The organism is Streptomyces sp. NPDC006512 (genome assembly GCF_040611935.1).
Classification (GTDB): domain Bacteria; phylum Actinomycetota; class Actinomycetes; order Streptomycetales; family Streptomycetaceae; genus Streptomyces.
In genome coordinates this window covers 1-185,484 of record NZ_JBEXPG010000008.1, presented here as the reverse complement: position 1 = coordinate 185,484, position 185,484 = coordinate 1, and the positions used below count along the sequence as shown (strand labels likewise).

Below are 185,484 nucleotides of genomic sequence, written 5' to 3'. Positions count from 1 at the left end.
TCCGTCAACGGCAAGAAGAACGACGGCAAGGCCAAGGAATCCGTCCAGGTCGTCGACGTCGCCCAACTCCTCCTCGAATCGGTGAAGGCCCCGGAACCGACGGCGGAGGAACTGGCGGAGGCGGAGGCGCTGGCCGCGCAGGAGGCGGAAGAGGCGGCTGCGGCTGCCGCCGCGAAGGCGGAGGCGGAGGCCGCCGCGAAGGCGGAGGCCGAGGCGAAGGCCAAGGCTGCGGCCGAGGCGGAGGCCGCTGCGGCTGCCGCTGCCGAGGCGGAAGCCAAGGCCACGGCGGATGCGGAAGCGGAAGCCGAGCCGGCCTCCGCAGCCGAGCCTGCCCGTGCCGAGATCGAGGCCAAGTCCGAGCCCGCCGCCGAGGCGAAGCCCGAAGCCGCCGCCAAGGCCGCGGCCGAGGACGCTGCCGAGCCGGAAGCCAAGGACGAGGCCGCCCCCGAGGCGGAGACCGTGGCCGAAGCCGCCGAGGCGAAGCCCGTGGCTGCTGCCGCCCTCGGGTCGGAGACCAAGGACGTGCCCGCAGTCGCGGCGAAGCCCAAGGACGAGGCCCCCGCTGAGGCGGAGCCCGTAGCCGAGGACGCCACTGAGGCGGAGACCGTGGACGAGGGCGCCACTGAGGCGAAGCCCGTGGCCGAGGCCCCCGCCGAGGCGGAAGCCGAGGACAAGGCCGCCGCCGACGCGAAGCCCGTAGCCGAGGACGCCGCTGAGGCGAAGCCCGTGGCCGAAGCCCCCGCCGAGGCGGAGGCCAAGGACAAGGCCGCCGGAGCGGAGACCGAGGGGGCTGCCGACGGCGAGGCTGAGGCCGAGGACGGGGATGAGGGCAAGGCCTCAGACTCGGACGCGGACAAGGACTCGGGCGGCGCGGAGGCCAAGGGCGTCAAGTAGCTTCGCCCCACCGCACGCAGGAACGGCCGGACCCCGTCAGGGGTCCGGCCGTTCCGTTCGTCAGGGGCGGGGCGGGGTCAGCCGCGGCCGCGACGCAGCATCGCGAAGCCCAGTCCGGCCGCGCCCACCGCGGCCATGCCGCCGCCGGCGGCCACCAGCGCCGGGGTGTCGCCGTGCCGCGCGACCCCCTCGGCTCCGGCGTTCACGCCGCCCTTGGGGACGATCCGCTCGTCGGACTCGGACTTCTTCCCGACCGGCTCGACCAGCGCGGCGGGCTTCGCCTTCCCCGTCGCCTTCTCCTTCTCCACCGTGTACTTCTCGATCAGCTTGCCGGTGGCGAAGTCGTAGACCCAGCTGTCGCCGCCGCGCTTCCCGTCGATGACGACGAACTTGACCCGCTTCCCGTCCTGGACGAGCTTGTACGTCCAGCCGTCGTTCATCGCGCTCGGGTGCTTCATGTCGATCGCGCCGAGGAAGTTCCCGTTCGGCATGAAGATCTCCACGCGCTTGCCGCGGTGGCCGTCGACGAGCTTCGCGATCCGCCCGTCCGGCATGGTCAGGCGCACCGAGGTCTCCTTCTTGACCTCGTGCTTCGGCTGCGGCTTCGGCTGCGGCTTCGGCTTCTCGGCCGGCTTCCGTCCGCCCTCGACCCACGAGGTGACAGTGCCGTTGCCGTGCAGGGTGACGTGGAGGCCGTTGTGCGACGCGTTCGTCGACCGGCCGTTCTCGCTGACCAGCGTGCCCACCTTCGTGCCGCCGGCGAAGACGTCGGCCTCGAAGCGGCGGTCGCCGGACTTGTAGACCTTGGCGACGGAACCGTCGGCCAGCTTCACCGTGGTGACGTACACCCGCTCCTTCACCGGCGGGGTGACCGGCGGCGTCACCGGCGGGGTGACCGGAGGCGTCACCGGCGGGGTGACCGGAGGCGTCACCGACGGGGTGACCGGAGGCGTCACCGGCGGCGTCACCGGCGGGGCCGTCGGGTCCACCGCCGGCTGCTCGATCCCGGGCAGCACCTCGGGCTCCGGAGCCGTCGGGGAGTCCGCGAAGGCGGACCCCACGGGCAGCGCCAGGACGGCGGCCGCCCCGGCGGAGACGGCGGCGGTACGAAGGGTGGTGCGGCGGGTGCTGCGCATGGTGCGGGCTCTTTCCTGCTCGTTCGTGACTCCGTGGCGACGACACCGACGAAGCTACGGGCCCGATATGTAGGCATTCCGTCGGCAACGTAACGAACCCCCGCAGACTGCCGCGCAGCCACGTAAACCACCCACCGGCCCCCCGTCCGGGCATCCCCTAGGGGATGTCACAGCTCAGCCGCAAAGGCCGCCTATTCGGGCGCCCCTGCCACCCTCGGCCCGCCGAGCAGGTACTTTCGATCACGTGGCTGGATTCAGGATCGGACGCGGCCGGGACAACAACCGCACCCCGCAACAACCCCCGCAACCCCCGCGGCAGCAGCCGTACGGTCAGCAGCAGCAAGCGCCGCAGGCACCGTACGGTCAGCAGCCCTACCCTCCCGCGGGTCCGCCCCCTCAGCAGCACTGGCCTCAGCAGCCTGCCGCCGGGGGCCACGGGGAGCCCGAGTACTTCGACCCGTACGGCCAGCAGCAGCCGCCGCAGGCCCCGTACGGAGGCCCGCACGAGCCCTCGTACGCGAACAACCCGGGCCACACCCAGGCCTTCTCCTTCGGCGAGGACCCGTACAGCCAGAGCCCGACCTACCAGGCGGGCGCGGCCGCTGCCGGCCCCGTCGGGCCCCGGCTGCACTGGAAGGAGCTCCTGCGCGGCATCGTCATGCGCCCGGGGCCGACCTTCCACCAGATGCGCGACTACGCCGTCTGGGGTCCGGCGCTGATCGTGACGTTCCTCTACGGGATGCTCGCGGTCTTCGGCTTCGACAAGGCCCGCGAGGACGCCATAAAGGCGACCCTCACCCAGGCGATCCCGATCGTCCTCAGCACCGGGCTGGCCTTCGTCATCTGCGGCCTCATCCTGGGCGCGGTCACGCACACGTTGGCCCGGCAGCTGGGCGGCGACGGCGCGTGGCAGCCGACGGTCGGGCTGTCGATGCTGGTCATGACCATCACGGACGCGCCGCGCCTGCTGTTCGCGGTGTTCCTGGGCGGCGACAACATGGTGGTCCAGGTGCTGGGCTGGATCACCTGGCTCGCGGCCGGTGCCCTCTTCACGTCGCTGATCAGCAAGTCGCACGACCTGCCGTGGCAGAAGGCGCTCGGCGCCTCCGCCATCCAGCTGATCGCCCTGCTGTCGATCATCAAGCTCGGCACGCTCTGACGTCACGACGAAGGGGCCCGCGGCGCGGTCGGCGCGGCGGGCCCCTTCGTCATGAACTGCGGCCCGTGAGACTGCGGGCTCGTGGAACGGCGGCTCAGGCGTCGAGGACCTGGCCCTCGCGCTTGACGACGGGCGGCTCGACCGACCACGGGAAGTTGATCCACTCGTCGGTCTTCTTCCACACGTACTCGCACTTCACGAGGGAGTGGGACTTCTCGTAGATGACGGCGGAGCGCACCTCGGCGACGTGGCCGAGGCAGAAGTCGTGGACGAGCTTGAGCGTCTTGCCGGTGTCGGCGACGTCGTCGGCGATCAGCACCTTCTTGTTGGTGAAGTCGATCGCCTCGGGCACGGGCGCCAGCATGACCGGCATCTCCAGCGTGGTGCCGACGCCGGTGTAGAACTCCACGTTCACGAGGTGGATGTTCTTGCAGTCGAGCGCGTACGCCAGCCCGCCGGCGACGAAGACCCCGCCGCGGGCGATGCTCAGGATGATGTCGGGCTCGTAGCCGTCATCGGCGATCGTCTGCGCCAGCTCGCGCACGGCGCGACCGAACCCCTCGTAGTCGAGGTTCTCGCGTACTCCGTCACTCATGCCTCGTGCCTCACCTGGGTGCGGTGGAAATTCTGGAAGGAGCGCGAGGCGGTCGGCCCGCGCTGCCCCTGGTACCTGGAGCCGTACCGCTCGCTGCCGTACGGGAACTCCGCGGGCGAGCTGAGGCGGAACAGGCACAGCTGCCCGATCTTCATCCCCGGCCAGAGCTTGATCGGCAGGGTGGCGAGGTTCGACAGCTCCAGGGTCACGTGACCCGAGAACCCGGGGTCGATGAACCCGGCGGTCGAATGCGTCACCAGACCCAGGCGGCCCAGGCTGGACTTGCCCTCCAGGCGGGAGGCGATGTCCTCGGGGAGCGTGATGACCTCGTACGTCGAGGCGAGCACGAACTCGCCCGGGTGGAGGATGAACGCCTCGTCACCCTCCGGCTCGACCATGCGCGTCAGGTCGGGCTGCTCGACGGCGGGGTCGATGTGGGCGTAACGGTGGTTCTCGAAGACCCGGAAGAACCGGTCGAGACGCACATCGATGCTGGAGGGCTGCACCATCGACTCGTCGAAGGGGTCAATGCGAACCCGTCCGCTGTCGATCTCGGCCCGGATGTCTTTGTCGGAGAGAAGCACGTCCCGAGGATACGCAGAGCGCCCGGGCCACCCCCAATCGAGAGCCGGCCCGCGCGCCCCGCCCGGACTCCCCGGTCAGCGCTTGACGCCGCCCACGGGCACCGCATGCCTCAGCCGCGCGCACCGCGGGCACCTCAGCAGCCGCCCGGGCCCGATCCGGCCGGCACCGAGGTGCTGGAGCGGAAACGAGGCGGTACTGAAAACGTGCCCTTCGGCACAACGGACGACGGTGTGCTCCATCGAGTCCCTTTCCCCAACGAGCCGTACTGCGATGAATCGCCACATTAGGGGATGTTCGGGACCTGGCTCCAGCCGCCACTCCAGCCGCCGCCCGGTGCCCTACGTTACGCCCCAACTCCCGCCCCCACGCGCCTCCCTGCCCCCGTGACGCGACGCCCCCACGCGGGAGAATTCACCGCGGGTCGATCATGGGGTACAGTGAGCAACGGTACGGATCCAGGCGACTGGACCGCCTGTGCGGATGTAGTTTAATGGTAGAACATGAGCTTCCCAAGCTTATAGCGCGGGTTCGATTCCCGTCATCCGCTCCACGACAAAGCCCCAGGTCAGCGACCTGGGGCTTGTTTGTTGTCTAGACCCATCAGGGTGTCGACACCCACCCCCGACTTGGTGCCGCCCTCGGCTGTCAGCGGTGGTCGTCGGGCAGGGTTTCGGTGCTGCCGTCGGGGTGGATGAGGAGGCGGACCGCACCGCCGTAGCGGTCGTCGGTTATCACAGCAGGGGTCGGGAAGCCGAGCTGCTGGGCGCGCTGCTGGAGGATGCCGATGACGACGTCCTGGATGTTGCCGAAGGGCGGGGCCGTCACGGGGACCTCGTCGATCAGGCCAGCGTGTTGGGAGAAGACGCGGACTTCCGCGGCCGGAGGGGTGGGCTGCACGGCGACTGCCTTTCAGGAGTTCGGGACGGCTTCGCCGGTGGACGTCGGGTTCGCGGTGTAGGTGCCGCGCGAGACCCGTAGGAGTCGGCCCGCCTTGACCATGGCGGACAGGGCGTTGCTGACCGACTTCCCCGCGTCCCGGTACGCACCCGGGGGTAGCGCCCCGACCACGTCGCGGCTGGTGAAGTGACCCGGGAAGGAGGAAACTGCCGTCTCCACAGCGCGCCGCAGGCTGGGGACGCCCCAAGGACCGGACCCGCCCGCGCCCGTGGCGGAGTGGTGCGGGTGAGTGTCGCGCTGGATGCCCGCGTGGCCCTCGCCGTGGTCTTGGCGCGGGGTGAGGGGCTGGTAGCGCTCCAGGTGGGAGCCGAGCTCGCGCACCGCTTCCAGTACGGCCGCCAGATTCCGGGCGTGCGCGACGGCGGCCGGGTCCGCAGGGTGGGCTGCGGGGACGAGCACCGCCGTGATGGCCTCCACATGGTGCAGCGAGTCCGCCAGGCGGCGCAGCAGCGGCTCGAAGATGTCCTGCCGCAGCGCGGCGACGGGGTCGCTGGTCGCGAGCTCGATGCTCACGGAACCGGTCAGAGCGCTGTCCGTCACCTCGTAGGTGGTCTCGTCACCTGCTGCCGCACGCCAGGACTCCAGGCTCACGCGGGTCCGGGTGACCGCGGCAAGGAGCTCGGGTGCCACGGCGGCGGACGGGGTGAACGCGAGCATCCCGGCGAGCTGCTCGGTGACCTTGAGCATGGGGAGCGTGGCGCACACCAGCGGGCCGAGCACGGTCTTCTGTATGGCCAGGGCCGGATCGGCGAGCGAGTAGGTGATCCGTGCTCCCGACAGGGCCGGAGCGCCCGTCTTCACTACCTCGTCTGTGTCGGCGCGCTGTCGGCGGTCTGCTGGAAAGTGCTGTGCCGGATCCTGCCGCTGGGCGGGAACCGGCCCTTGGGCGGGACCCAATGACCGGCGTGCCCGGTGCTCCTGGAGGGCGCTGAACGCGTCCAGTACCGCGGCTACTTCAACCGCTTCACCGCAACCGCCGCCCGTGGCGGACGCGGTGACGGTCAAGCGTCCCCGGCTGTCGCCGATGTGCAGCCAGCTGCGGATCCAGCGCCGGTCCTGCTCTGTGGTGGCGGCGGCGTAACCGCCCGGATCGGACCGGACGACGGAGCCTTGCAGGCATTCAGCCCACACGGGGCAGGAGAAGCACAGCTGCCGGGCCGCATGGTTGAGGGCCTGGCTCCGCCGCATGCGGAAGGGAAGTTCCGGAGCACCCGCGGACGGACGTTCCAGGAGCGGCTCCGCGAAGATGTCGGGCCGCCGCTGGCAAGGCAGAAGCGTCGTGGAGGCCGGCAGCATCGCTGTCGGCCGGGTTCTCATCGCTGTCCTCGCCATGAAAGAAGTCCCCCGATGTTCTTTGTGACCAACGGGGACTCTAGAGCAGGGCAATTGGCAGCGGCAAAGCCGTACCACCTGCTGTGGATCACTTATTACACAACGGAAATGCCGGACCACCGGATCACCGGGCATCCGTGTCAGCGGCTGCCGCCATCCGACGGAGACCCCGGCGCTCCAGCCTGGGTTCACGTCGGTAAACGCGCGAGAACGTTCTGCTACGAAGCATCAGAACGCCGACGACGCCGAGAAATCCAAGGGGTACGCCGTACAGCGGCGCCAACATACCAACCCCGGACGCGCCGACGAGCAGTACGTCGGCCAGTACGGTGGTGACGCCCCGGCGGCCCCGGGGCTGCTTGAGCATCCAGGCACCCAGCAGCGCCATACCGCCGAGCGCCCAGTAGCCGAAGACCGCCTGCCCGCTGAGGAGTCCGCCGGAAGACCCACGCGCGATGTCGCCCGCGGCCGCCAGGTAGCCGGTCACCGCGGCGGTGACGACGGTCGAGGCGAGACCGAGCAGCAGCTGGCCGCGACGGCGCAGCAGCCACACCAGCACGGCGAGGACGAGCACCACGGCCATCGTGATGAACGAGGCCATACTGGTCGAGGCGAGCACGAAGAGGGTGTAGGCGCCGGCGATGCCGAAGACGATCCGGCGGAGCAGCCGCACGGCCCAGGCGTCGTCGCGCTCCTGACGGAGCAGCCGGCGGAGAGGGCCGAGGGAGGGGCGAGGGGTCATCACGGACCGTCCATACCTGTTGCGGGTGGGTGGAGGGTGGGGGCCGGAGCTTCCGCGCTTGCAGCTCCGGAGGCCGGTCCGGCAGTCTCGCGCCGGGTGATGGTGGTCGGCTGCTGGAAGCCCATCTGCCAGAGCGGGCTGGGCGGGCGCTTCGGCGTGGCCTGCTGCTCGGGCGCCTCGACGGCGGAGACCTGTGCCTGCCCCGGGGCTACGGCCTCCATCAGATTGTCGATTTTCGCCTTGCGGGCCTCGGGGGTGTCGGCCGCGAAGGCGTACGGGTCGATGTAGCGGGGGAGGTCCTTGTCGTCGAACTGCGCGACGGCCCGCACGGCGTTCGTTCCGGCCTCGGTCCGGGTCGCCTCGGGCCATGACTGGGGGGCCTCGTACACGAAGTGGATGTTGTGCAGCCCGACGTTCGGGTTCTCGCAGAGCGTGCCGAGTTCCTCCTGGTGCAGGACCGCCCGGGTGTTGCCGACGTCCGCGAAGACCTCCACCCGGCCTTCGGCCAGCTCGCCGTACGTCGCGGAGATCTCGTCCCATTTGGCCTTGGCGTAGCCCGGGCCGAAGCCCCCGCGTGCGCCACCGAGAGCCTTGATGACTTTCGGTTCCCAGAGGAACATGCCGTCGAGTTCCCTACCGCCTTGGGTCGTCTCCAGGGTCCGTGCGGTATCGGGATCGGTCACGTTCTGCTGGGCCGCCCACTCCTCGGCTATGAAGCGCTGGGACAGGAACGGGACGCCCGAGTCGTTCTCCGGCGCTCTCGGGTGCTCGATGCCGTACGACCAGAAGGCACTGAGCGGCTTCGTCCCTTCGGGCGGCGCGAGCTTCGTCTTGTCCGTGGCAAGGGCGTCGATGTACTGCCTCGCCTTGGACACACGGAACTTGCCGTCCTCCGACACCTTGTCCTCGAACCCTGCCGCCGTGGCCGCGGCCTTGATGCCCCGCGCTATGGATTGCGCATTGACCTTGGCATCCAGGGCCGCCAGCTTCCAAGCCTTCGCCCGGCGCAGGGCGCCTTCCACTATCTCTTGCGGGATCGGTTCCGGGCCCACCGCCGTCAGGCCTCCAGCGGACGGGGATAGACCTCGAGATCCATGTTCACCACTCCGGCATCGGACCGGTCGGCGGTGCCCACAGCCGGCGTGATGCGCAGGCTCACGAGGGCACCTCCTGGAGCGGCAAGCTCCCAGTAGGCCATGTGGTAGGGGTCCTTCTCTCCGATGCGATCAGCGTCTTGGGGGATCGCGAACTGGCCGAGTTCCTGCGGGAAGGAGTCGGAGTCCCAGGCGCCTTCCCAAGCCGGGGCGCCTAGCACCGAGGACACGGCGTCGCGGTAGAGGGGCCAGACCCGGTCGGCCTCGGCCAGCACATGCGCGTTGTCCTCCGGATTCATCGCCGACTCGCCCCACACCCAGTGCGACAGACTCTGCACGGGCGCCCAGCTGCCTCCCAGCGCGTTCAGCGTCATCGTGCCCCCGGTCCGCGTGACCACGTTGAGGACGTACTCGAACTGCGTCGGCGTCCAGCCGAACTGGGCACACCACTCGTCCAACCCCTGACTGGGCAGCGGCGGCCCGTTCCAGACGGTCTCCCAGTGGACGTCGTTCAGCCCCCGCAGCTCGGTGACGAGTTCCTGCGGGGTGCGGTCGACCGGCGGTTCGAAGGGTGTGCCCATGTCGTGTTCTCTCTTTCTCATGTCGCGTACGTCACAACAGCCAACCGGGGCCGTCGAGGGCCTTCGGGTCGGCCGGCCCGTGGAAGGTGAGAGAGATCGTCCCACCCCCCGAATACCCGCCCTCCTGGTGGTCCAGCGCGAGCACGATCACCGGGGCCAGCGGATTGGGGTACCTCCACTGGGCCAGCCGGTACGGGGCCCGGAGCTCCCGCCGCTCCTCGGCGTCGCCCCACCGGCCCGGCGCGGGCGGTTCCGGGAAGTCCGGGCTGTCCCAGGCGCCCTCCCAGCCCGGTGCGCCCAACGCGGCGGTCGTACGGGCGAGGTGGGCCGCGTAGCGGTCGAGGGCGGTGGCCAGGACCGTCTCACCGTCGGAGGGCGCACCCTCCGCGACCTTCCAGACCGTGTACGACGCCCGGGTCACGGGCCGGCCGAGGCCGGCCCGTGAGGCCAGGTGCAGGCGGCCGCCCCGCCGCGTACGAACCCACAGGCCCGACTGGGACCACAGCGGCTCCCAGCCGAAGCCCGCGCACCACTCGGCGCGCTCGGCCCCACCGTCGGGTATCCCGGGCCATACGGATCGCCAGTCCACCCGCAGGAGCGCGCCCAGCTCGGCGGCGAGCTCCTGTGGGGTCTGGTTGGTGATGACGCTTGCCATGGCTCAGGCCTTCCTAGCGGGACACACGGCCGTCACCGCCGTCCCGCGGCGTCGGCGGGGCGGGCAGCGTCGGCGGGGCGGGCGGTGTCGGCGTGGAGCGCGGGTCGGGCGCGGGCACACGCGGCTGCTGGCGCCCGGGTCCGTTGTCCGGCGTGTTGACCCGGCCCCTGGAGGACTGGGGGTCCTGCTGCGCGGGAACGGCGGGCGCGGGGGCCGGTGCCGGCAGGGGCGGTGCGGGCTGCGGCCGCCGCACGTAGGCCGACGGCGTACCACCGCCAACGAGACGGCCGCTGCTCTGGGCCTGGTCAGCTTCTGCGGCTTGCCGCTCTCGCTTGGTCTCGACTGCCGCGTACTGCTCCGCGAGCTCGTCCTTCTGGACCGTTGCGGTCTGGTACGCGGTCTTGCGCTGTTCACGCTTGGAGGGTTGGGGGGTCGAAAGCTTGCCCTCCTTCTGCCACCGACCGTCGTTCTTCTTGTTGTCGTAGGTCCGTGCAGCGGCCAGTGTGCCCTTCTTCGCCACCTTCGCCGTGCCGGCCGCGGTCCTTCCGGCGACGCGACCCGTCGTCTTCGCGACGCCGGCTGCGGCGTTAGGCGCGTACTGGGCCAGCTTGCCGCCCACGGTGTTCGCCATGTCCCCGACGCCCAGGGAATCCTCTGCCCCGGCGATCTGCGGACTGTAGGCCCCCGACAGCAGCTTCTTCAGCATCATCACGACGGCGACGGTGACCAGCAGCAGCATCAGCAGCTGCATACCGAGGGAGATCTTGGCGGGCAGGATCATCTGGTACAGCACGAGCAGCACCGTCAGGATGACGCCGAAGCCCGCCCTGAGGACGAAGCTGTGGATGAACGTCTGCAGCCAGCCCTTCAGCAGCTTCTGCTGCGAAGGGTGGATACCCAACGTGGCGATCAGCGGCAGCATGATGATCATGATGAGGGTGACGGCGTGCCACAGCAGTGTGAGCGCGCTGAGCGCGATCACCATGATGCCGATGATCAGCGCGGCGATCAGGGAGTAGACGGCCAGCCCGATCCGGTTCCCGGCGTCGCGCCCCGCCCATTCGTCGAACGCCACGGGGTAGACGCGCTTCTTCGGGTCCTCGTTCTCCTGGTTGGAGCCCTTACCGCCGGCCATGTCCTGACGGACGCCGTACCAGTCCTTCTTGTACTTGTCCCTCGTGCTTGCCTCGTTCGCGACGTCGATGTTGGTCATGGACTGCGAGACCATCTGACGAACTCGCAGGTCCTCGCAACGAGCACCCAGGCCGTAGTCACATTTGGTGCCGGCGCTGACCGGCCGGCAGGTGCCGTTGACCACCTCGCCGCCGCCCTTCGTCTTGAAGATGCAGTTCGTGCCGCCCGGACCGAACTGACCCAGCGCCCAGGGCCGGAACGCCATCGTGTCGTACATGGCACAACTCGAGATCCGAAGACCACGATTGGGGGCATCGGAGGGCAGGTCGCAGGGCGGCTGCATCTCGTCCGCCATGCCGCCGAGCGCCGCTTCGCTGAGGTAGCTGTTGGCTGCGGCGATACCGGTGTCCGCCTCGTCGATCACCTCGCGGAAGTTGCCGCCGGTCAGGAGGGCCACGACCGCGATCGTGGTCAGGGCGGCCCAGCTGACACCGGACCAGGCTTCACGCATCTCACCCTTGCGCCATTTCCCAAAGACCCATATGCCGGTGAGCATGATCATGACGGGAACGGCAGGGATGAGGACCTTCGCCTTCAGTGTTTCCACGACATTGTCGCGTCCGGTGTACAGCCCACTGAGGGGCCTCGGATTGGAAGCGAGTTCCTTGATCGATATGGCTACTCGCGTCAGGATCTTCGTTCCGTCGAAGACCAGGTTCGCGATGCCGTTGTTGACGAAATCCATGATTTCGCAGTCGTCGGCGCCGCTGAAGTCCGTGGTGTCGTCGGTCTGGGAGGCATCGCCGATGTCTCGCTGCGTGCCGGACCAGTTCATGCCACGCACGCCGTTCAGCTCGTACATGGTGTACTCGTGGGCACCACGGGGCATGTTGACCGCGCCGGTGACCATGCCCGTAGTGTCGTTGAGGTTCTTGGCGCGCTGGGCTTCGTTCTCCCACTGGTTGACTGCGGGGAACCACCCCTCGCCGTTGGCGCCCGGTTGGTCCAGCGCGTAGGAGTCGTCCCCGGTGAAGCTGCACGAGAAGTCCGCGGACGCCGTTGCGGGAGCCGCCAGTGTGAGCGCGATCAGCGCGAGGATCACGAACACACCGGACCTGGCGGCCCGGCCGGCTCCCTTCACCCGGTCGCGGAACGTCGCGCCTTGGGTGGCGGTTCCGCGTGACTTGGCGCTACGGCGCAAGAACATCGGCTTCCTTCTGGGGTTTCCGCAAGGGACGAGGCGGGTGCTGGGACGGCCTGTGGGCTAGGAGGGGAGGTAGTCGGTCACGAAGCACCCCTTGACGAGTTCCTCGTTGACCTTGTAGCCGCTGGGGATTTCGGCCTTGAACTCGGCCTTGCAGGCCATCAGGAAGAGCCCGGCCTGCTTCAGGCCCCTGGCGCCGTCGTCGCTGCCGGACACGACCGCGAAGTCCTGCCCGACGAAATAGCCGGTGTCGAAGTCCGCGTCGCCTTGCAGGGCCTTCTGGTTCGCCTCCTGGAACTTCTTCATGTCGGACAGGAGCAGCAGGGTGGCGTACTTGCCCCGCTCGTCCTTACAGGTCGCCGTCTCCTTGACGGCGAACGCGGGTTCCTTGAGGCGCTTGTCGGCGTCCTCCCCCATACGGCCCGCCTCGAGCTCGCGGCAGGTCCCACCCTTGTTGATCAGCTTTTCGATACCGGCGATGCTGTCCGCCTTCGGCAGGCCCAGGGCTGACAGCGGCCCGCCCTCCCCCTGCCCGCCGCAGCCAGTCAGTGCCGTCAGTGCGACGGCCACGGTCACGGCGGTAAAGGTCTTGGTCAAACGCATGGTCACTCCTGGAGTTCGGGGGAAGCGCAAGTGGACGTCTGAAGGTGCGCCGCTACCGCGAGGCAGCAGGCTCCGCATCCGCAGCGGCCGGACGCTCCTCGCGGGCGGCCTCCTGCATGAAGGTCCAGTCCCACACGCTGAGCGGCGGGTCGACGGACTGGCGGCCGGGACGGGTGGTGCCATTGGTGTCCGTGGCGGCGAGGATCTCCTGGAAGACCAGGTCAACCGCGACCGTGCCGACCCGCTTGTCCACGTCCCGCTGCAGGCAGACACCCGTCCGCAGTTCCTGGAGGGAACTGGACACCTTGGTGTCGCTCTCCGGCCGGCCGAGCAGCGGCGCCACCAACGAGGCCTCCTGGCTGGACTTCTGCTTGAAGGCGAAGACGGTGTGGATCTGGTTGGCGCCACCGCTGCGGGCCTCGGAGTCCTCGATCTGGACGAGGTCGATGGCCTGCTGAGTGATCAGCACGATGACCGCCAGGTACGAACGGCCCTGCTTGAGCGCGCGCCGCATCAGGTCGCGGCCGCTCTCGGTCGCGGTGACGACGTACGCCTCGTCGACGAACAGCGCCTTGGGCCGCAGTCCGACCTCGCCCGTCACGGGGTTCTTCTCGTAGCCGACGTCGAGCATCTGGCTGCCCAGCTCCACGACCGCCATCAGCGCGGTCGCGGCGAGCCGCTCGGCCGGGTTCCAGCTGCGCGGGTCGGAGGAGGCCGGGGTCTGGAAACCGCGCAGGGTGATCACCGTGCGGCGCTTGCGCATCGCGGACAGGGTCTGTGGCTTCTCCGCGAAGGCGAGACGCGCGTACGGCAGGGTACGCAGCTCGGTGAGCAGCATCTGGGCGAGCTTGAGGTCCTTGACGGCCTCGCGGTCCCCGCTCGCCACCGCGTCGTCGTAGGCGCGTACGACCTCGTCGACGACCTGCCACAGCGTCGGCCGGGGCACCTGCCGCTCGGCGTCACGCGCGCTCAGGCCCTGTTCGGTGGCCTGCCGGATCGCGGAGTTGTACCAGCCGACCACCGTGGCCATCCCCTCGATGACGGGCAGGCGCACCCGCTGGTAGTCCTCGTCCCCGAGGAAACCGCGCAGCATCGTCTCGGCGAGCAGTCGCCCGGAGGGCACGTCGCGCGCGACCACCCACGGGTCGAGCACGCCGGCCTGTCCCTTGAGGAGGTCGACGACCTCGGTCTCGGCCCAGAACTCCGGGTTCACCGGCTGGAAACGGCTCTGCGGGGTGCCGAGCAGGCCCGCCTCGGCGTCGAGGGGGAATTCGGGGTCGTTGACCTGGGATCCGAAGGCCAGGTAGTAGCAGAGCTGGGCGAAGTCGGTCTTGGGGTCGATGACCAGGCAGCGCACGCCCGACTCCGACTCCTCGTAGAACTTCTGCAGGGCCAGCGAGGACTTGCCGCCACCGGACGCGCCGACGATGGCAACGCCACCGCCGTCGTTGCGGGCGGGGCCGACGTGCAGCGAGTAGTGGACCGGAGTCTTGCCGGCCCAGCCGACCAGGTTGCCGACCCAGCCGAGCTGCTTGCCCGACCGGCGCTCGGGGTTGTCGCCCAGTTCGGTGCCGGCCGTGGGCAGTCCGGCGCCGAGCTGCTCGACCTCCTGGAGCCGCAGGTACGGCGCGATCGGCAGCTTGGGCGCGTCACCCGGCAGCTGCGACTGCAGCAGGCGCCACTGCTGGCGGCTCGGGCGCAGCAGGGTGACCTTCAGGTCCTGCTTGAACTGCATCTCCAGGACGCGTCGGCGTCGCTCGAGCTCGGCGAGGTCGGGGGCGGAGATGGTGAAGCGTATCTGCGCCTCCATGCCCGGCATCTTGTGCTCTTCCACGTCGTCGACGAGGTTCTGGGCACGGGTGACCTGGGCGGCGAGCTGGGTGCCGGGGGCACGGCCGGAGTTGGCCATGTCGTTCATCTCGTCGACGAGGTTGCCGCTGATCTTCTTCGCCCGGTCCTGGAACTTCAGGTACGGGATGAGGGTGAACCGCATGTCGATCTCGACCGGGAAGTCGACGTGCTGCGCCGCGTAGCGGGCCCACGCGGTGGACTGCCGGAAGCGGGTCTCGGTGGGCCAGCTGGCCGCGACGAGGGTGGTCGTGTAGCTGGTGCGCCGCTCGCCGGTCATCTCGTCGTACTGGTGCAGCACGATGTGCGTCTTGCGGTTCTCACCGGAGAAGTCGACGACCAGGTCGAACTGGTCGGGGCCCCAGGCCCGGCTGCCGAGCACCGGCTCGACGGGAATCGGCAGGTCGCCGTGGAGCGGCTTGCGGATCAGCCAGACCAGTTCCTCGCGGCTCAGCGGGCTGCCGCCGAGGCCCTCGAGGCCCTCGTGGATCTCGCGGGCGACCTGGGTCCACCGGGCCAGCAGCTCCGGCGACAGGTACTCGTCGTGCACGCCCGTGGCACCGGCCGCGGCCGCGCCGGCGGCTTCCCGCACCGAGCGCGTGACGCCCGACTCCTCGACCGGGTCGTCCCCGCCGGGGAGCACCCCGTCGTCGTTGCCGGACTTCCGCTTCATCGAACCCAGCTTCACCAGAAGGATGTTGCGCTCGCGCTGCGCGCCGATGCGCTCCTGGTACTCGGCCTTGCGGAAGTTGTACGCCTTGTAGTTCTCCGTCGGCTCCCAGGCCACGGCGTTGAGCTGCTCGGCCCAGTCCTGGGCGGTGATCGGCCGGTACACCTTGCGGTAGTGGCACTCGACGTTGCGGTCGCCGCGGGCGAGGTTGAGCAGCGCGCGGGCCGGGGCCTCGGCCATGGCCTGGAGCTCGACGGCGTTGAGGTACTCGTCGATGGCCGTGGGCAGGGCGATGCCCGTCCAGACGGAGTCCCCGTGGACGAAGATCATGTCGTCGGCGTACCGGTAGGGCAGCCGCATCTCCTCGCGCCGCTTGGCCGGGGCCTGGCCACGGGAGGAGCCTCCGCCCGGCTTCCCCGGGTTGCCGGAGCCGCCATTCTTGGCCCCGGCGTTCTTCTTCGAGGAAGTGGACGCGAGGAGCATGGCGATCAGGAAGAAGGCGACCGCCCCGCCAAAAAAGATCAGCATGAACATGGAGGAGTCATCCTGCGGTCTCGGTGGTTGCGGTCTCGGCGGGTGCGCTCGGTGAGGGCGCGACCCGGGGTGGAGCGGACGCGGCGTACGAGGAGCCGTGCAGGGCCGCCGTCACGAGTGCCGCGTCGTACCGCTTGTGCCAGCGGCTCGCGCCCGGCTGCCAGAGGATGACCTGCCAGTGCAGCTCCTCCGGCTCGCGGTCCGCGGCCAGGCCCTGGAGGCGCTTGGGCTGCATCCAGTAATCGGCCCACACCACCACCTGCTGGCTGAGGGTGAGGGACGAGGGCAGCGGCCGGCCCCAGACGAAGTAGACGCCGACCGGCGGCCCGAGGTACAGGACCGACGTGATGAGCGACAAGCCCAGGAAGGGCAGGAGGGTGGACAGCGTCAGCAGCAGCACGAACCACAGCACGCCGAAACCGAAGGCGGCGCCCAGGGCGGGCAGGAGCAGACCGGGAAGCGGGATGTTGCCCCAGTTCCAGATGCGCTTGGGCCGGTTCAACAGGTCCGTGTGGTCGTAGGCGACCATGGGCGCCGGTGCGTCCGGCAGGTCCTGCGTCATCAGTCGGTCCCCCTCTCTGGTGTGGCTGCGTGCTCCGCACCGCGATCGCGGGCGGCACGTCTACGGTCGCGGGCCGGGTTCCGTTCGTCGCGGCCCGTCCCCGGGATCAGCCCTTGCCGCCGATCTGCTCGCCGAGGCTGATGAGCATTCCGGCCAGACCGGCGGCGCCACCGACGATGAACGCGGCCAGCGCGATCATGCCGAAGCCCTGGAAGGCCTCGCGCATGCCGTCGCCGCGCTTCATCGACAGCAGCATCCGGATGCCGAGGATGAGGAGGGCGCAGGAGGCCACCGTGAGGCCCAGGCCGGCCAGGATGTTCTGGATCTTGTCGAACATGCTTTGGAGGGTCGTTGCTGCCAGGATCATGGCGTGTCCTTCGTTGTGAGGGGCGTACGGATGGGTGTCGCGTCGTGCAGGAGGGTCGGTACTCCGCCTTGCGCGATGACGCGTCAGCGGGCCGACTGGGAAGCGGACGGCTTGGGCGATGGGGAGGCGCCGGGGGAGGCCGGGCCGGGCGGAGAGGCCGAGGCGGACGGGCCGGGCGGGGTGCTCGCTCCGGAGGCCGGGGTGGCGCTCGGGGAGGCCGTGCCGGGTGTGTCCGCCCGCCCGCCCGTGGGGTCCATGACACCGCCGCGGATGTCCTTGATGAACCAGCCCTGCGCCGTGTTCACCACGGTCACCCGGTACGAGCGCTTCAGGGCCACCTCCGCCTTCGCGTCGTCGGCCCCTCCGCCGCCCCAGGCGACCGTCACCCGTGCCGGGATCGCCTGGCCCTGGCTGTACGTGACCTTCTTGCCGGCCTCGGTGCCCTCGGGCGCCAGCGCCTGGACATCCTGGACCACCGGTGAGTTCAGCACGCCGGCCAGGCCCGAGACCGCCGCGGGGGTGGCGTCGGGGGTGGTGAAGCGGGTCAGGGCGGTGGTGTCGGACGCTGCCCACGCCTTGAAGTAACCGGCCAGGACCTGGTCCCTGAGCTGGGTGGAGAGTTCCTGGTCGATGACCTCTTCGCCCTTCTCCAGCGCGGGCGCGGTGTCGCGGATCGGCAGCGGCATCTCGCCGACGTTGCCGACGACCCGCAGCCCGGACGCACCGGCGAGGTCCTTGACGTACACCGGTACGGAGAGGGTGGTGGTGCGGCCGCCTGTGTAGGTGACCTGGATGTTCAGGTAGCGGCCGTTCTTCCCGTACTCGGGGAGCTCTTCTACGGTCCCGTCCCAGTTCGCCTGCTGGACCTGCTGCTTGCCCTTCCCGTTCCAGCCGCAGTCGCGGTCGACGCCGGCCGAGATGTAGCGGGAGAGGGATTCGCGGCGCTTGTCGGTGTTCTCCGGCGAGTACGTCATGCAGAGGGACGCGTACTCCTCGGCGAAGACCGCCGCCGACTGGACCGGGAAGTCGGTCAGGCGGTAGCGGTCCAGGTCCTTGCCGTCCAGGGCAGCGGGCTGCACGGAGACGGACGACCTGCCGAGGACCAGACCGGTGACACCGCACGATCCGAGGGCGAACGCGCAGGCGGTGATCATCAGGGTCGCGCGCAGGGCGACGTGCGTGCTCCTGCCGTTCGAGGGCAGCCGACCTCCGGGGCGGGGCACCTCGAACCGGGCCTGCGGCCCCTTGGCACCACTTCGGCCGGGCGCGGTCACGGCGGCGGCGGACGAGGCCGCGGCAGCAGCGGGTGCGGCGGACGGGGCCGCGGCACCCGCTGCTGCCGCGGCAGCGGCCGGTAGCCCGGGGGCGGGAGCCTTCCCGCCCCCCTTGCGGCTCTCGCGTGCGGCCTTCTTGCTCTCGTACGCGGCCTTGCGGGCCGCCTTCTTGCGCTCGTACTCGGCCTTGCGCTCGGCCTTCGCCTGCTCCCGCTTGTCCTTCTTCGACTCGGCGGCGGGCCGGTCCGCGCGCGGCGGCAAGCTCGGTACGGCCGCCTGACCCGGCGGAACGTTGGACTGCGGGGCCACGCGCACCCACGCGGCGGCCACCTGGCTGCGGGCCGCCTCGGCGGAGAGCTGGGGCACGGCCGGGGATTCGTACGGACCCGGCGCCTGCTGCGCGGGGTGCCCGGCGGGCCGGTCCTCGCCGATCCCGTCCGCAGAACTGCTGTGGTCCGTCATCGAGTCGGTTCTCTCCCCGCGTGTGATCCCCGTCCGCCGGTCGGGCGTGCGGCGGGCCCTGGTGAGACCAGGTGCGGACGGCAGTGTGGCAAATCGAGCTGACATTCCCCTCTCGCTTTTCCTCGCGGGGAGAGGTGAGGAAAAAATAAGGAATCCCTGTGAGGAAAACCGAGGGCCGACGGCGCGGCCACCCGCCCACGACTCCGTCACAATGCCGGGTTGTGCCCCAGTCGCGGGCGCGGAGCCGTCCCCGACCTCCCGAAGGATGAGAGTTGAGCGAGCAGAAGCTTCACCCGTGGCAGGACGCGGGCACCGCCCCCGAGGCCCCCGAACCGCCGTTGGTGGAGGCCGAGCACGCCTGGATCTCCGGCTACGAACCGGGAAACCCCTGGCAGTCGAAGCTCTGCCTGCGCACCCCGCACGGCACGGTCGCGTACCCCCTCACGCCGCACACCATGCCGGACCTCCTGGAGGGCCTGGTGGTGGTCGCACAGGAGCAGCAAGGGGTGACGGGGGCGGACGCCTTCCACGCCCCCGAAGCCGAGGACTCCGCAACCGACGCGCGCCCTGACGACCCGACAGACGGTCCGAGCATCCACAACGGCCGCGCGGCGCGACTGACCGGCTGGGCCGTGGTCCACGAACTGTGGGAGCGGGAGGACCCGAAGGTCCGCCTCATCATGGGCGCGATCGTCGTCGCCGTCTTCGTGTTGGGGATCTTGCTTTCCTGACCAGATACCGTCAACCGCACGCCACGCACGAAGGAGACCCACATGCTGACGGAGACCACCGGCCGGACGCCCCAGGACCTTGCCGCCGAACTGACCGGCCTGCGCGCGGTCGACGACTGGCCGTCGGTCTGGTCGGGCCCGCCGCAGGGCGGGACGCCGGAATTCTACGCATGGTGCGAGCGCTACGGCTGGGAGCCCCAGACGACCGAGCGCAGCCTCTGGGTCCGCACGCGCAGCGGAGGAGACTGGACGCTGTTCCCTGTGCTGGGCGGCGACTGGAGCCCCCTGGCGAGCCTCAGACACCAGGGATGGCACCTCACCGCAGGCTCCGGGGAGGAGAACCCGGACGTACACACGGCAGCGGCGGAGACGTGGTCCACCTACCTCGAGGCCGCCGAGGCCGCCTTGGGTTCCCCGACCTGGTCCGGGCAGTGGGACTCCCCCGACTTCCCCGAGCCTCCCCATCCCGCCTACTGGCGCGACCGTGAGGAACGGGCGCTGAGCCGCAACCCGTTCCGGTTCGCTTACTGGGCGCCGGAGACGGCTGTCCCCGGGCAGCCCTGCATCACGCTGAGCCAGTCGGTGTCGTTCCAGACCTGGACCACGGACGGCGGCCCCGGTGCCTCGGCCGTCTCCGTGGACGTCTACGCACCGCTCGAGTTCCTCGCAGGTGATCGGTGAGCCCAGTCGCACCGCTCACACGGGAGGAGATCGAGCTCGCGCAGCGACTCGAGGCCAAGCACAAGGCCGGGGAGCCGCGCTCGCGAGCGGACGCACGCAAGCTCGTCGCCAAGATGTTCGCGGACCGGCAGGCGGCGCACGACCGACAGAGGGAGCTTGCCCTGCAGGAAGGCACCGAGCCTGCAGGCGAGAACGAACTCCCCGACCTGATGTCCTTCATCCGGAGCGTCGCCGACAAGGAGGAGGTCACCCGACCTGACCGGGGCGATGACCGGGCGCTCTGGTCCTGGCAGTCTCAGCCGGAGGGCATGGACCGGGAGATAAAGCACCGGTTTCTGGCCCAGGCGTGCGGTGAAACACGTGGGTACCAGGTTCTGGAGGACACTCCGGCAGCAGGCCGGTTGGACGGGTACTACCTGGGCAACAGCTTCATGGCCGAGGTGCTCACGTCGGACTACGGCGTGAGCGAAGCCGACTTGCAGAAGACCACTGCCGAGATCTGGCCCCGCGTCTCGGATCGTTACGCCGAGGCGGCCAAAGGCCAGGTGCTGGTCTTCGCAGCCGAGATCGGCGAACGCTCCGTCCTGGGTGCGACGGAGCTGAAGCGGCTCCTCGGACCGGAGGGAGTCGGCAAGGAGAACGTGGACTTCCTGGTCGACTTCCCCCACCAGGGGCACCTGCCGGCGGACATCCGCACCCTCATGGCGGACCCGGCTGTACGGTGCCAGCTGCGGAGGGAGGACTACGCACAGGGAGAAGACAAGTCCCCCACCTCCCTCGCCGGCAAGCTGGCCGCCATCGACGTCCCCGAGCACCTGAAGGAGGCGCACACCGCGGCGGTCACGAAGCTGAACGCGGTGGCGAGTTACGCCGAACTGACCCCGCCCCAGGTGGAGATCACCGAACCAGAGCTCACCGCGCCGGAGCCCCTACAGCCAGGGGGCCACCTCACGTTCCAGGACCCCGAGCTCACCGAACCCGCGCCGGACCAGCCGGCGTCGGCGCCCACGGCGCCCGCCCAGCCCGAGCCCCGTGTACCGGTGCGCGGGGCCTCGTTCGTCCACGGCGCGACCCTCCCCCGCACCCTCGTCGTACCGCCCCGCCCGGCCCCGGCCGTGGCGAGTACGCACGGCGTGACGAACCCGGCGGTCGAGGCCGCCCCCAAGGCCCCGGAGGTCGGACGGTGACCGGCCCCGCAGACGTACCCGCGCCCGGCGAGCAGGTCGAGCTGTTCTTCTCCGACGTCTTCGCCTTCGTCAGCGAGTTCCTCGCCCCGACCGTCCGCCGCCGCCTCAACGGTTCCTCCGCCACCTGGTGCCCCCGCTGGTGGGAGCACCCCGAAGCCGGCGCGCGCCTCTCCTCGCTCTGGCTCGCCTGGGAACAGCTGCGCCTGGAGCCCACCCTCGGCCTGTCGACGTGGTGGCTGCACCACGCCGATCCGCACCTGAGGGTGCTGATGGACACGGACCTCGGCCCGTTCGCAGCCTGTTCGCCCAAGGTGGGCGGACACACCGCGTACCCCTTCGATCCCCTCCCGCTGGAGGAGTACGACCCCGAGGCCCAGCCCTTGTGAGGGATCGGTGAGGACCCCCGGTCGACGTCCTCACCGTTCCCCCGCAAGCCCAACGCCCCACCGGTCACACCGTTTTCCTGACGCCCTCCCCCGCTTTCCTCAACTTTCCCCACGAGGAATTCGCGCGCTCCGGCAGCCGTCCCGCCACCTACCGTGTCTCGGCGACCTGACTGACTGAGGGAGGGCCGGGACGGTGGACTCACCCGCCGAGAACAAGCGAAGTGCGGTACTGGCGCTGGCACTACTGGGTGTCCTGCTGGTCGGCAGCCTCGTCGTGCTCACCGTCTTCAGCGGCGAGGACGAACCCGCGGCCGACGCCAAGCCCAGGGCATCCGCCACACGGGGCACGGGCGCGGCCACCGGCACGGGCGCCGGTCCCGCCGCCGGAGCGGCCACGCCGCAGTCCGGGTCGGCCGCCGGAGTGCCCCCCATCGTCCAGCCTGCCGACCTCGCGGAGGCCCACCGCGTGATGGGCGACTACATGGCGGGCCTCAGCACCTTCAAGTACAGCGACAACACCGCCTCCTGGGTGCCCCGTCTGCTGGCCCTCACCGACGGCGGCGAGACGATGAAGAAGCTGACCGTGCTGCCGGCCAACAAGGCATGGGCCACCTGTCAGCAGGCCAAGTGCTCTTCCGCGGGGCGGGCCACCGTACGCCGGGACGCGCTGATCGCCGACGAACTCACGCGCGGCAGCGGCCAGGCGATCTCGAGCGTGGTGGAAGTGACCGCGATCCGCTCCAGCGACGGTCGCCAGACCGAGACCGAGACCAACACCTGGCTGGTGAGCGCCCGCAAGAACAGCGGGACGTGGCAGGTGAACGGCTTCGACATCTACGGCCTGGGCAACGTGGGCGCGCCCGAGCCCAAGGGAGGGTGAGGCACCCGTGGTGGCTCCTGCCGTACTGGCGGCGGCGTCAAAGGCGGCCAAGGTGGCGAAGGCCGCCAAGAGCGCGGCCCAGGTCGCTTCGGGACAGGGCGGCAAAGGTGGAGGCGGGAAGAAGAACAACCTCAAGTGGGTGTTGATCATCGCCGGCGTCGGCTCGTTGCCGACCCTCGGCATCGTCTTCCTCGTCATGATCCTGATCATGGCTCTCGTGGGCGGCCTGGGCGGCGGCGCCGCCCAGGCGGCCTGCGGCAACTACGGGGAGAACGCGGGATCGGGCAACACGGGCGACAAGGCCGCGACGAACCCGATCATGCCCGCGGGCAAGATGTACATGCCGAGCGACACCGCCCGCGACGAGATACCCCCGAAGATGATCCTCGCCTCGATGCGGGCGGCCGCGCGCTACGACGGCCTCGACTGGACGATCATCGCCGGGCAGATGTACCAGGAGACGAGGTACGGCCAGGACAAGTCCGCGGCCCCCGGCGGCGACAACGGTTTCGGCTACAAGGGCCTGCTGCAGTTCGGTGACTGGGCCTGGGGCCAGTACGGCGAGGACGGCAACGGCGACGGCCAGAAGGACCGCTACAGCGTCGACGACTTGGCCTTCGCCGCGGCCAACTACATGCACGCCCTGAAGGTGGAGACCAACGCCTGGGACGCGCTGCTCGACTACTCCGGCTCGCTCAAGACCAACACCGTCTACCCCCGCGTGGTTCTCACCCAGGCCGCCCGCTACCGCGGCACGCTCACCAGTGACAAGGACCTCATCAACCGCTGGTACGCGCACTTGAAGACCACCGTCGAGAAGAATCCTTCCTTCCCGGTCCTGGGCCAGAGCGCGGACATCCCCGAGCCCGTCGGCAACGACGCCCAGCCGAGCGAGGCGCTGAGCATCCGCTCCAAGGGCCCCCACAGCTGGTCCACCCCGCCCCTCGCCGGAGGCGGACAGGGCGGCACGACGGCCATGGCGCCGATGGGCTTCTCCCGTCCGCTCGCGGCCCCGTTCCGCCCGGACGACCCGCCCGCGACGGCCAGCGGCAAGGACTGGCAGTGGCCGATGAAGGAGGGCTCGTACAAGCTCGGCACCAAGTACCACCAGGAGGGGCCGCACTGGAGCCTCGGCTACCACACCGGGGTCGACCTGGAAGCGCCCACCGGCACCCCGATCCACGCCCCGGCCGACGGCAAGGTCGTGAAGATCGGCAGCGGCGGCGCGTACGGCAATCAGACGCGCCTGGAGCACGCCGACGGCGTCATCACCCTGTACGCCCACCAGAGCAGCATCTCCGTGAAGACGGGCGACACCGTCAAGCGCGGCGACCAGATCGGAAAGGTCGGCGAAACGGGCAACGTGACCGGCGCGCACCTCCACTGGGAGGTGCTGATGCCCGGCGTCGACGACCCCTTCCGCAGTGGCCAGGACAACGGCCCGGGCCAAATCGACCCGGCGGCATGGCTTGCCGGCAAGATCACGGGCAGCCCCGACTACGGCGGCGTCCCCGGAGGCAGCGACAACGGCAAAGACGCCGACTACCGCAGCTGCGCCGCGAACGGCAAGGGCACGGCCGTCCCGCCGGACGGCGCCGGCTCGACCGGACCCCTGCCCGACGTCGACGACACGGTCGTCCGAGCGGCGCTCGGCTGGGCCCAGCGCGGCATCGGCAAGCCCTACAAGTGGGGCGCCCCCCGCCTCCAGGGCGATCACCCGACGTCCTTCGACTGCTCCAGCTTCACGCAGTGGATGTACTACCAAGCCAGCGACGGCAAGATCAACCTCGGTTCCACCACCTATGACCAGCAGCCCAACCTCGCGAAGTACAAGGTCGACCTGAGCCAGTCCAAGCCGGGCGACGTGATCTTCTTCCAGCCCAGCGGCCCGAATCGCTCCGAGCACGTCGGCATCGTCTGGGATTCCGCCAAGCACACGATCCTGCACGCCCCGAGGCCGGGCAAGAACGTCGAGTTCAGCAACTGGGAGTGGCAGGGCGAGATCACGGGCGTCTACCGGGTGCCCACGGCCGGAAGCTTCCCCTAGACCAGCGGCGCGCACGGCGCCCGGACCACCGACAGAACGAGATACCACCGACAGAACGAGATGCCGACGTCCACCCCGGGCCCGGCGGAAGGAACGCCCTGACCATGGCCCCCGAACCACAGAAGAAGCCGCGCGCCGAAGACGACTGGACGATCGAGATCGTCCTCCTCGTCGTCAGCGTCCTGGCCCTCCTGTCCGCCGCCTGGCTCGCGGCCCGCCTCGGCGCGGCGTTCACCGAGCAGCCGGAGCCCCCGGGCAACCCCTTCTCCTTCGCCATCGCCCTGGCCAAGGGCGACTACTCCTGGCCGGGCGGCGCGGCCAACGCCCTCGCCGCCGCCGAGGCGCTGCTGCTCGCGGGCCTGGTCACCGCCGGGTACCGGATACGCCGGCGGCTGCGCGACAAGCCCGACGTGGACCGAGCCGCCAAGCACATGACGGACGGCGCGGAGCTCGGCAAGCTCACCATGAAGGGGGCCGCCGCGACTGCGCAGCGCCTCGGTGTGAAGGCTCAGGTGCCCGGCGTCTTCATCGGCCGGTCGGTGAAGGGCCGGCAGCCGCTGTTCGGCTCCTTCGAGGACATGCACGTCGACATCTGGGGCCCGCGTACCGGCAAGACGACCCGGCGCGCCATCCCGGCGATCCTGTCCGCCCCGGGGGCGGTGCTCGTCACCTCCAACAAGCGCGACATCGTCGACGGCACGCGCGGACCTCGCCGGGCCCACGGGCAGGTGTGGGTCTTCGACCCGCAGCAGGTGGCCCAGGAGCCGCCGACCTGGTGGTGGAACCCCCTCTCGTACGTCACCGACGTGGCCAAGGCCCGCAAGCTGGCCGACCACTTCGCCTCGGGCTCGCGCGACGCCGACGCCTCCACCGACGCGTTCTTCGATCCGGCCGGCCAGGACCTCCTCGCCAACCTGCTGCTCGCGGCGGCGACCGCCAAGACCTCCATCACCCAGATCTACACCTGGCTGTCCAACCCGAAGGACGACACCCCCGAGCGCATCCTGCGCGGCGCCGGGCACGTCATGCCCGCCGACTCCCTGAACGGCGTGATCACGGCTCCCGACAAGCAGCGCAGCGGCATCTACGGCGTCGCCCAGCAGATGGCGTCCTGCCTGATCAACCCCGAGGTCAACAAGTGGGTGACCCCGCTCGGCCCGACCGACGACCGCCCCGAGCTCGATCCCCGCGAGTTCGTCCGCACCCGCTCGACGCTCTACTCGCTCTCCCGCGAGGGCAGTGACTCCGCGGGCCCGCTGGTGACGGCCCTGACCGTGGCCGTCGTCGAGGCGGCCGAGGAGTACGCCACCACCCAGCCCGGCGGCCGGCTGTCGCTCCCGATGGTCGGCGTCCTGGACGAGGCGGCGAACGTCTGCCGCTGGCGCGCGCTGCCCGACCTCTACTCGCACTACGGCTCGCGCGGCATCGTCCTGATGACCATCCTCCAGTCCTGGGCCCAAGGCGTCGAGGTGTGGGGGGACCGCGGCATGGAGAAGCTCTGGTCCGCCGCGAACATCCGGGTCTACGGCGGCGGTGTCTCCGACACCCGCTTCCTCGGCGACCTCTCGGAGCTCGCGGGCGAGTACGAGCTTCGCGAGTACTCCGCGACGCGGGATTCCGAGTTCGGCGGCTGGTCCGGCAACCGCACGGTGAACGAGTCGGTCCGCCGCGAGCGCGTCCTGCAGGTCTCCGACCTGGGCTCGATGCCCCCCGGCCGGGCCCTCGTCCTGGCCTCGGGCACCAAACCCGTCCTGGTGGAGACGATCCCCTGGTGGGAAGGCCCATACGCCCGCGAGGTCAAGGCCTCCCTGTCCAAGTACGACCCCGGCGCCGCCTGAGCACCGCCCGATGCCCTCCCGACCAGGTTCGGCGACAGGTCCGCTCGCGTGCTTGCTCGATGCTTTGCCGACCCGGTGGCCCGTGCCACCACGTGCCAGTAGCGGCTCCACGACAAAGCCCCAGGTCAGCGACCTGGGGTTTTTGTTTTCTGCGGCCCGTCCCGCCCAGGGCCGGGGTACCGGGGTGCTTTGGATTCGGGGCGCCTAGGATCGCGGGCATGGCCTTGAGCGTGAGTGACGTGGACCGGTTCGAGCGTGCCAGGCCGCGGCTGGAGGCCATTGCCTACCGGCTGCTCGGTTCGGCGAGCGAGGCCGAGGATGCCGTGCAGGAGACGTTCCTGCGCTGGCAGGCGGCCGATGTCGGGCGGATCGAGGTGCCCGAGGCCTGGCTGACGAAGGTCCTCACCAACTGGTGCCTCAACGCGCTCACTTCGGCACGCGCCCGGCGCGAGACCTACGTGGGCCGGTGGCTGCCCGAGCCGCTGCTCGCCGGGGACCCGATGCTCGGCCCGGCCGACACCGCCGAGCAGCGCGAGTCGGTGTCGTACGCCGTCCTCGTCCTGCTGGAGCGGCTGTCGCCGGGCGAGCGGGCGGTGTACGTACTGCGCGAGGCCTTCGACCACACACACCGGGAGATCGCCGAGATCCTGGAGATCAGCGAGGCCGCCAGCCAGCAGACCTACCACCGGGCCAAGAAGCACGTCGCCGACGGCAAGGCGCGCACCGAGATCGACGGGGCCGCCGCCCGGAAGATCGTCGAGGAGTTCCTGGCCGCGGCGACCACCGGCCGCACCGAACCCCTCGTGCGCCTGCTCACCCAGGACGCCGTCTCGGTCGGCGACGGCGGCGGGAAGGTCCTGGCCCGCGCGAAGGCGTTCGAGGGCGCGCTCGCGGTCGCCACCTTCCTGCGCGGGCTGTTCAAGCCGAGCGCGGCCAAGCGGGCCCACGTCGGCGGCGCGCCCGAGATCTACGCCACGACCGCGAACGGCGGGCCCGCCGTCGTGGCGGTCGTGGACGGCCGGGTCGTCGCGATCACCTGCCTGGAGGTCACCGCGGACGGCATCGCCGCGGTCCGCAGCCAGGTCAACCCCGACAAGCTCGTCCGCGCGACCGGGCAGTGGGCCGCCACGGACCACGGGGAGGGCCCGCTCCACACCCTCTGAGGAGGTGTGACGCAGGTCACGTTCCGATCCTGTCAGGGATCGGGGGGCTGTCCGGTTCAAGGGACGTCACCACGCCGGACAGCCTCACCTTCCTGACAGGAGCACGGACATGGAGCACCGCATCGTCGTCCTCGGAGCCGGATACACCGGTGCCGTCGCCGCCGGCCGCCTCGCCAAGCGGCTGCACCACGAGGACGTCACCATCACCCTCGTCAACCCCGAGCCCGACTTCGTCGAGCGCGTCCGGCTGCACCAGATCGCGGCCGGCCAGGACCTCAGGCCCCGCCCGTTCGGCGAGATGTTCGCGGGCACGGGTGTGGAGCTGAAGCTCGGAAAGGTCACCGCCGTGGACGTGGACCGCAAGACGGTGACGGTCACGGCCGCCGCCCCGCACGGCCCCGACCGGGAGCAACTGGAGTACGACACCCTGGTCTACGCCCTCGGCAGCGGCTGGGACGACGGGGGCGTCCCCGGTACCGCCGCCCACGCCCACGAGGTCTCCAGCCGCCCCGGCGCCCTCCGTCTCCGCGACCGCCTCGCCGCCCTGGACGCCGGCCGGCCCGTGGTCGTGGTCGGCGGCGGCCTGACCGGTGTGGAGGCCGCGACCGAGATCGCCGAGGCCCGCCCGGACCTCGACGTCGCCCTGGCCGCCCGCGGCGCCCTCGGCGACTGGCTCTCCGACAAGGGCCGCGCCCACCTGCGGAAGGTGGTGGACGAGCTCGGCATCACCGTCCACGAACACACCGCGGTCGACGCCGTGGAAGCGGACGGCGTGACGACCGCCGACGGCCGAACCGTCCCCGCCGAGGTCACCGTCTGGACCACCGGCTTCGCCGTCCACCCGATCGCCCGGGCCACCGCCCTGGAGGTCACCGACCGCGGCCGGATCGTGGTCGACACCACGATGCGCTCGGTGTCCCACCCGGACGTGTACGCCGTGGGTGACGCCGCGATGGCGATCGGCCCGGGCGACAAGCCGCTGCGCATGTCCTGCGCCTCGGGCGTCCCCATGGCCTGGCAGGCCGCCGACGCCATCGCCGCCCGCCTCACCGGCGCCAAGGTCCCCCACACCTCCATCGAGTACTCGAAGCAGTGCGTCTCCCTCGGGCGCAGGGACGGCCTGATCCAGACCGTCACCGCCGACGACCGGGCGGTCGACAAGGTCATGACGGGCCGTATGGCCGCCCGCTTCAAGGAACTGATCTGCAAGGGCGCGGCCTGGAGCGTCGCCCACCCCACCATGGGCCTGCCGTCCCGGCGCCGCCGTGTCGTACGGACGCAGACCCGCGGCCACGCACGGACGCAGGCGGCGGCCTGATCTCACTTGCGCACGCGGGCGGACAGCACCAGGCCCAGATCCAGCACGCTCAGACCGAACATCAGGATGCCCAGGGGCACATGGAGCGACGGCACGTGCGCGATGCCCAGGACCACCTGCACCGAAGCGAGGACGAGGAACCCGGAGGCGTACAGGACCGGGCGGGGCGAGCCGCCGCCCGGCCGCCACGCCAGGACCGCGGCGAGTACGTACAGCATCGACGCGCCGTACATCACGCGGGAGCCGACGTCGTGCAGCGTCGCGCCGACCGACGAGGACAGCAGGAGTCCGGCGGTCGCCGCCTGGAAGAAGATGGCCAAGGTCTGTACGGCTATCGCGCCCTGAAGGAACGTGAGCCGGCCCGGTACTGCCGTCGTCTGCGTGGCCATGGCGCGGCCCCCTCTTCTGCCTCGCGGCGGTGGATCGTCACTGTGTCGACCCTCCGACGACGTGGCCCCGCGAAATGTGAGGCGACGCGCAGGGCTCACAATCCGGTGCGGTGTCTCGTCGTAGTACCGAGAGCCGAAGCGGACCAAGAACCAGGGAGCGGCCGAGACCATGAGCACCCCACCCGAGGCAGGGCACGACCGGTTCGAGCCGGGGCTGAGCGCGGTCGTCGACGAGCGGCGCCAGCTGATCAACCTCGCCTACCGGCTGCTCGGTTCACTGGCCGAGGCCGAGGACGCCGTCCAGGAGACCTACACCCGCTGGTACGCGATGTCACGGCAACAGCAGCAGGCCATCGAATCGCCCGGCGCCTGGCTGACGACGGTGGCCAGCCGCATCTGCCTCGACGTGCTCGGCTCGGCGCGGGCCCGGCGCGAGCGCTACGTCGGCGCCTGGATACCCGAGCCGCTGCCCGACCGCACGGAGTGGATGGGCGGCCGGACGGGCACCGGCGGCGCCGAACCGGCCGATCCCGCCGACCGGATCACCCTGGACGAGTCGGTGAACATGGCCTTCCTCGTCGTACTGGAGTCGATGACGCCGGCCGAACGCGTGGCGTTCATCCTGCACGACGTCTTCCGCTACCCCTTCGCGGAGGTCGCCGAGATCGTCGGCCGGACACCCGCGGCCTGCCGGCAACTGGCGTCCTCGGCCCGCCGGCGTCTGCACGCCGCGGAGGCCCCGGCGGCCCCGGCGGCCGGACAGGCCGGTGTGGTGCGGGCCTTCAAGGAGGCGTGGGAGGCCAAGGACATCGAGGCCCTCGTCGGTCTCCTCGACCCCGCAGCCACGATGACCGCCGACGGCGGCGGCATGGTCGGCACCGTCCTGCGCCCGGTCGAGGGCAGCGGGCGCATCGCCGAGTACCTGATCCACATCGCGGACAAGGCTCCCGGACTGACCCTCCTGGAACGGACGGTCAACGGCCGGCCGGGCCTGGTCGCCCAGCATTCCGGCGTCACGGTGACCGTGGCGGCGTTCAGCCTCGCCGAGGGCCGCGTCACCCGCATCTGGGCGGTCCGCAATCCGGAAAAGCTCCGGCCGTGGACGGAGAACGGGCGGGACGGACGGGATGGACGGGACGGATAGGGCAGGCCAGGACGGACGGGACTGACCCACGCGCATGCGCATGCGCATGAGATTCCTCCACGGGCTCGCCCTGCTCGCCGCCGGCCTCCTCGCCGGGGCGTTCGGCTACGGCGCGGCCAACCTCGTCCCCGCCTTCAGGTCTCGACGCCGAGCTCCCTGACCCTCGCGGTCCTGACGCGCGGCCGGGCCCGGTCAGCAGGTCGGAGCACCCGGAATGTCCGGGATGGGCCGCGTGTGGAATAGTTGAATGCTCCTACTTTGGGTGTGATGTCGGCATGAGGAACTCCCCGGGCCGCCGTGTACGCCGTACCGCCCTGCTGGCTCCGTGTGCGGCGCTCCTGGTCGTGGCGGGTGCGCTGCCCGCGGGGGCCGGGGCCGCCGCCGCGCCCGGGGCGGCGGTGAGTACCCCCGCCTCCGTCCAGGCGGCCCCGGAGCCCATCGATCCGGCCGCGCTTCAGGCCGCCGTCGCGGCCACGGCGAAGAAGCTGATGATCCCCGGAGCCGTGGTGCTGGTCCGCACCCCGCAGGGCACCTTCCGCGCGGTCGCCGGCACGAGCGAACTCGACACGAGCACGACGCCGAGCACCCGCGACCACTTCCGGATCGCCTCCAACACCAAGACCATGACCGCGGCGCTGATCAACCTGCTCGCCCAGGACGGCAAGCTCGCGCTGGGCGACCCGGTGTCCGCGTACGTCACCGGAGTGCCGAACGGCGAACACATCACCCTCACCGAGCTGTTGAAGATGCGCAGCGGGCTGTACAACTACACCGACGCGCCCGAGCTCTCGGCGGCCATGGACGCCGACCCCGCGAAGGCCTGGACGCCGCGGCAGATGCTGGACATGGCGTTCCGGCGGCCGCCGAACTTCGCCCCCGGCGCCTCGTACGAGTACAGCAACACCAACTACGCGCTGCTGGGCCTGGTCGCCGAGAAGGCCGGCGGCCGGCCCCTGGCCGAGCAGTTCCGGGACCGGCTGTTCACCCCGCTCGGGCTGGCGGCGACCTCGCTTCCCGGCATCCACGACACCGCCCTGCCGAGCCCGTACGCGCACGGCTACATGTACGGCGGGACCGCGTACGCGCTGATCGACCAGCCCTACCCGGCCGGGATGCAGGCGGCGGCGCGGTCCGGAAGGCTCCGGCCCGTGGACTACACCCACCAGAACCCCTCCTACGCGCACGCGGCCGGCGGCGCCGTCTCCACCGCAGACGACCTGGCCACCTGGATCCGGGCCCTGGTGACGGGCAAGGTCCTGAACCCCGCCTCCCAGCGGCAGTGGCTGGACAGCCTCCAGGACGAGGACCCGGCCGCGCCGCCCGGCGGGCAGAAGTACGGGTACGGCATCTCGTACCAGCGCTTCGGACCGGACGCGGCGATGTACTACCACGGCGGTGAACTCCCCGGCTTCAACTCGTTCATCGGGCACGACCCGAAGAACGACGTCACCCTCGTGGTCTGGGCGAACCTGACCCTGACCCCCGACGGGCGGACCACGGCCAACGCCCTGCTGCCGACCGTCCTCAACCAGATCTACGGGCTCTCACTCCCCACTGCCGGCGGCACCTCCGAATAGCCGCGGGGCTTCGGGTGTGGCGAGGAGGATCTGGGTCGCCCCGGTGATGTTGTCGGCGCGGACGGCGCGGGCCATCGCCTCGCGGGCGGCGTCCGCCGTGGTGTGCGGGGGAACCACGAGCAGCGCGAAGTGGTCGTTGTCGCCGCGGGTGATGAGGACGGTGTCGTCGCCGACGGGGTCGGAGTCGAGGTGCACGACCCGTCCGTCGACGGTCAGGCGGGTGGGGATGCCCTGCCAGGCGGTGGCGTCCAGGGCGACCCGGGTGACGGGCCCGAGGTACCCGGTAAGTGCGCTGATCAGGGCGGGCAGTTCGGTCTCGACGTGCCTGGAGCGCGGCCACCAGGCGCCGTCCAGGACGCCCTGGCGGGCGTGGGTGGTCTCCAGCCGGAGCAGCGCGGCGCCGGGCTCGACCGCGCGGTGGATCGCGTCGGGGAGGAGCCCCGGGGCCGGGGGAGGTACGGGGGCGGGGGAGGAAGCGGGGACGTCGGGTGCGGCCATGGTGTTCGCCCGTCTCGCGGAGCGGCGTGGTGCGGATGCGGTGGGGTGGGGTGCGGTGAAGGTGCCGTGCGGTGCGGTGCGGCGGCAGCCCGTCCGCTGCGTTCCCGGGATGCCCCCGTCGTTTCACCGTACTCCGGCCGCCCCGGCCGCGGGGCCCGGGACCGCCGGAAAATAGCTGGTCAGGACCGGAGTCGCGGGCCGGGAAGCGGAGTACCGTGGAGGGACCGGGAGTATTTCGCACACCCGCTCCCACGCGGACGTCGTTTCCGGCGATCACTGCACCGGGCCGTTCACGGAACGGCCCGGGGACGGGTCCGCGACATGACCGCGATCCTCGACCGCACCGGCTCCCGCCCGGTGTCCCCCCTCCTCCGGGCGCGGCTCGCGCTCACGCCGAAGACCGCCCTCGCGGGGCAGCTGGACGGTGCCTGGTGGCCGTACTCCCGTGACCTCGAAACCGAGCTGCCCGCGTTGACCGCGGCCCTCGACGAGCCCTGGGGGCGCGTCACCCGCGTCACCGTCAACCCCGCCCGGTGGCCCGTCGTCCCGCGCAGGGTCCAGGTGGCGGGGCGCACCGTGCACGTCGGCTGGTTCACCGAGCAGGACCCCGACAAGCTGATCCTGCTCTCCTACACCGTCGGCCGCTGGGACCTGCTCGTCATCCCGCCCGAGACCGGACCCGCCGCCGCGGCACGCCTGCTGGCGGCCGCCTCGATCCCCGGCAGCGCCCTCACCGCCGGCGTGCTGATGGCCAACGAAGCCGTCATCGGGCGCGGCATCCGTGACTCGGGGCGCCGGGAAGCCACCTGGGAGGACGAAGGCGGGGCGTGCATGTCCCCCTTCGGGAACCCGATGGGCCGACGGGCACTCCCGCTGCCCGGGAACACCTGGAGGTGAGCACCGTGGAAACCCTCGTCCTCATCGCACTGATGATCATCGCGACCGGTGTCGGAATGCGCTGGATCCACCTGCTGAACGCCCAGCACGACGCCCGGATCGCGGCGTACCGCTTCAGCGAACCCCTTCCGAGGCCGCCCGGACTGCCCCGCTCCGACGACAGCTGACCCCCGCACACGAGAGGACGCGGCTGACCGGACCCCGCCGCCGGCGGGCGGGGGTGCACCCGATGGGCCCAACCGGAGTCGCGGGGCGCGCGGCGGCGCGTGCCCAATGGCAGGAGGCGGCTTTCCGCCCCTGCCGTTCCCGGGAGTGCCATGACCTTGCCGTCCGAGCCGTCGCCCGAGCCGTCGCCGAAGCCGTCGCCGAAGCCGTCGCCCGAGCCGTCCGGGCCCCCCGCGGCGGGCCCGTCGCGGGCGGGGCGCATCGTGAAGAGCACGCTCTCGGCGGTCCTGATCACCCTCGCGTGCCTGCTGGTCCCCCTGTCCCTGGTCACCGTATGGGTGCACGACATCGTGCTGGACACCCGCCGCTACGTGTCCACCGTCGCCCCCCTCGCCTCGGACCCGGCGGTCCAGGACGCCGCCGTCCACCGCATCACCGAGGCGGCCGACGTACGCGTGGACGGGGCCCAGATCACCGCGGACATCGCGAAGTGGCTGGAGTCCCAGGGTCTGCCCCCGCGGGTCGGTACGGCCGTCAAGGCACTCGGACCGCAGCTGGACTCCGCCGCCGACCAGGCCGTCTCGAAGATCGCGACCCGCTTCGTCGAGGGCGACCGGTTCGAGCGGGTGTGGACCGGGGCCAACCGCGCCGCCCACGGGGCCGTGGTGCACGCGCTCACCGGCCACGGCCGCGGCGCGGTCGAGGTCGAGGGCGGCACCGTCACCCTCGACGTCGGCACCGCCGTGGAGACGGTCAAGAAGGACCTCGTCGACGCCGGGCTCTCCCCCGCCGAGAAGATCCCCGCCGTGGACAAGCAGATGGTGCTCTTCCAGTCCGACAAGCTGGAGAAGATCAGGGGCGCGGTCCACCTCCTCGACGTCGTCGGCAACTGGCTGCCCGTCCTGACGGTCGCCCTCGCCGCCGCCGGGGTCCTGCTCGCCCGGCGCCGCCGCCGGGCCCTGGTGACCACCGCCCTGTGCGCGGCCGCCGCCTGCCTGCTGATCGGCATCGCCCTCGTCGTCGTACGCCGCTACTACCTCGACCACCTCCCCGCCCAGGTGCAGTCCCCGGCGGCGGCAGCGGCGATCTTCGACACGCTCGTCCGGTTCCTGCGGGTCGCCCTGCGGACCGCCCTGGTGCTCGGTGTCGTCGTCGCGCTCGGCGCCTACCTGACCGGACCCGGCCGGCTGGCGCGCGGCGTGCGCGGCCGGGCCGAGCGCACGGCCGACTCCACCGCGCGCTGGGGCGCCGCCCACGGGGTCCACGCCGGGCGGGCCGGGACCTGGGTGGAGGCGAACCGGCGGTGGGTGACCGCCACGGTGGTCGCCGTCCTCGCGGTCGTCTTCGCGCTGTGGAACCACCCGACGGTGCTCACGGTCCTGCTGCTCGTACTGATCCTGCTCGCCGTGCTCGCCGTACTCGCCCTGCTGGCGGCCTCCGGGCGGACCGACGGCCCGGACGGGAGGGCGGCCCGTGCCGGGCCCTGAACGGCGCCGGCCGGGCGCGCTGGTCCAGCGGCCGTCGCGCGGGGTCCGCGGCGACGCCGCCCGGCCGCTCCGCACCGTCCCCGGGGGCTCCGGTCGCGCGGGGCGCTCCGGCGGCTTCTCCTGAAGCCATGGAACGCGAGGCATCCGGGCCGCCCGACCCGTACCGGGACCTGCCCACCACCGCCCGGCAGCTGCGCCGCTCGCTCGTGGGACCCCTGCTGCGCTCCGCGGCCTCGGTCTCCCTGCTCACCTGGCTGTTCTACGTGGCCCCGCTGGACCGCGACACCGACCTCGGCGCCCTGCTGCTGCTGATCGTCGGCCTGAGCCTGTTCGGCGCACTGGTCGTCTGGCAGGTCTTCGCCATCACCCACGCGCGGCATCCGCGGCTGCGCGCCGTGGAGGCGCTGTCGACGGCCGTGCCGCTGTTCCTGCTGCTCTTCGCGGTGGCGTACTTCCTGCTGGCGCGGAACGAGCCGGGCTCCTTCTCGGAGCAGCTGAACCGGACCGACGCCCTGTACTTCACGGTCACCGTGTTCGCGACCGTGGGCTTCGGGGACATCGTGCCCGTCACCCAGACCGGCCGGGTCCTGACCACCGTGCAGATGATCGCCGACCTGATCGTGGTGGGACTGATCGCCAAGGCGCTCTTCGGGGCGGTCAGGATCGGGATGCGGCGCAAGGAGCGCGCCGCGTCGCGGGAGCCCACGGAGGAGCCGTGAGCGACGGCTGCGGGCGCTCCGGCGGCGGGCGGCACCACCCGGGTGGACGATCGAGGGAGCGGAAAGGAAGTGATCCATGCCGGAGCCGCGGCCCCCGTCCGGACCCGCCCCTCACGAGCCCCCGCCGACCGGCGGGCAGCCGGAGGAAGCGGAGGTCCTGCGGCACATCCTCCGCAGCCCCGGATACCTGAAGGCGCTGGTCCTGTGCGCCCTCATCGGCATCCCGGTGTCCCTCGCCGCGTTCTGGTTCCTCGTCGCCCTGCACGAGCTGGAGCACACCCTGTGGGCGGACCTGCCCGAGGGTTTCGGCTGGTCCGCGCCGCCCTGGTGGTGGCCGCTGCCGCTGCTGCTCTTCGCCGGAGCCGCCGTCGGCCTGGTCGCCTCGCGCCTGCCCGGTGCGGGCGGGAACGTGCCCGGGGCCGGGCTGCACACGGAAGGCGCCTCCTCGGCCGCACTGCCCGGGATCCTGCTCGCGGCGGCGGCGTGCCTGCCGTTCGGCGCCGTCCTGGGGCCCGAGGCCCCGCTGATCGCCCTGGGCGGCGGCCTGGCCCTGCTGTTCCGGGACCTGTCGAAGGCACCGGCGACCCCGCAGAGCCTGGCCCTGCTGGGCGCGGCCGGGTCCGCGGCCGCCATGTCCGCGATCTTCGGCAACCCGCTGATCGCCGCGGTGCTGCTGATCGAGGTGGCGGGCGTGGGCGGACCGAGGCTGTTCGCGGTCATGCTGCCCGCCCTGCTGTCCAGCGGCGTCGGGTTCCTGGTGTTCACGGGGCTCGGGAGCTGGACGGGACTGGGCACCGGGAACCTGTCCCTGGAGCTGTACGCGCCGGCGCCCCGGCTGGACGTGCCGGACGTGTTCTGGGCGGTGGCCGTCGGGGCGGTCTTCGCCCTCGCCCTGCACCCCGTGGCGGCCGGCGCCCGGGCCGTCGCCGGCTACGTGGCGGGGCGGACCTTCGTACGGACCGTGCTGTGCGCCCTCGGCGCGGCGGCCTGCGCCGCCCTCTACGCCCTGGTCACCGGCCGTTCGCCCGCCGAGGCCGCGCTGTCCGGGCAGGCCGCCCTCGCCTCGCTGGCCGCCGATCCGCACGCCTGGGGCGTCGGCGCGCTGATCGCCGTCCTGGCCTTCAAGGGCGCCGCCTACACGCTCTGCCTCGGCAGTCTGCGTGGCGGCCCCGTCTTCCCCGCGCTGTTCCTCGGCGCGGCGGCGGGGCTGCTGCTGGCACCGCTGCCGGGCCTGGGCATCGCCGCCGGGATGGCGGCGGGGGCGGCTGCGGCCACGGCGACCATGCTGCGGCTGCCGGTGAGCAGTGTGGTGCTCGTGGTGTTGCTGCTGGGCAGTACGGCGATGATGCCCGTCGTGATCCTGGCGGCCGTGGTCGCCTTCGTGGTCACGGAGCTGCTGCCCGCGGGGCGGGAGACGTCCGCCGCGGTGCCCGCGCCGGCCGGAGGGGCGTGACGGCGGGGCTGCGGGGGTGCCGGCCTGCGGGGATGACGGTGGGGAAAGGCCCCGCCCGGGGAGCCGGGCGGGGCCTTCACGCGCGGGGGACGGTCAGCACCGGAGCCCCTTCGAGGCGGCGGTCGTGGTCTCGTCGAGGGTCTGGATCTTCGGCTGGAGCTGGGTGAGGGCGTCCTTGCCGGTCGTGTCGCCCGGCATGGCCTCGTAGGACTTCTTGATGTCCTCGGCGGAGGCCTGCACCGCGGCGCGCTCGGCCTCCTTGAGGGCGGCGGTGTTCTCCTTGACGTTCTCCCAGTCCTGCTGGACGGCGTCGACGGCAGACTTGACCTGGTCCTTCGTCGCATTGGCGGGGTCCAGGGCCTTCAGCTTGGCGTTGTCGGCCTTCAGCGCGGCGAGGTTGGTGCAGAGCTCGGCCGCGGTCTGGGTGGCCTTGCTGGCCTCAGCGGCGGGCGAGTCGCTGTCGTCCGAGGAGCACGCGCTGAGACCGAGCAGTGCGCTGACGCACAGCGCGGCGATCACCGGGAAACGCTTCATGGAGGGGGCCTTCCTCAACGAGACAGGGCAGACGTACGGGACTTGTCAGTACATATGCCAATATCCGTATCGATCGACACGCGCCGCGCCCGGACACCCACCGTTCGGAGTCGCCCCGGATGCCGCGCGCCCCACGGGCGGTCCGCGGCGCCGCGCGAAACACTCACCCCGGGCGGCACCGATATCTGTCGCCGCCGCGTGAGAATTAAACACGACGCCCGGTGAACATTTCTCACGCATACGACCCGCCGGAATTATTCACCCCACCAAGCCGCTCCCACCGTGCTACTGTCGTTACCAGTTGCAGTTGTGGTTCCCAAAAAACTCCAAGTGCCTCCACCCGCTTCGCGCAGGTGGAAGCACTTCTGTATTTCCGGTGCTTTTTTCCGGACGGGGCAATCATCGCGGCGACGCGGAATCCGCACAGTGCGGATTCCGGGCACTGCCCCGAAGGAGATTTGACATGGCATCTGGCACCGTGAAGTGGTTCAACGCCGAAAAGGGTTTCGGTTTCATCGAGCAGGACGGTGGCGGCCCTGACGTGTTCGCCCACTACTCGAACATCGCCTCCCAGGGCTTCCGCGAGCTCCAGGAAGGCCAGAAGGTGAACTTCGACATCGCGCAGGGCCAGAAGGGCCCGACGGCCGAGAACATCGTTTCCGCCTGACGCACGCGCACAGGACGAGCCGGGTCCCGCACCTTGGGGTGCGGGCCCCGGCTCGTCCTTTTTCGGCACGGCACGCGGACCTGCGGCTCCGGATGAGAATTCCGTACGAGCCCCCGCGACCCGCCCGACCGCCGGCCCATTCGGCCCGCCCCCCATTTTCTTTTCCCACACGGCCCGTTCTCGCTATTCTCCGCGCGGTTTTCTCGCTGCGGGAATTCCTTGATACGCGCCACATCAAGGAAGGTTCCGCATGAACCGCACCCGTACGAATGAACGCTCTTCCCGCGCCCGCACCCGCACCGGAAACCCGGGCGGCTCCTGGTCCGCCCCCACCCGTTCGGCGGCCCCCGCCCGCAGCGGTGGTTACGGACGCCCGAGCGGCGGATACGGCCGACGGTCCAACTCCGTGCAGGGGGAGTTCGCCCTGCCCAAGACGATCACCCCCGCGCTGCCCCCCGTCGAGGCGTTCGCGGACCTCGACATGCCCGCCGAGCTGCTCGCGGCGCTCACCGTGCAGGGAATGTCGGTGCCGTTCCCGATCCAGGGCGCGACCCTCCCGAACACCCTCGCGGGCCGCGACGCGCTCGGCCGCGGACGCACCGGCTCCGGCAAGACGCTCGCCTTCGGCCTGGCCCTGCTCGCCCGTACCGCGGGCCGCCGCGCCGAGCCCAGGCAGCCGCTCGCGCTGGTCCTCGTACCCACCCGCGAGCTCGCGCAGCAGGTCACCGACGCGCTCACCCCGTACGCCCGCTCCATCAGGCTGCGGCTCGCGACCGTCGTCGGCGGCATGTCCATCGGCAAGCAGGCCGGGGCGCTGCGCGGCGGCGCCGAGGTCGTCGTCGCGACGCCCGGCCGGCTGAAGGACCTCATCGACCGGGGTGACTGCCGCCTCGACCAGGTGGACATCACCGTCCTCGACGAGGCCGACCAGATGGCCGACATGGGCTTCATGCCGCAGGTCACGGCCCTGCTCGACCAGGTACGCCCCGGCGGTCAGCGGATGCTGTTCTCCGCGACCCTGGACCGCAACGTCGACCTGCTGGTCCGCCGCTACCTGAACGACCCCGTCGTGCACTCCGTCGACCCGTCGGCGGGCGCCGTCACGACGATGGAGCACCACGTGCTGCACGTCCACGGCGCCGACAAGCAGGCCACGACGACCGAGATCGCCGCCCGCGAGGGCCGCGTGATCATGTTCCTGGACACCAAGCACGCGGTGGACCGGCTGACCCAGGACCTGCTGAACAGCGGCGTCCGGGCGGCCGCGCTGCACGGCGGCAAGTCGCAGCCCCAGCGGACGCGCACCCTGGCGCAGTTCAAGACCGGGCACGTCACCGTGCTGGTCGCCACGAACGTCGCCGCGCGCGGCATCCACGTCGACAACCTCGACCTGGTCGTCAACGTGGACCCGCCCACCGACCACAAGGACTACCTCCACCGCGGCGGCCGCACCGCCCGCGCCGGCGAGTCCGGCAGCGTCGTCACCCTCGTCACGCCCCAGCAGCGGCGCGCCATGACCCGCCTGATGTCGGACGCCGGGATCAGCCCCACGGTCACCCAGGTCCGCTCCGGCGAAGCCGAGCTGAACCGCATCACGGGCGCCCGGACCCCCTCCGGCGTCCCGGTGGTCATCACCGCCCCGCCGGCCGAGCGCACCCCGCGCAGCGCCACCTCCCGCGGCGGGCGCGGCCGCCCCTCGCAGGCACGGCGCCGTCCGGCCCGCGCGCAGTCGGGACAGTCCGGGCAGTCCGGGCAGTCCCCGCTGGGCGCCGCGGCCTGAGGCCGCGGAACGCCCCCGGTTCCCGTCGTCGAAGTCCCGTCCGGCCCGTCCCCCTTCTCCACCTGTGAGGTCCCATGCGCTGCGTCATCGCCCGCTTCCCCTTCGACCTGACCAAGAGCGGCGTGCTGGAAACGATGAAGGGCGTCAAGCCCGAGCCGGTCACCGGTGAGTCCGTGATCATCGGCCGCCGGCAGTACCCGGTGATGCAGGTGGGTGAGGTCGTCACCCGCCAGGACCGCCGCGACTTCAGCGCCGGAGAGGTCGTACGGGCCATGGCCCAGCTCGGCTTCACCTGCCGCACCCTCCCCCGCGAGCCCGCACCCGCACCCGCCCTCACCCCCCTCCAGCGGGCCGCGGCGGCGCTCGGAACACCGGTCTCCGTCTGATCCACCGGACCCGCCCGCAGGTGGGGACGCCGACGCCGCCCCGAGGGCGGGGCGACGGCGGAACCTGCGGATGGTGTTGAATTTCCTTCGGGGCCCCGGTGCCGTACGGCGCCGGGGCCCCGACACGTTCCCGGAGGAGGTGCGGATGACGGCGGACAACCCGCTCGGCGACCGACTGGAAGACGACGATTACCCCGCCTACACGATGGGGCGCGCGGCCGAGATGCTCGGGACCACTCCCGGCTTCCTCCGCGCGATCGGCGAGGCCCGGCTGATCACCCCGCTGCGCTCCGAGGGCGGGCACCGCCGCTATTCGCGGTACCAGCTGCGGATCGCGGCCCGCGCCCGGGAACTCGTCGACCAGGGCACTCCGGTCGAGGCCGCCTGCCGCATCGTCATCCTCGAGGACCAGCTCGAAGAGGCACAGCGCATCAACGCCGAGTACCGCCGCGCCGCGGAACGGCCGGACGACGACACCGGCTGAGCCCCCGCACCGTCCCCGCCCCCGCCCGCTGCTTCCGGCGGCCGTACGGGAAATCTCCGCGCCCCGCCCGCGGACCGCCGGTTACCGTCCTCGGGCGGACCGGGGCATCGGTCCGACCGAACGGGCGACGGATCACGACGGGGTGTGACGGATGGACGAGAACGACGCGCTGGCACGGCGTTTCGAGGAACACCGCCCCCACCTGCGGGCGGTGGGCTACCGGATGCTGGGCTCGCTCGGCGACGCGGAGGACGCCGTCCAGGAGGCGTGGCTGCGGCTGAGCCGCTCCGACGCCGGCGCCGTCGACAACCTCGGCGGCTGGCTGACCACGGTGGTCGGACGGATCTGCCTGGACATGCTGCGCTCCCGCACCACCCGGCGGGAGGAGCCGCTGGAGGTCCGTGACCAGCCGGTACGGCTGCCCGACCCGGTCGTCAGCGGGCCCGACCGGATCGACCCCGAGCAGGAAGTGCTGCTGGCCGACTCGGTCGGCATCGCCCTGATGGTCGTACTGGAGACCCTGGCCCCGGCCGAGCGGCTCGCCTTCGTCCTGCACGACATGTTCGCGGTGACCTTCGAGGAGATCGCGCCCGTCCTCGGCAGGACCCCCGCCGCGACCCGCCAGCTCGCCAGCCGCGCCCGCCGCCGGGTCCAGGGCGCGGCGCCCGCTCCCGACAGCGACCTGACCCGGCGCCGGGAGGTCGTCGACGCCTTCCTCGCCGCGTCGCGCGGCGGGGACTTCGAGGCCCTGGTCGCCGTACTCGACCCCGGGATCGTGGCCCGGTCCGACGGGGGCGCGCTGCTGCCCAGCCTGCTGCGGCGCGGCGCGGCCGACGTGGCGTCCCAGGCGATCGCCTTCGCCCGGTTCGCCGAATCCGCCTACCCGGCGCTGGTCAACGGCACGCCCGGCGTGGTCTCCATGGCGCAGGGCAAGCCGCTGTCGGTCATGGCGTTCACCATCCAGGGCGGCCGGATCACCGCGCTCGACATCCTCACCGACCCCGAGCGGCTGGCGCGGATCGACCTGGGCTCGGTCCTCCCGGGCTGAACCGGTCGGTGGTCCGGGATCCGCTGGTCCGTTCGTCCGCTGGTCCGCTGGTCCCCTGGTCCGTTGGTCCCCTGGTCCGTTGGTTCGTTCGTCCTTCGGTCAGCGGTCGGTGGTCCCCGGGTCCAGCTGGTCGGCGAACCGCCGCAGCGCCCTGGCGCCGAGGGGTTCCATCAGGGGCGCCAGCGCCCGGCCGGCCAGCCGGACCCCGGCCGTCCGGATCCCGGGCTGCCGGGCGGCCGGCAGGCGGAGGGCGCCGAAGAAGGCGAAGCGGGTGCCGTCGCCGTCCGGTACGGCGGCCATGCCCCCGAGGACGAAGCGGCTCTGCATGAGGCACCAGCCGGGGCGCAGGACGACGTCGAAGCGGGTCCGCAGGCCGAGGGGGCTGCGGGCGAGGGCTTCGAGGCGGTCGCCGGTGGTGGCCGTGACGGTGAACTCGCCGATGTCGGTGACCATGCGGGGCATCTGGTGTTCCAGGTCCCGGGCCAGTTCCCAGACCCGGTCGAAGGGGGCGGCGAGGCGGTCCTCGGCGTAGGCCGCGCCGGGGGTGGTGCGGGCGACCACCCGGAGCCTGCCGACGGCGTCGAGTTCGGCGACGGGCCAGGAGTCCTTCAACGTTCCCACGCCTTCCGGAAGTTGCGCCGGGCCCGGAAGAGGCGGGTCCGCACGGTGGGTTCGGGCACCCCGAGGAGTGCGCTGACGGAGTGTTCGTCCAGCCCTTCGAGGTCGCGCAGGACCAGGACGGCGCGGTGGTCCGGGGACAGCCGCTCCAGTACGTCGCGGACGTCGGCGGCGAGCTGCGGGTCGTCCCGGGCGGGGACCTGGTCGAGCGGGTCGGGGACGGTGCGGGCGCCCGCGCGGGCGATGCGCACGGCCTCCCGTACGGCGATCACCCGGACCCAGCCGAACAGGGCCGCCGGTTCCCGGAGCCGGCCGATGTTCCGGAAGATCACGATCAGGGCTTCCTGGGTGGCGTCCGCGCCGTCCTGGAGGGCGATGGGGCCGCACAGCCGCCCGACGTAGGGGGTGAGCAGGTCCAGCAGCTCCTGGACGGCCATGCGGTCGCCGCGCTGGGCGGAGCGTACGAGCGCGGCCGCATCGGGGCGGGCGGCCGCGCCGGCGCCGCCCGGGGCGGCGGGCGGTGGGCCGGGCGGGGGGCCGGCGGGCCCGGTCCGCGGGATCCTCATGGCGGCTTCCTCCTTGACGGCGTGTCGGGGGGAAGAGTGCGCGGACCGGCCGGACATTCCCGTGATCCGCGTCACATCGCGGGAGGGGCCGGGGCGCCGGTCGCGGTCCGCGAGGCAGGGCGGTCAACGCGTCCCGGTCATGGGCGGGTTGAGGCGGGCGAAGCCCTCCTGGCGCTCGTACGGGAAGTACGGGTACGGCGCCGGCCGGTGGCTCGCGGCGTCGAGGCGGGCCGCCTGCTCGGGCGTCAGGGACCAGCCGACCGCGCCGATGTTCTGCCGGAGCTGCTCCTCGTTGCGCGCGCCGACGATGACGGAGGAGACGGTGGGGCGTTGCAGCAGCCAGTTGATGGCCACCTGGGGGACGGTCCGGCCGGTCTCCCGGCTCACCTCGTCGAGGGCGTCGACGACGTCGTAGAGGTGCTCGTCGTCCACCGGCGGTCCGTAGTCGGCGGTGTCGTGCAGGCGGCTGCCCTCGGGCAGCGGGCGGCCCCGGCGCAGTTTTCCGGTGAGGCGGCCCCAGCCCAGCGGGCTCCACACGACGGCGCCGACGCCCTGGTCGTGGCCGAGCGGCATCAGCTCCCACTCGTAGTCGCGGCCGACGAGCGAGTAGTAGACCTGGTGGGCCACGTAGCGGGGGAAGCCGTGCCGGTCGGCGGCGGAGAGGGACTTCATCAGCTGCCAGCCGGCGAAGTTGGAGACGCCGACGTACCGGATCTTGCCGGCCCGGACGAGCTGGTCGAGGGCGGACAGCACTTCTTCGACGGGGGTGGCGGCGTCGAAGGCGTGCAGCTGGAAGAGGTCGATGTAGTCGGTGCCGAGGCGGCGCAGTGCGTCCTCGGTCGCCCTGATCAGGCGGGAGCGGGAGGTCCCGGCGTCCATGGGGCCGTCTCCCGTCGGCAGGCCGGCCTTGGTGGACAGGATCACCTGGTCGCGGCGTCCCCGGACCGCCTGGCCCAGCACTTCCTCGGAGGCCCCCTCCGAGTACACGTCGGCGGTGTCGAACATCGTGATGCCGGCCTCGATGCAGATGTCCACGAGGCGGCGCGCCTCCTGCGCGTCGGTGGTGCCCCAGGCGCCGAACAGCGGGCCGCTGCCGCCGAAGGTGCCGGCGCCGAAGCTCAGGGCGGGGACCTTGAGACCGGACGTTCCGAGCTGCCTGTATTCCATGACGGATCCCTCCAGAAAGCAGTAATGGCACCGCAGACCCTTTAAGGTGATTCCAACGTAACAGGAGACCGTCACTAATAGAACCGGAGAACCGTTATGGCTTCGAGTGATGCCGCCGAGCCGGCCGAGTCGAGCGCGCCCGGGGGGACCACCGAGCCCGGGGGAGACACCGAACCCGAACCCGCCGAGCCGGGGACCGTGCGACCCGGGGGCCGCACGGCCCGGGTCCGGGCGGCCGTGCTCCGGGCGGCCGGGGACACCCTGGCCGAGCAGGGCTTCCACGCTCTGGACCTGGCAGAGATTGCCCGCCGCGCGGACGTCGGCAAGACCACCGTCTACCGCCGCTGGGGCACGGTCGCCGGACTGGTCGCCGACCTGCTGACGGACATGGCCGAACAGTCGCTGCCCCGCACCGAGACGGGCTCCCTGCTCGACGACCTCACGGCCAACGCGGCCCTCGTCCGGCGCACGCTGACCGACCCCCGCCAGGGGCCCCTGTTCAAGGCGGTGATCGCGGCGGCCGCGAGCGACCCGAGGACGGCCGAGGCCCTGCACCGCTTCTACGAGGTCCGCGTCGCGGAATGGGCGCCCTGCGTACGGGAGGCCGTCGAGCGGGGCGAACTGCCGCCGGGCACCGACCCCTCCGAGGTCATCCGGGCCGTCTCCGCCCCGCTGTACTACCGCTTCCTCACCACCGCCGCCCCCCTCGACGAGGCCGCCGCCGACCGCGCGGCACTGGCGGCACTGGCGGCGGCCCGCGCGGGGGCGTACGCCTGACGGGGGCGGGGTCCGGGCGGGGGCGGTGTTCCCCGCGCGGCCGGGTGTCCCGCGCGGACGGGTGTCTTACGCGCCGGTCGGTCAGGTGCGGTCGACGAAGACGCTGGTCGACTTCACCCGGGCGGTGGCGCGCATGCCGACCGCGAGGCCCAGCTCCTCCACGGCCTCCCGGGTCAGCAGGGACACCACCCGGTGCGGGCCGGCCTGAATCTCCACCTGCGCGCTGACCGTCCCCAGCTTGATCCCGGTCACGATCCCCGGGAAGGCGTTGCGGGCCGACGTGTACGGGGCGTCCTCGCCCTCGGCGCCCTCCTGGGCCACCTCGACGCAGAACACCGCCAGGTCCGGCCCGTCGACGATGCGGCGGTTGCCCTCGCGACGGGTGGGGAAGCGGCCCGCGTCCGCCCAGCGGCGTGCGGTGTCGCTGCTCACGCCGAGCAGCCGGGCTGCCTGGCCGATCGTGTAGGACTCCATGGAGCGCAGCCTAGGGTGTCGGCCCGCCGCCACCGCCCCCGGCCGTGAACGCGGTGTCCGAGGCCGGTGTTTCACGTGAAACACCGGCCGTCCACCGCCGCCCGAGTACCGGGTGTTCGGGTGGTACGGAGATCCGGGGGCGGCCGCGCCGCCCTTGCGGGACCGACGAGGAGGCACACCGTGCACACGCCCCTGACCGCCATCGGGGCACCCGCCCCCTCCCGGCCCAACCCGTCCCCCACGGCGATCGCGGTGGTGGTGATCCTCGGCTCGTTCATGATCGTCCTTGACACCACCGTCCTGGGCGTCGCCCTCGGAGGGCTCTCCCGGCACTTCCAGGCCCCGCTCGCCACCCTCCAGTGGACCGCGACCGGTTACACGCTGGCCCTCTCGGCCGTCATCCCGGTCACCGCCTGGGCGTCGGGCCGGTTCGGCACCAAGCGGCTCTACATGCTCTCCATGGCCGTGTTCGGCGTCGGTTCGGCCCTGGCGGGCCTCGCCTGGTCCATCGAGACCCTGATCGCCTTCCGGGTCCTCCAGGGGCTGGGCGGCGGCATGCTGGTGCCGCTGGGGATGGCCATGGTGCTGACCGCCTCCGCCCCGGAGCACAAGGGCCGGATGATGGGCCTGCTGGGCATTCCCGTACTGGTGGGACCGCTGGTCGGGCCGGTACTCGGCGGCTGGCTGGTCGACGCGGCCTCGTGGCGCTGGATCTTCTTCATCAACGTGCCGGTCGGCATCCTCGCCCTGGTGCTCGCCGCGCGGACCTTACCCCGCGAGGCGGTCGGTGCGGCCGGCCGCCTCGACGTCCTCGGCCTGGTGCTGCTCTCCCCCGGACTCGCGGCGCTGATCTACGGACTGGCCACCGGCGGCGAGCACGGCGACTTCTCTTCGGCCGGCGCGCTGGTGCCGGCCCTGGTGGGGGCGGCCCTGGTGCTGGGCTTCGTCTTACGGGCGCTGACGACTCGTGCCCCGCTGCTGGACCTGCGGCTGCTGAAGGTGCGGGCCTTCGCCAGCGGGATCGGCACCCTGGCCCTGTTCGCCGGCGCCTACTTCGGGGCGATGATGCTGGTGCCGATGTACTACCAGCTGGTCAGGGGCGAGAGCGCGACGGCGTCCGGGCTGCTGGGCGTGCCGCAGGTGATCGCCACGGGGATCGCCCTCCAGGTCACGAGCCGGCTGACCGACCGGATCCCCGCCGGGCGCGTCGTCCCGGCCGGGATCGTGCTCGCGGTCCTCGGGTACGGGCTCTTCACCCTGCGGCTCGGCGCCGGCACTCCCTACTGGCAGCTGGTCGGCGCGCTCACCGTGGCCGGGGCCGGGGCGGGCATGACGATGATGCCGACCGTCACCGGCGCCACCCGGGGCTTCGCCGCCGCCCAGGTACCGGCGGCCTCCACCCTGATCAACATCAACTCGCAGATCGCCGGTTCCGCCGGTACGGCGCTGCTGTCGGTCCTGCTCACCACGTCGGCGGCCGGGGCCGGGGGACTGGTCGAGGCCGGCGCCGCCTCGGCTCCGGCACTGGCCGCGGCCTTCCGGGAGACCTACGTCTGGGTGGTCGCCCTGATGGCGGCCTCCCTGGTTCCGGCCCTCTTCCAGCCCCGCCGCTGACGCGGACCGGGCCGACGGCCTACCCACCCCGCCGTTGCTCCAGGAAGTTCCGCTGGTCGGCGAGGAGGCCGGGCGGGAACAGGGCCCGCGGGGCGAACAGGGCCGTCAGGGTCAGCCGCCAGGAGGAGCGCTCGACGGGGGTGCGGACGAGGGCGTGGGTGGCGGCGGGATAGCGGCGGACGGTGAGGGTGCCGGGGGCGAGCAGCTCCCGGTAGACGGCCTCGGTCTCGGCTCCGTCCACGTTGAGGTCGTCGGCGCCGGAGAGCAGCAGCACCGGTACCGGGGGCATCGCGCGCAGGTCCGCGCGGGCGTCGGCGGTGTGGTTGCGGCTGATGAACGTCCAGCGGGCGGCGCTCAGGTCCGGATCCGCGTCCGGGCCGGACCGGTACTCCGCGTACGTCGCCCCGCGCCGCAGCAGTTCCAGGGTGGTCTCCCGGGCGCGCAGGGCGGCCGCGGTGCGTTCGGGGCCGGCGCCCTCGGCACGCAGCTCGGACCGCAGGTGGTACTCGCCCTGGCGGTGCCAGTTGACGGCCGTGCCGACCGCGATGACGAAGGCCACGCCCGGCGCCGGGACCCGGGCCACCACCTTGGGCATCACCCATCCGGCCTGGCTGGCGCCCCACAGGCCGATCCGGTCCCCGTCGATCCCGGGGCGGGTCCGGGCCCAGGCGAGGGCGTCGGCCGTCTCGCGGGCGCGGTCGTCCATGGACTGGGAGAGCCAGTCGGCGGGCTTGTCGAGGGACAGCGAGGCGTACCCGGCACGGGCGAAGGCCTCCCAGTAGGGCCGGTAGAAGCCGTCGTGGGTGGCGTCCGCCTCCCCGTCGCCGTGCACGAACACGACGAGCGGGAAGGGGCCGGAGCCGGTGTCGGGGGTGGCCAGCACCCCCGGCAGCTCCCGGCCGCCGGCCGGGACCGCGACCCGCTGTTCGCGCAGGTCGTAGCTGTTCTGCCAGAGCACGACGCCCGTGAGGGCGGCGGCCACGAGGACGACGGCGGCCAGGGTGACGGTCAAGGCCTTGCGCATGGCTCCTCCTTCTCGGTCGGTCCCGGTCGGCTCACAGTATCTATCATTCAGAAAACGATCGTAGCGTCAATGAACGTATTACGCTTGTGCCCATGACGACGGAGAGCGGCCGCACCCGGGTGCGGCGAGGAGTGCCCGAGGGCGCCGAGGAGCGGGTGGCCGAGCTGTACTGGGAGGCCTTCGGCCGGAAACTGGGCGCCGCGCTGGGCTCGGCCGCGGCGGGGCGCCGGTTCATCGCCGCCCACCTGCACCGGGACCGGGCCCTGACCGCCCTGGCCGAGGACGGCCGCGTGCTCGGGGTGGCCGGCTACCAGCTCGCCGGACGGGGCCTCGTAGGCGGCGACGCGGCCGCCGTCAGGGCCCAGTACGGGCAGGTCAGGGGCCTGTACCGGGTGTTCCTGCTGGCGCTGCTGGAGCGCACCCCGGCCCGTGGCGAGCTCGTCATGGACGGCATCGCCGTGGATCCCGCGGCGCGCGGGCGGGGCATCGGCGGGCTGCTCCTCGACGGGATCGAGGAGGTGGCGGCCGAACGGGGCTGCCGACGGATCCGGCTGGACGTGATCGCCGAGAACCCCCGCGCCCGGGCCCTGTACGAGCGGCGCGGGTTCACGGCCGCGCGGGTGCGGCGCACGCCGTGGCTGCGGGACGTGCTGGGCTTCGGAGCCGTGACGACGATGCACAAGGCGGTGGCGGCCCGATGAGCGCGGGACGACCAGTGGAAACGACCGGGCCGGCGGCAGGGCCCGGTTCCGTGGCGGGGCCCGTGGTTCCGACGCGGCTCGTGGTGCACGCGCTGGTCCGCGAGGACGGTTCCGTGGACGCCGCAGAGCTGTACGAGGTCGCGGCCGCGCTCGGCATGACCGACCAGCAGGTGCGGCTGTGCGTGAAGCGGCTCGCGGCGGAGGGCCGCTTCACGCAGGAGGGCCGCGGCCGGCGGGCCGTACTGCGGCTCACGGGGGCGGCGGACGCGGCGGCGGCCGGTCTGCCGCTGGTCCCCGAGGTGGACTTCGTCCGGCACGCCTACCGGCAGGACGGCGGGCTGGAGCCGTGGGACGGGGTCTGGCACCTGTACGCCTTCGCCGTCCCGGAATCGGCCCGGACCGCCCGGGACGCACTGCGGGACACCCTGACCGCGCTCGGCGCCGCCCCCGTGCAGGGCGGGCTGTACGTCACCCCGAACGACATCGGCGCGTACGTACGGGCCCGCGCGGCGGAACTGGGCGTCAGCGACGGGCTGACCTGCCTGAGCAGCCGGGACCTCACGGTGGGCGGAACCACCGATCCGGTGGCCCTGGCGGCCCGGCTGTGGCCGCTGGAGGAGATCGCGGGGCGGTACGCGGCCCTGCACGCCCTCGCCGCGGGCTCCCCGGGCCCCGGTCCCGCCGACGGCCCGGGGGCCCCTCTCGCCCACGCGGTGACCCTGGCGGCCGCCTTCGGGGAGGCCATGCTCCCGGACCCGCTCCTGCCGCCCGAGCTGCTGCCCGACCCGTGGCCGGGCGCGGTGGCGCGCGCGGCGGCGGCTACGGCCTGGGCCCGGCTCCGGTCGGCCGCGGACCCGGACGGCCCGCGCCTGTTCCGGCTCTATGCCGAGGCGGTCACGCCCCCGCCGTAGGTCGTGTTGCTGCTGGTCAGGCCGTTGTTTCACGTGAAACGGCATGCCGTGTCGAAAAAATATGCGGGTATCCAGCGGTTCAGGCGGGTATATCCCCCTGGACAGCGACCGCGCAGGACGACGGCCCCGCCCACGGGACCACACCGTCGGAGGAGAGCGCAGAGCGATGGACCGTACAGACCTCACCGACGTCGGAACGCACGAAGCCCGGGCCCTCTCGGTGGCCCTGTTCCAGCGGCTGGCCGCGCTCGACGAGGGCACGGCGGAGTACTCGTACGTCCGCAACACCCTCGTCGAGCTGAACCTGAGCCTGGTGAAGTACGCCGCCCGGCGCTTCCGGGGCCGGAGCGAGCCGATGGAGGACATCGTCCAGGTCGGCACGATCGGCCTGATCAAGGCCATCAACCGGTTCGACCCCGAGCGCGGGGTCGAGTTCACCACCTTCGCGATGCCGACCATCACCGGCGAGATCAAGAGGTTCTTCCGCGACACGAGCTGGGCCGTGAAGGTCCCCCGCCGGCTCCAGGAGCTGCGGATCGACTCCGCCAAGGTGCACGACACGCTCGAACAGGACCTCGGGCGCGAGCCCACGGACGCGGAGATGGCCGAGCGGCTGCACGTCACGCCGGAGGAGTTCTCGGAGGGCCAGAAGGCGGCCCGCGCCTACTCCGCCCGCTCGCTGGACGCCCCGGCGCCCGAGGACACCGAACGCGACCCGGTCGCCGAGCGGGCCTCGCTCGGCGAGGAGGAGCCGGCGTACGACACGATCGAGTGCCTGGAGTCCCTCAAGCCGATGCTGGCCGGGCTGCCCGACCGGGAGCGGGCGCTGCTGGCACTGCGGTTCGGGCAGGAACTGACCCAGTCCGAGATCGGGGACCGGCTGGGCCTGTCCCAGATGCACGTCTCCCGGCTGCTCAACCGCACCCTGACCCGCCTGCGCGGCGGCCTCCTCACGGACGCGTAGCCCGGCGGGGAACAACCCCGTACCGCCCCCGCCCGTACTGGGCCGGGGAGGTACGTGCCCGGCGCGTCAGCCGCCCGGACCGGGCTCGGGGGCCGGTCCCGGGGCGGTGACCTCCAGCCAGACCGTCTTGCCGGTCCGGCCGTCCGCCGAGGGTTCCCAGCCCCAGCCCTTCGCGAGCCGCGCCAGCAGGATCAGCCCGTGCCCTCCGGGACGCGACCGGGCTTCCGCCGGCCGGGCGCGCGGCGGCTCGTCGCTGTCGTCGCTGACCTCGACCCGCAGCCGTCCGGGGCTGTGCCGGAGGACCAGTTCACGCGGCCCGCCCGCGTGCAGGCAGGCGTTCGTGACCGCCTCGGACACCAGCAGGAGCGCGTCCTCCGTCTCCTCCGCACCGTCCGGCCACAGCCAGTCGTCGAGGGCCCTGCGAGTGAAGTCCCGGCACCGGGTCACGACCCCGGTCGTGGCGCCGCCCAGGACGAGCCTCCGCGTCTGCTCCGCCACCGGCTCTCCCGTCTCCGCCCTGCCCCTCGGCGCCGCACCTACCCGGCCCCGCCTCGGACAATCCCATGCTTTGCTCCACGAGAACACGCCGGGGCCGCCCGTCGTACCGGCCGAGCACCGAAAATCAGTCCCGAATGGGCACAAAGAGGGCGTGGAGCAGGAAGATCCGCGGCGAAGGGGGCGCCGAACGGCACGAAGAACCCTTCGCTCCCTGGCGGTGAGCGAAGGGTCCCGTCGTGGACGTTCCACCGGTCTCCCCCGTGGAGCGGCTGCCGTGAAAGTAGGCCGCCGTCCGCCGCCGGGGCGAGGCCCGGGCCCGCGATCCGTCAAGTCAGCGCCCCGCCCCGAAGCTCCGGCCACGCCGGACCGGAGGCACCCCGGGGTCCACATCCTGGACAACTACCCTCGGTACATGAACGCAGAAGCCGCTGCCCTCGCCTCAGTGAAAGACGCCGACCGGAAGCACGTCTTCCATTCCTGGTCGGCGCAGGAGCTCATCGACCCGCTCGCCGTGGCCGGGGCGGAGGGCTCGTACTTCTGGGACTACCAGGGCAACCGTTACCTCGACTTCTCCAGTGCGCTCGTCTACACCAACATCGGCTACCAGCACCCCAAGGTCGCCGCCGCCATCGCGGAGCAGGCCGCCAAGCTCTGTACCGTCGCCCCCGGTTTCGCCGTGGACGTCCGTTCCGAGGCGGCCCGGCTGATCGCCGAACGCACCCCCGGCGACCTCGACAAGATCTTCTTCACGAACGCGGGCGCCGAGGCCGTGGAGAACGCCGTACGGATGGCCCGGCTGCACACCGGCCGGCCCAAGGTCATGTCCGCCTACCGGTCGTACCACGGCGCCACGTCCACCGCGATCAACCTGACCGGTGACGCGCGCCGCTTCGGCAACGACAGCGCGACCGCCGGTGTCGTCCACTTCTGGGGACCGTTCCTGTACCGCTCGCCGTTCCACGCGGCGAACGAGGCCGAGGAGTCCGCGCGCGCCCTGCGCCACCTGGAGGACACCATCATCTTCGAGGGCCCGCAGTCCATCGCCGCGATCATCTTGGAGACCGTCGGCGGCGCCCCCGGCGTGCTCGTCCCGCCTCCCGGCTACCTCGCGGGCGTGCGCGAGCTGTGCGACCGCTACGGGATCGTGTTCATCCTGGACGAGATCATGGTCGGTTTCGGGCGCACCGGTAAGTGGTTCGCCGCCGAGCACTGGGACGTCACCCCCGACCTCCTCTGCTTCGCCAAGGGCATCACCAGCGGGTACGTGCCGCTCGGCGGTGTCGCCATCTCCGCCGCCATCGCCGAGACCTTCGCCCGCCGGCCCTACCCGGGCGGTCTGACGTACTCCGGTCACGTCCTGGCCTGCGCCGCCGCCGTCGCGACGGTCAACACGATGGCGGAGGAGGGCATCGTCGAGCAGTCCGCCCGCACCGGCTCGGAACTGCTCGGTCCGGGCCTGCGGGCGCTCGCCGAGCGGCACCCGTCGGTCGGCGAGGTGCGCGGCATGGGCACCTTCTGGGCCCTGGAACTCGTCCGCGACCGGGAGACCCGCGAGCCGCTGGTCCCGTACAACGCCTCCGGCGGCGACAACGCGCCGATGGCGGAGTTCGGGGCGGCCTGCAAGAAGGGCGGCCTGTGGCCGCTGACCGCCGGGAACCGGATCCACGTCGCCCCGCCCTGCAACATCTCCGCCCAGGACGTGGCGAAGGGCCTCGGAATCCTTGACGAGGCCCTCAGCGTCGCCGACGCACACATGGCCTGACCTGCGGGTTTGTGGGGTCGCCCAATCCGTGGGTGCCGGTGTTCGGATGATTCGCGCGGTGGTTAACCCGCCGTACACATGCTGCAATCCGTGCAGGAACCGCAGCGAACGACACCTGCGGGCCCAAGCACCTACGGACCGGGATGCACGTCAGTCCCGGGGCGGCCCCGCGGGGCCGAACGGCGGGGAGCGGGACGTCCTTCAACGGGCGGGCGCTGGACGCCGGGCGTACGGGATCCAGACAACCGGACTCCGTGTTCCCGAGACCCGAAGGAAGACAGCATGAGCAAGCACGTCCTGGCGCAGAACCAGTACGGCAAGGCCGAGAACCGCATCGTCAAGGTCACCCGCAAGGGCAACGACGGTTCCTGGCACGAGATCCGCGACCTCAACGTCTCGGTCGCGCTCCGTGGTGAGTTCCGCGACGTCCACCTGACCGGCGACAACGCCAACTGCCTGCCGACCGACACCACCAAGAACACGGTGTACGCCTTCGGCAAGGAGCACGGCATCGCCTCCCCCGAGGCCTTCGGCATCCTGCTCGCCAAGCACTTCGTCTCCTCCCAGCAGCCGATCCGCGAGGCGCAGATCCGCATCGAGGAGTACGTCTGGGACCGCATCCCGGTCCCGACGCGCAAGGAGCAGCACTCCTTCGTCCGCAAGGGCCAGGAGGTGCGCACCGCGCAGATCACCTACAGCGAGACCACGGGTCTCCAGGTCATCTCGGGTCTGAAGGACCTGACGGTGATGAACTCGACGAACTCCGAGTTCCACGGCTACATCAAGGACAAGTACACGACCCTCCAGGAGGCGTACGACCGCATCCTGGCGACCAAGGTCACCTCGCGCTGGGCGCATTCGGCGCTGGCCGCCGACGACCCGCAGTACGACTGGGACCAGTCGTACAAGAAGGTCCGCAAGCACATGCTGGAAGCCTTCGCCGAGACGTACTCCTACTCGCTCCAGCAGACCCTGAACCAGATGGCCGAGCGGGTGCTCGACAACTGCCCGAAGGTCAACGAGGTCCGGCTGAACCTCCCCAACAAGCACCACTTCCTCGTCGACCTGGAGCCCTTCGGCCTCAAGAACGACAACGAGGTCTACTTCGCGGCGGACCGGATGTACGGCCTGATCGAGGGCACCATCCACCGTGACGGCGTGCAGCCGGTGATCGCCACGTCCGACTGGATCGTCGCCTAGGCCCCCTTCGGTCGCCACGGCCCGGACCGCGTCGCGGGGTCCGGGCCGTGGCGCTGCCCGGGCTACTCCGGGTCCCGGTCCCGGCCCACCAGGAGGTTCCAGCGGCCGGCGCGCCCGCTGAGGGTGGTGACGGTGTCCGGCCGGACGTCGAGGCGCCAGAACGCGGCGGCCGGCAGCTCCAGCGCCGCGACCACGGCCGCCCGTACGACGGCCTGCGCGACCACGGCGTGGTGCCGGCCGGGTTCCAGACCGGCCAGGTGGGCCCCGGTGCGGGCGATCAGGGCGGCCACGGACTCCCCACCGCCCGGAGGCGCGTACTCCGGGTCGGTGAGCCAGCTCCGGACGGCCTGCGGGTCCTCGGCGGCGACCTCCTCCAGGGTCCGCCCGGCCCACGCGCCCGTGGCGGGCCCGGCCAGGCCCTCGTGTCCCGGGCAGGGATCCCCGTGTCCGAACCGGCCCTGACGGGCGTCCGGGCCGAGCGGCGGGGTGGTCAGGTGCACGCGTACGGAGGGCATGGGGGGAGCGTAGGGCGCTCCGACCAGCGCGCGAGAGGGCGCGTGCGCGCCGTGGCGTTCCGGCCACCCGCGCGGTACGTTCTCGACGACATGACGAAGGTATGACGGAAGCACCGGTGAAACTCCGGCACGGTCGCGCCACTGTGAATCCCCTCGCACGATGGAGGGGAGAAGTCAGACCCGCCACCTTCGGTTCGAGCACCACTGACCGGGACGCGTGTTCCCCCTGGAGGTTCTGCCATGGCTCACTCCGCCGTACCCACGACGGCTCCCGCCGCGATCACCCCGATCTCCCTCTCCGCACTGGCCCCCTGGGCCGTCTTCGCGGGCGTGCTGACCCTCGTACTGCTCTACTTCGTCGGCGTCGAGCAGGGCGCCACCGCCCTCTTCGAGGGCGAGACCATCCACGAGTGGCTGCACGACGGCCGCCACCTGCTCGGCTTCCCCTGCCACTGATCACCTCCCGCTGATCAGCCGTCCCCACCCGCGCAAGGGAACCCACGTGAACCCCATCTCCCCCCGCGTCCTGCTCGTCCGGGGCATGCTCGCCGGTCTGCTCGCCGGCGTCGCCGCGTTCCTCGTCGCCTACCTCCTCGGCGAGTCCAAGGTGGACGCGGCGATCGCCATCGAAGAGGCCGGCGCCGCCGTGGGCCACGACCACGGCGACGAACCGCCGGTCAGCCGGGCCCTCCAGGCCACGGCCGGTCTCGGCACCGGCGTCCTGCTGTTCGCCGTCGCGCTCGGCGGCATCGCCGCGCTCGTCTTCTGCTACGCCCTGGGCCGCATCGGGCGCTTCGGCACCCGGGCCACGGCCGCCCTCGTCACCGGCGCCCTCTTCGTCGTCGTGACGCTGGTGCCGTTCTTCAAGTACCCCGCCAACCCGCCGGCCGTGGGAGACCCCGACACCGCCGCCCGGCGCACCGCCCTCTACCTCCTGATGATCGCCTTGAGCGCGCTGCTGGCGGCGGGTGCGCTGATCCTGGGCCGGCGCCTGGCGCCCGGTCTCGGCAACTGGAACGCCTCGGTCGTCGCCGGGCTCGCGTTCATCGCGGCGGTCGGCCTCTCGTACGCCCTGCTGCCCGGGATCAACGAGGTCCCCGAGGGCTTCCCGGCCGCGCTGATCTGGGACTTCAGGCTGGCCTCGCTGGCCATCCAGACCACCCTGTGGGCGACTTTCGGCCTGGCCTTCGCGTTTCTAGCCGAACGCGCTATTGCCCCGACCGCCGCACCCAAGGAGGCTGTACAGCCGACGAGTTGAGCGAGTCACGCGTGACACCCGTGGTGCGGACGATGCGCGCGTGCCGAGGGTGCTGAGGGTGGGAGCCGGGACATGCATACCGCGATCTGGGAATGGCGGGGCTGGACCGGCGCCACCCCGTTCTGGCTGAACTCCTTACTCCTGCTCCTGGCCCCCTTCACCGCCGCCACCCTGCTCGCCCAGATCGGCGTCATCACGGCCCTGGCCGCGCTCGGCGGCCTCGCCCGCCAGCTCTGGTTCGGCGACCACGGCCATCCCGCGATGCACATCGCCGCCGCGCTCATGGGGGCGGCGGCGGTGGTCTTCGTCGTGGTGTGAGCTATTCGAAGGAGTCGTCACCGCCGCCGAAGCGCTGGTTCAGAAGTCCGGTCCGGCTTCCAGGGCCCGGACCCGGTCCCTACCCGACCTCCCGGGCCGTCCCCGGGAAGGCACCCCTCCCGTCGGGTGAGAATGGGGGTTTCGAGTGAAACGCGGGGGCTGGTGTGACGTCTGGGCAGGACATACCCGAGGAGTATCTGACCGGGTACGTACGGATCCTCGAAGGCGTCACGGGCACCGGCCGCCTCCCGGGGCGGGACGAACTCGACGCCCGCCGGGAGCTCGGCGAGAAGGCGGCCGAAGCCGGCTTCGGACTGCGGGGCCTGGTCGGCGCCCACCTCGCCGCCACCCGGACGGCGCTCGGCGGCCGGGCCACCCCGGACCACGTGATGGCGGCGGTGGAGCAGAGCGTCGACGCCTTCGCCGAGGGGTACGAGCGGGCCCTCGTCCTGGCGGTCCGCCAGGAGGAGGCCGCCCGCCGGGAGTTCATCGACGACCTGCTGCTCGGACGCGGCGACCCCGGCCGCCTCGGCGAGCGCGCGGCACGCTTCGGACTGCACCCGGCGCACGAGCACGCGGTCGCCGTCGCCCGCGGCCCCGAGGCGTACGAGGACACCGGGCCCGCGATCCGGCAGATGGAACTGGCCCTGACCGAACGGTTCGGGAACACGGCCTTCCTCCTCGCCACCAAGGACGGCCGGCTGATCCTCGTGGCACCGAGCGACCGGAACGACGTGCTCGCCCACTTCGCCCAGCAGGCCCGCGCGACCGCCTCGGCGGGCGGCCTCGTCGGCGTCGGCCGGCCCCACCCGGGCACGGGCGGGGTCGTGACCTCGTACGAGGAGGCCCTCGGCGCGCTCGACCTCGCGGACCGGCTCGGCCTCGAAGGGCCCGTGCTGCACTCCGCCGACCTGCTGGTCTTTCCCGTACTGGCCCGGGACCGGGCGGCGATGGCCGATCTGGTGGTCAGCGTGCTGGGCCCGCTCCGGGCCGGCCGGGGCGGGGCCGGACCGCTGCTGGACACGCTCACCGCCTACTTCGACTCGGGGTGCGTATCGGCGGAGGCCGCCCGCCGACTGGGCCTGAGCGTAAGGGCCCTGACGTACCGGCTGGAGCGGATCCACCGGCTGACGGGGGCCGACCCCGGGGACCCGGTCGACCGGTACACCCTCCAGACGGCGGCGATCGGGGCACGGCTGCTGGACTGGCCGGCCCGCCCGCTGTAGCGGCCGGTAGCGCCGCTGCCGCCTGTCTGCCGACGGGGGTGTCTTCGTCCCCCGGTCGGGGGCTTCTCGGGCTCCGGCGGGGAGTCCTCCGGTGTGTCGGGGCACAAAGCGGGGCATGAGCGGTGCGCGATTCGCACGAGCGGTGCCGGCGAGGGTCCTGACAGTGGCCTGCGTCGTACTGCTGTGCCTGTTCGGCGCCGGTCCCGCGGCGGCGACGGTGGCCGAGTCCCGCCCCGCCTCCACCGCCCCGGCCGAACCCACCGAGGGGCAGTCGGATCCGGCCTCGGACCCCGAGTCCCGAGCCGCCCTGCGGGCGCAGTCCCGCGCGCTGCCGGCGGTACGGCAGCTGCCCCCCGAGGTGTTTCACGTGAAACACACGGGCGGGAGGTCCCGGGTCACCTCGTACGGGACGACCGGACCGGCCACCTCGCTGAGGGCGGTTCGGAGTGTGGTCCTGCGCTGCTGAGCTGGCCGAGCAGCAGCGCGCACCCCCACACTCCCCTCGAACCACCGTGAGGTTCCGCCATGCCCATCGACCCCTACGCCGCCCTGAACGCCATGCTCCGCGCCGAGGCCGCCCGCTTCACCCCGCCCGCGCGGCAGCCGGAACGGCCCGCACCGCAGGCCGTGAGCGCCGAGGCCCAAGCCCAGGCCAAGTCCGAGAGCGAACACCAGCAGCCCGTGGCGACGCCCGATACGGCCGCGTAACCCCGGCCGGCGCGGCCGGTCCGGCGCCCGCCGGAAGCAACGCGGGCGCCGGACCGACGGACCGGGAGAAGCCTGGCGCCCGGGGGCTCAGGGGCCCGGGCGGAGCGGCCGCCGGATCAGGGCTCGCGCGTGTAGTAGCGGTAGAAGGCGACGAGTCCCACGCCGATGCCGACGAAGAGCCCCACCGCAGTGGCACGCAGCACGGATTCGTTGGTCAGGCTGTGCAGATAGCCCGCGGCGATGCCGAGGAAGGCGCCGTACGCGGCGGCGTGCACCTCCCGCTTGAGCCGGGGGCCCACCCGGGCGAGGGCGAACATGATCGCGGCGAAGATGACGCCGCACAGGATCCCGTAGAAGACGTTGCCCGCGTCGACCGGGCCCATCTGGCGCTTGATGAAGGCCGCCCACACCCCGTACACGAGGCCGGCCAGCAGGGGACGGAGCAGGGCGCTCTTGCTGACGTGGTGGGCGTCGGCCGACCTCGCCGGGCGGTGCCGCCGGGAGACGGTAGGTGCCGCATGTGCCATGGCGGGGCTCCTCTCTTCCATCCTCCAGAGCACACCCGCCACCCCCGACCGGCAAGTGGATCACCCGGCCGGACCAGGGGAAACCCGCGACGGCCGGAGCACGCCACCCACTCGCAGCAACAACGGTGGCGCCGCCCCGCGCCCCGCCTTTCCCTGGTGACGTGCGCACCTTCCTCTCGGCGGCCCTCATCGTCCTCGTGACCCTGCTCGTCCCCGCGAGCGCCGTCGCGTACTGGGCCGACCACGAGCTGAGCGACGCCGGCCGCTACACGGCGGCCATGTCCCCCCTCGCCGAGGACCCCGCCGTCCAGGAGGTCGTCGTCACCCAGGCCGGACGCGCCCTCGCCGGACAGATCGACGCCGGCCCCTTCCAGGGCGGAGTGGACGCCCTGATCGCGGAGGCCCTGCGCTCCTTCGCCGGAACCACCGCCTACCGGACCGCCTGGGACGCCGCGAACCGCGCCGCCCACGCCGCCTTCCTCAACGCCCTCACCACCGGCCACGGCGACGCCCTCACCATCGACCTCGCCCCCGTGATCGCGCAGGTCAAGAGCGAACTGGTCGGGGACGAGGTGCCCTTCGCCGACCGCATCCCCGAGACCCACCTGTCCGTGAAGGTCATGGAGTACGACAACCTCGCCGCGCTCCGGAAGGGCTTCCACATGCTCCAGATCGCCGGTGTCTGGCTCCCCCTGCTGACGCTGGTGCTCGCCGCGGCGGCCATCGCCGTCGCCGTCCGGCGCCGGCACGCCGTCCTCGCCACCGGCATCGGGGTCGCCGTCGGAGCCGTGCTGCTGTGGATCGCGGTGAGCCTCTGCCGCCGCCTCGCCCTCGACGACCTGCCCGCCGACGTCGACCGGCCCGCCGCCGCCGCGGTCTACGACGCCCTCACCGCGTACCTGCGGACCGCCGCCTGGATCCTGCTCGCCGTCGGCCTCGCCGCGGCACTCGGCGCATGGCTGACGGGTCGGCTACGCCGCACCCCATAAGCTCGGAACGTACCCATCCTCCGCAGAACTCCCCAGAAGAACCGATTCGCGAGCGGCGACACGGAAGCGGAATGACCACCGAACGACGCACCGAGCACATACCGTCCGGGCGGCCCCGGCCGAATCCGCTGACACCCCCCGCCTGGCTGCTCGCCGGCCTGCGGCCGACCACCGCCCCCGTCCCCTGGGCCGCCGTCCTGCGCGCCGGGGTCGCCCTCTCCGTCCCGCTGGCCGTCGGCTTCGCCCTGGACGAACCCGAATACGGCGCGCTCGTCTCCATGGGAGCCCTGTCCGGGGTGATCGGCGACACCGCCGACGCCTACCGGATGCGCGTCCTCAACATCGCCGTCCCGCAGCTCTTCGGCGCCGTCGGAGTGGCCCTCGGCACCCTCGTCTTCGGACGCGGCTGGCTCGCCGTCGGCGTCCTCACCCTGATCGCCCTCGTCTCCGGCATGATCTCCTCGATCGGCACGGTCGCCTCCGTGTCCGGACTGCTGCTCCTGCTCAACGCCGTCGTCGGCGCCGGGCTGCCCCTGCCGCAACCCTGGTGGACGGCGCCGCTGCTGCTCGCCGCCGGCGGGCTGTTCGTCCTGGCACTGACCCTGCTGGGCTGGCCCCTGCGCGGCCGCCGGCCGGAACGGACCGCCGTCGCGTCCGCCTACCGGGCACTGGCCGACAGCCTGGAGGCCGCGGGCGGATCCGCGTACGAGGACCGCCGCCGTGACCTCACCCTCGCCCTGAACCACGCGTACGACCTGGTGCTGGGCCGCCGCGCGCGCGTCCACGGACGCAGCCCCTCCCTGGTGCGGATGCTCGCGCAGCTGAACGTGCTCATCCCGCTCGTCGAGGCCGCCCCCGCCGCCCACCTGCGCGGGCGGGCGCTGCCGCCCGAGATCCCGGCGGCCGTACGGGAACTGGCCGCGGCCGTCGAGGAGGGCCGCACCGGAACCCCCGTGCTCGACCTCCCGTCCCCGCACAGCCAGTCCGAACGGGCCATCGACGCCGCGCTGCGGCACGCGGCGGCCATCGTGCACGTCACCGACCCCGACATGCGCAACGTCGACGACCGGCTCGGCCGGCCCGCCGCCCTGCGCGTGCGGGCCCGGCGGGCCGTGCGCGACATGATGCTGTCCTCCGCCTCCTGGCGGTACGGGCTCCGGCTCGCCCTGTGCATCGGCCTCGCCCAGTCGCTGGTGTCCGTCGTCGAGGTCGAACGCTCCTACTGGGTCGCCCTGACCGTCACCTTCGTCCTCAAGCCGGACTTCGGCTCCGTGTTCTCCCGCGCCCTGCTGCGCGCGCTCGGCACCGCGGCCGGGCTGGTGCTCGCCGCCGCGGTGCTCTCCGAGGTGCCGCGGGGGTGGTGGGACGTACCGGTGATGTTCGTGCTCGCCGCGCTGATCCCGTGGTTCTCCGCGAAGGGGTACGCCTTCCAGACCGCCGCGATCACCCCCGTGATCCTGCTGCTGTCCGACCTGCTCAACCACCAGGGCTTCGACCTCATCCGGCCCCGGCTGCTCGACAGCCTGATCGGCTGTGCCATCACGCTGGTCGCCGGCTACCTGCTGTGGCCCGAGAGCTGGCGCACCCGGCTCGGGGACCGGCTCGCGGACTCCGTCGACGACGCGGCGCGGTACCTGGAACGGGCGTTCGCGCCCGTCGCCGACGAGGCCGCCGCGCGGGCCGCCCGGCAGGCCCGGCTCCATGCCCGGCGCCGGATCTACCGGGAGCTGTCCGGGGTGCGGAGCGAGTTCCAGCGGGCGTTGACCGAGCCGCCGCCCACGGGGGCGCGGGCGGCGGCGTGGTGGCCGTTGGTGGTCGCCGTGGAGCGGATCGTCGACGCGACGACGGCCGCGCGGGTCCGGGTCAACCACGGGGCGGAGCCGCCTGCCGCGGAGGACGTCGAGAGCCTGACCCGGGAGCTGCGCTCCCTCTCCGAGGGCGTCCGCGGCAGTGTGACCCCGATCCGCGTGGACGTCCCCCCCGGGCCGCCCCCGTCCAGCGTCCTCTCCCCCGTCCACCACGAAATAGCCGCAGCCCGAGCCATCGCCCACCCGTCCCCGTAACGCCCCGGCCCGCCGGGGCTGCGGGCGGGGCCGTTCCCGTGGTGGGGGGGCTGCGGGTGGGGCCGGGGTCGGGGCCGGGTGGGGGCCGGGTGGGGGGCTGCGGGTGGGCCGGGGTCGGGGCCGGGGTGGGGGGTCGTCCGGGGCGGGCATGATTTATGGCGCCTGTTCCGGGTCCCTTTTGCCGGTCGGGACAGGGCGCCAACAAATCACGTTTTAGCCCCGGCCGACCCCCCACCCCGTCCCCGCCCCCGGCCTGGGACCGTCCCCTGGCCCGTTCAGCCTCCTGATCCCCGCTGCCCAGGCCTGGCCGGCCTAACGGGGCCTCGCGTTGCTGATCCTGGCCATATCCAGCCTCGCCGGCGTTTGAGGCGCGGGGGTTTGGGGCGGAGCCCCAGGGGCCTGGCCCCGCTGGGTCATCCCGGTCCCGCCTGTGGTTGACACGCCGTGTCCGGGGCGGAGCCCCTGGCATCCGGCTCGCTTCAGCCTCGCCGGCGTTTGAGGCGCGGGGTCTGGGGCGGAGCCCCAGGATTTCCGGCTCCGCCGGGTCGTTTCAGCCCCGGCTGTGGTTGGCGCGCCGTGTGCAGGGCGGAGCCCCCGGCATCCCGGACCGCTTCAGCCTCGGCGGCGTTTGAGGCGTGGGGGTTTGGGGGCGGAGGCCCCGGGGGCTTGCTGAGCCGCGTCGGCGTTGAGGCGGGAACGGGGGAAGGGTGGGTAGGGGAATGCCCTGCGCAGCGGCACGTCGCGGGGCGGGGGTAGGCAGCCGGTCGGCGTCGCTGTGGTTCCGGGAGCGGGGAGGGGGTCCGCGCGGTGGGAGGGGTCACTCCAACGGGTCACCGCTCGGGCCCGGGGGCGGACGTGGGGGGAGCATCGGGGCATGAGGCCCTCCCCGCCGCGGCGCCGCCCCCACGGCTCCCGCCTCCCGGCCGTCGCCGTGTTGCTCGCGGTCACCGCCGGGTGCGCCGACGTGGAGGGCCTCCAGGACGCGGGCGACCTCGGCACCGTCCACTCCCCCCAGAGCCTGTGGCGGGACATCCGCCCGGAGCCCCCCGCCCCGGGCCAGTCGCCGGGTACGGCCGCGGTCGTGCCGGGCCTGCCCAAGGTCACCACCGGCAGCATGCGCGGCGTGAACGCGGTGGACGTCGTACGCGCCGACGTCACCGCCGCCACCGCCCAGGACGGCGGGACGGGCCGCCTGGTCGACCCGCGGGCGGTACAGCGGGTCGCGCTGTGCACGGAGGCCCCGGACGGCGGCCCGGACTGCCCCGTGCGGCCCCCGGTCCTGCACGACATGACCGGCAACGGCAAGGAGGAGCTGATCACCGCCCTCGACATCGACGGCCGGCTCAGCGAGCTGCGCGTCTACACCGTGGGGGCGGACGGCGACATCACCCGGATCCTGTCCCGCCGCGGGGTCCTGGAGGGGGTGGAGGTGGCCGCCGAGCACCTCGCGGTACGGGAGCCGACTTCGAACCCGGACTACATCTCCGTCTCCGACTACGTGTGGGACCCGGACGCCGGGATCATGAACCTGTCGCAGCTCACCCTCGACGAGTGCGCCGGTCTCACGGACACCCCCCTCGGCGAGGACCGGTCACGATGCGCGCGCTGAGCAGTCTGCGCTGGAAGATCGCGCTGACGACCACCCTGGTGTGCTGCGCGGTCGCCGCCGTGCTGGGGGTGCTGGTGCACAACGTGGTCGCCCGGCAGATCTCCGGGGAGGTCCGCAAGGACGTGTACCGGGACCTCGACCACGCCCTCGGCCACTACGAGTACGGCACCGCGCACGGTGACATCGCGGTCGCCCTCGATCCGCCCGCCCTGCCCGTACCGCTGCGCGATCTCGTCGCGCGCGGGCAGACCGGCAGCATGGTCGGCGAACTGCGGGGCGAGCCGGTCATGTGGGGCGCGGGGCCCGCCGACAAGAAGGCCCTCGCGGTCTGGATCCCGTACGAGGGCACCCGCGACCGGCTCCGCGACATCGACGCCGCGATCCTCGCGTCCTCGGCCCTCGCCGCCGGCGTGGTGGCCCTGGCCGGTCTGTTCCTGGCCGACCGGATCAGCCGCAGGCTGGCGACGGCGGCGGCCGTGGCCCGCCGGATCAGCGCCGGTGACCTGGACGCCCGGGTGGGTCTCCCCGTCCGCGGGGACGACTCCCGCCACCGCGACGAGGTGCGGGACGTGGCCCAGGCCCTGGACCTGATGGCCGGCTCGCTCCAGGACCGGCTGGAGGCCGAGAAGAGGTTCACGGCCGACGTCGCGCACGAACTGCGCACCCCGCTGACCGGTTCGCTGGCCGCCGCCGCCCTGCTCCCGGAGGGCCGCCCGAAGGAGATGATCAACGACCGGCTCAAGGCCCTGCACCTGCTCACGGAGGACCTGCTGGAGATCTCCCGGCTGGACTCCGGGGTGGAGCGGGCGGAACTGTCCCGGGTGGAGCTGGGCCGGGCTGTCGAACGGGCCGTCGCCGGGACCGGTCTGGCCGCCTCGGTCGAGGTGGTGCGGGACTCGGTGGTGCTCACCGACCGGCGACGGCTGGACCGGATCGTGGCCAACCTGCTGGTCAACGCCCACAAGCACGGGCGGCCGCCGGTCGAGGTGACGGTCGAGGGGCCGGTGGTGGTGATCCGCGACCACGGCTCCGGCTACCCGGACGAGCTGATCGAGCAGGGTCCGCAACGCTTCCGCACCGGGGACCCCGGACGGGGCCGGGGCCACGGGCTGGGGCTGACGATCGCCGTCGGCCAGGCAGCGGTGCTGGAGGTCTCGCTGACCTTCTCCAACGCCCCCGACGGAGGTGCCGTGAGCACGCTCCGGCTGCCGGTGGGGCGTCTGGCGGAGGGGAGTTGAACGCGGCGGGGTCGTGTTTCACGTGAAACACGACCCCGCTCACGGATCAACTCGGGCCGTCAGACGCCGATGTTGCGGCCGTCCTTGCGCCACACGGACACCACGGCGGGCCGGACGATCTTGCCCGGTCCGTCGGGCCACACCGACTGCGGCTTCTCGACGGACGCGCCGTCGATCTCGCCCGGGTGCTGGACCGCCACGAGGACCCGCTTGTCCTGGATGAGCGGGCCGCAGGTCTCGGCGCCGCGCGGGACGGTCAGGAACTGCTTCAGCTCACCACGGCGGTCACCGGCGGTCGCGACGCCGAACAGGCCGTCGTGGGAGCCGAGCTGGTTGCCGTCCGTGGAGATCCACAGGTTGCCGTGCGGGTCGAAGGCCACGTTGTCCGGGCAGGAGATCGGGCTGACCTTGTCCTTCGGGAAACCGGCGAAGTAGGTGGCCGGGTCGTTCGGGTCGCCCGCGACCAGGAACAGCCGCCAGGCGAAGCCGTCGCCCGCCGGGTCGTCGAAGTTCTCGGCGAGCTCCAGGATCTGGCCGTGCTTGTTCGCGTTGCGCGGGTTGGGCTCGGTGGCGCCTTCCTTGCCGGGCTTGCCGCGGTCGGTGTTGTTGGTCAGCGCGACGTACACGCGGCCGGTGCGAGGAGACGGCTCGACGTCCTCGGGGCGGTCCATCTTGGTCGCGCCGACCTTGTCCGCGGCCTGGCGCGTGAAGACGTAGACCTCTTCCGCCGTCATGCCCTCGACGTGCGAGACGTTGCCGGTGGCGAGCTTGATCCAGACGCCGGAACCGTCGAACTCGCCGTCGGCGGGCAGCTTGCCCGAGCCGTCGAACTGGTCGGCCGGGGAGTCACCGGTGAGCTTGGCGACGTAGAGGGTGCCCTCGTCGAGCAGCGTGAGGTTGTGCTCCTTGGCCGCGCGCGAGTTGCCCTTCTTCATCTGCTTCGACGAGACGAACTTGTAGAAGTAGTCGAAGCGCTCGTCGTCGCCCATGTAGACGACCGGACGGCCGTCCTCGGTCAGGCGGGGCTGTGCGGCCTCGTGCTTGAAGCGGCCGAGCGCGGTGCGCTTGCGCGGCACGGAGTTGGGGTCGTACGGGTCCAGCTCGACGACCCAGCCGAAGCGGTGGGACTCGTTGGGCTCCTGGGCCACGTCGAAGCGCTTGTCGAACCGCTCCCACTTGCGCTCGGTGGCACCGGCGGTCACGCCGTAGCGCTTCAGGCGGGCGGACTGCGTGGGGTCGGTGACCAGGCCGGCGTTGCCGAAGTACTGGTTGAAGTTCTCCTCGCCGTGGAGGGTGGTGCCCCACGGGGTGGTGCCGCCGGCACAGTTGTTGAGGGTGCCGAGGACCTTCTTGCCGGTCGGGTCGACGGAGGTCTTGAGCAGGGCGCCGCCGGCGGCCGGGCCGGTCATCCGGAACTCGCTGGTGGCCGTCAGGCGGCGGTTCAGCTGGTGGCGGGAGACCGCGGTCAGCTTGCCGCTGCGGTGGTCCTCCTGGACGACGACCACGGACAGGCCGTGCGCGGCCCAGGCGATCTCGACCTGCTCGCGGGTCGGGTTCGCCGGGTCGTAGCCCTTGAACATGAGGATCTCGTCGGTGTACTCGTGGTTGGCCACGAGGAGCTGCTGGCGCTCGTAGTCGCCGCCGAGCGGGAGCAGGCTCAGGAAGTCGTTGTTGTAGCCGAACTGTCCGGCCTGGGCGGCGGCGGTCTGCCGGTCGGCGTTGAACGCCGGGGCGCCCTTGACGATCGGCTCGCCCCAGCGGATGACGACGTTCTGCTCGTAGCCCGTGGGGACGGTGACCTTGTCGTTGGTGTTCGGCGCGACCGACGCGAAGCGCAGGCCGCGGGCGGCCTCGCCGCCGTGCTGGGCCTCGGCCGACGGGGTGGCGTTGGCGGTCTGGCCGCCGCCCGCCCCGAGGGTGACGGCCGTGCCGGCGGCGGTCGCGACCGTGACGACGGCGGCGGAGCGGAGCATCGAGCGACGGGAGTAGGCACGGGCTATGACGTCGCCCGCGTACTCGTTGTCACTGGTGTTGGGCACCTCGTGGAAGCAGGCGTCGCCACAGCGGTAGCGGCAGGTGAGAGCGGAACGGCCGCTCCCATGCGGGTTGCCGATGAGCGGCAGGAGCTTGCGCACGAGGTGTCCTCCGGAAGGTGCACGGTGCCGACAGCGTGTCGGAACGAATCCAGCCGTGACGCTAGGCCCGGGTTGCGCCGATGCGGCGGCGCGGGGATGAACGCTGAATGAACCCGGCACGGCGGAGGGGGAGTTCGTCCGGGCGCGCGCTTGCCTGGACAGCCAGGCGCCACGAAAGGCGACCCTGCCGAAGATCCAGCCGAGCGGCCGATAACCTTACGTGTCCACTCTGGGCAGGGATCAACCGCGCAGCACGGACAAATGACGCACGCACTCATGCGAAAGGCCTGGCCCATGGGTATTCGGAGCTTGTTGCGCAAGGTGTTCGGACGGTCTGCGGAACCGGTTCCGGAAACGTCGGACGCCACTTCGGCGGCCGTTCCTAGCCAAACTGAACGCACCCCCCTGGACGTGGCCGCCGAACTGGTGGCGGCGTCCTTCGACAATCCGACCGTTCCGCCGCAGCCCGCGCCGCGGGACCGCGAGCCGGGAACCCTCCTGACCGCCCCCGCGCCCGCCGCGGACCCGACGGTCCCGGAGGCACGCCGCCCCGTCACCCCCCAGGGCGGCGACCACTCCCCCCGCGACCCGGAGACGCAGCCGCCGGCCGCGGACGACACCGCGACCCCCGAGCCCGAGCCGCAGGCCGCCACCGAGGCCGCAGCCGAGCCGGAGGCCGTGACCCCGGAGCCCGAAGCCGAGACCGTCGCGGCCGAAGCCGAAGCCCAGCCCGAGGCCGAAGCCGCCGTGGCCAAGCCTGAGGCCGAGACCGTCGTGGCCGAGCCCGAGGCCGAAGCCGCCGTGGCCAAGCCCGAAGCTCAGCCCGAGCCCGAAGCCGCCGTGGCCGAGGCCGAGGTCCAGCCCGAGGCCGAAGCCGCCGTGGCGGAACCCGTGGCCGAGACCGTCGTGGCCGAGCCCGAGGTCCAGCCCGAGGCCGTTGTCGCGCTCCCGGAGGCCGAGGCCGAAGTGGCCGCTCCAGACCCGGCCGACGAGACCGCCGTCCCGGAGGCCGGCGCGCCCGCCGAGGCGGCTCCGGCCGCCGAAGCCGAACCGGCCCCGGCGGCAGCCGAAGCGGAGCCGGAGGCCGAGCCCGTACCGGCGGCCGCCGACGCCACCGACGCCGAAGTCGAGGCCGAGCCCGCGCTCGTGGCCGCCGATGCCACCACCGAACCGGAAGCCGAGCCAGCCGCCCAGCCGGTCACCGCAGCACCCGAACCCGAAGCGGAAGCCGCCGCCGGGGACGGGGCTCCGGCCGAGGCCGAAGGCGAGGCCGTGGGGCCGGCCGTCGCGGCGGCAGCCGTACGGCGGCGGGCGCCCGGCGTGAGCGCGGCGTACAAGGCCGCCGGCCAGGTGCTGCGCGGCAAGGAGCGGGCCGGGGCGCGGGCCAAGGTGTACCTCGTACTGGACCGCTCCGGTTCGATGCGCGGGTTCTACAAGGACGGCAGTGCCCAGCACCTCGCCGACCACGCCCTCGCGCTGGCCGCGCACCTCGACGAGGAGGCCACCGTCCACACGGTGTTCTTCTCCACGGAGGTGGACGGCACCGCCGAGCTGACCCTGGACGCGCACGACGCGGCCTGGGTCGAGGCCCGGCACTCCGAGCTCGGCCGGATGGGCCGCACCAGCTACCACGTGGCCGTCGAGGCGGTCCTGGAGCGGTACCAGAAGGACGGCGGCTCGGGCCCGGCCCTGGTCGTCTTCCAGACGGACGGCGCGCCCGACAACCGCCAGCCCGCCCGGCAGGCGATCGCCGACGCGGCGACCGCCGCTCCGGACGTCCACTGGCAGTTCGTCGCGTTCGGCGACCACGACGCGAAGGCCTTCGACTTCCTGCGCAAGCTGGACGCCGAGAACGCCGGGTTCTTCCACGCCGGTCCCGCACCGGCCGAGCTGTCCTCGGCCGCGCTCCTCAAGGGCGTGCTCGACCGCTTCTGACGGCGGCACCACGAAAAATCGGCACCGCGCAAAAGGGCGGCGCCCCCTCCACCAGGAGGGGGCGCCGCCTTCGTGCGTGACGGGGTCAGCCGCGCGGGGAGCCCGCGTCCGGCACGACCGCGTCGGAGATCGGCCGCTCCGAGGCCTTGGTCTCGACCGGCTTGCGCAGGGCGATGTTCAGCTCGCGCAGGCGGCTCTCCTCCAGCACCGTCGGCGCGCCCATCATCAGGTCCTGGGCGTTGCCGTTCAGCGGGAAGGCGATGGTCTCGCGGATGTTCGGCTCGTCGGCCAGCAGCATGACGATGCGGTCCACGCCCGGGGCGATGCCGCCGTGCGGCGGGGCGCCGAGGCGGAACGCGCGCAGCATGCCCGCGAACTCGCGCTCGACGGTCTCGGCCTCGTAACCGGCGATCTCGAAGGCCTTCAGCATGACCTCGGGCTCGTGGTTGCGGATGGCGCCGGAGGACAGCTCGATGCCGTTGCAGACGATGTCGTACTGCCAGGCCAGGATGTCGAGCGGGTCCTTCTCCTCCAGGTCCTTCATGCCGCCCTGCGGCATGGAGAACGGGTTGTGGGAGAAGTCGATCTTGCCGGTCTCCTCGTCCTTCTCGTACATCGGGAAGTCGACGATCCAGCAGAAGCGGAAGACGTTTTCCTCGAACTGGCCCGCGCGCTTGGCCGCCTCGACACGGACGCCCGACATGATCTTGGAGACCTCGTCGAACTCGCCCGCGCCGAAGAACACCGCGTGGCCGGCCGCGAGGCCCAGACGCTCGGTGAGGACCTTGACGTTCTCCTCGGTGAGGAACTTGGCGATCGGGCCGGTCAGGGCGCCGTCCTCGCCGACGCGGACCCAGGCCAGGCCCTTCGCGCCCAGCGAGATCGCGTACTCGCCGAGCCCGTCGAAGAACTTGCGCGGCTGGGCGGCGGTGTCCGGGACGGCCAGGGCGCGCACGTGCTTGCCGGCGAACGCCTTGAACTCCGAGGCCTCGAACACGTCGGTGATGTCGACGAGCTCCAGCTTGGCGCGCAGGTCGGGCTTGTCGTTGCCGTACTTCAGCATCGACTCGCGGAACGGGATCCGCGGGAACGGCGAGGTGACCTCGCGGCCGTTGCCGAACTCGGTGAAGAGCTCGGTCATCAGGCGCTCGATGGGCTGGAAGACGTCCTCCTGCTCGACGAACGACATCTCGACGTCGAGCTGGTAGAACTCGCCCGGCGAACGGTCGGCGCGGGCGTCCTCGTCGCGGAAGCAGGGCGCGATCTGGAAGTACCGGTCGAAGCCGGAGATCATCAGCAGCTGCTTGAACTGCTGCGGCGCCTGCGGCAGCGCGTAGAACTTGCCCGGGTTCAGGCGGGACGGGACGACGAAGTCACGGGCGCCCTCGGGGGAGGTCGCGGTGAGGATCGGGGTCGCCATCTCGTTGAAGCCGAGGGCCACCATCTTCGAGCGGATCGACGCGATGACGGCCGAGCGCAGCATGATGTTGCGGTGCATGCGCTCGCGGCGCAGGTCGAGGAAGCGGTACTCCAGGCGCCGCTCCTCGTTCACCCCGTCGTCGGTGTTGATCGTGAAGGGCAGCGGGGCGGAGGCGCCGAGCACCTCGACCTCGGTGACCTCGACCTCGACCTCACCGGTGGGGAGCTCGGGGTTCACGTTGTCGGCGCCGCGGGAGACGACCTTGCCGTCGATCCGGACGACGGTCTCCTTGGTGACGCTGCTGAGCGCCTCGTTCGCCGCGGTGCCGGGGCGGGCGACGAGCTGCGTGATGCCGTAGTGGTCACGCAGATCGATGAAGAGGATGCCGCCCAGGTCTCGACGATTGTGCAGCCAGCCGCTCAGCCGGACGTCGGAGGCGACGTCGGAAGCACGGAGCTCGCCGCACGTGTGGGACCTGTACCGATGCATCAGTCATCCAGTTCTACGCGATACCAGGGTGGATTCAACCGTCCCAAGGTTACCGTCCGGGCGGGGGACCGCGCGGGCGCGCCCGGAGAGGGTCCGGCCAGGGCGCTGAAGAGGCACGTCCGTGGGATGACCTGTAAAGATGGCCGGGTGCGCACCGAGGACGTCCTGGCAGCCATCGCGACGGGTCTGTGGCGATGGGACAACGCCTCCGGGACGGTCGCCCTGGACGGCGAGGCCGCCCGGCTGCTCGGGCTGCCCGCGGAGCCGGTGGTCCTGCCCGAGGTCGCCGTGCGGTCGCGGTTCCACCCGGTGGACTGGAACGAGGTCAACGGCATCGTCAACCTCGCGGTCGCCGAGGGCACCCTCGCGGAGGCCCGCCTGCGGATCATGGACGAGGACGGGCGGGTGCTGCGCACCGTGCGCAGCCGCTCGAAGCCGCTGGAGAACCGCACGCCCGAGGGCCGCATCGACTACGAGCTGATCGGCACCATCCAGGAGATCGCCGAGCCGCAGCCCGGGACCACCGCCGTGCACACCCCGATCACCGGCGACTGGCGGCGTTCCCGGGAGGCCTTCCTGCTGGACGCCGGGCGGGCGCTGGCCGAGGCGCGCTCCACGTCGGAGGTGCTGCGGGTGGCGGCCTCCCTGTCCATGCCGGGCTTCAGCCCGGACGGGCTCGCCGTCTTCGGGCTGGAGGGTGACCGGCTGTCGATCATCGGGCACCACGGGCACGGTCCCGGGGCCGAGGCCCCCTTCTCGGACATGGGGACGGAGACGGACTATCCGGCGGCGGAGGTCGTCCGTACCGGGCGGGCGATCTACCTCCCGACCCCCGAGGACTACAAGCGGCGCTTTCCGGCCACCTGGCCGCTCGCCCAGCGGTTCGGCAGGATCTCCTGGGCCTTCCTGCCGCTGATCGTGGCCGGCCGCACGATGGGGGCCTGGATGGCCGCCTTCAAGCATCCGGTGTCCTTCTCGCCCGACGAGCGGTCCGTGCTGACGACGGTGGCCCGGATGCTGGCCCAGGCCCTCCAGCGGGCCGGCGTGGCCGAATCCGAGCGGGAGCTCACGACCGGGCTCCAGCGGTCGATGATGCCGCAGCTCGGCCCGGAGATCCCCGGGATGGCGATCGCGGCGCGCTACGTCCCGACCGGCGGCGGGCTCCAGGTCGGTGGCGACTGGTACGACATGATCCCGCTGCCCTCGGGCCGGTTCGCGCTGGTCATCGGTGACGTGCAGGGGCACGACGTACGGGCCGCCGGGCTGATGGGCCAGCTCCGGATCGCCGTACGGGCCTACGCCTCCGAGGGCCACCGGCCGGACGCCGTGCTGTCGCGGGCCTCCCGCTTCCTGGTCGGGCTGTGTTCCACGCAGGAGACGGAGGAGGAGTCGGGTCAGGACGCCGGCCCGCGGTTCGCGACCTGCCTGTACGTGGAGTGCGACCCGGAGACCGGAACGCTGGAGGTGGCCCGCGCCGGGCATCCCGATCCGGCGATCCGGATGGCGGACGGCACGGTCCTGATGCGGCCGACGGCGGGCGGGCTGCCGCTCGGGATCGTCCCGGACACCGACTATCCGACGACCCGGTTCACCCTGGAGCCGGGCGAGACGATGATGCTGTGCACCGACGGGCTCATCGAGACCGGCGGGCACGACCTGGACACGGGCTGGGCGCGGCTGCGGGCGGTCCTGGAGACCGAGCCCCCGGAGGACCCGGGCGGCGACTCCGCCGGGGCGGCGCACCTGGAGCGGATGGCGGACCTGCTGGTCCAGGCCGTGCACGGGCCGTCCTCGCACCACACCACGGGGCCGCTGGCCGACCGTCGCGAGGACGACATAGCCGTGGTGCTGCTGTGCCGCGAGGGCCCGGGCCTCGGCTGCGGGACCCCGTCGCCGCATCCGGCGCGGCCGGCCCGGCGCACGATGCTGACCGTGGCCCAGGCGGAGCCGGAGCGGATCGCGGGGGCGCGCCGGCAGGTCCGGGAGCTGCTGCACGACTGGGCGGACGCGGACCAGGTGGACTCGGCGGTGCTGATGGTCTCCGAGATGGTGACGAACGTACTGATGCACACCGACGGGGACGCGCTGCTGGTCGCGGAGGCGGTGGGCGAGCTGGGCGCGCGGCGGCTGCGCGTGGAGGTGGCCGACGGCAGCGACGAGCTGCCCCACAAGCGGCAGCCCGGCGAGATGGCGTCGAGCGGGCGCGGGGTGCTGCTCACGGAGATGCTGGCCGACACCTGGGGCGTCGATCCGCGGGGCGAGGGCAAGTCGATCTGGTTCGAGTTGTACGAACGGTCCAAGCCGGACCGGGACATCACGTCCGAAACCGGGCAGGATCAGCACGACCGGGACGATCAGGATCCCGGCGATCCGGCCGAGGACCCGGCAGCCTGACGGCGAGGGGTTCCCCGGATCCCCTTCGGGCCCCCACGGAAAGGCGGACCGGCGATGCCGACCTCCCTGCTGCCCGAACCGGTGCGCCGGCTCGCCGCCTGGTCGGCGGTCGTCCTGCTGGTCACGGGGGTCCTCGCCGTCGGGGTGTGGCTGTGCGTGGTCTTCCAGAGCGCCGTCACGCCCGTCCTGCTCGCGCTCCTGGTGACGGCGCTGCTCGGGCCGCTGTACCGGCGGCTGGTCCGGATGAAGGTCAGCCGGTCCCTGGCGGCGGCACTGACCTGCCTGGCCGTGGTCGCGGTGATCGGCGGGACGGCGTACGTCCTGGTCCTCGCGCTCGTCCGGACGGGTGATCAGATCGTCGAGTCGCTGCGGCGGGCGGGCGCGGGTCTCGCGGAGCACTTCGGCACGCTCGGCACCTCCCTCCAGGACCTGGCGGAGAACTCGAAGGAGCTGCTCGCGAAGTTCGGCGGGACCGCCGCCTCCGGACTGGTCACCGGGCTCGGCGTGGTCGTCGAGCTGCTCGCGACCGCGCTGCTCGCCCTGCTGCTGGTCTTCTTCTTCCTCCGCGACTCCCACCGGGCGGCCGGCACCCTGCGCTCGCTCGTGCCCGCCGGCGCGGGCGACATGATCGAGGCCATGGGGCGGCGGGCCTTCGAGGCCGTGGAGGGCTTCATGCGCGGGACCACCTTCGTGGCCCTGATCGACGCCGTCGTGATCACCGCGGGGTTGCTGGTGCTGCGCGTCCCGGGGGCGGCCGGCCTGGGCGCGCTGGTGTTCGTGACGGCCTACATCCCCTACCTGGGGGCCTTCCTGTCCGGCGCGGTGGCGGTCCTCGTCGCCTTCGCCGAGCGGGGCTGGGTGATCGCGCTGTGGGTGCTGGGCGTGGTGTTCGCCGTGCAGATGCTGGAGGGCAACGTCCTCCAGCCCGTGATCCAGAGCCGGACCGTGCACGTCCACCCCGTGGTGGTCCTGCTGGCGATCACGGCCGGGGCGAGCGTCGCGGGGATCCTCGGCATGCTCCTCGCCGTCCCGCTGACCGCCGCCGTCTTCGGCGTGGTCTCGGAACTGCGCGAGCACTACGCGGCGGTCGGGACCCGCCGGCCGGCCGGCGGCCCCTGACCGTCCACCGGCGACGGGCCTCGCTCGCGCGGGGCCCGTACCGCTCCGGGTACCCGTACGGCTCCGGGTACCCGCACTCCCGTTACTTCGTGCGCTCCGTCGTCGGGATCCGGCCGAGCCGGCCCGCCTGGAAGTCGTCGAAGGCCTGCTGGAGTTCGTGCCTGCTGTTCATGACGAACGGCCCGTAGTGCGCCATCGGCTCCCGGATGGGGCGGCCGCCGAGCAGCACGACCTCCAGGTCGGGGGCGTTGGAGTCCTGGGACTCGTCCGCCCGGACGGTGAGGGAGCCGCCCTCGCCGAAGACGGCCGTCTGGCCCTTCTGGACCGGACGCCGCTCCTGGCCGACCGAGCCGCGCCCGGCCAGGACGTAGACGAGGGCGTTGAAGTCCTCGCGCCACGGAAGGGTGATCTGCGCGCCCGGGGTGACGGTCGCGTGGATCATCGTGATCGGGGTGTGGGTGATGCCCGGGCCCTGGTGTCCGTCCAGTTCACCGGCGATGACGCGGAGCAGGGAGCCGCCGTCCGGGGTGGTCAGCAGCTGGACCTGGCCGCCGCCGATGTCCTGGTAGCGCGGGGGCATCATCTTGTCGGAGGCCGGGAGGTTCACCCACAGCTGGAGGCCGTGGAAGAGGCCGCCCGACACGACGAGGGACTCCGGCGGTGCCTCGATGTGCAGGAGGCCCGATCCGGCGGTCATCCACTGGGTGTCGCCGCCGTTGATGACTCCGCCGCCGCCGTTGCTGTCCTGGTGGACGAAGGTTCCGTCGATCAGGTAGGTGACGGTCTCGAAGCCGCGGTGCGGGTGCCAGGGGGTGCCCTTGGGCTCGCCCGGCGCGTACTCCACCTCGCCCATCTGGTCCATCATGATGAACGGGTCGAGGTACTCGTAGTTGATCCCGGCGAACGCGCGGCGCACCGGGAACCCCTCGCCCTCGAATCCACCCGGGGCCGTGCTCACGGCCAGCACCTTGCGGGGGGCCGCCGTCTGCGGCTCGGCCACACGCGGAAGGGCCAACGGGTTCTCAACAGTCACTGCGGGCATGGTCAGGACCTCCTTCTGCGTCGAGTTTAGTTGAAACTCGAACTTTCTGCCACACCCGCCCTCAACGGAAAGGACCCCGGGTCAATTCCCCCGGGGCCCCAACCATTGCGTCCGAACGCGCGTCCTACCGGACGTGATGGACTTCTTCAGCTTCGACGACGTCACGGGCGACGAGGAACAGCAGGAAGAGACCCGCAGGCGGGGACCCCTGTGGCGGCACGCCCTGTGGGTGGTGGGCGTCACCGCGCTCGCGCTGGGCTTCGGCTGGGCCGCGGCGTCGTTCCGCCTGGGTCCGGAGGAGTACGGCCTGCCGCCCGCGGGCCCGGGCTCCCCGTGGGGCCTGCTCGCCGTGTGCGCCGCGGCCGGAGTGGTCACCACCGCCGTCCTGCGAACCGCGGCCGCGCTCGTCCCCGTGTACGGGCCCGGCCGGGTCGGCTTCGTCCTCGTGTTCCTCGGAACCCGGCTGGCGCTCGGTTTCCGCCCGGAGCCGCCGGTGCTGGCCGCGGGAGCCGCCGCCGCGGTGGCGGCCGCCCTCGCGTGGTGCGCCGTCGCCGCGGTGACCCACCGCCGCGCCGCCCGCGCGACGGCCTGAGGAGGCGGGGGCCGCCGGGCCCCGCGGGGCGGCCGCCGGGACCCCCGTACCCGGCGCCGCACTCCCGCAGCACCGATGTTCGCCCCCGCACGGGGGCACCGCGAACCTTTCGGGCCTGCCCGAAGGGTCGCCGGGGTCGCCGGAGCCGGGGCCGCCGGGACCGGGAGCCGCGCGGGCTCAGCCGCCGCTGCGCAGGAGGTCCGCGCCGAGCCCGGTGACCGAGTGGAGGACCGCCCTGCCGTCCCGTTCCGTGGTGATCAGCCCGGCCGCGCGCAGGGTGCGGGTGTGCTCGGAGACCGAGGGCAGGCTGATCGCGAGGTCCCGGGCCACTTCGCTCGTCGTACGCCGCTCCACCAGCGACTGCAGCACGGCCGCCCGGGTCCGCCCCAGCAGCGCGTCCAGCGCGCCCTCTGCCGGCCCGGGCCCCACCAACGGCAGCGGGGTCATCGCCGGGTACACCAGGACGTGCGAGCCGTCCGGCCGGCCGGCGAGCAGCGGCCGGCCCGTCCAGAACGGCGAGGGCATCAGCATCAGCCCGCGCCCGCCGAGGCGCACCTCGTAGTCGGGCGGCAGGTCCACCTCGAAGACCGTTCCGGACCAGCCGGCGCGGGGGTGGGTGCCGGCGAGGCAGGCCTTGATGCCGTGGGTGGCGAGCAGCCGGGTGCGCCAGGCGACGTCGGCGCGGAACGACTGCCGGATCCGGGGCCACTGCGGGGCGATGACCGTCTCGTGCGCGGACCGGAGGGCCCCGTCGAGCGCGTCCCAGGCCTCACGGTCGCGGTCCCACAGCGCGCGCAGCCAGGAGGCGGGGCCGGGGGCCCGTGCGGCGGCCCGCCCCAGCTGGGCGGCGGTGAGCAGCGGCCCGGCTTCCCGTACGGCCGCCAGGCCCTCCTCCAGGGTCCGCGCGTACGGTTCGACGAACTCCGGGTTGTCCCCGTCGGGGCGCAGCAGGTCCAGCAGGGGCCGCGCCCTCCCGGGCAGCTCCCGGGAGACCCGCAGGCGCCAGCGGCCGAAGACCGCCTGCTCGTCGGTGCGCTGCCAGGCGGCCAGCGCCGACGCCAGCTCCACCAGCGGGAGCGGCTCGGCGGCGAAGGTGACGTTGAACAGGTCCTCGGCCGTGAAGTGCACCCTCAGCATCCGCCCGCCACCGGCCCGGTGCTCAGCCGTACATGCGGCGCATCGCGAAGTCGACCATCTGCTCGACCGCCTTGGCGTCGAACACCATTCGGTGGTCGCCCTCCATGTCGAGGACGAACCCGTAGCCGGTCGGCAGCAGGTCGATCACCTCGGCGCCGGTGATGACGAAGTACTTGGACTCCTTGCCGGCGTACCGGCGGAGCTCCTTGAGCGTGGTGAACATGGGGATCACCGGCTGCTGCGTGTTGTGCAGGGCCAGGAACCCGGGGGTTTCCCCGCGGGGGCAGTAGACCTTCGACGTGGCGAAGATCTGCTGGAAGTCCTCGGCGGACAGCGACCCGGTGGTGAAGGCGCGGACCGCGTCGGCGAGCGACGGCGGCGAGGGCTCGGGGTACAGCGGCGGCTGCTGCGCGTAGCCCTGCTGGGGCGGGGGCTGCTGCGCGTAGCCCTGCTGCTGGGCGCCCGGAGTCTGGTCGTAGCCGTACATGCGGCCCACCCTACCGAGCGCCCGCACCCGTACCGGCCGGTACCGGCCACCGCGCCCCGGCGGCCTCCTGACCGGGGCTCAGCCGGCCGGCGGCACGGCCGTCAGCGGGTCCCGTACCGGTCCTGCGCGTCGAGGACGCGCTCGGCGTCCCGCGCGGCCCGGCGCCCGCCGCCCGGGGGGTCCGGGCGGCGGGCGGGGCCCGGGCGGGCTCCGGGGACGACCTGCCGCGGGCCTGGACTTCCAGCGGCGCTCCGGTTCTCCTGGCTTGATGCTGGTCACAGTCGCCGGTCAAAGGGTTGCTCTTATTACCGACGGGTAGCATCATGTTGTTACCGAGTGGTATGCACGAGGAACCCGTCTCACCGAGCCTTAACGGAGCCGTCGCCATGGGGCACTACAAGTCGAATCTCCGCGACATCGAGTTCAACCTCTTCGAGGTGCTCGGCCGCGACAAGCTGTACGGCACCGGCCCGTTCGGCGAGATGGACACCGACACCGCGCGGACCATCCTCAGCGAGATGACCAAGCTCTCCGAGAACGAGCTGGCCGCCTCCTTCGAGGACGCCGACCGCAACCCGCCGGTCTTCGACCCGACCACGAACACCGCGCCCGTCCCGGCGTCCTTCAAGAAGAGCTACAAGGCCTTCATGGACTCCGAGTACTGGCGCCTGGGCCTGCCCGAGGAGATCGGCGGCACCACCTCGCCCCGCTCCCTCATCTGGGCGTTCGCGGAGACGATCCTCGGCGCGAACCCGGCCGTCTGGATGTACTCCTCCGGCCCGGCGTTCGCCGGCATCCTCTTCGAAGAGGGCAACGAGGCCCAGAAGAAGGTCGCCGAGATCGCGGTCGAGAAGCGCTGGGGCTCCACCATGGTCCTGACCGAGCCGGACGCCGGTTCGGACGTCGGCGCCGGCCGCACCAAGGCCGTCGAGCAGGCCGACGGCTCCTGGCACATCGAGGGCGTGAAGCGCTTCATCACCTCCGGTGAGCACGACATGGAGGAGAACATCCTCCACTACGTCCTCGCCCGCCCCGAGGGCCACGGCCCCGGCACCAAGGGCCTGTCCCTCTTCCTCGTCCCGAAGTTCCACTTCGACTGGGAGACCGGCGAGCTGGGCGAGCGCAACGGCGTCTACGCCACCAACGTCGAGCACAAGATGGGCCTCAAGGCCTCCAACACGTGCGAGATGACCTTCGGCGACCAGCACCCCGCCAAGGGCTGGCTGATCGGCGACAAGCACGACGGCATCCGCCAGATGTTCATGATCATCGAGTTCGCCCGGATGATGGTCGGCACGAAGGCCATCGCCACCCTCTCCACCGGCTACCTCAACGCGCTGGAGTACGCCAAGGAGCGCGTGCAGGGCCCGGACCTGGCCAACTTCATGGACAAGACCGCGCCCAAGGTCACCATCACGCACCACCCCGACGTGCGCCGCTCGCTCATGACGCAGAAGGCCTACGCCGAGGGCATGCGCGCCCTCGTGCTGTACACGGCCTCCGTCCAGGACGAGATCCAGGTCAAGCAGGCCGCCGGCGAGGACGCCTCCGCCGAGATCGGCCTCAACGACCTGCTCCTGCCGATCGTCAAGGGCTACGGCTCCGAGAAGTCCTACGAGCAGCTCGCCCAGTCGCTGCAGACCTTCGGTGGTTCCGGTTACCTCCAGGAATACCCGATCGAGCAGTACATCCGCGACGCCAAGATCGACACCCTCTACGAGGGCACCACGGCCATCCAGGGCCAGGACTTCTTCTTCCGGAAGATCGTCCGCGACCAGGGCGCCTCGCTGAACGTCCTCTCCGAGACGATCAAGAAGTTCCTCGCCGAGGCCGTCGGCGGCGACGACCTGGCCCCCGCCCGCGACGCCCTCGCCAAGGCCGCCGTGGACCTGGAGGCCATCGTCGGCCAGATGATCGTCGACCTCACCGCCACCGGCGAAGACGTCAAGAACATCTACAAGGTCGGCCAGAACACGACCCGCCTGCTGATGGCCTCCGGCGACGTCGTCGTCGGATACCTGCTGCTCAAGGGCGCGGCCGTGGCCTCCGAGAAGCTCGCGACCGCCTCCGCGAAGGACGTCCCCTTCTACCAGGGCAAGATCGCCGCCGCGAAGTTCTTCGCCTCCCAGGTGCTGCCGGGCGTCTCCGTCCAGCGCCAGCTGGCCGAGGTCGTCGACAACTCCCTCATGGACCTCGACGAGGCCGCCTTCTAAGGCACCGCGCCCCGCCGAAACCCTCGTACGCGGTGTACGTACGGACCGTGGCCGGACCCTCCCCAGGGGGGTCCGGCCACTGTTGTCGGCGGTTCGTGGGACGCTCGTAGGCATGAGTCCACAGGAGCAGCACGGCAGCAGGGGGTACTCCGTCCCGACCGGACGGCCGTACGCCCTCAAAGAGCTCCAGGCGAACGTGGGCGCCCTCGGCGACCGGGTCAAGGAGCTCTACGACGGCGCCCACCCCGCCGAGTACGACCCCGTGGCCGACGCCCTCTACGTCGCCTTCCAGACGGCCGCCGGCCTCGCCCCCGCCAAGAGCTACACCGGGTGCGCCGAACACCCCAACGGCGCGCTCGACCCCGAGGCACCCGAAGGCTGGGGCCGCTGCCTCATCTGCAACGACCGGCGCCGCCTCGGCCGCCGCCTCCAGGGCGCCCGCCCCAGCGGACCCGCCGCCGGCGAACAGCGCCGCCTGGGCTACCCCGTGCCCGACCCCCCGTACAGCCTCGACGTCCTGCGCCACTACCTGCGCACCATCGACGAGCAGCGCTTCCACCTCACCCTCGGCTCCGCCGACCAGGACTTCGTGCGCATCGCGGACGACCTCCACCGCGCGTTCATCGTGGCCCGGGAACTGTCCCGGCCGCGCAACGCGTCGGGGTGCTCCGAACACCCCGGCGCGCCGATCGACCCCGATGCTCCTCCCGGCGAGGCCTGTATCTTCTGCGCCGGACGCAAAAGACGCGCGCAGCGCCCCGCGCAGACCCCCGAGATGCTCCCGCGCATCCGCCGGGGCGAGCGCAGGCAGCTGCAGCGCAGATTCGAGCGTCCGCCGGGCTGATCGCGAAGGGACTGCGGGCCACACACGCCGCGCTCCTCGACCTTTCCGCTATCCGCCGCAGTCCGGCCATGGCGAACACGACCGTCGTTAAGGTGAACCACATGACCTCTCCCGCCCGCTTCGACCGCGGACACACCGACGATCTGATGACCTTCCTGACGGCCAGTCCGTCGCCGTACCACGCCGTGGCCAACGCGGCCGAGCGGCTGGAGAAGGCGGGCTTCAGGCAGTTGTCGGAATCGGATGCCTGGGATTCGGGCACGGGAGGCAGGTTCGTACTCCGCGGGGGTGCCCTCATCGCCTGGTACGTCCCCGAGGGCGCGGCGGCGCACACCCCCTTCCGGATCGTCGGCGCGCACACCGACTCCCCCAACCTGCGGGTCAAGCCGGTACCGGACACCGGATCCCAGGGCTGGCGGCAGGTCGCCGTCGAGATCTACGGCGGCACCCTGCTCAACACCTGGCTGGACCGGGACCTCGGCCTGGCGGGCCGGCTGACGCTGCGCGACGGCACCGAACGCCTCGTCAACATCGACCGCGCGCTGCTGCGCGTGCCCCAACTCGCCGTCCACCTCGACCGGTCGGTGAACACCGACGGCCTCAAGCTGGACAAGCAGCGGCACATGCAGCCGATCTGGGGTCTGGGCGACGCCCGCGAGGGCGACCTGATCGCCTTCCTTGAGGAGGAAGAGGGCCTGCCGCAGGGCTCGGTGGCCGGCTGGGACCTGATGGTCCATTCGATCGAGCCGCCCGCCTACCTGGGCCGTGACCGCGAACTCCTCGCCGGGCCGCGGATGGACAACCTGCTGTCGGTGCACGCGGGCGTCGCCGCCCTGGCCGCCGTCTCCTCCGCCGACCGGCTCGACCACATTCCGGTGCTGGCCGCCTTCGACCACGAGGAGAACGGCTCCCAGTCGGACACCGGCGCGGACGGCCCGCTCCTCGGCAACGTGCTGGAACGTTCAGTCTTCGCACGCGGCGGCTCCTACGAGGACCGCGCCCGGTCCTTCGCGGGCACCATCTGCCTGTCCTCGGACACCGGCCACGCCGTCCACCCCAACTACGCGGAGCGGCACGACCCTTCGCACCACCCCCGCGCCAACGGCGGCCCGATCCTCAAGGTCAACGTCAACCAGCGGTACGCGACGGACGGCAGCGGCCGCGCGGTGTTCGCCGGCGCCTGCGAGCGGGCCGGCGTGCCGTGGCAGACGTTCGTCTCCAACAACTCGATGCCGTGCGGCACGACGATCGGCCCGATCACGGCCGCCCGCCACGGCATCCAGACCGTGGACATCGGCGTGGCCATCCTCTCCATGCACAGCGCCCGCGAACTCTGCGGCGCGGACGACCCGTACCTCCTCGCGAACGCCCTCCTGGCCTTCCTGGAGGGCTGACGTACCGGCCGGCCGACAGGAAAGGGCCCCGCACCGGCGTACGGCCGGTGCGGGGCCCTTCCTCGTCTCACGGCACTAGCGGTCGTCCAGGCCCGCGAGGACCAGCGGGAGGCGGGTCGCGCCCTCCGGGGTGAGGCGGACCGGGACCCCCCAGTCCTGCTGGTGGACGTGACAGGCCGGGTACTCGTTGGCCGGGTCGTCGTCGCAGGACGCGGCCATCGCCGAGACGTGCAGGACGCCCTCGGAGACCTCCGGGTTCAGCACCAGGTCCCGGGACAGGTCCGTGCCCTGGCCCTCGCCCTCCGCGAGGAGTTCCGGCGGGGTCGAGGAGACCAGCAGCCGGGTGGAGGGGCCGTAGCGGGTGTCCAGCTTCTGGCCGGCCGGAGCCTGGAACACCACGTCGAGGCGCAGCGTGCCGGCGGCGACCTCGGTGGCGGCCCGCTGGGTGCGGTGGGCGACCGCGTCGACCCGTACGGCCTCCTCGGGGAGCCGCAGCCGGGTCAGCCGGTGCCGGGCGGACTCCACGACCACGATGTCCTCGCCGACGAGCACGGCGTCGCTGGGTTCGCGCAGGTCGGTGGCCAGCGTCGAGACCTGCCCGGTGGCGGGGTCGTAGCGGCGCAGCGCGTGGTTGTAGGTGTCGCTGACCGCGACGGAGCCGTCCGGCAGGGCGGTCACGCCGAGCGGGTGCTGGAGCAGGGCCTGGGCGGCGTCGCCGTCCCGGTGGCCGAAGTCGAACAGGCCGCTGCCGACGGCGGAGACGATCGCGTACCCGTCCGGGCCCGCTTCGACGTAGCGCAGGGCGCTGGTCTCGGAGTCGGCGATCCACAGCCGGTCCCCGGCGGCCGCGAGCCCGGACGGCTGGGCGAACCAGGCCTCGGCGGCCGGTCCGTCGACGAGGCCCTCGTTGGTCGTCCCTGCCGCCACCTCGACGGCCCCGGCCTCGGGGTCCCAGGTCCACAGCTGGTGCACGCCGGCCATGGCGATCCACACCTTGCCCTGCCACCAGGCCACGTCCCAGGGGGAGGAGAGGTCGACCTCCAGGGCCGGGCCGGAGGTCGGCGAGCCCTGCCACCACTGGCGGCCGGTGCCGGCGACGGTTTCGACGGACCCGGAGACCGGGTCGAAGACGCGCAGCGCGTGGTTGACGGTGTCGGCGACGACGACCCGGCCGTCGGGCAGCAGCGCCAGCCCCTGCGGCTCGCTGAAGCTCTCGGCGGTGAACCCGCGCGAGCCGCTGCCGACGCGGCGCACCACGCTCTCCCCGTCCGGGGCGAGCTCCACCAGCTGGTGCCGGGTGGAGTCCGACACCAGGAGGTTCCCCGAGGGCAGCAGGAGGGCCTTGCCGGGGAAGCGCAGGTCGGTCGCGACCGGCTCGGGCGCCACGTAGGGCCCGTCACCGCGCCGCAGGGTCCCCTTGGCCTCGTGCTCGGCCTCCAGCTCCGCGACGAGCCGCTCGATGGCGTGCGCGTGGCCCTCGCCGGCGTGCTGGGCGACGATGTAGCCCTCGGGGTCGATGACGACGAGCGTGGGCCAGGCCCGCACGGCGTACTGCTTCCAGGTGGCGAGCTCGGGGTCGTCCAGCACCGGGTGGTGGACCCCGTACCGCTCGACGGCGTCGACGACGGCCGCGTGCTCGGCCTCGTGGACGAACTTCGGCGAGTGCACGCCGACGATCACCACGGTGTCGCGGTGCTTCTCCTCCAGCTCGCGCAGCTCGTCGAGGACGTGCAGGCAGTTGATGCAGCAGAAGGTCCAGAAGTCGAGGATCAGGATGCGTCCCCGGAAGTCGGCGAGGGTGAGTTCCTTGCCCCCGGTGTTCAGCCAGCCGCCCTTGCCGGTGAGCTCGGGGGCACGGACACGGGCACGTCGGGGCGCGGGCGCGGGGGTGGGCGCCGGGGCAGCATCGTTCATGCTTCAAGCTTGCCATCCGGGCGTGAACCGCCCGTCACGGCCGTGCGACGAGGTGCGCGCATCCCGGCCACACGGACGGTGACGGGATGGTTGCGAACGCAATGCGGAAGGAACATGCGTGCTAGGTTGCCGCGCGTGTCGACCACAGATCTCATAGCCGGGCCCGGGGCGCGGGGTACCGAAACGGAAAGCGCGGCGGCCGGGGTGCGGGGCGGGCGGCCGGTGGCGCTGCCCTCGCTGACCGGGCTCCGCTGGACCGCCGCCCTGATGGTGTTCTTCTACCACGTGCACATCGTCGAGTACTTCGGCGGACGCGCGAACGACCTGGTCACCTTCGCCTTCGGCGTCGGCAGCACCGGGGTCTCGTTCTTCTTCGTGCTGTCCGGTTTCGTGCTCGCCTGGTCGACCGCGGCGGCGCCCGTGGGCCGCGGGATCGTGCGGTTCTGGCGGCGCCGGTTCGCCCGCGTGTACCCGCTGCACCTGGTCACCGTGGGGCTCGCGCTGGCGCTGGCCGTGTTCCTGGCGCCGGGCACGATGCCGCAGGCGGGGCCGCTCGCGGCGAACCTGCTGCTCGTCCAGTCCTGGGTGCCGGAGGTGCCGTACTTCCAGGGCCTGAACCCCGTCAGCTGGTCCCTGGCCTGCGAGGCGTTCTTCTACTTCCTCTTCCCGCTGCTGATCTGGCCGCTGCGGCGCCTCGGCTGGCGCTCCGCCGCGGCCCTCGCCGCGCTCAGCCTGGCCGTGGTGGTGGCGGTCCCCACGGTGATGGAGCTGACCGACGTCCCCGACGGCACCATCTGGCGGGACTTCTTCTTCCCGCTCCTGCGGCTCCCCGAGTTCCTCCTCGGCATCGCCCTGGCCGAGCTGGTGCGCTCCGGCCGCTGGCGCGGCCCGGGCCTGACGGTGTCCCTCGCGCTGACCATGGGCGGCTACTTCCTCAGCTACCAGGCCGACTACGGCTACCGCACCACCGCCTGCACCATCGTCGGCTTCGCCGCGCTGATCGCGGCCGCCGCGCAGGCCGACCTGCGGGGCGAGCCCTCGCCCTGGCGGGGCCGGATCAGCGTGAAGCTCGGCGAGGTCTCTTTCGCCTTCTACATGGTCCACATCCTGGTGATCAGGGCGGGCGAGTACCTCTTCGGCGGACACCCGAAGCTGCCGATGTGGTCGGGAGGGCTGCTGGTCCTGGGCGCGGCCTTCTCCGTGTCCCTGGCCCTCGCGTGGGCCCTGCACACCTGGATCGAGGTCCCCGGGCGCCGGCTGCTGCTGCGGCCCTGGCGGCGCGGTTCTACGGAGCGTCCGGAGCCGACTCCAGGAACGACCGCAGCGAGCTGACGAGGGCCGACACGAACGCCTCCCGGACCGGCTCCGGGAGCAGGTCCAGGGACAGGTACGGGTTCAGGTCCTCCAGCTCGACCAGGAGCAGCTCACCGGAGGGCGCCCGGCAGGCGTCCACGCGCTGGATGCCGTGCGCGAGGGTGTTCCAGGCGATGAAGCGGCGCGCGAAGGCCAGGTCGTCGGCGGTCGGCGCGTAGGGCTCCAGTTCCCAGCGGCGTGCCGGGTCGGGGGCGTACAGGGCGTACTGGAAGGCGTCGTCGACGAAGTAGAAGGACACCTCGTACGCGAAGTCGATCCGCGGCTGGACCAGGACCTCGCCGGCCGGGCCGGCCGGGTCGGCGGTGAAGGTGAGGCCGATGGAGTCGGCGCCCTGCTTGGGCTTGACCGCGTACAGGGGCACCTCGGGCAGCAGGTGCAGGTCGGCCGGGTCGTCGATCGTGGGGATCACGGGGTATCCGGCGGTCGTGAGGTCGATCAGGTACTGCTTGCCGGCCATGTCGCCGCGGCCGTGGAGCGGGTTGTAGACGCGGGTGCCGGTGGCGAGCGCGGCCGTGCGGAAGGCGTCGTAGGCCTGCTGGTAGTGCAGGACCGGGCCGCTGTTGCGGACGACGACGGCGTCGAAGCCGCCCATCAGGGCCGCCGCGTCCAGCGGGTGGCACAGGGCGAGGGGGAAGTGCTCGCGGAGCCGGGAGGTGAGGAATATGTCCTCGTCGCCGTAGCGGCGGCCGCGCGCCGGGTACGCCAGGTCGGTCACGTAGAGGAGAGGCATGACGGCAACCTATCGCGGGCAGCGATCACCGCATGAAATACCTCGTTCGGGACAAACTGCTGGCCATCGGGGACGACTACTGGATCGAGGACGAGGACGGCCGGCACGCCTTCCTCGTCGACGGGAAGGCGCTGCGCCTGCGCGACACGCTGGAGCTCAAGGATCCGGACGGGCGGATCCTGATCACCCTGCGGGAGAAGGCGTTCTCCCTCCGCGACGCGATGACGCTGGAGCGCGACGAGCGGCGGCTCGCGGTCATCCGCCGCAAGCGGCTCTCGCTGCTGCGCGACCACTACCGGGTGACCCTGGTCGAGGGCACGGAACTCGACGTCAGCGGCCGGATCCGGGAGCGCGAGTTCAAGATCGAGTACGCGGGGGAGCTGCTCGCGCTGGTCTCGCGCCAGTGGTACCGGATCCGCGATACCTACGCCGTCGACGTGATCCGGGAGGACGCGGACGCGGCGCTGCTGATCGCGGTCGCCGTGTGCGTGATCCGGATGTCGGAGAAGGAGTCCGAGAAGGAGGGGGAGGGGGAGGCCGCCGGTGGCGCCGCCTGACGCCGTCGGCGGCCGCGCCTACGGGGCCTCGTCGGCCCCTTCTTCCTCTTCCTCGGGCCCGTCGCCCGCGCCTTCGTCGTGGTGGGCGCGGGCCGCGAGCTGGCCCTGCGCGAAGGGGTCGGAGCCCGGGGCGTACGGGCCGCCGTGGGCCTCCAGGTGCTCGGTGATGCGCTGCCACTCCGCCACGACGGCCGGGTCGGCGCCCGCCCCGCGGGCCGCCTCCAGGGACTCGACGGCCTCGTGGTGCGCCATGCCGGTGGCTTCCGCGCGCACCCGGTCCCGCGCCGTCCGCTCGCCGGGGGCGGGGTCGTGCGGTACGTGCGCCGCCTCGACGGCCTTCTCCTGCGCCCGCTCGTCGGCCGTGCTCACCGCTCGCCTCCCGGGGTCCGGACGCCCAGCGCCCGGTCCTTCAGCGCCGGGAACTGCTCGCGGGTCTCGGCGACCTTCGCCGGGTCGAGGTCCACCGTGAGGACGGCCTCGCCCGGCCCCGCCTCGGCCAGCACCTCGCCCCACGGGTCGACGACCAGGCTGTGCCCGGACTGCTCGACGCCCGCGTGCGTGCCCGCCAGCGCGCAGGCGAGGACGTACGACTGGTCCTCCACGGCCCGCGCCCGGTTCAGCAGGGTCCAGTGGGACCGGCGGCGGGCCGGCCAGCCCGCGGCGACGACCATCGTCGTCGCTCCGGCGTCGACCAGGCCCCGGAACAGCTCCGGGAACCGCAGGTCGTAGCAAGTGGCGATGCCGAGGGTCTGCTCCGGCAGGGTCACCGTGGTCAGGGAGGTGCCGGCGGACATCAGGACGGCCTCGCCCTGGTCGAAGCCGAAGCGGTGGATCTTGCGGTAGGTCGCGGCGAGCTCGCCGGTCGGGGAGAGGGTCAGGGCGGTGTTGTAGAGGGAGCCGTCGCCCGCGCGCTCCACGACCGAACCGGCGTGCAGCCAGACGCCGGCGTCCCGCGCCGCCTTGGACATGGCCTCGTAGGTGGGGCCGTCCAGCGGTTCCGCCTCGGTCTCGAACTGCTCGTAGGCGAAGGCGCCCACGGTCCACAGTTCGGGCAGCACGACGAGATCGGAACCCGCCTGTTCCCGTACGAGTTCGGCCACCCGGGACCGCCGGGAAGCCACCGACTCCCCCTCATTCACCGCGATTTGGATCAGCGAGGCGCGCACAGTACCACCGTCCTGGCTTGTCAGCCGTCGACTCAGGCCTACGATCGTCACACGAAAGCACTGCCGGGGTGCTCACCGGCGGCGTAGTTTTGGGCACAGTCCACAACGCGCCACTGAACGCGCCACTGAACAGCACGCGAGGGGTCCCGTTGACCGTCCATCCCAGCCTTCAGCCCTATGCCGACGCGTGGACGCATTCCATCGAGGCGATATCCGAGCTGGTCCTCCCGCTGCCCGAGGCCGACTGGAACCGGGCGACGCCCTGCCCCGGCTGGTCCGTCCGTGACGTGGTGTCACACATCATCGGGATCGAGTGCGAGCAGCTCGGCGATCCCCGGCCGATCCACACCCTGCCGCGCGATCTGCGGCACGTGGTGGACGAGTTCACCCGGTACATGGAAGTGCAGGTTGACGTCCGCCGGCACCACACCGCTCCCGAGATGACCTCGGAGCTGGAGTACACGGTCATCCGGCGGGCGCGCCAGCTGCGGAACGAGAAGCGGGATCCGGCCACGATGGTGCGCGGGCCGCTGGGCGACCAGGTGACGCTGGAGCACGCGCTGCGGCTGCGCGCCTTCGACGTGTGGATCCACGAGCAGGACCTGCGGGCCGCGCTGGGCGTGCCGGGGAACTGGGACTCCCCGGGCGCGTACGTGGCCCGGGACATCCTGCTGTCCGGGCTGCCGAAGGTGGTCGCGAAGGGGGCGGGCGCGCCCGCGAACTCGGCGGTGGTCGTGGACGTGCACGGGCCCCTGGAGTTCATGCGGACCGTACGGGTGGACGCGGCGGGCCGGGGCACGCTGGACAAGTCCCCCTCGCTCGGCCCGGCGGTGACGCTCACCCTGGACTGGGAGACGTACGTACGCCTCGCCGCGGGCCGGGTGCGGCCGCGCACGGTCGCCGACCGGGTGAAGGCGGAGGGCGACCAGGAGCTGGCGCAGGCCATCCTGGCGGCGTTCTCCGTGACCCCGTAGGGCCCCGCCGCGCGACGGCGTCGGGCCCCGCGCGTCAGACCCCGCGCGTCAGACCCCGGCGGCGGCCGGGGGTGGGGCCGGATCCCCGGCGGGGACCGCGGTCGGTGCGGCCGGTGCGGCCGGTGCGGAAGCCGTCGCGCGGGAGCGTTCCCGGGCGAGCGCGCGCCCGCGCAGCCGCAGGATCTGGGTAGTGCCCAGAAGCTGTAGGACGAAGACCGAGGAGAAGGCGATCCGGTAGTCGTCCCCGGTGGCGTCGAGCAGGACGCCCACCGCGAGCAGGGTGGTCATCGAGGCGAGGAAGCCGCCCATGTTGGTGATGCCGGAGGCGGTGCCCTGCCGTTCGGCGGGGTTGGCGGGCCGCGCGAAGTCGAAGCCGATCATCGAGGCCGGTCCGCAGGTCCCGAGGACCACGCAGAGGGTGACGAGGAGCCACATCGGCCCCCGGTCCCCCGGGTGGAGGAGGACGGCGGCCCACAGCACGGCGGTGACGGCGACGGTGGTGAGGGCCAGCGGGATCCGGGCGGCCTGGCGGCGGCCGACGACCTGCCCGTAGACCAGCCCGAAGCCCATGTTCGAGGCCACGATCAGGGTCAGCAGCCCGCCCGCGGCGGTCCGCGTCAGCCCCTGCGCCTCGACGAGGAAGGGCATCCCCCACAGCAGCAGGAACACCATCGCGGGGAACTGGGTGGTGAAGTGCACCCACAGCCCGAGCTTCGTACCGGGTTCCCGCCAGGAGTCGGCGATCTGACGGCGTACGAACCCGCCGGAGGCCCCGCGCGCGACGGGCGCGGTCCCGTACCCCTCGGGGTGGTCCTTCAGGAACAGGACGAGCGGCACCAGCACCACCAGCCCGGCGACGGCGCTGCCCGCGAAGGCCGGCACCCAGCCGACGCCGTGCAGGACGGGTGCCAGGACCAGGGTGGACACGAGGTTGCCGGCCATGCCCACCAGCCCGGCCAGCTGGGCCATCAGCGGCCCGCGCCGGGCCGGGAACCAGCGGGTGCCGAGCCGCAGCACGGAGATGAAGGTCATCGCGTCACCGCAGCCCAGCAGGGCGCGGGCGGCCAGCGCCATGCCGTACGAGGGCGAGAGGGCGAAGCCGATCTGCCCGGCGGTGAAGAGCACGGCGCCCAGCGTGAGCACCTTCTTGGTGCCGAGGCGGTCCACCATCAGGCCGACGGGTATCTGCATGCCCGCGTAGACCAGGAGCTGGAGCAGGGAGAAGGTGGCCAGCGCGGAGGCGTTGACCTGGAAGCGGTCGGCGGCGTCGAGTCCGGCGACGCCCAGGCTGGTCCGGAAGATGACGGCGACGAAGTACACGGCGACGCCGATCGACCAGACGGCGACGGCCCGCCGCCCGCCGGGCGGGTCCAAGGGCGCGGAGCCCGCGGCGGCGCTCAACGGCCCGCCCCCCGCACCAGCGCCTCGACCCGGCCGACGTGCCCGCGCACCGCGGCGGCGGCCGCCTCCACGTCCCCGGCGCGCAGCGCGTCGAGGATCTCGGCGTGCTCGGCGAGGGTGCGCTCCACCCGGTCGGGGTGCGCGTGCAGCAGTGCCACGCCCATCCGCAGCTGCCGGTCGCGGAGCTGGTCGTAGAGGCGGGACAGGATCTGGTTGCCGGCGTGGCGCACGATCTCGGCGTGGAAGCAGCGGTCGGCGGTCATCATCGCGGCGATGTCGCCGTCGGCGGCGTGCCGTCGCTGCTCCGCGAGCAGGGCGGCGAGCCGCTCCAGCAGGGCGGGCGGGGCGGGCACGGCCCTGCGCACGGTGAACTCCTCGACCAGCAGCCGGGTTTCGATGACGTCGGCGATCTCCTGCGCGGAGACCGGCAGCACCAGCGCGCCCTTCTTCGGGTACAGCTTCAGCAGGCCCTCGGTCTCCAGCCGCAGCAGCGCCTCGCGCACCGGGGTGCGGGACACCCCGACGGCCTCGGCGACCTCGCCCTCGGTGAGCAGGACCCCGCCCTCGTAGCGGCGTTCCAGCACCCCCTGCTTGACGTGCCGGTACACGCGGTCGGCGGCGGTCACGGCGGGGGAGAGGGGCGAGGCGGCGGTCGGCATGGGCACAGCTTAGATACAACAGGGGTGCAAGCCGGGCACCGTCCGGGATGTGGACGGCGCCGGCCGCCGTGTGCATCGAAGGATGTACCGCGCGTTCGTCCACCGGCAGGACGTACGCCGCCCCGCACGCCGGGACGCTGGAGCCATGGCCGAAACACTGCTCGCCCCCGCGCCGCCCCGGACCGCCCGGCTGCCCCTCCTCGACGTCCTGCGCGGCGCCGCCATCCTCGGCACGCTCATGACCAACGTCTGGATCTTCTCCTCGCCCGGATCCGAGTGGGGCGTCCTCCAGGGCGGCCTCGGCTCCGGCGACCTGCTCGCGGACCCCTCCCCGGCCCACGTCGCCGCGACCGTGTTCCGGGCCCTCGCCGACGGCAAGTTCCTGTCCCTGCTGACCGTCCTGTTCGGGGTGGGCCTGGCCATCCAGTACGACTCCGCCGCCCGCCGCGGCGACCCCTGGCCCGGCCGCTACTGGCGCCGCGCCGCCTTCCTCTTCGTGGAGGGCACCGTCCACTTCCTGCTGGTCTTCGCCTGGGACGTGCTGATGGGGTACGCGGTCACCGCCCTCCTCGTCGCCTGGCTGCTGGCCCGCTCCGAGAAGGTCCGGCGCCGGGCCATGTGGACGGCCGGCGCCCTGCACCTGGTCCTGCTCTCGCTGCTGACCCTCGCCCTGGCCGCCGAGTCCGGTTCCTCCGGCACCGGGCCCACCGGCCCGGACCCGGACGCCGTCGCCCTGTACGCCGACGGGAGCTACCCCGCCCAGGTCCTCTTCCGGCTGGAGAACGCGGCCGCCCTGCGCATCGAGCCCGTCTTCTCCTTCGGGCTGCTGGTGTTCCTCTTCCTGTTCGGCGTCCGGCTCCACCGCGCCGGCGCCTTCACCGCCACCGCCGCCGGCCGCCGCATCCGGGCCCGGATGGCCGCCTGGGGCCTCGGCCTGGGCCTGCCGCTGACCGCCGCGGCCACCCTCGCCGGCGACGAGCTCTTCGCCCTGAACCGCTACGGCATCGCCCCGCTCGTCGCCGTCGGCTACATCGGCCTCATCGGCATCGCCCTCGACCGGCTGTGGCTGCCGGATCCGCTGGTCACCGCCCTCGGCTCGGTCGGCCGGACCGCCCTGTCCTGCTACGTCGCCCAGAACGCGCTGTGCGTACTGCTCTGCTACGGCTTCGGGCTGGGCCTGGCCACCCGCTTCGCCGGCACCGGGCCCTGGTGGGTGATGGGCCTGTGGGCGGCCGTGAGCCTGGTCCTGGCCGCCGGGTCGTGGCTGTGGCTGCGCCGCTTCGCCCGGGGTCCGCTGGAGACCGTGCAGCACCGGGTGCTCAGCGCCCGCCGGTGACGGTGACCTCCAAGAGGAACTCGTCGTACGGGGCCTCCTCCGGGTACGGGGGCCGGACCTGGGCGAAGCGGATCCGGGCCCGGCCCCCGCGCCCGCCGGCCCGGACCAGGTACGCCCGCTCCACCACCGCGCCGGGCACCGGCTCCGGCCGCGCCGGGCCGTCGGCCTCCGACACGGCGACCGCGTCCTCGTCGCCCGTCACCCGCCAGGTCCACACGTACCCGCGCGCCCCGCGGCCGGTCAGCCGCAGCGTGTACGACTCCCCGGGGCCGAGCACGATCGCGCGCACCTCCACGGCACACTCCTCCCACGGCGCCCGGGCCCGGGGGCGCCGGGACCCCGGGGTGCTCAGGCCGGGCCGATGACCTGCCCCTCGTGCCAGCCCGAACCGTCCCGCCAGTAGTGCTGGAGCAGGCGGTCGGTCCGCAGCACGACGACTTCCAGGTTGAACCCGAAACTGCCCTGGAGCATCCCGGTGACGGCCAGCACGTCGTGCCCGAAGACCGCGCCCCGGGCCCAGCCCGCACCCGACGCGTTGCCCCGCCACCAGTGCTCCACCCGCCCGTCGGCCCGGGCCGCGCACAGCTCGTAGTTCCCGGCGGTGTCCTCGTCCGCGGCCCCGTGCTGGGCCTCGACCAGGCAGGGCGCGGAGGTGATGCCGCCGCCGAAGACCTCGCCCGGACGCCAGGTGAAACCGTTCGGGTCGTCCCGCCACCACAGCTGCATCCGGCCGTCGGCGCGGGCGGCCACGAGGTCCAGGCGGCGGGCGCGGGTCTGGACCAGGGCGGGCCCGTAGTGGGCGATGCCGGAGGCGAAACGGCCGCCGTCGTTCCACGTCCAGGGGGCGCCGTTGATCCGCCACCAGTGGTTCAGCCGGCCGTCGGCGGTCCGGACGACCACCTCGAAGTTCCCCGGCTTGCCGTAGTCGCTCTGGATGAACGCCGGGGTCGAGCCGACGGCCGCGTCGCCCGGGCCGAAGGCACCGCCGTCGCGCCAGACCCGGACGGCCTGCTCGAAGTACCAGTGGCGCAGCCGGCCGCCGGTGGTGACGTGGAGGGACTCCATGTTCCGGTTGTAGGTGGTGCCGGTGAAGGCGGGCTGGCCCGAGGCGTCGTGCGCGTAGGTCTCCGCCCGGGACCAGGCGAAGGGCGCGTCGCCGTCGCGCCACCAGTGCCGCAGCCGGCCCCCGCCCGCGGTGGCGGACATCTCGAAGTTGCGGTGGGCGCGGCCGTTGCCGCTCTCGTAGACGCTGCCCGCGTGCAGACGGCGCTTGCTCCAGGGGTCGATGTTCGTGCCGCGCAGGCCGTACTTGGCCCAGTGGTCGACGTTCGCCTCGCCGTACGCGATCCGGCCGTAGCCGCCGACGTGGTGGCCCGTCCCCCAGGAGTTGCGGAACAGCCAGCAGCCCGCCGCGTCGTCGTAGCCCACGACCAGCACGCAGTGGCCGCCCGCCCGCCGGTCGCTGGTGCGGTGGTAGACCCCGGCGCCGAGCCCGAAGAAGTCGTCGTACACGTCGAAGCAGGCGGTGAGCGGCCCGACCGCGTCCAGCCAGGCCTTCTGCTGCTCGACGTCACCCAGCCGCACGTAGTCGGTGATCCGCACGGTCCGCCCCGACCGGTCCCAGCTCGGCGTGTACTCGGCCCGCCAGGCGTCCCGCCGCTCGGCGGGCAGCCCCGGGGGCGGGGTGCCGTACGGCCAGCAGTCCGGGTCCGCGAGGCCTCCGTTCGTCTTGATCCAGTCCAGGGCGGTCTCCGGGTCGCCGCCCTGCCCGCAGGCCGTCTTCAGCCCGTCGTGGACGTCCCCCTCGGACCGCTCGGCCCACACCCCGTGCTCGATCCGGGCCATCGACTCCACGAGGGCGGTCGCCCCGAACACCCAGGAGGACGCGCACGGGTTCTGGTCCTTGACCCGGGTGAGCCACGGCACGCCCCAGCGGACGCGCCAGTCCACGGCGACGGGCCGCCCGGCGCCCGCGCCCGCCCGCGCCCCCGGCAGCAGTTCGTGCGCGGCCCTGCGCCGGGTGAGGTCCGGATTGCCGCTCGCGTGCCCGACGAGGGCCCGCAGGTCGACGGGGCCCGCCTCGGCCGCGGGCGTCAGCTTCGCCCCCGGCTCCAGACCGAGCGAGGGCCTCGGCACGGGGTCGCCGTCCGCAAGGTGCTCGCTGACGGACCACCTCGCCCCGTACGCCACGAGCTGCGCCCGCAGCTCCCCCGCGGTCTGGACGGACTCCTGCGGCATGACGGCCCCCCGGCTGCAACCGTGTCGATGCGAGACCCCTGAACGTCTCCCCGGCGCGGAACCCCGTCAAGGGGGTCCGTACGGTCGCTCGGTGGCACGGGGGTCGTACGGTGCCCCCATGGACACCGCACGGGCACAACGGCAGTTGGCGATGATCGCGGAGGTGCGCGCGCTCGGGGTGGAGGTCTGGCTGCGGGGCGGCTGGGCCGTGGACTTCTGGCTCGGCCGGATCACCCGGGACCACGAGGACGTCGACTGGTTCGCCTGGTCCCGCGACGCCGGCCGGCTGACCGGGGCGCTCGTCGCCCGCGGGTACCGGGTCCTGCGCGCGGACGGCCAACAGCTGGACCTCGTGCGCGACGGCGAGGAGCAGAGCTTCGCCCTGCTCGACCGGGACGCCCGGGGCCGGGTCGTGGTGGCCGGCGGCCCGTGGGCGGGGACGCCGTGGCCCGCCGGGATGCTGGCCGAGGCTGAGCCGGGACGGCTGGGCTCCCTGGAGTGCCGGGTCGTCTCCCCGGCCGCGCAGATCGAGATCAAGCGGATGACGCCGGTGTGGATCCCGGGCCGCCCCCGACGGCCTAAGGACGCCGAGGACGTGGCCCGCCTGGAGGCGGCACTGGCCGGCCGGGGGTAGAGGGCCGGGGGTCGGGGGTCCAGGTCGTGCGACCGTCCTACGGGGTCATCGCCCGGCCGCCGATCCCGGGGGCACCGGCCAGTTGGGTCTGCCACCAGGCGGCCACCTCGGCGGGGGTCATCGCCGGCCAGGGCGGGGTCCGTTCGACCTGGGCGCGGCCGAGCCGGCGGGCCAGCGCGACCAGTTCCCGCCCGGCCGCGCCCCGGGCCTCGCGGTAGTCGCGCAGCAGCCCGTCCCAGGAGTCGGCCCGCCGCCAGGCCGCGGCGAAGGCGGCGGCGTCCTGGAGGGCCTTGGCGGCGCCGCTCGTGTTGTGCGGGCGGACGACGGTGGCCGCGTCACCGGCCAGCAGCAGCCGCCCGCCGGCGTTCCACGTGGTCTCCAGGTCGTAGATGGGCTGCACGAACGTGTCGGCCGGGTCGGTCAGGGCGAGCACCCGCCCCCAGTAGGCGGGGAACTCCCGCTCCAGCAACGCGCGCAGGTGGGTGGAGAGTTCCTGGGTCAGCGCGCCCGGCGGGAAGCTCGTCGGGTCGTCGAGGCGCAGCCGCCCGTCCTGGGGCGGCGCGGCGTACAGCACCCAGTTGACCCGGGGTCCGTCCGGGCCGGGGATCCGGTAGATCACGCAGCTCCCGCCGGGGAAGCAGACGGTGGTCACCGCTTCGGGGAAGGGGTCGGCGTCGCCGGCCGCCGCCTGCCGGGCGGCGTCGAGGTTGCCCCGCCAGCACACGTACCCGGCGTAGTGCGGCCGTGCTCCGGGGCAGAGCGCCTCGCGCACCACGGAGCGGTACCCGTCGGCGCCGACGGCCAGGTCGTACCGTTCGACGGCGCCGCCCGCGAGCCGCAGGACGGCTCCGTCGCCGCCCCCGGTCACGCCGGTCACCGTCGCGCCCTGCCGGTACACCACCGATTCCGGGGTCGCCGCGCGCAGCCCGCGCCACAGCAGGCCCCAGTGGTACGAGTGGAAGGGGAAGGGCTGCTCCCAGACGAGCCGCCCGCCGTCCCCGGCCCCGCGCCCGGCCCCGGTCTCGGCCCCGGGGTCCCGGACCACCCACCGGCGCCGCTCCAGCCGGTGCGCGGTGATCCCCGCGGGCAGCGTCCCGGCGGCGGTCAGCTCGGCGGCCCGCTCGTCGTGGACGCACAGCCCGAGGCCCCGGTCGGCGAGCCGGCCGCGCGTGCGTTCCAGTACGACAACCTCGTCCGCGCCCGCGCGGGCCGCCGCCGCCGCGAACGCGCAGCCCGCGATGCTCCCGCCGACGACCGCCACCGTTCCGCCCCGCATGCCCGTCTCCCGCCGCCGCGCCGCCCCGGTGCGTGTCCCCGGGCCGGACACCCTACTGAGCGGACCGCCCCGCCGCAGCGGCCGCGCGGATCTGCCGCAGCGTGGGGTTGACCATGGCCGGACCCGCTCCGACCACGACCGTGGGGACGGTTTCGTTGCCGTCGGCGACGCTGCGGACGAAGGCCGCGGCGTCGGGATCGCGCCAGATGTTGACCGGCCGGTACCGGGTGCCGGTCAGCCTGAGCTTGACCCGGAGCTTGATGCAGAAGACGCATCCGGGGCGCCAGTACACGGTGGGGGGACCATCGGCTGATGTCATGGCCGCACCATGCCACGACCGGGCCCCGGGGTGTCCGGGACGTCCGTATAGGGTCCCGGTATGGATGGCTGGACGGCGCCGAGCGCGATCGAGAGAGAGCTGTACGGGGCGAAGACGCGCGGGGACTGGCCCGGGTACCTCGACGCCCTCGCCCGCGCCGAACTGTTCCTCCCGCAGTCCCGCGCGCAGGTCGACGCCGATCCGCGGACGGCCCGTTTCCACCCCTCCCCCCGGGACGGCAGCCTCGCCGTCTACACCCGGGGCATGCTGCCCGCGCCCGACCCCGGGACCGTCTTCCTGCGCCAGAGCCTCGCCTGGTTCGCGAACGCCTGGGACGAGCGTGACCCGGCGTACCTCGCCGTGAACCCGGGCACGCCCGCCGAGGCGTACCTGAGCACCACGCCCGCCGACCGGGCCCGCTGGCGCGCGCACTGGGACGCCGCGCCCGCCTGGGGCCTGGCCCCCGGCGCCGTCCACGCCCTGCACACGGGCGGGCCGCTGCACGGGCCCGTCGCGCACGGCCTGGCCGTCGGGGCCCATCTGGCGGTCTCCAACGGGGAGTTCTGGAACGCCCTCGCCTACCACGGCAAGGGCTACACCCGTGAGCGCGAGCGCCTGCGCAAGGCGTGGGGGATCACGGACGCCGCCGGCTGGTTCGAGGTGCTGCGGCGCATGCAGGCCGCCGAAGTCGTCAGCCCCGTCTGGGAGTTCGCCCTGCGGGTGCGCCGGATGCTCGCCTCCGACTTCGCCGGCCCCGTCGACGTGGAGCACTGGCGGCACGCCGCCGAGTACGGCCTGCGCCGCAGCGCCGAGCAGGCCACCGAACCGAAGCTCACCCCGGAGGGGGTGACGGTCGCCGAGCCGCGGCCCGCCGCCGAGCTCGCGGGGGAGATAGCCGGGGTGCGGCGGCTCATCGGCCGGATCACCCGCTACGAGCAGCGTTTCCGCGCCGACGGGCTGCTCCCCGAGGACGGCTGGGTGCGTTCCGTCGAGGGCTGGGACCTCGGCCGGGCCTCGCAGATGGCCCGCTGGGGGCTCGCGGCCCGCTACTGCACCCTGGAGGACACCGAGCGCGCCGTCGTCAGGGCGGGCGAGGCGGCCGTCGGCACGTACCGGTCGTGGGAGGAACTGTCCGCCGGGTACGCGCTCGGGCGGTGCCTGCACTTCGACGAGGAGGAGTTCGGCGAGTGGTACGCGTCCTCCCTCGCCACCCATCTGACGCTCACCACCGAACCCACCAGCCCGTGGCTCAACATCCCCTGGCGGTAACGGACTTGGCTTAGTCTTCGGGCGCCTGCGCGAAGCCCGCCGGGGCCCCGGGCGCGCCGACTACCCTCGGGCGCATGACGATCACGCTGAACGACACCGTGCGACAGCTCCTCGACTCCCCGCACCCCGCGGTCCTGTCGACGATCAACCCGGACGGCAGCCCGCAGAGTTCGGTGGTCTGGGTGACCCGGGACGGCGACGACGTCCTCGTCTCCACCGAGCGGGGGCGCCGCAAGGAACGGAACATCGTGCGTGACGGCCGGGTCGGCCTGACCGTGTTCGACCTCGCCAACCCCTACCTGTACGCCGAGATCCGCGGCACCGCCACCGTCACCGAGGACGCCGGCCGGGCGGTGGCCGTCCGCATCGCCGAGGAGTACCTGGGCCCGGGCGCCGGCAAGGAGTACGCCGAAGCGCCCGCCGGGGACGTCCGGGTGATCGTGCGCATCACCCCGTCCAAGGTCGCCGGCAACGCGAGCTAGACCCGGTGGACCTTTCCGGTCACGGCACTGGTCACGGCAGGTGGGCCCGTACCGCCGACCAGGCGTCGACGGCCTCCGCCAGGGGGTCGTCGGCCGCCAGGTGGGGGCGTACGAGGACCATCCAGGCGATCAGGCTCTTGATGCGGCGCAGGTGCAGGATCCGGGGCGGCGGGAGGTCGCGCCAGCCGGCGGCCCGGGCCCGGGCCTCCTGCGGGGTGAGGTCGATCAGCTCCAGCAGTTCCCGGCACAGGCCCGCTGGATCGCCGCCGCGTCCGGGGCCGAACCGGCGGATCAGGTAGCTGCGGACGGCGGCCAGCTCGGAGCCGCGCGCGAGGTCGGGCGCCTCCTCGGCCTCGGCGCAGCGGTACGTGGCGGCGAGCGCGACCCGGCCCCAGCGCAGGCGGACCCCGTCGGGGAGGTCCTCGTCCCGCATCCGTACCGCGGCCAGGACGCGCAGGGTCCGCGGGTGCGGTTCCTCCAGCAGGGGCGGTCCGGTGGCCAGCCAGGCCTCCAGTTCCTCCAGGGCGTGCCCGTCGGGCGGTACCGAGGTGAGGACCTGCCCGCGGGCGAGCAGCGCGACCATGGGGCCCGTGAGGTGGACGCGGACCACGCGGCCGCCGCCGGCGGAGGGCACGGCCAGCCCGGCGGCCTCTATGCGGCGCAGCCCGAGCCTCGACGCCCCGGCGGCGTACACCTGCCCGGGCCGGGCGGCGCCGCCGAGGCACCGTACGAGGCACACCCCGCCGGTGACGTCGGCCCGTTCGACGGAGTACACCTGGAGCTCGGTGATGGGCACGCGGACCCCCCTTTCCCGGGCGGGAGGCTACCGCGCCGGGGCCGCGGATTCACCCGCCCGGGATTCACACGCCCCGGGTGCCCACGCCCCGGATTCACGCGCCGCGCGGGCTCACGTCCCGGCGGGCCGCTCCAGGACCAGACGGATCTCGGTGACCTCGTAGCCGGCCCGGTCGAAGGCGGCGGCCATCGGGGCGTTCACGGTGTCGGTGGTGGCGGTGATCCGTTCGGCGCCGGCGGCGGCGTGGAAGCGGGTGATCTCCGCGAGGATCTCGTCGATGAGGCCCTGGCCGCGCTGCTCGGGGACGACGCCGAGGTAGCCGACGTTGCGGTGGTAGGGGGTCGCGGAGGGGATGGCCATGCCCGCGCGGGTGCCGTCGGGGAGGTCGGCCAGGCGCCACCAGGAACGGTCTCCGGGGCAGTCGAGGTAGAAGGCGAAGTCGTCCCGGGCGAACTGCTCCTCGGTCATCGTGGCCAGCTCCTGCTGGGTGTTGAGGTCGAGGCTGCCCCGGGAGAGCCGGGCGAACGCGTCGAGGAACTCCTCGTCGGTGCCCTCGCGGAAGACGAGGCGCCCGGTGGGTTCGGCGGTCCCGGCGGCCGGGGTCCACTCGTAGCGCAGCCGCTCGACCTCCTGCGTCAGACCGGCCCGGGACGCGGCCTCCTGCCGCCAGGCCACGGCTGCGGCCAGCGCGGGGTCGGAGCGCCAGCCGCGCGGTAGGGACATGTTGTAGACCGGGGACTTGCCGAAGGCGGCGTGCCCGGCGGCCAGCAGGGCGGCGGCGAGCGCGGCCGGGTCGGCGACGTCCTCCCGTACCTGGAGGCAGTCGAGGGCGACGGGCCGCTCGCTGTCGGCGCGCCCCCACCACAGGGCGCGGGCGAGGATCCGGCCGTCCTCGTCCTCGGCGAACCAGATCCATTCGGGACGGATCCGGTGCGCGGCCAGCTCCTCGCGGACGCGGTCGGTGGTCAGGGCGGCGACGGGCCCGTCGGCCGGGTAGCCGAGGGCGCGGTCGAGGTCTGCGGGGTCTGCGGTGGCAGCGCGGAAGTTCATCCCGGAGATGATCACACCGGGTGGTGTGCCCCGCCAGGGGTTATCCGCGGGATCCGTCAGGTGGCGCGTGCCGAGGGCCGGCCCCCGGGTGGGGGGCCGGCCCTCGGCGGAGCGGTGCGCGCTACGACCAGGTGACGAGCCGGCGGGGGTGCTCCAGGACCGCCGCGATGTCGGCCAGGAAGCGGGAGCCGAGCTCGCCGTCGATGAGGCGGTGGTCGAACGACAGCGCCAGGGTGGTGACCTGGCGGGCCTTCACCTTGCCCTTGTGGACCCACGGCTGGAGCTTGATCGCGCCGACCGCGAGGATCGCGGACTCGCCGGGGTTGATGATGGGCGTACCGGTGTCGACCCCGAAGACGCCGACGTTGGTGATGGTGATGGTCCCGTGCTGCATGTCGCCGGGGGAGGTCTTGCCGTCGCGGGCCGTGGCGACCAGGGACGACAGGGCCTCGGAGAGCTCGGGCAGCGTCTTGGCGTGGGCGTCCTTGATGTTCGGGACGATCAGGCCGCGCGGGGTCGCCGCGGCGATCCCGAGGTTGACGTAGTGCTTGAGCACGATCTCCTGGGCCGCCTCGTCCCAGGACGCGTTGACGTCCGGGTTGCGGCGGATCGCCACGAGGACGGCCTTGGCGATGAGGAGCAGCGGGTTGATCCGCAGTCCGGCCAGGTCGGGATCGGCCTTGAGCTCGGTGACCAGCTTCATCGTCCGGGTCACGTCGAGGGTGATGAACTCGGTGACGTGCGGCGCGGTGAACGCCGAGCCGACCATCGCCTGGGCGGTGACCTTGCGGACGCCCTTGACCGGGATCCGGGTCTCCCGGGCCGACGCGTCCACGGCGACGGCCGGAGCCGGGACGGCCGCGGGGGCCGGCACGGCGGCGGGCGCGGGGGCGGCGGCGGGCGCCACCGCCTGCGGGGTGATCGCCGCGGCGGCCGCGGCGTGCACGTCCTCGCGGGTCACGACGCCGCCCTCGCCCGTGGGGACCACGGTGGCCAGGTCGATGCCGAGGTCCTTGGCGAGCTTGCGCACGGGCGGCTTGGCCAGCGGGCGCTCGCCCGTCGGCTGCGCCGGTACCGCGACGGCGGCGGCCGGGGCCGCGCTGCCGTTCTGGACGGCCACGGCCGGGGCGGTGCCGTTCTGCGCGGGCGCACCGTCGGCGGCCTTGCGCGGCCGGCGCTTCGTCGAGGCGGTGGAGACCCCGTACCCGACCAGGACGGGCTGGCGGGCCTCCGGGGCGGGCTCGTCGGCCGCGGCGGCCTCCGAGCCCGTCGCGACGGCGGGGGCCTCGGCGACCGGGGCTTCGGCCGGGGCGCCGGCACCGGCCGCGGTCTGCACCGAGATGATGACCTGGCCGACGTCGACCGTGGTCCCCTCCTCGAAGAGGAGCGCGTGCACGACCCCGTCGAAGGGGATCGGCAGCTCCACGGCCGCCTTCGCCGTCTCGACCTCGCACACGACCTGTCCGTCGGTGACGGTGTCACCCGGCTGGACGTACCACTTGAGGATCTCGGCCTCGGTGAGGCCCTCGCCCACGTCGGGCATCTTGAATTCGCGGATCGTCATGAACGTGGCTCCTCAGTACGCCAGCGAGCGGTCGACGGCGTCGAGCACCCTGTCCAGGCCGGGCAGGTACTCGTCCTCCAGGCGGGCCGGCGGGTACGGGGCGTGGAAGCCGCCGACGCGCAGCACCGGCGCCTCCAGGTGGTAGAAGCACCGCTCCGTGATGCGGGCGGCGATCTCGGAACCCATGCCCAGGAAGACCGGGGCCTCGTGGACGACCACGAGCCGGCGGGTGCGCTCCACGGAGGCCTGGAGCCCGTCGAAGTCCACGGGGGACATCGAGCGCAGGTCCACGACCTCGACGGACTTGCCCTCCTCGGCGGCCGCGGCGGCGGCCTCCAGACAGACCTTCACCATCGGCCCGTAGGCCGCCAGGGTGATGTCGGTGCCGGAGCGGGCGACGCGCGCCTTGTGGAGCTCGCCGGGGATGGCCTCGACATCGACCTCGCCCTTGTCCCAGTAGCGCCGCTTCGGCTCGAAGAAGATCACCGGGTCGTCGCTGAGGATCGCCTGCTGGAGCATCCAGTAGGCGTCGGAGGCGTTCGACGGCGAGACCACCTTGAGGCCCGGGACGTGCGCGAAGAGCGCCTCCGGGGACTCGCTGTGGTGCTCGACCGCGCCGATGCCGCCCGCGTACGGGATGCGGATGACGACCGGCATCTTGATCTTGCCGAGCGCGCGGGCGTGCATCTTCGCGAGCTGCGTGACGATCTGGTCGTAGGCGGGGAAGACGAACCCGTCGAACTGGATCTCCACGACCGGCCGGTACCCGCGCAGGGCCAGGCCGATGGCGGTGCCGACGATGCCCGACTCGGCGAGCGGGGTGTCGATGACCCGCTCCTCGCCGAAGTCCTTCTGGAGCCCGTCGGTGATGCGGAAGACGCCGCCCAGCTTGCCGACGTCCTCGCCCATGATCAGGACCTTGGGGTCCGTGTCCAGGGCCTTGCGCAGCGACTCGTTGAGCGCCTTCGCGATCGACATCTTCTCGATGGCCATGGTGGTCACTCCCCACCCTCGAAGGACGCGAGGTAGGCGGCGAACTGCGCGCGCTCCTCGTCGACGAGCGCGTGCCCGTCCGCGTAGACGTTCTCGAAGATCGCCATCGTGTCGGGGTCGGGCATGGCCCGTACGACCTCGCGCACGCGCTTGCCCAGGACCTCGCTCTCCGCCTCCAGCTCCGCGAAGAACGCCTCGTCGGCGCCCCCGGAGGCCAGCAGGTGGGCCTTCAGGCGCAGGATCGGGTCCTTCGCCTCCCAGGCCGCGGTCTCCTCGTCGCGCCGGTACTTCGTCGGATCGTCCGACGTCGTGTGCGCGCCCATGCGGTACGTGAACGCCTCGACCAGGGTCGGGCCCTCGCCGCGGCGCGCCCGCTCCAGCGCCCAGCGGGTGACCGCGAGGCAGGCCAGGACGTCGTTGCCGTCGACGCGGACGCCGGGGAAGCCGAAGCCCTGGGCGCGCTGGTAGAGCGGTACGCGCATCTGGCGCTCGGTGGGCTCGGAGATGGCCCACTGGTTGTTCTGGCAGAAGAACACGACCGGCGAGTTGTAGACCGCCGAGAAGGTGAAGGCCTCGGCCACGTCGCCCTGGCTGGACGCGCCGTCGCCGAAGTAGGCGATGACCGCGGAGTCCGCGCCGTCCTTGGCCACGCCCATGGCGTAGCCGGTCGCGTGGAGCGTCTGCGAGCCGATGACGATCGTGTACAGGTGGAAGTTGTTGACCGTCGGGTCCCAGCCGCCGTGGTTCACACCGCGGAACATGCCGAGCAGGTTGGTCGGGTCGACGCCGCGGCACCAGGCCACGCCGTGCTCGCGGTAGGTCGGGAAGACGTAGTCGTCGTCGCGCAGTGCCCGTCCGGAGCCGATCTGCGCCGCCTCCTGGCCCAGCAGCGAGGCCCACAGGCCCAGCTCGCCCTGACGCTGGAGGGCGGTCGCCTCCCCGTCGAAGCGGCGGGTGAGGACCATGTCGCGGTAGAGCCCGCGCAGGTCCTCGGTGGTGATGTCCGCGACGAAGGGCGCGAACTCGGCGAGGTCAGGATTGTCCGCGACCTCGACCCGTTCTCCCTCGGGCGTCAGCAGTTGTACGAGCTGAGGCTCGGCGTCGTGCGGCTGTGCGGTGGCAGCGGCGGTCTTGCGGGCGCTCGCCGCGCCGGCCGCCCGCTTGGTGCCGCTGCTGCGTCGCGGCTTGCGCGCGGCAGTGCTCTCCACGGTCACGTGTGCTCCTCCGTCGGTCCGGCACCCGGGTTCTCCGGGGTCCAGTGCGGCTCACCTGCATCTGTACCCGCGCACGGGGTGGGTGCGCGTCGAGTACGGGATTCAGGCGTGACAGGTGCCCCGGCGAGTGCCCTGCGCAATGCACGTTACCCAGTGCGCCGTATAACCGCGAAACCCCGTTTGACCTGCGATTTTGCTTGGATATCCAAGTAAATCGGCGAGGGCGCGAACAACCACTGGTCACAGCCTTGCAGGGGGCCGGAACAACGGCACGTTATCCCGGGTAACTCCGGCAGGGAAGGGGTGAGTGTGTGAAACTGACTTCGTGCGCGAAGACGGAAAAATCAAGGTATTCCTCCTGGACGACCACGAAGTGGTACGTCGGGGTGTTCATGAGCTGTTGTCGGTCGAAGACGACATCGAGATCGTGGGCGAGGCCGGTACCGCCGCGGACGCGCTGGTGCGCATCCCGGCGACCCGTCCCGACGTCGCGGTCCTCGACGTGCGGCTCCCGGACGGCAGCGGCGTCGAGGTGTGCCGGGAGGTGCGCTCGCAGAACGAGGACATCAAGTGCCTGATGCTGACCTCGTTCGCCGACGACGAGGCGCTGTTCGACGCGATCATGGCGGGTGCCTCGGGTTACGTCCTCAAGGCGATCCGCGGCAACGAGCTCCTGAGCGCCGTCCGCGACGTGGCCGCCGGCAAGTCGCTGCTGGACCCCGTCGCGACCGCGCGGGTGCTGGAGCGGCTGCGCGACGGCAAGAACGGCAAGGGTGACGACCGGCTCTCCAACCTCACCGAGCAGGAGCGGAAGATCCTCGACCTGATCGGCGAGGGCCTGACGAACCGGGTCATCGGCGAGCGGCTGCACCTGGCCGAGAAGACGATCAAGAACTACGTCTCCAGCCTGCTGTCGAAGCTGGGCATGGAGCGGCGCTCCCAGGCCGCCGCGTACGTGGCCCGCCTCCAGGCCGAGAAGCGCTGACGCGGCCGGCACGGCGGCCGTCACGCTGAGTGGCGGCGCACGGCCGTGGCCACCCTTCCCGGTAGGCCTCGGGTGTCCGCTGGGCTGCCCGGGGCGCGCCGGGACCATTCGGGACCAACGTCCCCGATCATCGGGGCGGGCTCCTCTTTCCCGACCGCTCGTCGGTGCCGGAGAGTGGTCGCATGTCCCCTGAGGAACTCCACGCCATCGAACTGCTGCGCCGCGTGCCCTACGGCCGGGTCGCCACCAGCATGCGCGCGCTGCCCTTCCTCGCCCTCGCCCGCCACATCGTGGTGGAAGGCAAGGTCGTGCTGCGGATGCACGCCGGTTTCGGCTACCACCAGGCCTGCAACGGCAGTGTCGTCTCGTACGGGGCCGACAACTTCAATTCCCCCGACGCCGCGCTCTGGTCGGTGCAGTTCACCGGCACCGCGGAGATCGTCGAACCGACGACCGCGGAACTGGAACTTTTCGGTCCGGGGCCGCATTTCGTGGACGGAGCGGTGTTCGACCCGGTCTACATGCGCGTCGAACCCCAGCTCGTCACCGTGCACACCCTCGGGAATCCGAACCGGCGGGAACGGCAATACCAACACGCACTGTGATCATCGGACGAGTCGTCCGGATACGCGGAAGGGCCCGGCGGAAGGAATTCCGCCGGACCCTTTCCGGTACGCCGGGACGCGCTACCCGTTGGGCCCCGGGTCGCCGCTGCCCCCGTCGGGGGGCGACGGCTTCGTGGTCGGCGGATCCTGCGTAGGAGGCTTCGACACCGGCGACTCCACCGGAGTGGACTTCGACGGCGCCGGGCTCGACGGCGGGTTGGTGCTCGGCGTCGGGCTGGTGCTCGGAGTGAACTTGCTCCGGCTCGGCGTCGGCACGTACGTCTCGTCGTGGGTGCGCGAGGTCTCCGGCGCCGACGGGCTCGACGGGGTCTCGGGGTCCGTGCCGCCCTGGCTGCTCTGCGAGGCGCCCGGCGAGCTCTGGTTCACGCCCGGCGACTTGTCCTTGTTGTTGCCGTTCTCGTTGAAGGTCTTCACCGCGTACGCCACACCGCCGGCGATCGCGAGCACCGCGAGCAGGGCGAACAGCATCATCTTCCAGCGGCCGCCGCCCGGGCGGTCGTCGTAGCCGCCGTGGCCGTTCTGCCCGCCGCCCTGGCCGCCGTGACCGCCGCCGCCCGGGAAGGCCGAGCCGTCGTCCGGGTTGAGCGGGGGCACCATCGGCCGCTGGAACTGCGAGGTCGTGGCGTGCGAGGGGAACTGGTTCGGGTGCTGGCCGCCGTTGCCGGCCGGCTGCATCGCCGTGGTGGCCGCGCCGGGCTGGCCGTGCGGGAGCGCCATCGTGACCGGGCCGGTGTTCCAGGTACCGGTGTTCGCGCCCTGCTCCTGGAGCATCTGGAGGGCGTACTGGACGAGCCCGCGCATCTCCTCGGCGCTCTGGAACCGGTCGTCCGGGTCCTTGGCGAGCGACCGCATGACGAGGCCGTCGAGTTCCTGCGGGATCGTGTGGCCCTCGGGCAGCTGCGAGGGCGGCACCGGGGCGTCCTGCACGTGCTGGTAGACCACCGAGAGCGGGGTCTCGCCGGTGAAGGGGGGCCGCAGCGCGAGGAGTTCGTAGAGCAGACAGCCCGTCGCGTACAGGTCGCTGCGATGGTCCACGGCCTTGCCGAGGGCCTGTTCGGGCGACAGGTACTGCGGGGTGCCCATGACCATGCCGGTCTGCGTCATCGTCGACTGCACGCCGTGCAGGGCGCGGGCGATGCCGAAGTCCATCACCTTCACCGCACCGGTGTTGGTGATGATGACGTTCGCGGGCTTGATGTCGCGGTGCACGATGCCGTGCTGGTGCGAGTACGCGAGGGCTTCCAGCACGCCCGAGACGATGATCAGCGCCTGCTCGGGGCCCGGGGCCTCGGCGCTGATCAGCAGGTCGCGGATGGTGCGGCCCTCGACGAGCTCCATCACGATGTAGGGGACGACGTTCGGTCCGACCCGGTCCTCGCCCGAGTCGTACACGGCGACCACGGCGTGGTGGTTGAGGCCGGCGACCGACTGGGCCTCGCGCGTGAAGCGGGCCTTGGACACCGGGTCCTCGGCGAGGTCCGCACGCAGCAGCTTGACGGCGACGGTGCGGCCGAGGCGCACGTCCTCGGCGGCGAACACCTCCGCCATGCCGCCGCGGCCCAGGCGGTGGGTCAGCCGGTAACGGCCGTCCCCGACCAGGCCGCCCGCGCCCCAGTGCTCGGGACCGTCAGCCATCCCGGCGCCGTTTCCCTCGGGTTCGGGTGCCATCAGTCCTCGCCGTCGTCTCTCTCGTCCGCTCTAGCGGTAGGTCCTCATCGGGTCCTCATCGGGTGCTCCGATGAACGCTACAGCCTCGGAACCGGTCACCGTTCGGACGAAGGCACCCCGTGGCACCGTGGTCACGGAACGGGCACCTGGCTTGACGTGTGCTTGCCCTCCGGCAGACTGGGCGCCACATGCGCTCAGCCAGACGCGTAGGGACACAGCCCGAGGGGAAGCAACAGTCATGAGCCAGGACGGCACACAGGGCCGGTACGCAGGCGGCTCTCTGGCCGGTGGCCGTTACCAGCTAAGGGATTTGCTGGGTGAGGGCGGCATGGCGTCGGTCTACCTCGCGTACGACTCCGCCCTCGACCGGCAGGTTGCGATCAAGACCCTGCACAGCGAACTGGGGCGCGAGGCGTCCTTCCGCGAGCGGTTCCGCCGCGAGGCGCAGGCTGTTGCGAAACTGTCGCACACCAATATCGTCTCGGTCTTCGACACGGGCGAGGGCGAGGTCGTCTTCGGCGGTCCCGCCGGCGGCGACAGCACCGTGATGCCCTACATCGTCATGGAATACGTGGAAGGTCAGCCTCTGGGCTCCGTCCTGGAGTCGGACATCCGCCAGTACGGCGCGATGCCGGCGGACAAGGCGCTGAAGGTGACGGCCGACGTGCTGGCCGCGCTGGAGACCAGCCACGAGATGGGCCTGGTCCACCGCGACATCAAGCCCGGCAACGTGATGATGACCAAGCGCGGCGTGGTCAAGGTGATGGACTTCGGCATCGCCCGGGCCATGCAGTCGGGGGTCACCTCGATGACGCAGACCGGCATGGTCGTCGGCACCCCCCAGTACCTCTCCCCGGAGCAGGCGCTGGGGCGCGGCGTGGACGCCCGTTCCGACCTGTATTCGGTCGGCATCATGCTGTTCCAGCTGCTGACCGGACGCATCCCGTTCGAGGCGGACTCGCCGCTGGCGATCGCGTACGCGCACGTCCAGGAGGAGCCGGTCGCTCCGTCAACGATCAACCGGTCCGTCACTCCCGCGATGGACGCGCTGGTCGCGCGGGCGCTGAAGAAGAACCCGAACGAGCGCTACCCCACGGCCGCCGCGATGCGCGACGACCTGATGCGGGTGCTGTCGGCCGGTCAGACGGGCGCCCCCGTCATCGTGCCCGGCGCCGTCACCGGCGGCAGCGGCGCGGGCGTGGGCTCGGCCGTGTTCCCGCCCGTGGACTCCGGCTTCCAGTCGCCGCCGCCGCACGCGCTCCAGCAGCCCTACCAGAACCCGCAGACGCCGGCGCCGTCCCCGTACGCGCCGACGCCCGCGCCGCAGCACCAGGGCGGTTACGCGTACCCGCAGCAGGGCGTGCACACCCCGCCGCCCGCGCAGCAGTACGCGCCGCAGACCCCGGCGCCGTTCACCATCTCGCCGTCGAACACCGGCGGATCGGGTTCCGGTCCAGCGGGCGGCTCCGGCGGCGGCAAGCGGAACACGCCCGTCATCGTGGGCGCGATCGTGGTGGCCCTGCTGGCCGTCGGCGGTCTCATCGCGGCGATCTCGATGAACGGCAAGGACGAGGACCCGCAGGCCGGGCCGAGCACCCCGAGCGCGTCGGCGTCCGGATCGGCCGCGGCGGGCCACAAGGGGCCTGACCTCTCGCGGACGATCGACGCCGAGAAGTGCAAGAAGGCCAGCAAGTCCTACAAGGACGCGAACAAGGTCATGGCGCCGGACCTGCGGTACAAGAACCTCCGCTCGGTCAAGGAGTGCCTCCAGGCCGCCGGCTGGCGCTACGAGATCGAGATGCGGGACGAGGCCGTCTACGGCCAGGACACCGTGCTGGAGCAGCTGCCCGCGGCCGGTACGGACGTCGCCAAGGACGACACGGAGTTCACGCTGATCGTCTCCACCGGCAACCCGCAGTAGGGGCCGCCCCGGTTCCCCGGGGGCCCCGCACGACACACCCGGCATCCCGGGCCACCCCTATGGGCGGCCCGGGATGCCGCTTTTGCCCCATTATGTAAATCTGAGCACGTCGTGTCGGTCGCTTCCGCTCCGGTCGTGCCGGTCGCTACCGCTCCGGTCGTGGCCGTCGCTTCCGCTTCGGTCGTGCCGGTCGCTTCCGTCGTGTCGGTCACTTCCGCTTCATCGGTCACCCGGAACGGGAGGGGCTCCCCGTGATCCACCGCCTCCGCGCACCGCACCGGGCGGCCGGAGCCGCGCTCGCAGCCGCGCTGTTGCTGGTGGCGGCGCCGGCGAGCGCCACCCCCGCCCGCGCCCCCGGCGCCGCCGCGCCCGCGGGTGCCGCGCACGTGGCCGACGTACCGGACGAGGCGTACGAGGAACTCGCCGGCAGCGCAGCGGGCGTCGGCCGGGAGCGCCCCGGGCGGCCCGCCGCCGAGCCGGCCTCCGTCGAGCTGGCCCCGGTGTCGCGGCCGGTGCGGCCCGGCCGGCCCGCTCACCCCGACCACCCCGACCAGCCCGACCGTCCCGGCCGTCCCGCGCGTCCGGCGCACCCCGCGCGGCCGCCCGCGGAGCCGGCCGTTCCGGCCGTGCCGCCGGTGCCGCCGGAGGGCGTCGCCCCGGAACCGTTGCCGCACGTCGAACCGGACCCGCCCGCCTCGGTCAACGCGCTCGGCACCGGGCCGAACGAGCGGGCCGCCGACCTGGCCGCCCACCTGGTGCCGCTCGGCACCGGACTGGCCCTCATGGGGCTGGGCCTCGGCTACATGGGCGTGCGGCTGCGGCGCGGCCGCTGACGGACCCCGCGGGGCTCCGGGCCGTCCCGGCCCGTCCGGTCCCGTCCGGGGCAGGCTTGCGAGCGACGGCATACTCGGTATACATACTGAGTATGTCGATTCGCCACGGCCTTCTCGCCCTGCTGGAACGGGGCCCCCGGTACGGCTCACAGCTGCGCACCGAATTCGAGTCCCGCACCGGTTCCACCTGGCCGCTCAACGTCGGGCAGGTGTACACCACCCTCGCCCGCCTGGAGCGCGACGGCCTCGTCGCCCCCGGCGGCGAGGACCCGGCCGGGCACACCCTCTACGTCATCACCGACACCGGACGCGCCGAACTGCACCAGTGGTACGAGCGCCCCGTCGACCGCACCAACCCGCCCCGTGACGAGCTGTCCATCAAGCTCGCCATGGCCGTCGGCGCCCCCGGCGTCGACATCCGCGCCGTCATCCAGTCCCAGCGGCACGCCACGGTCCAGGCCATGCAGGACTACACCCGGCTCAAGGCACAGGCCCTCGCCGCCATCGAGAGCGGCCGGGCGGACGAACGCGACGACCTGGCCTGGCTGCTGGTCCTGGAACAGCTGATCTTCCAGACCGAGGCCGAGGCCCGCTGGCTCGACCACTCCGAGGCACGGCTCGTACGGATCTCCCAGCAGGCCGCCCGGGCACCCTCCGAGCCCGCCCCGCCCGGGCCCACCGCCACCGGATCCGTCACCGAGCCCGCCGCCGGCACCACCGCCGGCCGGCCCCGTACCGCCCGCACGCGGCGGGGCTGAACCACCGCTCCCAGGGGGAACCCCTCATGCCCGACCAGCACCGCACACAGCCCGTACTCCAGCTCGACCAGCTCGTCCGCACGCACGGCAGCGGCCCCACCGAGGTGCACGCCCTGCGCGGGATCGACCTCAGCGTCCACCCCGGCGAACTCGTCGCCGTGATGGGCCCGTCCGGCTCCGGCAAGTCCACGCTGCTCACCCTCGCGGGCGGCCTCGACACCCCGACCAGCGGCCGGGTCGTCGTCGAGGGCGTCGACATCACCACCGCGAGCCGCAAGCAGCTCGCCGCGCTGCGCCGCCGCAGCATCGGCTACGTCTTCCAGGACTACAACCTCATACCGGCGCTCACCGCCGCCGAGAACGTCGCCCTGCCCCTCGAACTCGACGGCGTCTCCGCCCGCAAGGGCCGCACCGCCGCCCTCGCCGCGCTGGAGGAGATGGGCCTCGTGCAGCTCGCCCACCGCTTCCCCGACGAGATGTCGGGCGGCCAGCAGCAGCGCGTGGCCATCGCCCGCGCCCTGGTCGGCGACCGCCGCCTGGTCCTCGCCGACGAGCCCACCGGTGCCCTCGACTCCGAGACCGGCGAGTCCGTACTCGCCCTGCTGCGCACCCGCTGCGACGCGGGCGCGGCCGGGATCCTGGTCACGCACGAACCCCGCTTCGCCGCCTGGGCGGACCGGGTCGTCTTCCTGCGCGACGGCACCGTCGTCGACGAGACCCTGCGCAGCGGGGCCGATTCGCTGCTCTCCGGGCGGGCGGCCGGCCTGTGACCTCCCCGCTCCGCTCCTGGTACCACCCCTGGGCCGCGGCCCTGCGCATCGCCCGCCGGGACGCCTGGCGCGCCAAGGGCCGCAGCGCCCTCGTCCTGTCGATGATCGCCCTGCCGATCGTCGGCGTGAGCGCCGCCGACCTCGCCTTCCGCAGCGGCGAACTCACCCCCGAACAGACGCTGAGCCGTTCCATCGGCGCCGCCGACGCCCGGATCACCGAAGCCGGCGTCGACGGACCCGTCTACCAGCACCCCGACGGCAGGAACCACGCCCCCGTCGGCGGCTACGACGCCTACCGGCCGGCCGCCGACGGGAAGGAACGCCCGTCGCTGAAGTCCCTGATCCCCGCCGGGGTCAAGGCCGTCCCCGACACCACGGCCCACGCCAAGGTGCACACCGCGCACGGCCTGCTCGCGACCGAACTGCGCGAGCTCGACGTGCACGACCCGCTGGCCAAGGGCATCGTCGCCCTCGACCGCGGCCGGCTGCCCGAGAAGCCGGGCGAGATCATCGCCACCACCAGCTTCCTGGAGGCCTCGGGGCTGTACGTCGGCTCCTCGGCCACCCCGCGCGGCTCGCAGGCCTCGTACAAGATCGTGGGAGCTTACGAGCTGCCCTCGCACCTGAAGAACCCCGAGCTGCTCGCCCTGCCCGGCCAGCTGCTCGCCCCGCTCGACAAGGCCCTCCAGGCCTCCGGAACGACCGGGATCCGGGCCGAGGACGCCTTCCTCCTGTCGATCGGCTCGGGTTCGGGTTCGGGCTCGGGCTCGGCTGGTTTCACGTGGAACATGGTCAAGGAGGCCAACACCAAGGGCGTCCTCGTACTGTCCCGCACGGTGACCCTGAACCCACCCGCCGACTCCGAGGTGCCCCTGTTCAAGCAGCAGCCGAAGGAGCAGTTCGACATCAACGGTGGCGGCGGGGCCACCGAGAAGGCCATCCTCGCCACCGTCGTCGGCCTCACCATGCTGGAGATCTGCCTGCTCGCCGGACCCGCCTTCGCGGTCGGCGCCCGGCGCTCCCGACGCCAGCTGGGCCTGCTCGGCGCGAACGGCGGCGACCGGCGGCACATCCGGGCCGTCGTGCTCTCCGGCGGCCTGGTGATCGGCGCCGCGGCCGCCGTCATCGGCACCGCCGTCGGCGTGGCCCTCACCATCGCGCTGCGGCCCGTCCTGGAGGAACAGCTCGGCGCCCGCTTCGGCGGCCTCTCGTTCCGACCGCTGGAACTCCTCGGCATCGCCCTGCTCGCCGTCGTGACCGGCCTGCTGGCCGCGATCGTCCCCGCCGTGACCGCGTCCCGGCAGACCGTCCTGGCCTCGCTCACCGGCCGCCGCGGCGTACGCCGCGCGAACCGGATCCTGCCCGTCGTCGGCCTGGTCGCCGTCGCCGCGGGCGCCACGATCGCCCTGTACGGAGCTCGCTTCCAGAGCAGCTCCACCGTCGTCGCGGGCGGCAGCGCCCTCGCCGAGCTGGGCATCGTCGCCCTCACCCCGGTCCTCGTCGGCCTCTTCGGCCGGGTCGGGCGCTGGCTGCCGCTGTCGCCGCGGCTCGCGCTGCGCGACGCCGTCCGCAACCGGGGCCGTACGGCGCCGGCCGTGGCCGCCGTACTGGCCGCCGTCGCCGGAACCGTCGCCGTCTCCACCTACCAGCACAGCCGAGACGTGCAGGCACGCCAGGAGTACACCGCTCAGCTCCCGGCCAACGCCGGGTCCCTGTTCAGCGACAACAGCGGCTACAAGGACGTTCCGGCCCTGCGGGAGAGCCTCTCGAAGAACCTGCCCGTGGCCGTACGGGCCGACGTGGACCGGATGGTCGTCGGCAACGCCGGCTGCGAGTCGTACTCCTCTGATCCGAAGTGCGGGCAGGTCGAGCTCATCGTCCCGAAGGAGCAGCGCTGCCCGCTCTACGAGGCCCCGAACGGCCCCGCCTCCTTCACCCCGGAAAAGGCCCGTGAGCTGCGGCAGGACCCCCGCTGCGCGTTCCGCGAGTTCTCGCCCGCCGTCGACGTGGTCGTCGCGGACGAGAAGCTGCTGAGCGTGCTGGCGGTCACCGACCCCGGTTCCACCGCGGCCCTGAAGGCGGGTCAGCCCGTCTCCTTCGACCGCCGCGACGTGAAGGACGGGAAGGTCACCCTGCGGATCGTCACCGACCACGACGCCGCCGACCGGGCCCGCCGCGACAACGCCGAACTGCCCGGTCAGGACAAGGTGTTCGCCACCCACCAGGCGCCCGCCTCGGCGGAGTCGTGGGGCGTACGGCTGGTCCTGCCGCCCTCCGCCGTCAAGGCCGCCGGCATCGCCACGGCCCCGGCCGGCGCGTTCTTCAGCCTCGACGGAAAGGCCGGCAGCGAGCAGCGGCAGCGCTTCGACGGAGAGCTCGACCGGATGGGCGCCGACGCCAGCCTGATGATCGAGGAGGGGTACCAGGACGAAAGCACCCTGGGCGTGCTCGTCCTCACCGTCTTCGCGGGCCTGGTCACCATCGGCGCGGCCGGCATCGCGACCGGCCTGGCCCAGGCCGACGCCGAGGCCGACCTGAAGACCCTCGCGGCCGTCGGCGCTCCGCCGCGGGTCCGTCGCACGCTCAGCGGCCTCCAGTGCGCGGTGGTCGCCCTGATGGGCGTGGTCCTGGGCTCCGCGGCCGGCATCCTGCCCGCCGTCGGACTGCGGATCACCCAGGAACAGGAGCAGGAGCGGCTGCTCCGCACGCACATCGAGATGGGGTACCAGGCGCTCACCGACACCGCGGTCCACGTGCCGATCGCCGTGCCGTGGTCCACGCTCGCCGGGCTCCTCGTCGTCGTCCCGCTCGGAGCCGGTCTGCTGGCCGCGCTCGTCACCAAGTCGAGCGGAGCGCTGGCGCGGCGCGAAGCCGGGTGATGTCACTGCCCCCGCACAGGGTGGATCACGCCCTTGCGGGGGCACACCGTGTGAGTACGCAGGTGTGCGAGAGAATGTCGGCATGGAGATGCCGAGGAGTGAACGGTCGCAGGACAGCCCCCCGCACGTCCTGATCGTGGGACAGGACGGGACGGCGGTCGGCGGCGCCGATGACGAGTCGCGCGAGGTTCCGGTGACGGAGATGGTCGAACAGCCCGCCAAGGTCATGCGGATCGGCAGCATGATCAAGCAACTTCTGGAAGAAGTCCGCGCCGCCCCTCTGGACGAGGCCAGCCGGGTCCGTCTGAAGGACATCCACGCGGCGTCGGTGAAGGAACTCGAAGACGGCCTCGCTCCGGAGCTGGTCGAGGAACTGGAGCGCCTCTCACTGCCGTTCACCGAGGAGGCCATCCCCTCCGAGGCAGAACTGCGGATCGCGCAGGCGCAGTTGGTGGGCTGGCTGGAGGGTCTCTTCCACGGGATCCAGACGGCCCTGTTCGCGCAGCAGATGGCGGCGCGGGCCCAACTGGAGCAGATGCGCCGGGCCCTGCCGCCGGGCGGATCGCACGAGGACGACGAAGACGGCCCGCACGGCGCGGTCCGCTCCGGCCCCTACCTCTAGGCCGCCCCGCCCCGTCGTCGAAACGCCCGCTTACGTCAGGTAAGCGGGCGCCCCTCCGCCTGCCGATGCACAGCACCGGCCGCCACGGCCCACCACCTCCGGGCGCCCCCCCCTTGCGGCACGGCGCCCGGGCGGGCACCCGTCCCTCCAACCCAGCCGCCATCCGAAGCATGAGCCCGGGCGCGACCCTTGAGGCGCGGGGCTCGGGCGGCGCCCGACCCCACCAGCCCCGCCGCGTCCGAAGCATGAGCCCGGGCGCAGCCCGGCACCTTGAGGCGCGCGGCTCGAACCGCACCCGGCCCCACCAGCCCCGCCGCCGTGCGCAGCACGGGGTTCGGGCAGCGCCCGAACCCGGTGCCCCGCCACCGTGCGCAACACGGGGTTGGGGCAGCGCCCGAACCCGGTGCCCGGCCGCCGTGCGCAGCACGGGCCGGGCCGCACACAGCCGCTCCAGCCCACCGGCGCTTGCAGAGCAAGCCGCACAACACCCGGCCCGCCACCCCTCTCCGGAGTCTGAGACGCGTGCCCGGGTCGTACCCCCAACCCACCCCGCCGCCCCCCGGCAGGGCGGGGCCGCCCCAAGCGCCCCGAGCCCGGCCCGGCCCTCGCCGCCCTTGGGGCGCGGGGCTCGGGCACGGCCCCCACCGCCCCCTGAGGCGCGGGACTCGAATCGCACCCGGACCACCAGCCCCGTCGCCGTGCGCAGCACGGGGCTCGGGCGGCGCCCGAACCATCCGCCCCGCCGCCGTGCGCAGCACGAGCCGCCCGGCATACAGCCGCCCCAGCCCACCGGCGCTTGCGAAGCGAGCCGCGCAACACCCCGCACACCACCCCTCTCCGGAGTCTGAGACGCGTGCCCGGGTCGTACCCCCAACCCACCCCGCCGCCCCTTGGGGCGCGGGACCGGGCGCGGAGCGGCACCGCCGGCCCCGTCGGCGTTTGAGGCGCGGGGCCGGGCAGGGTTCGGGGAACGGGGGGAGGGTGGGGCGGGGGGCTCCGCGCGGCGGTCTACCGGGCCCCGTACCCGGCAGGGTAAGGGCGTCGTAAGGGGGAGCCGACGGCCCCCACATGGGCCCCGCATACTCGGGACATGAGCTACGACGCGATCGTCCTGGCCGGCGGCGCCGCCCGGCGCCTCGGCGGGGCCGACAAGCCCGCCCTGCGGGTCGGCGGCCGCGCCCTGCTGGACCGGGTCCTCGACGCGTGCGTCGACGCCGGGACCACCGTCGTGGTCGGCGGCCGCCGGGCAACGGCCCGCCCGGTGCGCTGGGTCCGCGAGGACCCGCCCGGCGGCGGCCCCCTGGCCGCGCTGGACGCCGGGCTGCGGGCGACGACGGCCCCGCTGGTCCTCGTACTCTCCGCCGATCTGCCCTTCCTGGACCGGGACACCGTCCGCGCACTCCTCGCCGCCGACGGGCGGGACCGGCCGGACCGGCCGGACGGGGCCCTCCTGCGGGACCCCGACGGCCGGGACCAGCCCCTGGTCGCCGCCTACCGCGCCGAGCCCCTGCGCCGCGAGATCGCCCTCCTGGCCACCGAACACGGCACCCTGCACGGCCTCCCCCTGCGCGCCCTGACCGCCGAGCTCGACCTCACCCCCGTCACCGCCGCCGCGCCGCTCGCCTCGTTCGACTGCGACACCTGGGAGGACCTGGCGGCGGCCCGGGCCCGGATCAGGGAGCATGGGACCGTGCTGGAGCAATGGATCAACGCCGCCAAGAACGAGCTCGGCATCGACGTCGACGTCGACGTCTCCGCCCTGCTCGACCTCGCCCGTGACGCCGCCCACGGCGTCGCCCGGCCCGCGGCTCCGCTGACGACCTTCCTCATCGGCTACGCGGCCGCCCGCGCCGAGGCCGAGGGCGCCGACCCCGCCCGGGCCGTCACCGAGGCCTGCCGCAAGACCGCCGCCCTGGCCCTGCACTGGGGCGACGAAGCACAGCCCGCCGATCCCGAGGAGAGCGGCTCCGGATGACCCGTACCGACGCCGACGGCGCCCTGGACGAGGCCCTCGCCCTGGTCAGCCGCGATGCCCGCGCCCACACCGCCGGAGGCCACCGCGCCGCGCCCTGGCCCGCTGCCCGGGAGGCGGCCGTCAGGGCCGGCTCCGGCGTACGCGGCCGCACCCACCGGGTACCGCTCGCGGACGCCCACGGCGAGGTGCTGGAGGCCCCCCTGGAGGCCCTCAGCGACCTGCCCTCCTTCGACACCTCCGCCATGGACGGCTGGGCCGTCGCCGGCCCCGGCCCCTGGCACGTCCGCAGCGGCGGGATCCTCGCCGGTACCGAGCCGCCCCCGCCCCTCGCCGACGGCGAGGCCGTACGGATCGCCACCGGCGCCCGGGTCCCCGCCGACACCAGCGCCGTGATCCGCAGCGAGCACGCCCGCGAGGCCGGCACCCAGCTGTACCCGCAGCGGACCGTGAGCACCGGCCAGGACATCCGCCCCCGCGGCCAGGAGTGCCGCTCCGGGGACCTGCTGCTGCCCGTCGGCTCCCTCGTCACCCCGGCCGTGCTCGGCCTCGCCGCGGCCGCCGGGTACGACGAGCTGGTCACCCGGCCCCGGCCCCGCGTGGAGGTCCTGGTCCTCGGCGACGAGTTGCTGACCGGGGGCCGCCCCCACGACGGCCTCATCCGTGACGCCCTCGGCCCCATGCTCGGCCCCTGGCTGACCCGGCTCGGCGCGGAGGTCACCGGCACGCGCCGGCTCGGCGACGACCCGGCCGGGGCCGAGGCCCTGCTCAAGGCCGTCACCGGCTCCACCGCCGACCTGCTGATCACCACCGGCGGCACCGCCTCCGGCCCCGTCGACCACGTGCACCCCGTGCTGGCCCGGGCCGGCGCCGAGCTGCTCGTGGACGGGGTCGCCGTGCGCCCCGGGCACCCGATGCTGCTGGCCCGCATCGGCGACCGGACGGACGGGCGGCACCTCGTCGGCCTGCCCGGCAATCCGCTGGCCGCGGTCTCGGCGCTGCTGACCCTCGCCGAGCCCCTGCTGCGCGCCCTCGCGGGCCGGCGGCAGCGGCCGCGCTACACGGTGCCGGTGCAGGGCGACGTGCCCGGCCACCCGTACGACACCCGGCTCGTCCCGGTGCTGCTGACCGACGAACACGCCGTACCGCTGCGGTACAACGGCCCTGCGATGCTGCGCGGCGTGGCCGCCGCCGACGCGCTGGCCGTCGTACCGCCGCACGGCGCACGATCCGGGCAGGACCTCGAAGTCCTCGACCTGCCCTGGGCTTCGGGGGGATGTTTCACGTGAAACTTCACGGCCAGGACGCCATGGCGCGCGGCGCGGACGAGAAACTCGTCTCGCGCCGCATCAAACTGCCCAGACGCATCGTCGAAAAGCCGCTGCGGCAGGTCGGCCTGCGCCTGTTGATGGCCCTGTTCGTGCTGTTCCTGACGGTCCTGATCGTCTGGCTCGACCGCGCGGGGTACCACGACAACGCGAACGATCAGGTCGATCTACTCGACTGCTTCTACTACGCGACCGTGACCCTGTCCACGACGGGCTACGGCGACATCGTCCCGTACAGCGACAGCGCGCGGCTGGTGAACATCCTGCTGATCACGCCGCTGCGCGTGCTGTTCCTGATCATCCTGGTCGGCACCACCCTGGAAGTGCTCACCGAACGCACCAGGGAAGAATGGCGGCTGAGCCGCTGGAGGAAGAACTTGCGCGAGCACACGGTCGTCGTCGGCTTCGGCACGAAGGGCCGCTCGGCGCTGCAGACCTTGCTGGCCACGGGCCTGAGCAGGGAACAGGTCGTCATCGTCGACCCCAGCTCCAAGGTCATCGACATCGCCAACGCGGAAGGGTTCACGGGCGTGGTCGGCGACGCCACCCGCTCCGACGTCCTGCTCCGCGCGGAGCTCCAGAAGGCCCGTCAGATCGTCATCGCCACACAGCGGGACGACACGGCGGTGCTGGTGACGCTGACGGCACGCCAGCTCAACCGGGGCGCGAAGATCGTCGCGGCGGTCCGCGAGGAGGAGAACGCGCCGCTGCTGAAGCAGTCCGGCGCGGACGCGGTCATCACCAGCGCGAGCGCGGCCGGCCGCCTGCTCGGCCTGTCGGTGCTCAGCCCCAGCGCGGGCACCGTGATGGAGGACCTCATCCAGCAGGGCAGCGGCCTCGACCTGATCGAACGGCCCGTCAACAAGGCGGAGGTCGGCCGGAGCGTGCGGGAGACCGACGACCTGGTGGTGAGCGTGCTGCGCGGGCACCGGCTCCTCCCGTACGACGACCCGCACGCCAGCCCGCTCCAGCTGACGGACCGTGTGATCACCATCGTCCGCGCCCGGCCCCCGGTGGCACACGTGCCGCTCGGCCCGGCGGAGTAGCAGCGCCGCCGGGTCGCGTACTGGGCCGCACGGGCGGGTTCGCGTAGCCTCCGGGCCATGCATGCGATCACCATCGAGCAGCCCGGCGGCCCCGAGGCCCTCGTCTGGGCCGAGGTACCCGATCCGGTGGCGGGCGAGGGGGAGGTGCTCGTCGAGGTCGCGGCGAGCGCCGTGAACCGCGCCGACGTCCTTCAGCGGCAGGGGTTCTACGATCCTCCGCCCGGCGCCTCGCGCCACCCCGGCCTGGAGTGTTCCGGACGCATCACCGAGGTCGGTCCGGGGGTGTCCGGCTGGTCGGTGGGCGACGAGGTGTGCGCGCTGCTGGCCGGAGGCGGGTACGCGGAGCGGGTCGCCGTACCGGCGGGGCAGTTGCTGCCGGTGCCGCGGGGCGTGGACCTGGTGACGGCGGCCGCGCTGCCGGAGGTCGTCGCGACGGTGTGGTCCAACGTGTTCATGGTCGCCGGGCTGCGGCCCGGCGAGACCCTGCTCGTGCACGGCGGCTCCAGCGGGATCGGCACGATGGCCATCCAGCTCGGCAAGGCGGTCGGCGCGCGGGTGGCGGTCACGGCGGGCGGCAAGGACAAGCTGGCGCGCTGCGCCGAGCTCGGCGCGGACGTCCTGATCGACTACCGCGAGCAGGACTTCGTGGAGGAGCTGCGGTCCGCGACGGGCGGGGCCGGGGCGGACGTGATCCTGGACATCGTGGGCGCGAAGTACCTGGCGCGGAACCTGGACGCGCTCGCGGTCAACGGCCGGCTCGCCGTGATCGGGATGCAGGGCGGGGTGAAGGCCGAGCTGAACCTGGGCGTCCTGCTGGCCAAGCGCGCGGCGATCACCGCGACCTCGCTGCGGGCCCGGCCGCTGGAGGAGAAGGCGGCGATCATCGCCGCCGTACGGGAGCACGTGTGGCCGCTGGTCGCGGCCGGCCGCGTGCGCCCGGTGGTGCACGCGACGTACCCGATGGCCGAGGCCGCGGAGGCGCACCGGGTACTGGAGTCCAGCGCCCACGTGGGCAAGCTGCTGCTGCAGGTCTAGTGCCGTGCCCCGGCGGCACCCACCGCGCCCGGAGGGGTGGTGCCGTCCGGGCGGGGTGGGGGTCCCGCCCGGACGGGCTCTGTGGGCTGCTCTACAGGCTGCGGAGCAGCACCGACGGGGATTCCACGCAGTCGGCGACGTAGCGCAGGAAGCCGCCCGCCGTACCGCCGTCGCACACCCGGTGGTCGAAGGTCAGCGACAGCTGGACGACCTTGCGGACGGCCAGCTCCCCCTGGTGGACCCACGGCTTGGGGATGATCCGGCCCACGCCGAGCATGGCCGCCTCGGGGTGGTTGATGATCGGCGTGGAGCCGTCGACGCCGAACACCCCGTAGTTGTTCAGGGTGAACGTCCCGCCCGTGAGGTCCGACGGGGCCAGCTTCCCGGCCCGGGCGAGCTCGGTCAGCCGGGCGAACTCGGCCGACAGGGACTCGGGACTGCGGTGCTGCGCGTCCCGGACCACGGGGACCATCAGTCCGCGTTCGGTCTGCGCGGCGAAGCCGAGGTGCACGGCGGGGAGCCGGACGATCTCGTTCGCCGCGAGGTCGACGGTGGAGTTGAGCTCCGGGTAGCGGGCGAGGGCGGCCGTGCAGATCCGGGCGAGCAGTGCGAGCACCGAGATCTTCGGACCGTCGACGGCGTTCATGGCGGCGCGGGCGGCCATCAGTTCCGTCGCGTCGGCGTCGACCCAGCAGGTGGCCTCGGGGATCTCGCGCCGGCTGCGCGAGAGCTTCTCGGCCACGGCCCCGCGCAGCCCCTTGAGCGGGATCCGCTCGCCCTGGACGGCGGGCCGGGAGGCCACGGCGGGTGCGGCGGCCGGCGCGGCCTGAGCGGCGACGGGGGCGTCGGGGGCCGTCCGCAGGGCGGCCTCGACGTCGGCCCGCAGGATCAGGCCCTCGGGTCCGGAGCCGCGCAGCGCCCGCAGGTCCACCCCGTTGTCCCGGGCCAGCTTGCGCACGATCGGGGAGATCACCGCCACCGGCCCGAGTGCCACGGGGGCCGCCGGGGCCACGGCCACGGGAGCAGCAGCGGGGGCGGCCTGCACGGCAGAGGCAGAGGCAGAGGCGGCGGCAGAGGCGGCGGCAGCCGGACGCACCCGGCGGCGGCGCGCCGGCCGGGAGTGGTCCGTGCCGTAGCCGACCAGGACGTTGCCCGAACCGGACGCCGCCTCCGACGGCTCCGGCTCCGACGTCGTCCCCGAGCCCACCGCGACGGTGATCAGCGGAGCCCCGACCGGGAGCTCGGTGCCCTCCTCGCCGAAGCGGGCGGTGACCACGCCCCCGTACGGGCAGGGGACCTCCACCATCGCCTTGGCGGTCTCGACCTCGACGACCGGCTGGTCGATCTCGACCACGTCGCCCACGGCCACCAGCCAGCGCACGATCTCCGCCTCGGTCAGCCCCTCCCCGAGGTCGGGCAGCTTGAACTCCAGTACCTGCGGCATCAGTTCTCCCACTGCAGGCGGGCCACGGTGTCCAGGATCCGGTCCACGCCGGGCAGGTGGTGCTTCTCCAGCATCGGCGGCGGATACGGGATGTCGAAGCCCGTCACCCGCAGCACGGGCGCCTCCAGGTGGTGGAAGCACCGCTCCGTCACGCGGGCGGCGATCTCCGCGCCCGGCCCGCCGAAGCCGCCGGCCTCGTGGACCACCACGGCGCGCCCGGTGCGGCGTACGGAGGCGACGACCGTCTCCTCGTCGAACGGGACCAGCGACCGCAGGTCCACGACCTCCAGGTCCCAGCCCTCCTCGCGGGCCGCCTCGGCCGCCTCCAGGCAGACCGGCAGCGAGGGCCCGTAGGTGATCAGCGTGGCGCTCGTGCCCGCCCTGCGGACCAGTGCCTTCCCGATCCCCGGCACCTCGGCCGGCGCGTCCGGCGACCACTGCGCCTTCGACCAGTACAGCCGCTTCGGCTCCAGGAAGACCACCGGGTCGTCGCTCGCGATCGACGCGCGCAGCAGTCCGTACGCGTCCTCGACCGTCGCCGGGGTGACGACCGTCAGCCCGGGCGTGGCCACGTAGTACGCCTCGGAGGAGTCGCAGTGGTGCTCGACGCCCCCGATGCCGCCGCCGTACGGGACACGGATGGTGATCGGCAGGGGCATGGCGCCCCGCGTGCGGTTGCGCATCTTCGCCACGTGCGAGATGAGCTGTTCGAAGGCCGGGTACGCGAACGCATCGAACTGCATCTCCACGACCGGCCGCAGCCCGTACATGGCCATGCCGACCGCGGTGCCGAGGATGCCGGCCTCCGCGAGCGGGGTGTCCGTCACGCGGTCCTCGCCGAACTCCTTCACGAGGCCGTCCGTGATCCGGAAGACCCCGCCGAGCGCCCCGACGTCCTCGCCCATGACGTGGACGGTCGGGTCTTCGGCCATCGCGTCGCGCATGGCCCGGGTGAGGGCCTGCGCCATCGTCGCGGGCTTCACCGCCTGCTGTGCCACCGTGCTCACGCCTCGTCCTCGGCTTCCAGTTCGGCGCGCAGCAGCTCGGCCTGCTCGCGCAGCCGTCCGGTCTGCTCCGCGTACACGTGCGCGAACAGGTCCATGGGGTCCAGGACCGGCTCGGCGTTCATCCGCTCGCGCAGGTTCGCGGCCATCGCCTCGGCCGCGTCGCGGGCCTCCCGGATGCCGGCCTCGTCGAGGATCCCGCGGGCGGTGAGCTCGCGCTCCAGCAGTTCCACCGGGTCGTGGGCCTTCCAGGCCTCCACCTCGGCGTCGGTGCGGTAGCGGGTCGCGTCGTCGGCGTTCGTGTGGGCCTCCATCCGGTACGTGACGGCCTCGATGAGGGTCGGTCCGCCGCCGCTCCGGGCACGCTGGACGGCCTCGGTGAGGACCTCGTGCATCGCGGCGACGTCGTTCCCGTCGACCAGCCGGCCGGGCATGCCGTAGCCGACGGCCTTGTGGGCCAGCGTCGGGGCCGCGGTCTGCTTGGCGAGGGGGACGGAGATGGCGAAGCCGTTGTTCTGGACCAGGAAGACCACCGGCGCCTGCCAGACGGCGGCGAAGTTCAGCGCCTCGTGGAAGTCGCCCTCGCTGGTTCCGCCGTCCCCGACCATGGCCAGGGCGACGACCTCGTCCCCGCGCAGGCGGGCGGCGTGCGCCACGCCCACGGCGTGCGGGAGCTGGGTGGCGAGGGGGGTGCACAGCGGGGCTATCCGGTACTCGCGCGGGTCGTACCCGGTGTGCCAGTCGCCCCGCAGCAGCGTGAGGGCCTGTACGGGGTCCAGTCCGCGCGCCACGGCCGCCAGGGTGTCCCGGTAGCTCGGGAAGAGCCAGTCCTGCTCCTCCAGGACCAGCGCGGCCGCGATCTCGCAGGCCTCCTGGCCGACGGTGGACGGGTACACGGCGAGACGGCCCTGCCGGGTCAGGGCGGTGGCCTGCGCGTTGTAGCGGCGGCCGCGCACGAGCTCGGCGTAGTACCGGCGCATCAGCGCCGGGTCGAGGCGGTCGGCCGCCTCGGTGCCCAGCACCCGGTACGGCTCGGGGTCCGGAAGCAGCGCGGCTGCGTCCGTACGGGGCCTCCAGGCGGGCGGCGGGGTGGCACGGTGGGACGCACCGGCACCGGGCAGCTCTTGGACCGTCATGGCGGCGTACACCTCCTCGTGGGAAGCGGGCAGGGAGTGCCCCGGATGTGAGGCCCCTCACCAACCGATTGTTCGGTTGTCCGCGCAATTTGGCTACAGGCGACTCCAGGCTGTGGACAAACTGGCGCCGGGGCCGTGGGATGGGTGCAGGACGTCCAGGAGAGGGAGGCATCGGGCAATGCCGGATGAACAAATGGCCGGAGCGGGTTCCGCACCGGCCCCGGCGGGGAACGCCCCGGGCGTCCCTCCGGTCCCTCCCCGCCCGCTGGATCCGATCGACCGGTCGATCATGCGGCTGCTCCAGGCGGACGGCCGGGCGTCGATACGGTCGGTGGCCGAGCAGGTGCACGTGTCGCGGGCCAACGCCTACGCGCGGATCAACCGGCTCATCGACGACGGGGTGATCCGCGGGTTCACGGCCCGGGTCAACCACGAAAGGGCAGGTCAGGGCGCATCCGCCTATATCACCCTGAAGATCGTCCAGAACTCCTGGCGGACGGTGCGCGAACAGTTGCGCGAGCTCCCCGGGGCGGCGCACATCGCACTGGTCAGCGGGGACTTCGACGTCCTGCTGCTCGTCCACACCCCGGACAACCGGACCTTGCGCGAGCTGGTCCTGACCCGCCTCCAGTCCATCCCGGAGGTCCTGTCCACGCGCACCCTGCTGGTCTTCGAGGAGACGGACCTCCTGGACCCGGGCCCGGCGGCCGGCCCGGCGCTCACAGAGGACTGACTCCGGTACGACTGGTACGACCGGGTGAGCGGCGGTTCCCGAGCGGCGGATACCGACCGGCGGTCACGGAGCCGCGGTCAAGGAGCCGCGGTGCGCAGGCCGTCGAAGGCCATGTGGACGACCGCGTCGGCGAGCTGGCCGTGGTCCGCGCCCGGGTGCGGGCGGTACCACTCGACGAGGGAGTTCACCATGCCGAACAGCAGCCGGGTGGCGAGCCGGATGTCCACGTCCGCGCGCAGGTCCCCGTCGGCCGCGGCGGCCTTCAGCAGATCGGCGACCTGGTGGTCGAACTCGCGGCGCCGCTCCAGCGCCCAGCGCTCGGTGCGCGTGTTGCCCCGCACCCGCAGCAGCAGCGTCACGTAAGGCAGTTCGCCGAGCAGCACCTCGACCGTCCGCCGGGTGACGTACTCGACGCGTTCGACCGCCCGGCCGCGTACGGCGCCCGGCTCGTCGAGGACCGCGAACAGCCCGTCCAGGGCGCGGCTGACGGCCCGCAGCAGCAGCTCCTCCTTGCCCGCGACGTGGTGGTAGATGGAGGACTTGGAGATCCCGGCCGCCTTGGAGAGGTGCTCCATCGAGGTGCCGTCGTAGCCGCGCTCGTTGAAGACCTGGACGGCCACGGAGAGCAGGGTCTCCGGTGTGTACGTGTCCCGCCTGGCGGTGGTCATCGGGCGTCCTCCCCGTCGTCTTCCGCACCGGCCGCGTAGCCCAGCTTGAACAGCGCCAGCGAGGGCGCGTAGCGGCCGCCGGGACAGCGTTCGTCGAGGTGGTGCAGCAGGTCGTAGGCCCAGTCCCGGCCGAGCCGGTCGTGCCACGCGGCCGGGCCCAGCGGGTAGTTCACGCCGAGCGTCATCGCGGTGTCGATGTCCTCGGCGGCCGCGACCCCGCGCGCCACGGCGTCGGCGGTCAGGTCGATCAGCATGGCGACGGTCCGGGCGACGATCATGCCGGGGACGTCACCGATGACGGAGACCTTCTTGCCGAGCTTCTGGAAGAGGCCGACGGCCTCGGCCAGGGTCCGCTCGGTGGTGTCCTCGCTCGCCGAGAGCGCGATCCGGGTGGCGCCCCGGTAGTCCAGGGCGAGGTCGAAGTAGGCGACATCGGCGAACTCGACCGAGGTCTTGCCGTCCGCGAGCACCAGCTGGCCCTCGCCGGGCAGCTGGATGTACGGCCCCCCGTGCTCGGTGGCCGTCACCGCGATCCCGGCCTCCTCGATGAGGTCGGCCAGGACCGCGGCCGGTCCGAGGTCGCCGACGACGGTGACCTTGTCCGGGGCCTCCTCGGGACCCGCCGTGTGCGGTTCCGGGACGCGGGCGCCCTCCCCGTACGGGAACCAGCCCTGCCCGGACTTGCGGCCGAGGCGGCCCGACTGGACCAGCCGGCGCTGGGAGAGGGAGGGGGTGAACTTGGGGCTCCGGAAGAAGGACTCCCAGACGGAGCGGGTGACGGCCTCGTTGACGTCCTGGCCGATCAGGTCGGTGAGCTGGAAGGGGCCCATCTTGAAGCCGCCGCTCTCGCGGAGCACGGCGTCGATGGTGGCCGGGTCGGCGCCCTGCTCCTCGTGGACCGCGAAGGCCTCCGCGTAGAAGGGGCGGGCGATGCGGTTGACGATGAACCCGGGGGTGTCGGCGCAGCGGACCGGGGTCTTCCCCCAGCCGAGGACCGTGGCGTGGGCGCGCTCGGCGGCCGCCGGGTCGGTCGCGTGGCCGCTGACCACCTCGACGAGGGGCAGCAGGGGCGCCGGGTTGAAGAAGTGCAGGCCGAGGAAGCGGCCGGGGTGCGCGAGGGCGCCGGCGAGCTCGGTGACGGAGAGGGAGGAGGTGTTCGTGGCCAGCAGCGCGTCCGGCGCGACCACTCCTTCGAGTGCCGCGAAGAGGGTGCGCTTGACGGCGACGTCCTCGACGACGGCCTCGATGACGAGGGCCGCTCCGGCGAGGTCGGCGAGACCCGCCGCCGCGCCGATCCGGCCGATGGCGTCCTCGGCCTCGACGCGGTCCAGGCGGCCCTTGGCGGCCATCCGCTCGACGCGGTCGCGCACGAGGCCGGCTCCGGCTTCGGCGAAGGCGGGGTCGATGTCGTGGATCAGCACGCGGTGACCTGCGAGGACGGCCACCTGGGCGATGCCCTGCCCCATGGTGCCCGCGCCGACGACCGCCACAGTGCGGGACCGCTCGATTGCTGTCATGTCCTGATCCTCCCGCACCGACTTATCCACAGGCCTGCCGGGCCCTCTTGTCCCGACCGATCGTTCGGTTACTCTAACTCCAGTCTGCTCTCCTTCGCCCGGCTCAACGAGGAGTTGGTCCCTGATGGCCGCCGAGCTCACCGTCCCCCAGCTGTCCGCCAAGCACCGGCCCACCCTGGACCAGGCCCTGTCGGCGATCCGCAGCCGCGCCTACTGGTCCCCGCATCCCGAGCACCCCAAGGCCTACGGGGAGACCGCCCCGGCCGACGGCCTCGCCGCCTTCGAGGCCGTCCGCGGCTCCCGCTTCGACCTCGGCCAGCCCGGCACCGACGGCTGGACGGGCGGCGAGGTGTCCCCGTACGGCCCCGAGCTGGGCGTCGAGTACCCGCACGCCGACCCCGACGTGCTGCTGCCCGCGATGCGGGCCGGCATGGGCGCCTGGCGGGACGCGGGCCCCGAGGTCCGCGCGCTCGTCTGTATCGAGATCCTGGCCCGGATCGGCGCGCGGACGCACGAGTTCGCGCACGCGGTCATGCACACCAGCGGCCAGGCCTTCATGATGGCCTTCCAGGCGGGCGGCCCCCACGCCCAGGACCGCGGCCTGGAGGCCGTGGCCTACGCGTACGAGGAGCAGACCCGGGTCCCCGGCCAGGCCGACTGGTCGAAGCCGCAGGGCAAGCGGGACCCGCTGGAGCTCGGCAAGACCTTCACGGCCGTCCCCCGCGGCGTCTCGCTGATGATCGGCTGCAACACCTTCCCCACCTGGAACGGCTACCCCGGCCTGTTCGCCTCCCTGGCCACCGGCAACCCCGTACTGGTCAAGCCGCACCCGCGGGCCGTCCTGCCGCTGGCCCTCACCGTCAAGGTGGCCCGCGAGGTACTCGCCGAGGCGGGCTTCGACCCGAACCTGGTGGCCCTCGCCGTCGAGCGGCCGGGCGAGGGTATCGCCAAGACCCTCGCGCTGCGCCCCGAGGTCCGGCTCATCGACTACACCGGGTCGACGGAGTTCGGCGACTGGCTGGAGACCAACGCCCGGCAGGCGCAGGTCTACACGGAGAAGGCGGGCGTCAACACGGTCGTCGTCGACTCCACCTCCGACTACAAGGGGATGCTCTCCAACCTGGCGTTCTCCCTGTCCCTGTACAGCGGCCAGATGTGCACCACCCCGCAGAACCTGCTGATCCCGCGCGACGGCATCGAGACGGACGCCGGCCACAAGTCGTACGACGAGGTCGTCGCCGACCTGGCCGCCTCGGTCGGGGGCCTGCTGGGCGACGACGCCCGCGCCAACGCCCTGCTCGGCGCGCTGGTCAACCCGGACGTCAAGGCCCGGCTGGAGGCGGCGGCCGCCCTCGGCGAGGTGGCCCTGGCCTCCCGCGAGGTGGTCAACCCGGAGTTCCCGGACGCGGTCGTGCGCACCCCGGTCATGGTCAAGCTGGACGCCGGCAAGCCGGACCCGGACGCCGCCTACCTCTCCGAGTGCTTCGGCCCGGTGTCCTTCGCGGTGGCGGTGGACTCCACAGCCGACGCGCTGGAGCTGCTGCGCCGTACGGTGCGGGAGAAGGGCGCGATGACCGTGGGCGCGTACACCACGTCCCCGGACACCGAGCGGGCCATCGAGGAGGTCTGCCTGGAGGAGTCGGCGCAGCTCTCGCTGAACCTGACCGGCGGGGTCTACGTCAACCAGACCGCGGCCTTCTCCGACTTCCACGGCTCGGGCGGCAACCCGGCGGCCAACGCCGCGCTGTGCGACGGGGCGTTCGTCGCGAACCGCTTCCGCGTGGTGGAGGTCCGCCGCCAGGCGTAGCCGGCCCTCCCGCCCGGCCGGCCGTACCTTCCGGCCGGGCGGATCCGGCCGCCGGGCGGTCCCGGCCGGGCGGTCTCCACGGCTCATGCCGACAGGCCACCCGGCGGGCCGTCCGCTCCGGCGTCCGGACCCGCTCCGGCGGCCGGGCCCGCCGCCGCCTCGAAGGCGCGGGAGGAGCCGTCGGTCTGGGCCAGCCTGCGCAGGGCCGCGAACATCGCGTCGCCCAGGACCGTACCGACCACGACCGTCTCGATCAGGTCCTCCCGGGCGGCCCGTCGCCCGACGTACTCCAGGTCCGCGCGGGCCACCCCCTCGGCCGCCGAGGCGTAGGCGTCGAGCACCTCCGCGAAGCCGCCGTGCCCGACCCGGGCCAGCGCGGCCAGGGCCGCCGTCAGGGCCTGTCCCGCCGGGCTGTCCGCCGAGGAACGCCAGCCGCGCGCGTCGAGCAGCCGCACGACCCGCTCCCGGGCCAGTACCGCCTCCGCGTCCGGCCCCCCGTCGCCGACGCGGTCACTTGCGTACCCCGGCACCAGCCGGTCGGCGGCCGCGCCCAGCAGTTTGTGCACCGACCGCTGCTTGTCGTCGACGGCCGCGAGGACCTCGCCGATCGCCGCGAGGGAGAGCCCGCCCACTTCCAGCAGGGCGCGGATGAGCCGTAGCCGCCGTTCGTGGTCGTCGCCGTAGCTCGCCTGGTTGGGGCTGCTCAGCTCTCCGGCCGGCAGCAGTCCTTCCCGTACGTAGTACTTGATCGTCGGTACCGGCACACCGGTCCGGCCGCTCAACTCTCCGATGCGCATCGTGCGTTCACTCATCTCTGCTTGCCAGCTCCCCGCCCATCATAGATAGTGGCACTACCAGATAGCGGGAAGTGCCGCTATCCATCATGCTCCTGTGGGGGGAAAGCATGACCTCGTCCACCCGGCCCACCTGGTCCATCTCATCTTCCTTACGCACCTGGCACCGGCCGCTGACCGTCTTCGCCGGGGTGATGGTGGTGTGGGCCGCGGGCTCCGCCGTCGGACTGCTCGTCGACGACCGCGTCCTCCTGGGCGCCCCGATCTGGGCCAAGCCCTTCAAGTTCGCCGTCTCGTTCGTGGGCTACTCGCTCAGCCTCGCCTGGATGATCTCCCTGGCCGGCCGGGCCCGGCCCCGGCTGCGCCGCCCCGCCTGGTGGGCCGGCACCCTCGTCGCCGCCACGAGCGCCGTGGAGATGCTGCTCATCACCCTCCAGGTCGTCCGGGGCAGGCAGAGCCACTTCAACCAGGCGACGCCCCTCGACGCACAGCTCTACAGCGCCATGGCGCAGACCGTGGTGGTGCTGTGGCTGGCCACCCTCGCCGTCGCCGTCCTGCTCTTCCGCGCCCGCGTCGCCGACCGGGCCACCACCTGGTCGATCCGGATCGCCACCGTCCTCGCCCTCGCCGGCGCGGGACTCGGCTTCCTGATGACCCGGCCCACCGACGAACAGCTCGCGACCGACAACGCCCCCCTGGTGGGCGCGCACAGCGTCGGAGTGCCCGACGGCGGCCCCGCGATGCCGCTCACCGGCTGGTCGACCACGGGCGGAGACCTGCGCATCCCGCACTTCGTCGGCATGCACGCGCTCCAGCTGCTCCCGCTGCTCGTCCTCGTGCTGGCCGCCCTCGCCCCGCGCTTCGCCCGGCTGCGGGCGGAGCGGGTCCGGCTGCGCCTGACCCTGGTGGCGTCCGCGGTCTACGCCGCGGTGGTCGCCCTGCTGACCTGGCAGGCGCTGCGCGGCCAGCCGCTGGTCCACCCCGACGGGGCGACGCTCGCCGCGGCGGCGGCGATCCTCGCCGCGGGCGCGCTAGGCGTGCTCGGCGCCCTGCGCTCCGGCCGGGGGGCCGCCCCAGTGGAAGAGGGTCATGGCCACGCTGGTGGCCAGGTTGTAGCTGGAGACCTGCGGACGCATCGGCAGGGAGACCAGGTGGTCGGCACGGGCACGGAGCTCGGGTGAGATGCCGTGCCGTTCGGAGCCGAAGGCGAGCAGGGCGTCGTCCGGGAGGGTGAGGGAGCGGATGTCCTCGCCCTCCGGGTCGAGGGCGTACAGCGGCCCGGCCGGCAGTTCGTCCAGGGTGAGCCGGTCGACCGTGGTCGCGTAGTGCAATCCGGCCCCGGCCCGCACCACGTTGGGGTGCCAGGGGTCGAGGTCGCCGCGGGTGACCACGCCGGTGGCCCCGAAGCCGGCCGCGAGACGGACGACGGCGCCGACGTTGCCGAGGTTGCGCGGGTTGTCGAGCACCACGACCGGGGCGGGCCTCGGCAGCCGGGCCAGCACGGCCCGTCCCGCCTCCCGGTCGGGCCGGACGGCCAGGGCGGCGACCCCGGTGGGGTGGACGCGGGGCAGCAGTTCCTTCAGCGGAGCCCGGCGCACCAGCCGCGCCACTTCCGGGGCCACGTCGGGAGCCAGCCCGGCGGCGAGGGCGCGTACGGCGTCGGGGTCGTCGGCGACGACCGCCCGGACCTCGGCGCCGAAGCGCAGGGCGTGCTTCAGCGCGTGGAACCCGTCCAGCAGGACGACCCCGTCCCGCCCGGCGGCCTCCCGCCACTGCCGCGCGACGTCATCGGGACTCTGCTGCTCGCTCATGCCCCGACCCTACGACGCCCCGCGCGACCGCCCGCCCACGGCCGCCCGGGCCGCCCCGGCGGGCGTCAGCGCGGTACCGGGCTGGGCTCCGACGGGACCGGTGGCCCGGCGGGCTCCGCGGGCTCCGGGCGCGGCCGGGTCCGTACGGGCCTCAGGGCCGCGGCACGCGCGCCGAGCCACACCAGGAAGGCCGTCGGCAGGAAGACGGCGTCGGCGGCGATCATCGCCAGTGAGAAGAACGGCAGCCCCAGCAGCACCGCGATCCCCGCGTGCTCCAGCATCATGACCGCCAGCAGCACGTTCTTGACGCGCCGGTCGAACAGGGTGAACGGGAAGGCAACCTGCACCGCCACCGTCCCGTACGACAGCAGCATCACCAGCGTCCCGCTGCCCGCCAGCAGCCCGGACAGCCCCGGCCACGGGGTGAAGTAGTCCAGCCCGAGCGGGTAGTAGAGCGCGGTCCCGTCCTGCCAGCGCGATCCCTGGATCTTGTACCAGCCGGCCGTGGCGTAGATCAGGCAGACCTCCGCCATGATCACCAGCATTCCGGCGTTGTGCAGCAGGTTCGCGAGCACGTCGAGGACGGCCCGGCCCTCGCCCCGCGGCTCGTACCGGTCGACCAGCCACCAGAGCCCGAGCCCCACCCACAGCGCGGCGAAGGCGGCCAGCCAGCCCGTCCCGAACCGTCCGGCCAGCGCCCCGTACGCGAGGACCAGGCCCAGTACGGTCCACAGGACCGGCCCCGCCGCCCCCGCCGAGGCGCTGCCGCGCAGCCGGACGCGGCGCGCGTCCAGCGACCACACCTGCGCGCAGCGGGTGAGCACCAGGTAGATCGCCATCAGGTGGATGACGTTGTCGCCGCCGTCGCCCATGAAGACGCTGCGGTTCTGCAGGGACAGCACCCCGACCATGAAGACCACGGACGTGGCCCGCGTCCGCCAGCCGAGCACCAGCAGCGCGCTCGCGAGCACGGAGACGGCGTAGACGATCTCGAACCAGAGCGTGGAGTCCGACCACATCAGCACCGTGAAGGCACGGTTCGAGGCGGTCAGCCGCTCGGCCAGCTGCCAGCTCCACGGGCTGTCGGGGCCGTACAGCTCGTGCCGGTTCGGGATCTCCCGCAGCAGGAAGAACAGCCAGGTCCCGGCGAAGCCGATGCGGACCACGGCGCTCTGGTAGGGGCCCAGCGCCCGCCCGGTGACCTGCGCCAACGCCCGGGCCGCCCGGGCCCTGGGGCCCGGTCCCGACGGCTGTCCCGGCTGCCCCGGTCTTCCCGGCCCCCTCATACCGTCCACCACGGCAGCTCCCGGTAGTAGGTCTGGGTGTCGGTCTTCTCGGTGCTCCAGCTCGGCGCCGCCACGGCCGTGGTCGCCGAGCGCAGCTGGATCCGCTCGATCCGGTCGCCGTCCCGCCCGCCCCGGGCGAGCCGGTCCAGGGCGATCCTGCGCAGGTACTCCTCGGAGAGCGCGCCGCGGTCGCCGTTCGGGCGCTCGTCCTCGTCGTGGGAGCCCGTGTAGAAGTCCCAGGCCCGGCGGAGCTCGTTCTGCTTCGTGTGGCTCGGCAGCAGGCTGTGCCGGATGGCCGCTCCGTCCTCGGCCGACAGGTCGCGCCAGTCTCCGGTGACGACCTCGCCCGCCGGGGTGCGGACCTCGGCCCGCACCTGCACGGCGATGTTCTGCTGGAGGGGGTTCGGGGCGAAGAGCTTCCAGTTCTGTTCGAACTCGGGGTAGACCCAGCCGTCGACCAGGTCCGCGTGCCGCTTGCTCACCGTGTTGGACGGCGCGACGTGCAGGAAGACGAGCGCCAGGTGCAGGCCTGCGGCGACGGCCACGGCAGCCAGCGCCAGGGCCGCCACGACCCGGTACGGGGCCGACAGGCCGGCTATTCCGGGCGTCCTGGCCGGTGCGTCCCGCTCGGCTGGGGGTGACTCGGCGGGGGGCTCGGCGGACGCCTCGCCGGGCGGGGCCGGAGGGGCCGCGGAAGGCGGAGGAGGCGGCGGAACGACCGGCGGAAGGGCTCCTTCCGCAGGCTCGTGCTCGTTCGAATCCATCCCGCCCCGATCATCCCGCGTCCACAGGGTTGCCCACAGAGGTTGACACCCTACGGGCCGCCGTCTCACCATTGAAGAGGATGAACCGAACGATCGGTCGGTCGGGCGGACGGCAGACTCTGACAGGGAGCCGAGATGGTCGCAGTGACCCCGGAATCGGGCCCGGGCACGGCAACGGCGCCGCGCACGGCGAACGCCGTCGAGGCGGACCTCGGCGCGCAGCTCGCCGCAGCCTTCGACGCCGCCGTGGCGGCGGACGAGCGCGTGGAGCCGCGCGACTGGATGCCCGACGAGTACCGCGCTTCGCTGGTCCGGCAGATGGCCCAGCACGCGCACTCCGAGATCATCGGCATGCAGCCCGAGGCGAACTGGATCACCCGCGCGCCGTCGCTGCGCCGCAAGGCGATCCTGATGGCCAAGGTGCAGGACGAGGCCGGCCATGGCCTCTACCTCTACAGCGCCGCCGAAACCCTCGGCACCAGCCGCGACGAGCTGCTCGACAAGCTCCACTCGGGCAAGCAGAAGTACTCCTCGATCTTCAACTACCCCACCCTGACCTGGGCGGACGTCGGCGCCATCGGCTGGCTCGTGGACGGGGCGGCGATCACCAACCAGGTGCCGATCTGCCGCTGCTCCTACGGCCCGTACGCCCGCGCCATGGTCCGCATCTGCAAGGAGGAGTCCTTCCACCAGCGCCAGGGGTACGAGCTGCTCCTCGCGCTCTCGCAGGGCACCGAGGCCCAGCACGCCATGGCCCAGGACGCGGTGGACCGCTGGTGGTGGCCCTCCCTGATGATGTTCGGCCCGCCGGACGACGAGTCGGTCCACTCCGCCCAGGCGATGGCCTGGCGGATCAAGCGCCATTCCAACGACGAACTGCGCCAGCGCTTCGTGGACATCGCCGTCCCGCAGGCCGAGTCGCTGGGCCTGACCCTGCCCGACCCGGACATCAAGTGGAACGAGGAGCGCGGGCACCACGACTTCGGCGCCATCGACTGGTCGGAGTTCTGGAACGTCCTCAAGGGCAACGGTCCGTGCAACGAGCAGCGGATCAGCCAGCGGCGCAGGGCGCACGAGGAAGGCGCCTGGGTCCGCGAGGCAGCGGCGGCCTACGCCGAGAAGCACACCAGCACCGGACGAGAGGTACAGGCATGACGCAGAACTGGCCCCTGTGGGAGGTGTTCGTGCGCTCGCGCCGCGGCCTCTCGCACACGCACGCGGGAAGCCTGCACGCCCCGGACGCGGAGATGGCCCTGCGCAACGCCCGCGACCTCTACACGCGGCGCGGCGAGGGCATCTCCATCTGGGTCGTGCCCTCCACCGAGATCATCGCCTCCTCGCCGGACGAGCGGGACCCGTTCTTCGCCCCGTCCGCCGACAAGCCCTACCGGCACCCCACCTTCTACGACATCCCCGAGGGGGTGCGTCACCTGTGAGCAGCACCGGCACCGCCCCCCTCACCGGCGTCACGGCCGCGGCCGCGCTCGCCCTCGGCGACGACGCGCTGATCCTCTCCCACCGCCTGGGCGAATGGGCCGGTCACGCCCCCGTCCTGGAGGAGGAGGTGGCCCTGGCGAACATCGCGCTCGACCTGCTCGGCCAGGCGCGCGTCCTGCTGTCCATGGCGGGCGACGAGGACGAGCTGGCCTTCCTGCGCGAGGAGCGTTCCTTCCGCAACCTCCAGCTCGTCGAGCAGCCCAACGGCGACTTCGCCCACACCATCGCCCGGCAGCTGTACTTCTCCTTCCACCAGCACGAGCTGTACGGCGCGCTGGCCGCCGGGGACGGCCCGTTCGCCCCGCTCGCGGCCAAGGCCGTCAAGGAGACCGCCTACCACCGGGACCACGCCGAGCAGTGGACCCTGCGCCTCGGCGACGGCACCGAGGAGAGCCGCCGGCGGATGCGGGCCGGGCTCGACTCCCTGTGGAAGTACACCGGCGAGATGTTCAAGCCCCTCGAAGGGCTCGGCGTGGACCCGGCCGCCCTGGAAGACCGCTGGCTGGCCGCGGTCGGCGGGGTACTGGAGCGGGCCGGGCTCGCCCTGCCCGAAGGGCCGCGTACGGGAGCCTGGGCCGCCGGCGCCGGCCGCGAGGGCCTGCACACCGAGTCGTTCGGACGGCTGCTCGCCGAGATGCAGCACCTGCACCGCAGCCACCCGGGAGCGTCGTGGTGACCGGGACCGCGGCGGCCGCCGGAGCGGTGGGCATGACCCGCCTGGAGGCGGAGCTGGCCGAGCTCGCGGGTTCCGTCCCCGACCCGGAACTGCCGGTGCTCACCCTCGCCGAACTGGGCGTCATGCGCGGCGTCCGGATGCACGAGGACGGCCACGCCGAGGTCACCCTCACCCCCACCTACACGGGCTGCCCCGCGATCGAGGCCATGTCGGCCGACATCGAGCGGGTCCTGACCGGCCACGGCATCCCCGAGGTGCGGGTCGTCACCGTGCTCGCCCCGGCCTGGTCGACGGACGACATCAGTGCCGAAGGCCGCCGGAAGCTGGCCGAGTTCGGCATCGCGCCGCCCCGCCCGCACTCCGCCGGAGGACCGGTCCCGCTGACGCTGTCGGTGCGCTGCCCCCATTGCGGATCCACCGACACCGAGCTGCTCAGCCGGTTCTCCTCCACCGCGTGCAAGGCGCTGCGCCGCTGCGTCTCCTGCCGCGAACCGTTCGACCACTTCAAGGAGCTGTAGATGGCCGTGTCTGTGCCCTCGGCGGAGCCGGGCCCCGCGCGCGCCGCGCGCCACGGCGCCTTCCACGCGCTGACGGTGGCGGCGGTCGAACGGCTCACCGACGATTCGGTGGCGCTGACCCTCGCGGTGCCCCCGGAACTGCGCGACGAGTACCGGCACGCGCCCGGCCAGCACCTCACCCTGCGCCGCACCGGCCCCGACGGCGGCGGGACCCGTCGCACCTACTCGATCTGCTCGCCCGCCCCGGCCGCCGACGGCCCGGGCCCGGCACTGCTGCGGGTCGGCGTGCGGCTCGTGGAGGGCGGCGAGTTCTCCACGTTCGCGCACAAGGAGATCGCCGCCGGGGACGTGCTCGACGTGATGGTCCCGGCCGGCCGGTTCGTCCTGGAGCCCGCCGCGGCCCCCGCCGCCGCGCACTACGCGGCGATCGTCGGCGGCAGCGGGATCACCCCGGTCCTGTCGATCGCCGCGAGCCTGCTGGCGGCCCGCACCGACGCCCGCTTCTGCCTGGTGCGCAGCGACCGGACGGCCGCGTCGACGATGTTCCTGGACGACGTCGCCGACCTCAAGGACCGCTACCCCGACCGCTTCCAGCTGGTGACCGTCCTCTCCCGCGAGGAGCAGGAGGCCGGTCTGCCGTCCGGGCGGCTCGACCAGGAGCGGTTGTCGGCGCTGCTGCCCGCGCTGCTGCCGGTCGCCGAGGTGACGGGCTGGTTCCTGTGCGGGCCGTACGGGCTGGTGCAGGGCGCCGAGCGGGCGCTGGGCGAACTGGGCGTCGCCCGGACCCGGGTGCACGAGGAGATCTTCCACGTCGAGGACACCGCGCCGCAGACCCCCGGCCGGACCGCCTCCGCGCCGTCCCACGGCCGGGTCACGGCACGCCTCGACGGCCGTTCCGGCACCTGGCCGGTGCAGGACGGCGAATCGCTGCTGGACGCCGTGCTGCGGGGCCGCGCGGACGCCCCGTACGCCTGCAAGGGCGGGGTGTGCGGCACCTGCCGGGTCTTCCTGGTCGCGGGCGAGGTGCGCATGGAGCGCAACTTCGCGCTGGAGTCCGAGGAGACGGACGCCGGCTTCGTGCTGGCCTGCCAGTCCCACGCGGTGTCGGAGGAAGTGGAGATCGACTTCGACCGCTGAGCCGCCGCCCTTCCCGCGCCGCCCCTCCGCCGTCCCTCTGCCGCCCTCTGCCGTTCCTCCCCCTGTGCAATTCCTGTCGCCTGTTCTATCTTGACGGACCGTCAGATATGACGGACGGGACCCAGCCGGTGCACGCGGGAGGACAGGCAGTGGACTTCACCTTCACCGAGGAACAGCAGGCGGCCGTCGAGGCGGCCAGGGCCGTGTTCGCGGATGTCGCCCCCGACCGCGTGCCCAGCCCCGCGCTCACACCGGGAGCCGTCGCGGACGAGTTCGACCGGCCCCTGTGGAGCAGCCTGGCCGGCTCCGACCTGCTGGGCCTCGTCCTCGACGGGGAACACGGCGGCGCCGGCCTGGACGTCATCGCCCTGTGCCTGGTGCTGCGGGAGTCCGCCAAGGTCCTGGCGCGCGTACCGCTCCTGGAGCACTGCGCCACCGCCATGGCCGTCCAGGCCCACGGCAGCACCGAACTGGCCGCCGCCCTGCTGCCCGGCGCCGGGGACGGCACGCTCGTCCTGACCGTCGCCGCGCACGGCCGCACCGGCCACGATCCCGCAGAACTCGCCGTCACCGCACGCCGCGACGGCACGGACTGGACCCTGGACGGGGTGCAGACCTCCGTCCCCTGGGCGCACAGCGCCGACTGGATCGCCGTACCCGCACACCGCGGCGACGGCGAGGCCGTCCTCGCACTCGTCCCCCGCGCCGCCGGCGGGCTCACCCTCGCCGCGCAGTACTCCACCAGCGGGGAACGGCTCGCGGAGCTCACCCTCGACGGGGTCCGGGTACCCGCCTCCCACCTCATCGAGGCCCCCGGCGCCTGGGAGCGGCTCCGCCAGCTCCTCACGACCGGGACCTGCGCCCTCGCGCTCGGCCTCGGCGAGAACGTCCTCACCATGACCAGTCAGTACACCGCCAAGCGGGAGCAGTTCGGCTTCCCCGTCGCGACCTTCCAGGCCGTCGCCGTACAGGCCGCCGACCGGTACATCGACCTGCGCGCCATGGAGGTCACCCTCTGGCAGGCCGCCTGGCGGCTCGACGCGGCGACCGGCGGCGCCGGCGGCCCGCTGCCCAGCTCCGGTGACGTCGCCGTCGCCAAGATCTGGGCCTCCGAGGGAGTGCGCCGGGTCGTACAGACCGCCCAGCACCTGCACGGCGGCTTCGGCGCCGACACCGACTACCCGCTGCACCGGTACCACGCCTGGGCGAAGCAGCTGGAGCTCCAGCTCGGGCCGGCCGCGGCGCACGAGGAGGCCCTGGGCGACCTGCTGGCCGCCCATCCCCTCACCTGAGGCGGAAAGCCCCTCAGAGCACGAAGGCCGGGTTCCCGCTGTCCGTCACCATCGGGCGCCCGGCGCTCTCCCAGGCCTGCATCCCGCCGTCGACGTTGACGGCGTCGATGCCCTGACGCACCAGGTACTGGGTGACCTGCGCGGAGCGCCCGCCGACCCGGCACATCACGTGGACCCGGCCGTCCTCCGCGATGGCCTCGGTCAGCTCGCCGTAGCGGGCCACGAAGTCGCTCATCGGGATGTGCAGCGCGCCCTCGACGTGCCCGGCCGCCCATTCGTCGTCCTCGCGGACGTCCAGGACAAAGCCTTCGGAGGGCACCGCGGCGGCGTCCACCGAGGGGAGCGGTCCGAAGTTCATAGCTGTCGCCTTCTCTCTTCGCGGGTCTGGCCTGCCAACCTACCCGGCGAGCGCCGCCAGCTCCGCCTCGCGCTCGGAGACCTGTGCCAGCAACTGCTCCGCGATCTCCTCCAGCAGCCGGTCCGGGTCGTCCGGAGCCATCCGCAGCATCGACCCGATCGCGCTGTCCTCCAGCTCCCGGGCCAGCACGGACAGGAGTTCCTTGCGCTGCGCCAGCCACTCCAGGCGGGCGTACAGCTCCTCGCTCTCGGTCGGCCGCACGGCCTCCGGCGCGGGACCGGCCGCCCATTCCTCCGCCAGCTCGCGCAGCAGCTGCTCCTCGCCGCGCCCGTAGGCGGCGTTGACCCGGGCGATGAACGCGTCGCGGCGCTCCCGCTCGGTCTCGTCCTGGGCCAGGTCCGGATGCGCCTTGCGGACCAGCTCCCGGTAGAGCCGGCGGACCTCCTCCGAGGGACGCACGCGCTCCGGGGGCTTCACGGACCCGCCGGTGAGCATCGCGGACGCGTCGTCGGAGATCCCGTCGGAGTCCAGCCAGTCGTGGAACAGCTCGTCGACGCCGGGCATCGGCATCACCAGCGAGCGCGCGTCACGGGCCCGCCGCAGGTCCTCGGGATCCCCGCTGCGGGCCGCCTTCGCCTCCGCGATCAGCGCGTCCAGCTCGTCGAGCCGCGAGTACATCGGCCCGAGCTTCTGGTGGTGGAGGCGGGAGAAGTTCTCGACCTCCACCCGGAAGGTCTCCACCGCGATCTCGAACTCGATCAGGGCCTGCTCGGCGGCGCGCACGGCCCGGTCCAGCCGCGCCTCGGGCCGCTCGTCCGCGGCGCCCGGGGAGGCGGCGCCCGAAGTGGCGCCCGGGGTAGCGTCCGGAGCGGCGTCCGGAGAAGCCTGGGAGGCCGCGGACGGGCCGGGGACTGTCTGCTCGGGGTGCTCGGTCTGCTCGCTCACCCGGCCAGCCTACGGCCCGTCCGGCCGGGCGGTGTTTCACGTGAAACACCGCCGGCCCGGCCCCTCCGATCAGACCGTGCCGGCCCCGGCCCCACGCCCCACCACCCGCCCCGCTCCACGCCCCGCCCCCGCCGGCATCCCGCCCGGCCCTCCGCTCAGACCCCGGCCTCCGCCGCGATCCGCCCGCCCCGGACGGCCGCCACCAGATCCGCGTGGTCGGCCTCGGTCCGGTCGGCGTAGGCCACCGCGAAAGCCGCCACGGCCTCGTCCAGCTCCTCGTTCTTGCCGCAGTACCCGGCCAGCAGCCTCGGATCGGCGCTGTGCGCGTGCGCCCGCGCCAGCAGCGCGCCGGTCATCCGCCCGTAGTCGTCGAACTGCTCGGCCGACAGCGCCGCCGGGTCCACGCTGCCCTTGCGGTTGCGGAACTGGCGCACCTGGAAGGGCCGCCCCTCCACCGTGGTCCAGCCGAGCATGATGTCGGACACCACCTGCATCCGCTTCTGCCCGGCCACCACCCGCAGGCCCTCGTGCTCCTCCACCGCCGCGTGGAAGCCCAGTCCGGGCAGGTACGGCAGCAGCACGGACGGCCGCGCCTCCTTCACCTGGAGGACCAGCGGCTCCCCCCGGTGGTCCAGCAGCAGCACCACGTACGAGCGCGTGCCCACGCTCCCCGTCCCGACCACGCGGAACGCCACGTCGTGGATCGCGTACCGGGCCAGCAGCGGCAGCCGGTCGCCCGGCAGGGTCTTCAGGTACGGGCCCAGCGAGGCCGCCACGGCCGCCGCCTCCCCGTCACCGACGCGGCGCAGCACCGGCAGCGCGTCGACGAACCGCCGGACGCCGTCCGCCCCGATCTCGGTGGACTTGGCGGCGAACCGGGCCGAGGTGTTGTTGCGGGCCTTCGCCGAGACCCGCTCCAGCGTGCCCAGCAGGTCGCGGGCATCGGTGTGCGAGACGAGCTCCTCGTCCGCGATGGCGTTCCACGCGTCGAGGGCGGGGAGCTTCGCGAGCAGCCGCATGGTCCTGCGGTAGGCGCCCACCGCGTCCTGCGCCGCCGTCCGGCAGGTGTCCTCGTCCGCGCCCGCCACCCGCCCGGCCAGCACCAGCGAGGTGGCCAGCCGCTTCACGTCCCACTCCCACGGGCCGAAGACGGTCTCGTCGAAGTCGTTGAGGTCGATGACGAGCCGGCCGCGCGCGTCCCCGTACAGGCCGAAGTTGGCCGCGTGCGCGTCACCGCAGATCTGCGCCCCGACGCCGGTCACCGGGCCGCCGGACAGGTCGTGCGCCATGAGCCCGGCCGCCCCGCGCAGGAACGCGAAGGGGTTCGCGGCCATCCGGCCGACCCGTATCGGGGCGAGCTCCGCGACCCTGCCGGCGTTGGACTCCTCCACCGCCCGCACGGCGTCCGGCCGTCCGGCCGGGGCCTCGAACCGGGCGTGCGCGGAACGCGGTACGCGCTCGCGCAGGGCCCGGCCCGCCTCCTTGGGCGAACCGGCCACGGACCGGGGCGCGAAGCCCTCGACCCGCGGTATTCGCCCGCCCTCACGTCCCGCCGCCGCGACCGCTTCCGCCGTCGCGCCCGCCGCGTTCTGCTCCGGTACCGTCACCATTCGCGCCGCCCCCGCACCTGTCGCTCCGTGTCGGCCGAGGCGGCCGACTGCGCGTCGGCCCGACCGTTTTCGGCCCGACCGTATCTAGAGCCCGGCGTCCCTGGCCAGCAGGGCCGCCTGGACCCGGTTGTCGCAGCCCAGCTTCGCGAGGATCCGGCTCACGTACGTCTTCACCGTCGCCTCGCTCATGTGCAGGCGCCGGCCCGCGTCCGCGTTGGACAGCCCTTCCCCGAGCAGCGCCAGCACCCCGCGTTCCCGCTCGCTCAGCTCGGCCACCCGCCTCCGGGCCGCCTCGCCGCGTCCGGCGGCCCGGCCGGTCGCCAGCTGGTCGACCACGTGCCGCGTCGCGGAGGGCGACAGGTAGGCGTCGCCGGCGGCGGCCGCCCGGACCGCGCCGATCAGCTCTCCCGGCGCGGAGTCCTTCAGCAGGAACCCGGCGCCGCCCTCGCCGAGCGCCCGCAGCACGTTCTCCTTCTCCCCGAAGGTCGTCAGGATCAGCGCCCGCACGTCCGGCACGGTCCGACCCAGCTCGCCGAGTGCCGTCAGCCCGTCCATCACCGGCATCTGGATGTCGAGGAGCACCACGTCGGGGGCGTGGGAGCGGGCCAGCTCCACCGCCTCCCGGCCGTTCGCACCCTCCGCGACGACCTCGATGTCCGGTGCGGAGGTCAGGATCATCCTGATGCCCGCCCGGATCAGCGGCTCGTCGTCAGCGATCACCACTCTGATCACCTTGGCTGTCACCCCGCGCTCCTACTGCTTGACCTCGTACGCCTGCTTCTCGACGAGCTTGCCGTCCTTGAAGCAGAACCGGAACACGGCGTCGGTGGTCAGGTCGTCCGACTCCTCCGACAGCAGCGCCAGACAGTCCGACCCCGGGGGCCGGGGCGGCCCCTTGCGCTCCAGGCCGTCCGTCATGACGCTCTCCCCGGACGGCAGCCGCTCGCGGACGGTCTGCTCCGACTCCCCGACACTCACCGCGCCGTAATCCTCCTTGCTGATCATCGCCTTGTTCGCGGAGCTCACCAGCAGCGCCACCCCGGCCCCCATGACGATCAGCAGCAGGACGAGCGCCGCGACGGCGATCCCGCAGCCCAGCGCCCAGCCGCCGGTCCGGCTGCGCACCGGCACCGCGAGCTCGCGGTCCACCGCCGCCCAGTCCAGGGGCGGCGCACCCTTCCGGGCCGTCGCCAGGGCCTGCGTCCGCTGCCCGAAGTCGTCGGCCACGTCCTCGACGGCGCCGGCCGGCTCGGCGCCGTACGGGAGCACTCCGGCCACCCGGAAGCCCCCGCCCTCGGCGGCCGCCGCGTGGACCATGCCGCCGACCAGCCGGGCCCGTTCCCGCAGCCCCGTCAGCCCCTGCCCGCCCGAGACCACCTCACCGGAACCGGGACCGGCCGCAGGGCCGTTGGCGATCTCCACCACCAGGGAGTCGTCCTCGTACCGCAGTTCCACCGTGATGGAGGCCCCCGGAGCGTGCTTGTAGGCGTTGGTCAGCGCCTCCTGCACGATCCGGTACGCCGCGTGGTCGCAGGCCGCCGCCAGCGGCCGGGGCTGCCCCGCCACGGAGAGCCGTACGTCGGTCCCCGCGGCCCGCGCCGTCTCCACGATCCCGCCGATCCCGGCCACCCCGCGCGCGGCGGGCTGCGCCTCCTCCACGGGCAGCGGAGCCTCCACCCCGTCCCGCAGGATCCCGACGACCTCGCGCAGCTCGTGCATCGCCGCGACCGAGGCCTGCCGCAGCACCCCGACCGCCTCGCGCTGCCGGTCGGTGATCGCGGGATCCACCTCCAGCGCCCCGGTGTGCACCGAGATCAGCGCCAGCTGGTGGCCGAGGCTGTCGTGCATGTCCTGGGCGATCCGCTGCCGCTCCCGCAGCCTGGCCTGCCCGGCGACCATCGTCCGCTCGCGCAGGAGCTGGGCGTTGCGCTCCTGAAGGGCACTCAGCAGGGTCCGCCGCTGGTACCAGTACCGGCTGGCCAGACCCGGCATGACCGTCGAGGCGAGGAACATCAGGGTGGAGAACACGATGACCAGCAGGGGACGCATCTGCGACCACTGGTCGACGAGGCTGAGGCCCACTTCCGCGACGAACGCGATGACGAAGGCGGCCAGCGCCCGGCCCACCCCGACGATCCGCCGGCCCGCGGACCAGCCCAGCAGGATCGTCACGAGGAACACCCCGGGCAGGAATCCGCTGGCCGCGGCGCCCACGATCAGGGTCGTCGCGGGCAGGCGCCGGCGCAGCAGGGTCAGCGCGACCACGAGCACGACGGCCGAGGCCGTCTTCAGCGTGGAGCTGTGACTGAGTTCGTCGACGCCCACGCCGAGCAGCGCGATCACCGCGGCGATCGTCAGGTCCCCCGCCAACGCGCTCCGGGACCAGGGCTCCGGCCCCTTCAGCCAGTCCCAGCCCGCCCGCGCCCTCGCCCTCGTATCCACGCGAGCGACCCTAGACACCCGACGGCACCGGCGGCTTCCCCCTTTCGTCGCGCGCCGTGCGACGAAAGTCGGACGGTTGAGGTGCGGGGAGAGAAGGGCCACGGGGGCGAACCCGGCGCCGCGGCTCGGCCGCGCCCTCCCCTATATAAGGGTCCGGAGGCCGATAATGCAGGAAGCCCCGATCCGGATTCCGGATCGAGGCTTCCTCGATGTGGGCGAGGGGGGATTTGAACCCCCACGTCCCGAAGGACACTGGCACCTGAAGCCAGCGCGTCTGCCGTTCCGCCACTCGCCCGAGCAGCTCCCCAGTGGTTCTTCCCTTTCGGGCCGTTCCCCTGGCGACGTCGAAACATTAGCACGTCGGACGGGGTGGAATCACATCGCTTTCCCGGCCCCCTCGGAGGGCGGCCGGGACGGCCCCTCCCGCAGTCCGCTCCGGGTGCGGGACACTGTCCCTGGAGCGCCCCTACGATCCCTTGTGAGGACCAACACTCCTGCGCACGGGACCGATGGGGAACCAGCCGAATCCGCCACGCGTGGATACGATCAGTAAGCAGTACAGGGCGACAACGACGGAGGAGGTGCCCCATGGGAGTTCTGAAGCGGTTCGAGCAGCGACTCGAAGGTCTGGTGAACGGCACCTTCGCCAAGGTGTTCAAGTCCGAGGTCCAGCCGGTGGAGATCGCCGGCGCCCTCCAGCGGGAGTGCGACAACAACGCCACCATCTGGAACCGCGAGCGGACGGTCGTTCCCAACGACTTCATCGTGGAGCTCAGCGCCGGCGACTACGAGCGTCTGAGCCCCTACTCCGGCCAGCTCGGCGACGAGCTCGCGGGCCTCGTCCGCGACTACGCCAAGCAGCAGCGGTACAGCTTCATGGGCCCCATCAAGGTCCACCTGGAGAAGGCCGACGACCTCGACACCGGCCTCTACCGGGTCCGCAGCCGTACCCTGGCCTCCAGCACCTCCCAGGACTCGCCTCAGGCCGGGCAACAGCAGCAGGGCCAGCAGGGCGGTTACGGCTACCCGCCGGTCGCCGCCCCGCCCATGCCCGCGGGACCGCCTCCGGGCGGACCCGGCGGCCGCCCCGGCGCGGGCGGGCCCGGTCCCAGCGGCGCCCCCGGCACCACGCGCCGCTGGATCGAGATCAACGGCACACGCCACCAGATCTCGCGCCCCACGCTCGTACTCGGCCGGAGCACCGAGGCCGATGTGCGGATCGACGACCCCGGCGTCTCGCGCCGGCACTGTGAGATCCGGACCGGAACACCCCCGACGATCCAGGATCTCGGGTCCACCAACGGCATCGTGGTGGACGGACAGCACACCACCCGCGCTACGCTCCGCGACGGCTCGCGGATCGTCGTGGGCAGCACCACCATCATTTACCGGCAAGCCGAAGGGTGAAGCGGGGGCAATGTCAGAGCTGACCCTGACGGTCATGCGGTTGGGTTTCCTGGCCGTTCTGTGGCTGTTCGTCATCGTGGCCGTTCAGGTCATCCGCAGCGACCTGTTCGGCACGAGAGTGACGCAGCGCGGCTCACGCCGCGGCGGCGCCACCAGTGCGCCGCAGCAGACCGGGCGGCAATCCGCCGCGCCACCCCAGCAACGCCAGCGCCGGGGTGCGCCGACCAAACTCGTCGTCTCCGAAGGCACCCTCACGGGCACCACGGTGGCCCTCGCCGGCCAGACGATCACGCTGGGCCGTGCTCACGACTCCACGATCGTGCTGGACGACGACTACGCCTCCAGCAGGCATGCCAGGATCTACCCCGACCGTGACGGCCAGTGGATCGTCGAGGATCTCGGGTCCACCAACGGCACGTATCTCGACCGGACCCGGCTGACCACCCCGACGCCCATTCCGCCGGGCGCCCCGATCCGCATCGGCAAGACCGTCATCGAGCTGCGGAAGTAGTACGAGAATGAGCGAGCGGAGCGAGCGAGCCGCGGCGGTCCGTCCCACCGGGGACTCGGATCCGAGCGCGCTCCCGACCGGAGGGTGGGCAGTGTGGCTCGAGACCGGTTGTACCCGGAGGCAGCGTCGACAGGGCAGGTGCGCATGAGTCTGTCCCTGCGTTTCGCCGCCGGATCGCACAAGGGCATGATCCGCGAGGGCAACGAGGACTCCGGCTACGCCGGTCCCCGGCTCCTCGCGATCGCCGACGGCATGGGCGGCCAGGCCGCCGGCGAGGTCGCCAGCTCCGAGGTGATCTCGACCCTCGTCCAGCTCGACGACGACGTCCCGGGCTCCGACATCCTCACCGCGCTGAGCGTGGCCGTGCAGCGGGCCAACGACCAGCTGCGCGTCATGGTCGAGGAGGACCCCCAGCTGGAGGGCATGGGCACCACGCTCACCGCCCTCCTGTGGACCGGCCAGCGCCTCGGACTCGTCCACGTCGGCGACTCCCGCGCCTACCTGCTCCGTGACGGCGTCCTCACGCAGATCACCCAGGACCACACCTGGGTGCAGCGTCTCGTCGACGAGGGCCGCATCACCGAAGAGGAAGCCACCACCCACCCGCAGCGCTCGCTCCTCATGAGGGCGCTCGGCAGCGGTGACATCGTGGAGCCCGACCTCTCGATCCGCGAGGTCCGGGCCGGCGACCGCTACCTCATCTGCTCCGACGGGCTGTCCGGCGTCGTCTCCCACCAGACCCTGGAAGAGACCCTCGCCGACTACCACGGCCCCCACGAGACGGTGCAGTCCCTGATCCAGCTCGCCCTGCGCGGCGGCGGTCCGGACAACATCACCTGCATCGTCGCCGACGTCCTCGACACCGACAGCGGCGACACCCTCGCCGCCCAGCTGAACGACACCCCGGTCGTCGTCGGCGCGGTCGCCGAGAACCAGCACCAGCTCTTCGACGGCAACGCCATGCAGACCCCGGCCGGGCGCGCCTCGGGCCTCGGCCGTCAGGCCGCTCCGCCCGCCGGCGCCTTCGGCCCTCCCGGCAGCGGCGAGGCCCCCGGCTACGGATACCCCGACCAGAGCCCGGGCGGCGGCGGCTACGGCAGCTTCGGCGAACCCGACGCGTACGAGGCCGACCCGCCGTACGAGGACACGTACGACCACCCGCGCAGGCGCCGCAGCAAAGGGCGCAAGTGGACCACGCGGACGCTGATCCTGCTGCTCGTGGCCGGTGTCGTCGGCGGCGGCCTGTACGCCGCGCACCGGTGGACGCAGACCCAGTACTACATCGGCGTCAAGGGCGAGCACGTCGCGCTGTACCGCGGCATCAGCCAGAACCTGGCCTGGATCCACCTCTCGAAGGTGGAGACGGATCACCCCGAGATCGAACTGAAGTACCTGCCGTCCTTCAAGCGGAAGCAGGTCGAGGCCACCATCACCGAAGGCAGTCTCGACGGCGCCCGCAAGAAGGTCGACGAGCTCGGGACCCAGGTCGCCGCCTGCAAGAAGGACGAGGCCCGCCGCGCCGCCGAGGCGCAGAACAACCAGACGCCCGGCCCCGTTCTGACTCCCGCGGAGCAGACGATGGCCGGCCTGTGCGAAAAGCAGTAGAGATACGCGGGCACAGGGGGCCCGACACACCATGAGCGTTGTCACCAACACGACCACCATCGGCGCCATCGAGGCGCCGAGCCGGCGGAACACCGAGCTCATGCTGCTCGCGTTCGCCGTGGTCATCCCGATCTTCGCGTACGCCAACGTCGGCCTGTCGATCCACGGCGAGCTGCCTCCGGGCATGCTGCTGTACGGGCTCGGCCTCGGCGTGCTCGCCGGCATCGCCCACCTCGTCGTACGGCGCTACGCCAAGTACTCCGACCCGCTGCTGCTGCCGATCGCCACCCTGCTGAACGGGCTGGGCCTGGTCCTCATCTGGCGGCTCGACCAGTCCGAGCGGCTGCAGAAGCTCGCCAAGCGGAACTTCGGCGCCTTCTCCGAGTCCGCGCCGCGGCAGATGATGTACACGGCGCTGGCCATCGCCCTGTTCGCCGTCGTGCTGCTGGTCCTCAAGGACCACCGCGTGCTCCAGCGGTTCACGTACATCTCGATGGCCGCCTCCCTGGTCCTGCTGATCCTGCCCGTGATCCCGGGTCTGGGCGCGGACGTGTTCGGCGCCAAGATCTGGATCAGCGTCGGCGGTTTCTCCATCCAGCCCGGCGAGTTCGCGAAGATCGTCATCGCGGTGTTCTTCGCGGGCTACCTGATGGTCAAGCGCGACGCCCTGGCCCTGGCCAGCCGCCGCTTCATGGGCCTCTACCTGCCGCGCGGCCGTGACCTCGGCCCGATCCTGATGATCTGGGCGATGAGCCTGCTCGTCCTCGTCTTCGAGAACGACCTCGGCACCTCGCTGCTCTTCTTCGGCATGTTCGTGATCATGCTGTACGTGGCCACCGAGCGGACCAGCTGGATCGTCATCGGCCTGCTGATGTCGATGGCCGGCGCCGTGGTCGTCGGCACCACCGCCAGCCACGTCGAGGCCCGTGTGAACGCCTGGCTGGACCCCTTCGGCTGCTACGCCACCTCCGGCGCCTGCGAGCAGGTCGGCCAGTCGATCATGAGCTTCGGGTCCGGCGGTGTCCTCGGCACCGGCTGGGGCCAGGGCAGCTCCGACCTCATCGGCTTCGCCGCGAACTCCGACTTCATCTTCTCGACCGTCGGCGAGGAGCTCGGCCTGACGGGCGTCATGGCCTTCCTGCTGCTCTACGGTCTGATCATCGAGCGGGGCGTGCGCACCGCGCTGGCCGCCCGCGACCCCTTCGGCAAGCTCTTCGCCATCGGGCTGTCCGGCGCCTTCGCCCTCCAGATCTTCGTCGTCGCCGGCGGAGTCATGGGCCTCATCCCCCTCACCGGCATGACCATGCCCTTCCTCGCGTCCGGTGGTTCCTCGGTCCTCGCGAACTGGGTGCTCATCGCCATCCTCATCCGGATCAGCGACACCGCACGCCGGCCCGCCCCGGCCCCCGCCCCGTCCCCCGACTCCGAGATGACCCAGGTGGTCCGCCCGTCATGAACAAGCCCCTGCGCCGCATCTCGCTGTTCTGCGGGCTGCTCGTCCTCGCCCTGCTGATCCGGACCAACTGGCTGCAGTACGTGCAGGCGGAGGACCTCAGCACCCGCAAGGAGAACCGCCGGGTCCTGATCGCCCAGTACGCCACCGAGCGCGGCAACATCATCGTCGAGGGCCAGCCCATCACCGGTTCCACGCGGACCGACAGCACCGACTTCCGGTACAAGCGCACCTACCTCGACGGCCCCCTGTGGGCGCCCGTCACCGGCTACGCCTCGCAGGCCTTCGGCTCCACGCAGCTGGAGAACATCGACGACGGCATCCTGACCGGCAACGACGACCGGCTGTTCTTCGACCGCACCATCGGCATGTTCACCGGTGAGAAGAAGCAGGGCGGCAACGTCGTCACCACCCTGAACGCCGCCGCCCAGAAGGCCGCCTTCCAGCAGCTCGGCAGCAAGAAGGGCGCCGTCGCGGCGATCGACCCGCGCACCGGCGCCGTCCTGGCCCTGGTCAGCACCCCGTCCTACGACCCGTCCAGCTTCGCCGGCTTCTCCGACGCGGACGAGAAGGCCTGGGTCTCGCTCAAGGACAGCGAGGACAAGAACCTCGTCAACCGCGCCCTGCGCGAGACCTACCCGCCGGGTTCCACGTTCAAGGTGGTCACGGCCGCGGCCGCGCTGGAGAACAACGTGGTCACGGACATCGAGGCGCCCACGGACACGCCCGAGCCGTACATCCTGCCGGGCACGAAGACCCCGATGGTCAACCACGCCTCGGGCTGCGAGAAGGCCACGCTGAACTTCGCGCTCCAGGTCTCCTGCAACTCCGTCTTCGCCAACCTCGGCGACAAGGTCGGCCGCGACAAGATGGTCGAGACCGCTCAGAAGTTCGGCTTCAACAACGACAAGATCGACATCCCGGTCCGCGCCTTCGCCAGCGTCTACGACAAGACGATGGGCAAGGACGGCAACGCGCAGAGCTCGATCGGCCAGTTCAACACGGCGGCCACCCCGCTCCAGATGGCGATGGTCACCGCGGCGATCGCCAACGACGGCAAGCTGATGAAGCCGTACATGGTCGACCAGCTGACCGCTCCGAACCTCGACGTGATCGAGAAGCACGAGCCGCAGGAGATGAGCCGGCCCCTCTCCGCCGCGAACGCGCAGAAGGTCCAGCAGATGATGGTCAACGTCGTCGAGAAGGGCACCGGCGGCCAGGCCAAGATCAAGAACGTGAAGGTCGGCGGCAAGACCGGTACGGCCCAGCACGGCGAGAAGAACGCCAAGCGCCCCTACGCCTGGTTCATCTCCTACGCCGAGAACCCCGACGGCAGCTCGCCGGTCGCCGTCGCCGTCGTCATCGAGGACAGCGCCGCGGACCGCGAGGACATCAGCGGCGGCGGTCTGGCGGCACCGGTCGCCAAGGCGGTCATGGAAGCCGTACTGAAGAACAAGGGATGAGAAGCCGGGGCAGTGTCCGAGCGCTCGGTACCGGTCCGATATCAGCCTGTGGTCACGAACCGATCACCGACGATCGGCCGGTAGCCTTGCCGCGAACAGCACACCGCCGGACCACACACGGGTGCGGTCGGGACTGACGGAGAGGGCTGCAAACGTTATGGAAGAGCCGCGTCGCCTCGGCGGCCGGTACGAGCTGAGCCACGTGCTCGGCCGTGGTGGCATGGCCGAGGTCTACCTCGGTCACGACACCCGGCTCGGCCGTACCGTCGCCGTCAAGACCCTGCGCGCCGACCTCGCCCGCGACCCGTCCTTCCAGGCCCGGTTCCGCCGCGAGGCCCAGTCGGCCGCGTCGCTGAACCACCCGGCGATCGTCGCCGTCTACGACACCGGCGAGGACTACGTCGACAACATCTCCATCCCGTACATCGTGATGGAGTACGTCGACGGCTCGACCCTGCGCGAGCTGCTGCACTCGGGCCGCAAGCTGCTGCCCGAGCGCACCCTGGAGATGTGCATCGGCATCCTCCAGGCCCTGGAGTACTCGCACCGCGCCGGCATCGTGCACCGCGACATCAAGCCCGCCAACGTCATGCTGACCCGGACCGGCCAGGTCAAGGTCATGGACTTCGGCATCGCCCGCGCCATGGGCGACTCCGGCATGACCATGACGCAGACGGCCGCCGTGATCGGCACCGCCCAGTACCTCTCCCCGGAGCAGGCCAAGGGCGAACAGGTCGACGCGCGCTCGGACCTCTACTCCGCGGGCTGCCTGCTGTACGAGCTGCTCTGCGTGCGGCCGCCGTTCGTCGGTGACTCCCCGGTGGCCGTGGCCTACCAGCACGTCCGCGAAGAGCCCCAGCCCCCGTCGAACTTCGACCCCGAGATCACGCCCACGATGGACGCCATCGTCCTCAAGGCGCTGGTCAAGGACCCCGACTACCGCTACCAGTCCGCGGACGAGATGCGGGCCGACATCGAGGCCTGCCTCGAAGGCCAGCCCGTCGCCGCCACCGCCTCCATGGGCGCGGCCGGGTACGGCTATCCCGACCAGGGCGGCTACGGGCACCAGGGCTACGACCAGCCCACCACCGCCCTGCGGTCCCCCGACTCCGGCCAGACCTCGATGCTCCCGCCGATGCCCCCGGGCGACAACGGCTACGGGTACGGGGACCAGGGCCACGGCGGCTACGACCAGGGCGGTCACGGCCGCCGCCAGAAGAAGAACCGGGCCTCCACGGTCCTGCTGGCCCTCGCCGGCGTCCTCGTCCTGGTCGGCGCGATCCTCATCGGCAAGTCCCTCTTCAGCGACCGGGCCGACAACCGGCCCTCCGTGCCCAAGTTCGTCGGCGACACCCTGGAATCGGCACAGGGCCGCGCCCAGAGCGTGAAGCTCACGGTGGTCAAGGAAGCCGACGAGCCCTGCGACAACCAGCCCAAGGGCAGGATCTGCTCGCAGGACAAGGAACCCGACACCAAGGTCGACGAGGGCACCACCGTCAAGGTGAAGGTCTCCTCGGGCGCCCCCAAGGTGCCGGTGATCGACGTGGTGCGCCTGACGTACGAGCGGGCCGAGTCCGCGCTGAAGGACAAGAACTTCCAGGTCGAGAAGGAGCTGCGGGAGTCCGAGGGCAACCCGGGCGTGGTCCTGGAGCAGAGCCCCAAGAGCGGTACCGAGGCCGAGAAGGGCTCGGTCGTCAAGCTGATCGTCTCCAAGGAGATCTCCAAGGGCACCGTCCCGGACCTCACCGGGAAGACCAAGGAAGAGGCGGTCAAGCTCCTCACGGCCGCCAAGCTGAAGCTCGGCAGCACGACCGAGGTCGACCAGCCCGGGGCGGCGCCGAAGACGATCGTCCACCAGCAGTACGCCGCCGGTGAGCAGCTCGCCAAGGACACCCCGGTCAACGTCAGCATCGCCAAGGCGACCGCGGCGCCGACCGCCGTTCCGCTGCTGTTCGGCCGGACCGTGGCCCAGGCCAAGGACGACCTGAAGCGGGCCAACCTGACCTTCGGAGCGGTCCTGTCGGGCCCGACGGACGACAACGCCACGGTGCTGCAGTCCGACCCGGCGGCCGGGACCCCGCAGCCGGCCGGAACCGTCGTCAACCTCCAGACCTCGCCCGGCAGCGGCCAGGGCGGTCAGCAGGGCGGCAACGGGAACGGCGGCAACGGCGGCGGCTTCATCGGAGGCCTCGGCGGCCGCTGACGGCCGGCGGCACCCCCGTACGAACGAAGGCCCGGCCCCTCTCCACGGAGAGGGGCCGGGCCTGTTTCACGTGAAACACCGTCCGCCGCGGCTCAGCGCAGCTCGGCCGGCGGGGTGCGCTTGTCGTCCACCTTCTCGGTCCGTACGAGCTCGCCCCACACGATGTACCGGTACTTCGACGTGTAGACGGGGGTGCAGGTCGTCAGCGTGATGTAGCGCCCGGGGGCCGTCTTGCCCGACTCCTTGGGGACCGGGTTGATGACGTCGACGTTGTACTTCGAGGTCTGCCGCAGCTCGGCGAAGGCCTTGTAGACGTACCAGGTGTCGCGGGTCTCGAAGACGATCGCGTCGCCGGTCTTGACCTTGTCGATGTTGTGGAACTTGGCCCCGTGCCCGTCACGGTGCGCGGCCAGCGCGAAGTTGCCCTTCTCGTCCCAGGGCAGGGCGGACTTCACGGGCTGGGTGTAGTACCCGGCGACGCCGTCGTCGAGGACGTCGGGGTCCGTGCTGGGCTTGACCAGCACCTCGCCGTTCTTCATCGCCGGTACGTGCAGGAAGCCGATGCCGCCCTGGGTGTCGAGGGCGCCCGGCTCGGCGGGCGCCCCGGCCGGGGGTGCGGGGGCCGCCTGCCACTGGCGGCGGACCTCGTCGCCGCGCTCCGACGCCTGACGGTCGGCGAGGACGTTCGTCCACCACAGCGAGTAGGCCACGAACAGGGCCAGGACGAGGCCCACCGTGATCAGGACCTCTCCCAGCAGGCTCAGGAACCCGGCGATCACGCTGCGGTTTCGGGGCGGCGGTGCGGAGCGGCGGCGGGCACGAGACACTGCGGATTCGTCCTTACGGGCTGTTCAGCGCGGGCGGAGCGCCCTGGCTGCGGGGGCGTTCTTCGGTCATCCTGCCCCATACGATCATCCGGTAGGTGCTCGTGAACTCGGGAGTGCAGGTCGTCAGCGTGATGTACCGGCCCGGGCCGGTGAATCCGGAGCCCTCGGGCACCGGCTTGATCACGGAGACGTTCGTCGGGGGGGTCTGCGGCAGGATCGAGGTCATCTCGTACGTGTAGAACGCGTCCCGCGTCTCCACCACGATCGGATCCCCCGGCCCCAGCTTGTTGATGTAGCGGAACGGCTCGCCGTGCGTGTTCCGGTGGCCGGCCACCGCGAAGTTGCCCTGCTTGTCCGACGGCATCGCCGTCTTCAGCGCCCCCTCGCCGTAGTGCCCGACCATGCCCCGGTCCAGCACCTTCGGCTTGCTGATCCCCTCCGCCACCGGCACCTTCAGGTCCAGCTTCGGGATGTGGAGGATGGCGAAGCCCTGGCCCGGTTCGAAGGCCGCCACCGGGGGCGCCGCGCCCTGGCCGGGCGCCGCCGGATCAGGGGCGCGTTCCCACGTCTGCTGCAGGGAGCCGGCGGCCCCGTCCGCGGTCCGCTGCGCCAGCAGGTTCGTGTACCAGAGCTGGTAGGTGACGAACAGCAGCATCACCAGGCCGACGGTGATGAAGAGCTCCCCGACCGCCCGGCTCAGCACCACGACCGCGCCTCCGGAGCGCGGGCGGGCCCGCCTTCGGCCCCGCCCGCCCCGTCGGCGCGCCCGTGCGTGCGAACGCTTCGCGGCCTCCTGAGCGGCCTTGCGCCGCGCGGCCCGGCCCTCGGTGGGCGCGGACGGCGCGACCGCCGTCACGCGACGGCCTTGCCCACCACCGGGGCCAGTCCCGCCGATCGCTGGACGGCTCCGGCGTCGCCGCAGCGCACGAGCCAGTTCGCGAGCATCCGGTGGCCCCATTCGGTCAGCACCGATTCGGGGTGGAACTGCACGCCCTCCACGTCGTGCTCGCGGTGCCGCAGGCCCATGATGATCCCGTCCTCGGTGCGCGCCGTGACCTCCAGCGCGTCGGGGAGGGTCAGCGGCTCGGCCGCGAGGGAGTGGTAGCGGGTGGCGGTGAAGGGGGAGGGCAGCCCGGCGAAGACGCCCAGGCCCTCGTGCACGACGGGCGAGGTCTTGCCGTGCAGCAGCTCGGGGGCCCGGCCCACCACGCCTCCGTAGGCGACGGCCATCGACTGCATGCCGAGACAGACGCCGAAGACCGGCACGCCGGTGTCCGCGCAGTGGCGGACCATGTCCACGCAGACGCCCGCTTCCTCCGGCGTGCCCGGCCCCGGAGAGAGCAGCACGCCGTCGAAGCCGTCCTGGGCGTGGGCGAGCGCGACCTCGTCGTTGCGCAGCACCTCGCATTCGGCGCCGAGCTGGTAGAGGTACTGGACCAGATTGAAGACAAAGCTGTCGTAGTTGTCGACAACCAGAATGCGCGCGCTCACGGAGTGGCTCCCGATCCCTCGTCCACCGTCACATCATTGAACGGAAGGAGCGGCTCGGCCCACGGGAAGACGTACTGGAACAGCACGTACACCACCGCCAGGACCAGTACGAGTGAGATCAGCGCGCGTACCCACGCGTTGCCCGGCAGGTGCCGCCAGATCCAGCCGTACATTCCGTCCGCGTCCCTTTCGCTCCACGCACCGCAGGGGCGGTACCGCAACAGCCTAAAGGCAGAGGCCCGGCGCGGTGGGTCCGCTGTGCAATCACTCTGGTGCGCCCTGCCGCGCGGGGCGGGTGTCCGTGAGCTCCGCCCAGACGACGAGGCGGTGGCTGTGGCCCCATTCCGGCTCGCAGGTGGTCAGGGTCAGGTACTTGCCGGGGGCGGTGAAGGGGGACTTCGCCGGCACGGGGTCGACGACCCCGGTCTCGGTGGGGAGCGTGCGCAGCGGGGCGGCGCGGACGGTGTACGTGTACCGGTGCGTGGCGTCCCGGACGATGACGGTGTCCCCGGGGCGGAGCAGGGGCACGTCCTTGAAGGGGTCGCCGTACGTGCGGCGGTGGCCGGCGACCGCGAAGTTCCCGGTGCCGCCGGCGCGGGCCGTGCCGGTGTAGTGGCCGAGGCCCTTCTTCAGGAGCTCGGGGTCCGTTCCCTCCAGGACCGGCTTGTTCCAGTCCGGGCCGAAGCGCGGGATCGTCATCTCGGCGAAGGCCCGGCCGGCGGGGTAGGTCGCGTGCGGCTCCTCCGCGGGCGGGTCCTCCGCGGGCCGTGGCGGGGGCTGCCGGCCGCCCTGCCCCGGGGGCGGGGGCGCGGGCGCCGCGGCCGGGGCGGCGGCCGCCCAGCGGTCGCGCAGCCGGTCCCGCTCGCCGTCCATGGCCCGGTCGGCCTTGACCCCGGTCCACAGCAGGACGTAGGCGACGAAGAGCACGATCAGCGTGCCGGCCGTCAGGCACGCCTCGCTGAGCGTCCGTACCACCAGGCGCAGTACGACGTCAGGGCGCGGCGGACTCCAGCGGCTTCGCATAGTGGAGGTCCACTGTGCCGGAGTAGCCGGGCAGTGTCAGCCTCTTCTCCTCGTCCACTTTCCAGCCCAGTCCGTAGGCGTTGACGTACAGCTGGTAGTTCTGCAGGGCGGGCGAGTCCGCGAGGGCCTTGCGCAGGGCGCCGGGGTCGCCGACGGCCGACACCTTGTAGGGGGGCGAGTAGACCCGGCCCTGGAGGATCAGGGTGTTGCCGACGCAGCGCACCGCGCTGGTGGAGATCAGGCGCTGGCCCATGACCTCGATGCCCTCGGCGCCACCCAGCCAGAGCGCGTTCACGACGGCCTGGAGGTCCTGCTGGTGGATCACGAGGTCGTTCGGCTGCGGTTCGGGCACGCCCGGGACGCGGGCCGTGGCGTTCGGCGGGGCGTCGTTGAGGGTGACGGTGAGGCCCTTGCCGGAGAGCTCCTCGGTGCCGGAGGCCTTGCGCAGGGCGGCCAGCTTGGCGTCCTCGGCCTTGGTGCTGCCGTCGTCGCGGTCGGCGAGGGCGTCGACCTGCGAGCGCAGGGCGGCGGCGCTCTTCTCCAGCTCGGCGTTGTCGGCGCTGCGCTCGTGGATGAGGTCGGACAGTTTGAGGAGTGACGCGTCCGTGCGGATGTTCGTACCCTTGGACGTGTTGAAGCTGGTGACGAAAATGAGCCCGGCGAGGGCGAAAACGGCGGCCGTCAGCAGCCGGACCGGTCTGGCCCGCAGACGGGGACCCGCGGAGGAGTCGTCGGAATTGCTCAACGTACCCTTCTCCTTCAACGCCACAGGTCCACTACGCTAACGGACGCCCGGGGCAGGCAAGGTCCCCCAGCGCATCGACAGGAGAGCCCCTCGTGCCGAAGTCACGTATCCGCAAGAAGGACGACTACACACCGCCGTCGGCGGGGAAGCAGGCGCAGACGATCAGGCTGACGAACCGCAGCTGGGTCGCGCCGGTCATGCTGGCGTTCTTCCTCATCGGTCTGGCGTGGATCGTCGTCTTCTACGTGACCGATACCCAGCTGCCGGTCGAGGCCCTGGGGAACTGGAACATCGTGGTCGGTTTCGGCTTCATCGCGGCGGGCTTCGGCGTCTCGACGCAGTGGAAGTAGTGCGCATCTAGCGCCGGAACGCAAGCTCTCCCCATGAGTTATCCACAGCGTCATCCACACCTGAGGAAAAGACAGAAGATCTGTGGATAACTCTGTGGAGAGTTGACGCCGGTGTGATCAGGTGAGTGCGGCCGTCCGGACCAATACCACCGCTGCGGCCAGCAGGAACACCGCCGCACAGGTACCCCACTGGACGAGCGTGCGCTTCCTGCCCGTGGCGCGGCCGAGCATGCCCAGGGCGACGAGGGCGCCGGTCACCAGGCCTCCGATGTGGGCCTGCCAGGACACGGACCAGCTGCCGCCCAGCGGTACGAAGGTCACGAGCAGCATCAGCCCGAGCGTGATCAGGACCGGCCGCATCTCGTAGCGCAGCCGGCGGGCGAGGACGACGGTGGCGCCGAGGAGCCCGCAGACGGCGCCCGAGGCGCCGAGGGTCGGGGTGTTCGGCGCGGTCAGCAGGTAGACGAGGGCGCTGCCCCCGAGCCCCGACAGCAGGTAGAGCGCGAGGTAGCGGACGCGGCCCAGGGCCGCCTCCAGCGGACCGCCGATCACCCACAGGGCCAGCATGTTGCCGATGATGTGCCACCACTCGACGTGCAGGAACACCGAGGTCAGCAGCCGGTGGTACTGGCCGGTGGCGACCCCTTCGACGGGGGCTCCCCAGTACTGGACGTAGCGGCCCAGCAGCTCCAGCTGGATGGCCAGCCCCGGGACCAGGTACGCGGCGAGGAACACGGCCGCGTTGATCCCGATCAGGACTTTGGTGACGAGCTGGGGATCGGCGGCGACGAGGCCGCCCGCGAGGGTGCGCGGGGCGTTGGCCGTGGCGGCGTGCCCGGTGCCGGAGCCGCCGCGCACGCAGTCGGGGCACTGGAAGCCCACCGAGGCGCTGATCATGCACTCCGGGCAGATGGGGCGCCCGCAGCGGGTGCAGGCGATCCCCGTGTCGCGGTCCGGGTGGCGGTAGCAGCCCGGCAGACGGTCGGTGTCCATCGGTCCCCTCGGTCGGCGGCGGGACAGCGGCGCCCCGCCGGTCCGGTACACAACCAGGACGGACGGGCGGGGCGGAAAGGTTCCCGGGGGCGCGCCCCGGGCGGGGGTGAGGGGCTGCCGGGGTCAGCGCTCCTCGATGACGACGGACTGGATGATCACGTCGGCGACGGGGCGTTCGGTGCGCGGGTTGGTCTCGCCGGCGGCGATGGCGTCCACGACCTTGCGGCTGGCGGCGTCGGTGACCTCGCCGAAGATGGTGTGCTTGCGGGTCAGCCAGGCGGTCGGCGCGACCGTGATGAAGAACTGGGAGCCGTTGGTGCCCGGCCCGGCGTTGGCCATGGCGAGCAGGTACGGCTTGGTGAAGGCGAGGTCGGGGTGGAACTCGTCGGCGAACTGGTAGCCGGGACCGCCGGTGCCGTTGCCGAGCGGGTCGCCGCCCTGGATCATGAAGCCGCTGATGACGCGGTGGAAGACGGTGCCGTCGTAGAGCGGTGCCGTGGTCTTCTGGCCGTCGGTGGGGCGGGTCCACTCGCGCTCGCCCTTCGCGAGCTCCACGAAGTTCCGGACGGTCTTCGGAGCGAAGTTCCGCAGCAGCTCGATCTCGATGTCGCCGTGGTTCGTCTTCAGGGTGGCGTAGAGCTTCTCGGCCACGGGTCTGCCTTCCATAGTCATCACTGTCGGTTCCGATCCTCCCACGGAGGGCAGCGCCGCACAGAAATCCTCCACTCGTATGCCCTGTCACGCATGCCCGGCGGCGCTATGGCAGGCATGATCCGACAAAGGGTGGAAAGGTGAACCGTGTCCGCCACCGAGGAGGAGGATCCCCGTGACCCGCAAGGACAGCGTGCGCCTGGCCGCCGAAAGCGCCAGGGATACGGTCCGGCACGCAGCGGAAGTGGTGGCGCCGTACGCAGGAACCGCCAAGGACGCGGCTGTGCACTACGCGCAAGAGGCGAACGAGCGACTGGCGCCGATGATGTCGCAGGCGGCCACCGAGGCCGCGCGACAGGCCCGTACGACGTACGACTGCCACGTGCATCCGCGCCTGAAGCAGGCCCGCACGCACGTGCCGCCGGGCGTGGACCGGGCGGCGACCCAGGCGGTGCTCCAGACGCGCCTCGCGGCGCGGCAGGCCGCCGACTACACCCAGCCGAAGCTGGAGAGCGCGCTCGCGGCCGCCACGCCCGTGGCGGAGGAGGCCGCGTCCCGGTCGACGGCCGCCCTGGCGGCGCTGCGCGGCCAGGTGTCGGCGAAGGAGGTCCGTCGGCTGGTGCGCCGCCACGAGCGCCGGGAGCGGTGCGGGCGGGCGGCGCGCGGGGTCGCGCTGGTCGGCGTACTGGCCATCGGCGCCTTCGCGGCGTGGAAGTGGTGGGACCGGCAGTCCAACCCGGACTGGCTCGTGGAACCCCCGGCGGCCACCGAGCTGTCGTCCCGCGACGCCGGCCCGGCCGCGTTCGACGAGGAACTGGCGCAGAAGGAACGTGAGGCGGACGCGGGGCCCGAGGGCTCCCCGGACAAGCAGCTCTGACGGACCCGGCCGCCCGGCACGCGCGGCGAACACGGGAAGGGGCCCGGATCCACCAGGATCCGGGCCCCTTCCCGAGCGCCGCCGGGTTCAGTTGGGGAGGGTGAGCACCATGCCGGGGTGGATGAGGTCCGGGTTCGGGCCGACGACGCCCCGGTTCATCGCGTAGAGCTCGCGCCAGCGGCCCTCGTTGCCGAGCTCGCGGCGGGCGATCGCGGAGAGCGAGTCCCCCGGCTTGACCGTGTACGTGCGCTTCTTGGCCGCCGGCTTGGGCGACACCGGGACGGCCTTGTGCGCGGCGGACGCGGGGCTGGGCGCCGCGGGCGCGGCGGGCGCGGCGGCCCTGGGCGGCATCGCGGCGGGCTTGGGCATCGCCGCGGGCTTGGGCGCCACGGGGACGGCCTTGTGCGCGGCGGAGGTGGGGGTGGGCGCCGCGGGAGCGGCTGCGGGCTTCGGCGGCGCGGCCGCGGCCATGCGGTCGGCGGCCGCCTTGGTGGCCGCCGCGGCGTCGGTGTACTTCGAACCGGTGCCGGCGGGCGCGTTCGGCGCCGCGGGCGGGGAGGCGGCCGGGGTCTGCTGTTCCACCTGCTCCCGCGCCTTCTCCGCCTCGTGTTCCTTCTTCTTGTCGGACTTCAGGAAATCGAAGAGTCCCATGTGCGTGCGCCTCCGGCGTGGTGTGGCCCCCCGGGCTAGGTGCCTGCCCCCCACTCTCGGACACCCCGGGCCCGGGGGCCCTGTGACTGGGCCGTACGGGGGACCTCCGCACCGAGGCGCCCTCGTGGCGACCCTCCTGCGCAGTTCCCGGCGCGCCGGGTGACGCTCACCACACACCGGAAGAACGAATTCCAGCCACCTGAGAGTACAATCGCCAGCGATCCGTGGAGTCGGACAGTTCCCTGCGAATTGTGTCACCGATGTGACGGGTCTGCTGCAACGCCTCAACCTGGTCCGGCGCATTGAAGAACAGTACGAATTCATACCCGCCGGCCGCAGAAGAAGCGTAGACATGCTGCAGGTGTTCGCCGAGCCCGTTCCGCGCCAGAATTTCTCGGACGCGCTGGAAAGTGCCGCGCAGGGCACTCCCGTCACCCTCCAGTTTCAACAGGGTTGCATACATGGAATCATCTCGTGTTCTCGCGGGTGGGTGAAGGACGGGTGGAATGACTGAATCTCTGTACACCAAGGGGAGTTCGGACTCGTCGCTCGCGTGCCTGGGCATCGGCGGACGGGCCGAGACGGTGTACCGGGCCATGATCAAGAACCATCAGTGGGGGATCGCCGAGCTGGCCCGCGAACTGTGCGTCCCCGAGGAGGAGGTCCGCGCCGGCCTCGACGAGCTCGCCGCCTCCGCACTGGTGCGCCCCTCCTGGGAGGAGCCGGGAGCCATCGTCCCGGTCAAGCCCAGCCTCGCCCTCGCCGGACTGATTTCCGCCCAGCAGAAGGAAATCCTGGAACGCCAGCAGAGGCTTGAGGAAGGCCGCGCCGCGATGGCCGACCTCGTGGCCGAATTCGAGCAGGGACAAACCGGCTCCAGCGGCGGGAACATCGAGTACCTGCGCGGCATGGATTCTGTACGCGGATACCTGGAGGAAATCTCCGAGGAAGCCCGCTCCGAGGTGCTCGCCCTCATTCCCAAAGCCTCGCTGACCACCGACAGCATGACGGCCAGCAAAGCCCTGGACGAGAAACTCGCCCAGCGCGGCGTGGACATCCGGACGGTGTACCTCGACAGCGTCCGGAACCACCCCGCCACCCGCCGCTACGCGGCCTGGCTCAATTCCTGCGGCGGTGAGGTCCGTACCCATCCCGTCCTGCCGATGCGCATCATCCTGGTCGACCAGAAGGCCGCCGTCCTCCCCATCGATCCGCAGAACTCCGGCACGGGCGCGCTCGTCGTCCGCGAGCCGAGCGTCGTCGTCGCGCTGCTGACCCTCTTCGCGAAGATCTGGGAGGCGGCCCGCCCGCTGGGCACCGCCGAACAGCCCGACAGCCTCGGACTCAGCCCCCAGGAGCGGGAACTGCTGCGGCTGCTCGCCTCCGGGATGACCGACGAGGCCGCCGGCAAGCAGCTGGCCATCTCCGTCCGCAGCGTCCGGCGCCTGATGTCCGACATCATGGCCCGCCTCGACGCCCGCAGCCGGTTCGAGGCGGGCGTCCGCGCCACCGAGCGGGGCTGGATCTGAGCGGCGGCCCTCACCGCTGCGCGATCCGTGCCACCGCCGGCCGGGCCAGCGTCAGGTAGTCGGACACCGCCAGCTCCACGGACATGTCCAGCCGCCCGGTGTTGAAGTAGAGCGCCGGATGCCCGGTCAGTTCCTCGTCGACCAGCACCTCCAGCTCGGCCGCGGCCGCGCCCAGCGCGAACGGGGCGATGGACCCGCTGACGCAGCCGGTCAGCCGCTCCGCGACCTCCCGTACGGCGAACGACGCCTCCGTGCCGCCCATCAGGTCGGCGACGGCGGCGAGGTCCACCCGCCGGTCGCCCGGCACCACGGCGAGGACGTAGCGGCGCCGCCGCTTGCCGTAGGCGACGCGCAGCACGATGGACTTGGCGGCCTGCGCCAGCGGATGTCCGCGCAGCAGGCTCGCCGCGTCCGTACGGCCCTCCGGGGCGTGCGCGATGAACCGGTGCCGCGCCCCCGAGGCCCGGAACAGCGCCGCCAGCATCGGGTGCACGTCCAGGGCGCCCGCCGGGGCGGCGGCCCGCAGGACCGCCCCCTCGGACAGCGGCCGGGCCCGGAGCCCGAGCGCCGTCACCGCGCGCTCCGGCCCAGGACCGTCGCGGCGGAGGCCCGGGCCAGCGACAGGGCGTCGCCCAGCTTCTCGGCGTGCCGGCCTCCGGCGCTGGCGAGCGCGCCCTTGCCGCCCGCGCCGCCGCCGATGACGGCGGCCGCCTCGGCGAGCACCTCGCGGGCCTCGATGCCCTGTTCGCGCAGCCGGCTACCCACGGCCGAGGCCAGCAGGGCCTTGCCCTCGTGCGGGGTGCCGAGGACGACGACCCCGACCCCGGAGGCCAGGCGTACGGCGACGGTGGAGGCCAGCTGCCGCAGCTCCTGCGCGTCGACCCCGTCCACCCGGGTCGCGACCAGCATGCCGCCCGGCATGGCCTCGGCCTTCTCGGCGAGACCGGCGGCGATCGCCGACAGCTCGGCGCTGCGCATCCGCTCCACGTCGGCCTGCGCGTTGGCCAGCAGGTCGAGCCGCTTGCGCAGGGCCTCCACCGCATCCTCGGGGCGGGCGCCCAGCAGCCCCGACAGCTCGCGCAGCAGGGCGCGTTCGCGGTCGGCGGAGAGCAGCGCCTCGTGTCCCGTCCAGGCCTCGATGCGGCGCAGGTTGGCGCCGACCGAGGACTCGCCCGCGATGCGCAGGGCGCCGACCTGGGAGCCGTGCGCCACGTGCGTGCCGCCGCACAGCTCGCGCGAGAAGTTGCCGATGTCGACGATGCGCACCGTCTCCTCGTACTTCTCCCCGAACAGGGCCAGCGCACCGGCCTGTTCGGCCTCCGCCCGGTCCGCGTACCAGACCCGGACCTCCGGGTCGGCCAGGAGCCGCTCGTTGACCCGGGCCTCCAGCTCGCCGAGCTGGCCCGCCGAGAGCGCGGAGAAGTGCACGAAGTCGAAGCGCAGGCGGCCGTCGTCGACGAGCGAGCCGTGCTGCGCGGCGTGATTGCCGAGGAGCTCGCGCACCACCGCGTGCAGGACGTGCGTGGCGGAGTGCGAGCGGGCCACGGCGGCCCGCCGCCGGGCGTCGACGACGGCCTCGGCGGTGTCGCCCGTACGGATCTCGCCCGCGGTGACCCGGGCCGTGTGGACGTGGAAGCCGGGCAGTCCGCGCCGGGTGTCGGTGATCTCCAGGACGGCGCCGTCCGCGGTGTGCAGCAGGCCGGTGTCGCCGACCTGGCCGCCGCCCTCGGCGTAGAACGGGGTAGCGGCCAGGACCAGTTCGACCTGCCGGCCGGCGCCCGCCGCCGCCACCGGGGTGCCCTCGTCGAGCAGGGCGAGGACGGTGCTCTCGGCGGTCAGGCGCTCGTAGCCGAGGAAGTCGGTGCGGCCGTGCCGGGCCACGAGGTCGCGGTAGGCGTCCTGGCGGCGCAGGGCGGCGGCCGTCTTCGCCTTGCCGCCGCTCTTGGCGCGCTGCTGCTGGGCGGCGAGGAGCGCGGCGAAACGGTCCTCGTCGACCTCCAGGCCCGCGTCGTGCGCGGTCTCCAGGGTCAGTTCGACGGGGAAGCCGAAGGTGTCGTGGAGTTCGAAGGCGGTCTCCCCCGACAGGGTGCCGGACCGCTGGTCCTTGGCACGCCGCACGGCCGCGTCCAGCAGCTTGGCGCCCTGGCGCAGGGTCCGGCCGAAGGACTCCTCCTCGGAGTGCACGATCTGCTCGATCAGACCTGCGTGCTCGGTCAGTTCGGGCCAGGCGGTGCCGAGGTTGGCGATGACGCTGCCGGTCACGGCGGGCAGCAGCGGGCCCTCGATGCCGAGCAGCCGGCCGTGCCGCACGGCGCGGCGCATCAGCCGGCGCAGGATGTAGCCGCGGCCCTCGTTGGAGGGCAGGACCCCGTCCGCGATGAGGAAGGCCATGGCGCGGGCGTGCTCGGTGACCACCTGGAAGGAGACCTTCTCGGCGCCGCTGCCCGGGTAGCCGCGGCCCGCCAGTTCCTGGACCGTGGCCAGGGTCGGGGCCAGCAGGTCGGTCTGGCAGACGTTCTCGACGTCCTGGAGGATCACCGCGAGCCGCTCCAGGCCCATGCCGGTGTCGATGCCCTTCATCGGCAGCTCGCCGAGGATCGGGTAGTCGGTCTTGCCCTCGCCCTCACCCCGGCCGAACTGCATGAAGACCAGGTTCCAGATCTCCATGTAGCGCTCGTCGTTGACGGCCGGGCCGCCCTCGGGGCCGAAGGCGGGGCCGCGGTCGTAGTACAGCTCCGAGTTGGGGCCGCAGGGTCCGGGCACGCCCATCGACCAGAAGTTGTCCTCTTTGCCGAGCCGCTGGATTCGCGACGCGGGGATGCCGACCTGCTCCCAGACGCGGATCGACTCGTCGTCGTCGAGGTAGACGGTCGCCCACAGCTTCTCGGGGTCGAGTCCGAAGCCCTTGGTGACCAGCTCATACGCGTACGCGATGGTGTCGGACTTGAAGTAGTCGCCGAAGGAGAAGTTGCCGAGCATCTCGAAGAACGTGCCGTGCCGGGCGGTCCGGCCGACGTTCTCGATGTCGGAGGTGCGGGCGCACTTCTGGACCGAGACGGCGCGCGGGAACGGCGCCGGGGTCTCCCCCAGGTAGTAGGGCTTGAACTGGTTCATGCCCGCGTTGGCCAGGAGCAGCGTCGGATCGTCGGGGACGAGCGGACTGGAGCGGACGAGCTCGTGGCCGCGGCCGGTGAAGAAGTCGAGGAAGGTGGAACGGATCTGCTGGGAGTGCACGGGATCACCTCGGTACGGAACTGCGGATGCGAAGGGGACGGGCGGGGCGGGCGGGTCAGACCAGGCAGGGGATCGCGGACACGGAGGTGACCCCGAAGGCGGGCTCGCGCACCAGGGCCGGAGTGCCGCCGCGCAGACCCGGGTGGCGTTCGTCGAGGGCCCGGAACATCGCCTCGACCTCCATCCGGGCCAGGGCCGCGCCGAGGCAGAAGTGGCCGCCGCGGCCGAAGGCGACGTGCCGTCCGCCGGTCCGCCGGACGTCGAAGCGGTCGGGGTCCTCGAACACCTCGGGGTCCCGGTCGGCGGCGGCGAGGACCAGGACCACCCGCTGCCCCTTGGCGATCCGGTGCCCGGCGTACTCGAAGTCCCGCAGGGCGGTGCGCGGGGCGAAGTGGAACGGCGAGGAGTAGCGCAGGGCCTCCTCCACGGCGGCCGCGTACGGGACCTCGCCCGTGCGCAGCGCCCGGTGCTGCCCGGGGTCGGCGAGGAGGGCGGCCATGCCCACGGCGACGGCGGTGGCGACCGGTTCGGCGCCGCCGGTGAGCAGCTGCGCGAAGAGGGCCGTGACCTCCCGGTCGTCGAGGGAGCCGTCCGCGTACAGCCCGCCGAGGAGGGCGGCCATCGGTCCGGAGCCGCGCGGCAGGACCGTGCCCGTGACGTAGGCGGTGAGCTCGCGGACCGCCCGGCCCGCGGCCAGCGCCGTCTCCTTCTCCAGGACGGGCATGCTGAGGTAGCCGATGAGGGCGTCCGACCAGCGCAGTACGTCGGCCCGTTCGGCGTCGTCGATGCCGAGGAAGGCGCAGATGGCGGTGAGCGCGTACGGGCGCGCCACCTGTTGGAACAGGTCGCCCTCGCCGGGTCGCAGGGCGGCGGCGGCCGCCTCGGCGGCGGCCTGGACGGTCTCGGTGAAGGGCGCGAGGCTGCGCGGGGTGAACGCCCGCTGGAGGGCCTTGCGGGCCTTGAGCTGGTAGGGCGGGTCGGCGAAGACCAGCCACTTGCCGAGGAACTCCTCGACGGGGGCGAAGGCGGCCCGCATGTCCTCGGTCATCGAGGCGAGCATCTCCGTCTTGTCGCGGGCCCCGAGGGCGCTCTCCATCAGCAGCGCCTCGACGTCCGCGTGCCGGGTGACGTACCAGCTGCGGGTCGGCGGGTTCCAGTGGACGGGCTCGTGGGCGCGCAGCCGGGCGAAGAAGGCCGCCGGGTCGAGGGCCACCTCGGCGGAGAGGATCTCCTCGGCGTCGAAGGCGGGGACGGCAGCGGCGGCGGGTACGTCGGCGGGGGCCGGCGCCGCGGTGGTCGTGGTCATCTAGGGCACCTCCTGAGCGGGTGTGTCGAGCCCGGCGAGTTCGTGGGCGGTCCGGCCGAGTACGTCGCCCAGTGCGCGCAGCGCGCCGCCGTCGAGGACGTCCGGATCGGCGGTGAGGTCGAGGTAGAGCCGGCCGTCGGCGTGGCCGGGGTCGACGGTCTCCGCGGTGAGGTCGAAGGGGCTGGTCCGCGCGGTGAGGCGGGCGGGGGCGAAGACGGCGCCGTCCAGGTCGAGCGTGCGCGAGGCGCAGCGCGGCCAGTCGGAGAAGACGGTGCGGAGCAGGGGGCCGGGAGCGGCGGGGCCGCAGGCACGGATCTCCTCGTAGCCGAGGCGCTGGTGGCGCAGGGCGAACGCGGCGGAGCCGAGTACGGAGCGGAAGTCCGCCACGGCGTCGGCGCCGTCGGTCCGGACGCGTACGGGGACCAGGTCCGCGAGGGGGCCGATCACCGCCCATCGGCCGGGTTCGTGGCGGGCGGGCACCGGCAGGCCGACGCAGAGGTCCCGCTGCCCGGTGAAGCGGGCCAGCGCCAGCCCGTACACCGCGAGCAGGGCCAGAGCGGGCGTCACGGTGGCGTCGCCGGCCCGGACCAGGAGCCCGTCGAGGACCGGCCGCGCCAGCGACAGCCGCAACTGCGCGGGCCCGGACGCCGCCGCACCGGCGGCCGCGACGGGCCGGGCCTGCGGTACGGCCCCGGCGAGCTGGACGGCCCAGGCGGCGCGCAGGGCGTCCGCCCCGTCGGGGTCCGGCGCGGCGGCCGGGAGGGTGCCCGGCAGGCCGTCCGGTACGGGGGCCGGGAGCGGCCCCGCCTCCGGGCCGGCCCCGTACAGGCGCTCCAGTTCGGCCTCCAGGAGCGGCAGCGAGGGCCCGTCGACGGCGGAGCGGTGCACCTGTACGACGAGCAGCGCGCCCTGCGTCCAGCGGTACAGCTCCGCCCGCAGCAGCGGCCCGTCGCCGAGGTCGAAGGGACGTCCCGCCCGGGACTCGGCGGCGGCCAGCGCCCGGCCGACGGCGTCCCAGCCCTCGCCGGGGGTGGCGTGCACGGTGACGCCCTGCGGCGGCCGGGGCCCGCGCAGCGCGGGGTGCCGGGCGGCGAGGGCGGTGAGGGCGGCGGCGAGCCGGTCCGGGTCGGTCCGGTCGGCGCCGCCGGTCGCGAGGTAGGCGAGCGTGACGGCGTCGGCGGGTTCCGCGCCCTTGAACCACCGCAGTTCGGAGGGGAGTTGGCGGGAGGACAGCATGACGACTCCTCTGGTCGACTCGTGGGTGGGCCGCTCAGGCACGGACGGCCTCCTGACCCGCTTCGGCGGCGCGCGAGGCGGACCCGTCGGACGCGCCGGACGCGCCGGACGCGCCGGACGCGCCGGACCCGACGGTTTCAGCGGACCCGGCAGCACCGTCGGCACCGGCAGCACCGTCGGACCCGCCGGATTCGCCCGCCCGGGCCCCGGTCACGGCCGTCGCGGCCCGCCCGAGCAGGCCGGTCGACGCCAGCAGCGCCACCGGGACCAGCGCGCACAGCACCGCCAGGCCGGCGACGAAGCCCGCGCCCGCGCCACCGGCCACCAGGACTCCGGCGGCCAGCGGCCCCGTCACGAAGCCCACCGAAGTGGCGGACCCGTAGGCGGCGTTGAAGCGCCCGCGCAGTTCCGGCGCGGCCAGCGAGTTCACCAGCGAGGGCATCCCGGCCGCGTACAGGGTCTCGGCGACGGCGAACAGCACCATCCCCGCGATCAGCACGGCGAGCTGCGGGCCCCGGCCGTCCACGGCGAGCGCGCACAGGACGAGCACCCAGTTCGCGGCCCAGGCCGCACCGGCCAGGGCCACGGTCCGGGTGTGCCTCCAGCGCTTGATCAGCTCGTGCAGCACCAGCTGCGCCCCGATGACGCCCGCCGTGTTCACGGCGAAGAGCACCGCGAGGCCGCCCGAGTCCACGTCGGTGCTGGTCAGCACGAAGGCGGGCAGGCCCGCCTCCAGCTGCCCGTACGAGGCGAAGTACAGGGCCGTGCCCAGCCCCATGACCAGCAGGAACGGGCCGTTCGCGAACACCTGCCGGTAGCCGGCGCCCTTGGCGCCGTCCTGCCCCGGTGCCGGCTTCGGCGGTTCGGCCGCGTCCAGCCCGCGCAGCAGGAACATCGCGACGGCGATCCCGAGGTAGCTGAGCGCGTCCGCCCCGTACAGCAGGCGGAACGACATCGGGTGCGCGACGGTCGCGAGCGCCCCGCCCAGCAGGCCGCCGATGCCCATGGCCGCGTTGGCCAGGGTGAAGCTGGAGCCGAAGACCACCGGGTGGGACTCCGGCGGCACCGACCCGGCGAGCAGCGTGTTCCACGCCGAGGAACCCCCGAGGCCGAGCCCCCACACCAGCGCGGCGAGGAGGAACTGCCAGGCCTCGGAGGCGACGGCGTACCCGGCCACGCCGACGGCGCTGAGCAGCATGTGCGCGGCGGCCGCGCGCCGGGCGCCGATGCGGTCGGCGAGCCGGCCCGCGTGCAGCCCGCCCAGGATGACGGCGACGGAGGTGACCGACACCGCGTGCATGGCGGTGGCCAGGCCCAGTCCGTTGATCTGGTGGATGTAGACGACGAGGAACGGCAGGACGAGGCCCGAGCCGATGTTGTTGACGGCGCCCAGCGCGAGCAGAGTCCTGGCGGGACGCGGCAGGGCGCGCAGATCCTTCATCAGGGACACGTCGGACCCTCCTTCTCCGTGGTGGAAGCGGGTACCGGCGCGACCACCGGCCGGGGCACGCGCACGACGGGAAGGCGCCCCTCGTGCGCCTCCACGCGCGCGGCCGCGCCCAGCGGGACGGTGAGCATCGGGTCGGTGTGCCCGAAGGGCAGGTCCAGCACGATCGGTACGTCGCCCGGGAACGCGTCGAGCAGGATCCGGTGCAGCGCCTCCGTGTGCTCCGGGCCGTACGGGCCTCCCGGGGTGCGCCCGACGAGCACGGCGGCGGCCCGCTCGGCGATGCCGAGGTGGCGCAGCTGCGTCAGGCTGCGCTGGAACGCCGGTACGGCCGCCCCGTCCGCGGTGCCCTCCAGGCACAGCACGGTCGGCGCGTCCGGGGGGCGCAGCCAGCGGGTCCCGGCGAGGAAGCCGAGGGTGGGCACGTTGCCGCCGAACAGGACGCCCTCGGCGGTGCCGGGGCGCAGGACGTACGGGCTGCCCGGGTGGCGGGGCCGCTCCTCCTGGTCGGCGCTCGCCCAGTCCCCGTGGGGCTGGGTCCACCAGTCCGGCAGCGGCCAGTCCCCGCCGGCGCCGCCCCGGAGGGTGTCGCGCAGGTGCCCGGTGGTCTCCGCGTAGGGGCGCGGCCATTCGCCGAACTGGGGCAGCAGGGCGGGGCCGTAGAAGACGGTGGTGCCGGTGAGGGCCTGGCAGCCGAGGAGCAGGGCCGTGTTGTCGCTGTAGCCGACCAGGATCTTCGGGGGCAGCCCGGCGAGCTCGTCGAGGTGTTCGAGGAGGTCGTTGGAGTTGTTGCCGCCGATGGTCGTGAACACCGCGCCGACCTCGGGGTCCGCGTACAGGTCGAGGAGCGCGCGGGCCCGTTCGCGGCCGGTGCCGGCGATCGAACCGGCGTACCGGCCCTCGGGGGCGAACCGCACCGTGCAGTCCAGCTCCCGCTCCAGCGCGGCGAAGGCGCGCAGGGTGCGCCGGGGGAACCGGCCGGCGGCGTAGGCGCTGGTGGCGGCCACTCCCACGACGGCGCCGGGCGCGAGCGCGGGCGGGGCGGTGGTGACGGGCAGCCCGTGGCCGGCGCTCATGCCGTGCCGAACAGGTAGCGCAGGGCGTTGCCCGCGAGGAGGGCCCGCTCGTCGGCGCCGCTCAGGCCGAGGGAGCCGAGGATGCGCCGTACGGCCTCGGAGGTCCCGGCGCCGAGCACGCGCCCGTCGTCCCAGGGCTGGAGGTGCCAGGGGGTGTCGAGGGAGAACATCAGGCGGGGGCCGCAGTCCGCGATCAGGGCGGCGAGCCGGGCGTCGGAATCGACGGGACCGGGGTCGCCGACGGTCCGCTCGCAGACCGCTTCCCACGGGCCGAGGTCGGCGTACACGCCGGGCTGCTCCAGGACCTCCGTGAGCCCGGGGTTGTTGAACCCGAGGTGGGCGAGGCTGATCCGGGCGCCGGCCCGGACGGCGGCGGGGACGGCGTCGGCGCGGATCTCGGCGAGGTCGCCGAGGCGGCCCTCGGGCGAGCAGTGCAGGACGGTCGGCACGTCCCAGCGGGCGGCCAGGTCGAGGTAACCGCGCGCGACGTACTCGGCGATCGGGGTCTCGGCGGCCGGCGGGTGCCACTTGAGGGCGAACACCTCGCCGAGGCGGCCCTCGTAGTCGGCGGCGAAGGCGTCGGCGTCGCGGAAGGGGTCGGCCATGAGGGCGGTCATCGGCAGCCCCGCGGCCGGCGGGTTGTCCTTGCGGAAACGGGCGCAGTCGTCGAGGAGTTCCAGGTTCCGGTGCCGGATGACGCGGCTGCAGGTGTCGGGGTCGACCTGGGTGCCCTCCGGCTTGAACCGCCGGTAGTAGGGCATCGGCAGGACGAGCGCGCCGACGGCCGAGGGCGGCTCCGGCAGCAGGTCCCGGCCGAGCGTGGTGAGCAGCTCCATCAGCTCCGTGACGGACTGCCGGTAGGTGTGCTGGGACTCCTCGCTGTGGAAGATGAGTTCGGCGCCGGTGTGCTCGTGCGCGCTGACCAGCGCAAAACCGCCCGCGAGACCGCCCGCGGCCCCGTCCGTGCCCCCGGCCGCGGCGGTGAGCTGCGCCCGCACCCGCTCCCGTACGTCCTCCCCGACGACGGGCGCGGGGCCCCGCGCCGCCTGCGGCAGCGGCAGGTCTCCGGGGATGAGCCCGTACACGACGTGGTCCACGCGGCCGGAGTGCGTGGTGCCGGCCCCGCGCAGCACGCCCTCGCGGGTGAAGCCGGCCTTGAGCGCGACGCGCTGGGAGGCGGTGTTCCCGGTGGCGGCGAGCAGGGTGATCCGGCGGACCGGGGTCGAGGTCAGGGCCCAGGCGGCCACGGCGCCGACGGCTTCGGGCGCGAAGCCGCGGCCGCGTGCGGCGGGCACGGTCCAGTAGCCGATCTCGCAGGTCAGCTCGGTCCAGTTGGTGGACTTGAGGCCGAAGCAGCCGACGAGTTCGCCGGTCTGCGCGTCCTCGGCGGCGAACTGGATGCCGTCGCCCCCGGCCAGGGAGGCCGGGGCGCCCTCGGTGCACCACCAGCGGGCGTGCGCCTCGGTGTAGGGGCTCGGCAGGGGCAGCCACCGCTGGGTCGTCGGGTCGTCGCAGGCGGCCCGGACGGCGGGCACGTCCCGCTCGGCGAAGGGGCGCAGCACGAGCCGCGCGGTGGTGAGGGTCTCCTCGGTGAAGCGGTTCATCTCTCCGTCTCCTGCGGTCACTTCTCGCCGCGGAACTTGCGTCCCAGCAGCACCGACGAGCCGGTCGGGCGGGCGCAGTGCGCGCAGGGGCGGGCGGGTGCGGCGTCGGGGTCGTGGACGACGCCGTTCTCGCCGGTGGGCCGGCCGATCACGTCGAGGACGTCCTGGCCGAGGGCCGCGCGGGCGCAGTCGTCGGCGTGGCACAGCGGGACGCGGGCCGCGCCCGGCAGGCCGTCGAGGTCCGTCCGCGCCGGGAACGCGTCGAGGTCGGTGATCCTGGCCCGGTGCCCGGCGGCCCGGGTCAGCGCGAGCCGCTCCCCGAGGGCCTTGAGCCGTACCCCGGCCAGCGCGGGCAGTCCGTCGGGCCGGACGGCCTCCCCTTGCCCGGCGTCCTCCCCGAGCAGGAGTTCCCCGCCCCGCTCGGGCCCTTCCACCGTGAGGTAGAGAGGGGCCCCGTGCGTCCGCGCCCGCGCGGCCCGGGCCCGGTAGCCGCGGTGGTCGTCGAAGACCTCGGCGCGGATCCCGCCGGCCACGAGCCGCGCGGCGAGTTCCGCGGCCCGTTCGGCGCCCTCGGTCACGGCGGGTACGACGGCCACCTGGACGGGGGCGATCGCGGGGTGGTGCACCGGCTTGTCCGGGTCGGTGTGCGCGTGGACGAGCAGGGCCAGTACGAGGCGGGCCGAGAAGCCGAAGTTGAGCATGGACAGCGGGACCCCGTCGGCGTCGCGCACGCCGAAGGTCTCGCTGAAGCGGGTGCCGAGCTCGTAGACGGAGGTCAGCGTGGTGGAGGTGCCGTCGGGCAGCAGGGTGACCAGCTCGTGCCGCCGGTCGGCGTACGCCCCCGTCGCGCCGGGCTCCTTGAGCCGTTCGACGGCGACGGTGGGGAGCCCGAGGGCGGCGGCGACCCCGCCGGGTCCGTGCAGCATGAAGGCCGTGTCCGCCGAGCCGTCACCCGTGTAGGCGGCCTGCGCCTCGAAGAAGGGCCAGACGAACCGTTCCATCCACAGCGGGCGCATGCCGTGGCCCTCGTGCCGGCCGACGGTGCGCACCGAGGTGACCCGGAACGGCGCCTGCCGGCCCTCGCGGAGCCAGGCGGCCATGACGGTGGAGATCTGCGCCTCGATGGTGGAGGCGAGCGCGACGGGTTCGGTGTCGTCGTCGGGGCCGCGCAGCAGGTAGACCCGGTCGAGGAAGCTCTTGATGGAGCCGGCCTGGCGCTCCAGGGAGGCGAGCGGAACGGCGGAGGGCAGGCCGAGTTCGCCGTAGCCGCCGGAGGCGAAGAAGGTGCGGAAGGCGTCGACGACGTTCGAGCAGAGCGCGTAGCCGTGGGGGAGCCACCCGCTCGCCCCGGACACCGGGTACTTGGCGTTGATGATGTGGGAGCGCTGCAGTGCGGCGGCGTCCCCGGCCCAGGTGGCGGTCACCGCGCGTCCTCCGTCCCGCGCAGCAGCGCGTACTGGCTGATGTGGAAGAAGGAGACGGCCAGCGGCTGGAGCCGGTTGTCCGTGTCCATGTAGCAGGCGCCGTAGCGCTTGGCGGCCTCGGCGGGCAGGTCCTGCACCGAGGCGGTCACGCGGCCCTCGTGCCGCCAGACCAGCGCGTCCTCGCCTTCCAGTGCCCAGGGTTCGACGGCGGGCCGGGCGGGGACGCCCAGCTCCTGGAGGATCTCGTCGACGACCGGGGCGAGTTCGGTCCGCCGCTCCTGCGGCTGGGCCAGCAGCCCGTCCGCGCACACCAGGTCCTCGGCGTCGGGTCCGGCGTCCGCGACCGGGGCGACGGCGGGGCCGCCCGTCCAGTAGCCCACCGGCAGTTCCCGCCAGCTGAAGCGCTGCTTGGCGACGAGCGGGAGCCCGCGCAGGCAGAGTCCGGCGGTCGGGTACCAGCCCTTGGGGCGCTCGGAGTCGTGCGTGGTCAGCGCGGTGCGGCGCAGTCCGGGCCGGAGCAGGGCCGCCACGGGGGACACCAGCACCGGGGGAACGAGGACCGGCAGGTGGGTCCGGCGTACGGACACCTCGCCCAGCAGGCGTTCGACGAGCCGCTGCGACTCCCGCAGCCGCTCCAGCGCCGCGCCGCTCAGGATGTAGTGGCCTGCGGGGCCGTACTCGCGCCGGACCAGCGCGGTCTCGGCCGCCGCCTCGGGGGCGCCGGTGTGCAAGGGCATGGTGTGTCCAGTGGGTCGGGTGGTGCGGCAGGGCGGGGGGAGGCACCGTGAGCGCCTTCGGCGCGGCCTCGTCGGGGTGGCGGGGTGGTGACGGCTCGCCGGGCCCCGGTGTGCGGGGCCCGGCGATGAGCGTCACGGGGTCACGGTGACCCCGTTCAGGCGCGGCGCCAGCTGGAGCTCGCGGATGTCCTTCTGCTGCAGGACCCACATCAGCCAGCGCTCGATGCCGAGGCCGAAACCGGAGGTGTGCTGCGGACGGGCGTCCTTCATGCGGACGTACCAGTCGTAGTCCTCCTCGGGCACCTGGTGGTGGGCCAGGGCCTTGCGGGCCTGCTCGCCGTCGACGTGGCGCTCGCCGCAGCCGACGGTCTCGCCGATGCCGAACAGCAGGTCGCCGTTGAGGGCGGTCTTGCCCTCCGCGTCGCCGTACGCCTGGTAGAAGGGCACCGACAGGTGGTCGTAGTGCGTGACCCACAGGATCGGGCTGATCTCCTGCATCAGGCGGCGCTCGCCGTGCCGGGACAGGGTGCGCCAGCCGCCGTGGTCCTCCACCGCCTCCGGGTCGTCGCCCAGGTGGGCCACGGCCTCCTCGAAGGTGATGCGCGGGAAGGAGCCCAGGGCGGCCATCTGCTCCAGGTGCTCGGTCGTGCCGGCGATGGCGCGCACGTCGTCCGCGTAGCGGTCGAGGACCGCCTTGGCGAGCGCGCGCATGTAGTCGTCGACCGCCGCGATGCAGGCGTCGAGCCCGCCGGGGAGCTCGGCCTCGCTGTGGAAGAACTGGTTGAGGTGGGTCTCGTCGCAGTCCTCGCCGCGGAAGCTCGGCATCAGGTACCAGCTGCCCGTGGGGCTCAGCCGGCAGCCGTACTCCAGCATGAACTGCATCGAGTCGGCGAGGAAGGTGCGCTGGCCGAACAGGTCGATCTCGACCGGCAGCGAGTCACTGCCCAGGCCCATCGGGCTGGAGATGCTGTTGGTGGTGATGGGCAGGTGGACGGACTTGACCCCGCGCTCGCTCCAGAAGACGGCCGTCTGCACGGTCACGAGGTCCTGGAGGTCGACCAGCGTGCGGTACAGCGGCTGGTCGACGATCTCCAGGAATCGGTCGGCGGACGGACGCCATCCACCGTGCGTGTACGTGGGCGTAGCCAATGTTTTCCCCTTTGGAAGTGGCGCGGTTCGCGCCCGAGGCAGAAGCAGGCCGGCGCCTGCGGGAGTCGAGATCTCACCGCGGCAATTCCCCCGGGCCTGCTGGGATTCGGTGGTTCCATCCTGTCCGTTCGGCGCCGCCGAATCAGCACTTTCCGCTGGCGCGAGCCTGCCTGGCATTCTCCTGCCCGGCGCTCCGCGGGGCCCCGCAACAAGGGCATGCATAAAGGCCGTTGCCCCCGGAGGATTCCGGGGGCAACGGCCTTCGTCATGCTTTCGCTATGCGTCTGTTTTCGGCAGGACCGAATGCATCCAGCCAAAGGTGTCCGGGCTCTGCCCGTACTGCACGGCGGCCAGGGCGTCGCGCAGCCGCGTGGTGACCTCGCCCGGCAGCCCGTCCCCGATCACGGAGCGGCCCGCCGCGGTGGTCACGGCTCCGATCGGCACCACGGAAGCCGCCGTACCGCAGGCGAACGCCTCGCTGATCCGCCCGTCCCCGGAGGTCAGTTCGGCCAGCTCCACCTGGCGCTGCTCGGTACGGATCCCGAGGGAGGCGGCCAGTTCGATGAGGCTGCCGCGGGTGTTGCCCGCCAGGATCGTGCCGGAGAGCCCCGGGGTGACCAGCAGCGGAGCACCCGACGCGTCCCGGGTGACCCCGAAGAAGTTCATCGCGCCGAGCTCCTCGACGAAGCGGTGTTCCTGCGCGTCCAGCCACAGCACCTCGTGGCAGCCGTTGGCCAGCGCCTGGGCCTTCGCCGAAAGGCTCGCCGCGTAGTTGCCGGCGCACTTGGCCGCCCCGGTACCGCCGGGCGCCGCCCGGATCTGGTCCGGCGGACACCACACGTCGATGGCCTGGTAGCCGTCGGCGAAGAAGTAGTCGACCGGCGAGGCGATGACCGCGAACAGGTACTCCTGCGCGGGCCGCACCCCCAGGCTGGGCTCCACCGCGACCATGAAGGGCCGCAGGTACAGGCTCTGGCCGGGCCCCGTCGGCACCTCCGCCACGTCGGCCCGCACCACCATCTCGCACGCCTCGGTGAACAGCTCCACCGGCAGCTCCGGCATCGCCAGGCGGTGCGCGCTGCGGTTGAAGCGCTCCGCGTTGACGCCCGGCCGGAACAGCGCCGGCGGCCCGTCGGGACGCGGGTACGCCTTGAGCCCCTCGAAGATCGCCTGCCCGTAGTGCAGGGCCATGGCGGCGGGCGACAGTTCCAGCGGCCGGTGCGGCGCCAGCTCCGGCGCCGTCCACCCCTGCCCGGCGCTCCACCGTGCGAGCACCATGTGCGCGGTGAACCGCGCCCCGAAGCCCAGCTTCGCCGCGCCCGCCGCAGGGGCCTCGGCCAGTGCCGTCACGACGTACCGCCCATCTCGTACAGGGGCAGCAGCGCGGCCTCCAACTCTGCGGCCCGCGCCCGGAACTGCGCTTCGTCGTCCGCGCCGATGACCAGCAGCAGGCACCACACGGAGGGGTGCAGCTCGCCGATCCCGAAGCCGACCGACCGGGACCGGATGATGTCCAGGACGTAGGGGAAGGCCTTGATCTGCTCGTCGGTGGGGTCCTTCAGGATGGTCCCCGCCTCGGCCGGCGCCAGGTTGATCCAGCCGACGTACGGGTACGGCGGCTCCTGGAGCGCCAGCGGCTCGCGCCCGGCGCCCATGATGGCCTCGACCCACAGCTGCCGCAGGTCGGCGCCCAGCGGCCCGAAGCTCTCGGGGATCGCACCGCCCGCGAAGCGGGTCGCGATCTCGGAGAACCAGAGCCGGCCGTCGGCCCGGCGGAAGATCTCCAGGTGGGTGATGTCGTCGGTGATCCCGAAGGCGGCGTTGATCCGCTCGTGCAGCTCCTCGACCTCGGCGTACAGCGCGGCCTCGGCGTCGCGCGGCAGCAGCATCGAGCCGTTGTCGCGGCCCGGCGTCTCGACGAGCATGCGGGGCCGCAGGTAGCGGCTGACGCCCAGGATCTGCGCCCGGCCGTTCTCCCAGATCGCGTCGACGTGGTACTCGTCCCCGTCGATCGGCTCCTCCGCGAGGAGGAACTGCGCGACGGTCTCCTGACCGGCCCGGCGCAGGATCGCGGCGAGCTCCTCGGGGCCGGTGACCTTGGAGGTGTCCACCGAACCGAGGCCGGCGGCCGGCTTCACGATGACCGGGAAGCCGAGCTCCTCCTCGACGCGGCGCACCGAACCCTCGACGTCCGCCGTGGTCAGCGACACGTAGCGGGCGCAGGCGATCCCGGCCTGCGCGGCGCGCTCCTTCATGGCCCGCTTGTCCCGCATCAGGACGGACTTCTCGATGGCGGGCTGCTCCAGACCGAGCAGGGTGGCCAGGTAGGCGGCGCTGAACTGGCTGAACTCGGAGAGGCTGAGCACCCGGTCGATCTTGACCCCGGTGGACCGGATCTCCACGGCCAGCTGCGCCATCTCGTCGAGGGCGTCGAAGCTGCGGATCACGTAGTGCCGGTCCACCCGGGCGATCAGCCGCGGATCGATGGCCCGGTTGGCGGCCTCCCATTCGTCGAAGACCAGCGTCACGGAGGCCCCGCGGTCAAGCAGCGCTTCCAGGGTCACCCGGTCCCACCGGCACACCAAGACGTTCATTTCGCTCACACCCGGCCGTTCTGTCTGTTTGTGGGTCTCCAGGGGGGATTCATCAGTCCCAATTGAGGCTTTCCAAGGTGACGGTGACCGCCGGGGCGGCCGCGGTTTCCCCGGCGGCGTTCGCGGCGGTGGCGCCCAGCGCGACGACGGCGACAGCGGCGGAAAGGGCGGCAGCGGCTCGTACCAGAAACTTCATTTCGACTCCCCCGTGGAACTGGTTCTTTGGCGGCAGTGGCGTCTTCGGTCGAATTCCGCCCGCCGCACGAGAAATACTGCGCGGCGCCCGGCGCAGGTCCAAGGGAAATCCCTGGCAGGTTGCTGTCTGGCCGCCAGGTGCCTTGAGCCACCCCCGAGCCACTCCCCGTTCACCCTCGACCGCCGCCGCCCGGCGCCCGGCCACGGGCAGGGCACCCGCCGCACCCCACCCGGCCCGCGCACGCAGAGGGGAGCCCCACCGGAGCCCCGCCGCCCGCCCCGGCCACCCGGCCACGGGCAACGCAAAAAGGTCCCCCGACCGGCGTTTCCGCAGGTCAGGGGACCTTTCATCTGTGGAGCCTAGGAGATTCGAACTCCTGACATCTGCCTTGCAAAGGCAGCGCTCTACCAACTGAGCTAAGGCCCCGTACGGGGGTACGCGCCGCTCCCCCGGAAGGGAGTGGACGTTCCGCAAGACAGAGTACCCGGTGTACCCCCTCATCCCGCAAAATGATAGGGACTCCCGTCCCGCGACCACGCTCCGTAAGATGCTCGCGAGGTTCGCACCAGCGAAGGGGAGTAGTAAGAGTGGACGCAGTACAGCAAGAGGCCACGGCCAGAGCCAGGGAACTTCAGCGCAGTTGGTACGGGGAGCCGCTCGGCGCGCTGTTCCGACGGCTCATAGATGACCTCGGTCTCAACCAGGCCCGCCTCGCTGCCGTCCTCGGGCTGTCGGCGCCGATGCTGTCCCAGCTGATGAGCGGCCAGCGCGCCAAGATCGGCAACCCGGCCGTGGTCCAGCGGGTCCAGTCCCTCCAGGACCTCGCGGGCCAGGTGGCCGACGGAAGCGTCAGCGCGGCGGAGGCCACCGACCGGATGGACGAGATCAAGAACACCCAGGGCGGATCCGTCCTCAGCAACAGCGGCCAGACCGCGACCGGTTCGGGCGCGCCCACCGTCAAGCGCGTCGTCCGCGAGATCCAGTCGCTGCTGCGCTCGGTCTCCGCGGCGGGCGACATCATCGAGGCGGCGGACACCCTCGCCCCGAGCCATCCGGAACTGGCAGAGTTCCTCCGGGTGTACGGCGCGGGCCGCACCGCGGAGGCGGTGGCCCACTACGAGGCCCACCAGAACTGACGCACGAGGGTGACGGGGGACGGGCACAGCGATGGGTGAGGTCTTCGCCGGTCGGTACGAACTGATCGACCCGATCGGACGCGGCGGCGCGGGCGCCGTCTGGCGCGCGTGGGACCACCGGCGACGCCGCTACGTCGCCGCGAAGGTGCTGCTCCAGAGCGACGCCCACACCCTGCTGCGCTTCGTGCGCGAGCAGGCGCTGCGCATCGACCACCCGCACGTGCTGGCGCCCGCCAGCTGGGCGGCTGACGACGACAAGGTCCTGTTCACCATGGACCTCGTCGGCGGCGGGTCCCTCGCCCATGTGATCGGGGACTACGGCCCGTTGCCGCCCCGGTTCGTCTGCGCGCTGCTCGACCAGCTCCTGTCGGGGCTGGCGGCGGTGCACGCGGAGGGCGTCGTCCACCGCGACATCAAACCGGCCAACATCCTGATGGAGGCCACCGGAACCGGGCGGCCGCACCTGCGGCTGTCCGACTTCGGCATCTCGATGCGCAAGGGCGAGCCCCGGCTGACCGAGACGAACTACGTGGTCGGCACGCCGGGTTACTTCGCCCCGGAACAACTGATGGGCGAAGAGCCCGACTTCCCCGCCGACCTCTTCGCGGTCGGACTGGTCGCCCTGTACCTGCTGCAAGGCCGCAAGCCCGATTCCCAGGCCCTGGTGGAGCACTTCCTGGCCCACGGCACCCCGGACGCCCCCGAGGGCGTTCCCGCGCCGCTGTGGGACGTCGTCGCGAACCTCCTGCAACCCGACCCCCAGGCCCGCTTCCGGACCGCCACGGGCGCCCGCAAGGCCCTCGCCGAGGCCGTCGAGCTGCTGCCGGCGCCCGCCCCCGACCTGGATCCGGTGGAGGTGTTCGACCAACTCGGCCCGCTCCCCGCCGGTTTCGGACCCCAGGGTCCCCTGGCCCCCGCGGGCGCTCCCCGTGCCGAAGGCCCCGGAGCCCCCGGATCCCCCGAAGGCCCCAGAAGCCCGCAGACCGCACCGGACGCCCCCGCGACGCCCCCGACGCCCTTCCGGCCCCCGACGGGCCCCACGGCCGCCCAGAGCCCCGCCACGACCCCCGCCACGGCCCCGGCCACGGCCCCGACCGCGGGCACCCCGGCGGGCGAACCGACCCGGACCGACCCGCGCGGCACGCCCCCGCCCGCCGCCCCGGCGGGGTTCGGGCCGCCGCCCGTCTACGACCCCTCGGGAACGGGCAGCTTCCACCTGCCGCCCCCGGTCCCCGCGGGCCCGGTACCCGAACCGCTCACCGCCCCGCACCCGGTCGCCGCCCCGGCCCGCCCGGGCCGCATCGCCCCGCCGCCGTCGAAGGTCACCGCCGGGATCCTCACGGCGGCCCTGCTCTGCTTCGCCCTCGGCGTCTGGGCCCTGACCCAGGTCTAGTGCCGGAGGGACCGCGGCCTAGTGCCCCTGCGGGCCAGCAGGATCCAGACCCCGAGCACGAGCAGCAGTACCGTCCCCGTCCCGAAGCCGGCTCCCGCCACGAGCCGCATCACCGAGCGGGATTCCTCCGCCCGGACGGCCTCCGGGGCGGTGAGCCCGTCCTTCGCGGCGGTCCGGTCGGCGGCGCCGACCCCGAACCCGGCCTCGGTGAGGCTCTCCGCATACGCGGGCCCCTTGGCCGGGCTCCCGGTCACGTCCAGTCGCAGCGTCAGCGGCACCGGGGTCGCGTCCTCGGTGAACTCCCCGACCTTCCCGCCCAGGGTCACTGCGAGGTAGTACCAGCCGGCCAGCCGTACGGGCCGCTGCTCGGTGTCGTCGGAGAAACGGTTCTCGTACGCCACGGGCGCGGTCTTCGGCAGGGTGACGGCCGCCTGCTTGCCGTCGTACGAGGTGTCCTCGGACTCCACCAGGGCGCGGTAGGGCGTGTAGAGCGAGACGGTGAGGCCGTTGGAGGCGGAACCGTACTGCTTCGTCATCCTGGCCGCCGCGATCTCCGCGCCGATCCCGAGCTGCTGCCCCCAGTCCAGCGGTACCCGGTAGAAGCGTGTCTGCCCGGGCCTCAGGTCGTCGCGCCACACTCCGGAGTCCAGGGCCCGGGCGTCGTTGAAGCCGGTTCCGCCGGTACGGGCCACCGGGTCCGTGCCGGGCAGGGTCGGGGAGGCCGAGGGCCAGACGCTGGCGGCGGCGCTCGGCGCGCTCCCTGCGGCGGGCGCCGGCTCGCGCTGGAGCCGGATCTCGACCGGCCACGCGGCCTGGTCGGAGTCCTTCGCCGCGGTCCGGGTGAGCTTCGCGTAGTAGGTGCCCCCGGCCTGGCAGTCGGAGTCCTCCTCCAGCCGGCGGGAGCCGACCGCCGCGACGGGCACGGCGTCGTAGCCGAAGGAGACCTTGCCGGGGTTGTGGGGGCAGGCCTTGCCGGCGGCGGTCATGACCTCCACCTCCAGGCCGTCGCCGTAGCCGACCTTGGCCCCGGCGGGCGGGCGCAGCACCGCGGAGACGTACACGGTGGAGTTGGCGTCGAGGCCCAGCCGGTAGACGCGTTCGCCGGGGGCGAGGGTGTCCTCGTAGAACTGCCCGGCCGCCAGCAGCGGGGCGTCCGCCGTGGAGGGCTTGCCCTCGACCGGGCGGGCGCCGTCCGCCGTGCGGTACTCCGGCAGCGCCGCAGATCCGGGACCGGCCGCGTACGCGGCTCCCGGCAGCCAGGCCAGCAACCCGAGCACCGCCGCCCCGGCCAGCACCGTCCTCCGCACCCGCACCATCACGCCCACCCCGAGTTTGCTAACGCAAGCCAAATCTTCGCATACCGGAATAATTCTTCACAGAACAGCACGAAGCCCCGGCAGCAGCGGCAGCCGGGGCCTCATGAGATCAACCGTGGGTCTCACACACCGGAACCAGAGGGCACGGAGTCAGTTGCCTCCGTCCACAGGTCCTGCTCGGCGCGATCCGCCTGGATCTGGCGGTACACGAGGAGCCCGCCGATGGCGGCCAGTGCGACCAGGAGCAGCTTCTTCACCGCGCGACCTCGTCTTTCATTGACGTTGGGGACTTCTGGCGGCCAACAATACACACCGACCGATACCGATCGGTTACCTGGGAACCCCTCAACTGGCCCAATGACGAAGACCCCCAGGCCTTGGCCTGGGGGTCTTCGACACTGTGGGGCTAACAGGATTTGAACCTGTGGCCTCATCCTTATCAGGGATGCGCTCTAACCAACTGAGCTATAGCCCCATCCGCGCTGCGCGCTGACTCCTGAAGATTAGCGCACAGAGCGGGTCGAGCCAAAATCCGTTCCCGCGGGCCTCCCCGCGGGCTTCCCCGCAGGTCAGTCAGCGGGTCGATCAGCGGGTCATTCGTCCTCGGCCAGCGTGAGCTCCACGCCGCCCACGAAGCCCGCCGACAGGTTGTAGATGAACGAGCCCAGCGTCGCGAGCGCCGTCATCAGCACCACGTCGATCACCGCGATCACCGACGTGAAGATCAGTACGCGCGGCAGCGACAGGAACGACTGGAGGTCGAACCCGTTGCTCTCGTTCGAGCCGGTGGCCTCGCTGATCGTGCCGCCGACCGTCGAGAAGATGCCCATGGCGTCCATGACCATCCACAGCACCGCCGCCGCGACGACGGTGCACACGCCCAGCGCGATCGACAGCAGGAAGCTGACCTTCATCACCGACCACGGGTCCGCCTTGGCGACCCGCAGCCGCGCCTTGCGCGTCCTCGGTGCCGTACGGACCCCCGGCCGGGCCCCCCGCTGCGCACCCGGGCCCGAGGGCGCCGCGTAAGCCTGCGGGGGCTGGTACGGCTGGGCGTCCTGGCCGGTGCCGGCGGCCGGTGCCTTCGGCTGCGCCTTGGACTGCGCCTTGGACTGAGCCTTCGACTTCGGTTCTCGGGTGTCCGTCACGGTTCCCCCCTGGGAGTCCGCGGCGGGGCCACGGGCACCGTTCGCTCCAGTCTTGGCCGGTCCGGCGCCCGTGGCTCCACTCACGCTTACTCCTCGTGCTCCCCAGCCGAGGGCTCCGTGCCCTCGGCGGCCTCGGCGGCCTGTCCTTCGGCTGCCCCGGCCTCGATCTCTGACTCGATCTCGTCGGCCTCGTCAGCTTCCTGACCCGCCTCGGCGTTACGTGCGATGCCCACCACGGCATCGCGCTTGCCCAGGTTGATCAGCTGGACGCCCATGGTGTCACGGCCGGTCTCCCTGACTTCGTTGACTCGCGTACGAATCACACCACCGCCGAGGGTGATGGCGAGAATCTCGTCCGTTTCGTCGACCACCAGCGCGCCGACGAGCGAACCGCGGTCCTCGACGATCTTCGCCGCCTTGATGCCCAGACCACCACGGCCCTGGACGCGGTACTCGTCGACCGGCGTCCGCTTGGCGTAGCCGCCGTCGGTCGCGGTGAAGACGAACGTACCGGGCCGCACCACGCTCATCGACAGCAGCTCGTCGCCCTCGCGGAAGCTCATGCCCTTCACGCCCGAGGTCGCGCGGCCCATCGGGCGCAGCGCGTCGTCGGTCGCCGTGAAGCGGATCGACTGCGCCTTCTTGCTGATGAGCAGCAGGTCGTCCTCGGCGGACACCAGCTCCGCGCCGATCAGCTCGTCGTCGCTGCCGCCCTCGGTCTCCCGGAGGTTGATCGCGATGACACCACCCGAACGGGGCGAGTCGTAGTCCTTGAGCGCCGTCTTCTTCACCAGGCCGCCCTTGGTGGCCAGGATCAGGTAGGGCGCCGCCTCGTAGTCGCGGATCGCGAGGATCTGGGCGATCTTCTCGTCCGGCTGGAAGGCCAGCAGGTTCGCCACGTGCTGACCGCGGGCGTCGCGGCCGGCGTCCGGCAGCTCGTACGCCTTGGACCGGTAGACACGGCCCTTGTTCGTGAAGAACAGCAGCCAGTGGTGCGTGGTGGAGACGAAGAAGTGGTCGACCAGGTCGTCCTGCTTCAGCTTCGTGCCGCGCACGCCCTTGCCGCCGCGCTTCTGCGAGCGGTAGTCCTCGGTCTTGGTGCGCTTGACGTAGCCGCCGTGGGTGATCGTGACGACGATGTCCTCTTCGGCGATCAGGTCCTCCATGGACATGTCGCCGTCGAAGGGCACCAGCTTGGAACGCCGGTCGTCGCCGAACTTCTCGACGATGACCGCCAGTTCCTCGCTGACGATCTGCCGCTGGCGCTCCTCGGAGGCCAGGATCGCGTTGTACTCGTTGATCTTCGCCTGGAGCTCGTCGTGCTCGGCGACGATCTTCTGCCGCTCCAGGGCCGCCAGGCGGCGCAGCTGCATTTCGAGGATCGCGTTGGCCTGGATCTCGTCGATCTCCAGGAGGCCCATCAGGCCCTCGCGCGCGATCTCGACGGTGTTGCTGCGCCGGATGAGGGCGATGACCTCGTCGATCGCGTCCAGCGCCTTGAGCAGACCGCGCAGGATGTGGGCGCGCTCCTCCGCCTTGCGCAGGCGGAAGCGCGTGCGCCGGACGATGACCTCGATCTGGTGCTGCACCCAGTGGCGGATGAAGGCGTCGATCGACAGGGTGCGCGGCACGCCGTCCACCAGGGCCAGCATGTTGGCGCTGAAGTTCGACTGGAGGTCGGTGTGCTTGTACAGGTTGTTCAGCACGACCTTCGCGACGGCGTCGCGCTTGAGCACGATCACCAGGCGCTGGCCGGTCCGGGACGAGGTCTCGTCGCGGACGTCGGCGATGCCGCCGATCTTGCCGTCCTTCACCAGGTCGGCGATCTTCTGCGCGAGGTTGTCGGGGTTGGTCTGGTACGGGAGCTCCGTGACCACCAGGCACTGGCGGTTCTGGATCTCCTCGACCTCCACCACCGCGCGCATCGTGATGGAGCCGCGACCGGTGCGGTACGCCTCCTCGATGCCCTTGCGGCCCACGACCAAGGCGCCGGAGGGGAAGTCCGGGCCCTTGATCCGCTCGATGAGCGCGTCCTGGAGCTCCTCGTGCGAGGCCTCCGGGTGCTCCAGCGCCCACTGGGCACCGGCCGCGACCTCGCGGAGGTTGTGCGGCGGGATGTTGGTCGCCATGCCGACCGCGATGCCCGCGGAGCCGTTGACCAGCAGGTTCGGGAACCGCGCCGGCAGGACGGTCGGCTCCTGGTTGCGGCCGTCGTAGTTGTCCGTGAAGTCGACGGTCTCCTCGTCGATGTCCCGGAGCATCTCCATGGCCAGCGGCATCAGCTTGCACTCGGTGTAGCGCATCGCGGCCGCCGGGTCGTTGCCCGGGGAGCCGAAGTTGCCGTTGCTGTCGACCAGCGGCATGCGCAGCGACCACGGCTGGGCCAGGCGGACCAGCGCGTCGTAGATCGAGGAGTCGCCGTGCGGGTGGTAGGTGCCCATGACGTCGCCGACGACGCGGGCGCACTTGTAGAAGCCCTTCTCGGGCCGGTAGCCGCCGTCGTACATCGCGTACAGCACGCGCCGGTGGACCGGCTTGAGGCCGTCCCGTACGTCGGGCAGGGCGCGGGACACGATGACGGACATCGCGTAGTCGAGGTAGGAGCGCTGCATCTCCGTCTCGAGCCCGACGGGCTCGATCCGCAGCACGGGCTGCTCCTCCGCGGGATTCTCTGCGGTGGGGGTGGTTTCGTCGGCCATTGCTGGTCAGAAGTCCTTTCAGGCGGTCAGCGGAGACCGACTCAGATGTCGAGGAACCGAACGTCCTTGGCGTTGCGCTGGATGAAGGACCGCCGGGCCTCGACGTCCTCTCCCATCAGCACCGAGAACAGGTCGTCGGCCTGCGCCGCGTCGTCCAGGGTGACCTGGCCGAGCACGCGGTGGTCGACGTCCATGGTGGTGACGCGCAGCTCCTCGGCGTTCATCTCGCCCAGACCCTTGAAGCGCTGGATCGAGTCTTCCTTGATCCGCTTGCCGTTCTGCTTGCCGAGCTCGACCAGGGCGTCGCGCTCACGGTCCGAGTACGCGTACTCGAAGTCGTCGCGGCCCCACTTGATCTTGTACAGCGGCGGGCGGGACAGGTAGACGTGTCCGGCCTCGACCAGGGG

The 185,484-nt window shown here is 72.6% G+C and carries 171 protein-coding genes, 4 tRNA genes and 5 pseudogenes; 87 read left to right on the top strand and 93 right to left on the bottom strand.

All coding sequences use genetic code 11. From position 1 onward, the window contains the following. Positions 1–894, top strand: a pseudogene (locus ABZZ17_RS08940) (iron-sulfur-binding reductase); the annotation flags it as partial. A 77-nt stretch (positions 895–971) separates the two neighbouring features. Here ABZZ17_RS08940 and ABZZ17_RS08935 read toward each other — a convergent pair. Further along, positions 972–2,030 (bottom strand): hypothetical protein, encoded by a 1,059-nt coding sequence (locus ABZZ17_RS08935; protein WP_356873569.1) that lies wholly within the window; start codon positions 2,028–2,030, stop codon positions 972–974. Between the two features lie 244 nt (positions 2,031–2,274). On the opposite strand from ABZZ17_RS08935, the gene ABZZ17_RS08930 reads away from it, so the two are divergent. Further along, the gene (locus ABZZ17_RS08930; protein WP_356873567.1) at positions 2,275–3,189 is read left to right on the top strand and encodes a Yip1 family protein; all 915 of its coding nucleotides are present in this window, start codon (positions 2,275–2,277) and stop codon (positions 3,187–3,189) included. A gap of 94 nt (positions 3,190–3,283) precedes the next feature. On the opposite strand, the gene ABZZ17_RS08925 is transcribed toward ABZZ17_RS08930, so the two are convergent. Further along, the gene (locus tag ABZZ17_RS08925) at positions 3,284–3,784 is read right to left on the bottom strand and encodes a phosphoribosyltransferase (protein WP_356873565.1); all 501 of its coding nucleotides are present in this window, start codon (positions 3,782–3,784) and stop codon (positions 3,284–3,286) included. Continuing rightward, complete coding sequence (gene dcd / locus ABZZ17_RS08920; RefSeq protein WP_356873563.1) at positions 3,781–4,368, bottom strand: dCTP deaminase; 588 nt, start codon at positions 4,366–4,368, stop codon at positions 3,781–3,783. The genes ABZZ17_RS08925 and dcd overlap by 4 nt, the downstream gene beginning before the upstream one ends. Before the next feature lie 477 nt (positions 4,369–4,845). Between dcd and ABZZ17_RS08915 the strand changes: the two genes are divergently transcribed. Beyond that, positions 4,846–4,919, top strand: a tRNA-Gly gene (locus ABZZ17_RS08915). Positions 4,920–5,014: 95 nt separating this feature from the next. Here the strand turns inward: ABZZ17_RS08915 and ABZZ17_RS08910 are convergent. The 13 genes and pseudogenes from ABZZ17_RS08910 to ABZZ17_RS08850 form a co-directional block, all read right to left on the bottom strand. Continuing rightward, positions 5,015–5,266, bottom strand: a complete 252-nt coding sequence (locus ABZZ17_RS08910; RefSeq protein WP_356873561.1) for a hypothetical protein — start codon at positions 5,264–5,266, stop codon at positions 5,015–5,017. 12 nt (positions 5,267–5,278) lie between these two features. Further along, positions 5,279–6,127 (bottom strand): hypothetical protein, encoded by an 849-nt coding sequence (locus ABZZ17_RS08905; protein WP_356873591.1) that lies wholly within the window; start codon positions 6,125–6,127, stop codon positions 5,279–5,281. Between the two features lie 258 nt (positions 6,128–6,385). After that, positions 6,386–6,622, bottom strand: a pseudogene (locus ABZZ17_RS08900) (WhiB family transcriptional regulator); the annotation flags it as partial. 160 nt (positions 6,623–6,782) lie between these two features. After that, a complete protein-coding gene (locus ABZZ17_RS08895) occupies positions 6,783–7,400 on the bottom strand; it encodes a hypothetical protein (protein WP_356873559.1) in 618 nt (205 codons plus the stop codon). After that, on the bottom strand, positions 7,400–8,452 hold the full coding sequence (locus ABZZ17_RS08890) for a hypothetical protein (RefSeq protein WP_356873557.1): 1,053 nt from the start codon (positions 8,450–8,452) through the stop codon (positions 7,400–7,402). Before ABZZ17_RS08890 ends, ABZZ17_RS08895 begins: the two co-directional genes overlap by 1 nt. A 5-nt stretch (positions 8,453–8,457) precedes the next feature. Then, on the bottom strand, positions 8,458–9,096 hold the full coding sequence (locus ABZZ17_RS08885; RefSeq protein ID WP_356873555.1) for a hypothetical protein: 639 nt from the start codon (positions 9,094–9,096) through the stop codon (positions 8,458–8,460). A 10-nt stretch (positions 9,097–9,106) separates the two neighbouring features. After that, positions 9,107–9,730: a hypothetical protein gene (locus ABZZ17_RS08880; protein ID WP_356873553.1), complete on the bottom strand. Its 624-nt coding sequence runs from the start codon at positions 9,728–9,730 to the stop codon at positions 9,107–9,109. Between the two features lie 13 nt (positions 9,731–9,743). Then, positions 9,744–12,071, bottom strand: a complete 2,328-nt coding sequence (locus ABZZ17_RS08875; protein WP_356873551.1) for a hypothetical protein — start codon at positions 12,069–12,071, stop codon at positions 9,744–9,746. A gap of 57 nt (positions 12,072–12,128) precedes the next feature. Next, positions 12,129–12,671 carry a hypothetical protein gene (locus ABZZ17_RS08870; protein WP_356873549.1) on the bottom strand — a complete coding sequence of 181 codons (543 nt, stop codon included), beginning with the start codon at positions 12,669–12,671 and terminating at the stop codon, positions 12,129–12,131. A gap of 52 nt (positions 12,672–12,723) precedes the next feature. Next, the gene (locus tag ABZZ17_RS08865; RefSeq protein ID WP_356873547.1) at positions 12,724–15,723 is read right to left on the bottom strand and encodes an ATP-binding protein; all 3,000 of its coding nucleotides are present in this window, start codon (positions 15,721–15,723) and stop codon (positions 12,724–12,726) included. Positions 15,724–15,730: 7 nt separating this feature from the next. Next, positions 15,731–16,285, bottom strand: coding sequence for a hypothetical protein (locus ABZZ17_RS08860; protein WP_356873545.1), 555 nt, complete (start codon positions 16,283–16,285; stop codon positions 15,731–15,733). A 106-nt stretch (positions 16,286–16,391) separates the two neighbouring features. Next, the gene (locus ABZZ17_RS08855) at positions 16,392–16,652 is read right to left on the bottom strand and encodes a TrbC/VirB2 family protein (RefSeq protein ID WP_356873543.1); all 261 of its coding nucleotides are present in this window, start codon (positions 16,650–16,652) and stop codon (positions 16,392–16,394) included. 83 nt (positions 16,653–16,735) lie between these two features. Then, entirely contained in the window at positions 16,736–18,388 is a 1,653-nt protein-coding gene (locus ABZZ17_RS08850; protein ID WP_356873541.1) for a conjugal transfer protein, read from the bottom strand. A gap of 272 nt (positions 18,389–18,660) precedes the next feature. On the opposite strand from ABZZ17_RS08850, the gene ABZZ17_RS08845 reads away from it, so the two are divergent. The 9 genes from ABZZ17_RS08845 (at position 18,661) to ABZZ17_RS08805 (ending at position 28,619) form a co-directional block, all read left to right on the top strand. After that, the gene (locus ABZZ17_RS08845) at positions 18,661–19,119 is read left to right on the top strand and encodes a hypothetical protein (RefSeq protein ID WP_356873539.1); all 459 of its coding nucleotides are present in this window, start codon (positions 18,661–18,663) and stop codon (positions 19,117–19,119) included. 42 nt (positions 19,120–19,161) lie between these two features. Then, a complete protein-coding gene (locus tag ABZZ17_RS08840; protein WP_356873537.1) occupies positions 19,162–19,800 on the top strand; it encodes a hypothetical protein in 639 nt (212 codons plus the stop codon). Beyond that, positions 19,797–20,987 carry a hypothetical protein gene (locus ABZZ17_RS08835; protein ID WP_356873535.1) on the top strand — a complete coding sequence of 397 codons (1,191 nt, stop codon included), beginning with the start codon at positions 19,797–19,799 and terminating at the stop codon, positions 20,985–20,987. Before ABZZ17_RS08840 ends, ABZZ17_RS08835 begins: the two co-directional genes overlap by 4 nt. Further along, positions 20,984–21,373, top strand: coding sequence for a DUF4913 domain-containing protein (locus ABZZ17_RS08830; RefSeq protein ID WP_356873533.1), 390 nt, complete (start codon positions 20,984–20,986; stop codon positions 21,371–21,373). The genes ABZZ17_RS08835 and ABZZ17_RS08830 overlap by 4 nt, the downstream gene beginning before the upstream one ends. A 193-nt stretch (positions 21,374–21,566) precedes the next feature. Next, positions 21,567–22,253 carry a hypothetical protein gene (locus ABZZ17_RS08825; protein ID WP_356873531.1) on the top strand — a complete coding sequence of 229 codons (687 nt, stop codon included), beginning with the start codon at positions 21,567–21,569 and terminating at the stop codon, positions 22,251–22,253. 7 nt (positions 22,254–22,260) lie between these two features. Then, positions 22,261–24,300, top strand: coding sequence for a peptidoglycan DD-metalloendopeptidase family protein (locus ABZZ17_RS08820; protein ID WP_356873529.1), 2,040 nt, complete (start codon positions 22,261–22,263; stop codon positions 24,298–24,300). A 104-nt stretch (positions 24,301–24,404) separates the two neighbouring features. Next, positions 24,405–26,138, top strand: coding sequence for a TraM recognition domain-containing protein (locus ABZZ17_RS08815; protein ID WP_356873527.1), 1,734 nt, complete (start codon positions 24,405–24,407; stop codon positions 26,136–26,138). Positions 26,139–26,356: 218 nt separating this feature from the next. After that, positions 26,357–27,301, top strand: a complete 945-nt coding sequence (gene sigJ / locus ABZZ17_RS08810) for an RNA polymerase sigma factor SigJ (RefSeq protein ID WP_356873525.1) — start codon at positions 26,357–26,359, stop codon at positions 27,299–27,301. Positions 27,302–27,410: 109 nt separating this feature from the next. Further along, positions 27,411–28,619, top strand: coding sequence for an FAD-dependent oxidoreductase (locus ABZZ17_RS08805; RefSeq protein WP_356873523.1), 1,209 nt, complete (start codon positions 27,411–27,413; stop codon positions 28,617–28,619). A 2-nt stretch (positions 28,620–28,621) separates the two neighbouring features. On the opposite strand, the gene ABZZ17_RS08800 is transcribed toward ABZZ17_RS08805, so the two are convergent. Then, entirely contained in the window at positions 28,622–29,008 is a 387-nt protein-coding gene (locus tag ABZZ17_RS08800; RefSeq protein ID WP_356873521.1) for a hypothetical protein, read from the bottom strand. 169 nt (positions 29,009–29,177) lie between these two features. Here ABZZ17_RS08800 and sigJ (ABZZ17_RS08795) point away from each other — a divergent pair, with 169 nt between their 5' ends. Next, entirely contained in the window at positions 29,178–30,152 is a 975-nt protein-coding gene (sigJ, locus tag ABZZ17_RS08795) for an RNA polymerase sigma factor SigJ (RefSeq protein ID WP_356873519.1), read from the top strand. A gap of 275 nt (positions 30,153–30,427) precedes the next feature. Then, entirely contained in the window at positions 30,428–31,729 is a 1,302-nt protein-coding gene (locus ABZZ17_RS08790; protein ID WP_356873517.1) for a serine hydrolase domain-containing protein, read from the top strand. Here ABZZ17_RS08790 and ABZZ17_RS08785 read toward each other — a convergent pair. After that, on the bottom strand, positions 31,697–32,227 hold the full coding sequence (locus tag ABZZ17_RS08785) for a DUF5994 family protein (protein ID WP_356873515.1): 531 nt from the start codon (positions 32,225–32,227) through the stop codon (positions 31,697–31,699). The genes ABZZ17_RS08790 and ABZZ17_RS08785 overlap by 33 nt on opposite strands. Positions 32,228–32,548: 321 nt before the next feature. On the opposite strand from ABZZ17_RS08785, the gene ABZZ17_RS08780 reads away from it, so the two are divergent. From ABZZ17_RS08780 to ABZZ17_RS08760, 5 genes are all read left to right on the top strand, one after another. Then, positions 32,549–33,124, top strand: coding sequence for a DUF5994 family protein (locus ABZZ17_RS08780; RefSeq protein WP_356873513.1), 576 nt, complete (start codon positions 32,549–32,551; stop codon positions 33,122–33,124). Beyond that, a complete protein-coding gene (locus ABZZ17_RS08775) occupies positions 33,121–33,291 on the top strand; it encodes a hypothetical protein (protein WP_356873512.1) in 171 nt (56 codons plus the stop codon). Before ABZZ17_RS08780 ends, ABZZ17_RS08775 begins: the two co-directional genes overlap by 4 nt. A gap of 261 nt (positions 33,292–33,552) precedes the next feature. After that, positions 33,553–34,776, top strand: a complete 1,224-nt coding sequence (locus ABZZ17_RS08770) for a hypothetical protein (protein ID WP_356873510.1) — start codon at positions 33,553–33,555, stop codon at positions 34,774–34,776. Between the two features lie 128 nt (positions 34,777–34,904). Next, a complete protein-coding gene (locus ABZZ17_RS08765; RefSeq protein ID WP_356873508.1) occupies positions 34,905–35,495 on the top strand; it encodes a potassium channel family protein in 591 nt (196 codons plus the stop codon). Between the two features lie 76 nt (positions 35,496–35,571). Then, positions 35,572–36,948, top strand: a complete 1,377-nt coding sequence (locus ABZZ17_RS08760; RefSeq protein WP_356873506.1) for a chloride channel protein — start codon at positions 35,572–35,574, stop codon at positions 36,946–36,948. A 93-nt stretch (positions 36,949–37,041) separates the two neighbouring features. Here the strand turns inward: ABZZ17_RS08760 and ABZZ17_RS08755 are convergent, their stop codons facing one another. Further along, positions 37,042–37,482, bottom strand: a complete 441-nt coding sequence (locus ABZZ17_RS08755) for a hypothetical protein (protein ID WP_356873504.1) — start codon at positions 37,480–37,482, stop codon at positions 37,042–37,044. 463 nt (positions 37,483–37,945) lie between these two features. Here ABZZ17_RS08755 and ABZZ17_RS08750 point away from each other — a divergent pair, with 463 nt between their 5' ends. The 5 genes from ABZZ17_RS08750 to ABZZ17_RS08730 all read left to right on the top strand — a co-directional run bounded on the left by ABZZ17_RS08750 (position 37,946) and on the right by ABZZ17_RS08730 (position 41,847). After that, on the top strand, positions 37,946–38,149 hold the full coding sequence (locus tag ABZZ17_RS08750; RefSeq protein WP_030206327.1) for a cold-shock protein: 204 nt from the start codon (positions 37,946–37,948) through the stop codon (positions 38,147–38,149). A gap of 250 nt (positions 38,150–38,399) precedes the next feature. Further along, positions 38,400–39,929, top strand: a complete 1,530-nt coding sequence (locus tag ABZZ17_RS08745; protein ID WP_356873502.1) for a DEAD/DEAH box helicase — start codon at positions 38,400–38,402, stop codon at positions 39,927–39,929. 74 nt (positions 39,930–40,003) lie between these two features. Next, positions 40,004–40,315: an SCO5918 family protein gene (locus ABZZ17_RS08740; RefSeq protein WP_356873500.1), complete on the top strand. Its 312-nt coding sequence runs from the start codon at positions 40,004–40,006 to the stop codon at positions 40,313–40,315. 145 nt (positions 40,316–40,460) lie between these two features. Then, a complete protein-coding gene (locus ABZZ17_RS08735) occupies positions 40,461–40,799 on the top strand; it encodes a MerR family transcriptional regulator (RefSeq protein ID WP_356873498.1) in 339 nt (112 codons plus the stop codon). Positions 40,800–40,950: 151 nt separating this feature from the next. After that, on the top strand, positions 40,951–41,847 hold the full coding sequence (locus ABZZ17_RS08730) for a sigma-70 family RNA polymerase sigma factor (RefSeq protein WP_356873496.1): 897 nt from the start codon (positions 40,951–40,953) through the stop codon (positions 41,845–41,847). Positions 41,848–41,946: 99 nt separating this feature from the next. Here ABZZ17_RS08730 and ABZZ17_RS08725 read toward each other — a convergent pair whose 3' ends face one another. The 3 genes from ABZZ17_RS08725 to ABZZ17_RS08715 form a co-directional block, all read right to left on the bottom strand. Further along, a complete protein-coding gene (locus ABZZ17_RS08725; protein WP_356873494.1) occupies positions 41,947–42,468 on the bottom strand; it encodes a hypothetical protein in 522 nt (173 codons plus the stop codon). Then, the gene (locus ABZZ17_RS08720; RefSeq protein ID WP_356873492.1) at positions 42,456–43,031 is read right to left on the bottom strand and encodes an RNA polymerase sigma factor; all 576 of its coding nucleotides are present in this window, start codon (positions 43,029–43,031) and stop codon (positions 42,456–42,458) included. Before ABZZ17_RS08720 ends, ABZZ17_RS08725 begins: the two co-directional genes overlap by 13 nt. Before the next feature lie 123 nt (positions 43,032–43,154). Beyond that, entirely contained in the window at positions 43,155–44,198 is a 1,044-nt protein-coding gene (locus ABZZ17_RS08715) for an aldo/keto reductase (protein WP_356873490.1), read from the bottom strand. A gap of 96 nt (positions 44,199–44,294) precedes the next feature. Here ABZZ17_RS08715 and ABZZ17_RS08710 point away from each other — a divergent pair, with 96 nt between their 5' ends. Further along, complete coding sequence (locus tag ABZZ17_RS08710) at positions 44,295–44,975, top strand: TetR/AcrR family transcriptional regulator (protein WP_356873488.1); 681 nt, start codon at positions 44,295–44,297, stop codon at positions 44,973–44,975. A gap of 81 nt (positions 44,976–45,056) precedes the next feature. On the opposite strand, the gene ABZZ17_RS08705 is transcribed toward ABZZ17_RS08710, so the two are convergent. Next, positions 45,057–45,449, bottom strand: coding sequence for a TOBE domain-containing protein (locus tag ABZZ17_RS08705; RefSeq protein WP_356873486.1), 393 nt, complete (start codon positions 45,447–45,449; stop codon positions 45,057–45,059). 180 nt (positions 45,450–45,629) lie between these two features. On the opposite strand from ABZZ17_RS08705, the gene ABZZ17_RS08700 reads away from it, so the two are divergent. Continuing rightward, positions 45,630–47,063: a DHA2 family efflux MFS transporter permease subunit gene (locus ABZZ17_RS08700; protein WP_356873484.1), complete on the top strand. Its 1,434-nt coding sequence runs from the start codon at positions 45,630–45,632 to the stop codon at positions 47,061–47,063. Between the two features lie 19 nt (positions 47,064–47,082). Here ABZZ17_RS08700 and ABZZ17_RS08695 read toward each other — a convergent pair whose 3' ends face one another. Further along, positions 47,083–48,087 carry an alpha/beta hydrolase gene (locus tag ABZZ17_RS08695; RefSeq protein WP_356873482.1) on the bottom strand — a complete coding sequence of 335 codons (1,005 nt, stop codon included), beginning with the start codon at positions 48,085–48,087 and terminating at the stop codon, positions 47,083–47,085. A gap of 92 nt (positions 48,088–48,179) precedes the next feature. Here ABZZ17_RS08695 and ABZZ17_RS08690 point away from each other — a divergent pair, with 92 nt between their 5' ends. From ABZZ17_RS08690 to ABZZ17_RS08680, 3 genes are all read left to right on the top strand, one after another. After that, complete coding sequence (locus ABZZ17_RS08690; RefSeq protein ID WP_356873480.1) at positions 48,180–48,788, top strand: GNAT family N-acetyltransferase; 609 nt, start codon at positions 48,180–48,182, stop codon at positions 48,786–48,788. A 62-nt stretch (positions 48,789–48,850) separates the two neighbouring features. Further along, positions 48,851–49,699 (top strand): PaaX family transcriptional regulator C-terminal domain-containing protein, encoded by an 849-nt coding sequence (locus tag ABZZ17_RS08685; RefSeq protein ID WP_356873478.1) that lies wholly within the window; start codon positions 48,851–48,853, stop codon positions 49,697–49,699. Positions 49,700–49,865: 166 nt separating this feature from the next. After that, a complete protein-coding gene (locus ABZZ17_RS08680; protein WP_356873476.1) occupies positions 49,866–50,663 on the top strand; it encodes a SigB/SigF/SigG family RNA polymerase sigma factor in 798 nt (265 codons plus the stop codon). 66 nt (positions 50,664–50,729) lie between these two features. On the opposite strand, the gene ABZZ17_RS08675 is transcribed toward ABZZ17_RS08680, so the two are convergent. Beyond that, positions 50,730–51,161, bottom strand: coding sequence for an ATP-binding protein (locus tag ABZZ17_RS08675; RefSeq protein ID WP_356873474.1), 432 nt, complete (start codon positions 51,159–51,161; stop codon positions 50,730–50,732). A 412-nt stretch (positions 51,162–51,573) separates the two neighbouring features. On the opposite strand from ABZZ17_RS08675, the gene ABZZ17_RS08670 reads away from it, so the two are divergent. Together ABZZ17_RS08670 and pucL are read left to right on the top strand one after the other, a co-directional pair. After that, the gene (locus ABZZ17_RS08670) at positions 51,574–52,923 is read left to right on the top strand and encodes an aspartate aminotransferase family protein (protein WP_356873472.1); all 1,350 of its coding nucleotides are present in this window, start codon (positions 51,574–51,576) and stop codon (positions 52,921–52,923) included. Between the two features lie 282 nt (positions 52,924–53,205). Next, positions 53,206–54,123: a factor-independent urate hydroxylase gene (gene pucL / locus ABZZ17_RS08665; RefSeq protein ID WP_356873470.1), complete on the top strand. Its 918-nt coding sequence runs from the start codon at positions 53,206–53,208 to the stop codon at positions 54,121–54,123. A 62-nt stretch (positions 54,124–54,185) separates the two neighbouring features. Here pucL and ABZZ17_RS08660 read toward each other — a convergent pair whose 3' ends face one another. Continuing rightward, positions 54,186–54,638 carry a histidine phosphatase family protein gene (locus ABZZ17_RS08660; RefSeq protein WP_356873468.1) on the bottom strand — a complete coding sequence of 151 codons (453 nt, stop codon included), beginning with the start codon at positions 54,636–54,638 and terminating at the stop codon, positions 54,186–54,188. A gap of 240 nt (positions 54,639–54,878) precedes the next feature. On the opposite strand from ABZZ17_RS08660, the gene ABZZ17_RS08655 reads away from it, so the two are divergent. The 6 genes from ABZZ17_RS08655 to ABZZ17_RS08630 all read left to right on the top strand — a co-directional run bounded on the left by ABZZ17_RS08655 (position 54,879) and on the right by ABZZ17_RS08630 (position 58,148). Next, entirely contained in the window at positions 54,879–55,094 is a 216-nt protein-coding gene (locus ABZZ17_RS08655) for a CbtB-domain containing protein (protein ID WP_356873467.1), read from the top strand. A 46-nt stretch (positions 55,095–55,140) separates the two neighbouring features. Further along, a complete protein-coding gene (locus tag ABZZ17_RS08650) occupies positions 55,141–55,896 on the top strand; it encodes a CbtA family protein (protein WP_356873465.1) in 756 nt (251 codons plus the stop codon). 72 nt (positions 55,897–55,968) lie between these two features. Next, positions 55,969–56,214 (top strand): hypothetical protein, encoded by a 246-nt coding sequence (locus ABZZ17_RS08645; protein WP_356873463.1) that lies wholly within the window; start codon positions 55,969–55,971, stop codon positions 56,212–56,214. Positions 56,215–56,378: 164 nt separating this feature from the next. Beyond that, on the top strand, positions 56,379–57,440 hold the full coding sequence (locus ABZZ17_RS08640) for a helix-turn-helix domain-containing protein (protein ID WP_356873461.1): 1,062 nt from the start codon (positions 56,379–56,381) through the stop codon (positions 57,438–57,440). Positions 57,441–57,555: 115 nt separating this feature from the next. Beyond that, a complete protein-coding gene (locus ABZZ17_RS08635) occupies positions 57,556–57,906 on the top strand; it encodes a hypothetical protein (RefSeq protein WP_356873459.1) in 351 nt (116 codons plus the stop codon). Between the two features lie 59 nt (positions 57,907–57,965). Then, positions 57,966–58,148, top strand: coding sequence for a hypothetical protein (locus ABZZ17_RS08630; protein ID WP_356873457.1), 183 nt, complete (start codon positions 57,966–57,968; stop codon positions 58,146–58,148). Positions 58,149–58,264: 116 nt separating this feature from the next. Here the strand turns inward: ABZZ17_RS08630 and ABZZ17_RS08625 are convergent, their stop codons facing one another. Next, positions 58,265–58,675 (bottom strand): hypothetical protein, encoded by a 411-nt coding sequence (locus tag ABZZ17_RS08625; RefSeq protein ID WP_356873455.1) that lies wholly within the window; start codon positions 58,673–58,675, stop codon positions 58,265–58,267. Between the two features lie 161 nt (positions 58,676–58,836). Here ABZZ17_RS08625 and ABZZ17_RS08620 point away from each other — a divergent pair, with 161 nt between their 5' ends. The 4 genes from ABZZ17_RS08620 (at position 58,837) to ABZZ17_RS08605 (ending at position 64,574) form a co-directional block, all read left to right on the top strand. After that, positions 58,837–59,664 carry a hypothetical protein gene (locus tag ABZZ17_RS08620; RefSeq protein ID WP_356873453.1) on the top strand — a complete coding sequence of 276 codons (828 nt, stop codon included), beginning with the start codon at positions 58,837–58,839 and terminating at the stop codon, positions 59,662–59,664. A 71-nt stretch (positions 59,665–59,735) separates the two neighbouring features. Further along, positions 59,736–61,727 carry an FUSC family protein gene (locus ABZZ17_RS08615; protein WP_356873451.1) on the top strand — a complete coding sequence of 664 codons (1,992 nt, stop codon included), beginning with the start codon at positions 59,736–59,738 and terminating at the stop codon, positions 61,725–61,727. An 874-nt stretch (positions 61,728–62,601) separates the two neighbouring features. Then, positions 62,602–63,336, top strand: coding sequence for a hypothetical protein (locus ABZZ17_RS08610; protein ID WP_356873449.1), 735 nt, complete (start codon positions 62,602–62,604; stop codon positions 63,334–63,336). Further along, entirely contained in the window at positions 63,324–64,574 is a 1,251-nt protein-coding gene (locus ABZZ17_RS08605) for a HAMP domain-containing sensor histidine kinase (protein WP_356873447.1), read from the top strand. Before ABZZ17_RS08610 ends, ABZZ17_RS08605 begins: the two co-directional genes overlap by 13 nt. Positions 64,575–64,633: 59 nt before the next feature. On the opposite strand, the gene ABZZ17_RS08600 is transcribed toward ABZZ17_RS08605, so the two are convergent. Continuing rightward, complete coding sequence (locus tag ABZZ17_RS08600) at positions 64,634–66,709, bottom strand: PhoX family phosphatase (RefSeq protein WP_356873445.1); 2,076 nt, start codon at positions 66,707–66,709, stop codon at positions 64,634–64,636. Between the two features lie 411 nt (positions 66,710–67,120). On the opposite strand from ABZZ17_RS08600, the gene ABZZ17_RS08595 reads away from it, so the two are divergent. Continuing rightward, positions 67,121–68,644, top strand: a complete 1,524-nt coding sequence (locus ABZZ17_RS08595; RefSeq protein WP_356873443.1) for a VWA domain-containing protein — start codon at positions 67,121–67,123, stop codon at positions 68,642–68,644. 85 nt (positions 68,645–68,729) lie between these two features. On the opposite strand, the gene aspS is transcribed toward ABZZ17_RS08595, so the two are convergent. Further along, positions 68,730–70,553 (bottom strand): aspartate--tRNA ligase, encoded by a 1,824-nt coding sequence (gene aspS, locus ABZZ17_RS08590; RefSeq protein ID WP_356873441.1) that lies wholly within the window; start codon positions 70,551–70,553, stop codon positions 68,730–68,732. 147 nt (positions 70,554–70,700) lie between these two features. Here aspS and ABZZ17_RS08585 point away from each other — a divergent pair, with 147 nt between their 5' ends. Beyond that, entirely contained in the window at positions 70,701–72,947 is a 2,247-nt protein-coding gene (locus ABZZ17_RS08585) for a SpoIIE family protein phosphatase (protein WP_356873439.1), read from the top strand. A 54-nt stretch (positions 72,948–73,001) separates the two neighbouring features. Next, complete coding sequence (locus ABZZ17_RS08580; RefSeq protein WP_356873437.1) at positions 73,002–74,066, top strand: AI-2E family transporter; 1,065 nt, start codon at positions 73,002–73,004, stop codon at positions 74,064–74,066. 82 nt (positions 74,067–74,148) lie between these two features. Here the strand turns inward: ABZZ17_RS08580 and ABZZ17_RS08575 are convergent, their stop codons facing one another. Beyond that, entirely contained in the window at positions 74,149–75,108 is a 960-nt protein-coding gene (locus tag ABZZ17_RS08575; protein ID WP_356873435.1) for a pirin family protein, read from the bottom strand. A 136-nt stretch (positions 75,109–75,244) separates the two neighbouring features. On the opposite strand from ABZZ17_RS08575, the gene ABZZ17_RS08570 reads away from it, so the two are divergent. Continuing rightward, positions 75,245–75,700 (top strand): hypothetical protein, encoded by a 456-nt coding sequence (locus ABZZ17_RS08570; protein WP_356873589.1) that lies wholly within the window; start codon positions 75,245–75,247, stop codon positions 75,698–75,700. 177 nt (positions 75,701–75,877) lie between these two features. On the opposite strand, the gene ABZZ17_RS08565 is transcribed toward ABZZ17_RS08570, so the two are convergent. Both ABZZ17_RS08565 and ABZZ17_RS08560 read right to left on the bottom strand, forming a co-directional pair. Next, positions 75,878–76,837: a winged helix-turn-helix domain-containing protein gene (locus ABZZ17_RS08565; RefSeq protein WP_356873433.1), complete on the bottom strand. Its 960-nt coding sequence runs from the start codon at positions 76,835–76,837 to the stop codon at positions 75,878–75,880. A gap of 22 nt (positions 76,838–76,859) precedes the next feature. After that, on the bottom strand, positions 76,860–77,324 hold the full coding sequence (locus ABZZ17_RS08560) for an SseB family protein (RefSeq protein WP_356873431.1): 465 nt from the start codon (positions 77,322–77,324) through the stop codon (positions 76,860–76,862). A 386-nt stretch (positions 77,325–77,710) separates the two neighbouring features. Between ABZZ17_RS08560 and ABZZ17_RS08555 the strand changes: the two genes are divergently transcribed. The 3 genes from ABZZ17_RS08555 to ABZZ17_RS08545 all read left to right on the top strand — a co-directional run bounded on the left by ABZZ17_RS08555 (position 77,711) and on the right by ABZZ17_RS08545 (position 81,775). Further along, complete coding sequence (locus ABZZ17_RS08555; RefSeq protein ID WP_356873587.1) at positions 77,711–79,537, top strand: acyl-CoA dehydrogenase; 1,827 nt, start codon at positions 77,711–77,713, stop codon at positions 79,535–79,537. 112 nt (positions 79,538–79,649) lie between these two features. Beyond that, a complete protein-coding gene (locus ABZZ17_RS08550) occupies positions 79,650–80,381 on the top strand; it encodes a hypothetical protein (protein ID WP_356873429.1) in 732 nt (243 codons plus the stop codon). A 101-nt stretch (positions 80,382–80,482) separates the two neighbouring features. Next, positions 80,483–81,775, top strand: coding sequence for a M18 family aminopeptidase (locus tag ABZZ17_RS08545; protein WP_356873427.1), 1,293 nt, complete (start codon positions 80,483–80,485; stop codon positions 81,773–81,775). A gap of 75 nt (positions 81,776–81,850) precedes the next feature. Here ABZZ17_RS08545 and ABZZ17_RS08540 read toward each other — a convergent pair whose 3' ends face one another. Beyond that, complete coding sequence (locus ABZZ17_RS08540) at positions 81,851–83,689, bottom strand: NHL domain-containing thioredoxin family protein (protein ID WP_356873425.1); 1,839 nt, start codon at positions 83,687–83,689, stop codon at positions 81,851–81,853. 135 nt (positions 83,690–83,824) lie between these two features. Between ABZZ17_RS08540 and ABZZ17_RS08535 the strand changes: the two genes are divergently transcribed. Then, on the top strand, positions 83,825–85,021 hold the full coding sequence (locus ABZZ17_RS08535; protein ID WP_356873423.1) for an acyltransferase: 1,197 nt from the start codon (positions 83,825–83,827) through the stop codon (positions 85,019–85,021). Here the strand turns inward: ABZZ17_RS08535 and ABZZ17_RS08530 are convergent. Next, on the bottom strand, positions 84,975–85,793 hold the full coding sequence (locus tag ABZZ17_RS08530; RefSeq protein ID WP_356873421.1) for a hypothetical protein: 819 nt from the start codon (positions 85,791–85,793) through the stop codon (positions 84,975–84,977). The two genes, ABZZ17_RS08535 and ABZZ17_RS08530, sit on opposite strands and share 47 nt — an antisense overlap. A 32-nt stretch (positions 85,794–85,825) precedes the next feature. On the opposite strand from ABZZ17_RS08530, the gene ABZZ17_RS08525 reads away from it, so the two are divergent. Next, positions 85,826–86,350: an LURP-one-related family protein gene (locus ABZZ17_RS08525; protein ID WP_356873419.1), complete on the top strand. Its 525-nt coding sequence runs from the start codon at positions 85,826–85,828 to the stop codon at positions 86,348–86,350. Between the two features lie 18 nt (positions 86,351–86,368). Here the strand turns inward: ABZZ17_RS08525 and ABZZ17_RS08520 are convergent, their stop codons facing one another. Next, entirely contained in the window at positions 86,369–86,719 is a 351-nt protein-coding gene (locus ABZZ17_RS08520) for a hypothetical protein (protein WP_356873417.1), read from the bottom strand. Next, positions 86,716–87,516 carry a carbon-nitrogen family hydrolase gene (locus ABZZ17_RS08515; protein ID WP_356873415.1) on the bottom strand — a complete coding sequence of 267 codons (801 nt, stop codon included), beginning with the start codon at positions 87,514–87,516 and terminating at the stop codon, positions 86,716–86,718. The genes ABZZ17_RS08520 and ABZZ17_RS08515 overlap by 4 nt, the downstream gene beginning before the upstream one ends. 149 nt (positions 87,517–87,665) lie before the next feature. On the opposite strand from ABZZ17_RS08515, the gene ABZZ17_RS08510 reads away from it, so the two are divergent. Next, a complete protein-coding gene (locus ABZZ17_RS08510; protein ID WP_356873413.1) occupies positions 87,666–88,490 on the top strand; it encodes a maleylpyruvate isomerase family mycothiol-dependent enzyme in 825 nt (274 codons plus the stop codon). Between the two features lie 48 nt (positions 88,491–88,538). On the opposite strand, the gene ABZZ17_RS08505 is transcribed toward ABZZ17_RS08510, so the two are convergent. Both ABZZ17_RS08505 and ABZZ17_RS08500 read right to left on the bottom strand, forming a co-directional pair. Next, positions 88,539–89,891, bottom strand: a complete 1,353-nt coding sequence (locus ABZZ17_RS08505) for an MFS transporter (protein WP_356873411.1) — start codon at positions 89,889–89,891, stop codon at positions 88,539–88,541. Then, positions 89,888–90,550 (bottom strand): GntR family transcriptional regulator, encoded by a 663-nt coding sequence (locus ABZZ17_RS08500; protein WP_356873409.1) that lies wholly within the window; start codon positions 90,548–90,550, stop codon positions 89,888–89,890. The genes ABZZ17_RS08505 and ABZZ17_RS08500 overlap by 4 nt, the downstream gene beginning before the upstream one ends. A gap of 145 nt (positions 90,551–90,695) precedes the next feature. Between ABZZ17_RS08500 and ABZZ17_RS08495 the strand changes: the two genes are divergently transcribed. After that, positions 90,696–91,886 carry a DUF418 domain-containing protein gene (locus ABZZ17_RS08495; protein ID WP_356873407.1) on the top strand — a complete coding sequence of 397 codons (1,191 nt, stop codon included), beginning with the start codon at positions 90,696–90,698 and terminating at the stop codon, positions 91,884–91,886. Here the strand turns inward: ABZZ17_RS08495 and ABZZ17_RS08490 are convergent. Both ABZZ17_RS08490 and ABZZ17_RS08485 read right to left on the bottom strand, forming a co-directional pair. Beyond that, the gene (locus ABZZ17_RS08490) at positions 91,870–92,181 is read right to left on the bottom strand and encodes a protease inhibitor I42 family protein (protein ID WP_356873405.1); all 312 of its coding nucleotides are present in this window, start codon (positions 92,179–92,181) and stop codon (positions 91,870–91,872) included. The genes ABZZ17_RS08495 and ABZZ17_RS08490 overlap by 17 nt on opposite strands. A 53-nt stretch (positions 92,182–92,234) precedes the next feature. Beyond that, complete coding sequence (locus ABZZ17_RS08485; protein ID WP_356873403.1) at positions 92,235–94,124, bottom strand: C1 family peptidase; 1,890 nt, start codon at positions 94,122–94,124, stop codon at positions 92,235–92,237. A 118-nt stretch (positions 94,125–94,242) separates the two neighbouring features. Between ABZZ17_RS08485 and ABZZ17_RS08480 the strand changes: the two genes are divergently transcribed. Next, positions 94,243–94,758 (top strand): aminoglycoside adenylyltransferase, encoded by a 516-nt coding sequence (locus ABZZ17_RS08480; protein WP_356873402.1) that lies wholly within the window; start codon positions 94,243–94,245, stop codon positions 94,756–94,758. Positions 94,759–94,795: 37 nt separating this feature from the next. Here the strand turns inward: ABZZ17_RS08480 and ABZZ17_RS08475 are convergent, their stop codons facing one another. Continuing rightward, positions 94,796–96,034, bottom strand: a complete 1,239-nt coding sequence (locus ABZZ17_RS08475) for a monooxygenase (RefSeq protein WP_356873400.1) — start codon at positions 96,032–96,034, stop codon at positions 94,796–94,798. Positions 96,035–96,086: 52 nt separating this feature from the next. Continuing rightward, positions 96,087–96,353, bottom strand: coding sequence for a glutaredoxin domain-containing protein (locus tag ABZZ17_RS08470; protein ID WP_356873398.1), 267 nt, complete (start codon positions 96,351–96,353; stop codon positions 96,087–96,089). A gap of 60 nt (positions 96,354–96,413) precedes the next feature. Between ABZZ17_RS08470 and ABZZ17_RS08465 the strand changes: the two genes are divergently transcribed. Both ABZZ17_RS08465 and ABZZ17_RS08460 read left to right on the top strand, forming a co-directional pair. Further along, positions 96,414–97,622: a DUF1266 domain-containing protein gene (locus tag ABZZ17_RS08465; RefSeq protein ID WP_356873396.1), complete on the top strand. Its 1,209-nt coding sequence runs from the start codon at positions 96,414–96,416 to the stop codon at positions 97,620–97,622. A 74-nt stretch (positions 97,623–97,696) separates the two neighbouring features. Beyond that, entirely contained in the window at positions 97,697–98,104 is a 408-nt protein-coding gene (locus ABZZ17_RS08460) for a PPOX class F420-dependent oxidoreductase (RefSeq protein WP_356873394.1), read from the top strand. 31 nt (positions 98,105–98,135) lie between these two features. Here ABZZ17_RS08460 and ABZZ17_RS08455 read toward each other — a convergent pair whose 3' ends face one another. The 5 genes from ABZZ17_RS08455 to pdhA (ABZZ17_RS08435) all read right to left on the bottom strand — a co-directional run bounded on the left by ABZZ17_RS08455 (position 98,136) and on the right by pdhA (ABZZ17_RS08435) (position 103,721). Further along, positions 98,136–98,900, bottom strand: coding sequence for a hypothetical protein (locus ABZZ17_RS08455; protein ID WP_356873392.1), 765 nt, complete (start codon positions 98,898–98,900; stop codon positions 98,136–98,138). A gap of 111 nt (positions 98,901–99,011) precedes the next feature. Continuing rightward, a complete protein-coding gene (locus ABZZ17_RS08450; protein ID WP_356873390.1) occupies positions 99,012–99,950 on the bottom strand; it encodes a GNAT family N-acetyltransferase in 939 nt (312 codons plus the stop codon). Positions 99,951–100,071: 121 nt separating this feature from the next. Further along, complete coding sequence (locus tag ABZZ17_RS08445) at positions 100,072–101,514, bottom strand: dihydrolipoamide acetyltransferase family protein (protein ID WP_356873388.1); 1,443 nt, start codon at positions 101,512–101,514, stop codon at positions 100,072–100,074. A 12-nt stretch (positions 101,515–101,526) separates the two neighbouring features. Next, a complete protein-coding gene (locus ABZZ17_RS08440) occupies positions 101,527–102,507 on the bottom strand; it encodes an alpha-ketoacid dehydrogenase subunit beta (protein WP_356873386.1) in 981 nt (326 codons plus the stop codon). Positions 102,508–102,512: 5 nt separating this feature from the next. After that, a complete protein-coding gene (gene pdhA / locus ABZZ17_RS08435) occupies positions 102,513–103,721 on the bottom strand; it encodes a pyruvate dehydrogenase (acetyl-transferring) E1 component subunit alpha (RefSeq protein WP_356873384.1) in 1,209 nt (402 codons plus the stop codon). 325 nt (positions 103,722–104,046) lie between these two features. Here pdhA (ABZZ17_RS08435) and ABZZ17_RS08430 point away from each other — a divergent pair, with 325 nt between their 5' ends. Then, entirely contained in the window at positions 104,047–104,706 is a 660-nt protein-coding gene (locus tag ABZZ17_RS08430) for a response regulator transcription factor (protein WP_030225053.1), read from the top strand. 182 nt (positions 104,707–104,888) lie between these two features. Further along, complete coding sequence (locus ABZZ17_RS08425; protein WP_356873382.1) at positions 104,889–105,311, top strand: pyridoxamine 5'-phosphate oxidase family protein; 423 nt, start codon at positions 104,889–104,891, stop codon at positions 105,309–105,311. Positions 105,312–105,392: 81 nt separating this feature from the next. Here the strand turns inward: ABZZ17_RS08425 and ABZZ17_RS08420 are convergent, their stop codons facing one another. Then, the gene (locus tag ABZZ17_RS08420) at positions 105,393–107,000 is read right to left on the bottom strand and encodes a protein kinase (RefSeq protein WP_356873380.1); all 1,608 of its coding nucleotides are present in this window, start codon (positions 106,998–107,000) and stop codon (positions 105,393–105,395) included. 238 nt (positions 107,001–107,238) lie between these two features. Here ABZZ17_RS08420 and ABZZ17_RS08415 point away from each other — a divergent pair, with 238 nt between their 5' ends. The 10 genes from ABZZ17_RS08415 to ABZZ17_RS08370 all read left to right on the top strand — a co-directional run bounded on the left by ABZZ17_RS08415 (position 107,239) and on the right by ABZZ17_RS08370 (position 120,164). Beyond that, entirely contained in the window at positions 107,239–108,921 is a 1,683-nt protein-coding gene (locus tag ABZZ17_RS08415; protein ID WP_356873378.1) for a protein kinase, read from the top strand. A gap of 251 nt (positions 108,922–109,172) precedes the next feature. Beyond that, positions 109,173–109,754: a hypothetical protein gene (locus ABZZ17_RS08410; RefSeq protein ID WP_356873376.1), complete on the top strand. Its 582-nt coding sequence runs from the start codon at positions 109,173–109,175 to the stop codon at positions 109,752–109,754. 92 nt (positions 109,755–109,846) lie between these two features. Then, positions 109,847–110,512: a PadR family transcriptional regulator gene (locus ABZZ17_RS08405; RefSeq protein WP_356873374.1), complete on the top strand. Its 666-nt coding sequence runs from the start codon at positions 109,847–109,849 to the stop codon at positions 110,510–110,512. A gap of 26 nt (positions 110,513–110,538) precedes the next feature. After that, a complete protein-coding gene (locus ABZZ17_RS08400; RefSeq protein ID WP_356873372.1) occupies positions 110,539–111,282 on the top strand; it encodes an ABC transporter ATP-binding protein in 744 nt (247 codons plus the stop codon). Positions 111,283–111,383: 101 nt separating this feature from the next. Continuing rightward, positions 111,384–114,161 (top strand): ABC transporter permease, encoded by a 2,778-nt coding sequence (locus ABZZ17_RS08395; protein WP_356873585.1) that lies wholly within the window; start codon positions 111,384–111,386, stop codon positions 114,159–114,161. A gap of 82 nt (positions 114,162–114,243) precedes the next feature. Beyond that, positions 114,244–114,783, top strand: coding sequence for a bacterial proteasome activator family protein (locus tag ABZZ17_RS08390; RefSeq protein ID WP_356873370.1), 540 nt, complete (start codon positions 114,244–114,246; stop codon positions 114,781–114,783). A 1,090-nt stretch (positions 114,784–115,873) separates the two neighbouring features. Beyond that, positions 115,874–116,758, top strand: coding sequence for an NTP transferase domain-containing protein (locus tag ABZZ17_RS08385; RefSeq protein ID WP_356873368.1), 885 nt, complete (start codon positions 115,874–115,876; stop codon positions 116,756–116,758). Then, a complete protein-coding gene (locus ABZZ17_RS08380; RefSeq protein ID WP_356873366.1) occupies positions 116,755–118,044 on the top strand; it encodes a molybdopterin molybdotransferase MoeA in 1,290 nt (429 codons plus the stop codon). Before ABZZ17_RS08385 ends, ABZZ17_RS08380 begins: the two co-directional genes overlap by 4 nt. Next, positions 118,032–119,129, top strand: a complete 1,098-nt coding sequence (locus ABZZ17_RS08375; protein ID WP_356873364.1) for a potassium channel family protein — start codon at positions 118,032–118,034, stop codon at positions 119,127–119,129. Before ABZZ17_RS08380 ends, ABZZ17_RS08375 begins: the two co-directional genes overlap by 13 nt. Positions 119,130–119,186: 57 nt before the next feature. Next, on the top strand, positions 119,187–120,164 hold the full coding sequence (locus tag ABZZ17_RS08370) for an NAD(P)H-quinone oxidoreductase (protein WP_356873362.1): 978 nt from the start codon (positions 119,187–119,189) through the stop codon (positions 120,162–120,164). A gap of 91 nt (positions 120,165–120,255) precedes the next feature. On the opposite strand, the gene ABZZ17_RS08365 is transcribed toward ABZZ17_RS08370, so the two are convergent. From ABZZ17_RS08365 to pdhA (ABZZ17_RS08355), 3 genes are read right to left on the bottom strand one after another with little or no spacing between them, the layout of a single operon-like run. Then, positions 120,256–121,608: a dihydrolipoamide acetyltransferase family protein gene (locus ABZZ17_RS08365; RefSeq protein ID WP_356873360.1), complete on the bottom strand. Its 1,353-nt coding sequence runs from the start codon at positions 121,606–121,608 to the stop codon at positions 120,256–120,258. Next, positions 121,608–122,576: an alpha-ketoacid dehydrogenase subunit beta gene (locus ABZZ17_RS08360; RefSeq protein ID WP_356873583.1), complete on the bottom strand. Its 969-nt coding sequence runs from the start codon at positions 122,574–122,576 to the stop codon at positions 121,608–121,610. Before ABZZ17_RS08360 ends, ABZZ17_RS08365 begins: the two co-directional genes overlap by 1 nt. A gap of 35 nt (positions 122,577–122,611) precedes the next feature. Next, positions 122,612–123,748 carry a pyruvate dehydrogenase (acetyl-transferring) E1 component subunit alpha gene (gene pdhA / locus ABZZ17_RS08355; protein ID WP_356873358.1) on the bottom strand — a complete coding sequence of 379 codons (1,137 nt, stop codon included), beginning with the start codon at positions 123,746–123,748 and terminating at the stop codon, positions 122,612–122,614. Between the two features lie 178 nt (positions 123,749–123,926). On the opposite strand from pdhA (ABZZ17_RS08355), the gene ABZZ17_RS08350 reads away from it, so the two are divergent. After that, positions 123,927–124,481, top strand: coding sequence for an Lrp/AsnC family transcriptional regulator (locus ABZZ17_RS08350; protein WP_356873356.1), 555 nt, complete (start codon positions 123,927–123,929; stop codon positions 124,479–124,481). A gap of 77 nt (positions 124,482–124,558) precedes the next feature. Here ABZZ17_RS08350 and ABZZ17_RS08345 read toward each other — a convergent pair whose 3' ends face one another. Both ABZZ17_RS08345 and ABZZ17_RS08340 read right to left on the bottom strand, forming a co-directional pair. Next, a complete protein-coding gene (locus tag ABZZ17_RS08345; protein WP_356873354.1) occupies positions 124,559–125,149 on the bottom strand; it encodes a TetR/AcrR family transcriptional regulator in 591 nt (196 codons plus the stop codon). Then, the gene (locus ABZZ17_RS08340) at positions 125,146–126,666 is read right to left on the bottom strand and encodes a 3-hydroxyacyl-CoA dehydrogenase (protein WP_356873352.1); all 1,521 of its coding nucleotides are present in this window, start codon (positions 126,664–126,666) and stop codon (positions 125,146–125,148) included. The genes ABZZ17_RS08345 and ABZZ17_RS08340 overlap by 4 nt, the downstream gene beginning before the upstream one ends. Positions 126,667–126,790: 124 nt before the next feature. On the opposite strand from ABZZ17_RS08340, the gene paaN reads away from it, so the two are divergent. Further along, complete coding sequence (gene paaN / locus ABZZ17_RS08335) at positions 126,791–128,473, top strand: phenylacetic acid degradation protein PaaN (protein WP_356873350.1); 1,683 nt, start codon at positions 126,791–126,793, stop codon at positions 128,471–128,473. A gap of 83 nt (positions 128,474–128,556) precedes the next feature. On the opposite strand, the gene ABZZ17_RS08330 is transcribed toward paaN, so the two are convergent. Beyond that, on the bottom strand, positions 128,557–129,270 hold the full coding sequence (locus ABZZ17_RS08330; protein WP_356873581.1) for a MerR family transcriptional regulator: 714 nt from the start codon (positions 129,268–129,270) through the stop codon (positions 128,557–128,559). A gap of 191 nt (positions 129,271–129,461) precedes the next feature. On the opposite strand from ABZZ17_RS08330, the pseudogene ABZZ17_RS08325 reads away from it, so the two are divergent. Next, positions 129,462–130,298: pseudogene (locus ABZZ17_RS08325) on the top strand (hypothetical protein); the annotation flags it as partial. Here the strand turns inward: ABZZ17_RS08325 and ABZZ17_RS08320 are convergent. The 3 genes from ABZZ17_RS08320 to ABZZ17_RS08310 form a co-directional block, all read right to left on the bottom strand. Next, positions 130,299–131,078 carry an RNA methyltransferase gene (locus ABZZ17_RS08320; RefSeq protein ID WP_356873348.1) on the bottom strand — a complete coding sequence of 260 codons (780 nt, stop codon included), beginning with the start codon at positions 131,076–131,078 and terminating at the stop codon, positions 130,299–130,301. Between the two features lie 65 nt (positions 131,079–131,143). Then, positions 131,144–132,364: an HTTM domain-containing protein gene (locus ABZZ17_RS08315; RefSeq protein ID WP_356873346.1), complete on the bottom strand. Its 1,221-nt coding sequence runs from the start codon at positions 132,362–132,364 to the stop codon at positions 131,144–131,146. Continuing rightward, positions 132,361–133,200 (bottom strand): DUF5819 family protein, encoded by an 840-nt coding sequence (locus ABZZ17_RS08310; RefSeq protein ID WP_356873344.1) that lies wholly within the window; start codon positions 133,198–133,200, stop codon positions 132,361–132,363. Before ABZZ17_RS08310 ends, ABZZ17_RS08315 begins: the two co-directional genes overlap by 4 nt. A gap of 63 nt (positions 133,201–133,263) precedes the next feature. Between ABZZ17_RS08310 and paaA the strand changes: the two genes are divergently transcribed. The 6 genes from paaA to ABZZ17_RS08280 all read left to right on the top strand — a co-directional run bounded on the left by paaA (position 133,264) and on the right by ABZZ17_RS08280 (position 138,248). Then, positions 133,264–134,283 carry a 1,2-phenylacetyl-CoA epoxidase subunit PaaA gene (gene paaA, locus ABZZ17_RS08305; RefSeq protein ID WP_356873342.1) on the top strand — a complete coding sequence of 340 codons (1,020 nt, stop codon included), beginning with the start codon at positions 133,264–133,266 and terminating at the stop codon, positions 134,281–134,283. Beyond that, entirely contained in the window at positions 134,280–134,564 is a 285-nt protein-coding gene (gene paaB / locus ABZZ17_RS08300) for a 1,2-phenylacetyl-CoA epoxidase subunit PaaB (RefSeq protein WP_281209342.1), read from the top strand. The genes paaA and paaB overlap by 4 nt, the downstream gene beginning before the upstream one ends. Beyond that, positions 134,561–135,301, top strand: a complete 741-nt coding sequence (paaC, locus tag ABZZ17_RS08295; RefSeq protein WP_356873340.1) for a 1,2-phenylacetyl-CoA epoxidase subunit PaaC — start codon at positions 134,561–134,563, stop codon at positions 135,299–135,301. The genes paaB and paaC overlap by 4 nt, the downstream gene beginning before the upstream one ends. A 32-nt stretch (positions 135,302–135,333) precedes the next feature. Beyond that, complete coding sequence (gene paaD, locus ABZZ17_RS08290) at positions 135,334–135,819, top strand: 1,2-phenylacetyl-CoA epoxidase subunit PaaD (protein ID WP_356873579.1); 486 nt, start codon at positions 135,334–135,336, stop codon at positions 135,817–135,819. After that, the gene (locus ABZZ17_RS08285) at positions 135,820–136,956 is read left to right on the top strand and encodes a 2Fe-2S iron-sulfur cluster-binding protein (RefSeq protein WP_356873338.1); all 1,137 of its coding nucleotides are present in this window, start codon (positions 135,820–135,822) and stop codon (positions 136,954–136,956) included. It abuts the gene before it with no gap. A 149-nt stretch (positions 136,957–137,105) separates the two neighbouring features. Further along, positions 137,106–138,248, top strand: coding sequence for an acyl-CoA dehydrogenase family protein (locus ABZZ17_RS08280; protein WP_356873336.1), 1,143 nt, complete (start codon positions 137,106–137,108; stop codon positions 138,246–138,248). A 13-nt stretch (positions 138,249–138,261) separates the two neighbouring features. Here ABZZ17_RS08280 and ABZZ17_RS08275 read toward each other — a convergent pair whose 3' ends face one another. The 6 genes from ABZZ17_RS08275 to ABZZ17_RS08250 all read right to left on the bottom strand — a co-directional run bounded on the left by ABZZ17_RS08275 (position 138,262) and on the right by ABZZ17_RS08250 (position 143,898). Then, positions 138,262–138,606 (bottom strand): rhodanese-like domain-containing protein, encoded by a 345-nt coding sequence (locus tag ABZZ17_RS08275; RefSeq protein WP_356873334.1) that lies wholly within the window; start codon positions 138,604–138,606, stop codon positions 138,262–138,264. A 39-nt stretch (positions 138,607–138,645) separates the two neighbouring features. Further along, positions 138,646–139,401: a J domain-containing protein gene (locus ABZZ17_RS08270; protein ID WP_356873577.1), complete on the bottom strand. Its 756-nt coding sequence runs from the start codon at positions 139,399–139,401 to the stop codon at positions 138,646–138,648. A 305-nt stretch (positions 139,402–139,706) separates the two neighbouring features. Next, positions 139,707–141,161: a DUF2252 domain-containing protein gene (locus ABZZ17_RS08265; protein WP_356873332.1), complete on the bottom strand. Its 1,455-nt coding sequence runs from the start codon at positions 141,159–141,161 to the stop codon at positions 139,707–139,709. Between the two features lie 84 nt (positions 141,162–141,245). Further along, positions 141,246–141,905 (bottom strand): response regulator transcription factor, encoded by a 660-nt coding sequence (locus ABZZ17_RS08260; protein ID WP_356873330.1) that lies wholly within the window; start codon positions 141,903–141,905, stop codon positions 141,246–141,248. 9 nt (positions 141,906–141,914) lie between these two features. Continuing rightward, a complete protein-coding gene (locus ABZZ17_RS08255) occupies positions 141,915–143,603 on the bottom strand; it encodes a sensor histidine kinase (protein WP_356873328.1) in 1,689 nt (562 codons plus the stop codon). A 212-nt stretch (positions 143,604–143,815) separates the two neighbouring features. Continuing rightward, positions 143,816–143,898, bottom strand: a tRNA-Leu gene (locus ABZZ17_RS08250). A gap of 293 nt (positions 143,899–144,191) precedes the next feature. On the opposite strand from ABZZ17_RS08250, the gene ABZZ17_RS08245 reads away from it, so the two are divergent. The 6 genes from ABZZ17_RS08245 to pknB all read left to right on the top strand — a co-directional run bounded on the left by ABZZ17_RS08245 (position 144,192) and on the right by pknB (position 152,245). Next, a complete protein-coding gene (locus ABZZ17_RS08245) occupies positions 144,192–145,010 on the top strand; it encodes a DUF3662 and FHA domain-containing protein (RefSeq protein WP_356873326.1) in 819 nt (272 codons plus the stop codon). 10 nt (positions 145,011–145,020) lie between these two features. Further along, a complete protein-coding gene (locus ABZZ17_RS08240) occupies positions 145,021–145,521 on the top strand; it encodes an FHA domain-containing protein (RefSeq protein ID WP_356873324.1) in 501 nt (166 codons plus the stop codon). Positions 145,522–145,665: 144 nt separating this feature from the next. After that, positions 145,666–147,126 carry a PP2C family serine/threonine-protein phosphatase gene (locus tag ABZZ17_RS08235; protein WP_356873322.1) on the top strand — a complete coding sequence of 487 codons (1,461 nt, stop codon included), beginning with the start codon at positions 145,666–145,668 and terminating at the stop codon, positions 147,124–147,126. A gap of 31 nt (positions 147,127–147,157) precedes the next feature. Further along, positions 147,158–148,582, top strand: a complete 1,425-nt coding sequence (locus ABZZ17_RS08230; protein ID WP_356873320.1) for an FtsW/RodA/SpoVE family cell cycle protein — start codon at positions 147,158–147,160, stop codon at positions 148,580–148,582. Next, positions 148,579–150,042 carry a penicillin-binding protein 2 gene (locus tag ABZZ17_RS08225; protein ID WP_356873318.1) on the top strand — a complete coding sequence of 488 codons (1,464 nt, stop codon included), beginning with the start codon at positions 148,579–148,581 and terminating at the stop codon, positions 150,040–150,042. The genes ABZZ17_RS08230 and ABZZ17_RS08225 overlap by 4 nt, the downstream gene beginning before the upstream one ends. 157 nt (positions 150,043–150,199) lie before the next feature. Continuing rightward, positions 150,200–152,245, top strand: a complete 2,046-nt coding sequence (gene pknB, locus ABZZ17_RS08220; RefSeq protein ID WP_356873316.1) for a Stk1 family PASTA domain-containing Ser/Thr kinase — start codon at positions 150,200–150,202, stop codon at positions 152,243–152,245. Between the two features lie 92 nt (positions 152,246–152,337). Here pknB and ABZZ17_RS08215 read toward each other — a convergent pair whose 3' ends face one another. The 6 genes and pseudogenes from ABZZ17_RS08215 to ABZZ17_RS08190 form a co-directional block, all read right to left on the bottom strand. Next, on the bottom strand, positions 152,338–153,072 hold the full coding sequence (locus ABZZ17_RS08215) for a class E sortase (protein ID WP_356873314.1): 735 nt from the start codon (positions 153,070–153,072) through the stop codon (positions 152,338–152,340). Between the two features lie 13 nt (positions 153,073–153,085). Beyond that, a pseudogene (locus ABZZ17_RS08210) lies at positions 153,086–153,778 on the bottom strand (class E sortase); the annotation flags it as partial. A 146-nt stretch (positions 153,779–153,924) separates the two neighbouring features. Further along, on the bottom strand, positions 153,925–154,563 hold the full coding sequence (locus tag ABZZ17_RS08205) for an aminodeoxychorismate/anthranilate synthase component II (protein ID WP_356873312.1): 639 nt from the start codon (positions 154,561–154,563) through the stop codon (positions 153,925–153,927). Beyond that, positions 154,560–154,736 carry a hypothetical protein gene (locus ABZZ17_RS08200; RefSeq protein WP_185902496.1) on the bottom strand — a complete coding sequence of 59 codons (177 nt, stop codon included), beginning with the start codon at positions 154,734–154,736 and terminating at the stop codon, positions 154,560–154,562. The genes ABZZ17_RS08205 and ABZZ17_RS08200 overlap by 4 nt, the downstream gene beginning before the upstream one ends. Positions 154,737–154,827: 91 nt before the next feature. Next, positions 154,828–155,586, bottom strand: a complete 759-nt coding sequence (locus tag ABZZ17_RS08195; protein WP_356873310.1) for a class E sortase — start codon at positions 155,584–155,586, stop codon at positions 154,828–154,830. Beyond that, positions 155,555–156,331, bottom strand: a complete 777-nt coding sequence (locus tag ABZZ17_RS08190) for a DUF881 domain-containing protein (RefSeq protein ID WP_356873308.1) — start codon at positions 156,329–156,331, stop codon at positions 155,555–155,557. Before ABZZ17_RS08190 ends, ABZZ17_RS08195 begins: the two co-directional genes overlap by 32 nt. Before the next feature lie 92 nt (positions 156,332–156,423). Between ABZZ17_RS08190 and crgA the strand changes: the two genes are divergently transcribed. Beyond that, positions 156,424–156,681, top strand: a complete 258-nt coding sequence (gene crgA / locus ABZZ17_RS08185; RefSeq protein WP_356873306.1) for a cell division protein CrgA — start codon at positions 156,424–156,426, stop codon at positions 156,679–156,681. A gap of 117 nt (positions 156,682–156,798) precedes the next feature. Here the strand turns inward: crgA and ABZZ17_RS08180 are convergent, their stop codons facing one another. Both ABZZ17_RS08180 and ABZZ17_RS08175 read right to left on the bottom strand, forming a co-directional pair. Beyond that, positions 156,799–157,674 (bottom strand): rhomboid family intramembrane serine protease, encoded by an 876-nt coding sequence (locus ABZZ17_RS08180; RefSeq protein WP_356873304.1) that lies wholly within the window; start codon positions 157,672–157,674, stop codon positions 156,799–156,801. Positions 157,675–157,797: 123 nt separating this feature from the next. Further along, complete coding sequence (locus tag ABZZ17_RS08175; RefSeq protein WP_356873575.1) at positions 157,798–158,325, bottom strand: peptidylprolyl isomerase; 528 nt, start codon at positions 158,323–158,325, stop codon at positions 157,798–157,800. 175 nt (positions 158,326–158,500) lie between these two features. Here ABZZ17_RS08175 and ABZZ17_RS08170 point away from each other — a divergent pair, with 175 nt between their 5' ends. Next, positions 158,501–159,202, top strand: a complete 702-nt coding sequence (locus ABZZ17_RS08170; RefSeq protein ID WP_356873302.1) for a DUF5324 family protein — start codon at positions 158,501–158,503, stop codon at positions 159,200–159,202. Positions 159,203–159,289: 87 nt separating this feature from the next. Here ABZZ17_RS08170 and ABZZ17_RS08165 read toward each other — a convergent pair whose 3' ends face one another. Then, complete coding sequence (locus ABZZ17_RS08165) at positions 159,290–159,853, bottom strand: LysM domain-containing protein (protein WP_356873301.1); 564 nt, start codon at positions 159,851–159,853, stop codon at positions 159,290–159,292. Positions 159,854–160,019: 166 nt separating this feature from the next. Continuing rightward, positions 160,020–160,316 (bottom strand): hypothetical protein, encoded by a 297-nt coding sequence (locus ABZZ17_RS08160; protein ID WP_356873299.1) that lies wholly within the window; start codon positions 160,314–160,316, stop codon positions 160,020–160,022. Between the two features lie 43 nt (positions 160,317–160,359). On the opposite strand from ABZZ17_RS08160, the gene ABZZ17_RS08155 reads away from it, so the two are divergent. After that, positions 160,360–161,382: a LuxR C-terminal-related transcriptional regulator gene (locus ABZZ17_RS08155; RefSeq protein WP_356873297.1), complete on the top strand. Its 1,023-nt coding sequence runs from the start codon at positions 160,360–160,362 to the stop codon at positions 161,380–161,382. A gap of 10 nt (positions 161,383–161,392) precedes the next feature. Here ABZZ17_RS08155 and ABZZ17_RS08150 read toward each other — a convergent pair whose 3' ends face one another. The 14 genes from ABZZ17_RS08150 to ABZZ17_RS08085 form a co-directional block, all read right to left on the bottom strand. After that, positions 161,393–161,956, bottom strand: coding sequence for a YbaK/EbsC family protein (locus ABZZ17_RS08150; RefSeq protein ID WP_356873295.1), 564 nt, complete (start codon positions 161,954–161,956; stop codon positions 161,393–161,395). Beyond that, positions 161,953–164,616, bottom strand: a complete 2,664-nt coding sequence (gene alaS / locus ABZZ17_RS08145) for an alanine--tRNA ligase (RefSeq protein WP_356873293.1) — start codon at positions 164,614–164,616, stop codon at positions 161,953–161,955. The genes ABZZ17_RS08150 and alaS overlap by 4 nt, the downstream gene beginning before the upstream one ends. A 55-nt stretch (positions 164,617–164,671) precedes the next feature. Then, positions 164,672–165,922 (bottom strand): cytochrome P450, encoded by a 1,251-nt coding sequence (locus ABZZ17_RS08140; RefSeq protein ID WP_356873291.1) that lies wholly within the window; start codon positions 165,920–165,922, stop codon positions 164,672–164,674. After that, on the bottom strand, positions 165,923–167,200 hold the full coding sequence (locus ABZZ17_RS08135) for a condensation domain-containing protein (protein ID WP_356873289.1): 1,278 nt from the start codon (positions 167,198–167,200) through the stop codon (positions 165,923–165,925). After that, on the bottom strand, positions 167,193–168,599 hold the full coding sequence (locus ABZZ17_RS08130; protein WP_356873573.1) for an MFS transporter: 1,407 nt from the start codon (positions 168,597–168,599) through the stop codon (positions 167,193–167,195). The genes ABZZ17_RS08135 and ABZZ17_RS08130 overlap by 8 nt, the downstream gene beginning before the upstream one ends. Beyond that, positions 168,599–169,681 (bottom strand): S66 peptidase family protein, encoded by a 1,083-nt coding sequence (locus tag ABZZ17_RS08125; protein WP_356873287.1) that lies wholly within the window; start codon positions 169,679–169,681, stop codon positions 168,599–168,601. Before ABZZ17_RS08125 ends, ABZZ17_RS08130 begins: the two co-directional genes overlap by 1 nt. Next, on the bottom strand, positions 169,678–171,285 hold the full coding sequence (locus ABZZ17_RS08120) for a GNAT family protein (RefSeq protein ID WP_356873285.1): 1,608 nt from the start codon (positions 171,283–171,285) through the stop codon (positions 169,678–169,680). Before ABZZ17_RS08120 ends, ABZZ17_RS08125 begins: the two co-directional genes overlap by 4 nt. 17 nt (positions 171,286–171,302) lie before the next feature. Then, positions 171,303–172,709 carry a His/Gly/Thr/Pro-type tRNA ligase C-terminal domain-containing protein gene (locus tag ABZZ17_RS08115; protein ID WP_356873283.1) on the bottom strand — a complete coding sequence of 469 codons (1,407 nt, stop codon included), beginning with the start codon at positions 172,707–172,709 and terminating at the stop codon, positions 171,303–171,305. Continuing rightward, positions 172,706–173,446 (bottom strand): hypothetical protein, encoded by a 741-nt coding sequence (locus ABZZ17_RS08110; protein ID WP_356873281.1) that lies wholly within the window; start codon positions 173,444–173,446, stop codon positions 172,706–172,708. Before ABZZ17_RS08110 ends, ABZZ17_RS08115 begins: the two co-directional genes overlap by 4 nt. 132 nt (positions 173,447–173,578) lie before the next feature. Next, a complete protein-coding gene (locus tag ABZZ17_RS08105; protein ID WP_356873279.1) occupies positions 173,579–174,595 on the bottom strand; it encodes an amino acid--tRNA ligase-related protein in 1,017 nt (338 codons plus the stop codon). Positions 174,596–174,871: 276 nt separating this feature from the next. Beyond that, positions 174,872–175,945: a branched-chain amino acid aminotransferase gene (locus tag ABZZ17_RS08100; RefSeq protein ID WP_356873277.1), complete on the bottom strand. Its 1,074-nt coding sequence runs from the start codon at positions 175,943–175,945 to the stop codon at positions 174,872–174,874. Further along, a complete protein-coding gene (locus tag ABZZ17_RS08095) occupies positions 175,942–177,189 on the bottom strand; it encodes an ATP-grasp domain-containing protein (RefSeq protein ID WP_356873275.1) in 1,248 nt (415 codons plus the stop codon). The genes ABZZ17_RS08100 and ABZZ17_RS08095 overlap by 4 nt, the downstream gene beginning before the upstream one ends. A 52-nt stretch (positions 177,190–177,241) precedes the next feature. Then, a complete protein-coding gene (locus ABZZ17_RS08090) occupies positions 177,242–177,487 on the bottom strand; it encodes a hypothetical protein (RefSeq protein WP_356873273.1) in 246 nt (81 codons plus the stop codon). A gap of 251 nt (positions 177,488–177,738) precedes the next feature. Continuing rightward, positions 177,739–177,811, bottom strand: a tRNA-Ala gene (locus ABZZ17_RS08085). Between the two features lie 161 nt (positions 177,812–177,972). On the opposite strand from ABZZ17_RS08085, the gene ABZZ17_RS08080 reads away from it, so the two are divergent. After that, the gene (locus ABZZ17_RS08080; RefSeq protein WP_356873271.1) at positions 177,973–178,521 is read left to right on the top strand and encodes a DNA-binding protein; all 549 of its coding nucleotides are present in this window, start codon (positions 177,973–177,975) and stop codon (positions 178,519–178,521) included. A gap of 31 nt (positions 178,522–178,552) precedes the next feature. Further along, positions 178,553–179,914, top strand: a complete 1,362-nt coding sequence (locus ABZZ17_RS08075; protein WP_356873269.1) for a serine/threonine-protein kinase — start codon at positions 178,553–178,555, stop codon at positions 179,912–179,914. Here ABZZ17_RS08075 and ABZZ17_RS08070 read toward each other — a convergent pair. The 6 genes and pseudogenes from ABZZ17_RS08070 to ABZZ17_RS08045 form a co-directional block, all read right to left on the bottom strand. Next, positions 179,911–181,230, bottom strand: a complete 1,320-nt coding sequence (locus tag ABZZ17_RS08070) for a hypothetical protein (RefSeq protein WP_356873571.1) — start codon at positions 181,228–181,230, stop codon at positions 179,911–179,913. The genes ABZZ17_RS08075 and ABZZ17_RS08070 overlap by 4 nt on opposite strands. A gap of 122 nt (positions 181,231–181,352) precedes the next feature. Beyond that, positions 181,353–181,487 (bottom strand): DLW-39 family protein, encoded by a 135-nt coding sequence (locus ABZZ17_RS08065; RefSeq protein WP_208809277.1) that lies wholly within the window; start codon positions 181,485–181,487, stop codon positions 181,353–181,355. Positions 181,488–181,631: 144 nt separating this feature from the next. Next, a tRNA-Ile gene (locus ABZZ17_RS08060) sits at positions 181,632–181,705 on the bottom strand. A gap of 118 nt (positions 181,706–181,823) precedes the next feature. Next, positions 181,824–182,462 carry a DUF3566 domain-containing protein gene (locus ABZZ17_RS08055; protein ID WP_356873267.1) on the bottom strand — a complete coding sequence of 213 codons (639 nt, stop codon included), beginning with the start codon at positions 182,460–182,462 and terminating at the stop codon, positions 181,824–181,826. A gap of 2 nt (positions 182,463–182,464) precedes the next feature. Continuing rightward, entirely contained in the window at positions 182,465–185,077 is a 2,613-nt protein-coding gene (gyrA, locus tag ABZZ17_RS08050; protein WP_356873266.1) for a DNA gyrase subunit A, read from the bottom strand. A 41-nt stretch (positions 185,078–185,118) separates the two neighbouring features. After that, positions 185,119–185,484 (bottom strand): annotated as a pseudogene (locus ABZZ17_RS08045) (DNA topoisomerase IV subunit B); the annotation flags it as partial.

Coding starts and splice junctions, on each gene's coding strand:
- ABZZ17_RS08485 (WP_356873403.1), bottom strand. CDS start 94,124: ATGCCGCAGGAGTCCGTCCAGACCGCGGGGGAGCTGCGGGCGCAGCTC.
- ABZZ17_RS08400 (WP_356873372.1), top strand. CDS start 110,539: ATGCCCGACCAGCACCGCACACAGCCCGTACTCCAGCTCGACCAGCTC.
- ABZZ17_RS08740 (WP_356873500.1), top strand. CDS start 40,004: ATGCGCTGCGTCATCGCCCGCTTCCCCTTCGACCTGACCAAGAGCGGC.
- aspS (WP_356873441.1), bottom strand. CDS start 70,553: ATGCATCGGTACAGGTCCCACACGTGCGGCGAGCTCCGTGCTTCCGAC.
- ABZZ17_RS08610 (WP_356873449.1), top strand. CDS start 62,602: ATGAGGCCCTCCCCGCCGCGGCGCCGCCCCCACGGCTCCCGCCTCCCG.
- ABZZ17_RS08420 (WP_356873380.1), bottom strand. CDS start 107,000: ATGGCACCCGAACCCGAGGGAAACGGCGCCGGGATGGCTGACGGTCCC.
- ABZZ17_RS08525 (WP_356873419.1), top strand. CDS start 85,826: ATGAAATACCTCGTTCGGGACAAACTGCTGGCCATCGGGGACGACTAC.
- ABZZ17_RS08235 (WP_356873322.1), top strand. CDS start 145,666: ATGAGTCTGTCCCTGCGTTTCGCCGCCGGATCGCACAAGGGCATGATC.
- ABZZ17_RS08690 (WP_356873480.1), top strand. CDS start 48,180: ATGACGACGGAGAGCGGCCGCACCCGGGTGCGGCGAGGAGTGCCCGAG.
- ABZZ17_RS08425 (WP_356873382.1), top strand. CDS start 104,889: ATGTCCCCTGAGGAACTCCACGCCATCGAACTGCTGCGCCGCGTGCCC.
- ABZZ17_RS08345 (WP_356873354.1), bottom strand. CDS start 125,149: ATGACCACCGCCAGGCGGGACACGTACACACCGGAGACCCTGCTCTCC.
- ABZZ17_RS08765 (WP_356873508.1), top strand. CDS start 34,905: ATGGAACGCGAGGCATCCGGGCCGCCCGACCCGTACCGGGACCTGCCC.
- ABZZ17_RS08695 (WP_356873482.1), bottom strand. CDS start 48,087: ATGCGCAAGGCCTTGACCGTCACCCTGGCCGCCGTCGTCCTCGTGGCC.
- ABZZ17_RS08440 (WP_356873386.1), bottom strand. CDS start 102,507: ATGGCCATCGAGAAGATGTCGATCGCGAAGGCGCTCAACGAGTCGCTG.
- ABZZ17_RS08635 (WP_356873459.1), top strand. CDS start 57,556: ATGAGCGGTGCGCGATTCGCACGAGCGGTGCCGGCGAGGGTCCTGACA.
- pdhA (WP_356873358.1), bottom strand. CDS start 123,748: ATGACGGTCCAAGAGCTGCCCGGTGCCGGTGCGTCCCACCGTGCCACC.
- ABZZ17_RS08445 (WP_356873388.1), bottom strand. CDS start 101,514: ATGACGATCCGCGAATTCAAGATGCCCGACGTGGGCGAGGGCCTCACC.
- ABZZ17_RS08230 (WP_356873320.1), top strand. CDS start 147,158: ATGAGCGTTGTCACCAACACGACCACCATCGGCGCCATCGAGGCGCCG.
- ABZZ17_RS08550 (WP_356873429.1), top strand. CDS start 79,650: ATGAGTCCACAGGAGCAGCACGGCAGCAGGGGGTACTCCGTCCCGACC.
- ABZZ17_RS08875 (WP_356873551.1), bottom strand. CDS start 12,071: ATGTTCTTGCGCCGTAGCGCCAAGTCACGCGGAACCGCCACCCAAGGC.
- ABZZ17_RS08885 (WP_356873555.1), bottom strand. CDS start 9,096: ATGAGAAAGAGAGAACACGACATGGGCACACCCTTCGAACCGCCGGTC.
- ABZZ17_RS08755 (WP_356873504.1), bottom strand. CDS start 37,482: ATGAAGCGTTTCCCGGTGATCGCCGCGCTGTGCGTCAGCGCACTGCTC.
- ABZZ17_RS08310 (WP_356873344.1), bottom strand. CDS start 133,200: ATGGTGAGACGGCGGCCCGTAGGGTGTCAACCTCTGTGGGCAACCCTG.
- ABZZ17_RS08120 (WP_356873285.1), bottom strand. CDS start 171,285: ATGAACCGCTTCACCGAGGAGACCCTCACCACCGCGCGGCTCGTGCTG.
- ABZZ17_RS08670 (WP_356873472.1), top strand. CDS start 51,574: ATGAACGCAGAAGCCGCTGCCCTCGCCTCAGTGAAAGACGCCGACCGG.
- ABZZ17_RS08095 (WP_356873275.1), bottom strand. CDS start 177,189: ATGAACGTCTTGGTGTGCCGGTGGGACCGGGTGACCCTGGAAGCGCTG.
- ABZZ17_RS08285 (WP_356873338.1), top strand. CDS start 135,820: ATGGCCGTGTCTGTGCCCTCGGCGGAGCCGGGCCCCGCGCGCGCCGCG.
- ABZZ17_RS08380 (WP_356873366.1), top strand. CDS start 116,755: ATGACCCGTACCGACGCCGACGGCGCCCTGGACGAGGCCCTCGCCCTG.
- ABZZ17_RS08395 (WP_356873585.1), top strand. CDS start 111,384: ATGATCGCCCTGCCGATCGTCGGCGTGAGCGCCGCCGACCTCGCCTTC.
- ABZZ17_RS08315 (WP_356873346.1), bottom strand. CDS start 132,364: ATGAGGGGGCCGGGAAGACCGGGGCAGCCGGGACAGCCGTCGGGACCG.
- ABZZ17_RS08465 (WP_356873396.1), top strand. CDS start 96,414: ATGGATGGCTGGACGGCGCCGAGCGCGATCGAGAGAGAGCTGTACGGG.
- ABZZ17_RS08350 (WP_356873356.1), top strand. CDS start 123,927: ATGCCGGATGAACAAATGGCCGGAGCGGGTTCCGCACCGGCCCCGGCG.
- ABZZ17_RS08645 (WP_356873463.1), top strand. CDS start 55,969: ATGCATACCGCGATCTGGGAATGGCGGGGCTGGACCGGCGCCACCCCG.
- ABZZ17_RS08500 (WP_356873409.1), bottom strand. CDS start 90,550: ATGCCGACCGCCGCCTCGCCCCTCTCCCCCGCCGTGACCGCCGCCGAC.
- ABZZ17_RS08880 (WP_356873553.1), bottom strand. CDS start 9,730: ATGGCAAGCGTCATCACCAACCAGACCCCACAGGAGCTCGCCGCCGAG.
- ABZZ17_RS08460 (WP_356873394.1), top strand. CDS start 97,697: ATGACGATCACGCTGAACGACACCGTGCGACAGCTCCTCGACTCCCCG.
- ABZZ17_RS08365 (WP_356873360.1), bottom strand. CDS start 121,608: ATGCCGCAGGTACTGGAGTTCAAGCTGCCCGACCTCGGGGAGGGGCTG.
- ABZZ17_RS08625 (WP_356873455.1), bottom strand. CDS start 58,675: ATGGCACATGCGGCACCTACCGTCTCCCGGCGGCACCGCCCGGCGAGG.
- ABZZ17_RS08450 (WP_356873390.1), bottom strand. CDS start 99,950: ATGAACTTCCGCGCTGCCACCGCAGACCCCGCAGACCTCGACCGCGCC.
- paaN (WP_356873350.1), top strand. CDS start 126,791: ATGGCCGCCGAGCTCACCGTCCCCCAGCTGTCCGCCAAGCACCGGCCC.
- ABZZ17_RS08405 (WP_356873374.1), top strand. CDS start 109,847: ATGTCGATTCGCCACGGCCTTCTCGCCCTGCTGGAACGGGGCCCCCGG.
- ABZZ17_RS08630 (WP_356873457.1), top strand. CDS start 57,966: ATGCCCATCGACCCCTACGCCGCCCTGAACGCCATGCTCCGCGCCGAG.
- ABZZ17_RS08855 (WP_356873543.1), bottom strand. CDS start 16,652: ATGATCCTGGCAGCAACGACCCTCCAAAGCATGTTCGACAAGATCCAG.
- ABZZ17_RS08790 (WP_356873517.1), top strand. CDS start 30,428: ATGAGGAACTCCCCGGGCCGCCGTGTACGCCGTACCGCCCTGCTGGCT.
- ABZZ17_RS08245 (WP_356873326.1), top strand. CDS start 144,192: ATGGGAGTTCTGAAGCGGTTCGAGCAGCGACTCGAAGGTCTGGTGAAC.
- ABZZ17_RS08140 (WP_356873291.1), bottom strand. CDS start 165,922: ATGACCACGACCACCGCGGCGCCGGCCCCCGCCGACGTACCCGCCGCC.
- ABZZ17_RS08475 (WP_356873400.1), bottom strand. CDS start 96,034: ATGCGGGGCGGAACGGTGGCGGTCGTCGGCGGGAGCATCGCGGGCTGC.
- ABZZ17_RS08660 (WP_356873468.1), bottom strand. CDS start 54,638: ATGCCCTCCGTACGCGTGCACCTGACCACCCCGCCGCTCGGCCCGGAC.
- ABZZ17_RS08180 (WP_356873304.1), bottom strand. CDS start 157,674: ATGGACACCGACCGTCTGCCGGGCTGCTACCGCCACCCGGACCGCGAC.
- ABZZ17_RS08340 (WP_356873352.1), bottom strand. CDS start 126,666: ATGACAGCAATCGAGCGGTCCCGCACTGTGGCGGTCGTCGGCGCGGGC.
- ABZZ17_RS08720 (WP_356873492.1), bottom strand. CDS start 43,031: ATGAGGATCCCGCGGACCGGGCCCGCCGGCCCCCCGCCCGGCCCACCG.
- ABZZ17_RS08540 (WP_356873425.1), bottom strand. CDS start 83,689: ATGAACGATGCTGCCCCGGCGCCCACCCCCGCGCCCGCGCCCCGACGT.
- ABZZ17_RS08895 (WP_356873559.1), bottom strand. CDS start 7,400: ATGACCCCTCGCCCCTCCCTCGGCCCTCTCCGCCGGCTGCTCCGTCAG.
- ABZZ17_RS08200 (WP_185902496.1), bottom strand. CDS start 154,736: ATGTACGGCTGGATCTGGCGGCACCTGCCGGGCAACGCGTGGGTACGC.
- gyrA (WP_356873266.1), bottom strand. CDS start 185,077: ATGGCCGACGAAACCACCCCCACCGCAGAGAATCCCGCGGAGGAGCAG.
- ABZZ17_RS08870 (WP_356873549.1), bottom strand. CDS start 12,671: ATGCGTTTGACCAAGACCTTTACCGCCGTGACCGTGGCCGTCGCACTG.
- paaD (WP_356873579.1), top strand. CDS start 135,334: ATGACCCGCCTGGAGGCGGAGCTGGCCGAGCTCGCGGGTTCCGTCCCC.
- ABZZ17_RS08680 (WP_356873476.1), top strand. CDS start 49,866: ATGGACCGTACAGACCTCACCGACGTCGGAACGCACGAAGCCCGGGCC.
- ABZZ17_RS08480 (WP_356873402.1), top strand. CDS start 94,243: ATGGACACCGCACGGGCACAACGGCAGTTGGCGATGATCGCGGAGGTG.
- ABZZ17_RS08860 (WP_356873545.1), bottom strand. CDS start 16,285: ATGACGCAGGACCTGCCGGACGCACCGGCGCCCATGGTCGCCTACGAC.
- ABZZ17_RS08705 (WP_356873486.1), bottom strand. CDS start 45,449: ATGGAGTCCTACACGATCGGCCAGGCAGCCCGGCTGCTCGGCGTGAGC.
- ABZZ17_RS08805 (WP_356873523.1), top strand. CDS start 27,411: ATGGAGCACCGCATCGTCGTCCTCGGAGCCGGATACACCGGTGCCGTC.
- ABZZ17_RS08655 (WP_356873467.1), top strand. CDS start 54,879: ATGGCTCACTCCGCCGTACCCACGACGGCTCCCGCCGCGATCACCCCG.
- ABZZ17_RS08545 (WP_356873427.1), top strand. CDS start 80,483: ATGACCTCTCCCGCCCGCTTCGACCGCGGACACACCGACGATCTGATG.
- ABZZ17_RS08760 (WP_356873506.1), top strand. CDS start 35,572: ATGCCGGAGCCGCGGCCCCCGTCCGGACCCGCCCCTCACGAGCCCCCG.
- ABZZ17_RS08375 (WP_356873364.1), top strand. CDS start 118,032: ATGTTTCACGTGAAACTTCACGGCCAGGACGCCATGGCGCGCGGCGCG.
- ABZZ17_RS08160 (WP_356873299.1), bottom strand. CDS start 160,316: ATGTATGCAACCCTGTTGAAACTGGAGGGTGACGGGAGTGCCCTGCGC.
- ABZZ17_RS08745 (WP_356873502.1), top strand. CDS start 38,400: ATGAACCGCACCCGTACGAATGAACGCTCTTCCCGCGCCCGCACCCGC.
- ABZZ17_RS08275 (WP_356873334.1), bottom strand. CDS start 138,606: ATGAACTTCGGACCGCTCCCCTCGGTGGACGCCGCCGCGGTGCCCTCC.
- ABZZ17_RS08370 (WP_356873362.1), top strand. CDS start 119,187: ATGCATGCGATCACCATCGAGCAGCCCGGCGGCCCCGAGGCCCTCGTC.
- ABZZ17_RS08565 (WP_356873433.1), bottom strand. CDS start 76,837: ATGCTGAGGGTGCACTTCACGGCCGAGGACCTGTTCAACGTCACCTTC.
- ABZZ17_RS08605 (WP_356873447.1), top strand. CDS start 63,324: ATGCGCGCGCTGAGCAGTCTGCGCTGGAAGATCGCGCTGACGACCACC.
- ABZZ17_RS08360 (WP_356873583.1), bottom strand. CDS start 122,576: ATGGCGCAGGCCCTCACCCGGGCCATGCGCGACGCGATGGCCGAAGAC.
- ABZZ17_RS08560 (WP_356873431.1), bottom strand. CDS start 77,324: ATGTACGGCTACGACCAGACTCCGGGCGCCCAGCAGCAGGGCTACGCG.
- ABZZ17_RS08815 (WP_356873527.1), top strand. CDS start 24,405: ATGGCCCCCGAACCACAGAAGAAGCCGCGCGCCGAAGACGACTGGACG.
- pucL (WP_356873470.1), top strand. CDS start 53,206: ATGAGCAAGCACGTCCTGGCGCAGAACCAGTACGGCAAGGCCGAGAAC.
- ABZZ17_RS08715 (WP_356873490.1), bottom strand. CDS start 44,198: ATGGAATACAGGCAGCTCGGAACGTCCGGTCTCAAGGTCCCCGCCCTG.
- ABZZ17_RS08265 (WP_356873332.1), bottom strand. CDS start 141,161: ATGGTGACGGTACCGGAGCAGAACGCGGCGGGCGCGACGGCGGAAGCG.
- ABZZ17_RS08320 (WP_356873348.1), bottom strand. CDS start 131,078: ATGAGCGAGCAGCAGAGTCCCGATGACGTCGCGCGGCAGTGGCGGGAG.
- ABZZ17_RS08125 (WP_356873287.1), bottom strand. CDS start 169,681: ATGAGCGCCGGCCACGGGCTGCCCGTCACCACCGCCCCGCCCGCGCTC.
- ABZZ17_RS08580 (WP_356873437.1), top strand. CDS start 73,002: ATGCCGACCTCCCTGCTGCCCGAACCGGTGCGCCGGCTCGCCGCCTGG.
- ABZZ17_RS08415 (WP_356873378.1), top strand. CDS start 107,239: ATGAGCCAGGACGGCACACAGGGCCGGTACGCAGGCGGCTCTCTGGCC.
- ABZZ17_RS08865 (WP_356873547.1), bottom strand. CDS start 15,723: ATGTTCATGCTGATCTTTTTTGGCGGGGCGGTCGCCTTCTTCCTGATC.
- ABZZ17_RS08555 (WP_356873587.1), top strand. CDS start 77,711: ATGGGGCACTACAAGTCGAATCTCCGCGACATCGAGTTCAACCTCTTC.
- ABZZ17_RS08470 (WP_356873398.1), bottom strand. CDS start 96,353: ATGACATCAGCCGATGGTCCCCCCACCGTGTACTGGCGCCCCGGATGC.
- sigJ (WP_356873519.1), top strand. CDS start 29,178: ATGAGCACCCCACCCGAGGCAGGGCACGACCGGTTCGAGCCGGGGCTG.
- ABZZ17_RS08070 (WP_356873571.1), bottom strand. CDS start 181,230: ATGGTGCGGGTGCGGAGGACGGTGCTGGCCGGGGCGGCGGTGCTCGGG.
- ABZZ17_RS08935 (WP_356873569.1), bottom strand. CDS start 2,030: ATGCGCAGCACCCGCCGCACCACCCTTCGTACCGCCGCCGTCTCCGCC.
- ABZZ17_RS08110 (WP_356873281.1), bottom strand. CDS start 173,446: ATGCCCTTGCACACCGGCGCCCCCGAGGCGGCGGCCGAGACCGCGCTG.
- ABZZ17_RS08530 (WP_356873421.1), bottom strand. CDS start 85,793: ATGCCTCTCCTCTACGTGACCGACCTGGCGTACCCGGCGCGCGGCCGC.
- ABZZ17_RS08130 (WP_356873573.1), bottom strand. CDS start 168,599: ATGAAGGATCTGCGCGCCCTGCCGCGTCCCGCCAGGACTCTGCTCGCG.
- paaA (WP_356873342.1), top strand. CDS start 133,264: ATGGTCGCAGTGACCCCGGAATCGGGCCCGGGCACGGCAACGGCGCCG.
- ABZZ17_RS08730 (WP_356873496.1), top strand. CDS start 40,951: ATGGACGAGAACGACGCGCTGGCACGGCGTTTCGAGGAACACCGCCCC.
- ABZZ17_RS08195 (WP_356873310.1), bottom strand. CDS start 155,586: ATGCGAAGCCGCTGGAGTCCGCCGCGCCCTGACGTCGTACTGCGCCTG.
- ABZZ17_RS08925 (WP_356873565.1), bottom strand. CDS start 3,784: ATGAGTGACGGAGTACGCGAGAACCTCGACTACGAGGGGTTCGGTCGC.
- ABZZ17_RS08750 (WP_030206327.1), top strand. CDS start 37,946: ATGGCATCTGGCACCGTGAAGTGGTTCAACGCCGAAAAGGGTTTCGGT.
- paaB (WP_281209342.1), top strand. CDS start 134,280: ATGACGCAGAACTGGCCCCTGTGGGAGGTGTTCGTGCGCTCGCGCCGC.
- ABZZ17_RS08225 (WP_356873318.1), top strand. CDS start 148,579: ATGAACAAGCCCCTGCGCCGCATCTCGCTGTTCTGCGGGCTGCTCGTC.
- ABZZ17_RS08240 (WP_356873324.1), top strand. CDS start 145,021: ATGTCAGAGCTGACCCTGACGGTCATGCGGTTGGGTTTCCTGGCCGTT.
- ABZZ17_RS08155 (WP_356873297.1), top strand. CDS start 160,360: ATGACTGAATCTCTGTACACCAAGGGGAGTTCGGACTCGTCGCTCGCG.
- ABZZ17_RS08575 (WP_356873435.1), bottom strand. CDS start 75,108: ATGCCCGCAGTGACTGTTGAGAACCCGTTGGCCCTTCCGCGTGTGGCC.
- ABZZ17_RS08075 (WP_356873269.1), top strand. CDS start 178,553: ATGGGTGAGGTCTTCGCCGGTCGGTACGAACTGATCGACCCGATCGGA.
- ABZZ17_RS08785 (WP_356873515.1), bottom strand. CDS start 32,227: ATGGCCGCACCCGACGTCCCCGCTTCCTCCCCCGCCCCCGTACCTCCC.
- ABZZ17_RS08495 (WP_356873407.1), top strand. CDS start 90,696: ATGGCCGAAACACTGCTCGCCCCCGCGCCGCCCCGGACCGCCCGGCTG.
- ABZZ17_RS08780 (WP_356873513.1), top strand. CDS start 32,549: ATGACCGCGATCCTCGACCGCACCGGCTCCCGCCCGGTGTCCCCCCTC.
- pknB (WP_356873316.1), top strand. CDS start 150,200: ATGGAAGAGCCGCGTCGCCTCGGCGGCCGGTACGAGCTGAGCCACGTG.
- ABZZ17_RS08800 (WP_356873521.1), bottom strand. CDS start 29,008: ATGGCCACGCAGACGACGGCAGTACCGGGCCGGCTCACGTTCCTTCAG.
- ABZZ17_RS08615 (WP_356873451.1), top strand. CDS start 59,736: ATGACCACCGAACGACGCACCGAGCACATACCGTCCGGGCGGCCCCGG.
- ABZZ17_RS08570 (WP_356873589.1), top strand. CDS start 75,245: ATGGACTTCTTCAGCTTCGACGACGTCACGGGCGACGAGGAACAGCAG.
- ABZZ17_RS08710 (WP_356873488.1), top strand. CDS start 44,295: ATGGCTTCGAGTGATGCCGCCGAGCCGGCCGAGTCGAGCGCGCCCGGG.
- ABZZ17_RS08390 (WP_356873370.1), top strand. CDS start 114,244: ATGGAGATGCCGAGGAGTGAACGGTCGCAGGACAGCCCCCCGCACGTC.
- ABZZ17_RS08850 (WP_356873541.1), bottom strand. CDS start 18,388: ATGACGGACCACAGCAGTTCTGCGGACGGGATCGGCGAGGACCGGCCC.
- ABZZ17_RS08330 (WP_356873581.1), bottom strand. CDS start 129,270: ATGCGCATCGGAGAGTTGAGCGGCCGGACCGGTGTGCCGGTACCGACG.
- ABZZ17_RS08840 (WP_356873537.1), top strand. CDS start 19,162: ATGCTGACGGAGACCACCGGCCGGACGCCCCAGGACCTTGCCGCCGAA.
- sigJ (WP_356873525.1), top strand. CDS start 26,357: ATGGCCTTGAGCGTGAGTGACGTGGACCGGTTCGAGCGTGCCAGGCCG.
- ABZZ17_RS08735 (WP_356873498.1), top strand. CDS start 40,461: ATGACGGCGGACAACCCGCTCGGCGACCGACTGGAAGACGACGATTAC.
- ABZZ17_RS08165 (WP_356873301.1), bottom strand. CDS start 159,853: ATGGGACTCTTCGATTTCCTGAAGTCCGACAAGAAGAAGGAACACGAG.
- ABZZ17_RS08385 (WP_356873368.1), top strand. CDS start 115,874: ATGAGCTACGACGCGATCGTCCTGGCCGGCGGCGCCGCCCGGCGCCTC.